This window comes from Mangrovibacterium diazotrophicum, from assembly GCF_003610535.1.
In the GTDB taxonomy this organism is placed as follows: Bacteria; Bacteroidota; Bacteroidia; order Bacteroidales; family Prolixibacteraceae; genus Mangrovibacterium; species Mangrovibacterium diazotrophicum.
In genome coordinates this window covers 1-230,686 of sequence record NZ_RAPN01000003.1, presented here as the reverse complement: position 1 = coordinate 230,686, position 230,686 = coordinate 1, and the positions used below count along the sequence as shown (strand labels likewise).

At 44.1% G+C, this 230,686-nt stretch carries 193 protein-coding genes and 1 tRNA gene (1 of these 194 cut by a window edge); 89 read left to right on the top strand and 105 right to left on the bottom strand.

The window, feature by feature from the left end:
- Positions 1-778 carry the 5' portion of a phosphopyruvate hydratase gene (gene eno / locus BC643_RS19155; RefSeq protein WP_120274891.1) on the bottom strand. 524 nt of this gene lie to the left of the window's left edge, so only the first 778 of its 1,302 coding nucleotides appear in the window; its start codon is at positions 776-778; its stop codon lies beyond the left edge, outside the window.
- Between the two features lie 163 nt (positions 779-941).
- Positions 942-1,307, bottom strand: coding sequence for a DUF190 domain-containing protein (locus tag BC643_RS19150; RefSeq protein ID WP_120274890.1), 366 nt, complete (start codon positions 1,305-1,307; stop codon positions 942-944).
- Between the two features lie 287 nt (positions 1,308-1,594).
- On the opposite strand from BC643_RS19150, the gene BC643_RS19145 reads away from it, so the two are divergent.
- The gene (locus tag BC643_RS19145) at positions 1,595-1,930 is read left to right on the top strand and encodes an Hpt domain-containing protein (protein WP_120274889.1); all 336 of its coding nucleotides are present in this window, start codon (positions 1,595-1,597) and stop codon (positions 1,928-1,930) included.
- 30 nt (positions 1,931-1,960) lie between these two features.
- Here BC643_RS19145 and BC643_RS19140 read toward each other — a convergent pair whose 3' ends face one another.
- Both BC643_RS19140 and BC643_RS19130 read right to left on the bottom strand, forming a co-directional pair.
- Positions 1,961-3,313 (bottom strand): sigma-54-dependent transcriptional regulator, encoded by a 1,353-nt coding sequence (locus tag BC643_RS19140; protein ID WP_120274888.1) that lies wholly within the window; start codon positions 3,311-3,313, stop codon positions 1,961-1,963.
- Between the two features lie 197 nt (positions 3,314-3,510).
- Entirely contained in the window at positions 3,511-3,840 is a 330-nt protein-coding gene (locus tag BC643_RS19130; protein ID WP_147377276.1) for a hypothetical protein, read from the bottom strand.
- A 307-nt stretch (positions 3,841-4,147) separates the two neighbouring features.
- Between BC643_RS19130 and dacB the strand changes: the two genes are divergently transcribed.
- Together dacB and BC643_RS19120 are read left to right on the top strand one after the other, a co-directional pair.
- Positions 4,148-5,605 carry a D-alanyl-D-alanine carboxypeptidase/D-alanyl-D-alanine endopeptidase gene (gene dacB, locus BC643_RS19125; RefSeq protein ID WP_120274885.1) on the top strand — a complete coding sequence of 486 codons (1,458 nt, stop codon included), beginning with the start codon at positions 4,148-4,150 and terminating at the stop codon, positions 5,603-5,605.
- 220 nt (positions 5,606-5,825) lie between these two features.
- Positions 5,826-8,003 (top strand): prolyl oligopeptidase family serine peptidase, encoded by a 2,178-nt coding sequence (locus BC643_RS19120; RefSeq protein WP_120274884.1) that lies wholly within the window; start codon positions 5,826-5,828, stop codon positions 8,001-8,003.
- Between the two features lie 73 nt (positions 8,004-8,076).
- Here BC643_RS19120 and BC643_RS19115 read toward each other — a convergent pair whose 3' ends face one another.
- The 4 genes from BC643_RS19115 to BC643_RS19100 all read right to left on the bottom strand — a co-directional run bounded on the left by BC643_RS19115 (position 8,077) and on the right by BC643_RS19100 (position 10,190).
- A complete protein-coding gene (locus tag BC643_RS19115) occupies positions 8,077-8,367 on the bottom strand; it encodes a hypothetical protein (protein ID WP_147377275.1) in 291 nt (96 codons plus the stop codon).
- Between the two features lie 210 nt (positions 8,368-8,577).
- The gene (locus tag BC643_RS19110) at positions 8,578-9,120 is read right to left on the bottom strand and encodes a hypothetical protein (RefSeq protein ID WP_120274882.1); all 543 of its coding nucleotides are present in this window, start codon (positions 9,118-9,120) and stop codon (positions 8,578-8,580) included.
- A 110-nt stretch (positions 9,121-9,230) separates the two neighbouring features.
- A complete protein-coding gene (locus tag BC643_RS19105) occupies positions 9,231-9,644 on the bottom strand; it encodes a DoxX family protein (protein ID WP_120274881.1) in 414 nt (137 codons plus the stop codon).
- Positions 9,645-9,713: 69 nt separating this feature from the next.
- A complete protein-coding gene (locus tag BC643_RS19100) occupies positions 9,714-10,190 on the bottom strand; it encodes a nucleoside deaminase (protein ID WP_120274880.1) in 477 nt (158 codons plus the stop codon).
- Between the two features lie 584 nt (positions 10,191-10,774).
- Here BC643_RS19100 and ilvD point away from each other — a divergent pair.
- From ilvD to leuB, 12 genes are all read left to right on the top strand, one after another.
- Positions 10,775-12,604 (top strand): dihydroxy-acid dehydratase, encoded by a 1,830-nt coding sequence (ilvD, locus tag BC643_RS19095; protein WP_120274879.1) that lies wholly within the window; start codon positions 10,775-10,777, stop codon positions 12,602-12,604.
- Positions 12,605-12,627: 23 nt separating this feature from the next.
- Complete coding sequence (gene ilvB / locus BC643_RS19090; protein WP_120274878.1) at positions 12,628-14,325, top strand: biosynthetic-type acetolactate synthase large subunit; 1,698 nt, start codon at positions 12,628-12,630, stop codon at positions 14,323-14,325.
- 18 nt (positions 14,326-14,343) lie between these two features.
- Positions 14,344-14,886, top strand: coding sequence for an acetolactate synthase small subunit (gene ilvN, locus BC643_RS19085; RefSeq protein ID WP_120274877.1), 543 nt, complete (start codon positions 14,344-14,346; stop codon positions 14,884-14,886).
- Positions 14,887-14,910: 24 nt separating this feature from the next.
- Entirely contained in the window at positions 14,911-15,849 is a 939-nt protein-coding gene (locus BC643_RS19080) for a helix-turn-helix domain-containing protein (protein ID WP_120274876.1), read from the top strand.
- Between the two features lie 422 nt (positions 15,850-16,271).
- Entirely contained in the window at positions 16,272-17,747 is a 1,476-nt protein-coding gene (gene ilvC, locus BC643_RS19075) for a ketol-acid reductoisomerase (RefSeq protein ID WP_120274875.1), read from the top strand.
- Positions 17,748-17,902: 155 nt separating this feature from the next.
- Complete coding sequence (locus BC643_RS19070) at positions 17,903-18,331, top strand: lipocalin-like domain-containing protein (protein WP_120274874.1); 429 nt, start codon at positions 17,903-17,905, stop codon at positions 18,329-18,331.
- Positions 18,332-18,773: 442 nt separating this feature from the next.
- Entirely contained in the window at positions 18,774-20,273 is a 1,500-nt protein-coding gene (locus BC643_RS19065) for a 2-isopropylmalate synthase (RefSeq protein WP_120274873.1), read from the top strand.
- Positions 20,274-20,354: 81 nt separating this feature from the next.
- Positions 20,355-21,755, top strand: coding sequence for a 3-isopropylmalate dehydratase large subunit (gene leuC, locus BC643_RS19060; RefSeq protein ID WP_120274872.1), 1,401 nt, complete (start codon positions 20,355-20,357; stop codon positions 21,753-21,755).
- 31 nt (positions 21,756-21,786) lie between these two features.
- Positions 21,787-22,158: a four helix bundle protein gene (locus BC643_RS19055; protein WP_120274871.1), complete on the top strand. Its 372-nt coding sequence runs from the start codon at positions 21,787-21,789 to the stop codon at positions 22,156-22,158.
- 30 nt (positions 22,159-22,188) lie between these two features.
- A complete protein-coding gene (gene leuD, locus BC643_RS19050) occupies positions 22,189-22,773 on the top strand; it encodes a 3-isopropylmalate dehydratase small subunit (protein WP_120274870.1) in 585 nt (194 codons plus the stop codon).
- Between the two features lie 153 nt (positions 22,774-22,926).
- The gene (locus BC643_RS19045; RefSeq protein ID WP_211338142.1) at positions 22,927-24,483 is read left to right on the top strand and encodes an alpha-isopropylmalate synthase regulatory domain-containing protein; all 1,557 of its coding nucleotides are present in this window, start codon (positions 22,927-22,929) and stop codon (positions 24,481-24,483) included.
- A gap of 32 nt (positions 24,484-24,515) precedes the next feature.
- Positions 24,516-25,580, top strand: coding sequence for a 3-isopropylmalate dehydrogenase (gene leuB, locus BC643_RS19040; RefSeq protein WP_120274869.1), 1,065 nt, complete (start codon positions 24,516-24,518; stop codon positions 25,578-25,580).
- Positions 25,581-25,650: 70 nt separating this feature from the next.
- Here leuB and BC643_RS19035 read toward each other — a convergent pair whose 3' ends face one another.
- Positions 25,651-26,679, bottom strand: a complete 1,029-nt coding sequence (locus tag BC643_RS19035; RefSeq protein ID WP_120274868.1) for an alpha-L-fucosidase — start codon at positions 26,677-26,679, stop codon at positions 25,651-25,653.
- Between the two features lie 228 nt (positions 26,680-26,907).
- Here BC643_RS19035 and BC643_RS19030 point away from each other — a divergent pair, with 228 nt between their 5' ends.
- Positions 26,908-27,672, top strand: coding sequence for a hypothetical protein (locus BC643_RS19030; protein ID WP_120274867.1), 765 nt, complete (start codon positions 26,908-26,910; stop codon positions 27,670-27,672).
- Positions 27,673-27,807: 135 nt separating this feature from the next.
- Here BC643_RS19030 and BC643_RS19025 read toward each other — a convergent pair whose 3' ends face one another.
- From BC643_RS19025 to BC643_RS19015, 3 genes are all read right to left on the bottom strand, one after another.
- Positions 27,808-28,509: a hypothetical protein gene (locus BC643_RS19025; RefSeq protein ID WP_120274866.1), complete on the bottom strand. Its 702-nt coding sequence runs from the start codon at positions 28,507-28,509 to the stop codon at positions 27,808-27,810.
- A 104-nt stretch (positions 28,510-28,613) separates the two neighbouring features.
- The gene (locus BC643_RS19020; protein WP_120274865.1) at positions 28,614-28,985 is read right to left on the bottom strand and encodes a DUF805 domain-containing protein; all 372 of its coding nucleotides are present in this window, start codon (positions 28,983-28,985) and stop codon (positions 28,614-28,616) included.
- A gap of 473 nt (positions 28,986-29,458) precedes the next feature.
- On the bottom strand, positions 29,459-29,911 hold the full coding sequence (locus tag BC643_RS19015) for a cold-shock protein (RefSeq protein ID WP_120274864.1): 453 nt from the start codon (positions 29,909-29,911) through the stop codon (positions 29,459-29,461).
- Positions 29,912-30,292: 381 nt separating this feature from the next.
- On the opposite strand from BC643_RS19015, the gene ybaK reads away from it, so the two are divergent.
- Together ybaK and nhaA are read left to right on the top strand one after the other, a co-directional pair.
- Positions 30,293-30,772, top strand: coding sequence for a Cys-tRNA(Pro) deacylase (gene ybaK, locus BC643_RS19010; RefSeq protein WP_120274863.1), 480 nt, complete (start codon positions 30,293-30,295; stop codon positions 30,770-30,772).
- Between the two features lie 151 nt (positions 30,773-30,923).
- Complete coding sequence (nhaA, locus tag BC643_RS19005) at positions 30,924-32,222, top strand: Na+/H+ antiporter NhaA (protein ID WP_120274862.1); 1,299 nt, start codon at positions 30,924-30,926, stop codon at positions 32,220-32,222.
- A gap of 39 nt (positions 32,223-32,261) precedes the next feature.
- Here nhaA and BC643_RS19000 read toward each other — a convergent pair whose 3' ends face one another.
- On the bottom strand, positions 32,262-33,176 hold the full coding sequence (locus BC643_RS19000) for a DMT family transporter (RefSeq protein WP_120274861.1): 915 nt from the start codon (positions 33,174-33,176) through the stop codon (positions 32,262-32,264).
- Positions 33,177-33,503: 327 nt separating this feature from the next.
- Between BC643_RS19000 and BC643_RS18995 the strand changes: the two genes are divergently transcribed.
- Together BC643_RS18995 and BC643_RS18990 are read left to right on the top strand one after the other, a co-directional pair.
- Complete coding sequence (locus tag BC643_RS18995; RefSeq protein ID WP_211338141.1) at positions 33,504-35,693, top strand: hypothetical protein; 2,190 nt, start codon at positions 33,504-33,506, stop codon at positions 35,691-35,693.
- A gap of 286 nt (positions 35,694-35,979) precedes the next feature.
- A complete protein-coding gene (locus BC643_RS18990; RefSeq protein WP_120274860.1) occupies positions 35,980-36,459 on the top strand; it encodes a DUF2062 domain-containing protein in 480 nt (159 codons plus the stop codon).
- 127 nt (positions 36,460-36,586) lie between these two features.
- Here the strand turns inward: BC643_RS18990 and asnB are convergent, their stop codons facing one another.
- Complete coding sequence (asnB, locus tag BC643_RS18985; protein ID WP_120274859.1) at positions 36,587-38,260, bottom strand: asparagine synthase B; 1,674 nt, start codon at positions 38,258-38,260, stop codon at positions 36,587-36,589.
- Positions 38,261-38,631: 371 nt separating this feature from the next.
- Positions 38,632-39,732, bottom strand: coding sequence for a redox-regulated ATPase YchF (gene ychF, locus BC643_RS18980; RefSeq protein ID WP_120274858.1), 1,101 nt, complete (start codon positions 39,730-39,732; stop codon positions 38,632-38,634).
- Positions 39,733-39,940: 208 nt separating this feature from the next.
- On the opposite strand from ychF, the gene BC643_RS18975 reads away from it, so the two are divergent.
- The 4 genes from BC643_RS18975 to BC643_RS18960 all read left to right on the top strand — a co-directional run bounded on the left by BC643_RS18975 (position 39,941) and on the right by BC643_RS18960 (position 42,310).
- Positions 39,941-40,690: an NUDIX hydrolase gene (locus tag BC643_RS18975; RefSeq protein WP_120274857.1), complete on the top strand. Its 750-nt coding sequence runs from the start codon at positions 39,941-39,943 to the stop codon at positions 40,688-40,690.
- A 91-nt stretch (positions 40,691-40,781) separates the two neighbouring features.
- Positions 40,782-41,330 (top strand): RNA polymerase sigma factor, encoded by a 549-nt coding sequence (locus tag BC643_RS18970; RefSeq protein WP_120274856.1) that lies wholly within the window; start codon positions 40,782-40,784, stop codon positions 41,328-41,330.
- Positions 41,331-41,385: 55 nt separating this feature from the next.
- Positions 41,386-41,841 (top strand): hypothetical protein, encoded by a 456-nt coding sequence (locus BC643_RS18965; RefSeq protein ID WP_120274855.1) that lies wholly within the window; start codon positions 41,386-41,388, stop codon positions 41,839-41,841.
- A gap of 7 nt (positions 41,842-41,848) precedes the next feature.
- Positions 41,849-42,310, top strand: a complete 462-nt coding sequence (locus tag BC643_RS18960; RefSeq protein ID WP_120274854.1) for a hypothetical protein — start codon at positions 41,849-41,851, stop codon at positions 42,308-42,310.
- Between the two features lie 58 nt (positions 42,311-42,368).
- On the opposite strand, the gene hisS is transcribed toward BC643_RS18960, so the two are convergent.
- The 8 genes from hisS to BC643_RS18915 form a co-directional block, all read right to left on the bottom strand.
- Entirely contained in the window at positions 42,369-43,733 is a 1,365-nt protein-coding gene (gene hisS, locus BC643_RS18955; RefSeq protein ID WP_120275001.1) for a histidine--tRNA ligase, read from the bottom strand.
- Between the two features lie 149 nt (positions 43,734-43,882).
- A complete protein-coding gene (locus BC643_RS18950) occupies positions 43,883-44,242 on the bottom strand; it encodes a DUF4870 domain-containing protein (protein WP_120274853.1) in 360 nt (119 codons plus the stop codon).
- Positions 44,243-44,286: 44 nt separating this feature from the next.
- Complete coding sequence (locus BC643_RS18945) at positions 44,287-45,570, bottom strand: MgtC/SapB family protein (protein ID WP_120274852.1); 1,284 nt, start codon at positions 45,568-45,570, stop codon at positions 44,287-44,289.
- Between the two features lie 589 nt (positions 45,571-46,159).
- Complete coding sequence (locus tag BC643_RS18935) at positions 46,160-46,861, bottom strand: DUF4240 domain-containing protein (protein ID WP_211338140.1); 702 nt, start codon at positions 46,859-46,861, stop codon at positions 46,160-46,162.
- 204 nt (positions 46,862-47,065) lie between these two features.
- Positions 47,066-47,611 carry a hypothetical protein gene (locus tag BC643_RS18930; protein ID WP_120274849.1) on the bottom strand — a complete coding sequence of 182 codons (546 nt, stop codon included), beginning with the start codon at positions 47,609-47,611 and terminating at the stop codon, positions 47,066-47,068.
- Between the two features lie 181 nt (positions 47,612-47,792).
- Positions 47,793-48,719 (bottom strand): hypothetical protein, encoded by a 927-nt coding sequence (locus tag BC643_RS18925; RefSeq protein WP_147377274.1) that lies wholly within the window; start codon positions 48,717-48,719, stop codon positions 47,793-47,795.
- Between the two features lie 189 nt (positions 48,720-48,908).
- Complete coding sequence (locus BC643_RS18920; protein WP_170154623.1) at positions 48,909-49,862, bottom strand: YARHG domain-containing protein; 954 nt, start codon at positions 49,860-49,862, stop codon at positions 48,909-48,911.
- A 160-nt stretch (positions 49,863-50,022) separates the two neighbouring features.
- The gene (locus BC643_RS18915; RefSeq protein ID WP_120274846.1) at positions 50,023-50,718 is read right to left on the bottom strand and encodes a hypothetical protein; all 696 of its coding nucleotides are present in this window, start codon (positions 50,716-50,718) and stop codon (positions 50,023-50,025) included.
- A gap of 469 nt (positions 50,719-51,187) precedes the next feature.
- Between BC643_RS18915 and BC643_RS18910 the strand changes: the two genes are divergently transcribed.
- From BC643_RS18910 to BC643_RS18865, 10 genes are all read left to right on the top strand, one after another.
- Positions 51,188-51,760 carry an RNA polymerase sigma-70 factor gene (locus BC643_RS18910; RefSeq protein WP_170154622.1) on the top strand — a complete coding sequence of 191 codons (573 nt, stop codon included), beginning with the start codon at positions 51,188-51,190 and terminating at the stop codon, positions 51,758-51,760.
- Between the two features lie 73 nt (positions 51,761-51,833).
- The gene (locus BC643_RS18905; RefSeq protein WP_120274844.1) at positions 51,834-52,829 is read left to right on the top strand and encodes a FecR family protein; all 996 of its coding nucleotides are present in this window, start codon (positions 51,834-51,836) and stop codon (positions 52,827-52,829) included.
- A gap of 181 nt (positions 52,830-53,010) precedes the next feature.
- Positions 53,011-56,316, top strand: coding sequence for a TonB-dependent receptor (locus tag BC643_RS18900; RefSeq protein ID WP_120275000.1), 3,306 nt, complete (start codon positions 53,011-53,013; stop codon positions 56,314-56,316).
- Positions 56,317-56,325: 9 nt separating this feature from the next.
- Positions 56,326-57,834, top strand: coding sequence for a RagB/SusD family nutrient uptake outer membrane protein (locus BC643_RS18895; protein ID WP_120274843.1), 1,509 nt, complete (start codon positions 56,326-56,328; stop codon positions 57,832-57,834).
- Positions 57,835-57,920: 86 nt separating this feature from the next.
- Positions 57,921-59,294: a sulfatase family protein gene (locus BC643_RS18890; protein ID WP_120274842.1), complete on the top strand. Its 1,374-nt coding sequence runs from the start codon at positions 57,921-57,923 to the stop codon at positions 59,292-59,294.
- Between the two features lie 54 nt (positions 59,295-59,348).
- Positions 59,349-61,631 carry a GH92 family glycosyl hydrolase gene (locus tag BC643_RS18885; protein WP_120274841.1) on the top strand — a complete coding sequence of 761 codons (2,283 nt, stop codon included), beginning with the start codon at positions 59,349-59,351 and terminating at the stop codon, positions 61,629-61,631.
- A gap of 50 nt (positions 61,632-61,681) precedes the next feature.
- The gene (locus BC643_RS18880; protein ID WP_120274840.1) at positions 61,682-62,602 is read left to right on the top strand and encodes an endonuclease/exonuclease/phosphatase family protein; all 921 of its coding nucleotides are present in this window, start codon (positions 61,682-61,684) and stop codon (positions 62,600-62,602) included.
- A gap of 207 nt (positions 62,603-62,809) precedes the next feature.
- Complete coding sequence (locus BC643_RS18875) at positions 62,810-64,906, top strand: glycoside hydrolase domain-containing protein (RefSeq protein ID WP_120274839.1); 2,097 nt, start codon at positions 62,810-62,812, stop codon at positions 64,904-64,906.
- Positions 64,907-65,035: 129 nt separating this feature from the next.
- The gene (locus BC643_RS18870; protein ID WP_120274838.1) at positions 65,036-65,872 is read left to right on the top strand and encodes a hypothetical protein; all 837 of its coding nucleotides are present in this window, start codon (positions 65,036-65,038) and stop codon (positions 65,870-65,872) included.
- Positions 65,873-65,949: 77 nt separating this feature from the next.
- The gene (locus tag BC643_RS18865) at positions 65,950-68,646 is read left to right on the top strand and encodes an alkaline phosphatase family protein (RefSeq protein WP_120274837.1); all 2,697 of its coding nucleotides are present in this window, start codon (positions 65,950-65,952) and stop codon (positions 68,644-68,646) included.
- 96 nt (positions 68,647-68,742) lie between these two features.
- Here BC643_RS18865 and BC643_RS18860 read toward each other — a convergent pair whose 3' ends face one another.
- Positions 68,743-69,318, bottom strand: coding sequence for a hypothetical protein (locus BC643_RS18860; protein ID WP_120274836.1), 576 nt, complete (start codon positions 69,316-69,318; stop codon positions 68,743-68,745).
- A 316-nt stretch (positions 69,319-69,634) separates the two neighbouring features.
- Positions 69,635-71,320, bottom strand: a complete 1,686-nt coding sequence (ettA, locus tag BC643_RS18855; protein ID WP_120274835.1) for an energy-dependent translational throttle protein EttA — start codon at positions 71,318-71,320, stop codon at positions 69,635-69,637.
- Positions 71,321-71,454: 134 nt separating this feature from the next.
- On the opposite strand from ettA, the gene BC643_RS18850 reads away from it, so the two are divergent.
- Complete coding sequence (locus tag BC643_RS18850; protein ID WP_120274834.1) at positions 71,455-71,817, top strand: response regulator; 363 nt, start codon at positions 71,455-71,457, stop codon at positions 71,815-71,817.
- Between the two features lie 25 nt (positions 71,818-71,842).
- Here BC643_RS18850 and BC643_RS18845 read toward each other — a convergent pair whose 3' ends face one another.
- The gene (locus BC643_RS18845) at positions 71,843-72,583 is read right to left on the bottom strand and encodes a nitroreductase family protein (RefSeq protein ID WP_120274999.1); all 741 of its coding nucleotides are present in this window, start codon (positions 72,581-72,583) and stop codon (positions 71,843-71,845) included.
- Between the two features lie 121 nt (positions 72,584-72,704).
- Positions 72,705-74,951 (bottom strand): Ig-like domain-containing protein, encoded by a 2,247-nt coding sequence (locus BC643_RS18840; protein ID WP_120274833.1) that lies wholly within the window; start codon positions 74,949-74,951, stop codon positions 72,705-72,707.
- Between the two features lie 1,248 nt (positions 74,952-76,199).
- On the opposite strand from BC643_RS18840, the gene gap reads away from it, so the two are divergent.
- The gene (gap, locus tag BC643_RS18835) at positions 76,200-77,207 is read left to right on the top strand and encodes a type I glyceraldehyde-3-phosphate dehydrogenase (protein ID WP_120274832.1); all 1,008 of its coding nucleotides are present in this window, start codon (positions 76,200-76,202) and stop codon (positions 77,205-77,207) included.
- A gap of 59 nt (positions 77,208-77,266) precedes the next feature.
- Here the strand turns inward: gap and BC643_RS18830 are convergent, their stop codons facing one another.
- Positions 77,267-77,947: a hypothetical protein gene (locus BC643_RS18830; protein WP_120274831.1), complete on the bottom strand. Its 681-nt coding sequence runs from the start codon at positions 77,945-77,947 to the stop codon at positions 77,267-77,269.
- A 76-nt stretch (positions 77,948-78,023) separates the two neighbouring features.
- Positions 78,024-79,271, bottom strand: coding sequence for an ABC transporter permease (locus BC643_RS18825; protein ID WP_120274830.1), 1,248 nt, complete (start codon positions 79,269-79,271; stop codon positions 78,024-78,026).
- Positions 79,272-79,642: 371 nt separating this feature from the next.
- Here BC643_RS18825 and BC643_RS18820 point away from each other — a divergent pair, with 371 nt between their 5' ends.
- From BC643_RS18820 to BC643_RS18785, 8 genes are all read left to right on the top strand, one after another.
- A complete protein-coding gene (locus tag BC643_RS18820; RefSeq protein ID WP_120274829.1) occupies positions 79,643-80,167 on the top strand; it encodes an IS1096 element passenger TnpR family protein in 525 nt (174 codons plus the stop codon).
- A 54-nt stretch (positions 80,168-80,221) separates the two neighbouring features.
- Complete coding sequence (gene miaA, locus BC643_RS18815) at positions 80,222-81,133, top strand: tRNA (adenosine(37)-N6)-dimethylallyltransferase MiaA (protein WP_120274828.1); 912 nt, start codon at positions 80,222-80,224, stop codon at positions 81,131-81,133.
- Positions 81,126-81,590, top strand: coding sequence for an NUDIX domain-containing protein (locus tag BC643_RS18810; RefSeq protein WP_120274827.1), 465 nt, complete (start codon positions 81,126-81,128; stop codon positions 81,588-81,590). The genes miaA and BC643_RS18810 overlap by 8 nt, the downstream gene beginning before the upstream one ends.
- Positions 81,587-82,735, top strand: coding sequence for a glycosyltransferase (locus BC643_RS18805; RefSeq protein ID WP_120274826.1), 1,149 nt, complete (start codon positions 81,587-81,589; stop codon positions 82,733-82,735). Before BC643_RS18810 ends, BC643_RS18805 begins: the two co-directional genes overlap by 4 nt.
- Positions 82,736-82,908: 173 nt before the next feature.
- On the top strand, positions 82,909-85,155 hold the full coding sequence (locus tag BC643_RS18800; protein ID WP_120274825.1) for a RelA/SpoT family protein: 2,247 nt from the start codon (positions 82,909-82,911) through the stop codon (positions 85,153-85,155).
- 104 nt (positions 85,156-85,259) lie between these two features.
- Positions 85,260-85,673: a Fur family transcriptional regulator gene (locus BC643_RS18795; RefSeq protein WP_245995024.1), complete on the top strand. Its 414-nt coding sequence runs from the start codon at positions 85,260-85,262 to the stop codon at positions 85,671-85,673.
- Between the two features lie 179 nt (positions 85,674-85,852).
- A complete protein-coding gene (locus BC643_RS18790) occupies positions 85,853-87,130 on the top strand; it encodes an adenylosuccinate synthase (protein WP_120274823.1) in 1,278 nt (425 codons plus the stop codon).
- A gap of 312 nt (positions 87,131-87,442) precedes the next feature.
- Positions 87,443-88,600, top strand: coding sequence for an alanine racemase (locus BC643_RS18785; protein WP_120274822.1), 1,158 nt, complete (start codon positions 87,443-87,445; stop codon positions 88,598-88,600).
- Here BC643_RS18785 and BC643_RS18780 read toward each other — a convergent pair.
- The 5 genes from BC643_RS18780 to BC643_RS18760 form a co-directional block, all read right to left on the bottom strand.
- Positions 88,549-90,306 carry a prenyltransferase/squalene oxidase repeat-containing protein gene (locus BC643_RS18780; protein ID WP_170154621.1) on the bottom strand — a complete coding sequence of 586 codons (1,758 nt, stop codon included), beginning with the start codon at positions 90,304-90,306 and terminating at the stop codon, positions 88,549-88,551. The two genes, BC643_RS18785 and BC643_RS18780, sit on opposite strands and share 52 nt — an antisense overlap.
- Positions 90,307-90,503: 197 nt before the next feature.
- The gene (locus tag BC643_RS18775; protein ID WP_120274820.1) at positions 90,504-91,352 is read right to left on the bottom strand and encodes a hypothetical protein; all 849 of its coding nucleotides are present in this window, start codon (positions 91,350-91,352) and stop codon (positions 90,504-90,506) included.
- 15 nt (positions 91,353-91,367) lie between these two features.
- The gene (locus BC643_RS18770; protein WP_120274819.1) at positions 91,368-92,936 is read right to left on the bottom strand and encodes a polyprenyl synthetase family protein; all 1,569 of its coding nucleotides are present in this window, start codon (positions 92,934-92,936) and stop codon (positions 91,368-91,370) included.
- 5 nt (positions 92,937-92,941) lie between these two features.
- A complete protein-coding gene (locus BC643_RS18765) occupies positions 92,942-94,117 on the bottom strand; it encodes a radical SAM protein (RefSeq protein ID WP_120274818.1) in 1,176 nt (391 codons plus the stop codon).
- Position 94,118: 1 nt separating this feature from the next.
- Positions 94,119-94,889: an ATP-binding protein gene (locus BC643_RS18760; protein ID WP_120274817.1), complete on the bottom strand. Its 771-nt coding sequence runs from the start codon at positions 94,887-94,889 to the stop codon at positions 94,119-94,121.
- 415 nt (positions 94,890-95,304) lie between these two features.
- On the opposite strand from BC643_RS18760, the gene BC643_RS18755 reads away from it, so the two are divergent.
- The 4 genes from BC643_RS18755 (at position 95,305) to BC643_RS18740 (ending at position 102,081) form a co-directional block, all read left to right on the top strand.
- Entirely contained in the window at positions 95,305-97,368 is a 2,064-nt protein-coding gene (locus BC643_RS18755; RefSeq protein ID WP_120274816.1) for a DUF3857 domain-containing protein, read from the top strand.
- 72 nt (positions 97,369-97,440) lie between these two features.
- A complete protein-coding gene (locus tag BC643_RS18750; RefSeq protein ID WP_120274815.1) occupies positions 97,441-99,345 on the top strand; it encodes a DUF3857 domain-containing protein in 1,905 nt (634 codons plus the stop codon).
- Between the two features lie 184 nt (positions 99,346-99,529).
- The gene (locus tag BC643_RS18745; RefSeq protein ID WP_120274814.1) at positions 99,530-100,072 is read left to right on the top strand and encodes an REP-associated tyrosine transposase; all 543 of its coding nucleotides are present in this window, start codon (positions 99,530-99,532) and stop codon (positions 100,070-100,072) included.
- 212 nt (positions 100,073-100,284) lie between these two features.
- On the top strand, positions 100,285-102,081 hold the full coding sequence (locus BC643_RS18740) for a cation:proton antiporter (protein WP_120274813.1): 1,797 nt from the start codon (positions 100,285-100,287) through the stop codon (positions 102,079-102,081).
- 130 nt (positions 102,082-102,211) lie between these two features.
- Here BC643_RS18740 and BC643_RS18735 read toward each other — a convergent pair whose 3' ends face one another.
- Positions 102,212-102,730 (bottom strand): HEAT repeat domain-containing protein, encoded by a 519-nt coding sequence (locus BC643_RS18735; protein WP_120274812.1) that lies wholly within the window; start codon positions 102,728-102,730, stop codon positions 102,212-102,214.
- A 595-nt stretch (positions 102,731-103,325) separates the two neighbouring features.
- Here BC643_RS18735 and BC643_RS18725 point away from each other — a divergent pair.
- From BC643_RS18725 to BC643_RS18680, 9 genes are all read left to right on the top strand, one after another.
- Complete coding sequence (locus tag BC643_RS18725; RefSeq protein WP_120274810.1) at positions 103,326-103,739, top strand: hypothetical protein; 414 nt, start codon at positions 103,326-103,328, stop codon at positions 103,737-103,739.
- Entirely contained in the window at positions 103,732-104,007 is a 276-nt protein-coding gene (locus BC643_RS18720) for a hypothetical protein (RefSeq protein ID WP_120274809.1), read from the top strand. Before BC643_RS18725 ends, BC643_RS18720 begins: the two co-directional genes overlap by 8 nt.
- 164 nt (positions 104,008-104,171) lie before the next feature.
- A complete protein-coding gene (locus tag BC643_RS18715; protein WP_120274808.1) occupies positions 104,172-104,879 on the top strand; it encodes an FRG domain-containing protein in 708 nt (235 codons plus the stop codon).
- A 147-nt stretch (positions 104,880-105,026) separates the two neighbouring features.
- Positions 105,027-105,338: a hypothetical protein gene (locus tag BC643_RS18710; RefSeq protein ID WP_120274807.1), complete on the top strand. Its 312-nt coding sequence runs from the start codon at positions 105,027-105,029 to the stop codon at positions 105,336-105,338.
- A 454-nt stretch (positions 105,339-105,792) separates the two neighbouring features.
- A complete protein-coding gene (locus BC643_RS18700) occupies positions 105,793-106,386 on the top strand; it encodes a dihydrofolate reductase family protein (protein WP_120274805.1) in 594 nt (197 codons plus the stop codon).
- 86 nt (positions 106,387-106,472) lie between these two features.
- Complete coding sequence (locus tag BC643_RS18695) at positions 106,473-106,979, top strand: cupin domain-containing protein (protein ID WP_120274804.1); 507 nt, start codon at positions 106,473-106,475, stop codon at positions 106,977-106,979.
- Positions 106,980-106,988: 9 nt separating this feature from the next.
- Positions 106,989-107,465: a GNAT family N-acetyltransferase gene (locus tag BC643_RS18690; protein WP_120274803.1), complete on the top strand. Its 477-nt coding sequence runs from the start codon at positions 106,989-106,991 to the stop codon at positions 107,463-107,465.
- A 201-nt stretch (positions 107,466-107,666) separates the two neighbouring features.
- Positions 107,667-108,839 carry an MFS transporter gene (locus BC643_RS18685; RefSeq protein WP_120274802.1) on the top strand — a complete coding sequence of 391 codons (1,173 nt, stop codon included), beginning with the start codon at positions 107,667-107,669 and terminating at the stop codon, positions 108,837-108,839.
- 141 nt (positions 108,840-108,980) lie between these two features.
- Positions 108,981-111,008 carry a S9 family peptidase gene (locus BC643_RS18680; protein ID WP_120274801.1) on the top strand — a complete coding sequence of 676 codons (2,028 nt, stop codon included), beginning with the start codon at positions 108,981-108,983 and terminating at the stop codon, positions 111,006-111,008.
- 64 nt (positions 111,009-111,072) lie between these two features.
- Here the strand turns inward: BC643_RS18680 and BC643_RS18675 are convergent, their stop codons facing one another.
- Positions 111,073-113,427 carry a M1 family metallopeptidase gene (locus BC643_RS18675; RefSeq protein ID WP_120274800.1) on the bottom strand — a complete coding sequence of 785 codons (2,355 nt, stop codon included), beginning with the start codon at positions 113,425-113,427 and terminating at the stop codon, positions 111,073-111,075.
- An 80-nt stretch (positions 113,428-113,507) separates the two neighbouring features.
- Complete coding sequence (locus tag BC643_RS18670) at positions 113,508-114,086, bottom strand: HupE/UreJ family protein (protein ID WP_120274799.1); 579 nt, start codon at positions 114,084-114,086, stop codon at positions 113,508-113,510.
- 85 nt (positions 114,087-114,171) lie between these two features.
- Between BC643_RS18670 and BC643_RS18665 the strand changes: the two genes are divergently transcribed.
- Complete coding sequence (locus BC643_RS18665) at positions 114,172-114,687, top strand: DUF6702 family protein (RefSeq protein ID WP_120274798.1); 516 nt, start codon at positions 114,172-114,174, stop codon at positions 114,685-114,687.
- Positions 114,688-114,763: 76 nt separating this feature from the next.
- On the opposite strand, the gene alaS is transcribed toward BC643_RS18665, so the two are convergent.
- Positions 114,764-117,382: an alanine--tRNA ligase gene (gene alaS, locus BC643_RS18660; protein ID WP_120274998.1), complete on the bottom strand. Its 2,619-nt coding sequence runs from the start codon at positions 117,380-117,382 to the stop codon at positions 114,764-114,766.
- A 183-nt stretch (positions 117,383-117,565) separates the two neighbouring features.
- On the opposite strand from alaS, the gene BC643_RS18655 reads away from it, so the two are divergent.
- The 4 genes from BC643_RS18655 to BC643_RS18640 are packed head-to-tail and all read left to right on the top strand — an operon-like array spanning position 117,566 to position 120,840.
- Positions 117,566-118,537, top strand: a complete 972-nt coding sequence (locus BC643_RS18655; RefSeq protein WP_120274797.1) for a M23 family metallopeptidase — start codon at positions 117,566-117,568, stop codon at positions 118,535-118,537.
- Between the two features lie 10 nt (positions 118,538-118,547).
- Positions 118,548-118,889 (top strand): MerR family transcriptional regulator, encoded by a 342-nt coding sequence (locus tag BC643_RS18650; RefSeq protein WP_120274997.1) that lies wholly within the window; start codon positions 118,548-118,550, stop codon positions 118,887-118,889.
- A 52-nt stretch (positions 118,890-118,941) separates the two neighbouring features.
- Positions 118,942-120,039 carry a Nif3-like dinuclear metal center hexameric protein gene (locus BC643_RS18645; RefSeq protein ID WP_120274796.1) on the top strand — a complete coding sequence of 366 codons (1,098 nt, stop codon included), beginning with the start codon at positions 118,942-118,944 and terminating at the stop codon, positions 120,037-120,039.
- 24 nt (positions 120,040-120,063) lie between these two features.
- Positions 120,064-120,840: a zinc ribbon domain-containing protein gene (locus tag BC643_RS18640; RefSeq protein WP_120274795.1), complete on the top strand. Its 777-nt coding sequence runs from the start codon at positions 120,064-120,066 to the stop codon at positions 120,838-120,840.
- A 79-nt stretch (positions 120,841-120,919) separates the two neighbouring features.
- Here the strand turns inward: BC643_RS18640 and BC643_RS18635 are convergent, their stop codons facing one another.
- The gene (locus BC643_RS18635) at positions 120,920-122,536 is read right to left on the bottom strand and encodes a dipeptidase (RefSeq protein ID WP_120274794.1); all 1,617 of its coding nucleotides are present in this window, start codon (positions 122,534-122,536) and stop codon (positions 120,920-120,922) included.
- 298 nt (positions 122,537-122,834) lie between these two features.
- Here BC643_RS18635 and BC643_RS18630 point away from each other — a divergent pair, with 298 nt between their 5' ends.
- The 11 genes from BC643_RS18630 (at position 122,835) to BC643_RS18585 (ending at position 131,990) form a co-directional block, all read left to right on the top strand.
- Positions 122,835-123,458 (top strand): hypothetical protein, encoded by a 624-nt coding sequence (locus BC643_RS18630; protein WP_120274793.1) that lies wholly within the window; start codon positions 122,835-122,837, stop codon positions 123,456-123,458.
- Positions 123,459-123,585: 127 nt separating this feature from the next.
- The gene (locus BC643_RS18625) at positions 123,586-124,086 is read left to right on the top strand and encodes a hypothetical protein (protein ID WP_120274792.1); all 501 of its coding nucleotides are present in this window, start codon (positions 123,586-123,588) and stop codon (positions 124,084-124,086) included.
- Between the two features lie 112 nt (positions 124,087-124,198).
- Positions 124,199-124,330 carry a hypothetical protein gene (locus BC643_RS23685; RefSeq protein WP_262697261.1) on the top strand — a complete coding sequence of 44 codons (132 nt, stop codon included), beginning with the start codon at positions 124,199-124,201 and terminating at the stop codon, positions 124,328-124,330.
- A complete protein-coding gene (locus BC643_RS18620; protein ID WP_120274791.1) occupies positions 124,311-124,949 on the top strand; it encodes a hypothetical protein in 639 nt (212 codons plus the stop codon). Before BC643_RS23685 ends, BC643_RS18620 begins: the two co-directional genes overlap by 20 nt.
- 163 nt (positions 124,950-125,112) lie before the next feature.
- Complete coding sequence (locus tag BC643_RS18615; protein WP_120274790.1) at positions 125,113-125,703, top strand: hypothetical protein; 591 nt, start codon at positions 125,113-125,115, stop codon at positions 125,701-125,703.
- Between the two features lie 73 nt (positions 125,704-125,776).
- Complete coding sequence (locus BC643_RS18610) at positions 125,777-126,415, top strand: hypothetical protein (protein ID WP_120274789.1); 639 nt, start codon at positions 125,777-125,779, stop codon at positions 126,413-126,415.
- Between the two features lie 539 nt (positions 126,416-126,954).
- Positions 126,955-128,601 carry a hypothetical protein gene (locus tag BC643_RS18605; RefSeq protein WP_120274788.1) on the top strand — a complete coding sequence of 549 codons (1,647 nt, stop codon included), beginning with the start codon at positions 126,955-126,957 and terminating at the stop codon, positions 128,599-128,601.
- Between the two features lie 3 nt (positions 128,602-128,604).
- Entirely contained in the window at positions 128,605-129,216 is a 612-nt protein-coding gene (locus BC643_RS18600) for a hypothetical protein (RefSeq protein WP_147377273.1), read from the top strand.
- Between the two features lie 18 nt (positions 129,217-129,234).
- Complete coding sequence (locus BC643_RS18595) at positions 129,235-130,125, top strand: 4Fe-4S dicluster domain-containing protein (protein WP_120274786.1); 891 nt, start codon at positions 129,235-129,237, stop codon at positions 130,123-130,125.
- A 36-nt stretch (positions 130,126-130,161) separates the two neighbouring features.
- A complete protein-coding gene (gene dsrP, locus BC643_RS18590) occupies positions 130,162-131,403 on the top strand; it encodes a sulfate reduction electron transfer complex DsrMKJOP subunit DsrP (protein WP_120274785.1) in 1,242 nt (413 codons plus the stop codon).
- A 161-nt stretch (positions 131,404-131,564) separates the two neighbouring features.
- Positions 131,565-131,990, top strand: a complete 426-nt coding sequence (locus BC643_RS18585; protein WP_120274996.1) for an HIT family protein — start codon at positions 131,565-131,567, stop codon at positions 131,988-131,990.
- Between the two features lie 101 nt (positions 131,991-132,091).
- On the opposite strand, the gene BC643_RS18580 is transcribed toward BC643_RS18585, so the two are convergent.
- The 9 genes from BC643_RS18580 to porU all read right to left on the bottom strand — a co-directional run bounded on the left by BC643_RS18580 (position 132,092) and on the right by porU (position 142,293).
- Positions 132,092-132,883 (bottom strand): TPM domain-containing protein, encoded by a 792-nt coding sequence (locus BC643_RS18580; protein ID WP_120274784.1) that lies wholly within the window; start codon positions 132,881-132,883, stop codon positions 132,092-132,094.
- A gap of 6 nt (positions 132,884-132,889) precedes the next feature.
- Positions 132,890-133,330, bottom strand: coding sequence for a TPM domain-containing protein (locus BC643_RS18575; RefSeq protein ID WP_120274783.1), 441 nt, complete (start codon positions 133,328-133,330; stop codon positions 132,890-132,892).
- A gap of 11 nt (positions 133,331-133,341) precedes the next feature.
- A complete protein-coding gene (locus BC643_RS18570) occupies positions 133,342-133,938 on the bottom strand; it encodes a LemA family protein (RefSeq protein WP_120274782.1) in 597 nt (198 codons plus the stop codon).
- 220 nt (positions 133,939-134,158) lie between these two features.
- Positions 134,159-136,327, bottom strand: coding sequence for an ATP-binding protein (locus tag BC643_RS18565; RefSeq protein ID WP_120274781.1), 2,169 nt, complete (start codon positions 136,325-136,327; stop codon positions 134,159-134,161).
- A gap of 60 nt (positions 136,328-136,387) precedes the next feature.
- The gene (locus tag BC643_RS18560; protein ID WP_120274780.1) at positions 136,388-136,720 is read right to left on the bottom strand and encodes a thioredoxin family protein; all 333 of its coding nucleotides are present in this window, start codon (positions 136,718-136,720) and stop codon (positions 136,388-136,390) included.
- Complete coding sequence (locus BC643_RS18555) at positions 136,720-137,079, bottom strand: CoA-binding protein (RefSeq protein WP_120274779.1); 360 nt, start codon at positions 137,077-137,079, stop codon at positions 136,720-136,722. The genes BC643_RS18560 and BC643_RS18555 overlap by 1 nt, the downstream gene beginning before the upstream one ends.
- Before the next feature lie 6 nt (positions 137,080-137,085).
- Positions 137,086-137,562 (bottom strand): 2-C-methyl-D-erythritol 2,4-cyclodiphosphate synthase, encoded by a 477-nt coding sequence (gene ispF, locus BC643_RS18550; protein WP_120274778.1) that lies wholly within the window; start codon positions 137,560-137,562, stop codon positions 137,086-137,088.
- Positions 137,559-138,743, bottom strand: a complete 1,185-nt coding sequence (porV, locus tag BC643_RS18545; RefSeq protein ID WP_120274777.1) for a type IX secretion system outer membrane channel protein PorV — start codon at positions 138,741-138,743, stop codon at positions 137,559-137,561. Before porV ends, ispF begins: the two co-directional genes overlap by 4 nt.
- Before the next feature lie 94 nt (positions 138,744-138,837).
- Entirely contained in the window at positions 138,838-142,293 is a 3,456-nt protein-coding gene (porU, locus tag BC643_RS18540; RefSeq protein ID WP_120274776.1) for a type IX secretion system sortase PorU, read from the bottom strand.
- 221 nt (positions 142,294-142,514) lie between these two features.
- Between porU and BC643_RS18535 the strand changes: the two genes are divergently transcribed.
- Entirely contained in the window at positions 142,515-143,975 is a 1,461-nt protein-coding gene (locus BC643_RS18535; RefSeq protein WP_245995023.1) for an SUMF1/EgtB/PvdO family nonheme iron enzyme, read from the top strand.
- A gap of 74 nt (positions 143,976-144,049) precedes the next feature.
- A complete protein-coding gene (locus BC643_RS18530; RefSeq protein WP_120274774.1) occupies positions 144,050-145,342 on the top strand; it encodes a UDP-N-acetylmuramoyl-tripeptide--D-alanyl-D-alanine ligase in 1,293 nt (430 codons plus the stop codon).
- A gap of 32 nt (positions 145,343-145,374) precedes the next feature.
- On the opposite strand, the gene trxA is transcribed toward BC643_RS18530, so the two are convergent.
- Positions 145,375-145,740, bottom strand: coding sequence for a thioredoxin (gene trxA / locus BC643_RS18525; protein WP_120274773.1), 366 nt, complete (start codon positions 145,738-145,740; stop codon positions 145,375-145,377).
- A gap of 184 nt (positions 145,741-145,924) precedes the next feature.
- Between trxA and BC643_RS18520 the strand changes: the two genes are divergently transcribed.
- Positions 145,925-147,337 (top strand): CCA tRNA nucleotidyltransferase, encoded by a 1,413-nt coding sequence (locus BC643_RS18520; protein ID WP_120274772.1) that lies wholly within the window; start codon positions 145,925-145,927, stop codon positions 147,335-147,337.
- A gap of 1 nt (position 147,338) precedes the next feature.
- On the opposite strand, the gene BC643_RS18515 is transcribed toward BC643_RS18520, so the two are convergent.
- The 3 genes from BC643_RS18515 to BC643_RS18505 form a co-directional block, all read right to left on the bottom strand.
- On the bottom strand, positions 147,339-148,400 hold the full coding sequence (locus tag BC643_RS18515; RefSeq protein ID WP_147377272.1) for an endonuclease/exonuclease/phosphatase family protein: 1,062 nt from the start codon (positions 148,398-148,400) through the stop codon (positions 147,339-147,341).
- Positions 148,348-149,793, bottom strand: coding sequence for a hypothetical protein (locus tag BC643_RS18510; protein WP_147377271.1), 1,446 nt, complete (start codon positions 149,791-149,793; stop codon positions 148,348-148,350). The genes BC643_RS18515 and BC643_RS18510 overlap by 53 nt, the downstream gene beginning before the upstream one ends.
- A gap of 158 nt (positions 149,794-149,951) precedes the next feature.
- Entirely contained in the window at positions 149,952-151,115 is a 1,164-nt protein-coding gene (locus BC643_RS18505; protein WP_120274769.1) for an exo-beta-N-acetylmuramidase NamZ family protein, read from the bottom strand.
- A 103-nt stretch (positions 151,116-151,218) separates the two neighbouring features.
- Here BC643_RS18505 and BC643_RS18500 point away from each other — a divergent pair, with 103 nt between their 5' ends.
- Both BC643_RS18500 and BC643_RS18495 read left to right on the top strand, forming a co-directional pair.
- Positions 151,219-154,173 carry a glycoside hydrolase family 3 N-terminal domain-containing protein gene (locus BC643_RS18500; protein WP_120274768.1) on the top strand — a complete coding sequence of 985 codons (2,955 nt, stop codon included), beginning with the start codon at positions 151,219-151,221 and terminating at the stop codon, positions 154,171-154,173.
- Between the two features lie 328 nt (positions 154,174-154,501).
- Positions 154,502-154,753: a DNA-binding protein gene (locus BC643_RS18495; protein WP_120274767.1), complete on the top strand. Its 252-nt coding sequence runs from the start codon at positions 154,502-154,504 to the stop codon at positions 154,751-154,753.
- Between the two features lie 134 nt (positions 154,754-154,887).
- Here BC643_RS18495 and BC643_RS18490 read toward each other — a convergent pair whose 3' ends face one another.
- The 7 genes from BC643_RS18490 to BC643_RS18460 all read right to left on the bottom strand — a co-directional run bounded on the left by BC643_RS18490 (position 154,888) and on the right by BC643_RS18460 (position 163,837).
- The gene (locus BC643_RS18490; RefSeq protein WP_120274995.1) at positions 154,888-156,591 is read right to left on the bottom strand and encodes a DEAD/DEAH box helicase; all 1,704 of its coding nucleotides are present in this window, start codon (positions 156,589-156,591) and stop codon (positions 154,888-154,890) included.
- A gap of 205 nt (positions 156,592-156,796) precedes the next feature.
- Positions 156,797-157,372 carry an isochorismatase family protein gene (locus BC643_RS18485; protein WP_120274766.1) on the bottom strand — a complete coding sequence of 192 codons (576 nt, stop codon included), beginning with the start codon at positions 157,370-157,372 and terminating at the stop codon, positions 156,797-156,799.
- 16 nt (positions 157,373-157,388) lie between these two features.
- Positions 157,389-157,589, bottom strand: coding sequence for an exodeoxyribonuclease VII small subunit (gene xseB / locus BC643_RS18480; protein WP_120274765.1), 201 nt, complete (start codon positions 157,587-157,589; stop codon positions 157,389-157,391).
- 5 nt (positions 157,590-157,594) lie between these two features.
- Positions 157,595-159,034, bottom strand: a complete 1,440-nt coding sequence (xseA, locus tag BC643_RS18475; RefSeq protein WP_120274764.1) for an exodeoxyribonuclease VII large subunit — start codon at positions 159,032-159,034, stop codon at positions 157,595-157,597.
- 39 nt (positions 159,035-159,073) lie between these two features.
- Complete coding sequence (locus BC643_RS18470; protein WP_120274763.1) at positions 159,074-160,711, bottom strand: S8 family serine peptidase; 1,638 nt, start codon at positions 160,709-160,711, stop codon at positions 159,074-159,076.
- On the bottom strand, positions 160,711-161,517 hold the full coding sequence (locus tag BC643_RS18465; protein WP_120274762.1) for a toxin-antitoxin system YwqK family antitoxin: 807 nt from the start codon (positions 161,515-161,517) through the stop codon (positions 160,711-160,713). The genes BC643_RS18470 and BC643_RS18465 overlap by 1 nt, the downstream gene beginning before the upstream one ends.
- Before the next feature lie 112 nt (positions 161,518-161,629).
- The gene (locus BC643_RS18460; protein ID WP_120274761.1) at positions 161,630-163,837 is read right to left on the bottom strand and encodes a bifunctional alpha,alpha-trehalose-phosphate synthase (UDP-forming)/trehalose-phosphatase; all 2,208 of its coding nucleotides are present in this window, start codon (positions 163,835-163,837) and stop codon (positions 161,630-161,632) included.
- Between the two features lie 296 nt (positions 163,838-164,133).
- On the opposite strand from BC643_RS18460, the gene BC643_RS18455 reads away from it, so the two are divergent.
- The gene (locus tag BC643_RS18455; protein ID WP_120274760.1) at positions 164,134-165,942 is read left to right on the top strand and encodes a glycoside hydrolase family 15 protein; all 1,809 of its coding nucleotides are present in this window, start codon (positions 164,134-164,136) and stop codon (positions 165,940-165,942) included.
- A gap of 59 nt (positions 165,943-166,001) precedes the next feature.
- Here BC643_RS18455 and BC643_RS18450 read toward each other — a convergent pair whose 3' ends face one another.
- A complete protein-coding gene (locus BC643_RS18450) occupies positions 166,002-166,466 on the bottom strand; it encodes a Dps family protein (RefSeq protein WP_120274759.1) in 465 nt (154 codons plus the stop codon).
- A gap of 103 nt (positions 166,467-166,569) precedes the next feature.
- On the opposite strand from BC643_RS18450, the gene BC643_RS18445 reads away from it, so the two are divergent.
- Positions 166,570-167,517, top strand: coding sequence for a LysR family transcriptional regulator (locus BC643_RS18445; protein WP_120274758.1), 948 nt, complete (start codon positions 166,570-166,572; stop codon positions 167,515-167,517).
- A 130-nt stretch (positions 167,518-167,647) separates the two neighbouring features.
- Here BC643_RS18445 and BC643_RS18440 read toward each other — a convergent pair whose 3' ends face one another.
- The 18 genes from BC643_RS18440 to dnaK form a co-directional block, all read right to left on the bottom strand.
- A complete protein-coding gene (locus BC643_RS18440) occupies positions 167,648-170,035 on the bottom strand; it encodes a GumC family protein (protein WP_120274757.1) in 2,388 nt (795 codons plus the stop codon).
- A 158-nt stretch (positions 170,036-170,193) separates the two neighbouring features.
- A complete protein-coding gene (locus tag BC643_RS18435) occupies positions 170,194-170,991 on the bottom strand; it encodes a polysaccharide biosynthesis/export family protein (RefSeq protein ID WP_120274756.1) in 798 nt (265 codons plus the stop codon).
- Positions 170,992-171,316: 325 nt separating this feature from the next.
- A complete protein-coding gene (locus tag BC643_RS18430; RefSeq protein WP_120274755.1) occupies positions 171,317-172,720 on the bottom strand; it encodes a sugar transferase in 1,404 nt (467 codons plus the stop codon).
- Positions 172,721-172,930: 210 nt separating this feature from the next.
- Entirely contained in the window at positions 172,931-173,758 is an 828-nt protein-coding gene (locus tag BC643_RS18425) for a glycosyltransferase family 2 protein (protein WP_211338139.1), read from the bottom strand.
- 138 nt (positions 173,759-173,896) lie between these two features.
- Positions 173,897-174,796: a glycosyltransferase family 2 protein gene (locus BC643_RS18420; RefSeq protein ID WP_120274754.1), complete on the bottom strand. Its 900-nt coding sequence runs from the start codon at positions 174,794-174,796 to the stop codon at positions 173,897-173,899.
- The gene (locus tag BC643_RS18415; protein WP_120274753.1) at positions 174,793-175,338 is read right to left on the bottom strand and encodes an LbetaH domain-containing protein; all 546 of its coding nucleotides are present in this window, start codon (positions 175,336-175,338) and stop codon (positions 174,793-174,795) included. Before BC643_RS18415 ends, BC643_RS18420 begins: the two co-directional genes overlap by 4 nt.
- An 8-nt stretch (positions 175,339-175,346) precedes the next feature.
- Positions 175,347-176,708, bottom strand: coding sequence for a Coenzyme F420 hydrogenase/dehydrogenase, beta subunit C-terminal domain (locus BC643_RS18410; protein ID WP_120274752.1), 1,362 nt, complete (start codon positions 176,706-176,708; stop codon positions 175,347-175,349).
- A 6-nt stretch (positions 176,709-176,714) separates the two neighbouring features.
- On the bottom strand, positions 176,715-177,833 hold the full coding sequence (locus tag BC643_RS18405; RefSeq protein WP_120274751.1) for a polysaccharide pyruvyl transferase family protein: 1,119 nt from the start codon (positions 177,831-177,833) through the stop codon (positions 176,715-176,717).
- Positions 177,826-179,007, bottom strand: coding sequence for a glycosyltransferase (locus BC643_RS18400; protein WP_120274750.1), 1,182 nt, complete (start codon positions 179,005-179,007; stop codon positions 177,826-177,828). Before BC643_RS18400 ends, BC643_RS18405 begins: the two co-directional genes overlap by 8 nt.
- The gene (locus tag BC643_RS18395) at positions 179,004-180,089 is read right to left on the bottom strand and encodes a glycosyltransferase (RefSeq protein WP_120274749.1); all 1,086 of its coding nucleotides are present in this window, start codon (positions 180,087-180,089) and stop codon (positions 179,004-179,006) included. Before BC643_RS18395 ends, BC643_RS18400 begins: the two co-directional genes overlap by 4 nt.
- Positions 180,086-181,204 (bottom strand): glycosyltransferase family 4 protein, encoded by a 1,119-nt coding sequence (locus BC643_RS18390; protein ID WP_120274748.1) that lies wholly within the window; start codon positions 181,202-181,204, stop codon positions 180,086-180,088. Before BC643_RS18390 ends, BC643_RS18395 begins: the two co-directional genes overlap by 4 nt.
- Before the next feature lie 2 nt (positions 181,205-181,206).
- The gene (locus BC643_RS18385; RefSeq protein WP_120274747.1) at positions 181,207-182,190 is read right to left on the bottom strand and encodes a glycosyltransferase family 4 protein; all 984 of its coding nucleotides are present in this window, start codon (positions 182,188-182,190) and stop codon (positions 181,207-181,209) included.
- Entirely contained in the window at positions 182,187-183,191 is a 1,005-nt protein-coding gene (locus BC643_RS18380; protein WP_147377270.1) for a hypothetical protein, read from the bottom strand. The genes BC643_RS18385 and BC643_RS18380 overlap by 4 nt, the downstream gene beginning before the upstream one ends.
- Before the next feature lie 444 nt (positions 183,192-183,635).
- Positions 183,636-184,784: a glycosyltransferase family 4 protein gene (locus BC643_RS18375; RefSeq protein ID WP_120274745.1), complete on the bottom strand. Its 1,149-nt coding sequence runs from the start codon at positions 184,782-184,784 to the stop codon at positions 183,636-183,638.
- Complete coding sequence (locus BC643_RS18370) at positions 184,781-186,319, bottom strand: lipopolysaccharide biosynthesis protein (RefSeq protein ID WP_120274744.1); 1,539 nt, start codon at positions 186,317-186,319, stop codon at positions 184,781-184,783. The genes BC643_RS18375 and BC643_RS18370 overlap by 4 nt, the downstream gene beginning before the upstream one ends.
- A gap of 314 nt (positions 186,320-186,633) precedes the next feature.
- Positions 186,634-187,275, bottom strand: a complete 642-nt coding sequence (locus tag BC643_RS18360) for a hypothetical protein (protein ID WP_147377269.1) — start codon at positions 187,273-187,275, stop codon at positions 186,634-186,636.
- A gap of 407 nt (positions 187,276-187,682) precedes the next feature.
- Positions 187,683-188,198, bottom strand: coding sequence for a UpxY family transcription antiterminator (locus BC643_RS18355; RefSeq protein WP_120274741.1), 516 nt, complete (start codon positions 188,196-188,198; stop codon positions 187,683-187,685).
- A 316-nt stretch (positions 188,199-188,514) separates the two neighbouring features.
- Complete coding sequence (gene dnaK, locus BC643_RS18350) at positions 188,515-190,437, bottom strand: molecular chaperone DnaK (RefSeq protein WP_120274740.1); 1,923 nt, start codon at positions 190,435-190,437, stop codon at positions 188,515-188,517.
- Positions 190,438-190,800: 363 nt separating this feature from the next.
- Here dnaK and panB point away from each other — a divergent pair, with 363 nt between their 5' ends.
- Both panB and BC643_RS18340 read left to right on the top strand, forming a co-directional pair.
- Positions 190,801-191,616: a 3-methyl-2-oxobutanoate hydroxymethyltransferase gene (gene panB / locus BC643_RS18345; RefSeq protein WP_120274739.1), complete on the top strand. Its 816-nt coding sequence runs from the start codon at positions 190,801-190,803 to the stop codon at positions 191,614-191,616.
- Positions 191,617-191,721: 105 nt separating this feature from the next.
- Positions 191,722-192,408 (top strand): RluA family pseudouridine synthase, encoded by a 687-nt coding sequence (locus BC643_RS18340; RefSeq protein ID WP_120274738.1) that lies wholly within the window; start codon positions 191,722-191,724, stop codon positions 192,406-192,408.
- Between the two features lie 423 nt (positions 192,409-192,831).
- Here the strand turns inward: BC643_RS18340 and BC643_RS18335 are convergent, their stop codons facing one another.
- The 6 genes from BC643_RS18335 to BC643_RS18310 all read right to left on the bottom strand — a co-directional run bounded on the left by BC643_RS18335 (position 192,832) and on the right by BC643_RS18310 (position 197,418).
- On the bottom strand, positions 192,832-193,458 hold the full coding sequence (locus BC643_RS18335) for a hypothetical protein (RefSeq protein WP_120274737.1): 627 nt from the start codon (positions 193,456-193,458) through the stop codon (positions 192,832-192,834).
- Positions 193,459-193,545: 87 nt separating this feature from the next.
- The gene (locus tag BC643_RS18330; protein ID WP_120274736.1) at positions 193,546-194,268 is read right to left on the bottom strand and encodes a head GIN domain-containing protein; all 723 of its coding nucleotides are present in this window, start codon (positions 194,266-194,268) and stop codon (positions 193,546-193,548) included.
- A 241-nt stretch (positions 194,269-194,509) separates the two neighbouring features.
- The gene (locus BC643_RS18325) at positions 194,510-195,610 is read right to left on the bottom strand and encodes a DUF4097 family beta strand repeat-containing protein (RefSeq protein WP_147377268.1); all 1,101 of its coding nucleotides are present in this window, start codon (positions 195,608-195,610) and stop codon (positions 194,510-194,512) included.
- 11 nt (positions 195,611-195,621) lie between these two features.
- The gene (locus BC643_RS18320) at positions 195,622-196,140 is read right to left on the bottom strand and encodes a hypothetical protein (RefSeq protein WP_120274734.1); all 519 of its coding nucleotides are present in this window, start codon (positions 196,138-196,140) and stop codon (positions 195,622-195,624) included.
- A gap of 105 nt (positions 196,141-196,245) precedes the next feature.
- Complete coding sequence (locus tag BC643_RS18315; protein WP_245995029.1) at positions 196,246-196,809, bottom strand: RNA polymerase sigma factor; 564 nt, start codon at positions 196,807-196,809, stop codon at positions 196,246-196,248.
- Positions 196,810-196,926: 117 nt separating this feature from the next.
- Positions 196,927-197,418, bottom strand: coding sequence for a cytidine deaminase (locus BC643_RS18310; RefSeq protein WP_120274732.1), 492 nt, complete (start codon positions 197,416-197,418; stop codon positions 196,927-196,929).
- A 99-nt stretch (positions 197,419-197,517) separates the two neighbouring features.
- On the opposite strand from BC643_RS18310, the gene BC643_RS18305 reads away from it, so the two are divergent.
- Positions 197,518-198,459, top strand: coding sequence for a glucosaminidase domain-containing protein (locus BC643_RS18305; protein WP_120274993.1), 942 nt, complete (start codon positions 197,518-197,520; stop codon positions 198,457-198,459).
- Between the two features lie 101 nt (positions 198,460-198,560).
- Here the strand turns inward: BC643_RS18305 and fmt are convergent, their stop codons facing one another.
- The 7 genes from fmt to BC643_RS18270 form a co-directional block, all read right to left on the bottom strand.
- The gene (fmt, locus tag BC643_RS18300) at positions 198,561-199,523 is read right to left on the bottom strand and encodes a methionyl-tRNA formyltransferase (protein WP_120274992.1); all 963 of its coding nucleotides are present in this window, start codon (positions 199,521-199,523) and stop codon (positions 198,561-198,563) included.
- A 262-nt stretch (positions 199,524-199,785) separates the two neighbouring features.
- A complete protein-coding gene (locus BC643_RS18295; RefSeq protein WP_120274731.1) occupies positions 199,786-200,502 on the bottom strand; it encodes a LytR/AlgR family response regulator transcription factor in 717 nt (238 codons plus the stop codon).
- A gap of 11 nt (positions 200,503-200,513) precedes the next feature.
- Entirely contained in the window at positions 200,514-201,572 is a 1,059-nt protein-coding gene (locus BC643_RS18290; protein WP_120274730.1) for a sensor histidine kinase, read from the bottom strand.
- 283 nt (positions 201,573-201,855) lie between these two features.
- The gene (locus BC643_RS18285) at positions 201,856-203,076 is read right to left on the bottom strand and encodes an ABC transporter permease (protein WP_120274729.1); all 1,221 of its coding nucleotides are present in this window, start codon (positions 203,074-203,076) and stop codon (positions 201,856-201,858) included.
- 11 nt (positions 203,077-203,087) lie between these two features.
- Positions 203,088-203,837, bottom strand: a complete 750-nt coding sequence (locus BC643_RS18280) for an ABC transporter ATP-binding protein (protein WP_120274728.1) — start codon at positions 203,835-203,837, stop codon at positions 203,088-203,090.
- Positions 203,838-203,854: 17 nt separating this feature from the next.
- On the bottom strand, positions 203,855-205,072 hold the full coding sequence (locus tag BC643_RS18275; protein WP_120274727.1) for an efflux RND transporter periplasmic adaptor subunit: 1,218 nt from the start codon (positions 205,070-205,072) through the stop codon (positions 203,855-203,857).
- A gap of 10 nt (positions 205,073-205,082) precedes the next feature.
- Positions 205,083-206,420, bottom strand: a complete 1,338-nt coding sequence (locus tag BC643_RS18270) for a TolC family protein (RefSeq protein ID WP_120274726.1) — start codon at positions 206,418-206,420, stop codon at positions 205,083-205,085.
- Positions 206,421-206,690: 270 nt separating this feature from the next.
- Here BC643_RS18270 and BC643_RS18265 point away from each other — a divergent pair, with 270 nt between their 5' ends.
- Positions 206,691-207,551, top strand: a complete 861-nt coding sequence (locus BC643_RS18265; protein WP_120274725.1) for a helix-turn-helix domain-containing protein — start codon at positions 206,691-206,693, stop codon at positions 207,549-207,551.
- Between the two features lie 59 nt (positions 207,552-207,610).
- Here BC643_RS18265 and BC643_RS18260 read toward each other — a convergent pair whose 3' ends face one another.
- Positions 207,611-208,717 carry a LamG-like jellyroll fold domain-containing protein gene (locus BC643_RS18260; RefSeq protein WP_120274724.1) on the bottom strand — a complete coding sequence of 369 codons (1,107 nt, stop codon included), beginning with the start codon at positions 208,715-208,717 and terminating at the stop codon, positions 207,611-207,613.
- A gap of 331 nt (positions 208,718-209,048) precedes the next feature.
- Between BC643_RS18260 and BC643_RS18255 the strand changes: the two genes are divergently transcribed.
- Positions 209,049-209,561: an NAD(P)H-dependent oxidoreductase gene (locus tag BC643_RS18255; protein WP_120274723.1), complete on the top strand. Its 513-nt coding sequence runs from the start codon at positions 209,049-209,051 to the stop codon at positions 209,559-209,561.
- A 66-nt stretch (positions 209,562-209,627) separates the two neighbouring features.
- Here the strand turns inward: BC643_RS18255 and BC643_RS18250 are convergent, their stop codons facing one another.
- Positions 209,628-210,278: an HAD family hydrolase gene (locus BC643_RS18250; RefSeq protein ID WP_120274722.1), complete on the bottom strand. Its 651-nt coding sequence runs from the start codon at positions 210,276-210,278 to the stop codon at positions 209,628-209,630.
- A 267-nt stretch (positions 210,279-210,545) separates the two neighbouring features.
- Here BC643_RS18250 and BC643_RS23710 point away from each other — a divergent pair, with 267 nt between their 5' ends.
- Together BC643_RS23710 and BC643_RS18240 are read left to right on the top strand one after the other, a co-directional pair.
- On the top strand, positions 210,546-212,846 hold the full coding sequence (locus BC643_RS23710) for an NADP-dependent malic enzyme (RefSeq protein ID WP_120274721.1): 2,301 nt from the start codon (positions 210,546-210,548) through the stop codon (positions 212,844-212,846).
- Positions 212,847-213,059: 213 nt separating this feature from the next.
- The gene (locus tag BC643_RS18240) at positions 213,060-215,702 is read left to right on the top strand and encodes a DUF5916 domain-containing protein (protein WP_120274720.1); all 2,643 of its coding nucleotides are present in this window, start codon (positions 213,060-213,062) and stop codon (positions 215,700-215,702) included.
- Positions 215,703-215,715: 13 nt separating this feature from the next.
- Here BC643_RS18240 and BC643_RS18235 read toward each other — a convergent pair whose 3' ends face one another.
- The 11 genes from BC643_RS18235 to BC643_RS18185 form a co-directional block, all read right to left on the bottom strand.
- Positions 215,716-217,677 carry a tetratricopeptide repeat-containing sensor histidine kinase gene (locus BC643_RS18235; protein WP_120274719.1) on the bottom strand — a complete coding sequence of 654 codons (1,962 nt, stop codon included), beginning with the start codon at positions 217,675-217,677 and terminating at the stop codon, positions 215,716-215,718.
- A 173-nt stretch (positions 217,678-217,850) separates the two neighbouring features.
- Positions 217,851-218,549, bottom strand: coding sequence for an urease accessory protein UreH domain-containing protein (locus BC643_RS18230; RefSeq protein ID WP_120274718.1), 699 nt, complete (start codon positions 218,547-218,549; stop codon positions 217,851-217,853).
- A 1-nt stretch (position 218,550) separates the two neighbouring features.
- On the bottom strand, positions 218,551-219,288 hold the full coding sequence (gene larB / locus BC643_RS18225; RefSeq protein WP_120274717.1) for a nickel pincer cofactor biosynthesis protein LarB: 738 nt from the start codon (positions 219,286-219,288) through the stop codon (positions 218,551-218,553).
- A complete protein-coding gene (larC, locus tag BC643_RS18220; protein WP_120274716.1) occupies positions 219,285-220,460 on the bottom strand; it encodes a nickel pincer cofactor biosynthesis protein LarC in 1,176 nt (391 codons plus the stop codon). The genes larB and larC overlap by 4 nt, the downstream gene beginning before the upstream one ends.
- A 48-nt stretch (positions 220,461-220,508) precedes the next feature.
- Positions 220,509-221,342 carry an ATP-dependent sacrificial sulfur transferase LarE gene (gene larE, locus BC643_RS18215; RefSeq protein WP_120274715.1) on the bottom strand — a complete coding sequence of 278 codons (834 nt, stop codon included), beginning with the start codon at positions 221,340-221,342 and terminating at the stop codon, positions 220,509-220,511.
- Positions 221,343-221,550: 208 nt separating this feature from the next.
- The gene (locus BC643_RS18210; protein ID WP_120274991.1) at positions 221,551-221,766 is read right to left on the bottom strand and encodes a DUF5522 domain-containing protein; all 216 of its coding nucleotides are present in this window, start codon (positions 221,764-221,766) and stop codon (positions 221,551-221,553) included.
- 80 nt (positions 221,767-221,846) lie between these two features.
- Positions 221,847-223,070, bottom strand: coding sequence for a bifunctional 3,4-dihydroxy-2-butanone-4-phosphate synthase/GTP cyclohydrolase II (locus BC643_RS18205; protein WP_120274714.1), 1,224 nt, complete (start codon positions 223,068-223,070; stop codon positions 221,847-221,849).
- A 74-nt stretch (positions 223,071-223,144) separates the two neighbouring features.
- A complete protein-coding gene (locus tag BC643_RS18200) occupies positions 223,145-224,329 on the bottom strand; it encodes a glycosyltransferase family 2 protein (RefSeq protein ID WP_120274713.1) in 1,185 nt (394 codons plus the stop codon).
- The gene (locus BC643_RS18195) at positions 224,322-225,527 is read right to left on the bottom strand and encodes a glycosyltransferase family 4 protein (protein WP_120274712.1); all 1,206 of its coding nucleotides are present in this window, start codon (positions 225,525-225,527) and stop codon (positions 224,322-224,324) included. Before BC643_RS18195 ends, BC643_RS18200 begins: the two co-directional genes overlap by 8 nt.
- Before the next feature lie 6 nt (positions 225,528-225,533).
- Positions 225,534-227,009: an LptF/LptG family permease gene (locus BC643_RS18190; protein WP_120274711.1), complete on the bottom strand. Its 1,476-nt coding sequence runs from the start codon at positions 227,007-227,009 to the stop codon at positions 225,534-225,536.
- Positions 227,010-227,072: 63 nt separating this feature from the next.
- The gene (locus tag BC643_RS18185) at positions 227,073-227,456 is read right to left on the bottom strand and encodes an START-like domain-containing protein (protein ID WP_120274990.1); all 384 of its coding nucleotides are present in this window, start codon (positions 227,454-227,456) and stop codon (positions 227,073-227,075) included.
- A 178-nt stretch (positions 227,457-227,634) separates the two neighbouring features.
- Here BC643_RS18185 and BC643_RS18180 point away from each other — a divergent pair.
- Together BC643_RS18180 and BC643_RS18175 are read left to right on the top strand one after the other, a co-directional pair.
- A tRNA-Met gene (locus tag BC643_RS18180) sits at positions 227,635-227,708 on the top strand.
- Between the two features lie 238 nt (positions 227,709-227,946).
- Entirely contained in the window at positions 227,947-228,417 is a 471-nt protein-coding gene (locus BC643_RS18175; RefSeq protein WP_120274710.1) for a DUF3592 domain-containing protein, read from the top strand.
- 439 nt (positions 228,418-228,856) lie between these two features.
- Here the strand turns inward: BC643_RS18175 and BC643_RS18170 are convergent.
- Positions 228,857-230,686, bottom strand: a 1,830-nt coding sequence (locus tag BC643_RS18170) for a T9SS type A sorting domain-containing protein (protein WP_120274709.1), incomplete at its 5' end; no start/stop codon positions are given.

Below are 230,686 nucleotides of genomic sequence, written 5' to 3'. Positions count from 1 at the left end.
AGTCGTAGATACCATCAGCATAGAATTCAGAAGCAGCACAGTCCAAAGCGATAGAAACATCACCACCGTCTTCTTTGCGACCTGGTTTGTAACCAGCGTTTTTGATTGCTTCGATGATTGAGTTCAAAGCGTCTTCAGTACCGTCCAATGCAGGAGCGAAACCACCTTCGTCACCTACAGCAGTACTTAAACCGCGTTTGTGCAATACTTTTTTCAAGCTGTGGAATACTTCAGCACCCATACGCAGACCTTCACGGAATGATGGAGCGCCGATTGGGCGAATCATGAATTCCTGGAATGCAATAGGAGCATCAGAGTGAGAACCACCGTTAATGATGTTCATCATAGGAACAGGCAAAGTTTTTGCGTTTGCTCCACCGATGTAACGATATAAAGGCAAACCAAGTGCATTAGCAGCAGCTTTAGCAGCAGCCAATGAAACACCTAACATAGCGTTTGCACCCAATTTAGATTTTGTTTTAGTTCCATCCAGAGCCAACAAAGCGGCATCCAAAGCAACTTGGTTAGAGGCGTCCATACCAATGATTTCTTTCGCAATCACTGTGTTTACGTTCTCAACAGCTTTCAAAACACCTTTTCCAAGGTAACGGCCTTTGTCGCCATCACGCAATTCAAGGGCTTCGTTTTCACCTGTTGATGCACCAGATGGTACAGCTGCTAAACCAATAGCGCCGCATTCCAAAGTGATTTCAACTTCTACAGTTGGATTTCCGCGAGAATCAAGGATTTCTCTACCAACAACGTTACTAATTAACATGATTTATGGTTTTGAATTAAACTTAATATATAACCTTATAAGACTGATTAAAGTCAGCTTTTTTAAAAGCCGCAACAAATATAATAAATCCCCTACATTTTCCTTGAGTCGGTCGCTAAGGAATAACTTTAATTTAACCCGAATTCATGAACCAAAATCCACTTTAAAAGTTGGCAAACTCGTTGTACTTTTTGCCCCGTCTATATTCCAATACTTCAAGATGTTGAATTGTCACCAAAGCGCCCTTTTCCGACTTGTCGAGCAGGGTTTTCACTTTAGCGGCGAACGCTTCAATTTTTGATTCCTCATCCACAACTTCAATCGCTACCGGAACCTGGTTCGTTGGGAAGACCATTTTAACGCTGTGAACAGAGTGACTGGCGCCAAACGACAAGATACCGCGGAAGACAGTGGCACCGCCCAATCCAAAATCGCGGGCTTCCCGAACAATTTCTTCGTACAACAAATTTTTGCCGATCATGTCGGAAGCCGAAATGTAAATTTTTAATAAGCTCGTATTACCTTTCATAACGTCCCATTTAAAGTTTGTAAATTAGTTTCTCATTGTTTATCTACTTCATTTTGGAAGTTTAGGTTTTGTATAATCGGAAGAAAACAAGCAGCTAACTAATTATTTAACAAATATTTACACAGCAAAATAATCGTTTTTTAAGCTTATGTGCTTTTTAGCAAAAACCGCGGTTGAACAAGTGTAAGAAACCGCTGCTGAAACCGGGTGAAAAAATAACGAAAGCGACAGTTTTATCCGGAACATTGCCCATGAGACTATCAATTTGACAAAAAGGAAGGAACAATATGCAATATTCAATCGACCAACTGCTTGCTTTTGCAGGACCGGAAAAATCGGATCAAGCCAAGCTTTTGAAAATGTTCGTTGAATCAGCTGAGCAGAACGCCAGTTCATTCAAACAACAGCTCGATGCGAACAATCGAAACGAAGCTTGTGAAATCGCTCACAAAATGCTGACGACCTTCCGACAAATCCAGGCCACAAAAATTACGACACTTCTGGTGCCACTGGAACGTGTAGGCGATCCCGAAATCAGCGATTCCCGATTTTTTGAGTTCGGCAGACTAGCTCATGCCGAAATCAAAACGGTACTCGAGCACATTAAACAACATCACCTGTAGCGATGAGCTTTCGGGAATAGCCAAATCCGATTAGTTGCCGTTCTGTTTTTCCGGTAACTCAATCCGGTACAACTTCAACTTATTATAGAGTGTTTTGCGGTCGATTTTCAATATTCGGGCCGCTTTGCTTTTGTTATAATCCGCCTTTTCCAGTGCTTTCTCAATCAAGGTTATCTCGTTTGTTTCGCTGTACAAGGTGAATTTATCTTCCTTGCCGGAGATCTGATAAAGCTCCTCCGGGATCTCATTCAAGGTAATCTGCTCGCCGGGCACCAGCAGCACAGCCCGTTTGATCACATTTTTCATCTCGCGCAAATTACCGGGCCAGCTATAACGTTCAAAGGCCGCCTCAACGTCAGGCTCAAATCCCGCCACATTACGCGATAAATAAGCATTCGCCTGGTCCAGGAAGAACCGGGCAAACGCCATCACATCTTCTTTGCGCTCATGGAGGGATGGCACATCGATCTGAAATTCATTTAACCGGTGGTACAAATCCTCCCGAAACCGCCCGTCCTGTTGGGCCGATTTCAGATCTTCGTTAGTGGCCGCGATAATTCGCACATCAACGGGTACTTCCTTCGAACTACCAACCGGTTTCACTTTGCGCTCCTGCAGGGCACGGAGCAATTGGATCTGTGTGTTGTACGAGAGATTCCCCACTTCATCCAAAAAGAGCGTCCCGCCGTTTGCCGACTCAAAGTAGCCGGTTTTATCGGTTGCAGCGCCGGTGAACGAACCTTTTACATGACCAAAAAATTCGCTGGCTACCAACTCTTTCGGAATGGCACCACAATCGACAGCAACAAAAGGCTGCTCTGCCCTTTTGCTTTTTTGATGAATAGAGCGGGCAACATATTCTTTACCCGTACCGCTTTCACCCAAAATCAATACCGACATGGGCGTGGGGGCAACCAAATCAATGTGCTTATTCAGACGTTTCGATGGCTTGCTTTTTCCTTCGAAAAAATCAGGCAGAGAGTTATTGTCAGTAGGATTCTTTTTAATTGATGTTTTGCTCAAACCTGAACTCAACGCCTCGCGAATCATATTCATGAGCTCCTGAGGCTGGAAAGGTTTGGGAATATAATTGTAAGCTCCTTGCTTAATGGATTGTATGGCGGTGGTAATATCCGCATAACCGGTCATCATAATGATCTTGGTTTTCATCGACTCTTGCCTGATAATTCGAATAATATCCATACCGCTAAAATCGGGCATACGCAAGTCAGTCAGCACCAAATCGTAAAAATTCTTTCGGATATGCTGTTGTACTTCTCCAGGTGAATGCAGGATTTTCACCTTAAATTGGTTTCGGGTCAAATAGTTCTGCAACATTTGGCCGAAAGCAATATCATCATCAACGATCAAGATTTTATTCATACGCGTTTTATTTCGGCAAAGTATTTCGCATTGGCTTATTGGCATTTAAAAGTTAAACATGGTACGAACCGGCAGAACGCACAGAACCTCTGCCCGCTGAATAGCGTTGCAGAGGTTGTCCTGCTTTCTGAAAACTCACACCCTGAAAAAACGTTTGTCGGTTAAATTCTTCGGTGAGTTTCAAGCGTGGTGAATCATTACTCGACCGTTGGTTTCTCAACTTTAACTAACTCTCCCGCTTCTGTGTAGAAAAGATCATATTTCATATCTCCGCTGCTGATTGCTACTTTGTAAGATCCGTCGTCACCTTTCCAGGCTTTATCAAGGCTGTAACCTGAATATTTCGACGACAGGGCTGTGTTAATAGCCTCCGGTAAGGCCGTTGTTTCAATTTCCTGGTAAGTGACATCCTGTGTCATTACTTCAACTGAAGTGATGGCTTTATCATTTGTTTTCGCACCTGCGAATTGAGGAGCCATTAAACTAAGTGTTACCGCTGCTACTGAAAATAAAATTGTCTTTCTCATGACTTAAAATTTTAATTGTGTTTGAAAATTTGATTGTTTATCGTTCGCTGGTAATCTATTATCGGAAAAACGTGCCAAAAGCGGACACGCAAATCCGAAACCCAACCAAAAACACTTACAAACAATCACTTGAGAACAAACATCAAGTTTGGCACAGCTAAAATATTTTCTCAAAATGATGTAGATTCCACGTTATTGATGTAGAAATTTTCTACGAAAAAGGAACTTTCAGCTTAATTACACCAGCTTCGAAGCGAGGCAGTCTCGTTCATTCCATTATTTTTGAGAATCGAAAAACAAACATACCATGAAACAATACCCCCGATTGGCCCTACTGGCGCTATTGATTTGTCTTTTACCAACATTTGTAACAGCACAGGAAAAAGAAAGCGTTCAACACATTTTCGACGAGTGGAGCAAAACAAGTGTGCTGGATCAAGCCAGCATCGGTTTTTATGCCATCGATGCCAAAACGGGAGAATTACTGGGAGCTTCCACACCGCAACTAAGCATGGCGCCAGCGTCAATACTCAAATTAATAACCACCAGCACTGCATTGGAACTTTTAGGAGCCGATTATCAATTTGAGACCAAACTGGCCTACATCGGTAAACTAAGTGGCGACACACTGAATGGTGATTTAGTGATCGTTGCAGGAGGTGATCCGGCGTTGGGCTCGAAATATTTCAAGGACTACAAACCCTATCAAAACTTCGTTGGGCACTGGGCTGAAGTCATTGAAAAACTGGGCATCAAACACATTACCGGCAACCTGATCATTGATTCCTCGGTGTATGATGACCAAAGTATTCCCGCAACCTGGATCTGGGAAGACATGGGGAACTATTACGGGGCCGGCGTTTTTGGGTTGAGTGCTTACGACAATACCTATGTCATTCATTTCTCGTCGCCAGCGACAGCCGGAGAACAAACCCGAATTGAATACACACTCCCGGTTCTGCCCAACGTGGACTTTGACAACCGGGTACTTTCGTCGGACGAAAACCGGGATCAGGCCTACGTTTTTGGAAGCCCGCTTGATACCAAACGCGTTATTCGCGGCACCATTCCTAAAGACAGGACTGACTTTGCTGTGAAGGCTTCAATTCCGGACCCTCCGCTTTTGGTCGGTACTCAACTGATGCAGGAACTGGCTTTAAAACAAATCGATATGTCGGGCGAAGTTCGTTGCGACATTGTTGAAAAACCGGAAGGCCTCGTTACGGTGTCAACGATCAAGTCGCCTCGACTTTCTCAAATTATCGACGTCACAAATCACGAGAGTGTCAATCTTTTTGCTGAGCATTTTTTGAAACACATGGCCTATGTAACAACGGGACTTGGGACAACCGAAACCGGGATTGATTTGGTCACCGAATTTTGGAAACAAAAAGGCATGGACACCAAAGGTTTGTTTATGGAAGACGGAAGCGGCCTGTCTCGTTTCAACACCATTTCGGCCAAACAGATGGTTTTTATGCTGAACTACATGAAAAACGAAAGTGTCAACAGTGAAGCTTTTTTCAACAGCCTGCCAACTGTCCCCAACGGAACACTTTGGTACTTCAACCAAAACAATTTCCCCAGGCAGGCACTCCGGGCTAAAAGCGGCAGCATGACTCGGGTTCGGTCATTTGCCGGCCAACTAAAAACACAAAGCAAACGAACTGTGCTTTTCGCCATTCTCCTGAATAATTTTTCATGCAGCCAAAGCCAGGCCATTAAAACCATCGAGCAACTACTGGTTGATATCGAGCATCAATAGTGCGGGATTTTCGCCTATTTACTAAATAGTTACATCTGAAATTTTGCGAAAGAAAGTCGGATTTTTCTAAACATATTTTCGCTTTTGACGTTTTCCCTGTATGAAAAAGCTCTGTCTCAAGTTCATACCTTGTGAAAACCTCTGTGCCTGATGCATTAAATCGAACAATGCATTTTGCTTGCCGTCCAACCGGCTCTTTCCGACCTTTTCAAAATTTCTTATGAAACGACGTTTACTTTTCCCTTGTTTGCCCCTGGTTTCTTTAATGTTCTTTCAGATCAGCCAAGCCTTCGGTCAAATTCCTCCTGTTGCTAAAATCGATAATGTTGAAGACGAGTATTGGGGCGTAAAAGTTGAGGACCCCTACCGCTACATGGAAAACCTGGACGCCCCCGAAGTTCAGGCGTGGATAAAAGGACAAGCGGATTATGCCGCGTCTATTTTGGATACCTTGCCAGGCAGAGAACAATTAAGAGAACGCCTGCACGAACTCTATTCCGGCAAACCCTACAGCTCCGGTGGATACCGCATGCTGGAAAACGGGAAACTGTTTTTCCTGAAACGAATATCAGGCGAAAGTCTTTTGAAATTATACCTGAGAGACGGCCAGGGCGAAGACAAACTCTTGGTTGACCCCAGTCTGCTGAGTACCAGCGAAGGCGACCACTATTCTATTGCCGACTACACGCCTTCACCCGACGGAAACTACCTGGTGTACGGACTTGCCAAAAGCGGGTCTGAAGAAACAGTCTACCATATTCTGGATGTGTCAACCGGCAAAGCGCTTCCGGAAACCATCGATCGGATTGAAACTGCTTACAACCGCCCTTTCTGGCTTCCCGACGACAGTGGATTTTTCTACAGTCGACGACAATTACTGGCTGCTGACGCCCCCGAAACAGAAATCTACAAAAAAACAAAAGTCTATTTCCACCAATTAAACACGGACGCCAATAGTGACCAGGTCATAGCCGGATACGAGCTTTCGGATAAAATGGAACTTAGCGATGTGGACTTCCCCAGTATCTACCTGGCTCCGAACTCTGATTATGCCGTTGTTAAAATCAAACACGGCGACTCAAACGAGCTTACGCTATACACCGCGCCAGTTAACACGCTACTAAAGTCGGATATTCCGTGGGCAAAAATTTGCGACGTGGAGGATGAAGTCACAGATTACGCAGTTCACCTGGATGACATTTATCTTCAGTCGGCTCACAAATCGCCTCGCTTCAAAATTATTTCAACCTCGTTGAAGAATCCGGACATTGCAACTGCAGAGGTCATCGTTCCCGAGAGTAAATCGGTAATCAGTACGCTCGCATCCTCGTTCGCCGCTTTGTTCGTCGAGGTGACGGACGCCGGTACAGATAAACTGCTCCAGATAAATTACAGTGCCCCCGATAAAGTTGAGACCATTCAAATTGAAGACAAAGCCCTTAATTTGGTCGGAATCTCCCCTGCAACTAACAAGATACTGGTTCGCACATCTTCGTGGGTTCAGGGACCATCAGTGTTTAGCTATGATCCAACATCAAGAGCCTACGAAAAAACCGACCTGATTCCACCTGGAAAATACGATTCGTCCGATGACTACGTCGCCGAAGAAGTAATGGCGAAAAGCTGGGATGGAACCTTAGTCCCACTCTCTATTTTACACAAGAAGGGAATCAAACTTAACGGTAAAAACCCAACTTTACTTGAGGGCTACGGCTCGTACGGAATGGTTTACAATTCCTTTTACAGCCCGGGAATAATAGCCTGGCTCGAACAGGGCGGTGTTTGGGCATGGGCTCATATTCGCGGTGGTGGCGAATACGGAAAAGACTGGCACATGGCCGGCCGAATGCTCAACAAACCCAACACATGGAAAGACTTTATCGCCTGTGGTGAATACCTGGTAGAACATGGATACACATCAAGCAAAATGCTAGCCGGGCAAGGCGGAAGTGCCGGCGGAATTACAATCGGGCGCTCAATTACGGACCGACCCGATTTGTTTAAAGCGGCAATTATCAATGTTGGCCTTTCCGACGCCATCCGCATGGAAACAACCACCAATGGCATCCCGAACATCCAGGAATTTGGCACCGTTAAGGATGAAGACGGATTCAAAGGCTTGCTGGCCATGAGTGCTTATCATCATGTGAAAGACGGAGTTGAATACCCGGCTGTGCTGATTACCCACGGAATCAACGATCCCAGGGTCACTCCATGGAACTCGGCAAAGATGACAGCCCGCCTGCAAGCAGCAACATCCAGCAATAATCCGATTCTGTTCAGGGTGGATTACAAAGCCGGGCATGGAATCGGCTCAACACTCGACCAGTATATCGACCAATTAGCCGACGAATACTCATTCCTCCTTTGGCAATTTGGCGTAGATCCAACAAAATAGAATCGGGGAAACGACACGATACTGCAAAAAGAGACAGCAGCAAGTTGACTTTGCCGCTGTCTCTTTTTGCATTTTAATTCAATCGGTCATAAGGCAGGGTGAATAAACCTTCTTTATCCTCGGGCGTCACCAGGTACCACTTGCCGGTTTGCGTGTCGTGCTTCATGATAAAATACAAGCCGCTTTTGGTGCAGATCTTAAAATAATTAGCCACTGCTTCTTTGCCGGCCACATCCATTTGGTACCATCGATCCGTAATCTTAATTACAACAAAACGCACCTTGTTCCAAAAGAACCAAACCGGATACTCGCCGGTTTGGTAACCGGAATGACTTTCAACATTTATTGGTATCATCGTCATCATATAGCGCAGTTCGATTGATTGTTTTCCAAAACCAGTCAACTCTATTTACGGTTAACAGGCAAAATAAGGTTCATGTTGTTTGATTTCCGTTTCCGTGGTACCTTTAGAGCGACCTCCGACCAGCAGCAAAGTAATTCCACTGATCAACCATGGAAAATACGAGGAGCAGAAATTTTGGTGATTGGCAAGTAAAAGTCAGTCCTGCGATGCTTAACGAAAGAACTCCTGGAAACATTTCAGAATTCCCTTTTTAGCTGCCAATCGCGCAACCGGCGACAGGCCAACTTGCTGACGCAAGCGATTTACGTCTTCCAGTTGAGGAGCCTCAAACCCCGCCATTTTTAAAAGAAATACTGTTTTCAAAGTAGAACCTTTGTACCGAATATGATGAGCGCCGGTGCGTGCAGGGTGAATATGAATGTAACAAACTGAATCGATTCCTTCCCGAACAATCCATTGCGAATCGTCCGACAAACGAAGCTCCTGATATCCACGATTGCTTCGGAGCCACCCCGTAAATTCGTCCTTTTCAAAGACACAAATCTTTTTCAAGAGCATCTCAATCTCAGCGCAAATATCAGCAGGAGATAACACCCCGGTGTAAACATCCACATAGTTATTACAAACCGGTGCCAGCTGTTGGTCAATCAATTCTTCGGAAGCATCGGCCAAAGCCATCAACTGAAAGTTACGGTGATGCTTAAATGCATTGAAGCGAAACGGTTCTGGAATATGCTTTTCTGTATGATTCATCCCAACAACTTATCATTCAAAAATACCTGTTCTCCCTTCAACAAAAAAGAGATGGCTGTAATCCGCCTCAAGCGAATTCAGCCATCTCTTCGTTAAAACGTATTATTTTCCTAGTTACCGCGAATCAGGTTGCCCAGGGCAAAGCGACCGCTACCAAACACTAAAATAGTGGTGAAAAGCAACAGGTACAGCAGGGCCATTTCCTGCTTGGCAAATCCCTGTCCGCCATGAATCATAAACGCGGCAACGGCCATTGTAATAATAATCGGAATGGTTGCCAATCGGGTTGTGATACCAAGTATAACCAGCACAGAGCAAAAGAACTCGGCAAAAACAACCAGAACAAACGACGGTAATTGCCCGATACCAAACGGATCGGCAAAAGAAGTATCGCCTGAAATCAACTTCATCAGTTTCGGGACCCCGTGTGTGAGCATAAATGCTCCTGAACCGGCCCGTAACAACAACAACCATAAATTTTCGAGAAACTCGTTTGATTTCGAGCCTAACATTTTCTTTCCCATATTTTTCTTTTTTAGCTAATATTTCAAATTGTAAATCCACACCGATATCCAGTGGTGCAAACGCAAAGCCTAATATTTTATTGCTTGACCGTTGTTTCGCCATTTCTCGAAAACAGGAAGTGCCTCGGCTCGCAATAACTGCGAAAAAGGAATCGAACGATCAGTAATTTCAAGCTTCAGTTCCTGGTAAATGAAACTGTCGTCGAAGTCGATCGCCGCCGCATCACGATGATCACAAGCATAGAAAACCCGATCGGGACGTGCCCAATAAATGGCCCCCAAACACATCGGGCAGGGTTCGCACGAGGTGTAAACAGTGCAACCTTTCAATTGAAATGAATTGAGCTTTTGGCAAGCCTCGCGTATTGCAATCACCTCCGCATGAGCCGTTGGATCATTCTTCGAAGTCACCTGATTGAATCCTTCCGCAACAATTTCTCCATCCTTGACAACAACAGCGCCAAAGGGTCCACCGGCATTGCTGTCCATCCCTTTTTCAGCCAGCTCAATGGCTCTGCGCATAAATTTCAGATCCTGTTCTGTCATTTTTCTTCACTTGTTTTCCGTTCAAATATCTTCTTTTTTTTATTCTTCATAATAATCAAATGGTTTTAAAAGCAGAATATTCTTAACCATCTGTCAGTTGTCTTCTGAATAATCAGACAAACAACAAGAATAAAAGGCTCATCCTTAATATTAGTTTATTCGCCAACTGTATGTTTGACTATTGGATCTATAGGAAAATCTGTTTTTTACTTACAATTTAATTTTGCGTTTCCGAATTAATTCATACTTTTGCTTCATTGTAAAAAATAAAGGATGAAATTATCGGCTATCATATCTAACGTTGTTATTCTTCTCGTCGTTGTCATTTCGCAAGCGAAGTGAGGATGTTGCACGTAGGTATATCTGATAGCCATTCTCACTCAAAAGAGAATGGCTTTTTTTATTTTTAATACATTACATATATGAAACATTACTCGACATATTTTCCGGTGGTCCGCCTCCTTGTCATTCTTAGAAAAACCTGAGAGAGAGGCCATCGATTGTTGAGTCAAAATATAAATTGAGCCTTTCTCCAAAACGAGAAGGGCTTTTTTTTAGAACGTAAATTTTAAGCACTGAAAGAAATGCAGAATAAGTTAAGATCAGCTACAACCACCCAGGGTAAACGGATGGCCGGAGCGCGCAGTTTGTGGCGTGCCAACGGGATGAAGGAAGAGCAATTTGGAAAACCCATGATTGCGATCGTAAACTCATTTACACAATTTGTACCGGGACACGTACACCTGCATGACATTGGGCAATACATTAAAGGAGAAATCGAAAAACAAGGTTGCTTTGCCGCCGAGTTCAACACTATTGCTGTTGACGACGGAATCGCGATGGGACACGACGGGATGCTCTATTCCCTGCCCTCTCGCGACGTAATTGCCGACAGCGTTGAATACATGTGTAACGCCCACAAGGTGGATGCGATGGTCTGCATCTCAAACTGCGATAAAATTACACCGGGAATGCTGATGGCCGCCATGCGTCTGAACATCCCAGCCATTTTTGTATCGGGTGGACCGATGGAAGCCGGCGTTGTTGACGGTAAAAAATACGACCTGGTTGATGCCATGGTACTGGCTGCCGATCCAAATGTTGACGAATCACACTTGTCACGCGTTGAGCGCGATGCTTGCCCCACTTGCGGAAGCTGTTCGGGTATGTTCACTGCAAACTCCATGAACTGTTTGGCCGAAGCTTTGGGTGTTGCACTTCCCGGCAACGGAACGGTTCTGGCTACACATGCCAACCGCAAACGCCTGTTCGAAAAAGCGGCTGAGCAAATCGTAAAAATCACCTACGATTATTACCAAAACGGCAACGACAAGGTACTTCCACGAAATATTGCAACAAAAGCTGCGTTCGAAAACGCCATGAAATTGGATATTGCAATGGGAGGATCGACCAATACGGTGCTCCACATTCTGGCTGTAGCACATGAAGCCGGAGTTGATTTTACCATGAAACGAATCAACGAATTATCGAAAATAACCCCCAACCTGTGCAAGGTTGCACCAAACGGTCACTACCACATTCAGGATGTGAACCGTGCCGGCGGAATTCTCGGAATTCTTGCTGAATTGGATCGCGGTGGCCACCTCGATACCTCTGTGACACGTGCCGACGGTTTGACCTTAGCTGAAGCGCTTGCCAAATACGACATTATGAGCCCAACGGCAAAAGAAGAAGATACGCAACGCTACAAATCGGCTCCGGGTGGATTCCGCAACCTGGTTTTGGGATCACAGGAAACTTATTACGAAGAATTTGATAAAGACCGCGCCGGTGGCTGTATCCGCGACATGGAACATGCCTACAACAAAGACGGCGGTTTGGCTGTTCTGTACGGCAACATTGCCGAAGACGGCTGTATCGTGAAAACGGCAGGTGTTGATCCTTCGGTATACCAATTTAAAGGAACAGCCCGCGTATTCGAATCGCAGGAAGATGCCGTAAACGGAATCCTGGGCGATGCTGTACAAGCCGGCAATGTGGTGATCATTCGTTACGAAGGCCCCAAAGGTGGTCCGGGTATGCAGGAAATGCTGTACCCAACATCGTACCTGAAATCCATGAAACTGGACAAGCAGTGTGCGCTGTTAACTGACGGACGTTTCTCGGGTGGTACATCCGGTCTGTCTATCGGCCACGCTTCTCCGGAAGCAGCAGCAGGAGGCGCCATCGCATTGATTAAAGACGGCGACCCGATCGAGATCGACATTCCGGCACGTAAGATCAATGTTTTGATCAGTCCGGAAGAATTGGATCAAAGAAGAAAAGAAGAAGAGGCGAGAGGAAAAGACGCGTTCACTCCTCAAAACCGCCAACGCAATATTAGTAAAGCACTGAAAGCCTATGCCGCCCTGGTATCATCAGCCGACAGAGGTGCAGTTCGCTTAATTGATTAGTAACCAACAAAACACGTATCTATATGGCAACAAAACGAGTTACAGGTTCTCAAGCTGTTATCCTTTCATTACTGGAGGAAGGCGTTGATACCATTTTCGGGTATCCGGGCGGAGCGATTATGCCAATCTACGATGCCCTGTATGATTTCGATAAGCAAATCAAGCACATTCTAACCCGTCACGAACAAGGCGCCGTCCACGCAGCCGAAGGATACGCCAAAGTAACCGGTAAAGCCGGAGTCTGTTTTGCCACTTCAGGCCCTGGAGCCACCAACCTGGTCACCGGAATTGCCGACGCACAAATCGACTCAATTCCGCTGGTTTGTATCACCGGCCAGGTAGCTTCACCTCTTTTGGGAACCGATGCGTTCCAGGAGTCGGATGTAATCGGGATCACTATGCCGGTAACCAAATGGAACTACCAGGTTACTTGTGTTGAAGAACTCCCTGAAGCAATTGCCAAGGCATTTTATATTGCACAGTCGGGCCGTCCGGGGCCGGTAGTGCTCGACATTGCAAAAGATGTACAGTTCCAGGAACTGGATTTCGAATATAAAAAATGTACAAAGATTCGTTCATACATTCCGGAATACGCAGTGGATCCTTTCAAAGTGAAAGAAGCTGCCGAGCTGATCGATGCTGCTAAGAAACCATTGCTGCTTTTCGGACAAGGTGTCATCATCGCCAATGCTGAAGAAGAGCTGAAAGCGTTCATCGAAAAAACAGGTATTCCTGCAGCTTGGACATTGCTCGGCCTTTCGGCACTTCCATCAGACCACCCGTTGAACGTTGGGATGTTGGGTATGCACGGAAACTATGGACCAAACATTAAAACCAACGAAGCCGACCTGATCATCGCTGTTGGTATGCGCTTCGACGACCGGGTAACCGGAAAAGTAAGTTCTTACGCCACCAACGCTAAGATCATACACATGGAAGTTGATCCGGCCGAGATCAACAAAATCGTCAAAGTTGACGTTGGCGTTTTGGGCAGTGCCAAAAGATCGCTTCCGATGTTGACGATGAACGTAAAGGAAAACAAACACGAAGCCTGGTTACAAGAGTTCCGTGACTGCGATAAAATTGAACAGGAAAAAGTCATTCAGAAAGACACATACCCTACCAAAGAAGGTTTGACAATGGGTGAAGCTGTTCGCATGGTTTCTGAAAAAGCAAACCACGATGCGGTTTTGGTGACCGACGTAGGCCAGCAACAAATGATTGCTTCCCGCTACTTCAAGTTCACACAATCGAAAAGTAACGTGACTTCTGGTGGATTGGGAACAATGGGCTACGGTGTACCGGCAGCCATGGGCGCGCAACTGGGTGCAAAAGATCGCACTGTTTGCTGCTTCGTTGGTGATGGTGGTTTCCAGATGACTTTGCAGGAACTGGGAACAATTGCACAAAACAAGCTTCCGGTTAAAATCATTTTACTGAATAACAACTTCCTGGGGATGGTTCGCCAATGGCAACAGCTGTTCTTCGACCGTCGCTACTCATTTACCGAGCTGCAAAACCCGGACTTCATCATGATCACCAACGGTTTTGGAATACCGGCTCACAAAGTGACCAAACGCGAAGAACTGGAAGCAGGAGTTAAAAAAATGATGGAGCACGACGGCCCTTACTTACTGGAGGTTGTTGTTGAAAAAGAAGACAACGTATTCCCAATGGTACCGGCCGGGGCATCGGTATCCGATATCATTCTTGAAGCTTAATCTTAAAAAGAAGACACAATGAAACAAGAATTTATCATCACCGTTTATTCGGAAAACAATATCGGGCTATTGAACCGCCTGACCATCAACTTTACACGTCGTAAAATCAACATCGAAAGCCTGACCGTTTCAGCGTCGGCAATCCAGGGAATTTCAAAATTCACCATCGTGATTAACGAAACGGAAGAGCGCGTGAAGAAAGTGGTTGGTCAACTGGAAAAAATTGTTGACGTACTGAAAGCCTTCTACCACACCAACGACGAAATGGTGTTTCAGGAACTGGCTTTGTACAAAGTTCCAACTGAAGCATTATACGAAAGCGACAAGGTTGAACACATGGTTCGCAACTCGGGTGCACGCATCCTGGAAATCACCAAAGAATTTACGGTGATTGAAAAAACCGGGCATAAAGAAGAAACCAAGCAATTGTTTGACGATCTATCTCAATTCGGCGTTCTTCAATTCATCCGCTCTGGCCGCATCGCGATTACACGCGACCCGATTGAGCGTTTGTCGGAGTTCCTGAAGGAACGCGACGCTTTATTGGAAGCAATGGACTAGTCCAATATTTGATAGAGTGAGGGCATGACTCAAAGTCAAACCCTCACTTTCTTTTTTACAACAACAGCCTTTATGAACTCCATCAACGAACATTTACCGGTTTACAGCCTCGACAATTTCAGCTCCAGCGAGCGGAAAAGTCAGCAGTTTCAGGTTGAAGTGTTTGATGCCAAGCGCCACTTCAGCGTGAAATACCCGCACCGGCACGATTTCTTTGAAGTGCTTTACCTGATGCGCGGTTCAGGCTTTCATGTGATTGATGGAAACCGATACGAGATCAACCCGCCCTGCGTATTTTTCATGTCGCCGGGGCAGGCCCACAAGATTGAATTCTCGCACGATATTGAAGGCTACATTTTCATTTTCACGGCCGATTTCTACCTCGTCAACCGGAGCAATCAAAACAGCCTGATTGAGTTTCCCTTCTTCTATAATCTGAAGCAGGATAACCCTCCGCTCCGACTGGAAAACCAGCTGGACGTTCAGTTTCTCGAAAACCTATTCAAACGAAGTATCAGCGAGCTCAACAGCGACGATCCGGGCAAACTGGATTTGCTCCGATCTATTCTAGACCTCATTCTGATGACTTGTGCGAGCCGTTACCGCTCGAGCGAAAACATGGCCGGAAAAGGCAAAGGCCACATCCTGGTGAAACAGTTTTATCACCTGGTGGAAGAAAACAACCACAAAAACCTTTCGCTTAAAGAATATTCCGAGATGCTGGCTGTAACACCCAATCACCTCACACAAACAGTGAAGAGTCTGACCGGAAAAACATCGAGCCAGATCGTGAAGGCAAAACAAATATTGGAAATCAAGCGGCTGCTGGTTCACACCAACCTGAGTGTGGCCGAAATTGCACACCAGCTCAACTTTGAAGACCAGTCGTATTTCACCAAATTCTTCAAACGCGAAAGCGGATATTCACCACTGCAATACAGATCTCAAGCTGTTTCAAAATAAAATATTCATGATTTCGAAAGAATCTCCAAGAGGGATGAAAGCCGGATCTTGTTCACATGTCAAGTTGTCGTAGTTGTCATCAGTTGTCGGGCTGTCAATTAATTTCTATTCGGGAGTAACGAGTACCTTTGCGACTTAGCGTCTTTGCGTGAATGGATTCTCAAAATAAAAAATTACCAATCAAATAACTTTCAACACAAAGCTTAAACGGCTGAATTTTAAGAAAGACACGACGAATCATTTCAAACCCCGCATGACAATCCATGAAAATTACCAAAAATTCAAGCTTTTTTACTCGCCTTTCTTCTGAATATTCTGTTGCTTTGTATTCGAAAATTAAAAACCCGATTTCCTAACCCGAAACGGGTCACAACGTAAGTTGAGTTTACAGACTTAAATCATATCATTTAAATACACAAAAAATGGCAAACTATTTCAACACGCTCCCATTGCGTTTACAATTGGAACAATTGGGAACTTGCGAATTCATGGATAAGGCTGAATTTGCTGATGGTGTTAAAAAATTGGAAGGTAAAAAAATCGTTATCGTTGGTTGCGGTGCTCAAGGTTTGAACCAAGGTTTGAACATGCGCGACTCTGGCTTGGATATTTCTTACACACTGCGCGAAGCTGCAATTAAAGAGCAACGTCAATCATACAAAAACGCTGCTGAAAACGGATTCAAAGTAGGTACTTACGAAGAAATGATTCCAACTGCTGATTTGGTAATCAACCTGACTCCGGACAAACAACACACCAACGTGATTGGCGCTGTTATGCCATTGATGAAAAAAGGTGCTGCTCTTTCTTACTCTCACGGTTTCAACATCGTTGAAGAAGGCATGCAAATCCGCAAAGACATCACTGTTGTGATGGTTGCTCCAAAATCTCCGGGTTCTGAAGTTCGCGAAGAATACAAACGTGGTTTCGGTGTTCCTACCCTGATCGCTGTTCACCCTGAAAACGATCCGAACGGTGACGGTATGGAAATCGCGAAAGCATACTGTGCAGCAACTGGTGGCGACCGCGCCGGTGTATTGCGTTCATCTTTCGTTGCTGAAGTAAAATCAGACTTGATGGGTGAGCAAACAATCCTTTGTGGTTTATTGCAAACAGGTTCTATCCTTTCTTTCGACAAAATGATCGAAAAAGGAATCGAACCGGGATACGCTTCAAAACTAATCCAATACGGATGGGAAGTGATTACTGAAGCTTTGAAACACGGTGGTATCACTAACATGATGGACCGTTTGTCGAACCCAGCAAAAATTAAAGCTTTCGAATTGTCAGAAGATATGAAACGCATCATGCGTCCGTTGTTCCAAAAACACATGGACGACATTATGAGTGGCGAATTCTCAAGCACAATGATGAAAGACTGGGCAAACGATGATGTTAACCTGTTGACATGGCGTGCTGCGACCGGAGAAACTGCTTTCGAAAAAACTCCTGCCGGCGACGTTGAAATCAGCGAACAAGAATATTTCGACAATGGTGTCTTGATGGTTGCTTTCGTGAAAGCCGGTGTTGAATTGGCTTTCGAAACCATGACTGAAGCTGGCATCAAAGAAGAATCAGCTTACTACGAGTCACTGCACGAAACTCCGCTGATCGCGAACACAATTGCTCGTAAGAAATTATTCGAAATGAACCGTGTGATTTCTGACACTGCAGAGTACGGTTGCTACCTGTTCGATCACGCCTGTAAACCGCTGTTGACTGAGTTCATGAAAACCATCGATACTGATGTGATTGGTGAAACTTACGGCGAAGGTTACGACAATGGCGTTGACAACAAACAATTGATCGCTGTGAACGAAATCATCCGTTTCCACCCTGTTGAACTGATTGGTTACGAATTGCGCGAATCAATGACTGCAATGAAAAAAATCGTTTAATAAAACGATTCATAATATTGGAAAGCCCGTCATTTTTTTGGCGGGCTTTTTTTATACCAAAAGCTCCCGCCTTCGCCGGTGAGCATGCATCCAGAACATGTTGGCAATCTGCTTTAAAAAGGTTAAAATTAAGTAACCTAAAAAACCGATGCGATATGAACAGTTTAATAGTTGGAACATGGAAACTCAAGTCGTTTGAGGTGAAAACAAAAAACGGCGAAGTAATTTATCCTTACGGTGAAGATGCAACCGGGCTTGTAATCTACTCCAATACCGGTTTTTATTCTATCCAGTTTATGCCCAGAATTCAGTGCACGGGCGATCTCAAAGGAATTTCCTATTTTGGAACCTACGAGTACAATCGCGAAAAAGACTACATCATCCATCATGTTGAAGGCTCGCTCTACTCCGGAATCGAAAATGTGGACAAAATCCGCTATTCAAGAATTCGGGGCAAGCACCTCACCCTAACCTGCCCACCGCTGGTTTGGGACGACCATACCGAAACGATCGCAACCATTTATTTTGAAAAACAGGAAGAGATTCCGGAGTTAAGCGTAACACAACCCATGCCCAAATATTAAAAAACATTCAATATCAGACACTAACACTTTCTTCTTACGTATTGACAGCACAATCCCACAGAATGTGTTATAAAAGAGCTTTTCCTCCGAAAACTTTTTTCGAATGTCAATGTTTATTTGGTTTGATTGACAATTTCTCAACTGCTTGTTTTATTGCTCAATAAGCAATTGGAATCTTTTTCTTTAAGATTGTAAAATTAGCGGGGCAAAAATTTTCAGTTTAAAATTAAATTGTGATATTTGCAGGAAATCTTTTGGAGATGACAAAAATTAGCACCATTTCTATTCTCGGTATTCTTCTCGGTATTCTACTCTGGATGCGCGACTGAGAATGGTATGGGTGTAATTAATTATAAGAAATAACATAGAGCCATTCTCAGCTGAGAGTGGCTTTTTTAATGCTAAAAAGAAAGTAACAGATTATAAAACAAATCATTTCATCATGAGCGACAAGTTGTACATTTTTGACACCACATTGAGAGACGGAGAACAGGTTCCGGGGTGTCAGTTAAACACAGTTGAGAAGATTGAAGTGGCCAGAGCTTTGGAGGAATTGGGCGTAGACGTGATCGAAGCCGGTTTCCCTATTTCAAGCCCGGGGGACTTCAATTCAGTAGTCGAAATTTCTAAAGCGGTTACCTGGCCAACAATTTGCGCCCTCACCCGTGCTGTAGAAAAAGACATTGATGTTGCCGCCGAAGCGCTCAAATACGCCAAAAAAGGACGTATCCATACCGGTATTGGAACATCATATTACCACATTCATCACAAGCTCAACTCAAATCCTGATGAAATCATCGAGCGTGCCGTTCGCGCGGTAAAACACGCCAAGAAATATGTAGAAGATGTTGAATTCTATGCTGAAGATGCAGGTCGTACAGAGAACGAATACCTGGCTCGCGTAGTTGAAGCGGTTATCAAAGCTGGTGCGACGGTGGTTAACATTCCGGACACAACCGGTTACACCATGCCTTACGAATTTGGTGAAAAAATCAAATACCTGATCGACAACGTAAAAGGTGTACACAATGCGATCATTTCAACGCACTGTCACAACGACCTGGGTATGGCAACTGCCAACACCATCGCCGGTATTATTAACGGTGCACGTCAGGCCGAGGTAACCATCAACGGTATTGGCGAACGTGCCGGTAACACCAGTTTGGAGGAAGTGGTGATGACCCTGAAGAGCCGTTACGCTGTTTTAGGTATCGACACCAACATCAATACAAAGAATATTTACAAAACCAGCCGTTTGGTTTCGAACCTGATGAACATGCCGGTTCAGCCGAATAAAGCAATTGTTGGTCGTAACGCGTTTGCGCACTCATCCGGTATTCACCAGGACGGCGTGTTGAAAAACCGCGAAAACTACGAAATCATCGATCCAACTGAAGTTGGGATCAACGAATCGTCAATTGTATTGACTGCCCGTAGTGGCCGCGCTGCTTTGAAACACCGTCTGGAAGTGTTGGGCTTCGAATTAACCAAAGAAAAACTGGACGAAGTTTACGAGAAATTCCTGGAATTGGCCGACAAGAAAAAAGACATCCGTGATGACGATGTTGCGATGTTGGTTGACGATACGGAGAAAAAAGAACGTCGCATCAAATTGGACTTCCTGCAAGTTGTAACCGGAAAAACCCTGCAACCAATGGCATCTGTTCGTTTGGACATTGCCGGCGAAAAATTCAACGCTACCGCTTCGGGTAACGGTCCGGTTGATGCTGCTATCAATGCAGTGAAACAGATCGTGAAACGCCACGTAATTCTGGAAGAGTTCCTGATCCAGGCGATCACCCGCGGAAGCGACGATGTTGGTAAAGTGCACATGGAACTTGACTTTGAAGGTGTAAAATATTTCGGTTTTGGTGCCAACACCGATATTATCACCGCTGCAGTTGAAGCCTTCCTGGACGCTGTCAACAAAATGAAAGTATAAGTAGGAAATAACGTCAAATAAAAACTAAATACGCACAACGCTACCTCTCCGAGGATGTAGCCTGGATGAAAAAATAATTTTATGGAAGCTAAAACATTATTTGATAAGATTTGGGATGCCCACGTGGTGAAGCAAGTTGAAGGAGGCCCAAATGTATTGTATATCGACCGTCACTTTATCCACGAGGTGACCAGCCCGGTAGCTTTTTTAGGTTTGAAAACTCGCGGACTGAAAGTTTTCCGTCCGGATCAAACCACTGCTACCCCCGACCACAACGTTCCAACCATCAACCAAAACATGAGTATTGTTGATGAGTTGTCGCGCAACCAGGTTGAGATGTTGAAAAAGAACTGCGAAGCCAACGGCATTACACACTACGGTTTAGGTAGCGACGGTCACGGTGTCGTTCACATCATCGGGCCTGAAATGGGTTTGACCCAGCCGGGTATGACCATCGTTTGCGGTGACAGCCACACTTCTACTCACGGTGCTTTCGGTGCTATCGCATTCGGTATCGGTACGTCAGAAGTTGAAATGGTATTGGCCAGCCAATGTATCATGCAGCCAAAACCAAAGAAAATGCGCATCACTGTTGAAGGTCAGTTGGGTAAAGGCGTAACTGCTAAAGACATCGCACTTTATATCATCTCTAAAATCTCGACCAGTGGGGGTACAGGTCACTTCATAGAGTATGCAGGTTCTGCCATCACCAACCTGACCATGGAAGGTCGTATGACTTTGTGTAACCTGAGTATTGAAAGTGGTGCCCGTGGTGGTATGATCGCTCCGGACGAAACCACCATCAGCTACGTTAAAGGTCGCAAATTCGCTCCTCAAGGTGAAGCCTGGGATAAAGCTGAAGCCTATTGGAAAACATTGAAATCAGATGAAGGTGCAAAATTCGACACTGAATATGTGTTTGATGCAGCTGACATTGAACCAATGATTACTTACGGAACCAATCCGGGAATGGGTCTTGGTGTAAGCCAATCAATTCCAACAGGAAGCGAACTCCAGGGAACTGACAAGACTACTTTCCTGAAATCATTGAAATACATGGATTTCAATCCGGGTGATGCGATGAAAGGTAAAAAAGTTGACTACGTATTCCTGGGAAGCTGCACAAACGGACGTATCGAAGACTTCCGCGCTTTCGCTCAATTTGTGAAAGGTAAGAAGAAAGCCGACGATGTAACTGTTTGGTTAGTACCTGGATCAAAAGCAGTAGAAACACAAATCATCTCAGAAGGTCTGGATAAAATCTTCACCGAAGCAGGCATGGCACTTCGTCAACCGGGATGTTCAGCTTGTTTGGCAATGAACGATGATAAAATTCCGGAAGGCAAATACGCAGTATCTACTTCGAACCGTAACTTCGAAGGTCGTCAGGGACCGGGAGCCCGCACATTGCTGGCCAGCCCGCTTACCGCTGCTGCCGCTGCTGTTACCGGAGTAATAACCGACCCAAGAGAATTTTTGTAATTGCTTATTGATGAATGATTATTGATTACGAATGGACCGACTCGAGCTCAAACAAAGAACGCAGACTTTTGCACACCGATGTGTGAAGCTTGCCAATTCTTTGTCAGAAACAAAACTCGGTCGCCACATACAGGGACAACTAATCAGATGTTCGACATCCGTTGCTGTTAATTACCGCGCGGTGTTATTAGCACATTCTGACGCAGCATTTGCAGCAAAATTATCCATCGTAATAGAAGAAGTTGATGAATGTGATTTTTGGATGGAGTTTGCAGTAGACGAACAACTTGTTTCTCGCGATAAAGCAGAATTGCTCTTGCAAGAAGCAAAAGAACTAACGGCAATATTCATCAGTTCAAGAAAAACAGTTCAACTGAAAACAAGAAGTAGTCATCATCAGTAATAAATAATAACTTATAAATAATCAGTTCAAATGGCTTACGATAAATTTTCAAACATAGTATCTCCGGCTGTTCCACTGCCGATCGAAAATGTGGATACCGACCAGATTATTCCTGCACGCTTCCTGAAAGCAGTAGAGCGAAAAGGATTTGGCGACAACCTGTTCCGCGACTGGCGTTACGATAAAAGCAACCAACCAATCGCTGAGTTTCCGTTGAACGACAGCAAATTCACTGGCAAAATCCTGGTTGGCGCTAAAAACTTTGGTAGCGGATCAAGCCGCGAGCACGCTGCATGGGCCATCTACGATTATGGCTTCCGCGTAGTTGTTTCAAGCTTCTTTGCCGACATCTTCAAAGGAAACGCGCTGAACAACGGATTGCTTCCGGTGGTTGTGAGCCCGGAATTCCTGGAGAAAATCTTCGACGCAATCGAAGCTGATCCAACAGCCGAGTTCGAAGTTGATCTTCCAAGCCAAACCTTCACGATCAAGGCGACAGGCGAATCGGAAGAATTCGACATCAACCCATACAAAAAACACTGCCTGCAAAACGGGCTCGACGATATCGACTATCTCGTCAGCTTACACGACGAGATCGTAGCATTTGAAAAATAATGCCGCAAAAGCAGAGATTCGATCGACTCGTTCGGTCCTCTCTGCTTTTCTTTTACAAAAGGCTGAAGAATCAGTATTACGAGGAGAAGCCGCTGTTTGAACCACAGACGCAAACAGTGGGTTAATTGAAGGCATAAAGAAAAAATAAAACTCATGACGGTAAAATCAGTCGCAATTGCCGAGCGCCAACTTCAGATCATGGACACCACGCTGCGCGATGGTGAACAGACCTCGGGCGTGTCGTTTACCGACACCGAAAAGCTCAGCGTTGCCAAAGTATTGCTGGAAGATGTGAAAGTTGACCGGATTGAAATTGCTTCGGCCCGGGTTTCTGAAGGCGAATTTAAAGCCGCCAAGCGCATCATGGAGTGGGCTGCCGAAAAAGGCCACCTCGGTCGTGTTGAAATACTCGGATTCGTTGATGGTAAAACATCTTTGGACTGGATCAACCGGGCCGGCGGAAAAGTATTAAACTTGTTATGCAAGGGATCGCTGAACCACGTGACCCACCAACTGCGGAAAACTCCGGAGGAACATATTGCCGACATTCAAAAATCGATTGATTACGCAAGCGAACTGGGTATCTCAGTCAATGTTTATTTGGAAGACTGGTCGAACGGTATGCGCAACTCCAGAGATTACGTTCATTTCATGATTTCGCATCTGAAAGAAATGAATGTAAAACGCATCATGCTGCCGGACACACTGGGAATTCTCGACCCGGACGAAACATTCGATTACTGCAAAGAAATGATCAACAGGTACCCGGATGTTCAATTTGATTTTCATGCACACAACGACTACGACCTGGCCATCGCCAACGTCTTCCACGCCTTAAAAGCGGGAGTCGACTGCGTACACACAACCGTAAACGGGCTGGGTGAACGTGCCGGTAATGCGCCACTTTCGAGTGTGATTGCCACGGTGAAAGATCACATGGGCATGAAAACCAAGGTGAACGAAAGTATGTTGAACCGGATTTCGAAAGTTGTTGAAAGCTTCTCCGGCATTCGCATTCCAACCAACAAACCGCTGATCGGCGAGTTTGTGTTCACGCAATGTAGTGGTGTTCACGCCGATGGTGACAACAAAAACAAGTTGTACTTCAACGACTTGTTGCCGGAACGTTTTGGCCGTACCAGAACTTACGCTCTAGGCAAAACCTCCGGTAAAGCCAACATCAAAGCCAACCTGGAAGACCTGGGTATTGAGTTGACAGCTGATGCGCTGAAAAAAGTGACAGACCGGGTAATTGAGCTGGCCGACCACAAGGAAACCGTAACAGCGGAAGACCTTCCATACATTGTTGCCGACGTGCTTCAGGAAAGTGTTGAGCAGCGTATTTCGATTAACAATTATGCACTGACTTATGCGATGGGACTTCGTCCTTCAGCAACGGTCAGCATCAACATAAACGGGAAATCGTACGAAGCTTCCTCGTCAGGAGATGGTTTGTACGATGCTTTCATGAAAGCAGTAAAAAGCATTTACAGCAAGCTGAAAAAGCCATTCCCCACACTGATCGACTACTCGGTAACTATCCCTCCGGGCGGTAAAACCGATGCCTTGGTTGAAACAGTGATTATTTGGGAAATGGACCGCGAGTTCAAAACCCGCGGGCTAGCGCCTGACCAAACGGCTGCGGCGATCAAAGCAACCACCCGCATGCTCAACCTGGTTGAGCACACCATGAGCGAAAAAGTTGAATAGTACATTTAAATATATTTGAAACCAAAATAGAGATGAAGTTAAAATTAGCTGTTCTCCCCGGAGACGGAATTGGCCCTGAGATTGTTGATCAGGCCATGAAATCAGTGAAAGCAATCGCTGAAAAATTCAACCACGAACTGGAATATGAATTTGCCCTGACCGGTGCCACTGCCATCGACCAGGTTGGTGATCCATACCCGGAAACTACCCACGATATTTGTATGAAAGCCGACGCCGTACTTTTCGGTGCCATCGGTGATCCTAAATTCGACAACAACCCGAAAGCACCGGTTCGTCCGGAACAAGGTTTGCTGGCGATGCGCAAAAAATTAGGTTTGTACGCTAACATTCGCCCGGTAGAAACTTTCGAATCCTTGTTGCACAAATCACCGCTTCGTCGCGAGTTGGTTGAAGGTGCCAACTTTGTAGCGATCCGCGAGCTGACCGGTGGTATCTACTTCGGCGACAAAGGCCGTACCGACAATGGTAACACTGCTTACGACCACTGCGTTTACACACGCGCTGAGGTAGAACGTATCCTGAAACTGGCCTACGAATTCGCGGGAAAGCGTAACAAAAAACTGACTGTTGTTGACAAAGCAAACGTTTTGGAAAGCTCTCGCCTGTGGCGTGAAGTGGCTCAGGAAATGGCTCCAAACTACCCGGACATCAAAACCGAGTACATGTTTGTTGACAACGCCGCGATGCAAATCATCCAGTGGCCGAAAAACTTCGACGTGATGGTAACTGAAAACATGTTCGGTGATATCCTGACTGACGAAGCCAGTGTAATTACCGGATCACTAGGCCTGTTGCCTTCTGCATCGATGGGTATCCACACTTCTGTGTTCGAGCCAATTCACGGTTCGTACCCGCAAGCTGCCGGTAAAAACATTGCGAACCCAATTGCAACAATCCTGTCGGCTGCCATGATGTTCGAATATGCATTCGACCTGATGGAAGAAGGTAAACTGATCCGAGAAGCTGTTGATGCTTCAATGGCTGAAGGCGTGGTTACTGTTGATATTGCTGAAGGCAAATCATACAGCACATCTGAAGTTGGTGACTGGATTGCCGACTACATTGCTAAAAAGTAATTGTAAATTACCAGATACAAGAAAGCCGCTCCCAAATGGAAGCGGCTTTTATTTTGGTCTATTATTTCCCTTATTTTAGAAGTTCGCCGACCTGTTTCAAAATCTCAACGCAGGGTTCAGGTATTCTTCCCAAACCATCAGGGCCAACATTCAACAAAAGATTGCCTCCTTTTTCATTAATATCGTGTAATTTGGCAACCACTTCCTCGGCCGATTTCCAGTGGTGATCGCTGACTTTAAAGCCCCAGGAATCATTCATCGTATAACAGGCTTCCCACTTGTAGTTCACTGCTTCTTCCAGATGTTCCTGTTCCGGCGTTCCAAAATCTTTCTTGAAACTTTCACGCTTGGCCACCCGGTTATTGATAATGATTGACGGCTTCAGACTGCGGATATAATTGTACAAATCAGTTCCGACTTCGTTATTCCACCAAGCCTCCCAATCACCGTCAAACCAAAGAATGTCCGTATCGTATTTTTCGATCAACTCGCGAACCTGATTTTTCAGGTAAACAATGTATTCGGCTCGCCAGGTTGAATCCGCGGGAGCTTCTGCCCCTTCAAACAATCCATACAAATGTTTTTGCGTTGGATGATGCCAGTCGATAATGCTGTAATAAGTTCCGAAGCGAAGCCCGTACTTTTTGCAGGCTGCACTCAACTCGGCCAGAATATCCCGCTTAAACGGAGTAGCCGATACATCGAAGTCGGTGTAATCGCTGTTCCACAAACAAAATCCTTCGTGGTGCTTCGAGGTAACAACCAGGTATTTCATCCCTGCCTCCTTCGCCGTTTTTACAATAAAATCCGCATCAAAATCTTTCGGATTAAAAGTCTCCGTCAATTTCGAATACTCATCTGATGGTATCTTCATCATTCCCTGGATCCATTCCGCGTATCCTTCAACGGTATCATTTTTCCACACGCCTCCCAATTCTGAATACAATCCAAAATGAATGAACATGCCGAATTTAGCATCGGTGAACCATTGCATCCGCTTGTTAAATTCCGCATCCGATTCATTCAAATAGTTTTTCATACTCTGAGCCTGTGTCAATCCTGATAGTAATAACAGTCCAATACAAATTAGTTTTTTCATCCCTTCAGTTTTTCATTTTGTCAACGTCACACAATAAAGCAAATTTTCTCGGGGAAACAGAAAATGATCTGTTCGAAAGGTGATCGATTTAACGGTAAATTGCGCTGTTCAGATACTGTGATCTGGTTCAAATAGTCAGAATCCAAAGAAGACAGGGTAAAATTTCACAGGCACAAGGAATCTGAGGTTCATGTTTTTCTAGAATGACATTCCGACTATCTTTACTGCATGAAAAAAGCGACGGCAACAAAACTTTTCTTGGCTTCTTTTACCACCCTGGGCTACTTGTTCCTGTTTATCATCTTCGGCTTGTTTCTCGATAGCCGATTCATGGTCGATGGTTTTCTGCCCAAGCAGGATTTAGCAACCATCGTGATGTTTATTGGTTTTGCGGTTCTGTTTTACAACTCGGGCTCGCGGATCCGCGAGCAAATGATTTATGCCGTCATTATTGGCGTTTTGGGCGAATACTTATTTTCGATTGGTTTGGGCATGTACACCTACCGACTGGGCAACGTGCCTCACTACGTACCACCCGGTCACGCCATTGTTTTAATTGCGACCGTCAATTTTTGTAAGAAATCCATCGTCAAAAAACAGCGTAAAATGCTGGAACGCCTACTGACTATTTTCATCCTCGTCTACGCTACGCTATTCCTGATTTTTGCGAATGATATTTTCGGCTTCCTGATGTCACTGACTGTGATCTACATTTTACGGAATAAGCCGCGCGAACGCCTGTTTTACCTCAGCATGTACCTGGTGGTTGCCTTCCTCGAAATAGTGGGAACCACTTACCAATGCTGGTACTGGCCCGAAACAGCTTGGGGAGTCATTCCATTTTTGAAAAGCGCCAACCCACCCAGCGGAATCAGCCTGTTTTATTTCCTGCTCGACCTGGGCTGCCTGTGGTTTTACAAACAGCGAAACCGCCAGGCATGGGGCAGAATGAAAAGTATTCGGTTTTTAAGAGACGAAAAGGTGCTCGCTTGAGAACTATTTTAATTTGGAATAAAACGGAACTGAATTTCTGATAACGACAACTTGCTGAGAAAGATTGACTATTCCATGTTTTAGGCTTGTCTTTCGAATTACCATTTCAGTTGAAATGGTAAATTATGCACTTGGTTAAAAATCTTTTTGTCTTTCGATCACATCTTCTTGAATCGCTTTTATTAATGCATCTACTTTCCGATGCAAATCCAGAGGCGTGTTCACTTTCCAAAGGGCACACAACTCTTTCAATTTACTATCAAGATCATTTTCAAAGGACAAATCGTAGCAAATGTAGCCGAAGGACTTAAGTTCAGCCGGTCTTAGGTATAATTCAGTATTAGTTTGCATTGCATTCAAACCATACTGCCCCATAACTTCAGACAGCGCGCCGTCGGAAATATCACAGATATAGTCAAAAAGAAGTTTATAAAACGGCGATAATTCGGAATTATTCGTGGTTAATGAATCAAGCAAATCAAATGTTATAGAATCATCGGTCGGATAGATTTCACCATTGTAAAACCGCTTTGCTGAAACAACCAAATTGGGGTTCTCGAGATAAAAGCGGATGGGTTTACCCGCAACGGAGTCAACTTGCAAATCCCTTTTAATTTCCGGCATATCATCCGCATTAATTTTTGGCAAATCAGCTTGGTAAGAACTTTCCTCATTAGTACTTTCAGATTTGTATTTAGTTTCCGCAGAATCGTTTTTGGCAAGATGCTTTTCTGTAACTATTTCGATTTTATCCGTGCCAGAATTCGGCTTGGTATTTACAGCTGGCTGACAAGCTAAAATAACAAAGGAAACTATGGTGTAATAAGATTTCTTCATACTAACGACCAAATTCTTTGATGCTAAACAGCAAGAGTAGTGATAATCTGCTGCTTTTTATAGCTCGTCCACCACTACTCTTACTATCTGGAATAACCAAATTTTTAGGCAATCGCTTCTTTGGGATTTTGTCCGTACTGATTCTCTCCAGCATTACTATCTGTTAGTGTAAGAACGAGAAGCCAAATTGCTCCAACAAGCGGAATTAAAATAATCAAGTACATCCATCCACTTTTACCAACATCGTGCAGTCTTCTTACTGTTACAGCAAGCCCGGGAATAAACATTGCGAGAATATAAACAAAATAAAATACCCCGTATGGAGCCGTTCCCAGAGTTGTCCCCAAAACATTATCCAATATTATTGCTACAATCGCAAAAATAATGTTGAATAACGCAAACATCCAATACTCTTTTCTTCTTGATCTTCCACCGAAGTCGGCATACTGTTTTAGAACCTTTAAATACCAATTCATAAAATTTTACGTATTTTATTTTCCTACTCTTTAGGCTTTTCGGTTTGGCCCCGTTTTTATAGTGGTCACTGGTCTCCACATTCCACTTATATTTATAAAAGAAATAATTATTACAATCCAAACAATAACAACTAATTTCCCGTCCCAAATACCGTTTACTGCACTCGTATATAACGCACGAAATCAATAATTAATTATGGGTCTAAGCTAAAATTCAGTCGAGATATTACTAATCCCAAAATATAGAATAATAATGCTCATTCAGTCCGTCTCCTAAATTACATATTTTCATAATAAATGTATTATTGACCAATAAAAATATCAAAACAAGGATTGAGATGTGGACTAAAAAGGCAGCAGTATGATTATTGGTGGAAGAAAGGAAGAAGTAGTCCAAACTGCCAGGAACAAAAAAAGACAGAGCTAATGCCCTGCCTTGTGTTTTATCGCATAGAACCGATTCGGTAAAAACCCTACCGGTTAACTTTTACATTTACGGCCATCATGCCTTTTGGTCCACGCTCCATTTCATACGAAACCGAGTTCCCTTCAACGATCGGCTCAGTAATGTTATTAATATGGACAAACAGGCTTTCGCCACTCTGTCCATCGCGGATAAAGCCAAATCCTTTCGATTGGTTGAAAAAGGTGACAATCCCTTTCCGAACTGCATCTTCCGGTTCCAGATCTGCGTCCTTCGGAACGCCAATTACAATGTCTTCAACTTTAATTTCCGTTTTCTTATCCGGATCGGGTGGCGTATCGGTAATCATACCATTTTCATCCACGTAGGCAATCATATCGTCCAGGCTATTGGGCTTATCGCCATCTTTACGCGCCAGACGTTTTGCTTCTTTTTCTTTGCGTTTTTTCTCTTTTTTGTTGCGTACTTCTTTTTTTTGAAAGGACTCTTGTGATCTACCCATATATTAATTTATCATTTTTAGCGGGTCTGATCTTTCCGGAAGAGAAGCTGGAACAAGTTCCAAAGGCTGAAAGATCGGTTGTAAGACGAATACACAAATGACTCCTTACCTCCATTTGCCGTTTTACAGAACCCGGTGTTAATATCTAAAATTCAGGACTCAAAAAGAGCGAAGGCACTATCGAAAAAGCGAGAATCAGCACAACAACGAACTCTAATCAAATCAATATGCCTTAAAGATAGCGAAATAAATCTAAAAAGTCTCGCTTATCGTTTTCTCCCCGTCCGCGAACAATCAAAAATCACCTGCAGGAAATATATGAAATTGCGACAAAACGTGGTTTCCCGACGATCATTTTAATAGTTTTGCGCAAAAAAAAATATGAAATCCCCCGCCAAAACAAACGCGTCGCGCCTACTCGACAAACAGAAAATCAGCTATGAGCTAATTGCCTACGAAGTAGATGAGTCGGATTTGAGCGCAACGACTTTAGCTGCCAAGCTTGGCCAAAACATCAAACAAATTTTCAAAACACTGGTACTGCGGGGAACCAATTCCGGGATTTTTGCCTGTGTCATTCCCGGCGACGAAGAAGTTGATCTGAAACTGGCCGCCAAAGTATCGGAAAATAAGAAAGCAGAAATGGTACACATGAAAGAACTGCTCCCGTTAACCGGCTACATTCGGGGCGGCTGCTCCCCCATTGGTATGAAAAAGAATTATCCCGTTTTTATTCACGAGTCGTGTCTGCAATTCGACACAATTTACATCAGTGCCGGAAAACGCGGAACTCAACTTCGACTTTCGCCCGAAGATCTAATCCGTGTGAGCGGCGCCACTATTTGCCATCTGATCTCCTAGCTAAAGGGCGAGAAATTGTTAGCTAATCGTTAAATCGGATAATTCTCCTTTCATGTTAAAACCCAAGGGCGTATTTTGCGTTTTTAAGCTATGAAATACTTTTCATTGGACTTTTGTCCGAATTCAATTCATTAATCAACTTCTGTTCCCTATGTCGCCAGTCAAGTTTATTACCGAACCTTTCGACAGGTTCTTTAAGCAGGAAACATCTTCAAGTATCCTATTACTCGGAGTAACCGTGTTAACCCTGTTGTTTGTCAATATTGGTTTTTACGATCCTTACTACGAGTTGCTACACAAAAAACTCACGTTCGGTCTCGGAAACTTCATGCTGTCCAAATCGCTCATCCTTTGGATTAACGACGGACTCATGGCCGTGTTCTTTTTCGTTATCGGGCTCGAAATCAAGCGGGAAATCCTGGTTGGTGAACTTTCGAGTTTCCGCAAAGCCAGCTTGCCGGTTTTTGCGGCTGTAGGCGGAATGCTATTCCCGGTTGCAATTTTCCTTTTAATCAATGGAAATCCGGAAACACACGATGGCTGGGCTATCCCGATGGCTACCGATATCGCTTTTACACTCGGTATTTTAAAATTATTGGGCAAACGCGTTCCCTATGGGTTGAAAATCTTCTTAACGGCCTTTGCTATTGTTGACGACTTGGGCGCCATCCTGGTTATCGCCATTTTCTACAGTTCAAGTATCGATCTGTCGTTGATTTTCGCGGCATTGGGAATTTTCGCGGCACTGCTTGTCGCCACCCGAATAGGCCTATTTAATAAATACGTCTATTTTCTGGCGGCTGTAATCATCTGGATTTTATTCCTGAAATCAGGTGTTCACGCCACAATCGCCGGCGTATTGGTTGCTTTTGCCATTCCTATCCGCAAGAACATCAAGGTCGTTCATTTCCAGGACAAAATGCAAGGTGCGATCGATTCGTTCAAAGAGCTGAGTGCTCGTCTTCACCCCAAATACATTTTGACGCACGAGCAAATGGAGAATGTCAACCAGATGGAAGAACTGGCTCACGAAATCCAGTCTCCACTACAATATTACGAGCACAAGTTACACGGCTGGGTCGCTTTTGTAATTATGCCGATTTTTGCGTTTGCCAACGCCGGTGTGGTTATCAGCAGCGAAAGCTTTGCCCAGATTGACTTGTCGATTTTCATTGCAGCAGCGCTCGTTTTGGGAAACACCATCGGAATCAGCTTGTTCTCCTACTTAGCCATCAAGTTGAAAATGGCAAATTTACCGGAGAACACAACGTTTAAACAACTGGCCATTACCGGATTGCTGGGAGGGGTTGGTTTTACCATGTCGCTGTTTATCACCAACCTGGCCTTCGATACGCAAACCTTCATCGACGCTTCGAAAATCGGGATTCTGCTTGGATCGATCATTGCTGGAGTCGGCGGTTATCTGCTACTAAAAACAACACTCAAATAAATACAAAGCCGCAAATTTGCGGCTTTTCTTTTTCCCCACTTAAAGGAAGAAAAGCCCGACACCGATCACCGTAATCACCGCACCAATAATCTCTTTCTTATTTACTCTTTCCTTAAAAATGAGAATGGCAGGCGGAATGATTAAGACAGGTACGATGGCCATTATTGTTGCAGCAATCCCTGCTTTGGTATGTTGAATACTCAGCAAAGAAAAGGATACACCTAAAAAAGGACCGAAAACAGATCCCAGCGTAATTCGTTTCATCGCCGACAAGTCCTTTACTGCTGATAAAAGTCTTCGGAAACGTCCCATAAACAAGACCATCAGCCCAAAACCAACGATCCCCGTCAGTACACGAATTTGTGAAGCCGCAAAAGCATCATAATCGCCCATCCCCTTTTTGCTTAGCACCAGCCCGGTCGCCTGTCCCAGAGCACCGCCCAAGGCCAGGAAAATACCACTGATCGGGTAAGCCGAAGTCAGGCGTTTGCGTATTTTTTCTTCTCCCTCTATGGCTTTGTTGTCCCGCTTCAAAATAACCAAACTAATTCCCGTCAGCGTGATCGCCATTCCAATCCAGTTCATCGGCGACAAAACTTCACCCAGTATAAAGTAAGAGATAAACGCCGTAAAAGGCGGAGCCAATGCCATGATCAGCATCGATACGCGGGCACCAATCACCACAAAAGCCTGAAAAAGCAGAAGGTCGCCAATCACAAATCCGATTAAACCCGACAAAGCTAACCAAAGCCAACGTTCAAGCCCGGCATCGAAAGGAAACCACATACCGCGGCTGATTTGCGTGTAAACAGCATAAATACCGAAAGCAATCACCAGGCGAATCAGGTTAACTGATAACGATCCTACCTTTTTGCCGGCCGATTCGAAAGCCATGCTGGTAACAGTCCAGAAAACCGCTGTCAGCAGCGCCGCGATCTCTCCGAAGTAATTCATAGTGTGCAGATAAGTTGGGTAGATTTTATGTTTGAACGACGCACCAAATGTAGCAAGATTTGATCGAATGATAGAGGACTTCACAGATCTGCTGTAAGAATTTTCGACTGACCTCTCGAAGAAAACTTGTGTCGTTTTTACATTAAATTGATCTTTCACGAATTAAGACTTCAAAAACGTCTGTGCCATACAATTATTCCTATTTTAGGGGCACACCAAACCAATGTTGAAGACAAGCTTAACCATTCCCGACATCACGAATGCTCCGGGCATGTGACCAATGCGACCAGTCGAGCCGAATTTGTTTTAACCTATACCAAGTTGACCATGAGATTTCAAAAATTATTTTTTGCCGCTGCGGCAATGGCGAGCCTATGCTCCGCTTGTAAAACATCTCCTCCAAAAGCAGAGGAAAAACCAGCGGAGAAAACCGCTTTTCAAACGGGGGCCTATTGGATACCCGAAATTGATGTTCGCTCCGACATTGCAATCGTTTACGGAGCCAACGACCACGAAGACATGAGTTTTGCCAACCGCGTTGCCTCGTGGCGCGAACGTGGCTACCAGACCCAATTCATGACCGGCATGGCCTGGGGCGACTACAAAGACTTCTACCTGGGTGAATGGGATGGAAAAAACCACAGCGATATTGCACAAGTCGAAAAAGACGGTACCGAGATTATGCACGGAGAAGGCAGCCCGTATGTGGTTCCCGACTCCACATTTATTGCCTATGTGAAATCGGCGATCGTCAAAAAAGTAATTGATGCCGGCATCAGCACGATTTACCTCGAGGAACCGGAATTTTGGGCCAGAGCCGGCTACAGCGAGCACTTCAAAAAAGCCTGGGAGAAATATTACGGATTCCCATGGAGACCGCAGGATGCATCGGTGGAGAACACCTACCTGTCCAATAAACTGAAGTACCACATGTTCTACCAGGCGATCAACGAAGTTTCTACTTATGCCAAAGAATACGGCAAAAGCAAGGGCATGGACGTGAAGGTATTCATTCCGACACACTCGCTGATCAACTACTCGTGCTGGGAGATTGTTAGTCCCGAAGCCAGCCTGGCTTCCCTTCCTGGTATTGACGGCTACATTGCCCAGGTTTGGACAGGTACTTCCCGCACACCAAACTATTTCAACGGGCAAAAAGCAGAACGCGTTTTCGAGAATGCCTTCCTGGAATATGGCTGTATGATTTCGATGACCGAGCCAACCAACCGCAAGGTCTTCCTATTGACCGACCCAATTGAAGACGGCGTACGCGACTGGGCCGACTACAAGCGGAACTACGAAGCTACTTTTACTGCCAAGATAATTTACCCAATGGTAAACAACTACGAGGTGATGCCCTGGCCGGAACGAATTTACACGCGCCCGTACAAGCTAACAAACAGCGATTCGGCCGTTCTTATTCCACGTTTTTATTCAACCCAAATGCAGGTGATGGTAAACGCGTTGAACCAGCTGCCGGTATCGGAGAACAAGGTTGACGGCTCGCACGGCATTGGTGTGCTGATGGCAAATTCGCTGATGTTCCAGAAATTCCCGGTTCATAACGATTACGAAGATCCGCTCTTTTCAAATTTCTTCGGTCAGGTTATGCCTTTGGTTAAAAGAGGCGTACCCGTTCAAATTGTTCACCTGGAAAACCTCGGCTACGAACAAAGCTTGAAGGATATCAAAATTCTGACGCTCAGTTATTCGAATATGAAACCGCTGGACAAGAAGTACCACGAGCAACTGGCTCAATGGGTGAAAGACGGCGGAACATTGGTTTATTGCGGAACAGACAGCGACCCGTACCAAAAAGTGCAGGAATGGTGGAACACCGGCTCCAACCACTATGCAACTCCCTCATTGCACCTCTTTGAACTGCTGGGTATTCAACCAAACGGCAAAACATCCGAGTTCTCTGTTGGCAAAGGCGAAGTAGTTGTGTTGAAAACCGACCCGAAAGAATTTGTTATGGATAAAGGCGGAGACCGGGAATACATTCAGACAATCTCAAAATTGTATGCCGACGCCTACAGCCAGCCCATCAGCTTTAAAAATCATTTCTACCTGCAACGAGGCATGTTCGATATCGTGTCGGTTATGACAGAGAGCACAAACGACCAGGCTTTCACGATCGATGGCCCCGTCATTGACTTGTTCGATCCGGAACTGCCGGTGCTTGACCACAAGTCAGTAGCTCCGGGAAGCCAAGCTTTCCTGGTTAACCTTGAACGAGTAGCGGATAAACAAAAACCGCAGGTTTTGGCCGCAGCCGCCCGTGTAACCGACGAGGAAATCAGCTCGGACAGCTATTCATTTATTGTCAAAAGTCCTTTAAACACAACAAACTCGATGAGGATTCTTTTACCGAAGAAACCGGCAAATGTAAAATTGACAGACGCCAAAGGTGAAGAAATACAATCAGAGGATTTTTCATGGGATTCAACCAGTAAAACCTGCTATCTGAAGTTCGAAAACAATCCGGACGGAATCAAGGTAGATTTGCAATGGTAATTCAGAATCAATCGACTATCCTGACACATCGGCGATAAAAAATAACCGAATTGAGCAAAAAACTACAGTTAATAATTATCTTTACCTCTTTGTTGACTGATAAAAATTTTCCAAAGATATTGCTCAAAAGGCAATACAAAAGCAGTAGAATCAACTTCTTTTGTTACTCATGATCAAAAAGGCAGCCGCACCAGCTGCCTTTTTTTCTTTTCGGTGGATTTATCTATTTTCTCATCGTATTGCAACATTGCCCAATTAAGTTTGAATAGACAAACTGCCAACCAGGATGCTATTCGGGAAACGCTATATCCGGACAACCGCCCAAATGTTTCGTGAATTGAAAGTTCAGTTCATTCAGTCGGCGTCTCCCAAACAAACGGCCCTATCCGTCACAATTGGATTTTACGCCGGCATCTTTCCTGTTTTTGGACTCACAACTGCTCTCTGCGTACTTATGACGATTCTATTCCGGGCAAATCACTTGATCTCTGTAGCCGTGAACTTGCTGGTAGCTCCGCTACAAATGCTGTTGATTGTCCCCTTTGTTAAAGTAGGGCTGGCCATCCTGAACCCGGACACAAAACCTTCTTTTCAAACAGCTGACGACTTGTTCGCACTCCTCGAGCAATCGGAGAGCTGGTACTTTTTGTTCCAGTCTCTCATTGGCGGAGTGATTTGCTGGGCCATATTTTCTTCAGCCACCGCCTTTCCAACCTACCGTCTTCTACGCCGGCGAATAAATGCAAATACCCAAAAACAACACTAGCCTAAATAAAAAGATGCAGGATACGAACACAAAAAAACCAGCATCTTTCGATGCTGGTCTACACTCATTTTTGGCAAAATGACTGACTGGCAAGCAGTCATTATCTTCCTTTGGGTGACCCCAATTCTTATTTTTTATCCAAATCGTGCTCGTGTACACCGCGAACTGAACGTCCTGACGGGTCGGCATTGTTTTGGAACGAAGCATCCCAAGCCAAGGCTTCAGCAGTACTACATGCAATTGATGGTACCGAAGGTACACAAGCAGCAGCCTGATCTGATGGGAAGTGTTCTGTGAAAATTGAACGATACAGATATTCTTCTTTCGAGCGTGGTGTGTTTATCGGGAAACGGAAATGTGCGTTTTTCATCATTTCTTCCGACACTTTGTCTTCAGCAATTTGCTTCAACGTGTCGATCCATCCGTAACCAACGCCATCCGAGAACTGTTCTTTTTGACGCCATGCTACGCTTTCAGGAAGAACCTCTTCGAATGCTTTACGAACAACATATTTTTCCATTTTACCTTTTCCGGCCATTTTATCAGCAGGGTTCAAACGCATAGCCACATCCATGAATTCTTTATCCAGGAATGGTACACGACCTTCAACACCCCAAGCGGCCAACGATTTGTTCGCACGCAAACAGTCGTACAGGTTCAATTTATTGATTTTACGCAAAGTCTCTTTGTGGAATTCTTCTGCGTTAGGAGCCTTATGGAAATAAAGATATCCACCGAAGATTTCGTCGGCACCTTCACCGGTCAACACCATTTTAATACCCATCGATTTGATCACACGAGCCAGCAGGTACATCGGAGTACTTGCACGAATCGTAGTTACATCATATGTTTCGATGTGATAGATTACATCGCGGATGGCATCCAAACCTTCCTGGATGGTATAGTGAATCTCATGGTGAATCGTTCCGATGAAGTCAGCCACCTTGCGGGCTGCAGCCAAGTCGGGCGATCCTTCCAGACCAATTACAAATGAGTGCAATTGTGGCCACCATGCTTCCTGTGTTCCTTCAGATTCAACACGGACTCCTGAAAATTTCTTAGCAAGTGCTGAAGTCACTGACGAATCCAATCCACCTGACAACAACACACCGTAAGGTACGTCTGACATCAACTGACGCTGAACAGCGTCTTCCATTGCCTGGCGCAAATCGTCGATACTGGTCGTATTGTCTTTTACGTTCTCGTAATCCATCCAATCGCGGTTCCACCAACGTTTCATTTCGCCATCCAGGCTATACATATAGTGAGCCGGCGGGAATTCCTGAATTTTTGTACAAACGCCTTCCAGGGCTTTCAACTCAGAAGCTACATAGAAGTTTCCATGAGCATCCCAGCCGATGTACAACGGAATGATACCGATATGGTCACGGCCAACCAAGTAAAGATCTTTTTCAACATCGTACAAAACGAAACCGAAAATTCCGTTCAGGTCATCCAGGAAATCAACTCCTTTTTCCTGGTACAATGCCAAAATTACCTCGCAGTCAGATCCTGTTTGGTACTCGTATTTATCTTTTGTTTTTTCACGAATTTCGCGGTGGTTATAAATTTCACCGTTTACTCCGAGAATTAATTTCTTGTCTTTGCTGTACAACGGCTGACCACCTGATTCCGGGTCAACGATTGACAAACGCTCGTGCGCGATGATTGCTTTATCGCCACAATAGATTCCGGACCAATCCGGTCCGCGGTGTCTGATTTTCTTTGATTGTTCCAGCACCTGGGGTCTCAATTCCTGAGCATCCACTTTAAGGTCAAATACACCTACAATTCCACACATAATGCCAAAAATTAATCGTGTTTTTAAAGTCTTCTAATTTTCAACCGACAAAATTAACCGTTTTGTCCTATAAACAAAACGCCGGCTGACATTTTTCCATCAATACAAATTCATTTCAAACAAATATTCGATTCTGAGCTTATTTTCATTTCAAAATGAAAATCAAAATATGGTTTCTACCCCCTTTGTGTTAGCGGTAACACTCAAAATTGATTTGTTTTTTTTGAATAGCCCCCCTTTTTCAACGGGGTGTCAGTCCGAATAAATGATTTTTTAAAAAAAGGGCCTACAAATTTCATTTAAAACTTTTAAAGACAAAAAAAAAGCAGTTTAAATTTAAACTGCTTTTAAATATCTAAAATTGAAAGTTGCTACACATTGAATCGGAAGTGCATGATATCGCCGTCCTCAACCACGTACTCTTTGCCTTCTACCGCCATTTTACCCGCTTCTTTACATGCTTGCTCTGATCCCAGCGCGATAAAATCTTTGTATTTAATTACCTCTGCGCGGATAAAGCCTTTTTCAAAGTCGCTGTGGATAACACCTGCCGCTTGCGGTGCTTTGAATCCACGGTGGTAGGTCCAAGCGCGAACTTCTTTTACACCTGCTGTGAAGTAGGTTTCCAACTGCAACAATTTGTAAGCAGATTTAATCAATTTGTTTACACCCGATTCTGACAGTCCCAAATCTTCCAGGAACATCTGGCGTTCATCGTAACTTTCCAGCTCTGCAATATCAGCTTCAGTTGCAGCAGCAATTACCAGGAACTCGGCATTTTCGTCCTTCACGGCTTCTTTTACAGCATCCACATAAGCGTTGCCTGTCAATACCGAAGCCTCGTCCACGTTACAAACGTATAGAATTGGTTTATTGGTCAACAACTGCAGGTCTTTTGCCAACTTAATATCCAGTTCGTCAATCTCAACAGTTCTGGCCGACTTACCTTGCACCAACGCTTCTTTATAGGCATACAGAATGTTTACCATGCGTTTGGCATCGCGGTCGTTACCGGTTTTAGCTTGCTTTTCTACTTTCAGCAAACGTGCCTCAACGGTTTCCAAATCTTTCAGCTGAAGTTCGATATCGATGGTCTCTTTATCGCGAACCGGGTTAATGGTGGTGTCAACGTGCGTGATGTTGTCGTTTTCGAAACAACGCAATACGTGAATAATAGCGTCAGTCTCGCGGATGTTGCCAAGGAACTTGTTTCCCAAACCTTCACCTTTACTTGCACCCCGAACCAAACCGGCGATATCAACAATCTCAACAGTTGTCGGAACAATACGCTCCGGCTTTACCAACTCCGAGAGTTTATTCAAGCGTTCATCGGGCACAGTAATCACCCCCACGTTTGGCTCGATTGTACAAAACGGGAAGTTTGCTGATTGCGCTTTGGCGTTCGACAAACAATTAAACAAGGTTGACTTCCCGACGTTCGGAAGTCCAACAATACCACACTTCAATGCCATTATATTAAGTTCTAAAAATTGCGCTGCAAAGTTAATCCTTTTTCCCTATTTTTGACCACTGGTGGAATTACACAAAGTTATGAGTAGAATTTTGTGGATGAATTGCGGATATAACAGGACTTCGAAACCCGATTTTCAAGCTTTACAGAAGAGAAAATCAACTTTTATTACTATCTTAATTATTCATAAAAGCTAAACTCAAAAACTTATGATCTTAAAATCCGTTTCGATTGACTGCGTGATTTTCGGCTTCGACGGAAACTCGCTCAAGGTGTTGTTATCCCAGAACAACCCCGAAGAAACCTTAAAACAGCTAAGCGAACAGGACGACTACGAGGATATCAAGGAGCTGTATATGGAACACCCTTCGCTAACCGACCCCCGATGCTGGAACGTTTTCGGCGCACACATTCCCGTTGACAAAGACATTGACGATTTTGCCCGAGAGCTGTTGTTGATGGCCACCGGGATGAATGATGTTTTCCTGAACCAATACTATTGCTTCGGCAAAGTTAACCGGGTACCCAAAAACAGGGTTCTTACAATTGGCTATTACGCACTGATTAACCCAGCTCACCACCTGATCAAAAAATCAATTGCACTGAACGATTTGAAGTGGTTCAAACTGGATCACCTGCCCAAACTGTCGTTCGACCACGGCGAAATCATCAAAAAAGCGCTCGAACACTTGCGCAACGAAGTTCGCTATAAACCAATCGGCTTCCACTTGTTACCCGATAAGTTTACCCTGACGGAGTTTCAAACGCTGTACGAGACCATTTTGGATAAAAAGATGGACACCCGGAACTTCCGCAAGAAAATTGCCAAGATGGATTTGCTGATCGACACGGAAGAAAAGCAGGAGAATGTTTCGCACCGGGCCGCCAAGCTGTACCGCTTCGACGAGCAAATTTATAACCATTTAAAAGCTGAAGGTCTGAAATTCAGGATCGAATGATTGACAGTGAAGAATGTCGGGGTTAAAAATTCTTAATGCATTAAACTTTATCTCTGAAAACTGGTCTTATCCCCATATCTTCGGAGCGTAGATGATTAACGAGCAGCAGCTGATAAATCAATTAAGAAACGAAGAAACCAAACAGGTTGCTTTTCGGAACGTCGTGACTTTGTACAAAGAGCGCTTGTATTGGCACGTCCGTAAAATAGTGCTCGACCACGAGGATGCTGACGATATTCTGCAAAATACCTTCATCAAGGTATGGCGAAATATCGACTCGTTCCGGGCCGAATCTGGCTTGTACACCTGGCTCTACCGAATTGCAACAAATGAATCGCTGACCTTTTTGAACCAGAAAAAACGAAAATCGTTCCGCGGAACCGATGAAGAAGTGAATGACTACCTGGTTGAAAACATACAAGCCGACCCGTACTTCAACGGTGACGACCTTCAGTTAAAACTGCAGGAGGCCATCGCCAAGTTGCCGGAAAAGCAGCGACTGGTTTTCAACATGCGCTATTATGATGATATAAAATATCAGGACATGGAAAAAATTCTCGATACTTCGGAGGGAGCTCTAAAAGCCTCCTACCACCATGCCGTGAAGAAAATCAGTGAATACCTGAAAAAGCTTCACTAGTTTTTTTTCAGGTACGTATTAAACTTTTAGTCAGATTATCAGTCAATATCTACAGATGAAAAACTTCGACGACATATTAAAAACCGAAAATAACGGACCACAAAAGCCGCCATTTGACGTTCCTCCCGGTTACTTCGAAACCTTCGAAGATCGACTGGAGGCAAAGATTGCTGCCTTGGATGAAAAACCGTCGACCCGGAAAACAATTATTCGGATTTTAAAGCCGGTTGCCGGGCTTGCGGCCAGCTTCCTGCTGATAATGCTGTTGCTGAAATATCCGCTGCAGAAAATCACACAAGATACGAGCTCGCAGGACGAAACCGCTTTGCTGGAAGATTCGGATTCATGGCAGGATGTGCTGATGGGGAACACCGCATTTTTCGACGACAACACGCTTTTGGGCGCTATTACTGCCGAAGAAGGGTCCAACTCAATCCAGTCTGATGAAGTAATCACCATTCTTTCGGCTGAGCTAACTGATTACGAAGTTTATGCCGAATTATATAACTAGAAAGAATATGAAAAATTTAGCAATCGCCCTCCTTTTATGCCTGCTTTCTTTGGGAAGCTTTGCACAACCGCACAAAGATAAGCAAGAAGATTGGGAGCTTTATAAGGCTAAACGTGTCTCGTATATGACCGAGAAGATGCAACTAACTCCGGAGGAAGCTCAAAAGTTCTGGCCGATTTACAACGAATTTGACAAAGCCAGATGGGAATGTCATGAAAAACGCCGGAGCCTGGAGCGCGAGGTAAAAGATAATTACAGCTCCATTTCGGAAGCTGATTCAAAAAAGATGAACGAGGAAATTGTTGGACTTTATTTGAAAGAATCACAGTTAGTAAAAACATACAACGATCAATTTCTGAAAGTTCTCCCGGCGAAGAAAGTAATTCTCGTTGGGCCAACAGAAGATGAATTCCGGTTTAAAATGATCCGGGAGTTTCGACAGAAAAGAGAAGAAGAGGATAAAAAATAAAATAAGAAAGGCTGGAAAATCCAGCCTTTCTTATTTATGTCGAATTTCAATTTAGAATCTATTCTGTCAGGAGCTTTACCAACTCATCCGGGCTCACCATATTCTGGTCGCCCGACCTCATATTTTTCAGGTTTACTTTTCCCTGCGCCATTTCTTCTTCACCCACAACGGCCACCCAGGCAATATTTTTGCGGTCGGCCCAGGTCATTTGCTTTTTCATCTTAGCCGCTTCCGGGAAGATTTCAGCATTCACGCCGTTCTCGCGTAGTTTTCTCAAAATCGGCAAACAGAAGGCTTCTTCTTTTTCGCCAAAGTTGACGAACAACACTTTTGTCGATGCAACAGCTTCTTCGGGGAAAAGCTCCAGCTGGGTCATCACATCGTAAATACGGTCGGCACCGAATGAAACACCCACACCCGAAACGCCTGGCATCCCGAAGATTCCGGTCAGGTCGTCGTAACGGCCACCACCGCAAATACTGCCAATCTGAACATCTTTCGCTTTTACTTCGAAAATAGCACCGGTGTAATAATTCAAGCCACGCGCCAAAGTCAAATCCAGTTCCACTTCAGTGTTCAGCTCAACGGTGTTGATGTAATTGAAGAACGTACGAACTTCTTCAATCCCTTTCTTTCCAACTTCGGTGGCACCAATCACAGTCTCGATGCTGTTCAGTTTTTCATCGGTAGTTCCGCTCAGTTTCAAAATCGGTTGCAATTTATCCACCGCATCCTGCGACACACCTTTTTCCAGCAGCTCCTCGTTTACTTTCTCCAAACCAATTTTATCCAGCTTGTCAATCGCTACAGTAATATCCACGATACGGTCCGCCTCGCCAATGGCTTCGGCAATACCGGCCAAAATTTTCCGATTGTTGATTTTCACCACCGTGTTCACACGCAAACGTGTAAATACATCGCTGATGATTTGCACCAACTCAAACTCGTTCAACAACGAATCGCTGCCAACAATGTCAACATCGCACTGGTAGAATTCGCGGTAACGACCCTTTTGCGGGCGGTCGGCACGCCAAACCGGCTGAATCTGGTAACGTTTAAAAGGGAACGAAATGTCGTTGCGGTACTGCACCACGAAACGTGCAAAGGGCACAGTCAGGTCATAACGCAAACCTTTCTCCGAAATCTGGTTGGTCAACTTAATGCTGTTTCGATCAGCGAGGTCTGCCTCGTTGGCTTTCGCTGCAAAATCACCCGAATTCAAAATTTTGAACAGCAACTTATCGCCTTCTTCCCCGTATTTGCCCATCAAAGTTGACAAGTTTTCCATAGCCGGTGTTTCAATGGGTTGAAATCCGTACAACTGAAAAACCGCTTTAACGGTGTCGAAAATATAGTTCCGGCGAGCCATTTCAACCGGTGAAAAATCTCTGGTTCCTTTCGGGATAGAAGGTTTCTGTGCCATTTGTGTTTTTAATTTACCGACCAACGTTGCGGCCGAATACAACAACCTAAGTTTCTGAGGCTGCAAAAATAAACAAAATTGACTGGTCTTCAAGAGCCGGCAGCTCCGAATGACCAGTCAAACGACTATTTCTTAAAATTTGAAAAAGCTTACTTGATAAACCGATACGAAATCGGGTACCGGTAAAACTCACCCTGGCTGGCTTTAACCGCACCAATAATGGTAAAAATCAAGGAGAACAGAGCGATCAACCCCATTAGTAAAAAGCCAATCAAGATCAAAGCCAGAACCACCGCCACAAGCAGCGCCAGCGTCATGGTAATCTGAAAATTCAGTGCTTCTTTTCCCTGGTCTTCCACAAAATCGTATTCCTGCTTTTTGATGTTGTACACAATCAGCGGACCAATAATATTCATAAACGGAATTGGAATAATGTAACCGGCCAATGCCGACAGGTGACACAACATTCCCCACGTTCGTTCGTCCGGGTTGTCAATAATTCGTTCCATAATTCTAAATTTTTCGGGGTTTATAATTGCTTAACAAGCGTTCGTTACCGATAAATGTAGTAAAAAGCCACGGAAATGATCAAACCGGAAACGACGAGTGCCAGAAATCCGTAGAGCAATGGCTTCCTCGAGGGTTTACTGACCATGCTAAGCGCATAAATCATTTTCATGATGTTGTTGCTGTTCGTGGCATTGATCACGGCCAGGGCAATCATCATCGCCACTAATCCGGAGTTTTGCTGCAACAAATACAACAGGAACGGATCGACATCGAAAATACCAATTACAAAAGCCAGCCCTGCTACCCCGCTGTCGCCGTAATGGTTCATCACAAACTGGGTAATCAACCCGAAACCGACAAACAAAATCCCGAAAATAGTGGCTGTTTTTAACTCCAGCGGGTTTTTCGACTCACTTTCCTTCAAGGCCGCAGTGGTGGTATCATCGACTCCTGACTTTCGCAAAATCAGGCGCGAAGCAACCAAGGCCACCACAAACTGCAGCAGGAACGGCCAAACGAGCATTGCCCCGATGGAAGCATTAAATACGAAAGCCAGCACCAGCACCCGCAAGTACATCATGCCATTGGCCAGCATGATGGCCGACACCGACTGCAGGCCGGTTTGCTCCTGCTTTTCGCGGCGCGCCAGGATGATGGTGGTCGCGGTGCTGCTGTAAATACCGCCCAGCACCCCGGTCAGCAAAATGCCGGAGTCGGGGAAAATGAATTTCTTGATAATATAACTGGCATACGACACACCCGAAACCACCACAATGGCCAACCAGATCTGGTAAGGCGAGACAGGGATAAACCCGGCAATATTGCCGGTAGGCAACAAAGGCAGAATGATCCCGGCAAACGCAATAAACTTAGCCAGCGTGATAAATTCCTCTTCCGATGCTTTTTTCGAGATCGTGCGAAAGGTGCCTTTCATCTCGGTTAAAATCAGCAGGGCCACCACAAACGAGAGGGTGAGCCAAATGGGTTGCGTAAAGACCAGCACCGGCAAACAGTAGGTCAGCAAGGCCAATATTGAACTGGTTAAGCCAAAGTCCTTCTGCATTTTTATTTTCAGAAAATACTGGATGGCCAACAGCAGCCCCAGTACGAAAAAACCAACCAGAAAAGGAACTGCCCCATCCGAATCGAACACATACAACACATAGCCCAGTAGACCGATAAAGGTAAAGGTGCGGTCGGTGCCGAAGAGTTCGTTATCGTCCTGTTTCAGGTGGTGGCGCCGCTGCCCCATCCCGATCAGCAACGAAAAAACCAACACTAAAATGAAGTTGATAATCTCGGGCGGTAGAAATTCCTGGATGTTCATGCACAAAGCTTTTAAACAAAGTTATCATTCCGGTTATACGAAAGCAATTGAAGGGAGGATTTCAAGGCTGAAAATTTGAAAACCAATTCATCCGATGCCCTGTTTTTATTCCTTGTAAAAAAAGACCAACCCGAATGGAAGTTCTGCCACTTCGAGTTTAACCACAATGAGAACGAGTAAATTCCACCAGTAGGCGAGTAACCAATTTTCCCATCCGATTAAAGGTTTAGCCCTTCCGAGTTGAACTCGGACGCCCCAAACCTTTACTCGTTTTACCAAAAACCTTACTCGGACGGCCTCAACTTTTACTCGTTTTACTCCAAACCTTACTCGGATGACCTCAACCTTTACTCAGTTCGCTCCAAACCTTAGTCGGACGAAAAAAATCAGAAGCAGTATCTACCAAAAACAAAAAAGCCAGACCGCAGAGGTCGAGCCTGATATCATATCTCAAATCGGAAAACCCATACTGGTTGTTTCGGCTATCAATCCCGGTTTCCCGTCTGGCCGCCGGACAGGACGTCAACACCGCGTTCAAGCACTGCGCTGCACGCGGCCCGAACGCTTAATTGTTAGCATTAGTTTTTTGTTAGTTCCACATTTTTTCAAATAATCTTGGACATATCTTTTTCATGCTCTCAGGTTTGTCATCTTCCCAAGTAAATTCAATTTGAGGGTAGTTTCCTTCTCGTAATCTAAAGTTGTCGTAATCTATATAATCATACAAATCCTTTCCTGTCTTTTGTTGAAATGCTTCAAGTGCGACATACCAAAAACTTTCAAAATCATAGAACTCTGCTCCATCAACTACTTCGTTTATCAGATAGTCAGGATTTTCCTTTGCTTTGTAATAAGTGTCCCGACCTCTAGAAATTACCCAGTTTCGAAAATATTCAAAAGAGTCGTCAGAACAACCTCCATTCATAATATAACCTGCACACCACATTTCAGAGTTATAAGTCTCATATAACAACTTATCTGTCTGTAAACGAAACCCAATTAGTTCTTTTGGAGTCAGTTTCCCAATCTCTTTAATTAGATATTGCTCCTGTGAATCCTGATTATTTGTCTCCTGAAGGGACTTGTCAATGATTTTCCAGAACAAATCTTCATTTAAAGTCTCGGCTGTTTTTTCTATTTGAAAAATCTGCTGTTGTGATTTTGGTTGTTCAGTCGATTGTGCTTTCTGATTTTTCCCAAAAAGTTTGTCAAACATTCCCATATTTTTATTTTTAGAGTTTGTGCAACTTATTAAAGTAAAGATAATTGTCGTTATAAATATTACTCTCATTCTATGATGCTTTCTAAATTAATGCCAACGTTAATAATATGAGCATGTAGCGGACTTAAATGCGGTTTCGTATCGAATTATAAAGTAGCAAAAGCTTCACAATATTAAATAGTCAAATCGGGAATTTGGCGGGATTGATTAGAACTGCTATCGTTCGCACACCCAAAGAAACCACTATTACTTTTATACTTTGTTGTGCTTTCGTTATTTTATCAAATCATTAATCAGTTTATTAAATTCATACCAGTTTTCATCCGGTTCATATGTTGTCAAGTTTAATCCACTATATCGTGTATGAGCATTAAAATAGTCATTAGAATGTGATGGATACTTGCTAATCAGTCCTCTTTTAAAGAGTTTCTCTAAATATCCAACTATCGCAGATTCATTTTCAAGAGTCAATTGAAACAATGTATCTTTAGCAACTACTGAATTTTCATCAAATCCTTCCGGACAATCCAAATCTATCGAATCTACCTTGTATCTAGCAAAATACTCTCGCTTATAATTACAAAAAATGTCAACTATTTCTTTGTGTCCGCCAAATTCTCCGCATTCAGAAAATTGAGCAATTAATGTCAATGTATCTGATTGATATAGAAACCCTAATGGATTCTTTTCTGTTGCAAATTCTAATATTTCTGGTGAGTATTTCTGAAATTCTTGACTATACAATTGAGTTCTAATCAAGAAAATCAATATGAGGTTAAGGGTAAATCTTAAAAAGATATTATCACTTATGTTTTTCATCAAATCAATCAGTTATAATTTCAACGCAGCGCTCTCATAATTGCACACAGCGGCAAATTGTATGAGTAGTGGCAGATTGCGGCACTTTCCGGTCAAACCGTTACGCAGTTTGAGCGGGCTACAACCTTTAATATTTAACACATCGCCTGCCATTGCTCATGCAAAATGTTGTGCAACGTAATTATTTATACATTAATGTTTTACTTCTCATTCTCACTTCAATCGTATCAGCGACTAAATTCACATAAAACTTTGAACTATCAATCCATGATGTATTTGAATTCCAGTAGTAAATCGAATAATTTTCTAAATTCGGCTTAAACTCTTTTTTAACAGAATCCTTATTAAAAAAGTCTTCAACGTAATCATCTGAGTTTGAAAAAATATCATCTTCAAATTCCATTCTCATTTCAATTTCGTAGATACCATTACTAACTGACAAAGTCTTATAATGGAGTTTCGCATTAACAATCATTCCTGTTTCCGGATTAGGAACTTGAATTGATTCCGATAAAATAGAATCAGTTTTTGGAATTTTCACATTATATAAATCCAAATTATCCGATATTTCTTTAAATAGAACATTTCTTAAATTTTCCTCGATTCCAATAGTTGAATTAAAATATTGTTCTATATATTGATGTTCCTCTGATCTAAACCCTAAACTGTCGGCAATACTCATAATTTTAGTCACAAACTTATTAAGTACCTGTTCCCAATCTACGATTCCATCAATTTCGCCTGTTTTAGTTAGTCTCACCTGATATGGAATTGAAATCTTTGGGAAACTTTGAATAAGTGACATCATTTTATTAACATCATTTTCCATAGAGTCAAGTCCAAATGTGAAATTAAAAGCTGGTTTAGAAATATTCTGCATTTCTACAATATAGAAGCCTTTTGATACATCAACTATGCTAAATTTATACTCGTTTTTAGCTGATAAATTATAAATCGTATCATTGTTTACTCTACTAAAGGATGAAACCTCAGTCTTAATAAATCTATAGTCTCCTTGTTTCCAGTCAGGTAAAATATATCCTTCCTTATCAGTTTGGTTACAACCTAAAATAAAAATCCCTAAAATCGGTATTAGATATTTTTTCATTTCTGAGTTTTTGTTCGTTTCTGAGTCTCGTCGTTCATGTTTGCCTAACGGTTGGCACATGTTGTCGGGGCAGATTTCCCTGTCTGCCACCAGGCAGGGAAGAGTGTTCCTGCCCAAAGGACACGGAACTGCGATGCGAGAATCCGCAGTTGGCGTACCACCGAACCCCGCCCTGCAATATGTACTATGTTACCAACCGTTTTTTTCTATTTGTTTTATTTTGTCAATATTATGCTTTTCAATATTAGTCAGTTCGTTACTAATCTCTTCTGATGATTTATTTGTCGGTTTATACCAATCCTTTGATTCAAAGTACTTTTTTAAGTCGGGAGATTTAAAATCATAACCATTGTAAGCAAAGATTTCATTTCGAATGATTCTCAGTTTTTCTTTATCAAAGTTCTGGAAAAACTCATCTGGTAGTTCAATTAATGAAAGTATCCCAAACTCTCTATCTTTTAACGACTGCTCAAACTTTTCACTAATCATAAAGGTTTGGTTGGTGATATTCTCTTTCACAAGTGTCGCCGAATAAACATCAATAAAGTTCTCAACTTTTGGATAAACAAGATTTTTTTCTTGAGTGAGTTTTTTATCCACTGTAAAATTCTCAGAGAATGAACGGTATTCTGTTGGATAAAAACTGTAGAAATGGTAATAACTATCTTCATTTCCGTATGATTCACTAAATGAATAGTCTCCTACCAAGTAGCGTTTATTATCAATGATTGGAGTTTCCTTAACTTCAAATTCTCTATTAAAACGTTCAATTAATGAGTTGCCAGTCCATTCAAGTATTGTTGTCTTTACCCTGCAACAGCCATACTGGAATCCCGTAAGAATCAAATAATATTTTCCTTTGTCTTCGATAATACCTACTCGGTTATCAATTATCTCATCTGTGAATTTGTTTAATTCTGGATTTTCAACCCATACTTCCTCATTTTCAAAGGAAAGAGTGTCAGTTCCACTTATGACAAGGAAATTTGTAAATTCTGTTTTTTCAAATTCTCCATTAAACTTGTCGTAGAACAATAGTTTTTCAATGCTACCATCATTCCCCAAATCAAACTCGGTTTTGTGTGTCAAGACTTGCGCAAATCCGAATTTTGATGTGAGGAAAACAATAAGTAGTATTTTCAAGTATTTAAGTTTCATCTGAGCTTTTTCAAAATGGTTGGTAACGGTCTCGGCTATGAGTAGTTGCGTGAGTTAGTACTTAACTTTGCAAGTACACACCAAGCTGAAAATCCTCGCGGATTTTCAGAAGTAGGCGGGAACAAGCAATTACTTATAGCCATTGTTAGGCACTTTTAGTTTTTCGTTTTATTAAGGCAGTTACTTTTCCTAATCTCATAGCTATAGAAATAGCTAAAAGTAAAGGTCCTAGAATAAATAATACTCGTTCCGAAGAAGTTCGATTAAAACTTTCCTGATATTTTTGATATTCGGAAGTTTTTTCCATCATCTCATCAAATTCAACAAGTAATTGATTATAAGAAAACCTATTGTCAGTTTCCAACATATATTTTGTGAATTTTTCAGTTCCTAAATAATCTTTTCGGAATTTTTCAATTAAATCAATTGAAGGCTCCTTTAATAATTTCGGATATAGTTCGTCGAAATTCATTTTGACCGTTCTATACCAAACACCAAAATCTATGCAGGCTTGTTTTCTTTCCAAACCAAAGTTTTTTTCCACTCCATCTAAATTTACTAATTCATTATAGTATCGATATTCGTGGTCAACACTTCTTTTTAAGTGATTAAGCGAAATTCTATATGTTGTTTCGGGGTATTGTAATTCTGCATTTACAAGTCTTCTTACTTCTCCAGTACTACCAATGATTCCAAATGCTAATAGTAATAACCAGACATAATCAGTTTTTTCCCATAAATCACTTTTATAGGTAGAAAGAGCTAGAATTTGAAAAATCAAAGCTGATACAATGAATATTGATAATGTTACCCATATATTTCCAAAATCAGTGTAATCCATTTGTTTGTGTTATTGTGCCTAACTAATATGTATCAACACCTGAGGTGTTGTTATTTCGTTTATCTCAAACTCGAAGGTGTTGTTATCCCCCCTAAAACGGAGGTATAACAACACCTTCGCTAATTTGCTTTCCAATTTACAATTTTTCATAATCCATCTTATCACACAGCTACTATTTAGCGCCAATCTAAAAACAGGAGGATTTCCAGTAATTTCAAACTTAAACGCAATTTAACCGTTTTGCAACCCGCCGGAGAGCATTTATGGCTTCTTTTGTTATTCTCAAAACCTCAACTTCAAATCCTTCAAATTACAAGCCGTAGAAGTGAATATGCCCGAAGGCCTTAGTCAAATTTAATTTTAAAACTCAAACGTCAATTGGCTAATAACGGGCATCGAAAATTTGATGTAAAAATTATTTATCTATTTTTGAATGGATCTCTTAACCCTAAATATACGTGCTCATTCAATGGAGATTAGTGACAACGAACTAACCCTGTTGCTCAACAAGGGATCGAAGAATGCTTTTGCGACCTTGTACGAACGGTATGGTCGACGGATCTATCTTTTCGCACTAGGATACCTCAAATCGGACTCCGATGCCGAAGAGCTGGTGCAGGATGTGTTCGTTAAACTTTGGGAACGGCGCACCTCTCTGGATGAGCAAAAAAACCTGAAAGCGTATATTTTCAAAATCGTTGTCAATACTATTTACGACATCATCCGGAAACGAAATGTAGAGCAGGCCTTCCTCGATTTTGCTGCCGGAAAGACAAACAATACCGATGATGTTTGGGACAAGGTTGTTTACAACGACATGCTAACCCACGTAAACAGCCTCGTGGATGCCATGCCGGAACAGCGCCGGAAAATATTCAAAATGAGTAAGGAAACCGGATTGACGAACGACGAAATTGCCATCAAGCTGGGCATTTCCAAGCGGACAGTGGAAAATCAACTTTACCGCGCAACCCTGTTTTTGAAAGATAACCTGGGTTCGAACATGGTTTTAATGTTACTGTACTACTATCTTTTTCATTAAAAACTCAATTATTTTTTCGCCCGAGTGAGTAAGTCACTTACTTGTTCCGTACTAAGGGTAAAATATCGGAACAATGAAAGCGCATCAACAACAGTTAATCGACAAGTATAAATCAGGACAACTTTCCGACAGCGAACATCGGGAGCTGTTAAGCCTGTTTCATTGTGACGATTTAGAGTTTGAACTTAAACAGGAACTTTACGATCAGTTAGCACAACTACCGGATGAAGCGAACCCGGAAATTGTCATTCCTGAATTCGATCGTATCTGGAAGAAAATAAAACAGAAAAAGAAAGCGGAACGAAAAACGAGCGAGCACCGCATCAATTATTGGTATTACGCAGCGGCTGTTTTAATCGTAGGATTGCTCATCGGGAATATCTTTTTACTGTCGCGCAACAAATCTCCCCGCAACGAATTTTACAGTGCAATTGCACCAATTGGGTCTGTTTCGCAGGTCATTTTGCCCGATAGCACCATCGTTTTTCTAAACTCCGGGTCTGCGGTGAAATACACCAGGAACGAGGATCAAAACACGCGCGAAGTTTATCTCTCGGGTGAAGCCTGGTTTAAAGTGAAAAAGTCGAAGCAAGTACCATTCTTCGTTCACACCCCCTTTTACAACGTGCGCGTAACTGGTACCGAATTTAACGTGAAAGCCTACGACGAAGATCGCGATGTCGTCACAACTTTGGAAGAAGGCGAAATCCGGGTTCAATCCTCGGAGGTACTGAAATTGAAGAACGAAATCAAACTTAAACCGGGCGAACAACTGGTTTATAATAAAGACGAAAAATCCATCGTTGTCAGCGACGTGAAGACGCAGATCTATTCGAGCTGGAAAGACAACAAGCTCATTTTCGTAAATGCAACCTTAAAAGAACTGGCCGTTTTACTCGAGCGGAAGTACGGGGTGGAAATTAAAATAGAAGATAAGCAAATAGCCGGGTACCACTATGATGGTACCATCAAAAACGAGACTATCCTGGATGTCCTGAACATCCTTCAAAATACACTTCCAATAACTTATCAAATCAAAGGACAAGAAATTATTATCAGGAAAAAATAAACTGAAACAGCTATGTGAAAACATCAAAAAAAGCCGGAAGTGCTGTCACACAACCGGCTCAAAAATTAATTAACTGGTGCTGTCACACCAATTTTATTAATAACGAATAAACAAATCTATGAAAAAAACTGTGTTATTCCGACCGGGTACGAGTCGGATAAAGCAAAAGCTTTGGTTAAAAATGAAACTTACTTTTCTCTTTTTGCTATTGAGTTTGATGCAATTATCGGCATCGGTTTACTCGCAATCAACCAAGTTGAGTCTTGATTTTCAGGGTACAAAAATCTCTGACATACTCATGGAAATCGAGAATACGACAGATTGCCGTTTCTTTTACCAACGCGAGCAAGTCGACGTTGACCGGATTGTTGATCTGAAAGTTACCGAGGAAAGTGTTGGTGAAATACTCGACAAACTTTTTCAGGAGCAAGGTATTTCGTACAAAATCATGGACGACAACCTGATCCTGCTGACCACGAACAAAGAACAAGCCGGAACACAACAGACAACCGGCAACATTAAAGGTTTGGTAACCGATAAAACCAACCAGCCGCTTCCCGGGGTTACCGTGGTAATTAAAGGCACCAGCAACGGAACACTTACCGATCCAAATGGTGAATACCATCTGAAGAATGTCCCCAGTGATGCAGTACTCGTATTCTCGTTTATCGGGATGAAGACTAGTGAAAAAGAAATAGCCGGTCAGGCTGTTCTCGATGTTACACTGGAAGAAGAAACCGTCGGCATCGAGGAAGTCGTGGCTGTTGGATACGGTGTACAGAAAAAAGTAAACCTCACCGGAGCTGTTGCCTCCCTGAGTGGTGAAGAATTAAAAAGCCGCCCGATCACCCAGGCATCTCAATCGCTGCAAGGTGTATCCGGCTTATACGTCAACCAAGCTGGTGCCCAACCGGGTTTCGACGGAACAACAATCCGCATCCGTGGTATCGGTACCTTAAACAGCAACGATCCGCTTGTTTTGGTCGATGGTGTTGAATATCCGCTTGACGCCCTCAACCCCAGTGATATCGAATCAATCTCGGTGTTGAAAGATGCAGCCTCTGCCTCCATTTATGGAAACCGCGCTGCCAACGGGGTGATTCTGGTGACAACCAAAAAAGGAAAGAGCAACGAAAAAACCTCCATCGAGTACGGCAACTATTTTGGGTTCCAACGAACAATCGGAATGCCCGACCTGATTACCGACCCGGTTGAATTTATGGAACTCAGAAACCAGGCTCAGATTAACGCAGGGAAAACATCGGTTGACTACTCCGACGATCTGATTGAAGAATATAAAGCCGGACGATTAACCGATCCGTATACCTACCCCAACAATAACTGGCTGGACATCATGTTTGATGATGCGCCCATCCAAAATCACGACCTCCGCTTTTCTGGTGGTAGCGAAAAAGCGACCTACTCACTGTCGATGGGCTACCAGGATCAGGACGGTGTACTGATGAGTTCCGGAAGCCACCGTTTCACACTGAACTCGAACATCAGCATACAGGCAAACAACTGGTTAAAAGTAGGAGCGAATGTTACCGGTATCAGACAATACATTCAGGCTCCGACCGCCGGCGTTTACAACGTGATGCAGATGACCTTTAAAGCGCAGGGCTTCCACCCGACTTACCTGGAAGACGGCCGTTACGCCAATACCTTTATCAAAACTCCGGGCCACAACGTTTACCGCCACCCGATTGTCTTAGCCAAAGAGGGACACCGAGATCGCGAACAACAACGGGCACTGGTGAGCATGTTTGCCGAAATCAAACTTCCGGCGAACCTGACCTACTACGCCAAGTTAGGTGTGAACAGCTACAATTATTTCTACTCCGAGTTTGTTCCGGAGATCGAATACTACCAGGTAAAAACACTGGAAGCCTCAACTGTCGATTTCTATACATCGAACCGGAACCGACACTTGACAACGGAGGACGACCGCGAGTTAAACACGACCCTGTTCCACACGCTGACCTGGGACCAAACCTTTAACGACAAACACAAGCTTAAATTACTGGTGGGTAGCAGTTACGAAAAATTCACATCGGGCTACCATATTGCCACCATCGAAGGATTCCTGGGGAACGACCTGACCGAACTGGATGCCGGCTCTACCAACAAAGATGTGAGCGGAGACTCCTCAGCAAACGCATTGGTCGGATTCTTTGGCCGTTTAAACTACGACTTCGACCAGAAGTTCCTGTTTGAAGCGAATTTACGCTACGACGGTTCTTCCCGTTTTGCCGATGGCAACCGCTGGGGTTGGTTCCCATCTTTCTCCACAGGGTACCGGCTTGAACAGGAAAATTTCATGGCCGACCTGCCATGGGTGTCTCTGATGAAAGTGAGAGCTTCGTATGGTAGTCTTGGGAACCAGGAAATCGGTAATTTCAGATATATCAACCTGATTGATACCGGCATTGAATACTCATTTGGTGGATCGACCAACGCAGGTGCTGCCGTTACCGCCTACAACGACCCCAGTATCACCTGGGAAACAACCACGATTTCGAACCTCGGGCTCGACGCCGGTCTGTTCCAAAATAAAGTCAACTTTTCGGTTGAATGGTATAAAAAACGAACAAAAAACATTCTGCGCTCTGTCACCTTGGCCAGCCAGGTGGGCGACTTGACCGGACCGGTTCAAAATATTGGTGCAGTTGACAACACCGGTCTTGAGATCACTGTCGGTCATCGTAACCACATCGGAAAATTCTCATACGAAGTTCAGGGAAGCATCAACTTCAACAAAAACAAGGTTGTTGACCTCAACGATGACGAAATCATCAGTGGCAAATACATCACCAAAGAAGGATATGCCATCGACTCCTACTACATTCTGGAAGCGGATGGAATCTTCCAGTCACAGGACGAAATTGACAACAGCGCTTATCAAAACAGCACTACTAAACCGGGGTATTTGAAGTATGTTGACCAAAACAACGATGGTACTATTGACGACGACGACAGGATCATCGCCGGTGATGCGCAACCGGATTTCACCTACAGTTTCAACATAAACCTGCAATACCGGAACTTTGCACTGACCACCTTTTTCCAGGGAGTACAGGGCATTGACACCTATCCGCAGGGAATCGTTGCAACACCATTCTGGTACGGGACTTCTGTTACCCGCGAGTGGGTCAACAACTCCTGGACTGAAGACCGACCAAACGCCAAGTTACCCATCATGACAACCTACGAATTGTCATCAAGCGATAACTTCCGCAACTCGAATTTCTGGTTGAAAGATGCCTCGTACCTGCGCTTGAAGAATATTCAACTTTCTTATTCCATTCCGAAATCAATTTTATCGCGGGTAAATGCGAAGGATCTCACCATTTTCGTAAATGGACAGAACTTGCTAACCTTCTCTAAAATGAAGGATTTCGACCCGGAAAAACCAATCACTTCAGATCATTACTATTCATACCCATCGGTAAAAACATTCACTGCCGGCTTTAACCTCAAATTTTAATGCAACGTCATGAAAAATAAATATTTATACATATTACCCGTTTTCCTGATGCTTTTCGCATCCTGCAACGATTTGTTGGATATTGACCCGACCTCGCAGTACAGCACCGACACTTTTTGGTCAGGTAGCGACGAGCAGTATGCTGCCGCGTTGGTCGGCGTTTACAACAGTTTGATGAGCAACTACCTCTATTTCAATGGTGAATTGGAACAGGCAACTCCCAACGAAATTTCCTATAACTCGGCCAACGGAACCCGCGAAATTGCTCTGGGTACAGCACTTAGCACCAGCTCCATGTTCTCTTCCTGCTGGGCCAACTCTTACAAGGGTATTGGGCGCGCAAACACCTTTTTGGATTACATTGACGATGCAGATATTACCGACGAGGACACCAAAAACCAGATGAAAGGTGAAGCCTTATTCATCAGGGCTTTACTTTACAGCTACCTGGTTGATTATTTTGGCGATGTGCCATTGATTCTGGAAGCCCCGGCTTCGGAACAGGAAACCTGGCCGCGTACTGCTAAAGACGAAGTTGTTGAACAAATCCTATCCGACCTGGATGATGCAGCGTCATTGCTTCCAACAAGCTACAGTTCTTCCTCCGACATTGGCCGTGCCACGCAGGGTGCCGCCTTAGCTTTGAAAGCGCGTGTTTTGCTGTACAACGAACGTTGGGCCGAAGCCGCCACAGCAGCAAAAACAGTAATCGACCTTGGTGTTTACGACCTGTTTCCCGACTATCGCGGATTCTACCTACCCGATAATGAAAACAACGAAGAAGTAATTTTCGACGTTCAATACCAGTCCCCCGATTTCTTGCATCGTCGCGACTACGAATGCTACAACCTGAACCGTTGGGCCCCGCTGAAAAACCTGGTCGACCTTTACGAAATGACAGACGGTAAATCCATCGACGAGTCGGAGCTGTACGATCCAGAGAATCCCTATGAAAACCGTGACCCTCGTTTACACCAAACAATTGCAATCGTTGGCTATCCGTACAACGGCAAAACAGCAACTTCTTCCCTTCTTTACGAATCCGGCTACGGTTTGAAAAAATTAACCGTATACACCGACGATGAAACACAAACCATCTCGGATAATAATTCGGATCTGAACTACATTGTTCTGCGTTACGGAGAAGTTTTGCTGACCTACGCCGAAGCACTGAACGAATCCCTGTCGGCTCCAAACTCGGAAGTTTATTGGGCAATCAATACAATCAGAGGTCGCGAAACCGTAGAGATGCCGGAACTTGAAGCTGGTTTGACCAAAGAAGAAATGAGAGAAGCAATTCATTTGGAACGACGTATTGAGCTGGTTGGCGAAGGCCAGTTTTATTCTGACTTCAGACGTTGGGGAACTGCTGAAGAATTGAACAACGGCCCCGTTTACAACTATTTGGGCGAAGTCATCGAAACCCGATCATTCAATCCCGATCGCGATTACCTGTTTGCCGTTCCTTCTTCTGAAATAGACGAAAATGAAAACCTGACCCAAAACCCCGGTTGGTAATAATGTTAAAAATAAAAAGGAGACCAGAGTGATCTGGTCTCTTTCTTTGTAACAATAGTATATTTAAGAATCTTAAAACTCCTTCCATGATTTTATTTTATCGGTTGACTCTTTGTCTCGTGATGCTTGCGCCCGGTATTCTTCATGCCGCGCAGAAGTCTAAAAACGCTAAACCCAACGTCATCATCATCTACACTGACGATCAAGGTGCCATCGATTTAAACTGCTTTGGAGCAAAAGATTTAGTGACTCCCAACATGGACAAACTGGTCGGCAGCGGAGTGAAATTCACTCAATTTTACGGGGCTCCGATTTGCTCACCTTCAAGAGCTGGTCTGCTCACCGGAAAAACACCTCAGCGCGCAGGTGTGGGCGGTAACGTTAGCTCGATGAGCGATGAAGCCGGCATGCCAACCGAACAATACACCATTGCAGAAATGTTTAAAGATGCCGGTTATAAAACAGCCCAGATCGGGAAATGGCACCTGGGACAAGGAAAAGACAAGCAGCCCAATGCCCAGGGATTTGATTATTCCTTCGGTCACCTGGTCGGTTGCATCGACAACTATTCACACTTCTTTTACTGGGAAGGCCCAAACCGACACGACCTTTACCGAAACGGCGAAGAAGTCTTTTACCCCGGCGAATATTTCCCGGATCTGATGGTCAAAGAAGCTTCTGCTTTTTTCGAAGAAAACCAATCAGAGCCTTTTTTCATGTATTACGCCATGAACACACCGCACTATCCGTACCAGGGTTATCCGAAATGGCTGGAGTATTACCAGGATAAAGGCGTAGAATATCCACGCGACCTGTATGCAGCCTTCGTTTCAACAATGGATGAGGAAGTTGGGAAACTCATCGCCAAACTCAAAGAACTGGGTTTGCTGGAAAATACCATCATCGTTTTGCAGGCTGACAATGGCTACTCGACCGAGGAACGCGCTCATCATGGCGGCGGTAGTGCCGGCGTTTACCGGGGTTCAAAATTCAGTTTGTTTGAAGGCGGAATCCGCGTACCTGCCGCAATTAGCTGGCCGGGACATTTGAAAGAAGGCGAAGTTCGCGGACAAATAGCCGTGAATGCCGACTGGATGCCGACTTTGGCTGAAATGTGTGGAATCGACCTCGATACCAGTGACCTGGATGGTAAAAGTCTGATGCCAATCATCGACAATTCGAAAGCGGAGTCGAACCACAATGCCTTCTGCTGGAAGTTTGGCAACAGCTGGGCTGCACGAAATGGCGATTGGAAACTGCTGGGCCATCCATTTGTTAATGGCGAAAAGTTTTCGGCCCAAGATTCGCTGTTCCTGGTAAACCTGGTAAACGACCCGGGCGAACAAACCAACCTGGCCAAACAATACCCGGAAAAGGTGAAAGAGCTTGAAGAGCAGTATGCTGTCTGGTTGACAAACAACAGCACCGGGAAAAAAGAAATTACCGACTCCGACGAATAGCAGAAAAACAAGAATCAGAAAACATAAACAAGCAACGAAAAACAGATAACAGAAATGGGAAGAAAAATTGGATTGATGGCTGCAATGTTGGTTTGCAGCCTGGTTTTAAAATTGAATGCACAGACGTTTGATCCGGTCAGTTATGTGAGTACCCTGGTCGGAACAAGTTCAAAATACGCACTTTCAACAGGAAACACCTACCCTGCAACGGCGATGCCCTGGGGAATGAATTTTTGGTCGCCGCAAACCGGTAAAAATGGCGATGGCTGGATGTACAGATATACCGATGACAAAATCAGGGGCTTCAAACAAACCCACCAGCCAAGTCCCTGGATGAACGACTACGGTCAGTTTTCGATTATGCCGATCACCGGCGAACCAATTTTTAACGAGGAAAAGCGAGCCAGCTGGTTTTCGCATAAAGCCGAAGTGGCCAAGCCTTATTATTACAGTGCCTACCTCGCCGATTTCGATATTACAACCGAAATCGCACCGACCGAGCGTGCTGCCATGTTTCGCTTTACCTTCCCCGACAGCAAAAACTCGTACATCGTAACAGATGCTTTCGATCGGGGTTCGGCTATCAAAATCATTCCGGAAGAGAATAAAATCGTAGGCTACACCACCCGTAACAGCGGTGGCGTGCCAGATAATTTCAAAAACTACTTTGTGATTGTCTTCGATAAACCCTTCACTTATTTCGCAACTGTAAACGACAGCATTATTACCGAGGGAACCAAGGTATTTGAAGGCGGCCACGCAGGAGCCATTATCGGTTTTGAAACTTCGAAAGGCGAACAAGTGAATGCGCGCGTAGCTTCTTCATTCATTAGCGAAGAACAAGCGTTGATCAACTTGAAAGAACTGGGAAACGACGACTTCGATACCATCAAGGCCAAAGGAAAAGCCCGCTGGAATGAAGTTCTGGGAAAAATCAAAGTGGATGACGACAACATCGACAACCTTCGCACCTTCTACTCGTGCATGTATCGTTCGGTACTGTTCCCCCGCAATCTTTCCGAGATCGACGCAAAGGGAAATGTTGTTCACTACAGCCCCTACAATGGTAAAGTTCTACCCGGGTACATGTTTACCGATACCGGATTTTGGGATACGTTCCGCAGTCTATTTCCTTTCCTGAACCTGGTGTTCCCTGCTGAAAATGAGAAAATGCAGGAAGGATTGGTCAACGCTTACAAAGAAAGTGGCTTCCTGCCCGAGTGGGCCAGTCCCGGTCATCGCAACATCATGGTGGGTAACAATTCGGCCTCGGTGGTTGCTGATGCTTACCTGAAAGGTTTGCGCGGCTACGACATCGAGACCTTGTGGGAAGCATTGAAACACGATGCCAACAACGTTCATCCAACGGTTGGTGCTTCGGGGCGTACCGGCTATAAGGAATACAACCAATATGGTTACATTCCGAATGATATCGGCATCCGGCAAAACGTAGCCAGAACATTGGAATACGCTTATGACGACTGGACCATCTATCGTTTGGGGAAAGCGTTGAACAAGCCTGAAAGTGAAATCCGCATTTACGCCAAACGTGCGATGAACTATAAAAACCTGTTCAACCCCAAAAATAAACTCATGGCAGGCCGCGCAGCTGATGGATCGTTTGCCGATTCCTTTGAGCCAACCGATTGGAGCCGCGATTTCACCGAAGGAAACAGCTGGCACTATTCCTGGTCGGTCTTTCAAGATCCGCAAGGGCTGATTGACCTGATGGGAGGTGAAAAGGAGTTTGTAACCATGCTCGACTCGGTGTTTATTATCCCTGGTTCGGCTGGCATGAAGAGCCGCGGCATGATTCACGAAATGCGCGAGATGCAGGTTATGGATATGGGACAATACGCTCACGGCAACCAACCGATCCAGCACATGGTTTACCTGTACGATTACGCAGGTACGCCTTGGAAAGCTCAATATTGGGCACGCGAAATCATGGATAAGCTGTATTCGGCGGCCCCCGATGGTTATTGCGGCGACGAGGACAACGGCCAAACATCGGCCTGGTATGTTTTCTCGGCACTGGGTTTTTACCCGGTTTGCCCAGGAAGCAATCAATACATTTTGGGAGCACCGCTGTTTAAATCGGTAAAAATTGAATTGGAAAACGGAAATGAAATCACCATCGATGCACCTAATAACGCGAAGGAGACTCGCTACATCAACCAAATGACCATGAACGGTGAAAAATACTGTAAGAACTACCTGACTCATGAAGATTTGATGAAAGGTGCGCAAATCTCATTCGAGATGAGCTCCACTCCGAACCCAAAGCGAGGAACAAGCAAAAAGGATTTCCCTTACTCCTTTTCAAATGAGAAATAAACAGGAAGACAGAACCACGATATTCTAGAATTTCAACATAAAACAGAGACATGAAACAATTTTGGATTGCACTATTTGTGCTGGTATTTGCCGGATTTAATTCGGCGAATGCAGAAGAGTTAACCGTAGCAACATTCAACGTTCGCTACCACAACGAAGGAGATTCCATTAACGGAAACGGCTGGAAGCAGCGCTGCCCGGTCATTTGTGGCTTAATCCGTTTCAACGATTTCCAAATTTTCGGTGCGCAGGAAGTTCTGCACGACCAATTGCTCGACATGCTTGCCGACCTACCGGAGTACAACTACGTTGGAGTTGGCCGCGACGACGGTAAAACAAAAGGGGAATATGCCCCGATTTTTTATCAAAAGGACAAATTCAAAGTGCTGAAATCAGGCCATTTCTGGTTGTCCGAAATCACAGACAGACCGAACAAAGGCTGGGACGCAGCGCTACCAAGAATCTGTACCTGGGCACGATTCGAAGATCTGAAAACCGGAGCCAAATTTTTCTTCTTCAACTTACACATGGACCATATTGGTATTGAAGCACGAAAAAACAGTGCCAAGCTGGTGTTGAGTAAAATCAAAGAAATGTGCGGTGACGAGCCGGTGATACTGACGGGGGATTTCAACGTCGATCAAAACAGCCCGAACTATGCCATTCTGGAAGGTTCTGACCTATTGAAAGATTCGTATGAGGAAGCTCAAATACGCTATGCACTGAATGGTACTTTCAATCATTTTGAATCCGACCGAAAAACCGAAAGCCGCATTGATCACGTGTTTGTAAGTTCTGCGATTAAGGTGGAGCGCTATGGCGTGCTGACTGATACTTACCGGACGGAAGTGGCCGATGCCAAAGAGGAAAAATCCGGAGACTTCCCGAAAGAAGTGTCTTTGAAAAAATATGTAGCCCGCACGCCGTCGGACCATTTCCCGGTGAAAGTGGTGCTTAGTTTTGACGAATAACCATCAAGTGGAATTCTTCAATTTTACTTGATGTAGTTCCTTTGCTTGAAAAAAGTCCGGGTGATCTTTACGAAAATCACCCGGACAAATTGTAATAGATATTGACGAATCATCCTTTGTCTTTTTTTGATGAAGAGTGGTTCTTTTTTCAGTTCTAATCCAAATTAACGCAGTCGCAAAGAGACTGCAGGAAAACTTAGTAACGCCATGTTCAATTATTTATCGCGATTCCGAGGAAAGAAAATACTCAGCCTTGCTTTGATTGCTAGCCTTGCAACGGCTTGCCAAGAAAGTGGCACAAACCAGTCGAAGTCATCAGGTTTAACGGACCACGTCAATGTATTTCTGGGAACTTCGGGCGACCATGGACAAATGTCCCCTTCGGCCGCTTATCCGTTCAGCATGCTCAGTATTGGGCCAATAACAACGCCGCATATCCATACCGGTTACGAATATTATGCGAAAAAATACGAGGGTTTTGTGCACACGCACCTCGAAGGAGTGGGCTGCACCGGAGCCGGAGGGAATATTCTGATCAAGCCAATTCTAAATGATGACCAACAAACATCTCTGATTCGTAAAAATCAGCAAGCAAACCCCGGTTACTATTCGGTGAATTTTGAAAACGGCATTCAGGCCGAGATGACCGTTGCTCACAATTACGGACAACATCATTATCATTTCCCCGAACTGCAAAACGGATTGTTTGTCGACCTTTCGTTTACGCAGCCCAGACGTTTTGTAGCCGAGGAACATCATCTTACGAAAGACGCGATCAGCGGCTGGATCGACACACAAACAACCTGCAGCGCAGGCGTGTACCGGATTTACGACTACCTGCAGATTCCGGGCGCCGCGGAAATCGATTCGGTTGCAGATCACCAGTTCATTGTAAAAGGCAACGGCACTGAGGAACTGAATGCGCAAATTGGATTTTCGTCGGTAAGTACCGAATATGCCCAGGCGCAGATCACCCAAAAAGATTTTGAAGAAGTAAAGGCTGAAGCACGTGCGGAGTGGGAAAAGCTGCTGGGGCACGTTAAAGTTGATGGCGAAAAAGACCGGGTTGATTTGTTCTACTCACTTTTGTATCGTGCCCTGCAAGCTCCTTACCAAGTATCGGAAGACGACGGTGTTTACCGCGCCATTGACGGCAGTATTCAGCAAAGCCCAACGCCAATTTACAACGGCTGGGCCATTTGGGACAATTACCGCGAACAGCTGCCGATGCTCTCACTGCTTTATCCTGATCATTTTGACGATATTGCCAAGTCGATCGCCAACCTGTATCCGTACGGCAAAAAAAATTGGGCTACCATGCACGAGCCCTCTCCCACTGTTCGTACCGAACACGCCCTGGTTGTTTTGCTCGATGCCTGGAAAAAAGGCTACGACGTCCCACTTGCCGACATTAAAGATTATCTTTTAAAAGAAGCAGAAACACTGGATTACGGCGCGCCGGACAAAGCCTTGGAATCATCGTACGACTGCTGGGCCTTGTCTGAAATTTTAAAAACATTGGGAGACTCTGAGTTGAGCAAAAAATATCTGGACAGAGCACTCGAATACAAAAACTACTGGCTGAAAGACTTTGCCGACCTCAGCAAAAACGACATCGACCGGATGCAGGCTCGCGGCCTTTACCAAGGGACCATTTGGCAGTATCGCTGGTTCGTGCCCTTCGATGTTGCTGGCCTAAAAGAACTGGCCGGAGGTGAGGATGCGTTTATCAGCCAGCTCGATCATTTCTTCAACGAGAACGACTACAACCATGCCAATCAGCCCGACTTGCAGGTTCCCGGCATGTACAATGCGACCAAAGAACCCTGGAAATCTCAGAAATTGTACCGCGAGCTATTGCTCGACACGGTGGTGCAATGCTATTTCAACGACAACAGCAAAGGCGTCGATCCGTACGTTGGACGGATTTATCAGAATCAACCAAGGGCTTACTTGCGAACAATGGATGACGACGCCGGCACCATGTCATCCTGGTTTGTGATGCGCAGCATGGGACTATCACCTGCAAACATCGGCGATCCGGTCTACTATTTGACAGCTCCCGTTTTCAAGGAAATTACCATTGATTTCGGCAATGGCAAAAGCTTCAAAATTAAAGTCAAAAATTATCAGAAAGACAACTATTACATTCAAAAAGCCAGTTTGAACGGAAAGCCGCTCATGAGGAACTGGCTTACGCAAAAAGAATTGAGCACCGGGGGCGAGTTGATTCTGGAAACATCCGATACTCCAAACAAACATTGGGGAACAGAAAACCAGTGGATAAGCCACATTGACCGCTAATTCGGTTAACTTTAGGCGGCATATACTTTAGTTTGATCTAGAATTACCAAAGCTTAATCTATTCTTCATCAAGCTGAACGAAAAACCGGTTTAATTTGAAGAAAGTATTAATCATCAAAATAAATCTTCATGAAAAAAAAAATAAGCTGCTTAGTGGTTTTCCTGGCTTTCGGGATAAGCTTATTTGCTCAAAATAACGAAACTGACTTTTTCGATTCGGAACCGCTGGGAACACCCGAGCCGTTCCTCTATTCAACCTCAGCGTTGACACCTGATGACCTTCCCTGGAGCGTGAATTATTCAGGCAGCTATGGAAACTCGGTGAGTGGTGCTTTTGGTTACGACGGCGTGGGACAGCAACTCGCGGTGAAAGGATACCTGGGCGCAAAATTCACCCTTTACGCCAACGCAGCTTTAGGAATCCCCAGCGACGGAAGCGATGTTAGCAGCTCGCAACAAGTTGAAGTGATTCGCAACTTTATTGGAGGTAGAAGCAGCCAGGGATTGCGTTTTGGCTTGGGACTTGGCGCCAACCGCGACTTTACCGATGTTTATTCGTTGCTGAGCCGCATCACCGGCGCCTTCGACACCAACCGCTGGAAGCTGGGTGGAAACCTCCTTCTCGAGAAATCATTTTCCGGCGACCGCGACAAAGTAGATGTCATTACCAGCATCGGCGTTCACTACCGGTTAACGGGAAATTTCTTTGCCGGCATTGAAGGAATTGGCGAAGATTTGGAAGGACTTTGGGAAGAAGATGAAGCAGAAGGCGGTGCCAAAGTAATGCTTGGCCCCTCGCTCAACCTGGCACCCAACCGCTCGCGCTTTTCATTCTCCATGTCGGGCGGACCGGTCATGTACGTTACCCGCAGTAGCGTAACAAACCCCGCAGCAATTCGCGAGTTACCGTCTGAAAATGGGCTGACTCTGCGCGCCCGTATTATTTATTCCATTTCGGGAACTTAGAAATAAATGTGTGAAAACCTCCTTTCCCGTTTCCTTCAACTAAAAAAATGAATTGATTATTTCTCAAGATATCAACCATGAACAATCGGATTTTTCAATTGAGCATTTTTATTGCTTTGGCATTGAGCGTCGCCTCATGTAAACCATCCGGTCCCAAAACCGATGCGGAAATTGCAGCTCATTATGCTGCCTACGACGACAGCACCCTCAACCGCAGCCAACTACCGGTTATGATGCCTTACAACCGGATCATTGACCCGGCCGGCAAAGTGATTTCGTTTGGAGACCCGGCGCTGGAAAACCACAGTCTGGACCTGCAGCCCATTTCCGGAACCAACCAGTATGCCGTAGAGGATCGCTACGGAATTGCAATTCTCGATGCGGACAAAACCGAAATTATCGCCCGGCTCGCCTATAAAGATGCCGCAGAAACCAACGGCTATATGAGTACCTACTCCGGAATTCAGGTTTTAAAAGACGGATCTACCAACCGTATTTTTTGGAGCGCCGCACACAAAGGTAGCAAACGCTCGAAAGTGTTCGAAGCAAGCTGGGACGGAAAATCGCTACAGATCACAAACAGTTTCGATTTTGAACCCGAGGGCGAATCGCCGCTGGCTTTACCGAACGAGCTGGCACTGAATTCCGAAAACGGGAAGCTCTACCTTTACGTTGTTTTGAACGGCAACAACATGCTCAAAAAGGTAGATGTGAAAAGCGGAAAGACAGTTTGGTCGGCTGACACGGGTGTAGCTCCGTACGGAATCTTTATTTCAAATGGTTCGGCCTACGTGACCAACTGGGGTGGCGAAATGCCTGTTGACACAACCCGCGAAACTGCCGGTGTTCCCTATGGCAAAGCTTACATTGACCCGAAAACCGGAGCTATCGATAACGGCAACCTCAGTGTTTTCAACCTCAGCGACGGTAAATTGGTTAAAAATATTGGTGTTGGCTTGCACCCGAACGACATTACCGGCACTACCGACGGCAAGTATATTTTCGTTTGTAACAGCAACAGCGACAACGTTTCAGTTATTTCAACTGAAACAATGGAAAACATTGAAACAATCCCGGTAAAAATCATCGCGCTGGAGCACCAGCTCATCGGCGACTCACCCAATGCGTTGGCGCTAAGCCCGGACAATTCGCGGCTCTACGTGGCGAATGGGATGGACAACGCTATTGCGGTGATCAAACTGAATCCGGAAACAAAAAGCAGCGCCATCGAAGGCTTTATTCCAACCGAGGCCTATCCCGGCGGGCTGGTCGTTACCGACAAGCAACTGGTGGTAACCAACCTGGAAGGTGAAGGTGCCCGTATTAACAGTCTCGAACTGGACGATCCCGATGATATTACGGAAGCCATAGAGTCCGGTGCTTTCAACTCGCACCACCAAAAAGCAACCATTTCGGTTATTGATTTGCCGGATGCTGATGAATTGAAGGACTACACGCAGAAAGTAAAGGAACTGATGCTCGACTTCCGCATTGAACTGGCCAAACTGGCGCCACGTAAAGATCAACCTGCCCGACCCATGCCCCACCGCATCGGCGAACCGTCCGTATTCAAGCATGTGGTTTACATCATCAAGGAAAACCGCACCTACGACCAGGTTTTGGGTGACATGGAAAAAGGAGACAGCGAAAAGTCACTCTGCATTTTTGGCGACAGTGTTACACCCAACCAACACCAACTGGCCCGCAACTTTGTGCTGCTCGACAATTACCATGCTTCGGGCAAATGCTCTGCCGAAGGACACCAGTGGACTGATGCCGCTATGGTGACTGACTACGTGGAAAAAAACGTGCGCGCCTGGTTCCGTAGCTATCCACATGTGCAGGAAGATGCGCTGGTTTACGATCAGAAAGGTTTTATTTGGAACAATGCCGCCGACCACGGTAAAAGTGTTCGAATTTACGGTGAAGCCAGCATGCCTGAAGTTGATAAAAGCCTTACCTGGACTGACTTCTACACCATGTATCAAAATGGTGAAATACCCAAGTTCCGGAATACCACGACAATTTCGCGCGTGGAACCCATGTTGTCGCAAAACTATCCGGCTTCAGACTACCTGAAAATACCCGACCAGTTTCGGGCCGATGCCTTCATTAAAGAGCTGAAAGAATACGAAAATCTTCCCGGCGACCAGTTTCCGGAACTATCGGTTATGGCGCTCTCTGTTGATCACACCAACGGAACACGGCCCGGAATGCCGACTCCTCGTGCCATGGTCGCCGACAACGATCTAGCGTTGGGTCGCATTATTGAAGCGATTAGTCAAAGTCGTTTCTGGGAGAACACGGTGATTTTTGTTACCGAAGATGATTCGCAGGCAGGTTGGGATCACGTTTCGGCATACCGAACCACAGGCTTTGTAGTAAGCGCTTACAGCCAAAGCGGCAAGGTCGTTTCAACCAATTACAATCAAACCAGCATGGTTCGATCTATCGAACAGATTCTTGGTATTCCGCCAATGAACCTGATGGATGCGACTGCTCTGCCCATGTTTGAGTGCTTCAGTGAGAAACCAAATTTGGAGATGTATGCAGCCCTCCGGAACCGGATACCGTTGAATGAAATGAACGACGACTTGTCTGCTTTGAACGGGAAGGCCCGTCTGTATGCGGAACTGTCGATGCGTCCCGAATTCGATCACATCGACGCTGGAAACGACGATGTTTTGAATCGTATTTTGTGGTTCAGCGCGAAAGGTGAAGCCAGGTACCCCGTAGAATTGGTTGGCCCTGCCGACGACGATGACGACGATTAAATCCGTTTTCAACAACCATAAAACAGGGGAAGCAACTCAATGCTTCCCCTGTTTACTTTATGATTGTACTCAAGATCTGACCGGGACTCTACAAAATCAAGTTCCAATCTTCTTTGAGCTGTTTTTGTTCATCTGTTCAAAGTGCTGTTCAAATTCTTTTTGAATCTTTTCAAACTCTTCTGGATCTCCAAAAAAGTCGAACTGAAACTGATCAGGAACAGTGTCATTTCCGATTTGAACAGAATCGCTTTGGAAAAGCTGCCCGAAATGCCGCATCATTTGCTGGTGTAACTCTTCAAAATCGGGGAACGAACTCTGAAAACCGGGCATATTCATCGTGCTATCACCATACTCCTGACCAAAATGCTGGAAAAACTCTTTGGCAGAACCGGGAAACGGGCTACCGAAGAAACTGTCAGAATCTTCACCAAATGAACCGCTAAACATCTCCTCCATCTGTTTCTGCAGCTGTTCAATATCCTGCGGTGCCATCGTCGAATCCGACGACCAGCTTTTCACATAGGTCGAATCGAAACGAATCAGGTTCCCGTTTTCATCATATTCCCGGGTAACTTTCGACTGCTCGTTGGGTTGTTTTGTACTTTCTTGAGTTTGCGCCTGCACCAAGTCAATGGCCAGCACCAGTATAACGAGAGAAACAAATTTTTTCATAACACCTCGTTTTAATCATCAATGATTTTGGTCTTCTAAAAACACCATCAAATTTAATGGCGACAACTGCAAAATTTTGTCAAAAAAAATTAAACAAACTAACGGACTGTTAATGGCTATCACACAAAACATAAATGATCCCAGCTAATCACTAATTCGGATTTTCCCGACAACTGTTATCGTTATTTTCAAAAGTTATCGCGTTGTCTTCCAACATTTCATCAAAGCAATCTGGTAATTTTGCGACTTTGCGTCTCTGTGTAGCAGAACTTTCAACAAAAAAAAATGGCCACCTCGCGGCAGCCATTCAACTCGTTTATTCTACTAATTTCTTGTATTTTATGCGGTGCGGACCTTCATCGCCCAAACGCTTCTTCTTGTTCTCCTCGTACTCGGAATAGCTTCCTTCGAAGAAGTGCACATGCGACTCTCCCTCGAAAGCCATAATGTGCGTGGCAATGCGGTCGAGGAACCAACGGTCGTGCGAAATAACCACCGCGCAACCCGCAAAATCGAGCAAGCCCTCTTCGAGAGCACGCAGCGTGTTTACGTCGATGTCGTTGGTTGGCTCATCTAGCAGCAGCACGTTGCCCTCCTCTTTCAATGCCATTGCCAAGTGCAAGCGGTTACGTTCACCACCCGACAGAATGCCACATTTCTTTTCCTGATCGGATCCGGTAAAGTTGAAACGCGACACATAAGCGCGGGCGTTCACCTGTCGTCCTCCCAAATTAATCAAATCAGCTCCTCCCGAAATAACCTGGTAAACCGTTTTGTTTGGGTCGATTGCCGCATGCGACTGGTCAACGTAGGCCAGCTTCACGGTTTCTCCAACATCGAAAGTTCCTTTGTCGGCTTGCAATTGCTTCATAATTAATTTGAAGAGCGTGGTTTTACCGGCACCGTTCGGTCCGATCACCCCAACAATACCATTGGGCGGCAGCACGAAATCCAGGTCTTCAAACAAAATGCGATCGCCAAAAGCCTTGGTTACGCCGTGAGCCTCAATCACCCGCTCACCCAAACGAGGTCCGTTCGGAATGAAGATTTCCAGCCTTTCTTCCTTCTGCTTCACATCTTCGTTCATCATCTGGTCGTAGGCATTCATACGCGCTTTGGCTTTCGCGTGACGGGCCTTTGGAGCCATCTTAATCCATTCCAGCTCGCGCTCCAACGTTTTGCGGCGTTTTGACTGCTGTTTTTCTTCCAGCGCCAGTCGCTTCGACTTCTGATCCAACCACGAAGAGTAGTTTCCTTTCCATGGAATACCTTCTCCACGATCCAACTCCAGAATCCAGCCAGCCACATTATCCAGGAAGTAGCGGTCGTGGGTGATACAGATAACAGTTCCTTTGTATTGTTGCAAGTGCAATTCCAACCACTGCACCGACTCGGCATCCAGGTGGTTAGTTGGTTCATCAAGCAACAGGACATCGGGTTCCTTCAGCAACAGGCGGCACAATGCGACCCGGCGTTGCTCACCACCCGAAAGTTCCTTCACCAGCTGATCGCTTGGTGGACAGCGCAAAGCGTCCATCGCACGCTCCAGTTTCGAGTCCAGGTTCCAGGCATCATATTGGTCAATCTTGTCCTGCAATTTGGCCTGTTCATTCATCAGTGCATCCATCTTGTCCGGATCTTCCAACACATCCGGATCCATGAATTTTTCGTTCACCGCTTCATAAGCTTTCAGAACGTCAACCACCTCTTGTACACCTTCTTCAACAATTTCCTTAACTGTTTTAGTAGGATCGAGATGCGGTTCCTGCTCCAGGTATCCAACCGAATATCCCGGAGAAAAAACAACCTCACCCTGGTAAGATTTCTCCAGTCCAGCGATAATCTTCAGGAGCGTTGATTTACCGGATCCGTTCAAACCGATGATCCCGATTTTCGCCCCTAAAAAGAATGATAAAGAGATGTCTTTGATGACCTGTTTCTGCGGTGGGTAAGTTTTACTTACCTTATACATAGAGAAAATAATTTTCTTATCGTCACTCATACTATAATTGATTTATGTTTACCCTACAAATAAGTGTTTCAAGCTATCTAACTACAACTATCGATTAGCAAAATAATGCATTTTTTTGCTGAATATATCTACTTTTAAAATGGTAATCTAAAAACAGGAGCGCTTTGAAAATTTTAGTAGTGGATGATAATCCTATCAACCAAAAGTTTGTTCAGTTATCGCTACGCAACTCCCATGTCATTGAAACAGCTAATGATGGAGAGGAAGCCGTTATGAAGGCTACTTCCAATAATTACGACCTCATCATCATGGACTTGTGGATGCCGATTATGGATGGTGCTGAAGCCACCCTGCGCATCCGCCAACTCGACCGTCAACACAACAGGCAAACCCCGATTCTTGTTTTCACAACCAGTAATATGGAAAACGATCGGAACCGCTGCCTCGAGTACGGTGCAAACGGATACCTGGTGAAGCCCGTGCGAGCTGCAACACTCATGGAAAAGGTTGCTTATTTCTCGCGATAGGAAGAGAGCCAGTCTCTCATCCCTTTTAAATCTCAAACCCTTGCTCTTTGAGAAAGGTCGTCAGCTTCTCTGAAAAATAGATATTATCCGCCTTTTTATACCGCACATCAGTAAATACCTGCGCCAGGTTTTCCTTATTATTCTCGACTACAAATTTGGCTGAACTTTCCAATGCCTCTTTCTCTGCAAAAAGCTTATTAACACGTTCATCTGTATTCGCATTGTACGACTCGTAATGAACGACTGCGTCCAATGGCAAACGGTCTGTCAGCGGCGGATTGTGATCCGGGTATCCAACAGTGATGGCCGTAACCGGAATAACTCCTTTCGGAAGACCCAACGCTTGGCTGATTTCAGGGGCATTGTACAAAGCCGTTCCGAGATAACAAATTCCCAAACCTTCCGACTCGGCCGCCAAGCAGATGTTTTGAGCAAACAATGAAGCGTCAATAAAAGCATTCAAAATCCACAGGAAATTGTCGTAACCGGCGTCGGCATTACGAAGTTCGCACCAACGGTTAAAACGGTTCAAATCAGCACAGATAGTTAGCAGTACCGGAGCCTCTTTAACCATCGGTTGATTGAAATGCAACGGAGCAAGCTTGGACTTATTCGCTTCGTCACGAGTTACGACAACACTGTAAAGTTGCATGTTCCCTGTAGTAGAAGCACGTGTGCCGGCGTCCAGTATTTTGGAAAGTAACTCTTCAGATATAGGAGTTGATTGATATTTTCGAATAGAGCGGTGATCGAAGATAGTTTTCATTTTGCGTATTTTTACCGCAAAATTAAGTTCTTCATTGGAAACTGAAAACAAAATGCAGTCGCTATAAAAAAGAAAAGGAGGGCACCACGTCCCCCCCTTCATTCTCTCTCTTTTAGCATTCCTAGCGCTTAATAATTCTCTGCGTACTTACTATTACATCATCGTCTAACATGAGGGTAATAAAATATATTCCATTGCGCAAGTCTGAAGTTGAAATCGAGTTTGTGGGATTCGTGATTTCTTTAACACGCTGCCCAACAACGTTGGTGATGAAGACGCGGGAGATTTTGTCGTAGTTGGTGATGTAAATCACATCATCAAACGGGTTCGGATAAACAACAAACTCATCGTCTGCCACCTCATCTTCGATACCCAAGGCATAATCGCTCCCGGTTGTGAATGTCCATTCGGTGCTTGTCGTAATTCCGGCAAAAGCATTTCCATTGACATCCTGGATTGCTCCGGCATCAACCAGCACATAATAATTTGTACCTGTTGCCAAGCCTCCACCTAGTTCATTCGCATCGTAAACAATGTTCACTTCGTTATTGCTGAACATGTCCGATGTTAACTCGATTGTTAAAGTAGGAGTTGTCGATCCTTCTTCGTAGATATAAGCATATCCGCCAGTAGAAGATAACTCTACGGCTTCATTAAAAGTCATCACTAAATTCGGGTGGTTATCAGCAATCGTTCCTGTCGGCGAAAGCAACAACACTTCCGGTGCAGTCTTCTCAGAAACGATCGTAAAGTTCCAATTGAACACCTTTAAGATACCTGCAAAAGATTCAGGCGTCAAAGATGTATTCTGAACGAAATCCGGATACACGATAATATAGTATTCTACACCTTCTTCGGTTAAGCCAGTCAGATTGACAGATACCGTATTTCCTGAAATTGAAATCCGGGCATCATCTGCGCTCAGGGTAGCAATCGTCGTATTTTGACTATCGGCCTGGTGTAATTCGAAAACTCCTGTCCCAGCCTGAACACCCTGATTGAATTCCATTTGATAAATCTGATCTAAGGGAACATCTACTGAATTGTCAGGTGGCGTCAGGCTAACTAACAACAAATCCTGATTCGACTCTGTTTCAAACTGCCAATCATCAGAAGATATCGCTGCTGCAGATTCACCAGCCGATGACTGGAATGCTCCTGCATCAACCGACACTTTATAGGCTGTTGATTCAGTCAAACTATTAATATCGATGTAAACTTTGTTACCAACAATTGAAAAATACATGGCATCGGCTACAACATCCAATGTCTGAACCGCGGTGCCGTCAGCCAGATAAAGCGTTACGGTACCAGCACTTCCTAAAACGACTGGGAGATCGAACTGGATCATCAAATCCGAAGTCAAAGACACATTTGAGCCTGTTGGAGAATAAGAGATCACATCCGGAATCTGATCGGCTTCTAGGGTAAACGACCAATCATCTTCTTCGTCAACCCCGGCAAAAAGATTACCGTTCAAATCCTGAATAGCTCCCGGCTCAACAATAACGTAATAATCTTGTCCAACTGTCAGACCAGAAACACCACCAATAATAATGATCGAGTCATCACTGGGATCAGTTGTCAGGGTGCTTGCATCGATTGTTTGCACTAAAATTCCGTTCCAGGTGTAGATCAGCACACTACCTGTGCCGGCTGTAACTGGTTCCGTAAAATCCAATTTCAGTTGGTCATCCGTCAGAATCGTTTCCCCAGTTCCGACATAATAACCGTCCTCCCACAAGCCTGTATCGGCATCAACATCCAAAATAGGTGCGGTAGTATCTTCTGTCAAATAATTATTCTGATCGTAAACTTCGTAAGTTCCATTGTTATTACCGAGAGGACTCTGGTTGGCAACGCCATACTGCATCTTGTCATCCAGTATAATTAAATTGTACTCAGTTTCGCTCTCTAACGAAGCGTTTGGCGTAATAGAAACGACAGTAGAAGTCAGAGACCAACTTACAACGGCTGCGGTAAACGCAACAGAAGTTCCATCGCTCACTTTCACCAAGCTGAAACAATTTTGTGCGTAATCGTCGTCAATCTGGATATTATTGTATTGCGCTTCTGACACGAAAGAATATACAGGTCCATCGAAAGTTATTTGAAATACCTGGTCGGCAACAATTGGCGTTGGAGTCGTAGAATCGCCATTGTCAGGTTCGAATGTAACATCATCTGCTGCCGTGAGAAATTTTACGGTATAGATATCACCAGAAATCGAGCTGCCGAGTGCGACCGCACCAACAGAAAGCCCGGTCGGATCAATTTCCAAAGCTTGAGCCTGAACAGGCACTACCCAAACCAAGGCCATCAGGGCCAAAACTATCTGACGAATAAACCAAGTAAAGTTTCTCTTCATAATATCCAAATTTAATATTACTCGGAATAAGGTAAAATTGAAATAGGTTTTATAAATATGCGCCTCAAATAACTCAAACTGAGACTTGCGCACCACACGTTAAACTCACACAAACCTAAGACATTTCTGTTCAATAAGCAATAGTTTTCAACTATTTTTCGAAGATATCCCACTCAGAAAAACTGGCCAAACTCCGCTAAAACAAAGGACTTTAGCTATTATCTAAATTGAATGTTTTTAAATTTATTTTTATTTCAATAGTTTTTCGGGAATTTAATTTCTATTTCCAAAACTTCGTACATTTTTATCTTCTTTTTCATAATTGATCTGCAATAAACATTGACAAAACTGAGTTTATATACTACAGCGATTCCGGGAATTTAGTAAAAACATACACAGAAACAATATTATCATGCCACGTCAAAACGGCGGTTACAGCCCTGTTTTTCAAGGCATACACTCATACAATAGACAATACTTCAAACAATGATGGAAAATCTTAAAATAAATTCGAAATTCTATTTACTCTTGATGGCAGTTATATTATGCGGCACTATTTCAAGTTGTAAAACGTGTGAATGCCCGGCCTACTCAAAAGCAAAAATTGAGAAAATTAATCCGGATTTTCTCCTAGTCAAAAAATAATCTAATAACATAATTATTTTTTGTGAACATATTATTTTAAGACTGATCAAAAATGCCTTTTGAACTATCAAAAAATGAATTTCACCTATTTTTCAACACTTTTTTGTTTATAAGCTGCACGTAAAAATGCGATTAGCATTGTGAAAAACATGAAAATGGGCTCTTCGCAAACCCTTCTGCTCGCCCAATAAACAGAGTTTACCTGCATGCACCTTTCTAAACTTCGTACTCACCCTGCAGTAAATTCCGGGTAAAGCCATTGATATATTCGAAACCTTCGTTCGGCACCGAAAGTATATTAGCAACAGACGCTATACTATATATAGTGTACCCAAACGACAAGAAACAGCGAAAAGTCTGTCATCCAAACAATAACAATCCGAATCAAAATCTAAATGAAGAATTAAAAGTGTATCTCTTTAAATAACGATCTAATGGTCTTAAAAACCAACATTAACTAAATTTTAAACTGAGTGAGGAAATACCCAAATCGAAATTAAAAAATTTGACCATTCTAATTTTAGTTCGTTATTTTGTGTGGCTTTTAAAAAATGAGCTAATAAATCAAAGATAAATCGTTCATTAATTATTAAACTTTCAACTATGTCAAAAATTAAAATCGGTATTAACGGATTTGGCCGTATCGGACGTTTCGTTTTCCGTCAAGCTATCGCTAAAGGTACTATCCAAGTAGTTGCTATCAACGACTTGATCGATGTTGAATACATGGCTTACATGTTAAAATACGATTCTACTCACGGTATTTTCCAAGGTACTGTTGAAGTAAAAGATGGTAAATTGGTTGTTAACGGTGACGAAATCCGCGTAACTGCTGAAAGAAACCCTGCTGATATCGCTTGGGGTGCTGTTGGTGCCGAATATGTTGTTGAATCTACAGGTTTGTTCCTGGAAAAAGGAAAAGCTCAAGGTCACATCGACGCTGGTGCGAAAAAAGTGATCATGTCAGCTCCTTCAAAAGACGATACTCCAATGTTCGTTATGGGTGTTAACCACACTTCTTATACTAACGACATGAACTTCGTATCAAACGCTTCATGTACTACAAACTGCTTGGCTCCTATCGCTAAAGTATTGAACGACAACTTCGGTATCGTTGAAGGTTTGATGACTACAGTTCACGCGACTACAGCTACACAAAAAACTGTTGACGGTCCTTCAATGAAAGACTGGAGAGGTGGTCGTGGAGCTGGTCAAAACATCATCCCTTCTTCAACTGGTGCTGCTAAAGCTGTAGGTAAAGTTATTCCTGCATTGAACGGTAAATTGACAGGTATGGCTTTCCGTGTTCCTACTCCTGACGTTTCTGTAGTTGACTTGACTGCACGTTTGGAAAAAGGTGCTTCTTACGCAGAGATCTGTGCTGCTATGAAAGCTGCATCTGAAGGTCCTTTGAAAGGTATCCTGGGTTACACTGAAGATCAAGTTGTTTCTAACGACTTCGTTGGTGACACTCGTACTTCAATCTTCGACGCTGGTGCTGGTATCTCATTGTCTCCAAACTTCGTTAAAGTTGTTTCTTGGTATGACAACGAAATGGGTTACTCTGCAAAAGTTTGCGAATTGATCCAATACATGGATTCAGTAAAATAATTCTGAAACCAGAAAAAATATCTAGGGCATCCATTCGGGTGCCCTTTTTATTTTATTCCTTATTGATGCGATTCTTTTTCCATGTAAGCATCGTACAATTGCTTAACCGTCGTGCTTGTTAAAATAACGACTACTGCCAGAAGCCGATCTTTATATTGCGAAAAGTCAAAGTTATTCTTTGGAATATTGAAAATTGAAATAATGCTAGGAGGAAAATCTCCTACTGCATCAACTGCCTCATACAACTGATTGAATCTCCAATCCCCCTCTCCCAACCGTTTCATATAAATTGAGAACAGTCCAATCGACCGTAACTCAACGTGTGCCAAATTAATATCAACCAAAAGCGTATCGTTCCAGCGCAATCCATTGATATAATCATCCAAATAAAAAAAAGCTTCAAATGTTATAGAGTCCAGGGCACCAAGAAAGTCCATTTTGCTATTAAAAGGAATACAATAATCGGTGTATATTTCAACGCTGCTGCCCGCTGAAGTCATCGTGTTTTGCCAGCCCTGAAAAAACTCAGAGTATGCAAGAACAACATCTTGCTCTCCGGTTTTTGCGCACACAAATTCATCAACATAAGCAATCATATCCGCAATTCCCATTAACTGTCCTTCTGAAAAGGTTTTCTGAGCAATGGAATCCGGAGAGATAGGTCTGTTAGAGATTGATTGAGAAAAGGTTACAAACGAAACATTGAGAAATAACATCAGCGCTAGGGTGAGATTCTTCATTCGGGTTTGATTTTTTAGAATAAGATACGTCATTAAAATGCCGGAGTCAAGCCCTTCAGAAAAACGAATAGGATTACTATTCGTATCGCAAACTCTCGATTGGGTCGAGGCGAGATGCTTTTTGAGCCGGATAATAGCCCGAGACGATACCAACACCAAAACAAATCAGCACGCCGCTGAAAATCCAAAACCAGGGAACGATAAAACTGTTGCCAATTAACATCGATACAATGTTTCCGGTTAGTATCCCCAAAATAATTCCCAAAGCTCCCCCAATTTGCCCAATAATAACAGCCTCGAAAAGAAATTGCTGACGAATCAGTCGGGAATTGGCACCAATCGCCTTTCGAACACCAATTTCTCGGGTTCGTTCGGTTACCGACACCAGCATAATATTCATCAGCCCGATAGCCGCACCAAGCAAGGTAATCAATCCAATCACTGTAGCAACAATCGTAATTTTACCAATATTATCCAGCAACATCTGAACCAGGTTGTCACTCTTCTCAATATTGAAATCAGATTCGTCCTGCGGGTTTAACCCTCGAATTATGCGGAACAATCCTTCGCTTTCTCCAATTGCTGTCTCCATCAAACGCGGGTCGTCGCATTTTACCTGCACATTAAAATTCATCTGCGGGCGCGAAAAGTACGAGCGAACATTCGTGTAGGGCAATAAACACATTTCGTCACCGACTCCACCAAATCCACCTCCCTTGGCAGCCAAAGTTCCAACAACCATGTACCGCCCGCCACCGACACGAATCTCCTTCCCCACAGCATCTTCATTTTTATCAAAAAGTCGCCGCACCAAGCCATCGCCAATCAAGGCCACGTTCAATCCCGATTCCAAGTCCTGCTCCGAAATATTACGACCTGTTGCTACCTCAAAACCTGAAGTATAAATATAGTTCTCGTCGATGCCAGTAACAGAAACATTAGGGTTCGATTTCTTTGATCCGTATTTCACGGTAGCTGTGCCTGTCCCGCTGACCGAAATTGATGTCAGCGCCGGAAATTCGAATCGCTCTTTAAATGCTCGTGCCTGGTAATAATCGATGTAACTGTAGTTTTTTGTCCGAATACGACTGTGCCCTACCTGTACCCGCATACCACGGGAGGTAATCGTAAAGGTATTGGCCCCCATAAAGGTAAATTCCTTGGTAATCGAATTTTTAATAGAGTCGATTGCTGTTAAAATTCCAACCAGTGCAGTAATTCCAACGGCGATAATCAACACTGTTAAGATAGTCCTGAGCAGATTTGCTCGAATGGAATTAAGTGCAATTCGAATGTTCTCGTAGAAGAGTGTACTAAAACGCATTTGTTGCTAGACTAAAAGCATTCAAGTTCAAAAATAATCGTGGATAAACAAATAATTGGCGGTTCGTTTTTCGAAAAAAATCGAACCAAATTTGAACCGTTGAAACATCCAGTAGAAAGTCAGCATTTCGACGAAAGACAGGACTAAACCCAAATATATGATAATCAAAATGAGCAAGTTTCGTGAAATTGTTGATATTTTTTTCGCTTCTAACAAGCAAGTTTACAAACTGTTAAACCTACAAGAATATGAGTTAATGTTTTTTAACATTTATTACCTAACCTTTTTCGAAACCCAGCCGTTAAACTCACCTGTGTGCTAAAATGAAAGGAGAACAAGCACAAAACTTTCAAATTAAAACAACTTAAAAGATGGTTTACCAGTTTAAAATTTACTCAACTGAAGTACCAGATTTTACACTTACTGTCGAAACCGACAGCAAGCACACGTTTGCAGACCTTCATATTTGTATTCAAAACGCATGTGGATTTAATCCGGATCAATTGGCTTCGTTTTTCATTGCCGGTCCGAAATGCGGAAGACAAATTGAGATTACTCAACTCGACATGGGGTTCACCGGACAAAACAAATTCACAATGAAGAGAACTCCACTATGGAAACTTCTTGATCACGAAAATCAGAAGCTTTTGTATGTTTTCGATTTTTTCATGGACAGATTATTTTTTATTGAATTAACGCACATTTTTATGGGAAAAAGTCTATCAGAAACTTCAGTTACCTACAAAAACGGTAACGCCCCGTCTCAACTGTTAGAAGAAGAACTATTGGGACAGGAGATCGAAGCGAGAAAAGAAGAAGAATGTCTGGATTACGGAGATCTGGATGATTATACCGAAATTTTTGGTGAAATGGAGGATCTTACAGGAGGGCTTTAAGCCCTCCTTTTTTTTCAAAAAAACCTACCTTTGCGCTCCAACGAAAGATGATAGATGAGTAAAACAGTAATTGTTGTTTTGGGGCCTACCGGTATCGGTAAAAGCGATTTGTCGATTCGAATTGCGCAACACTTCCATACCGAGATCATTTCAGCCGATTCGCGCCAGATTTACAAAGAATTGGCAATTGGCACCGCAGTCCCTCCCGCCGATGATCTGCAAAAAGTAAAACATCACCTGATTCATAACCATTCGATCCACGATTACTATAGTGCTGCCTTGTTCGAAAAAGAAGCGCTTGAAACAATCGACGAGCTGTTTACAACCAAAGATGTTTTGGTGGTCACCGGCGGATCGATGATGTATATCGATGCGCTTTGCAAGGGAATGGATGACATTCCGGATGCCGATCAACAGATCAGGGCGCAATTAATGGAGGAACATCAGGAAAAAGGACTGGAACACATGCGCCTTCGACTCAAACAGCTCGACCCGGTTTATTACGAACAGGTCGATTTGAAGAATCCAAAACGTATTTTGCACGCGCTCGAGGTTTGCCTGACTTCGGGGAAGCCCTACTCTTCCATGCGTAAGGATCAGAAAAAGGAGCGCCCTTTCAACATACTAAAAATAGGCTTGAACCGTGATCGCCAGGAACTCTACGATCGCATCAACAGACGCGTTGACCTGATGATGGAAATGGGTCTGGAAGATGAAGCCAAAAGTGTTTTTGAATTTCACCATCTGAACTCGCTAAATACCGTGGGCTACAAGGAACTGTTTGCTTATTTCGAAGGGCAACAAGACAAGGCAACTGCGGTCGAGCTCATTAAACGAAATTCGCGCCATTATGCCCGCAAACAGCTCACCTGGTTTCGACGCGATCAGGAAATCAACTGGTTTCAACCTGAACAGGAAGAAGAGATTATCCGTTTTATAGACGACAAGCTGACACCCAATGCCTAATAATCAATTGAAACATTTCAACATTCGTGTTTACGGACTTTTCCTGAATGCGGAAAATCACGTTTTGGTTTCGGATGAATACCAACTCGACACCCGCATGACAAAATTCCCGGGCGGTGGTTTGGAATTCGGCGAAGGAACAATTGATTGCCTGCGTCGCGAAATGCGGGAAGAATGTCAGCAGGAAATTATCGACATTCAGCATTTTTACACCACCGACTTTTTTCAGCAGGCACTCTACTTCAATGATCACCAGCTAATAAGCATATATTACACCGCAAAGATTGAAGATCCTCTGAACTTCAAAGTCGGCTACAAACCCTTCGACTTTGAGGCCGACCAAAACGGAAACCAATCATTCCGCTGGGTAGATATCGGCAAAATAAATGCTGACGAATTTACTTTCCCAATTGACAAACATGTTGCAAATTTATTGAGAGAAAAATTTCAAAAATGACCTCTTCTAAAACCATTAAAATTATCGGCCCGGCCTACCCTTACCGCGGCGGACTGGCAAGTTACAACGAACGATTGGCAAAGGAGTTTCTGACTCAAGGGCATCAAGTTGATATCGAAACTTTCACGATACAATACCCCAACCTGCTGTTTCCGGGCAAAACACAATATGTTGACGGACCGGCTCCGGACAACTTAAAGATAAAACGCACAGTTAATTCGGTAAACCCTCTCAATTGGGTAACGGTTGGAAAACGAATTAAAAAAGAAAAACCGGACATTTTAATGATCCGCTACTGGCTGCCGTTTATGGCTCCGGCCTTGGGAACCATCTGTCGGATCGTGCGCTCAAACAAACACACCAAAGTTATTTGCCTGGCGGATAATATTATTCCGCACGAAAAGCGTCCCGGCGACCAACAACTGACAAGCTATTTCATGAACAGCATTGACGGGATGGTTGCCATGTCCCAATCGGTTTTAGACGACATTGACCAATTTCGGACATCGTTGCCCCGCGCACTCTGCCCGCATCCATTGTACGACAACTATGGCCAGAAGACGGACATCCACGAAGCAAAAAGCCTCTTGGGGCTTGAGCGCTCGACCAATTACTTGTTATTCTTCGGCTTTATTCGCGACTACAAAGGACTGGACCTGCTTTTGGAAGCTTTTGCGGATGATCGTCTGAAAGATTTCACTGTGAAACTGATTGTGGCCGGCGAGTTTTACACCAAGCCCGAGCCCTACCTGGAACTCATTAACAAGCTACAGCTGAACGACCGGGTGGTTCTCAAAACCGAGTTCATTCCGGAGAAACATGTAACCCGCTATTTTGGCGCTTGCGACATGGTAGTGCAACCCTACAAAAGTGCAACCCAAAGCGGAGTCACTCAAATCGGGTATCACTTCGAGAAGCCCATGCTGGTTACCAATGTTGGCGGACTTGCCGAGATTATTCCCGACAAAGTAATCGGCTACGTTACCGAGCCCAACAAAGAAAGCATTGCCGATGCCCTTGTCGATTTTTACGCGAACAACCGCAAATCGACCTTCGAAAAAAACATACTGGAAGAGAAAAAGAAATTCTCGTGGGAGAAAATGGTAGAAGCTTTCATGCAAATTGAGAGTGAAATCAAAACTTAGGTCGTTCGCTCTAAATTTTCAAGGCTTCATTTTTGAACAATTCGCACCTCTAAATTCTTTTATTCTTTATTAAAGATTGGTGAATTTTCCCGCCTAAAAACCGCGAACAAAAAGCTTTGTTTGGGCGAATAATATATATTTACCGATTACAATTTATTTTCGTAAGAGCATCTATGGAGGAAGGGATTAGCAAATTACAAACAAAGGCGGATCAGCGTCTCATCGCCGATTATTACGACGACCTGTACCGTTCGTTCGATCAACGCATATCGGACGAGGGAAAGGAACGTATCCGCAAAGCTTTTGAATTTGCCAACAATGCCCACGCTGGCGTAAAGCGGAAATCAGGTGAACCATATATTATTCACCCAATTGCAGTTGCCAAAATTGTTTCGAGTGAAATCGGCTTGGGTGCAACTTCAATCATCGCCGCTATTTTGCACGATGTGGTTGAAGATACAGACTACACGCTGACCGACATGGAAAACCTGTTCGGTAAGAAAGTAGCCGAGATCGTCGACGGCCTAACCAAACTATCGGACGAGTTCACAGCTCAGCACGATTCGAAACAGGCGACAAACTTTCGAAAAATGCTGATGACCCTTTCGAATGATGTGCGTGTGATTTTGATCAAGCTGGCCGACCGACTGCACAACATGCGCACGCTCGAGAGCATGGCTCCGCACAAACAGTTGAAAATTGCTGCCGAAACCCTCTATATTTTTGCACCGCTGGCTCACCGTCTGGGTCTTTATGCCATTAAAACCGAACTGGAAGACCTCAGCCTAAAATACAAGCAGCCGGAAACCTACAACCTGATCAAATTCCGTTTGCACAATCAAAAAGAACGACGAGATTACCTGGTTACCGAGTTCATAAAACCCATCGAGGAAGAACTCGGCAGCGAAGGAATTCAGTTCAATATCTCAGGAAGGTTGAAATCGATTTATTCCATTTGGAATAAGATGCAGACCAAAGGGGTTTCGTTTGACGAGATTTACGACTTGCTGGCCATTCGAATCGTTTTCAAACCGAAAGATAGTGTCTCGGAAAAACGTCAATGTTTCGATATTTTATCGCTAATCACGGATATTTATAAACCCAAACCCGACCGGATTCGCGACTGGATTACCATTCCGAAAGCAAACGGCTACGAGGCCTTGCACGTCACCGTGATGGGCCCGCAAGGAAAATGGGTGGAAGTTCAGATTCGAACGGAACGCATGGACGCCATTGCCGAACGTGGCTTCGCGGCACATTACAAATACAAAGGCGAATTGTCGCCCGAAACTGAACTGGACCGCTGGCTGGAGAAAATCCGGGAAATGCTGCAAAACCCGGAATCGGATGCATTGGAGTTTCTCGACGATTTTAAGATGAATCTCTACTCGCGAGAGATTGTCATCTTCACACCGAAAGGCAAGATGGTCAATTTACCGAAAGGAGCAACGGTGATCGACTTCGCCTACGAAATTCACACCGACCTCGGGAATCATTGCATCGGCGCAAAAATCAACCACAAACTGATGCCGGTTAGCCATGTCCTGGAAAGTGGTGACCAGATTGAAATTCTGACTTCGAAGTCGCAAAAGCCAGATATTGAATGGCTAAAATTCATCACAACGGCGAAAGCAAAAGCGAAAGTAAAGCAGGCCTTTAAGCTCGACAAAAAGAGACACTTCGAGGACGGTCGTGAAATCATTGAGGAAAAACTCAAATCATTTAATATCAAGCCAACTTCCGACACTCTGAAGAAGTTAACCGCTTACTATAACCTCTCCAACAAAGACCAGCTTTACGCGCAGGTCGGAATGGGTTTTATCGATTTTAACGACATCGAAAATATCCTGAAAAGCCGCCGCCAAAACAAGCTGGCCAAGTATTGGAAGCTTTCGTTTGGCAAAAAAGAAGAGGAAGAGGAACTCGACTTTGAGCTTCCCGATAAAATAATAGACAAGAAAAGTACATTCATTCTAAAAGAAGATCCGGAAGAGACCAACTACACACTGGCAAAATGCTGCCAGCCAATTCCTGGCGACAATGTGCTTGGTTACCTCACTTCGAACAACCATGTGGTTATTCACAAGCGAAATTGTCCGGTTGCCAACAAACTGATGTCGCAACAAGGCGATCGGATCATCACCGCCGAATGGACAAAATTCAAAAAACGATCTTACCTCACCCGTATAAAATTGAATGGTTTCGACCGCGTTGGAATCGTTAGCGAAATCACCAATATCATTTCCAAGCTAAATAACATAAACATGCGAACCGTAATGTTCGACACGCATGACGGAATCTTCGAAGGAGACCTGTATTTGTACATCCATAACGTTGATGATCTGAACAATCTGATCTCTCGCCTCATGAAAATCAAAGGCGTAGACAACGTGGAACGAATGGAAAAAGTAGAAGATTAATTTTTATTTAGTCTAAACTATTCTAAAAAAATTCCTATTTTTGGGCATTATTTTTAATTGGTTTTAATATGAATAGCCCCCGGACGAGAGAGACTGTCAAAAACATGTTTACTGAATATCTGGAAAAAAATGGCCACCGGAAGACACCAGAGCGTTTTGCTATTCTAGAGGAAATTTACTCCCGTGAAGGTCATTTCGATATTGAATCCCTGTACATTTCGATGAAAAACAAGAACTACAGGGTTAGTCGGGCTACACTTTATAACACCATCGATCTTTTGCTCGAATGCAAGTTGGTTGTCAAACACCAGTTCGGCAAAAACATCGCCCAATTTGAGAAAGCTTTTGCGACACTTCAACACGATCACCTGATAGATACAGGCACCGGAAAGGTTCACGAATTTTATGATCCTCGTATTCGCGAAATCATCGAAGAAGCTTGTTTGAAACACAATTTCAAACTCTCGCACCACACCCTCTATATCTATGGTGAACAAATCAATAAGCAAGCGGAATAAACTCATTATAAATTAAATCCTCTACTATAGAATAGAGGATTTTTTTATGTCGTTTGCCAAAATAATTTGTACTTTTAGCTGCCAAATATTAACCAAGCTGGCACCGTGGAAATTAGCTGTTTACGTCTTTGGCTATCTTCCGCGGTTTAATATGTCTGGGAATTTGTAAAAATCTGATAATGAAAGTAGATGTCATTTTAGGTCTCCAATGGGGAGACGAAGGAAAGGGAAAAATCGTCGACGTTTTAACCCCAAAATACGATGCGATTTCTCGCTTTCAGGGCGGTCCAAACGCCGGTCATACCTTGGAAATTAACGACCTTAAACACGTTCTTCATACCATTCCTTCCGGAATTTTCCATGAAAATAAAGCCAACATCATTGGGAACGGTGTCGTACTCGACCCAATCGTGTTTAAAAAAGAAATTGAAGGCATCCAAAAATTGGGAATCGACCTTCACAAAAACCTGTACATTTCGAAAAAAGCGCACCTGATTCTTCCAACTCATAAATTGTTGGATGCCGCTTCGGAAGCTGCCAAAGGAGACACCAAAATTGGTTCAACTTTGAAAGGAATCGGGCCGACATACAAAGATAAAATCGGTCGCGACGGTTTGCGCGTTGGCGATTTGGTTGAAAACTTTGAAGAGAAATACGCTAGCCGCGTTGTAGCTCACAAAGAACTGCTGGAAAAATTCTACCAGTTTGATTACGCAGAACTGTTGGCTCAATGGGAAAAAGAATGGATGGAAGGCGTAGAAGTGCTGAAATCGTTCACCCTGATCGACAGCGAACACATGATCAACGATTTGATTACTGACAATAAATCGGTACTGGCTGAAGGCGCACAGGGAACCCTGCTCGACATCGACTTCGGTTCTTATCCTTTCGTAACTTCATCGAACACCATTTGTGCAGGTGCTTGTACCGGTTTAGGTATCGCTCCTCAAACAATTGGCCGCGTATACGGAATTTTCAAAGCGTATTGTACCCGCGTTGGAATGGGACCATTCCCTACTGAGCTTTTCGACGAAACAGGCCAAAAGCTGCGCGACGCCGGAAACGAGTACGGATCGACAACTGGTCGCCCAAGACGTTGTGGCTGGTTAGACCTGGTAGCATTGAAATACTCAATCATGATTAACGGTGTAACCGAATTATTCATGATGAAAGCCGACGTTTTGGATAACTTCGACACCATTAAAGTTTGTACCGGCTACGAAGTTGACGGCGTAGTAACCGACAAGTTCCCCTATGAACTGAATGAAAATGTAAAACCTGTTTACGTGGAACTGGCGGGATGGAAAAGTGACCTGACGAAATTGACACACGAAAACGAATTTCCGGAAGAATTTAACGACTACATCAGCTTCATTGAAGAGGAAACCGGATTACCGATAACCATTGCTTCAGTAGGTCCAAATCGGGCTCAAACAATCATGCTGGAAAAGGAATAATTGTCATTTTTACTATAAATACATCAAAGAGCCCAAATCGGGCTCTTTTTTTTGCTACAAATTGCCACAAAAAATTTGTCTCAGATAGTGATTTAACTAACTTTAAACTCGCTGTTCGAGGAAAAATTGACTTCATGCTTGTGGAAAAGAACGTACGTGCGTTATATGTTCTTTCTTCGCACTAATCTGAATTATATTTATTTGTTCTGAGACCACTTAAAAGAACAAACGGGTATGGCCTTGTGCTGTTCGCGTTTTTCGAAAGAGATAATTAGAATAAGCGTGTAAAACAGATAACTGTTAAAAACTGATATGATGAGTATTGTTCGCCCCACATTGTTACTGGACAAAGAAATTTGCTTGCGGAATATTGCAGCGATGGCAGAAAAAGCGAAGTCAAAAGATTTAATTTTTCGCCCCCATTTTAAGACCCACCAATCGGCTGTCATCGGCGAATGGTTTCGGGAGTTTGGAGTTACAGCCATCACCGTATCCTCCGTTCGCATGGCGCAGTATTTTGCGAAGAATGGATGGGATGATATCACGATTGCTTTTCCGGCGAACATCCTCGAAGTAGACGAGATCAATGCCTTGGCAAAGCAAATCAAGCTGAACTTGCTCATCGAAAACCTGGAGTCGGTGGAGATGCTGACCAAGAAAATCAAAAGTTCGGTTGGGATTTTCATCGAGATTGACACGGGGCACAATCGCACTGGAATCGCTTCAAGTAAATACTTTGGCATCAACACGATGCTGGACGTCATTCGCGCGAACAAAAAATTCTCATTCAAAGGTTTTCTGTCACATACCGGGCACACCTACCTGGCCCAGAGCAAGCACGATATTTACAACCGGCATTTCGATGCTGTGTTGAAAATGAAAGCCTTAAAAAATTATTACAAGCGGGAATTCCCCGATTTGATCTTGTCGTTGGGCGACACACCATCTGCCAGTCTTTGCGAGAACTTTTCAGGTATCGACGAAATCAGACCCGGCAACTTTATCTTCTTCGACCTGATGCAATACCAATTGGGATCTTGCAACTTTGAAGATATCGCACTTCGGTTGGTTTGTCCTGTGATAGGCAAACACGGTAGCCGAAGCGAGGTTGTGATTTACGGTGGTGCCGCTCATATTTCGAAAGATGCGATTATTAATATTGATGGTAAGCGACTTTACGGTCAGGTTGTGATTAACCGCGACGGCGAAAAGATTCTTTTGGATGAGCGCAACTACCTGTACAAACTTAGTCAGGAACACGGCGTAATTCGAACAACAATCCAGGCTTTCAACAACTTTAACGTTGGCGATTTAATTGAAATTATTCCGGCTCACAGTTGTCTAACTGCCAACCTGATGGGCAGCTATCTGACAACCGAAGGTGAACGAATTAAAATGATGAATTGTGATTTCGACGATCAATCATCAAACGGCTCCAGCTCGAGTAATTTATTGACCGCTTCCAGATAGAAAGTCAGGGGATACAATTTTTCAAAATACCACAACGAAGCAAAATAAAGGCCGATAGGCGCGGCCTTCATACCTTCCTTTTCTTTATTGAAAAGCCAAGTAAGCCCATGATCACAAATTTCGCGATGGGAGTGATTTTCGGCTAAAGCTGAAATAGCTAAAGCAGTTTCTTCAATGCTGCCCGAGACGCCCAAAGCGGCGCCCCAGCTTCCGTCTTCATTTTGGTTTTGCTGAAGGAAGGTTTGCCCTTTGCCAACCATCTTCCGGATAATTTCCAGCTCACCTGCCTCGAGCATTTCCAGCGAAATCGTATCCTGCAGATACGTAACAACACGTGCTGTTCCGTAAACCGGGTTCGAATGATCGGACATCTGCTGATTGCCAAACCACAGCGGAATCCAACTTCCATCGTCACGCTGCTTGCTTTCGAGGAAACTAATGGCATCCCGAATCATCCGGCGAATTGCAGTCGACTCGGCAGCAGTAAACCCCCCGGCACAAGCAGACAATGCTGTTGTTAAAGCGAGAACACAATGACCGGTCAAATCGCTGGTACTTTGATCAAATGGCAACTTCCCCCATCCCCGCGAGAACGTGGGAAAACCACCATCGCTATTTTGCAGATCCTTCAGCCACAAGCATCCTTTCATAATCGCTTTCAAAACCTCTGGTTTATCACCCAGCTTCAGAAGCGCCAAAATCACTCCAGGCGTATCATCGCCATCCGGAACCGATCCCGGATAACTGGTCCATCCCCAGCCGCCCGGTCTGCTTCCATTAAACGGATGAATCACCTTGTTCTGGCATTTCAGCAAATGTGAAATCAATTTATCCTTTTGCTCTTCGCCCAATTTAGCATGAAGATTGCTCCGCATCGATTTTACGGCCAATGTCGTTACCCAAGTCGACAAATCCACATCTATTGGCCACCCACCGTCTGCGCGTTGTGTTCGTTTCAGAAAAGCAATCCCCTCATCCACCACCGATAGATTTCGGTAGCCAGCCTCAACCAAACTAAGCGACACAAAAGCTGTCAGTGGAATCGCTTCAAGAAAACCGCCACTTTCAGGCATCATCGCCTGCAAACGTTTCAAGGCCGGTTTTATCGAGAAGTGACGAATTAACCGCCAAAGGAAATTGGAGCGCTTCTTTTTATAAACCACAATTCCGACGGCCACCAAAGCCGGAATGGCATAACTCACCACGCTCAGTTTAAGAAAACGGTAAAAACCGCGAGGAAGTAACGCCAGCTCGAACGGCAATTGCGGAACCGACCGAAAAGCTTCCGGGCCGGGTACGCCACAAAGCCCGCACAAAGTTAAAATGGGTACTGAAAAAGTGTAGTCTTTTTGATAGTGATTTAAAATAAAGCGGGATACTTCATCCGATTCAACATCGATTCCTTTTTTAACCAGCCACCCTCTGACTTTTTTCCGGAGCAAATTAGTCGTTTCATCCGTTGCCGCATATAGATTGACCGCGGCATAAACCAACAAGCTCGTACTCACATTTCCCGGACTATCCACCGTATCTCCAAAACTACCATCGGTATTTACATGCTGTTGAAGCCAATTCAGGCCACGCTGAATTTCGGGTTTGTGCTCGCGAGAGTCATGAAAATGCAAGGCTGCAATGGAAACGGCAACAGCCAGTGCACTGGAAGAAAGTTCCCCTTTCCAATAACCGTCGGGATTCATCTCTTCCATGAGTAACCGATTCAAGCTTGCCGATTTGTACTGAAGTCGTTTTCGATTCATAAACTAGTGAAAAAGTCAACCCTTAAAAGTAAAAGTAAAATGACGAAAGGCAAAAGTGTATTTGGTACTTACGAATGACTATTTACCATTTACAGGTCTCTACTCTTGGACCTCGAATTTGATATTTGGAACTTTAAACTTGGAACTCACGACTCATTACTCAGGTCTCCAACCAACTCAGCCAAACTCCCCAGCGCCAGCAAGCCATAAAAGGTGTATTCCAAATCCGGTTGCGGATCATCATCTCCCGCCACAAAGGCTCCGTTTCGATAATTCTGCTGAATAAACTCCAAACTGTCGGGAGCAATTGCTCGCAGGTCTGTCCCGGATTGAAGCAATGCAAATAACGCAACGCCGGTTGACAAAAGATCAGGCTCGTTCATTCCGCGAAATGCCACAAATGCTCCGTCCTTTTGAAAACTGGATAATAAGTCCGCGCCTAATTTCGAAGTACTCAAGCCCAATGAAGACCGGGCAACCATCAAAGCCGCAATCACGCTCGACGGAACCTGTTTCGGAACCGGGTAAAAGCGCAACATCCAGCGGCCCAAAAATCGCAGCCAGCCCTTTTGTCCGTATGAAGCATCAACGAGCAGCAACGCCAAAAACAGTTGATAAGTAAAATTGGCCGGGAAGTCGCGCATCATTAACTTTTGCGCCAAGTTGTATGCCGATAGTCGCTTACCCAAACACGTTTGCTGCAAAAACAAGAGCGCAAAACGATGAACACCGTTTTTCTGATCTTCCAATTTTTGTTCTTCAAGCCAACTATTCAATGTTGATAACGAATCCTCCGAGTCGAGCGCTTCGGCCAGCCAGCTCCCAAAAACCGAATAATACAAATCGGGCGCTCCTCCCCGATCGGTGTAACCACCGGACGAATGTTGCGACTGACGCACAAAATTAGCAATTTCCGTCTGCTGCGTATCGCCTAGTAAACTCAGTCCCTTCCGGACAGTTTCAATAAATTGCAGGTATAATTTTGGATGAGGCATCAATAGTACGCTGATCTAAAAGATTTTTCCCACTACGCCATAGAGGCTGAGTTTCAACTTCAAATTCTGCAGTTGATCCAATTCGTTGTAGCATTTCTGAACGTACAAATCCCGATAAGCATCGGCATGCAAATCAACCTGCTCCCGTTCAATCAACTCCCGAAGCTGTGTCAGGTTTCCTCTTTGAAAGAGCTTGAGCATCTCCTCGTCCTTACTTTCCTCCAAGCGTTCTTTCAACAAGGCCAACAAAAAAGGAAAATGATGGATGTGTTCCTTCGCCTGTTCCGACCGAAATTCATTCAAATCGTCCCTGATTTGGTAAGCAATTCCAAACCAATCGGCAAAACGACTGAGCGATTCCAAATCTTCTTGCGGCGCACCACCATTAATCGCGCCGAGCAGCAAGGCCACTTTAATCGCCTCGCCAGTCTTTCGGGTAAAAATTTGAAGCACCTCGTCAACTGAAAAACGAAACAGCTCCTCGCTCATGCGCAGATCGTCTCCTTGACCGGCCGACAGGTTCAGGTGCGACTGTGCCACCACCATCAGCGAACGGGCAATTAATTCGGGAGCAACCTGCAATCCAGCCAGAAGCTGGTATCCTTTTCCGATCAGGAAATCGCCGACGTTGATCGCCACCGGAATTCCATGCGTACGATGCAGCGTTTTTTGTTCGTATCGAAAGTCGTCATCGTCTTCAATATCATCGTGAATGAGCGAAGCCTTGTGGAAACACTCAATAATGACTGCCAAAGCTTGCTGCACCTCGTCGCGCGGTTGAGTTTCATAGGAACGGTAAGCCAAAACCGTGATCAAAGGTCGGATACGTTGGCCGCCAACTTCCAGCATCTGCCGGGCAAGCAACTCGGCTTCACTCTGATCCCGAAAATAATTTTTTAAGGTGAAGGTGGTAAAATAGTCTTCCACATGATCTTTCAACAACGACACCGACAACGGCTGTTTATCCGGATGCGGCCGATATTGGTGCATCTCCTCAAACAGCCAGCCATAATCCACGTTGGTATTCTCGCAGCCATCGTACAACAAAGGCAGGCCCATCACCGGAACAGCAGCGCGGGAAACTGGCTCGAACGAACGTTGCAGCACAGGCATACAGCTCACACCGATTACCGCATCAATAGCGCCTTCTTCCACCAGACCAACGGCAACAGTCGTTCCTTCGGCAACCAAGGTCGTGTAGCCCAACGCTTCGGCCTTACCGAGTACCGAGTCAATCTGGCATCCTTTACACCCGGCACAAATCAGTCCCAGCGAATCCATCTCTCCCTGGCAGGATTGCGTATTTTTCAGGCATTGCGGCAACAGCAACAATCGCCGTTCGAAAGGCGTGGCAGCAATCACATCGCGCCACAGTTCGTTTCCGCACAACACCATGGTAAAATCAAGAAATTCATGATCAAGTCCTTGCTGTTCCAATACTTCCATGGCTAAAGCCTCAAGCGCTTCTAATTGCAGCGGAGGTTGCAATTGACGCGAACGCACGAAATCAGCCGCCGCATGACGCAGCTGGTTGCGTAATTTCACATCCTTTGGAACCTTCAATAATCGTTGCGACTTAATCATCAATTTTATCCGTAAGCGCCCAATCCGAAAAAGGCGCGGTTTTTAGCAAAGCGGTACAATTTGTTTTTCTCCGGGATCACTGTTCCCGAACCATGGCTGCAAACACGAGGCATTTGCCGTAAGCGTTCGGCTTCGTTATCCCTTCCCGAGCTGTCGACGGCTCCATATTTTTCAACAAAATCGGCCAGCCATTGCGGATCTTCCATCACAATACAGCCGGAGGTTTTTCGAGTCAGTTCAGCCTTCAAATCCCACAGAAAGGCAGAATCCTTGTAAATAGACTTCAGCGGTTTATCGTCAACATGATCCGCAGCGAACTGAATAACGGGGCAAGGCTCAATGTAGCCCGAAGCGTTGATGTGATGACTCAGCCCGGAAGCGGCAGGACACAAACCGTTGCCATCCCCATCCCAATACGCGTCAATAATCAGCAACTTCGATTTCGTTCTCGCCTCAACCATGTGCCGGCGTAACCGGTCAATTTCGTCCCGGTCCAAACACAGTTCAACCGTTGCATTTTCACCAACCGGCCGGTAAATGTAGTACCACAGGTACAACACACCTTTGTCCACCAGCGACTGCATAAACTCATCCGACAGGGCCATCTCCAGGTTCGACTTACAGACGCTTATTGCCACACCGGTTATCAATCCGGCTTGCGTGGCATTTTCAATGGCTTTCTGCGTACGTTGGAAAACATTATTCCCTCCTCGCCGCACATCAGCCACTTGCTCGTCACCTTCAAAACTGATAAGCGGATTGACATTGCCGCAAGCACGAAGCTTTTCTGCCACTTCAGGCGTGAGTAGTGTTCCGTTTGTAAACAGTTGGAAATAACAATCCGAGTGCTTTTTGAAAATATCGAAAAGCGGCTTATACAGCAAAGGCTCGCCACCCAAAATTCCGAAAAAATATGATCCCTGCGCTTTGGTTTCCGTAATAATCCGGTCGAGCTGCTCGGGCGACATGCGGCTGTTTTTCTTTTTCCCCATGACCCAACAGCCCTGGCAATTGAGGTTACAATCGTCGGTAACCGAAATAAAATGAAAAGCCGGGAAAAACTCGCCTTTCTTCAGGCGCTTTTGAAAACGGCTGAACCCGACTGCTCCCTTGATGCCCATGTTATACACAAACTTATACAGGCAACGACGATCGGTTTTAAAGAGCAACTGTTTCAGCATCCTATTCTTCTTTTTGATTCATTTTCCGAACTTCTTCGAGCGCTTTTTGGCGCTCCTCCTCAGCCAGCTGCATAACACCCTGCCGAAAAATAGACTGTCGCGATTTATTCCGCTCATTCAACATGACAAACAAACTGCTTTGCTTCTCAGCAATGGTTTTATCTTTTTCAAGCGGTTCGGCTCCTGAAAGAACACTATTCTCGGGTAAACGCGGGAAAATAATGGCTTGCGTTGGACAGGTTCGCCCACAGGCCGGACAATTATTCTTGCAGTTGAGCGGATGCACCACTTCCAGGTTTTTCTTATCGAAGCGGTACACACCAAACAAACAGAAGCGCGCACATTGTCCGCAAGAAATACAGCGAGACTGGTCAATTACCGGATACCAGGCGGGAACTTCCAAATCAGTTTTCTCAACCAAATAGTTGCTCTCGCCTTCCGGGATCGAAAAACGGGATTTTAATTCTGAAATGATCGCTTCATTATTAAGTGTCCGGAAGTTCAAAACGTCAAATTCGCCTAAACGGGCACCACCCTGCTGCAACATATTTTTGACAGCGCGCGGGAAACAGGCAATAATAGTTGTCTGCTCGTAACCAGCTGTTAAGTTCCCGAGTTTTGGAGCATCATGAACGGAGAAAGCACACAAATCATGCAACTCGACGACATCTGCCTCAAGCTTCCTGAGCTCCGCGGATAATTCAGCGGCCCTCTGCGGAGCGATCAGTCCGGCGCCACAATTGCAGAAAAGGATCGATTTAGTGTGTTTCATTCGTTAGCTGAGAATTCAAATACTAAATAAATGAAATTCTGCGGGAAACAGAAATGCGGGACTCCCCGAATAAAGCACCGTTAACAAGCATTTACAATTCAGCCTTGTTCCTCTTCAAAGTTCACTCTTGGGTAGAATCGACTGCAAACACCTCAGTAAGTATACCATATATCAGCAATGAAACCATTGTCAAATCCGATGATTCGTAAAAATCAGACACCAACACAGCACAGCTATAAACCTATACAGAAACAGGTTAAAGCTCCATTTTATATATACAAATTATAAATAAGCAAGAGCTGATACATATCTCAAAGAAATATTATAATAAATTAAAAAAATCTACTATTTTACTCCTGTTAAAACTGGAAGAAGAACTGTACACTGCTTTGCGTATAACCAAAACCTCAGATATATGATAAAAAGATCCCTCTTTGTAATTTGCGGGCTATGCTTTTGGGTGTTCCAAAATGAAGCCCGGGCTGACGAAGATGTCAATACAAAATTTGGCAAAATCAGCATGGACGAAATGACAGCAGACGTTTGTCCGATCGACTCGAATGCCTATGCCTATTACATTTTTGATACCGGAAACACCGAATTCAGATATGCCGAGTCGACGATCCGGTCAAACGACAGCTCTTCTTCCCAAAAAGGATTTCAACTTTATTTCCAACGGCATTTCCGTATCAAAATCCTTAAAAAGGAAGGATTCGACTGGGGAGATTTCAGTATTCCACTTTATGTAGATGGCGCCGACGAAGAAAAATTGCTCGGGTTTAAAGCCTTCACTTACACACTGGAAGGTGGGACTATTGAAAAAACAAAACTTGAAAACAAAGATGCGAAAGTTGAAGAAACCAGCGAACATATCAATACGCTGAAATTTGCGATGCCTAACCTGAAAGAAGGCTGTATTATTGAAGTGCAATACCAAATTGTATCCGATTTTCTTTTCAATTTGCAGGAATGGTATTTTCAATCAACAATCCCGGTACTGCACAGCGAATATCGGGTTGACATTCCGGAGTATTTCCATTACAACCAAGCACAAAAAGGATACTTCCCCGTTGATGTAAAAACCGACCGACGCTCGGATAAATTCTCAATTACCTACATTCAACAGGAACAAGGCTCGCAGCAAGGGTACAAATACACGCAGGACTACGATTTCGTTGAATATATTTCAGAGTATTCAGCCAATAATATTCCGGCTTTTCCAAATGAGAAATTTTTGCACTCGCGTGAAAACTACGTCAGCAAAGTTGAGTTTGAATTGGCATACACGAAGTTCCCAAATGCAAACATGCACTACTACACAACGACCTGGGAAGCCACAGACGACAAGCTACAACAAAGCTATAATTTCGGTCGCGAGCTCTCGAAAGAGGGACACTTGAAAGAGGCTGTTGAACAACTGAAAGCAACCGGCTACACCGATATTCCGCTGATGGGCGCTGCATTAAACTACATGCAATCGCAAATGAGCTGGAACGGCAAGCGCTCGATTTACACCACTTCATCGGTTAACAAAGCTTTTAAAGACGGTGAAGGCAATGTTGCCGATATCAACCTCAACCTGGTTATTCTGCTGCGCCAGCTGGGCTTCAAGGCATCGCCGCTTATTCTGAGCACACAGGATCACGGGATTATCCTGTTGGGGCGTCCGTCGCTGACCCGCTTCAATTATGTGATTGCACATGTGCAGACTGCCGATGGCACATTCCTGCTGGATGCGACCGACCCATCTTCTTTCATCAACTTATTGCCCATCCGCTGCCTGAATGACAAGGGACGGATTATTGGCGACGCAGCTGAAAAATGGGTCGAACTGCATAGCCTGCAACCGTACGTTTCGCGCTCGTACGCCGTGATGCAAATTGACAGCAGTATGAATGTAAGCGGAAAAGTAAAAAAGAAACTCGAAGGTTACGCAGCCTACAAGTTTAAAGATGAAGCCCGCAAATCGAGCTCTTTGGATGAGTTCATTAAAAGCATTGAAGAAAAAGATTCGAAGTTGAAAATTTCGGACATGGAAGTTCCCCCAATCGACTCGATGGGACTGAACTTTGCCATTACCTATAAGGTTGATGCCAGCCAAATGATAATGAACGCCGGCGATATGGCCTACCTCAACATCAGTATCGACCCGTTTTACGACGAAAACCCGTTCAAACTGGATAAGCGTGAATTCCCGGTTGAATTCGACTACCCGATGAGCCTGCAACAATCGTTGACGATTACGTTGCCGGAGAATTTCGAGGTGTCTGAAGTTCCGGAAACCATCACCTTCCAGCTGCCCAACTCGGCAGGCACCTTTAGCTACCGATGCCTTTCGATGACAGGTACCCTTCAAATCAGCTCTGCCGTCACCATCCGCAAAGACATGTTCCTGCCGGATGAATATGCAGAATTGAAACAATTCATTCAAGGCGTGATTGAAAAGCAAAACGAGATGATCGTTTTCAAGTCCATTTAGAGATTTTTTTCCCAAACTAGTTTTAGCCGGGATGATCGCCAGTCGGTCATTCCCGGCCAAACAACTATCATTATGAAATACAGCTTATTTTTCATCCTGATCGTCGCTTTCGGTTTTCAACTGGCAGCACAAAATCCATTCAGTGCCGATTTAATTCCCGATTCATTGAAAGAGAATGCGTGGGCAGTCATCCGTCAATCGGAAACAACCTTTAAACGTAGCACACTCAACAAATATTCAATGACCGTGCATAAGGTGATCACCATTCTTAATCCCAAAGGTGAACGCTTTTCCGGCATCTACGTTGGTTACGATCAGGATTCAGAAATAAGCGAACTCAAAGGTTACCTGTACGATGCAAAGGGCACAGCAATTGGCTCCATCCGAAAAAACGACTTTTCCGACGTAGCCGCCACCGGTAGCAGCACGCTGCTAAGCGACGACCGTGCAAAATATTTTGAACCGGCCATTAACAAATACCCGTACACCATCGCATACACTTACACGGTCGACTACAAAAGCATCCTCAAGTTTTCCAACTGGATTCCCTGCGAGGATTTCTATGTTTCGGTGGAAGATGCCAAACTTACGGTGAGTTCGCCCGACGAGTTCGACATTCGCTACAAAAGCCGGAATTACGATTTCCAGTTTGAAGAGCAAAAAGCCGAAGGGACAACGACAATGAGCTGGTCGGCAAAAAGCCTGAAAGCTTCGGTTTACGACTACGGGCGATTGGGCTATTACGAGATCTTCCCCATCGTAATTGTCATGCCCAACCAGTTTAGCTTCGATGGTTTCGAAGGAGATTTCACCAGCTGGGAAACTTATGGCCAATGGGTTTATCAATTACTCTCCGGTCGCGACGAACTCCCGCAAAGCACGATCGCCGAGATCGAGAAACTGACAGCGGGGATAACTGATGAGCACGAAAAAGTAAAGGTCTTGTACAAATACCTGCAGCAGAAAACCCGCTACGTAGCCATCATGTACGGCATTGGAGGATTCCAACCCGCACCTGCCAGCAATGTGGATGAAAAAGGCTACGGCGACTGTAAAGCGTTGAGCAACTACATGCGTAGTCTACTGGAGCATGTCGGTATTCGTGCCTACTACACTGAAATTGGCAACGGGCTGGATCAGAAAATCATCTACCCCGAATTCGCAACGGCAAGCCAAACCAACCATGTCATCCTGTGCGTTCCCTTTGAGCAAGACACGACCTGGCTCGAGTGCACCAGCCAGAATTACCCGGCGGGATACATCGGAACTTCCAACTCGGACCGATATGCCCTGATGATTACCGAAGAAGGTGGAAAACTGGTTAGAACACCGGTTTATCGCACCAACGACAATCGCAGAGAAAGCACTATCAGACTGAACCTTTCGGAAAGCGGCCCTACCGAAGTCAACCTTCAGAGCGACTTTAAAAACGGGCAGTTTGAAGAAATCTTTGGACTTGCGCACCTGTCGCGCGACGATCAAAAGAAGATCCTGCTGCGCCACCTGGATGCCGACGGACTCGAGCTAAGCGACTATTCTGTCTCGGATTTGACTGACACGGTAACCATGGCGCGCCTGAACGTCAATGGCAAAATGAGCGGCGTTTGTTCAAAAGCCGGCACCCGGCTGATGGTAAAACCGAGCTTTCTGTTTTCGAACGATTTCCCCAAAAGCCTGAGCAAAAAACGGACAACCGCTTTGTACGAACCTGTGGGCTATGAATACTGCGACTCACTGGTGATAAACCTGCCCGAATCGTACGAGGTTGAATTTACGCCGGAGGACAAAAGCCTGGAAAACCAGTACGGCGCTTGCAACTATCGCTATCAGAAAAACGAAAAGCAAATGATCATCGAGCGGAAAATCCACATCAACAAAGGCACCTACGAGCCTGATCAATTCATGATGGTGAACCTGTTCCTGGCCTTTTGCGACAAAATGGACCACACCGGATTCGTTCTGAAAAAGAATAATTAGCGGGATTACAAATCCACGAGTTAAAAGGGATCGGATTACAAATCCGATCCAGCAACTGGTTCTATCCATGGATTTGAAAATCTGCTCGTCCGGATTTATAATCCGGACGCTCCTATCCATGGATTTGAAATCCATTTTCACTAACTTGAGAATAAAACACAACTGCGCTTCTCCATCAATCATAATGGGACAAAAGAATAAAATAACTACCGGGAATATTTATTTTTTGACGCTGACTGTGGTTGAGTGGATCGATATATTTACCCGCCCTGTATGCAAGCACCTAGTTATTGATTCGTTGAATTACTGTATTTCAAATAAAGAACTAATAGTTTATGCCTGGTGTCTGATGTCAAATCACCTACACCTGATCGCCGGGACGAAGAATGACGAGCATTTATCAAACATTATCCGCGATTTCAAAAAGTATACGAATAAAGCATTGATAGAGGTCATTCAGCATCCTACAGAGAGCAGGCGCAATTGGATGTTGAATCAATTTTGGTATGCTGGCAAAAACAATAAGAAAATTAAAAACTACAAAGTCTGGCAAGATGGGAGTGATGCCAAAGAAATTCACATGCGTGAATTTTTGGAGCAAAAACTAAACTACATCCACCAAAACCCAGTAAAGGCAGAAATCGTTGCTCGCCCGGAAGATTATTTATACAGCTCAGCCAGAGATTATGCCGGGGAAAAAGGCCTGGTTGAAGTTCAATTTATTTGAACGCCTCCACAAATAGTGGGATTACAAATCTTCGAATTAAAAGGGATCGGATTACAAATCCGCTCCAGCAACTGAATTGACTTACAACTTGATCGAAATCCGATCCTGCATTATCAACCTCCGTATTAACAATCCATTTAATACTTTGCCATCTTTTATTTCCGGAAATTCTTTAAATTGGGGAAGCGCTAATGCCTGTAAACAATTGAACCATGGAAGAATTTCACATTAATATTCTAAATGTCTCTGCTGTCCTATTGTCTGCCTACCTGGGTGGAATTGCCATTCGAAAGATCGGCTATCCCGCTATTCTGGGTGAGTTACTAATCGGTATTCTGCTGGGCCCTGGCTTACTCGGCTGGCTCGAACTGACACCTTCCATTAAGGTACTTTCTGAAATCGGCATCATCCTGCTCATGGTTTACATCGGGATGGAGATTGACTTTCACGACCTTAAAAAAGCCTCGTGGCCCGGACTGCTGGCAGCCATTGGAGGATTTTTCGTTCCCTTCGCTTTAGGCTATTTCACCATTGTGTGGTTTGGCGGAAAACCCATGGCCGGATTATTCGTGGCCATTGCCATTGGGGTGACCTCACTGGCCACCAAGAGCCGAATTTTGATCGATTTGAAACTACTGAACACCCGAATTGCCTACGTCATGATGGCGGGGGCACTCATTTCCGATACGCTGGCATTGGTCATCTTCTCGGGCATTACCAACTTTGCCGAGTCGAGTGCCATCGACATGCAACAACTGCTCCTGATTGGCGCCAAAATCGCGGCCTTTTTCGGTATCACCATTTCAATCGGGGTATTTGTGCTGCCGCGCCTCGGGAAATACATTTCGAAGTCGGGTCTGAAAAACAGTACTGCCTACTTTACCATCATCCTGATTGTTGCCTTCGGTTATTGTGAGCTGGCCGAGCTGGCTGGCATGCACAGCATCCTCGGTGCTTTTATGGCTGGTTTGTTTATCAAGGGAAATCTCTTCCCCAAAAATATTTCCAAGGAACTCAATAAAGCTTTTTACGACGTTTCCATCGGTTTCATGGCACCCATTTTCTTTGTGTCGGCAGGTTTCTTCGTCGATATCAATGTCTTTAAAACCGATTTGGGACTGTTGATCCTGATCACCGCGCTGGCGGTAATTGGTAAAATTATCGGAACGGCCTTGTTCTACCTGCCTTCCCGAAATGGCTGGCGCGAAGGATTGACCATCGGTACAGGCATGAACGGCCGGGGAGCGGTTGAAATCATCATCGCCGAAATTGGCCTGCGCATGGGCATCATCGATAACACCATCTTCTCCATCCTGGTCTTCATGGCCATCTTCACCACGCTCACCGTGCCGGTGTTGCTAAGCTGGACAGCGAACTGGCTGCGCCGCCGAGGCGAATTGGTTTATATGGAAAAACGAAAAGGCACGCTCATTCTGGGTGTGAACCCGCTGAGCCTGTGGCTCGCCAAAAGGTTGATGGGCAGCCAGCAGGTAATGCTGATCGACAACAACCGCGAAATGGTGAAACGGGCGCAATCGCAGGGGCTGAACTGTATTTACGGGAACGCGCTGAACGAGGATAGTTTTGCGGAAACGTCGCCCGAAAACCTCAGCGCCTTCATCGGTCTGACCACCAACAGCCAGGTGAATTTACTGGCCGCTCAGCTGGCACGCGAGGCCTTCCTCATTCCGCAGGTTTATGTGGCTGTTTCGGGAAAAGATTCGAGCGTTGGCAACGGATTGCTGGAGAAATTCAATGCGGCGAGGTTATTCTCGGCAACGGTGCAATTACCGCAATGGTTTACCGCCATCAGTAGCGGCAAGTTTACCGAAAACACGAAAACAATGGGAAAAGATCTTCCTGTTGGCGAATGGCTGAAAGAGCAAAACCTGAATTTCGACACAGCACTCCCGGTGCTGATCCAAAACGGAGATGGCTCTACCCGACTGTTCCGCACCGACGACCAGTTGAAAACCGGCGAAAAAGTGATCCTCATGGAGAAAAGCTAATGCCAAGTCATCCGAAATAAACAACAACCAAATGAAGGTTTATAAAAAGTCAGCTTGAAGAAATTCGAGCTGACAATTGGAAATCAGATTATCTCACAAAGAACCAACAACTAAAACTGCCCTGGCCGTATTAGTTTAAATCCTCGAGCAGATTATGAACCATCACTTTCAGGCTGGCATTTTCACTTAAATCAGTAAGAGCTTTCAATAATTTCTTGGTAGGAAAGTCTTCGGGCAACTCTTTCTGATCCCGCAATTCGGAAAACACGTGATGCGCGCCGTGCAATAACAAAACAGAGCGGTCGTTTTCGCGGATCGCCTTTAACAAAGGTTTAATCGCGTGCTTGCCGGTCCGAATTAATCCGTCGGCAGCCAGCCATTGGATATCTCCCTTTTCATCCTCGAGCGCTGCAATAAATGCCGGTATCGACTTTGGCGCGCCAATCAGCGACATCACTTTCAAGGCTTCCCAGCGGTACAAGTGTTTCGGATGGTCCAGCAGGCTCCCGACCGGTTCCAATACGCGTTCGCCAATTGCTACCAGTTTTTCACGAGCCGTATGGCGTTCGTGTGCGTCTTCGTTCAACAATTGCTCCAACAAGCTTTCCAGCCCGCTGCCGTTTAAGTTCTGTTTAGTGTTTGCGTCCATGTTCTATTCGTTTAAAAATCGTTGCGGCCCCGTTCTATCGCCAGGGCTAAGCGGAAACGATTAAATATTCCATCCCTAACAACAAGTCTGAACTGAAATTGATTAAACGCACCCCTCAAAAGATTTAGTTTAAACCGTTCTAAGCTGAATTCAACAATAAACGATCGCCTCAAAGCAGTCCCCGCTCCCATCCGCATCCTGCGGCATTTGCCGTACGAAATCCGCATCTGACAGCAAAGCAAGTTACATAACAAAGGAACGTTCGCAACTACCCTCCCCATGGCGTGGGACTTGTCCCAAAAGCGCGAACCTGTCTATTCTCCCTGTGGGATAACTCCCAAAGGTCGCCCAACCAATTTTTCTTGCCGTGGGACAACTCCCATAAGCTTCCCGACATGCAAGGGGCCTTGGAACTTTTCTCACAAGCCAATAAAGCCGGTCTTTGGATGAAGTTGAACGCTTGTTGATAATTTCCGAAAGTCAAAGGAAGCTATTATGCTTTTTAATGTTAAATTGAAAGTCGAAGAACCAAACAATAATAGCGGAATATATTTACCTGGTACATATACACAGACGTTACCGCCAAGTTTGAAAGATGAAGCAGCAAAGTCGAAATAAGAAAAAAGTAATTGTTGTTATCAAAGTTATTATCGCCTTGACTTTGATTTCATTTCTAATTCGTGGGCTATTCTTCGAAAAGAAAGTTTCATTTGCAATAGCCCAAGAATCAAATAAATTTATTCCAGACTTGACAGTGAAAATTGACAATGAGATAGTTTTTAATGACACAATTGTCAGAGGGCCTATTCCTTGTTGCTTCACTCAAAAAAGAATCGATTTTGGAATTCACAAAATAATAATCGATTCCAAATCACAGAACCTGAGAAAGGAATTTAAAATCTTTGGATTCAAGAACTCTTATATTTTTATTGCTGTTTGGGAACATGAAAATGGAGAATTGTGGATTGAAAAAGAAGTCTACTATTTTTTAACTCCAATGTATGAATGAGGAAAGCCAGTATAAAATATGTGTGACCAAATCCGAATTTGAGACTTTGATTAAAATAACTGAGTCAAAATCTGACTTTTATAAAAGTGAACAAATCAACGGCACAGAATATATACTGACTTTCGATACAATAGAAAAAGTAGATGAACTTGACGAATTGGTAAAAGAACAATTGGTATTTCAAGGGTTTGACAGAAATTACAATCCCAATTGGTTTGGAACCAACTGTGAAAACTTAATTGACAAATTTTATGAGATTCTAAAATAAAAAACCAGGCGGTAACAAATTGCAAATTACATTGCGGGTGCAGTGGTGTTCGTTGTCTCTGCTCCTTTCTTGACCGTCATGTCCTGTCGGACGCTGACGCTCTTCGAAAACCGCAACGACAACTTGCAAGTGACCGTTAGGCACAAGCATAAAAATGAAAAAATATGGAACCAATTCCAATCAAAGATATTTCTGAATATATTAAGTATGTTAATATTAGGTCTGAATCTGATAAGATAATTGTTCTTTATCGAGGTCAAAGTAATGATGATAGTTTATTACCATCAATTGCGAGAAAAAATCCAGAAATTGATACAACAGAAATGGAATTTGAAATGCTTGACGAATTAAAACGGAGGTCACAGAATATGCAAATTCATTCTTTAAAAGATGATTGGGATTGGCTTGTTTATGCTCAACATTTTGGTATGAAGACCAGATTATTGGACTGGACATCAAATCCCTTAACTGCGTTATGGTTTGCATGTAAAAATGAATATAAAATGAATCAAGATTCTTTTGTCTATATTTTTTCTGCGCGAAAATCATCCCTCTTGGATAGAAAGAAAGATAAAAATCCATTTAAAACAACAACAACAAAAATTCTACGACCTCCACAAAATAATAATCGAATAATTTCTCAATCAGGTTGGTTTACTGCTCATCGATATTCAAAAAAAGATGAAAAGTTTGTTGGTTTAGAAAAAAATTCAAGTTATATGAATCATATTGCCAAAATTATGGTTCCAAGTTCAGCTAAAAGAAAAATATTAAATCAATTAAATAATTTTGGAATTAATCATCAATCTATGTTTCCTGATTTTGAAGGAATATGTAAGCAATTGAATTGGGAGAAATTTGAAAAAAATTAAAAGCCTGTGCCTAACAATGTATATACAAAATAGGCGAAATATTAGTAATTCCAAGGGGTGTAGCCCGCTTCAAAATCGTAACGGTTTGATAAGTTTGAAGCCCGCAATCGCCTACTTTGCATATACTTACCGTTAGGCAACATTTGAATGAAAAAGACAACGACCATATCATGGATTCTTTTGGCGATTGCTTTTGCCTCTCAAAAATCCCCAGCGGGGAGAAAAGAAATATCAGAAATTGCAGATGGAATAAATCATGCAGTGCCGACAAATAGAGAATTAGAGGAATCAATAAAATGGTTGATACAAAACGGAATTATTTCGGAGGCAAATAAAAAATTCTCCCTTTCCGATTATGGAGAAAAGTTGGTTAATAATGCCAATTCCAAGACAAATATAATTTTCGAAATCTGGAAGAATTTGGAAACGGAGATAAACGAAAAATTAAAGGATGAATAAGGTTGTTCAATTGAAATGGAATCTCCTAATAGGATTAGTAATCATCGGAATTAATCTTTGCTGGATTTGGGATAATTTGTATTTGTTATATCAATATCACAATGCAAATATTTTTTTCTTTTTTATGTATCCGGACTGGGCATTGGTTTCTAATTCCGTTTTAGGACTAGTTGGTGCTACAACTGGAATTCTTACAGTTTTTGACAAGTTGACAATAAAAAAGGGGATTTCAGTCTGTGTCTTTTTGATTGCATCTGGAATAGTAATAAAATCGATATCAGTGAATTAAAGAATAAAAAAACGTTGCCTAACAATTTACAAATTGCATTGCGGGTGCAGTGGTGTGCATTGTCTCTGCTCCTTTCGTTATTATTCTCTTCTCCACTTCGCAAGCGTTTGATATCCGTACTTCTAAATCGCGTATCTTTATCTAAATTCATTCAACCCCAAAAGCATGCGAAAAATAACCGTCTTGTCCATGATCTCCATCGATGGTGTGCTGCAGTCGCCGGGATCACCAACAGAAGATCCGGAGGGAGCTTTCGAATTCGGCGGCTGGGTTGCCCCCTACGACGACGAAGTTTACGGGAAAGTAGTTGAGCAGGAGCTGCAGCCGGCCGATTATTTACTGGGCCGCAAAACCTTTAAAATATGGGAAGCATACTGGCCCGCGCACGCTGAATTCTGGCCCAGCATCAACACCGGAACAAAATATGTTCTTTCAAAGACCGTATCACAATCGGACTGGCAAAACACTGTTTTCCTGAACACGGTTGCCGACATTCAGGAGCTTAAAGAAACAACAGGCCCCGACATCCAGGTTTGGGGAAGCAGTGAACTTGTACAGCTATTACTTCAGCACGACTTGGTCGATGAACTCCGGCTCAAGATTCACCCCTTGGTGCTTGGCAAAGGGAAAAAACTGTTTACCGATAGCGCTATTCCGGCCGCATTCGACCTAACCGATAGCCTGGTGACGCCCAAAGGGGTCATCATTGCCAATTACCGGCGAGCCGGAAACGTGCAAACCGGCACGATTGGCGCTTGATTACATTTCGAACAAGACAACCCGATTCGAACTACCCGCTCGGTTGATTTGTTTAATTTTAATCGTATCCAAAAAACAAGACAACAATGGCTACTGTATTCAAATCCAACCAACGGGAGTTTCAGGAACATCCGAACCGCATCGACAACTATCGCCTACTAACCGAAGTTTCGAGAGCCAAGGCAGGTATCAATCCCGAAAACCTGAATTTCGATCTCCGCCAGTTAAACCCTGGCGAATATTCGGCACCCTACCATTTTCATCGGTATGCAGAAGAGCTGTTCATGATCATCTCGGGTTCGGGCACCCTGCGCACACCGAACGGACTGGAGATCGTCAGTGCCGGCGACCTGATGTTTTTTGAAAAAGGCGAAACCGGAGCACACCAACTCTACAATCACACCGAAGAGCCCTGCACCTACCTCGACATCCGGACTTACCTGGGCTTCGACTACGTGGAGTATCCCGACTCGGACAAAATTTTGCTGGCTCCTTCTTTCGATATTTTTGAGAAAGACGCCAAAGTGGGCTACTTCAAAGGCGAAGAAGATATCAAAGGCAGGTGGGAAAAACTGAAGAATAAAGAAGAGTAAATTGAAACCATGAAACTGGAAATTACGGATTGTAAAAAAGAAGATTCATTCGACTTACTGGAATTTATCCGGATAAAAGCAGAATTCGACAGACATATGAGAGGCTTCGAAGGAGAGATCTCGACCACGATACAACGAATAGAAGAAACCCTCTTTTCGGACAGCCCCAATGCTTTTGCAAAATTTGCATTGGCAGATGGCGTTAAAGCTGGTTTCGCGGTCTATTATTTCAGATACTCTTCGTTTAAAGGGCAAACTTCGGTCTGGCTCGAAGATTTACTTGTACTTGAGCAATACCGAGGAAATAAATTAGGGGAAGCCCTGATGGATGAATTGAAGCGGGAAGCCCAGACCAAAAATTGCACACATCTGGCGTGGACAGCCAGCAAACACAACGCTGCAGGCATTCGATTTTATGAGAAGATCGGAGCCCGGCAAGTTGGAACGATGACCAATACCGTCTATTTCAAAATGGATCTTGAATAGCATAAGAGAGCCACATCCGCAGAATACCAGTAAATGATCATCCTTCAAAACAAAAGACAAGCCGCTCTTTTAAATTTGCTTTACATTTAGCACAAACGCGGTGTTGGCAATATCGCCTGCGCCTTTTCCTTTCTACTTTTGCAGGACCTAACAGACGAATCAAGCAGAATTTGTGAAGTTGGTAGAAGTAAAAGAAAAAGCATGAAGAAAAGTCTGTTAACCCTTTCGTTTGGGACATTTGGTTTGGGCATTGCCGAGTTTGTGATGATGGGGATTTTGCCCGCCGTAGCCCACGATTTCCATATCAGCATCCCGCAAGCCGGCCATTTGATTTCGGCCTATGCACTTGGAGTTTGTGTTGGTGCACCACTCACTGTTTTTGTTGCCCGTACCCTTCCACTAAAAAGAATATTGATGGCCCTGGTGGCCATTTACGCCATCGGAAACCTGTTCACCGGTTTAACCCCGAGCTACTGGTCCATCCTGTTGATGCGTTTTGTTTCCGGATTGCCGCATGGTGCTTTCTTCGGTGTCGGCTCCATTGTTGCCGAAAAGTTGGCGGATAAAGGGAAAAGCGCTCGTGCCGTAGCCCTGATGGTTGCCGGGATGACCGTTGCTAACCTGGCCGGGGTACCATTGGGGACCTTCCTGAGTAACCTCTGGTCGTGGCGAATCATTTTTGTCGCCAACGGTATTTGGGGAATTATCAACCTACTGGCGATCATTCGCTGGTTGCCCGAATTGGAGCCAATGCCCAACTGTGGTTTGAAAGGGCAATTTGCCTTCCTGCGAAACCTTTCGCCCTGGCTGCTGATTGGTTCTACGGCCCTGGCAAACGGCGGCATCTTCTGTATGTACAGCTATGTGACGCCACTCATGACCGATATGGCTGGTTTCAGCGCTGCCGACATGAGTTGGATTATGGTGCTCTGCGGACTGGCCATGGTGATTGGTAATATCATTGGCGGCCGCCTTTCCGACAAATACCCCATGCACAATGTGCTCATCGGCGTACAAGCCATAGCTGCTTCATCGTTAATCATGATTTTCTTTTTTGCCAGCTCCGCGGCCATTGCGCTTCCCATGCTGATTGTTTCCTCGGCATCGCTCTTTGGCTTGTCGTCGGCCACCCAGCTTTTATTGCTGCAAAACTCGCGTGGTGGCGAAATGATGGGCGCTGCATTTGTGCAGGTAGCTTTTAACATGGGTAATGCCATTGGAGCTTGGAACGGCGGAGTTGCGATTGACGCCAACAAAAGTGTGAATTATACGGCACTCATCGGTGCTGCGTACCTGATCACGGCCTGCTCGCTGGTTCTGTTCTACCGCCACTGGCAACAACTTCAACTGAAACAATACTCCAACGCAGTCTGAGCGAAGTCATTTCAGAGCGAGAATCAATGTTTCGATTTTTCTGAAAATCGGCCCAACCGTACAACAAAATATAGGTCGGATAGTCCGTAGTGACGCGTATTTTTTATACCTTTTTACTTCCAATACTGATCCGAAAGCCTTATGGCTAAAAAGATTCCACATAAACTAAGTATTCACGGGCACACGCGTGTCGATAATTACTATTGGCTGAACCAGCGGGATAGTGACGCTGTGAAAGCACATCTGGAAGCAGAAAACGAGTACACCCGCAAAATGATGGCCCACACACAGGGGCTGCAAGACAAACTTTTTGCGGAAATCAAGAACCGCAAGAGCCACGACGACCAATCGGTTCCGTACCTCTCGAACGGTTACTATTATTACACTCGCCAACTGGCCGATTACGAATACAAAGTTTATTGCCGTAAAAAGGACTCAGCTAATGCCGTGGAAGAGATCCTGCTAGACGGGAACGAATTGGCGAAAGGACACACTTTCTGGAAGCCGGGAGGCCAGGCGGTCAGTCCCGATAACAGGTTTCTGGCATTTGGTGTTGACACCCTGAGCCGCCGAAACTACACCGTCCATTTTAAAAACCTGGAAACAGGGGACATACTTCCCGAGGAAATACCGATGACTTCGGGGCATCCGGTTTGGGCGAACGACAGCCAGACTGTTTTTTATGTGAAACGCGACGATATTACCCTTCGGAACTGTGCCATTTACCGGCATCGACTGGGAACACCAGTTGAGCAAGACGTGGAAGTTTTTTTCGAGGCTGATGAAACGTTCAGTGTCAACTTTTACAAAACCAAAGCATCCGATTACCTGCTGATCGTTTCGCACAGCACCATGTCGACCGAATTTCAATTTCTGGACGCCGACCATCCGGATGGGAAATTCACCGTGATCCAAAAACGGGAAAGAGGACTGGAATACGATGTCAATTACATCAACGGCTATTTCTACATCCGCACCAATCTGAAGGCGAAGAATTTTCGGATCATGCGCACACCGCTGGAGCAAACCGGCAAGGAATATTGGGAGGAAATAGTACCCGGCAAAAAGGACGTTTTCATTCAATCTTTTGACCTGTTTAAAGATTACCTCGTTTTGGTGGAGCGGCGGGAAGGACTCATTCACATTCGCGTAATCCCCTGGCAGGGAGAGGAATATTACATCGACTTTGACGAGGAGGTTTATTCAGCGGGTTACAGTACGCACCGCGAACACAACACCGATACACTTCGGCTCATCTACACCTCGATGACCACCCCTTACACGACTTATCACTTCAACATGAAAACCCGCGAAAGGGAATTCATCAAACAACAGCAGGTATCCAGCGATTTCGATCCGCATAACTACGAAACGAAACGGGAGTTTGCCACGGCAAAAGACGGCACAAGGATTCCGATAAGCCTGGTCTACCGCAAGGGGCTCGTGAAAGACGGCAACAACCCGACCTTGATTTTGGGCTATGGATCGTACGGCGCTTCCGTTGAACCAACATTCAGCGTAAGTCGCCTGAGTTTGCTCGACCGCGGATTTGTATTTGCCATCGCCCATATTCGCGGGGGACAATTTCATGGCCGGATGTGGTACGAAGAAGGGAAACTACTCAAAAAGAAAAACACCTTCAACGACTTCATTTCCTGCAGCGAACACCTTGTGAAAAACCGGTATACGAATCCGGAAAAGCTGTTTGCCATGGGCGGAAGTGCCGGAGGCTTGCTCATGGGCGTTGTTGCCAACACCCGGCCCGATTTGTACAAGGGAATTATTGCTGCTGTTCCGTTTGTGGATGTGGTTTCGACCATGCTCGACGACTCGATACCGCTAACGACCAGCGAGTTTGACGAATGGGGTGATCCCCGCGACAAACAATATTACGAATACATTCTCTCCTACTCTCCCTACGACCAGGTGAAAGCGCAAAACTACCCGGCAATGCTGGTTACCACTGGCTTTCACGACTCGCAGGTGCAATACTGGGAACCTGTAAAATGGGTCGCTAAACTGCGGGCCATGAAAACCGACAGAAATCCGTTGTTGCTGCAGATTTTCATGGACTCAGGCCATTTCGGTGCTTCAGGACGCTATCAGTATATCCTGGAAATCGTTCAGGAATACGCCTTCATTTTCGACCAACTGGGATTGACTGAATAAACTGAGATACCAACGCAAAAAGAAGAAGGCAGCTCCCTATTTAAGTGAAGCTGCCCTCCTGCTGTTATTCGCCCGCTTTGCGGGCCATATCATCTTTGGGTTGTTTATTATTTTTTGCAGCCTTCTGCATCGGGTTCGGTTCCTTTTTATCCTGGTCTTTTTCCTTGAACAGCTCGAAGCGGGTAGGTTGAATACACGGTGGCCAGTAATTGTTATTCATGTCCACATCAGCAGTTTCCTGATAGGGATCCAGCGTGATTCGGGCCACTTCCTTTTCAAATTCAAAGACTTTCGAAACGGCGCTGTTGTCCATCCGCCAGATCTCTGCCGGAATGCGGATTTCTTGTGAGGAACCATCCGTAAACTCGAATTGCAGAATCAATGGCATCACCAAACCACCAATATTTTTGAAATCCAGCTGATAGAAGTTGTGTCCATTGTTCAGATAGGCCAACTCCTCTTCATTATACCCTTCAAGTCCTTCGTCGTATTTAGCACGGTCTTCAGCAGTCACCGCATACGGATCGTAGGAGTTATAAAAATCTTTGGTTGCCGGATCTAGTTCCACCACGGTATTCGCCCGATTATCTTCATTCCGGATATGCGTCATCGAACGGTGAGACTCACCGTCGCGTTCGCGAGCCAGCGGCTTCTCAACCTCGGGATTTGTTGTACTGGCCTGATACCAGCTCACCTTGTCGATGGCGATGTCAACATTGTCGGTCGTATAAAACCATCCTCGCCAGAACCAATCCAAATCAACCGCCGATGCATCTTCCATCGTGCGGAAAAAGTCTTCAGGCGACGGATGCTTGAACATCCAGCGTTTGGCATATTCTTTAAATGCATAATCGAACAGCTCGCGCCCCATCACGGTTTCACGAAGAATATTCAACGCCACTGTCGGCTTGTGGTAGGCATTCGGGCCGAAGTTCCAAAGCGACTCCGAGTTGGTCATAATTGGCGTCAGGAACTTTTTGTCCATCTTCATATAATCCACGATAGAATAGGGATCGCCACCACGCGAACGTGTTGGGAAATCAACATCCCACTCTTTTTCCGCCAGGTATTCCAGGAACGAGTTCAGGCCTTCGTCCATCCAGGTCCACTGACGTTCGTCCGAGTTAACAATCATCGGGAAAAAGTTGTGCCCAACTTCATGAATAATTACGCTGATCATACCATATTTAGTGCTCTCCGAATAGGTACCATCCTCTTCCGGACGCCCGCGGTTAAAGCAAATCATCGGGTACTCCATGCCAATATTTTTCGTGTGCACCGAAATTGCTACCGGGTAAGGATAGTCAAAAGTATGCTTGGAATAGACGCGTAAAGTGTGCGCCACAGCTTTTGTCGAGTATTGTTCCCACAGTGGATTTCCTTCTTTGGGATAATAGGACATTGCCAAAACCGTGCGGTCGCCAAACTTGACACCCATGGCATCCCAAATAAATTTACGGGAACTCACGAAAGCGAAATCCCGCACATTATCGGCTTTGTACACCCAGGTTTTCGTCTTCGTCGCACGGCTTTTTTCCGCCTTTTCAGCTTCCTCCTGCGTGATAACAATCACCGGTTCGCTGGCCGTTTCAGCTTTCTTCAAGCGGTTCATCTGCTCGCTGGTCAGCACTGCGCTCTTATTTTGCAACACCCCGGTTGCACCAACAACATGGTCGGCAGGCACCGTGATACTAACTTCGAAATCGCCAAATGGCAGGGTAAATTCACCGTCACCCAAAAACTGTTTGTTCTGCCATCCTTCCACCTCGTTGTAAACAGCCATACGGGGATAAAACTGCGCAATGGTGTATAAGTAATTGTCATCCTTCTCGAAATACTCGAAGCCCGAACGACCACCGATTTTGGCCCGTTCATTTACATTGTACCACCATTTAACAGAGAAACTCACCGAACTTCCCGGCTTCAGGGGTGTCGGCAAATCAATACGCATCATGGTTTTGTTGATCACGTATGGCAGACTGGCTCCTTTCGCATCCGTCACTTCCTGGATCTTGAACCCACCGTCGAAGTCCGTTCCGCTGATTCGTTCCAGCGTCCACAGGTCGGTTTTCGAATCCAACCTGGAACTTCTAACCAATGGCGTATTCGAATCCTGCGCCCTGACGTTTTGATCCAATTGAACCCAGAGGTAATCCAAAGGATCCGGCGACTGGTTGTGATAAGTCACTGTTTCGTAACCGTGAATCTGTTGCTTTTCATCGTCAACACTCACCTGGATTTTGTAATCCGCCTTTTGCTGCCAGTACTCGTGCCCCGGAGCCCCCGAAGCGGTGCGGTACACATTGGGCGTCGCAAATTCCTGCTTTAACTGACGAAACTTGTTTTTGTTGGTATTCTCCTGCGCACTCCCGGCCAAACAGAAAGCCAGCAGCGATACCAGAATAGACATTTTTCTCATTGGGGTGTATTTTTTATAGCAAAATGAATTCATTCTCCTCAAACAATAACTACAAAAGACAATTTCAAAACCTAAAATGTTTACAATGACAAATATTGATGTGTCAACAGGATACTCACCGCTATTCCCGCGGCCGCTCCCGAGATAAAGATCTTTAATTTCAAGTGTTCGTATCGGATTACTTTCGTGATTAAGCCGGTAAGCAAAAAATAGACTGACAGAATCAAAAGCTGACCAAATTCAAGCCCAAGGTTAAAAGCGAGCAAAGGCCCCACGATGTTACTCTCCTGCCCCAGCAACTCCTTCAGGTAATTGGAGAAACCCAGCCCGTGAATCAAGCCGAAAAACAAAACCACAACATACAGCAAGTAATATTGACGCCGGTCAATCTGTCGAAGATTGCTCAGGGCTGTCAACAAAATAGTCACCGGAATCAGGAATTCGATTAGTGCCGAAGAGATATTCACAAGCTGCAGTGTTGACAAAGCGAGCGTTACGGAATGTCCAAGCGTGAAAGCCGTGATCAAAATCAGCAAACGTTTCAAATCTGCCCACTGGTAGGCTGCGCACAAAGCCAACACAAATACAATGTGATCGTAGCCGTGCCAGTTGATGATATGCTCGAAGCCAAGCTTTAGATAGAGATGAAAGGTACTCATAAACGCAAGCTATTCTCTCATGATGATTATTACTCCAGTTTATTTTTATTAATTTGTCACACAAATTACAGATTCATTACACAAAATGACAAAATTGAAAGGTTTTATTTTTATTAATTTGTTAGTCGTGGTTTTTAGCCTGCTGCCACGCTCGGTCGAGGCCCATCCTTTTCACGTGAGTATGTGTGAAGTGAGGTATAATGAAGAGGCGAACAGCCTCGAAATTGCCCTCAAAATTTTCATTGACGACCTGGATCTGTATTTCGACAAAGTTGGTATCACCAACCAGTATTTTGGCGAACCGGGAGAATTAGCCACAGCCGACAGCGTGCTCACCGGCTACCTGGATAAAGTATTCTCGATACGGGTTGACGGGAAGGTAGAAGCAAAAAATTACCTCGGGAAAGAAATTGACCAAGGGGCACTATGGGCTTATTTTGAAGTGAAAAATGTGGCTCCTTTCAAAACCTTCGGCTGCTCGAACTCACTTTTTTTTGAACTGTTTGACGATCAGCAAAACATCATTCAATTAACCTACCAGGACGAAACCAAGAGCCTGCTGCTTCAAAAACGAAATCCTTCCGATCAACTCTCATTTTAAAAAACCACTCTCGACGAAAAAATAAAAGGCCGTCGGTACTACCAACGGCCTTCAAATTATATTCTGATTCGATTTCTTAATTCAGGAACGAACAAGCTTTATCGATGGCTGCCTGCAAACCAGCAACATCTTTACCACCTGCCGTTGCGTAGAATGGCTGACCACCACCGCCGCCTTTCATGGCTTTCGCGGCTTCGCGAATAATATTTCCGGCGTGCAATCCTTTCTCAGCAACAACGTTATCCGAGATCATCACCGTCAACAAAGGCTTTCCGTCAACTTCTGCTCCAAGTACGAGGAACAGGTTGTCGATTTCAGCTTTCAACTGGAAAGCCAAATCTTTGATCAGGCCTGCATTATCGATTTCAATTTTGCCGGCAATAATATTGACACCGCGTTCCATCAGCACTTTGCTCTTCAGGTTCGATTTCACAACCTTCAGGCTCTCGCGCTGGAAACCTTCAATTTGCTTCGACAGCTCGCTGTTTTGCTGAATCAAGCCGGATACGCTAGCCAACACATCTTTTGATCCTTTGATGGTCTCACGAATCTGGTTCAACAAATCCAGCTGATCGTTGATATACTTTTCGGCACGGCCTGCAGTAATGGCTTCGATACGACGAATACCTGCAGCAACAGCACTTTCCGAAACGATTTTCAGCATACCGATATTACCCGTCGCTTCCACATGGGTTCCACCACAAAGCTCAACAGACTCGCCGAACTTGATGACACGAACCTGGTCGCCGTACTTTTCACCGAAAAGCATCATCGCGCCCATTTCTTTAGCTTCGTCGATTGGCACTGCTCTTTTCTCGTCGAGCGTCGCGTTCTCGCGAATTTTCTTGTTCACGATTGTTTCAACCTGAGCCAACTCCTCGTCCGTTACTTTTTGGAAGTGCGAGAAGTCGAAACGCAGATGATCGGCATTTACCAACGAACCTTTTTGTTCCACATGGGTGCCCAACACTTCGCGCAGGGCGGCATGCAACAAGTGAGTCGCCGTATGGTTATTGGCAATCTGCTTGCGTCGTTCCACATTCACCACAGCCGTGAAAGCACGTTCCGGATCATTCGGCAATTGCTCGACCAGGTGAACGATCAGGTTATTTTCTTTTTGTGTGTCGAACACCGGAATCTTAACGGCGCCCGCTTCAATATATCCCTGGTCACCAACCTGTCCACCCGACTCACCATAAAATGGCGTTTGGTCGAATACCAGTTGGAAATAGGTCTTTTTCTTTTGAGTCACTTTGCGGTAGCGCGCAATATGCACGGTCGCTTCCAGTTTGTCGTAGCCCAGGAATTGAGTCGATTCAATGCGCATCAGCTCTACCCAGTCGTCAGTTTCCTGCTGAGCAGCGCTACGCGAACGGGTTTTCTGAGCTTCCATTTCTTCATCGAAACCAGCACCATCAACAGTCATCTGGTTTTCGCGGGCGATCAACTCCGTCAAATCCAATGGGAAACCAAAGGTATCGTAAAGTGTGAAAGCATCTTTCCCTTCGATTACCGTTTTATTTTCGGCTTTTGCTTTTTCAATAATATCATCAAGCAATTTGATACCTGTTGACAGGGTACGCAGGAAGCTTTCTTCTTCTTCCTTCACCACTTTTTCAATCAGTACCTGTTGCGCTTTCAATTCGGGGAACGCATCGCCCATGTTATTTTTTAGCACTTCCACCAGTTTAAAGATGAAAGCTTCGCGGAAATTCAGGAAGGTATATCCGTAACGAACCGCACGGCGCAAAATCCGACGGATCACATAACCGGCCTTGTTGTTCGACGGCAACTGACCATCGGCAATCGCAAACGAAATTGCACGCAAGTGGTCGGCAATTACGCGCATAGCGATATCTGACTTGTCGTTTTCGCCATATTTAATACCACACAAAGCTGAAATCTCAGCAATAATGGTTTGAAAAACATCTGTATCGTAGTTTGATTTTTTGCCTTGCAGTACCATGCACAAACGCTCGAAGCCCATACCAGTGTCGACGTGTTTGGCAGGAAGCTCTTCCAGACGACCGTCAGCTTTGCGGTTGAACTGAATGAATACCAGGTTCCAAATCTCGATCACCAATGGGTTGTCTTTGTTCACCAACTCAGCTCCCGAAACTTTTGCACGTTCAGCGTCATCACGCAGGTCAACGTGAATCTCGGAGCAGGGACCGCAAGGGCCGGTATCCCCCATCTCCCAAAAGTTGTCTTTCTTATTACCGTGCAAAACGCGCTCGGCGGGAAGATGTTTCAACCACAGATTCTTGGCTTCTTCATCCAGTTCCAGGTTATCGTCTTTGGCACCTTCAAACACAGTGGCGTACATCCGGTCGGCCGGAATCCCCATTTGTGTGTGCAGAAACTCCCAAGCCCAGTCAATCGCTTCAGTTTTGAAATAGTCACCGAAAGACCAGTTACCCAACATCTCGAACATGGTGTGGTGATAGGTGTCGTGACCTACTTCCTCCAGGTCGTTGTGCTTACCGCTTACGCGCAAACATTTTTGCGTGTCGGCAATGCGCACTGAAGTGGCTGGTTGGTTACCCAAAAAAATGTCTTTAAACTGGTTCATCCCCGCATTGGTAAACATCAAAGTCGGGTCGTTCTTCACGACCATCGGGGCCGAATCAACGATCGTATGTTGCTTAGAAATAAAAAAATCCAGGAAGGCTTTTCTTATCGCTTTGGAATTCATCTCCATCGTTTCTGCTAAGTTATAATATTTGTTAAAAAGCGTTAACTGCAAGGTTATCAAGCCGCTTTCAAGTGGAAAAAGATTACTTTTGCCCACAGTCGAACCAGCTCGATTTAAAAGTCTTGCAAAGTTAGATTATTTACTTAAATTTGTTACACTTGTAAAAAAGAAATTGGTTTTTCTATGGTAAAAGCGAAGTATAAATTCAACCCGGAAACATTAAGTTACGTCAAGGTTGAACACAACTTTAAAGCCAGATTATCACGCCTGCTTATTCTTTTTTCCGTCAGCCTGGTGATGAGCGTCATCATGGTCGCGGTTTTTCTTCAGTTTTATGAAACTCCGAAAACCAAGACGCTGAAACGGGAAAACCAGCGATTGGCCACCCAATATGATTTGATGTTCAAAAACCTGGAAGATGTAGAAAAGGTATTGACCGATCTTCAGGAAAGAGATGATAATTTGTACCGTGTTATCTTTGAAGCCGACCCTATTCCAAACTCAATTCGGAAAGCCGGTTTTGGTGGTATTAATAAATATGCCCAGCTGGAAAGCCTGGATAACTCGGAGCTGGTGATCAAGACAGCACGCAAACTGGATATTGTTTCAAAACAAGCATACGTACAATCCAAGTCGTACGACGAGTTGGTGAAACTGGCGATGAATAAAGAAAAAATGCTTGCCAGCATTCCGGCCGTGATGCCTGTTTCGAATAAAGACCTGAAACGTACCGCTTCTGGTTGGGGTTTCCGCATCGACCCGGTTTATAAAATCCGTCGTTTCCACTATGGTATGGACTTTTCGGCGCCAATCGGAACTGAAGTTTACTCAACCGGCGATGGTGTTATTAAAGAAGTAAAAACCTCGCGCAGTGGTTTTGGTCGCTGGATTGTGGTTGATCATGGTTTTGGCTACGAAACCCTTTATGGTCACTTGAACGAATTCAACGTAAAAGTCGGCGATAAAGTAAAACGCGGCAGTGTAATCGGGTATGTTGGTAATGCCGGAAAATCAACCGGTCCTCACCTTCACTACGAAGTACACAAAAACGGAAAACCGATCAATCCGCAGTTCTACTACTTTAAAGATTTGACCCCGGAAGAATACGACCGCATGATCGCCTTATCGGCCAACACCGGTCAATCAATGGACTAATTCGTTGGCTGTGCCTTACAAAAAGCCACAAATAGAAAAGATTTTTTATTCCATCAGCGAAGTAGCCGACATGTTCAATGTTAACACGTCGCATATTCGCTATTGGGAACGGGAATTTGATGTCCTGAAACCCCATAAAAACAAAAAGGGCAACCGGCTGTTTACCAAGGATGATATTGAGCAACTGAAGCTCATTTATCACTTGGTGAAAGAAAAAGGCTTGACACTGAAAGGCGCCAAGCAGAAGCTGAAAGACAACAAAGATGAAACGGTGGACAACCACGATATGGTTGATCGTTTGCAGACCATTCGCCAGATGCTCGTTGATATTCGAAACGAGCTGGACGATTAAATCTTCGTCAACTGCCCTTTTCCCAAACCGACCGAAAACCAGAATTCGAATTATGAAGATCAGTGAGATCACAAAATACATTGAATCGATTGCTCCGTTAGCCTATCAGGAAAGTTATGATAATGCCGGACTTTTAGTCGGACATCCATCAGACGAGGTTTCGAATGCCCTGATTTGCCTGGATGTGACAGAAGCTGTTGTTGACGAAGCAATTCGAGAAGGTTTTCAACTCATTCTTGCCCACCACCCGATTATTTTTGGCGGACTGAAAAAGCTGAACGGTAAAAATGAAGTGGAGCGTTGCGTAATTAAGGCCATTAAAAATGACATTGCCATTTATGCGGCTCACACCAACCTGGATAGCGTGCATGGCGGTGTCAACAGCAAAATCTGCGAAAAACTCAAACTCATGAACTGCAAAGTTTTGGCGCCTGCTAAAAATCAGCTGAAAAAGCTGGTGACTTTCATCCCGGAGGAACAGGCAGCTCAAGTTCAGCAAGCTGTATTTGAAGCCGGAGCCGGGCATATTGGCAACTACGATTCGTGCGGATACAGCACCAAGGGTGAAGGTAGTTTTCGCGCTGGTGAATCAGCTAATCCTTTCGTCGGTGAAAAAGGACAGCTGCACGTCGAAAAGGAAATCCGTTTCGAAACCATCTTCCCGGCACAACTGCAGGGCAAAGTTTTAGCAGCGCTGCTATCGGCTCACCCTTACGAGGAAGTTGCCTACGATATTTATCCGCTCGACAATACATTTGATACTGTCGGTGCAGGAATGGTTGGGGAACTGGATGAAGAAATTTCGGAAACCGACTTTTTGAAATTTGTGAAGGAGCAATTCCAGTGCAAGGTGGTTCGGCACAGTCAGCTATTGGGTAGAAAAGTGAAGAAAGTAGCAGTTTGCGGCGGTGCCGGCAGCTTTCTGATCCGGCAGGCAATTGGTAGCCAGGCCGACCTTTTTATCACCGGCGACATGAAATACCACCAGTTTTTTGAGGCAGAAGGGAAAATTGTTATCGCCGATATTGGCCACTTTGAAAGTGAACAATACACTAAAGAAGTTTTTTATGAATTACTTACAAAAAAATTCCCTAAATTTGCCGTCCGGTTATCGGCTATCAACACGAACCCGATTAACTACTTGATTTAAAAAGAACAAAACAGCATTCAAAATATGAATACACAGTATCGCGAAGAAGACAAAACCGTGCCAATCAGTGAGAAGCTGAAAGCACTTTTCGAATTACAAACTGTTGCATCGGATATCGACAAAATCAAAACGCTGCGTGGCGAACTTCCTCTTGAGGTTCAGGACCTTGAAGATGATATCACCGGTTTAAAAACCCGTATCAGCAATTTTGACGATGATGTACGCAGCCTGGAAACTTCCATCCAAAACCGGAAAGCTGCCATCAAAGAATCTGAAGCACTGATTGCGAAATATACTGAACAACAAAACAACGTTCGCAACAACCGCGAATACGACTCATTGAGCAAAGAAATCGAATTCCAAAAACTGGAAATCGAACTTTCTGAAAAACGAATTAAAGAATTCACCGCTGAAATGAAAACGAAATCGGAAACGATTGAAAGTTCAAAAGTTCAGCTTTCTGAACGTGAAGAAGACCTCGACCGCAAGAAAAAAGAATTGGACGAGATTACTGCGGAAACAAAAATTGAAGAAGAAAAACTGAAAAGCAAAGGCGAAAAGATTGAGAACATGATTGAAGCCCGTTTGCTGACAGCTTTCAAACGTATCCGTAAAAATGCCCGTAATGGTTTGGCTGTTGTTACCGTACAGCGTGATGCTTGTGGTGGTTGCTTCAACAAAATCCCGCCTCAACGTCAGATGGACATTGCTAACCGCAAGAAAATCATCGTGTGCGAATACTGTGGTCGCATCCTCGTTGACAAGGATATTATGGATGTTGAAGTTGGTGCAGAAGACTAATAAATCAAGATTACAATAACTGCAAAGGCCATCAAGGATTTACCTGATGGCCTTTCTTATTTTATGCTTATTCGCAATCTCAATAACTACGCGGCTCTTTGCTTTCCGCATTTTCATCCCAAACGGCATTTTTCAAGCTCGGCTTGTCTTTCACAGCCCGGTCGTACCATTCCTGCGGATAACCGGCTGTTTGTCCCGAACCTCGTTCATCGTTGATGTAACCATCTATGTATTTCATCACCAGGAACTGTCCTAACTCGCGCCATTCTTTGACAACCTCGTTCCCTGTCGATGCACAGTAATCAGTCAGCGAAGCTATTGCTTTTGCCTGGTCTGTTTTGTACAGACTCAATGCAGCTTGTTCCACCGAATCCTGTTGTGCCAGCGCTTTTTCTTCCAAACGTTTCTGTACCGGTTGTACATCCTGAATCATGTAACTATACTTCAGGTTGATGTAATTTGAAACGAAATTGAACGCCCACCAGGCCGACTCCCACGAGAACTTGCCCTGATCTCCCTTCGCGTATGCATCGGGAATCTGAGAAATTGCCGGATAGAACGGAGTATAGCAATTGGTAAAGGTATCGTCGGGCGAATACCACATCACCCCGCCAATCGCGTCAGGCAACCAGGCGCGACTTTGGCTGATAAATGAGAAGGCTGTATTGACGTTCGAGATCGGGCGTTCCCAGGCACAATCATCACCTTCCACCTGAAAAGTCAACGGACGATCCCGGTTGGGGCTTCCGTACGGGCCAGCCTCCAGGCCTTTGGTCATATCCCAGGGCGTACCTTCGTAATGATCGCGCACCAAAGCCGCTAACTCGGCAACACCTATTTTATAATCCGGCTTGATGAACAGTGGGTAGGGTTCTGCTCCCTGCACACCACGGTTATAATCGGGCGAAAAGTTTTGCGAGGGTGCTGCCCGGCGGAAAATGCTCCAGACACGCGATTCGCAATAGCGCAAAATAGCCGGCGTTGCCGGACAATACACATCGTTAAAACGAAAAGGCTCTCCCGACTTCGGATCGTAGTAGCCCTTTTCTACTGCGAGAGAAATCACATTGTCCGAATACAAACAATTCTCCGGATCATCCAACGGGAACACGCCTATTCGTGAATGGTTGGCATGCGCCGAAATCATTCCATCCGGAACTTTGCGGGCCACCCAAACGGCGCCTTTTTGATCAGCCCCGGCTCCAATCATTTCCAGAATCCAGGCTTCATGCTTATCGGCAATCGAAAACGATTCGCCTTCACTACCATAACCGTACTCTTCAACGAGTGAGGTCATCACCTGGATCGCTTCACGTGCCGAAGCAGCACGGTCGAGTGCCAGTTCCATCAGGTGCCAATATTTCAAAAATACATCGTGATTCCACAATTCCTCGCGTCCGGTAAAGGTAGTTTCGCCGATCGCCACCTGCTTCTCATTCATCTGAAACCCGATTCTTCCGTAGGTGTGCGGCACTTGTTTCACTTTCCCGCTTCCAACATTCAACCACTCCTCATCGGCGTGATCGGCTGCCGGATACTTATGCAGTTGTTGCAACCACTCACCATCATTTAAATACACAATCATGGCCGAACCATCTTTCGACGCTCCGGGGCTAACCAATATATTGGTACAAGCCCACGACGAAAGTTGACCGGCAACAAAAATTGCCAGAAATAGAAAAATTGATTTTAACATTGCTATTTGTTTTCGATGTTCTTACTAATGTCAGCCGAAAGATAACGATATTCGGTATTCCCACATAATTGGAGATTTTCTGCTCTTTAATTCCTAATGGTAATATTCGGTGAAGGGAAAAGCAACCGGATTCAACGAATTATTTGGAATAGGGATAAATTATTTTTCGTTATGGTAAATTTCGGCGAATTATCTAGATTAGAAACCCAATCCGACTGGTTAATAATTAGACCAGTAATAGGGGTATAGATTTACTTGGTACATATACCCATCCGTTGGCGGTATATTTGAAAAACAAATGAGATACACTTTAGTCATATTGATATTATTAATAATCGGACACAGAGCTCTTGCCGACTATGACCCGACTCCATTACCTCAGTTGATTGTGAAATCGGACTTAATTTTAGAAGGGGAAATAGTGAGTCTTGACTCATTGACTTTCACTTTAAAAATCACAGCCTGGATTAAAGGAGACTCTATTTCAAGGGAAATAAAAATCCAAAAATTCGAAGATTGGACTTGTGCTAATAGAATCACAAAATATCAAATTGGACAAAAGGAAATTGTATTTCTTGTGCAAAACAGAAAGACAAACGAATGGATAACAATGGGAGCAGGAAATGAAGGTGAACTTTTAATACAAAATGACTCGATAACTTATCAAGACATATATTGGGATTCGAAAAGTGGTTGCTCACCGCTCGACTATTTGGGACAAAAGATTTGTGGGTGGAGATATTCATTAAAAGAATTTAAAGACGCAGTCTTATTTTATCAGGTTGAATTTCCAGTGTTGAAAAAAGAATTTCAAACAAAACAAAAAGTAACTAATAGATTAGAGAAAAACGAAGCCTACAAGAGAATGATTTACGAGACTCAATCTCTTGATTTTTTGTTGATTCTAACTGATAAACAATGAATAAAAAACTACCGTCAATCGAGTAGACTGCCCCGCCAGTAAGCACTAACAGGGAGAGCCTCTCACACAACGACAACTTGCAAGTGATCTTTAAAGCCATGTTGAAACCCAACAAAACAAGTTAAATATGCCATCAATAGAAATTGTAAGTATAGGAACTGATAAATTAGGATTACCCCAAGCTGATTTTGAGATTGCCATAATTGAGGAGAATCGACTAATTGGCCACCGAGGACTATTTAATGACTTTTTGAAAAACAAGATTGGAGTAATGATACATCTTGGTAATCCTGATTTGAGAAATGAAAAAGAATACGGATTTTTCGCTGGGCAAATAATCAATTGGGACTTTGAGCCAGGCGAAATTGCAATTCCCAATATGGATAATGGAGAAACAGGAACAAACCAACAATTTAGATTTCAATTCAAAACTTATTATCAGATTGAAATCGCTAAGATTATTAATATAGGATTGACTGAATCTCCGTCAAATGATTTGTACTTTATGACAGACTATCAGTTTGGCCCGGAAGAAGGAAAAATTGAAGATTTGAAACTGACAGACTTTTGGACTCGACATGATAACGAAGGATTAGAATGGAATACTTTATATAAATTGAGAAGCTAGAAAGCACGGTATATAATCGAGTAGACTGCCCCGCCAATAAGAACCGACGGGGAGAGCCTTTCCCGCCGAACCACATAAAAGTGACCGTCAGACTGTCTAAAAACCATCTTGTATGAAGGAATTATTTTGGGAGCTGACTTTAAAAAGAATGAAATATGGAAATCTCAACGACTTAATTTTAGTTTTTAGACAGACTGGCGTTGTGGGTAATTTAAATAAAGACAGTGAAATTCAAGAAAATTAGAGGATTAAAAAGAAAGATTGCAAATATTCAGAATTGGATTAATGAATATTTGGAATTAAATATTGAGCAATTGACTGAATACAAATACGAATATGTGAAAGTCTATGTTGACCCTTGGGATAATTTGACAATGATAGACAGTGAAATTCCAGAACCGAAAGGAAAGGCTAAAAAAGAAATTATAAAAGGACTTGAGAAGATTTACGATAGTTGGAGAACTGAACTGGAAAAATTAAACAAACCGTATTATTTGAAAATATGGCTTTACGAACCCAGAATATCTAAATCGCAAGTGGTTTGCGCGATTGAAGAGAAGATTGAGTATTATGAAAATATTTTTGAGAGAGCGGATTTTAAACAAAATAGTTCCTCATTTACGACCCAATTGGGTTCTGATTTCAATTGGCAACCAAGAGTTGACGAAGAGCCATATGAGGAAAGTGAATTGCTTTGGCCATTAGAGCAATACCAAAGAATCGAGGACTGTTACTCAGACAGAAGACTTTTAAGAAAATTGAAAAACGGGAAATATAGAAATCAAGAAATTGTCTATCCAAATGAAAATAATGACACAGCTTATTTCTTACCAAAAGGTAAAATATGGCTTGGACAAAAATAAAAAACGGGCACACACAAGTTGTAAATTGCATTGCGGGTGTTGGTGGTGTTCGTTGCCGCTGCTCCTTTCTTGACCGTCATCCCTACGAGTCGGGACTACGCGCTTCACAATCCGCCCCGACAACTTGCAAGTGATCGTTGATTCGAATAATAAACGTAAATAAATGAGTGACACCTCAATTAGAAAAGGACTGAAAGGCGTTCGTAAAAAGACATTAGTAAAAGAACGTAGGCCTAATGGAAATAAGAAACTTGAAGCTTTATTTAGCATCTTATTCTTTCTTGGACTGATTCTGTTGTATTGGGAGATTTTAATTTACAGACGAACAATCATCGAGATAAAAATTCCTCTTTTGATTTGGTTGACTCCCGGTATTTTATTGACACCGTTGCTTTATGACAAATTCAATAAGATTGACGGCATGAGAGCTCACTGGCTTTTGCATTATGTAGCTCATACGTGTATGACAGGAGCCTTCCTTTTATTCGGATTTATGGCATCAAACTATTATTTTGCGGATAATCAAACCGTAGATAAACGATTTGAGATTGTCAGAAAGGGAAGCTTACCTGGCCCCAAAGGACATCGAAGTAAGCGAGAACCTTATGTTGAAATAGTTTACAAAGGATTTGAAAAACAGTTAGTTTTCAAATATTCTGATACGAAAAAGATTGATGCGGCCCAATATGTGAACCTGACTGTAAAAAAGGGAGTCTGGGGATTTGATATATTGGAAAGATATGATGCAAAATGAAAATCCCACCCGCAGGCGCGCTTTTGTATAGCGTGCCAACAACCCAAGCCTCCTTTAGCGGTTATTTAAGAGAATGAAATACAATCAAACCATATCTAAACAAAGAAAACCTGCAGGCACGTCCAAATCAGAAAAATTGACGATTTCAATTTTAATTGGACTAGTGATTATTTGGGTTCTTTATAGAAAGTTTCTCGAACCAGAAACTATTGGTGGCGACTCCCGATTTTACATTTTCGTCTTTTTAATCCCAACGCTTTTGGGAATTATAATACTTGGATTCATCAGAATCAGGTTTTTAAGAGAGAAATGGAATGAATCAAAAAGCCTTATTGCAAAAATTCCACTAGTTCTATTATATATCGTCCAAGGATTTTTATTTTCTTACTTAAGTATCGGACTGACATCAATGGGCATCTGGGACTATTTAAATCAGAGAAACGCAAGTCAAAGTGTTTCTGAAACGGTCGATTGCCAAATTATTAAAATCAACTCAGGAACATCAAGAACGCCTCCGAATATTAACTTCGAGTTTATGGGAAAAGAAGAAAGAATAAACATCGACGCAGGTGTCTATGGACAATATTTCGAAACAAATCCCAATACAATAGAGTTGCAATTAACCATCAAAAAAGGGATTTGGGATTATTACATTATTGAAAGGTGGAAAATAAAAAACAACCGCTACCCCCCCACTGCCCCACTTTTGTAAAGCGTGCCAACAAACCAAGCCCTTCCATAAGCATATTAAAATATCAGCAGGTTAAAACTCCACCGCTACCGCGCGAATCCTTCCTAGAATCGTGCGGCAGCGAGGGGGCATAACAGCTCCATGAGATAGCCATCATCTCCACTCACCGGGTGACTTTGAGTCACCCGGTGAGTAACAAAAAAAATGCCCAACTAACTGTTAACACATACTTTAAACACACCCGTTTCCATCGCTACCGTGCGAATCCTTCCTGCCGTAGCGAAGAAGTTAAGCGGCTAATGTCGGCCAATCTGTTACAGATGCCGGAGCCATCGTATGTTTATATAGCGGAAGTATCTTTGTTTTATACGACTCCTGCCGGAGTCGCACCGTACCGCAGCCGAAATAGCTACAAACATGAAAATCCGCTGGATTTTATTCGGGCAAAGCCGACCAACACTCCAAGTCTACCCCCAACAAGCATATTGATATATATCAGCACTTTAAATATGACCAAATCTTTTCAGTCTCGTAAAACGAAGCATTAAGAGCTATCGGGAATGAAAAGAACCGAAAAGACAGAATTGGATGCAATTACCAATGAGATCAACGCAATCAAAAACAGGTTGACGCAGATTGAACAGGCATTGCAACTCAAAACAGCAAAAGAAAGGAGTCAATTAAAAGTCGATGAATCCGACGACGATTCTGAATTTGAGTTGAACCTAACCTTTGCCGAAAAAGGAAATGTGGAATCGCGCATCGGAGAGTACGGACTGGCCTGGCTGGGCAACATTGTGTTGCTCTTTGGAATAAGCTTTTTGGTGCAATACCTGAAAGATCCGCTGCTGTCCGCCATTGTCGGATTTGCATCCGTCGGACTAATCTACGCAGCTTCCTACTATAGCCGGAAACCATTTGCGTACCTCTCCAAACTTTTTGGCTACAGTGGCCATCTCCTTCTCTTTTATGTCAGCCTGCAATTGCACTTTTTTACCGAAACGCCTCTAATTAACAGCAAAACTTTGGGAACCGGATTACTGTTAATCGTCGTCTGCATTCAAATCTATTGGTCGATTAGAAAGCAGAAAGCGACCTTGTCGTTTTTGGCCTTGCTGATGTTACTATTTACGGGAATTGTGAACGGGTCGATTGCATTTGCTGCCTTCATCACGATGCTCACATCAGTCATTGCCCTATACATTTACATTCGTTTCGGCAGGCAAAAACTGGTGCTGGCCTTTATGTTTATTATTTACCTGGCCCACACCAACTGGCTACTTAACAACCCGCTCATCGGAAATCCTTTAGAACTGGCGGCTTCACCCGGAATAAGCTACCTCTGCTTCCTAATGAGTGCCATTGCTTTTTCCGCTTTGGCTGTTATCCCGCCCAAAGAAACAGCGTCACGGGAATTGCTGATTGCCTCTGTAGTTTGGAATGGTCTGAACTTCTCCGTCGTCCTGGCCTTTTCAACCTTACTCTATTTCAGGGATTCGTACATCCTTTTGTTTTCGTTCATCGCTGCTTTCTGCCTGGCCTATTCCATCATCCTGCAAAAGCGGACTGAGATCAAGCTTTTCGCATCGATGTACGCCATTTACAGTTTCGTTGCCATGAGCGTCGCTTTCTACGGGCTCTTCCTTCTTCCCAAAGCGTACACCCTTTTATCCATCCAAAGTTTGCTGGTTGTATCAATGGCACTTTGGTTCAGGTCGCGCTTCATTGTGGTTATCAACACGTTTTTGTTTCTATTACTACTCGCACTCTATTTGAGTGACGAACAAAGCTACAACGGGACCAACTTCTCGTTTATGCTCATCGCCTTTTTCAGTGCACGAATCATTAACTGGAAAAAAGACCGGCTGCAATTGAAGACTGAACTGATTCGGAATGTCTATCTGCTCGCAGGCTGGATCATGACCCTCATTTCACTCTTCCATATCGTGCCTGATACATGGATCACCGCATCCTGGATTTTCGCTGCTATTCTATTTTTCGCAACCAGCCTTTTGCTCAAGAATATCAAATACCGATGGCTGGCCATCGCGTCCGTATTGGCCTCCGCCTGCAAGCTGATTTTTGTCGATTTTGCCAATATCGATATCGTTTTCCGCATACTGCTCTTCATGGCGCTGGCGGTTGTCTCCCTCGGTACTTCCATTTTATACACCAAGTTTTACAAGTCGAAAAAAACTGAATCCTAAACTATGAATCGAACCGACAACCATATTCTCAAATGCCGTTGCGGGTCACAACGAAAACGAATGCCAGCCGAGTTGCTTCGATCGGGAATCGTGCTTCTTATTGTCGCGCTGGTGATCACAGCCTGCCATGTAAAGGAGAAGAGGTACAACGAACAAGTTCTCCCAGCGGAAATAATGACTTCTGAACAGGCTGAAGAATTCGCCGTTGAAGCTCCTCCGCTCACCGAAGGTATTTTCCCTTGTTCAGAATGCCACAGCGAGCTGGAACCAAATCCAACCAGGCGGGAACTGGACTGGCACGAAGAAGTGACCTCGATTTTTGATCACGATAAGGAAAATCGCTGGTGCCTGGATTGCCACGATTTGATAAACCGGGACAGTCTAAGACTTGCAAGCGGGAAGCTATTGGGGTTTGATGAATCGTACAAACTCTGTGGCCAGTGCCATGGCGAGAAATTGCGTGACTGGCGGGTTGGCGTTCATGGCAAACGAATCGGCCAATGGAACGGCCAAAAGCATTATTTGCTTTGCGTGCATTGCCATAATCCGCATGCGCCAAAATTTGAACCGATGACTCCGGAACCGCCTCCTCTTCCGCAGAAAATGTCGAACTAAATTGATGAAATCAGAACTATGAAAGAAGATAAATCCAGAAGGTCATTCCTGAAGAACATGGCGCTGGCTGCAGGTTCTGCCATCGCGCTTTCGGGATGCGACATGAAAGCACTTGACCACTTCTTACAGAAAAACTTCCGCACCCTATCCAAAGCTGAAGTGGACGAGATCATTACCAGCCTGCAGCTGGAGTATAAAAATAAATACGGTAAAGATTTCACGGTTTCGGCTAAGCCGGCAACCGACGGAATTCTGTTTGGCTATGCACTCGACCTGTCGCGCTGTATTGGTTGCCGGAAATGTGTTTACGCCTGCGTGGAGGAAAACAACCAGTCGCGCGGTCCGCAAATTCATTGGATACAGGTTCTTCAGATGGAAAAAGAAAAGGGAATTGATTTTGCCGATTCCGACGTTCACTACAATCCGGAAAAAGTTCCGGAAGAAGGTCATTTCTATTTGCCGGTTCAGTGTCAGCAATGCCGAAATCCACAGTGCACCACTGTTTGCCCGGTAAAAGCAACCTGGCAGGAACCCGACGGAATTGTGGTTGTCGATTACAACTGGTGCATTGGCTGTCGCTATTGCATGGCTGCTTGTCCTTACGGCGCAAGGCACTTCAACTGGGCCGAACCCTCGGTTCCCGAGGACGAGATGAATACCAACGTGCATTACCTGGGCAATCGTCCCCGCATGAAAGGGGTCGTCGAGAAATGCACCTTCTGCATCCAGCGGGTTCGTGAAGGCCGGTACCCGGCTTGTGTTGAAGTTTGCCCTGTTGGAGCACGGAAATTCGGGAACCTGCTCGATCCGGAAAGTGAGATCAGGTACATCCTCGAAAATAAACGGGTGCTGGTGCTGAAACAAGAACTAAATACACAACCGAAGTTTTACTATTTCTTTGGAGTATAAAGACCGAACCAATTTAACGAAGCAAAACCGAGATCCATGAAACTGACACAATTTCCACGAAGCATCCTACCAATTCTTTCCCGGGGAAATCGCGGCTATTACGCGTGGCTACTTTTTTTATTGCTGATTATGGTCTGGGGTGCCGGAGGCTATGCCAAACAACTCAATCATGGCCTCGTAACTACCAACATGCGCGATTCGGTTTCATGGGCGTTCTATATCGGCAACTTCACCTTCCTGGTCGGGATTGCTGCTGCGGCCGTGATGCTGGTCATTCCGGCCTACATTTACAATTGGAAGCCAATCAAAGAGATTGTCATATTCGGCGAACTGCTGGCTATTTGTGCCGTTGTGATGAGCATTGGATTTATCGTTGTCGACATTGGCAATCCGCTCCGCTTCTGGCACATGCTCCCGGGAATCGGCACCATGAACTTTCCATCCTCCATGCTATCGTGGGATTTCTTTGTTTTGCTCACCTACCTCTGCATAAACCTGGTGGTGGTCATCCACTTGTTGCACCGAATTTTCATCAAAAAGGATTACAACAAGAAACTCGTTCTGACCTTGGTTTTCGTCAGCATACCGATGGCAGTGGCCATTCATACGGTAACAGCATTCCTTTACAATGCCATTCCCGCCCGACCATTTTGGAACAGCGCGCTGCTTGCACCAAGATTCCTGGCTTCTGCATTCTGTTCCGGACCGGCAATCCTCCTCATCTTATTCCAACTGCTTCGCAAGTTTACCCGTTTCGAGATCAAGGATGAAGCCATTTGGACCATCGCCGAGCTGATGGTCTACGCGATGTTTATCTATCTTTTCTTCTCGGTGGCCGAACTATTCAAAGAGTTTTACAGCGGAACCGAGCATCTTCTTTACTGGCAGTATTTGCTGTTTGGAATTGGCGACAACAAGGAGCTCGTGCCTTACAGCTGGGCTTCCATTATTATGGGCTGCATCGCTTTTGTTCTTTTTCTTGTGCCGAAAACACGAAAGAACTTCACAACACTCAACATTGGTGCTGTTCTGATCTATGCCAGTGTTTACGTAGAAAAAGGAATTGCCCTGATCATCCCCGGGTTCACCCCCGACGTACTCGGGCAAATCTACGTGTATACACCATCGATGATCGAAATCAGAACAGCGGCGCTGATCTTCTCGGTAGGCTTCCTGGTATTCACCTTCCTTGTCAAAATCGCTATCGCCATCATATTCGAGGATTACCGAGTTGAAGAACCAATGCCCGAGCAGCAACAAACACTGGAAAAAGCCTGAAAGCTTATACAGAATGACCATAACTTGAAGAAACAAGACAATAGTTGTAAATGGTCGTCTGGAAGTTGAAATCGGACGAAATTTTAAACAGTTTATCCCCTTCAGCCCCCGGCATTTTGTGCTACCTTGCGCCGAAAATAACCAATCATAAATTTTCGACTATGCCCTCACCAATCTCAGAATGTCTGTACTGTCAGAACAACGAGACTTTACACAATCTAATGATCAAGATCTGCGATCTTGAAGTATCACAGCTGTTCCTGTTTAAAGAACAATCCTACTATGGCCGTTGTAATGTTGTTTACAAGGATCATGGTGTGGAATTTCACGAGCTAAGCGACGAACAACGCGATGCTTTTATGCGCGATGTTGCCCAGGTTGGAAAAGCGATCGCCGGTGCATTCAAACCAACAAAAATCAATTACGGTGCCTATGCCGATACCTTATCGCATTTGCACACGCACATCGTTCCGAAATACAAAGACGGATACGGTTTTGGTGGTGTGTTTGAAATGAACCCGCAAAAGAAAAGTTTGACAGATGCTGAATACGCAGAAGTAATTGCTAAAATCAGAGCTGAATTATAAGCGAACTTTCCCTGCAAAAAAGGAAATACAAACGATAAAGGCTAACTGTTTGCAGTTAGCCTTTATTTATTTTCGTTCGGTCTATTTCTGAATGATCGGCGTTACCAGCTTCCACCGGCACCGCCACCGCCAAAACCGCCGCCGCCGAAGCCACCAAAGCCTCCGCCGCCACCGAAACCACCGCTTCCGCCTGAGAAGTTCCCCCAGCTTCCGCGATGATTACTGCTGCCCATCATGCCGCCCATCAGCAACCAGAATGGCAAGCTACTGCCACCGGTGTAATACCGGCGACGCCCTCGGAAAATTGACGATACGAAAAAGATGATGACAAAAAAGAAAATGATCCCGGCTATGCCGGCACCACCACCACCATCGCTAACCTTTTCGTGATACTCTGCCGCGGTAAATTCCTTCGAAGCCAGTCCCATGATGACTTTTGTACCGGCATACAGGCCACCATAAATATCACCTTGCCTGAAACGCGGAATCATTTCGCCATTCACAATATCGCGATTAGCGGTAGCATCGGGAATTATGCCCTCCAAACCGTAGCCTACGGCCACAAACACTTCTCCACGCGAATCGGCTGTTTTTGGTTTGAACACCACCACCACGCCATTGTCTTTGTCGCCTTGACCAACACCCCATTTTTCACCCAAACGAAAAGCGTAATCCGAAACATCGTATCCATCCAACGAAGGAACCGTTACAATGACAATCTGGGTAGAAGTTTGACGGGCAAAATTTTCAAGCTCTCCCTCCAACTGATTCTCCTCTCCTGTACTCAGCACATTCGCATAGTCATTGACCAAGCGATCCGATTTTTCCGGAATATCCTGAGCGTATGAAGTAAAACCAAAAAAAAGGGCTATTATTAAAAGTAGTTGTTTCATGTTCCTTTATTTTTTCCCGAACGAAATATCATCCGAAAGTTCGTTCACATCATCTTTCTGGTAAGGGAAATGTTCTTTCAGCTGTTTCCCGGCCATTAATATTCCTTCGGACAAGCCATCGGCAAAACGTCCTTTTTTAAAATGCGATAGCATCAAATCCTTCGTTGACTCCCAAAAATTATCGGGAACTTTGGCGTTGATACCGGCATCTCCCAAAATCGCAAACTTGCGATCGGTAACGGCCAGGTAAAACAGAACGCCATTTCGTGCCGCCGTTTTGTGCATTTTAAGTTGCTCGAACCAATGGGCTGCACAATCGAGGACATCCTCCTTACAGCGACCTTCAACATGCACCCGGATCTCGCCCGAGGTTTTCAATTCCGCTGCTTTAATCGCATCTGTGATCTGTTTCTTTTCCTGTTCTGTAAAAAAATCGACTACTGCCATATTCTATACGTTTATTCGTCGAAGTTAACAACCGGTGCTTTTTCAGCACCTTGCTCCGCGGTGAAATAAGCTTTCTTCTCGAAGCCAAACATATTGGCGTAAATATTTTTCGGGAATGAACGGATATAGGTGTTGAATCCCTGAGCCGACTCATTGAATTTCCGACGCTCAACCGTGATCCGGTTCTCTGTTCCTTCCAGTTGCGCCTGTAAATCCAGGAAGTTTTGGTTGGCTTTCAAATCGGGGTAACGCTCAACAACGACCATTAATCGGCTCAATGCTGACGACAAACCATCCTGGGCCTGCTGGAATTGTTGCAACGATTGCGCATCCAGATTATCGGCATTCAAATTCACAGAAGTGGCTTTTGAACGCGCTTCAATCACACCTTCCAAAGTTTCCTGTTCGTGCGTTGCATATCCTTTCACTGTATTTACGAGGTTCGGAATCAAATCGGCGCGACGTTGATAAACGTTCTCAACCTGGGCCCAACTGGCACTAACTTCTTCGTCCTTTTGCACCATCGTGTTGTAGGTGCCCTTAAACGACGAATAAATAAAAATAACAACAACCGCAATGACGGCTAAAATGATCCAAGATTTCTTCATTTGTCTTAATTTTTTTTCAATGACTTACTTTAGAATGATAAAAATTGGGAAAATACGCCTCCCTTCTGTGTTGTTTTCGGGGAATACGGCGTTTTTACCGTTTGATGGTAGTGATCAAAAGGTGAACCAACCGACAAGTTATGACAAAAAAGTCATTTCTTCGGCGAAATACGGAAATTCAGTCCCTCCGGACCTGACGTTTTGAACGGTTCGCAAAATACTAAATGGTATCGCTGTACTTTTTAAGCGTAAATGAGAAGGTCGTTCCCTGGCCTTTTTTCGATTCAACCCGGATTGTTCCTCCATTGGTTTCAACAAACTCCTTACAAAGCAACAAACCAAGTCCGGAGCCTTTTTCGTGATTGGTACCGTAGGTCGATACGTGCGCATTGGGGTTGAAAATTTTCGGCACATCGGCTTCTTCGATTCCAACGCCTGTATCTTTAATCGAAATCAGGATTTTATCGCCCTGCTCCTTCCCGATTATTTGCACCAAACCTCCATTTTCGGTGAATTTGATGGCGTTTGAAATCAGGTTACGGAAGATCAGGTTGACCATGTTATGGTCAGCATAAACCTGCAAATCTCCCTGCAGATCACTTGTTACCCGAATCAGTTTACTCTCGGAAGCCCTGAAATTGAGTTGAATATTATTTTTCACAAGGGCAGGAATGTCCAGTCGTTCGGGCTTGTAACTAACAGCATCCTTCTGACTCTTGGCCCACGACAAAAGGTTGTCGAGCAGGAAATAGGTACTTTCGGCCTCGTCTCGTAATTCGTTGATGATTTGCTGACGCAGCTCGTCGGTAAACATTTCGGGGAAATCAGATAATTGCCCAATCACATCCTTGAAAGCACCAATCGGGTTTCGCAGGTCATGTCCAATGATCGACATGAACTTGTCTTTCGTTTCATTAACCTTCAGAAGCTCTTTATGCTGAAGGCCAATTTTCCGGTTTTTCTCAGTCAAAAGGTCGTTTGCCCTTTTCCGCGATTTTATGTAGCTCAACATGATCAGGAAAACGATAAAGAGCGACATCACACCAACCGAGAGAATCAATGTATTTGACTTTTGCTTCCGAATGCGTAGATCCTTAATCTGGTTATCCTTTTGCAAAAGCTCAATCTCATTCTGCTTTTGCGTCATATCCATTTCCGAACGGGCCTGCGAGAAACTGTTGGTTCGTTCCTGGCTGTAAAGTGTATCGGTAATCAGTGTGTAGTGCTTCAAATTCTCGTAGGCACCTTTATAATCGCCCGACTTGGCCCGAATTTTCGACTCTATCAAATAGGCTTCCTGCTCAAGATCGATGATGCCACAGGTGCTGGCAATTTCCTTACAAACATTGATTTGCCGTAGCGCCTGACCAAGATAATTCAGATTCAGACTAATCTGAGCCAACAACCAATTGGCTGTGGCAATGCCTTCCTGCATTTTAATCTCTTCAAATATCGACAACGCCAAGCCGATATAGTAATTCGACTGCTGGTATTCTTCTTTCCGCAGGTACACCTCCGCCAAACCAATCCAACCGTAGGCTTTGTAATAATCACCCATGTCAATACTGTCGGCAAGTTCAATTACTTCCTGGTAGTAAGGAATAGCTTCATCGTATTCTTCTTTATCCTTATAGATCTCCCCGATATTGTTCATCACAATTGTTTGACCGATGTAGTCTGTCAACTTTTTATCAATCTCGAGTGTCTTCTGGTAAAATTCGAGAGCCCGGTCGTAATCCTTCCAGTAGTGGTAGTTTACGGCAATATTATTCATGATACGCGCTTCGATCTTCGGATCTTTATGATCCTCGTAATAACTCAAAGCATCGAGCAGATAGCGCAAGCCTGTAACACGGTCACCCTTCGTTGTCAGTACCGTTCCAATGTTTAATTTGATAGAAGCAACCCGCTCATCCAATCCAAGATCCTGGGCTTTTAGAAGTGAACGAAGAAACAAATCAAGTGCTTCAGAATAATTCCCCAGGTTCATCTGATAGGACGCCATGGTATTCATCCCAATCACCAACGCTTCCTCATCTCCAATCTTCAATGCAAGATCGATTCCCTTTTGTGAAAAGTCTCGACCTTCCTCAAAATTTCCTGAGAAAATATGCCCGGCTGCCAACCGCAAATAACATTGACACTCTTGCTCCTCGTTTTTGTTCTCCAAAGTAATCGGAAGCGCCAAATTGGCATAATAAATGATTTTTGAGGGATCGACAAAGGCATATTCTTTAGATAGTTCCAGATACAGATTTACCAACTCGCCACCCTTAGCACGGGGTAACAACGCTGAAAGACTATCTATTTTTGCCGTTTGGCTGAAGTTTGTAAGCGCACAAAATGTAAAAACGACAAGGCAAACCAGTTTTTTGAGGTTTCTTTTCAAGCAAGTCTATATTTACGTTGACTTAAAAATAGATTTATTTCCTTGTTTTTCAAATTTGATTCAAGAAAACATCAGTTTATATGGACGGGAAATCTCATTTTTTAATTCATCCAATCCAAAACTTCTGCTCTTCCTCATGAATTCACGCCCCTCGAAATACACAACGATCGTAGGAACAGCAAAAATTCGATACTGACCAGCAATCTCCGGATTACTGTTCATAGGCACATACAGCAGTTTCATCTCCGGAAAACTGCCGCATATCAGTTCAACTATTTTGGGTTTTAATACTTTGCAGACCTGGCACTCATCGGTTGAAAAATACACGATAACGGCTTGCTCACGGGTCAGAAACCCGGCAAAATCGTCCAGTGTACCGATGAAAGTCTCCATTAGTACTGGCCAATACTTAACAATACCAACGTACAGGCTATTTCTGATTGAATACCTGCTTGCTCCAGACGCTCCGCAAACGCATCGTTCTCCGTGCCCGGGTTAAAAATGACCCGCTTCGGCTGAAGCTTCTCCACGTAATCCATATAGCCTGCTTGGTTTTGTGGCCCCACGTAAAGGGTCACGGTATCAATTCCCTGAAAATCGACAGGGTCGGTACTAAAGTCCACATCGGCAACTTTACCTGGCCTTGGCGCCAAAGCCACAACCTCGTGTCCATGTTGGCGAAGTGCTTTAATTGCTTTGTATGAATAGCGTTCCGGCTTTTCGCTGGCGCCTATTACTAATGTCTTTTTCATACCCTGTTATTTTTGAATCAACACCGAGGCGTAAGCAGAAATTCCTTCCTGGCGCCCTTCGAATCCCAACCGTTCTGTGGTTGTTGCTTTTACCGAGACACAATCCTCGTCGATACCCAGCACCTCTGCCATTTTGGCTTCCATCAACGGAATAAAATCCTTCAACTTTGGTTGCTGCGCAGCGATTGTCGCATCAATATTGCCAATTTCGTAGCCCTTTTCGGCAATGAGTTCCTGGCATTTTTTGAGTAAAATCTTACTATCTACATTTTTAAAGTCCGAAGACGTATCCGGGAAATGGTAACCAATATCCCGAAGTTTTGCCGCTCCCAATAGCGCATCACAGATTGCATGAATCAGAACGTCACCATCCGAATGCGCAACTGTTCCTTTGCTGTGCGGAACAAGGATTCCTCCCAGCCACAATGTCTCTCCCTCTGCCAGGCTATGAACATCATAGCCAAGTCCTACGCGTATAATCATCTTCTTTTACTGCTTAACTGGTCGAAATCAAAGGCCAATGAAAAACGCAAGGTGTTTTCCAATGGATGGTTCCGTTGTGTTGGGAATAAATAAGAGAAGTCGAGGGTAAACACGTTCAATTTGAAACCGGCACCAGCCGTGAAATATTTTCGGTTACCCTTATTTTCATTTTCGTGGAAATATCCGGCACGAAGCGCAAATTGCTTTTGATACCAATATTCAACCCCCAACGAAACGGTGATTTCCTGCAATTCTTCTTTGAAACCGCCCGGAGCATCGGAGAATGAACTGATGATACCTCCGATAACTGACTTGTCTTCGCTAAAACCCCCGCCAACAATCACACCGTTTTCATCGGTTAAACTTTCGGTATCCGGAGTCGGCACCAAAAGTTTGTTCAGGTCCAATGCAAAATTCAGCGAGTTATAATCGTCCAGCTCCATTTCGTAGGACGTACCCAAACGCAGGTTTGCCGGAATGAAATCCTTGGTTTCACCATCGGTATAGGAAATTTTGCTACCGATGTTTGAAATATTTACCCCGGCTGAAAACACCGAGTTTTTGCGGTTATGACGCATCTCATCGCGATAGTAAAAAGCGATGTCCGCAGCAAACGAATTACCGGCATGTGATTCAACTCCTCCCACTGGCATCCCTCCGGTCAAATCGGAACGGATGTAACGTAATGCCACAGATCCTGAAAATTTTTCGGATAACAAACGAGAGTAAGCCACATCGAAGGCAAACTCGTTCGGATTTTGTTGTCCCTGCAACTCACCGTATTCGTTTCGGAACGTAATCCCTCCCAACGAAAAATAACGAAGAGAAGCACTTACGACCTGTTGCTCATCGATGCGTTTGAACGCTGACAAATAGGCCAGGTTGATATCGTCAACCAAGTTGCGCAACCAAGGCGAATAAGACAGTGCAACACCAAGGTCGCTTTCGATAAAGGCATATTTTGCGGGGTTCCAGTGTTGCGAGTTCATATCGGGAGAAGTTGCCACACCGGCATCCCCCATCGCTCCTGCCCGAGAGTCGGGCGCTATCGTCAAGAAAGGGACAGCTGTTGAAACAACATTCGCACCAGAAGTGGAACTTTGACCAAACGACTTACCGGAAAACAATAGAAACAACACGGCAAGCGCGGTCAAAAAGAATTGGCTTCTCATTTTTTTCATTTTATATAACGTTGCGCAAAGATAAAATTTTGGATTAATTCCAACTTTCAATATGCAAACGGAATTAATCGATAAAAATTATCGACTTCGCCCCTTATCTTTTCAATAGAATTATTACGCCCGATTTGGTCGCGGTGTTACCATCGGATGCAGAAAGAATAACCCGATACAAATAAGCACCGCTGCGTACCAAAACCTGATGATCGCTCAGTTGCCAAAGAATGGGATCAGTCTCTGTTTCCTCTGATATCAATGTCTCCTTGATCATATCGATCAGGCTTCCTTTCGAATCGAAAACTTCAATCTTAGCATCGAATACTTCGCCGGGGCGGTTATGAATAATTTTGAACCGCGTGTAATCTGTCATCGGGTTAGGATAGCAAATCACATCTTCAATTTTAAATTCCTCGCTGACAACGAAATGTATTTCTATTTCAGTCGAATTATTCATAACATCCCACACCTTAATCGTCAAGGTATGCTCGCCAACAGAAAGTCCGCTCATCGGGTAAACAATGGTTCCGGAAGTATAGCTATCCAAATCGGCCAGGTAATAGTCATTCAGCACAATAACGTCGGAATAATCACCATCGAGCACCGCTGTAATATCATGTCCGATTCCGGTTCCCAAAGTATTTATACCACTTTCGTCGCTTAAATTCAGGTATAAAATTGAGTTCACCCCAACCTGGTCTCCCGACTCAAACGATGGGTTGTTCAGGTACAATTCAACCAAAGGCCCTTCCGTATCAACAATGTCGCTCTCTGAGTTTCCGCCGATCAGAAGTTCATTATTCGCGCCATGTGCGTCAATACTATCGTTGCTGGCATAGTACAATATTTTACCCTCGCCAATTGCGTAGGAAATGTCTTTGGGAACAATAAACGAGAATTCGAACTTGCCGTCAACCACCGATGATACTCCCCGGTAAATCCGGTTGTTCTGTACTTCATACTCAAACGGCGTTTCTCCGCCATTGCCCAGTGTTTCGGTCGAAATTTTCTTATCGTACACAACCGGCACCAGCTCGCCATTAAAATCGCTCATCAAATTACCGTCCGTATCCACGACTTCACCGGTAACCGTTACCTTCGATAGGGCAGCAATCGGATCAACCAAAGCGGCGGGTTCCACTCCGTTGATTGTCGTGGTGACCACATTATATTGCGGGATGGAAAGGCGGAGCGCCGGGTCGCCCAATAGTGTGAAATTTCGTTTATTGACTCCACTCAGAGTTGCATTTTTAGTTCGTTTCATTACGTCGCCCATGCGCAGGTAATCGCCATTTTCGTCGCGCTGGAAAACCTGCTCGTAAAAATTGCTGTTCAGCAAAAAGTTGGGATTTGAATAAACAACGCGGGTCGAACTAAACAGGGCAATTCCTCCGCCATTTTCGTTAAAAAGAATGTGTTCTCCCCCCGACTGTTCATCTCCGTCAAAACGGCTGAACTCACAGGTGGCCGTCACAAAAACCGGCAGCTTATTGTAATTTGTCCACTCATCAATATCACTTACTGTCAAAACCTTCTCCCCAGCCAAAGCAGTCTCGTTCGCATGCCCCGTGTAATTCATAATCAATACCCCGTCCTTCACGCTACTGTTAATTGCATCGGTTACATCGGGATACTGGTCGCCACTTGGGGTTGAAACCTGCTCATAGGCATCAAAATAAATTTTACCAACAGCAACAGCCGGCATGTCGTCGCTGACATTCTCAGCCAACTGGTCGGCCTGAGTCATATGGGTATTCGAGTCTTCGTCGTCGCCAATAAAACAAACCCGATTCCGCCATTCCCCCAGCGCAACCGAACTCACATAATTCATCACTTTATCGACAACCGTTTCGGCTTCATCTGTGGTTTTGGCCGGTATGCGGCCAATACCCAAATCAATTAAACCGTCGTATTCACCTTCATCCGAATCGAGCAAAACAAAGAAATCGTCGGTCACAAAGGATGCTGTTGGCAGCAACGAATTCTCCGATTGGTAAGTCGGAATAAAATTCAGTCCTTCTCCCAAAATATTTTTGTTGTCGTAAGTTCCGTCGCCCAGCAATAGCACATATTTCAGTTTCCCGTTGCCATCATTCGACTTTTCATAGCAATACCGCAGGAAGTTCCGGATGCCGGAAACATCCGGCAAGCCGCATGAGAATTCGTTATAAATCTGTTCCGGCTCGACAACCGCTACATTCAAATTATCCTTTGTTAGATGAAACGAAGCCAATTCATCGGCTGTCGTCGCAAAATCGGGATGGGTGATGATAATCATATCGGGGATCTCCATTTGGTGAAGATCCTGGTTAGCGATGTCGTCGACCTTTTCCGCACTCGGAATTTCACCATTCGGGTAAAAAGCGACGAACTCGCGTATATCATCCGTATGAAGTGTAAATTGCGCCACACTTGAATTCAGGTTGTAAGCTACTGCCAGCGGATTTAAAAAATCTGACACATCCCAAATTTGCAGATTCGTCTGCGCTCCGTTCAGGTTAAACCGGGTGATTTTGCCGGATCCAGCCGACGCCGGCACTCTGAAATTCATCGACGAACCATCCATTGTCAAATAACGATATGCATTCAACTCGATATAATCCAACCATCCCAATGCAGAACTGTTTGAAGCAGAATAGTCGAAACGCAAAACACTTGAAGCTTGCGGACTTGAAATGGACATTCGACTCTGCCCAACGTTTGCATACTGCGTAATCGGATCGCTGGTATCGACAGAGGAAATACTAATCGTCGACCGCAGCACATCATTATAATAGATTGAAAAAGCTGAACTCAGAGAAGACCGTCCCGCTGCTTCCGTGTATATTGAAAAAGCTTGAGTGGTCACCGGGTTGGTTACACTGAACTCGAATTCGCGCGACTGACCCTGCTGGAATTTCTCGCCAAACCAACGCCTTCCCGATTGAATCAAATTTTCCAAATCGTTTTCATACAATTGATAATCCAGGAATGTGCTGGCATCGTCCGTGAAGTCATCGGTCGTCGATTCAATCTCCGACACAACTAGTGGTGTTCCCTGGTCCGAAAGATAAAAATAGGTTACGTCCGAATAGTCATTCCCGGTATGTTTAAACGCATCCACCGAACTGTAATAGGTCCATTCAACTGTTCCCGACGAATAGAAGAACAGGCAATCAGCACTGTTTTTGTCTTTTCCGTACCAAACCGGATTTTGGATCAAATCATCGGCTACCGGATCACTGTTCTGTTTCGAAAGCATATAACCGCCATTGCCATAAAGACAAACTGCCTCAGGATCGGAGAAACCCCAATTCTGCAATTGAGAAAAGGAAATTTTGTAGATACCACGATCTTCCGCCTGAATCTTTACCCAGTTGCCGTTTGCCAAAACAGAAGTAGATGCCCAATCATCAACAGAAGACTTTATTTTATAGTTTGATGCAACAAGATCTTTGAAAGTTGCCTGATTCAGATCATTCTCAGCAGAATTTATTCCTTCAGCCCCAGCCATGTGAAATGTGAAAAGATTCACAATTAAGAACAATAATCCAATCGGCAAGTGCGTTTTTCTCATGCGGCAATTTAACAATTCCTGTCTAATAACGGAGTCGCCCTATTTTTATTTCAGCTGGTTTGCAAAAGGACCGGGGAATGTAATTTTTCTATAAAAATATGCATTCGTACAATAAGAATAAGCACCCCAGCGTTAGACAAAAGTTCTAAAAGCCGTTCAATATCGACTTGAACAATTAATTTATATTTGTCGAGATTATACCAAACTGAAAATTCAGAAAGATGAAATTTAAGGCCATATTACTAGTGGGTTTAGCCGCGCTCTTTGCCAGTTGCAGTATGTTTAAAAAAGACGGAGGTGGATTTAGCAGTAAAAATGCATCGAACTCAACTGGATGGGAATACAATAATCCCGATAACGGAGGTTTTCAGGCTGATGCAGACTATGCACAGTTTGCCGGTCCCGGACTAAAATTTATCCAGGGTGGTACCTTCACAATGGGGCGTGTTGAACAAGACGTGATGTACGACTGGAACAACATCCCACGCCGGGTTACGGTTGCGTCTTTCTATATGGATGAAACTGAAGTTGCGAACATCGACTATCGCGAATACCTGTTCTGGATTCAACGGGTATACCCGGATAGCAAAGAAAAATATATGGAAGCACTTCCCGACACCTTGGTGTGGAGAGAAGAATTGGCTTACAACGAACCCTATTTGGATAACTACCTGCGCCACCCGGCATACAGTAAATACCCGGTTGTGGGTGTGAGCTGGGAACAAGCTTCAGCTTACTGCAAATGGAGAACCGACCGTGTGAACGAACAATTATTGGTTAACCGTGGTGTTTTGGCACACGATGCAAGCCAAGCTGGACAAAACGTTTTCACAACGGAAACCTATTTGGCAGGTATGTACGAAGGAACTCAAGGTGACAAGCCTGTTGAAGATGCCAGTGGAAATGCCCGTAAGATTCGTTGGGAAGACGGTATTCTTTTACCGGACTATCGCCTGCCGACCGAAGCAGAATGGGAATATGCAGCCTATGGTTTAATCGGAAACACTGACGGTGAGTTGTTGACTGAACGTAAATTGTATCCATGGAACGGATCCTATTTGCGTGATGACAGCCGCAGAGATCGTGGCCGCTTGAATGCCAACTTTGTCCGTGGACGTGGTGACATGATGGGTATGGCAGGTGCATTGAACGATAACGCTGATATTACAGCTCCTGTAAACTCATACAACCCGAACGACTTTGGATTGTACTGTATGGCAGGTAACGTAAACGAATGGGTGGCTGATGTATATCGCCCGCTATCTCAGGAAGAAGTGAACGAATTCCAACCTTTCCGCGGTACCGTTTATACAACCTACCGCCGCGATGACAGTGGCAATCTGATGCGTGACGAATTTGGTGAATTGTTGGTTGACACCGTTGCCGACTATCGTAACTTCGAAGATGGTGACTACCAATCACAAATCATTGAAGGACAAGACTGGAACGCTGAAAAAGACAAACTGAATACGGATAATATGTACATCCAATCGGATGGAAACGACGGAAGTTTCACATCATTAATCACCGACGAAATTCGCGTTTACAAAGGTGGTTCATGGAAAGACCGCCCCTACTGGATGGTACCGGGAACACGACGTTACAAAGATCAAAAAGAATCTGCTAACGACCTGGGATTCCGTTGTGCAATGACCCGTGTCGGAAGTCCGGAAGGATTTTAATTCGAAACAAAATTGAAAAAACAGATATAAAACCTCATTTTTGCAATGAGGTTTTATTTTTTTATATCCGCCCTATGAATATTGCAGAACTGTACGAACTCTATCAAAAACATCCAATCGTATCAACCGATAGCCGGATCATTATTGAAGACAGCATTTTCTTTGCCTTGAAGGGAGAAAACTTTGACGGCAACCAGTTTGCTGCCGATTCGCTCCAGAAAGGTGCCGCTTACGCTGTTATCGACAATCCGGAGTTCGCAACTGATCCGAGAATTATTTTAGTAGACGACGTATTACGCTGCCTGCAACAGCTGGCAAACTACCACCGAAAGACGCTCAACACTCCGGTTTTGGCCATCACCGGCTCAAACGGAAAAACGACCAGCAAGGAGTTGATTGCTGCAGTGCTGAAGAATCGCTTCAACATCACCTTCACACAAGGAAACCTGAATAACCACATCGGTGTTCCATTGACTTTGCTGAAAATGACCGAAGAAACGCAGATTGCAGTGATTGAAATGGGCGCCAATCATCCCGGCGAAATTGCAGCTTTGTGCAAAATAGCAGAGCCGAACCTTGGTTTGGTTACCAACATGGGAAAAGCTCACCTGGAAGGTTTTGGTTCGTTTGAGGGCGTGATTAAAACGAAAACCGAGCTTTACGATTTTCTTCGCGAAAACAACGGGAAATGTTTTGTTAATGCCGACAACGAGTTACTGATGAAACAAAGTGCCGGGCTGGAACAACTGACTTACGGTAAAGGAGAAGGCGTTCAACTAAAAGGCGAGCCGGAAGATTCATCGTATCTTTTGACGGTCAAAATACTGTTCCCTAAAGGATGGCTGTACTTTCGCTCGCAACTGGTGGGTTCGTACAATTTTGAGAATATCATGGCTGCGGCTCGCATAGGATTGCACTTCGATATTGATCCGCTGTTGATCCAGAAGGCTGTCGAAAAATACACACCTACAAACAACCGGTCGCAGTACATACAACAAGGTACAAACCGAATTATTCTCGATGCCTACAATGCCAACCCAACAAGCATGCTGGCAGCACTTCAGAACTTCGAGAAAATTAATCACGAGAGTAAAATCGTTATTTTGGGTGATATGCTCGAGTTGGGAGATTACGCTCAGGAAGAGCATCAAAAAATAGCGGACTTTGTTACAGCGCAGGACTACAACGAAATTTTCCTGGTTGGACCTTGCTTTTGCCAGGTTGAGACTGGTACAAAAGCGAAGAAGTTCGAAAAAATCGAACTTCTTGCAAACTACCTATTTCAACAAAAACAAATGAAAAATAACCTGATTTTGATTAAAGGCTCCAGAGGAATCCGAATGGAAAAAATTCTGAATAACTTTTAAAGCAAAACCAGTTCCCCCTAAATTTTTTCTGCTTAGGCAGGTTTTTCGACTTTCAGTACTTCCGAAATAGCTTGTTCAAAAGTAGCTTTTGGAAGAGCTCCCATGGCCATTTGCGGTTGTCCGTCAACCGGAACAAACAGCAATGAAGGGATGCTTTGAATACCGAACATACCTGCCAATTCGCGTTGATCTTCTGTATTGACTTTGTAAATATGCAGGTTTTCACCGTACTCGCTTTGCAACTCCTCCAGAATTGGAGCAACCATTTTACATGGGCCGCACCAGTCTGCGTAAAAGTCGATCAGGCAAGGTTTGTTACCTTCATATTTCCAATCTTTATTGAGTTCAAAGTTGAATACTTTTTCTTTGAATGTTTCCTTAGTCAAATGTTCTAACATAGCTTGTGTGTTTAATGGATACAAATATATAATTTTCTAGATATTTCCATATCAATTACTATACCAATAAATTTAAAACTTTATTTCTGGTCTGAAGCAGCGAAATAATTGTAATTTTGTCACGGTTTTAAACAAAATGGCATATTTATCCTTTAACATCGTTTAAAACGGATAGTAATTTTTCATGAGAGAGCATTTAGAACACCCTATATTTTCAATCATTTCGGAGGAAGCAGACCAATTACAGCAGCCCTGCTTCGTAATCGGCGGATTTGTCAGAGACCTGATTTTGAGACGCAATTCAAAAGATATTGATGTTGTTACCTTGGGTAGCGGCATTGAACTGGCAAAGCGCGTGGCCAAACGTTTAGGCCCTAAAACGCCTGTGAGCGTCTTCAAGAATTTTGGAACGGCCATGATTAAAAGTGCCGACTGGGAAGTTGAATTTGTGGGTGCCCGGAAAGAATCGTACACGCACGATTCGCGCAAACCGATCGTTGAAGACGGCACACTGGAAGACGATCAAAAGCGCCGTGATTTTACGATCAATGCCCTCGCTATCGGGTTGAACAAAGATAATTTCGGCGAGCTGGTTGACCCGTTTAATGGTGTGGCAGATCTCGAAAACAAAATCATTCGCACACCACTCGAACCCGGAATCACCTTTTCGGATGATCCGCTTCGCATGATGCGAGCTATCCGTTTCGCTACGCAGCTGAACTTCAAAATTGAGGAGAACACCCTACAGGCGATTACCGATTTTCGGGAGCGAATTGCTATCATTTCCGGCGAACGGGTAATTGAAGAACTGAATAAGATTATTCTTTCAGACAAGCCTTCCATTGGCTTCAAACTGCTCGATAAAACCGGCTTGCTTCCCTTGATCTTCCCTGAACTCTCGAATATGAAGGGGGTTGAAGAACGATCGGGAATCGCTCATAAAGATAATTTTTACCACACACTGGAAGTGCTCGACCGCATTGTGCCCAATACCAACAATTTGTGGTTGCGCTGGTCTGCCCTGTTGCACGACATTGCCAAACCACGAACCAAACGTTTCGTTCCGGGAATTGGCTGGACCTTCCATGCTCATAACCACGTCGGCGAAAAAATGATTCCAAAGTTGTTCCGTCGTATGAAACTGCCGATGAATGAAAAGATGAAATACATTCAAAAGATGGTTTCATTGCACATGCGTCCGATTGTACTGTCGGAGGAAGAAGTGACCGACTCGGCTGTTCGCCGATTGCTGTTTGAGGCAGGCGACGATATCGACGATTTGATGACGCTTTGCGAAGCGGACATCACTTCGAAAAACGAGGGAAAAGTTAAGCGGTACATGAAAAACTTTCGTCTGGTTCGCGAGAAGCTGAAAGACCTGGAAGAACGCGATCATATTCGTAATTTCCAGCCGCCAGTTTCAGGCGAGGAGATTATGGGAACATTCGGATTGAGTCCCTGCCGCGAAGTTGGACTCATCAAAAATGCGATCAAGGAAGCTATTTTGGAAGGTGAGATCCACAATAACCATGACGAGGCTTATCGATTCATGCTCAAGACCGCTTCTGAAATGGGTTTGACACCTGTTCAATCTTGATTTAATACGACAATTTGATCAACACCGGGAGGTGATCCGAAAATCCTCCCGAATACTGATAACCGCGGTAGGTCCGAAACAGTCGTTTACCACCCCAATGCTCATCGGCTTCGAAGAGAAACGGTAAATCTACGATTCGTGCATCTGCCCCCGAACAATTCAGTCCGGAGGTATTCAAAAGATAATCGGAGACAATCACCTGGTCGAAAATTTGCCAGCTTTGCTGATGTTTCAGTGTCCCCTTCGGTTTCCAGGAAGCTGTAAGATTGACCAATTCACCTTTATTAGATGGATTATCTGATACTACAGTCATCAATCCCTTTCGAATACTCACATCATCCGGCTCGTCATTAAAATCTCCTAAAACAACAATTTTTGCGTCAGTACACTGTTCGAAAACGGCATCAATGTGATTTCGAAGTGTCCGGGCTGCCAGCAAACGGTCGGGTTCAGTTTCTGCCTGCCCGCTATAACGCGACGGCCAGTGATTGACAAAAACAGTCAGAGTATCTTGGCCAACCGCGAAAGTTGCTTCGAGTATTTCCCGCGAACTCAGCGTATCTGAGCTCTCAGTTGCCAAAGGGTGATAAGAATACATTATCGGCGTGACCTTATCCGGACGAAAAAGTATGGCGACATCGATTCCCCGTTCGTCCGGAGAATCTTTGTGAATGATTTTATAGCCGTAATTTTTTAGTGGAGTATGTTCAATCAGACTCTCCAACACGGCCCTGTTTTCAACTTCACACAAACCAATCACAGCCGGTGGATCAAATCCATTCGCAGCCAAAATCACCTTTGAGATTTTGTTTAGCTTGTCCTTTAACCGGAAATAATTCCAATTCCGAAGTCCATCGGCACAAAACTCGTCGTCTTGCTTTTGGGGATCGTCTTCCACATCGAAAAGATTCTCCACATTGTAAAACATGATTGCTAACTCACTGTGGGAAGTCGGTTGCGCATTCATTCTCGCGAAAAAAAAGAACAGCAAAACAAAACCAATAAAAAATCTAGTTCGCTGCTTCTTCAACACGCTCGTAAGCACCAAGGTCAGGACCTTCATCCAAGGTTCGGTTTTGATTCAAAAGATCATACGGGAACAGCCGGCCAATTTCATCCAAACCGGCGTCTTTGGCAGCACTTAGAGTATCCAGTTCGAAGTTCATCTTCACATATGGATCAACAAACTTGGGCTGAGCATTTTTGAGGATATTTCGGTAGTATTTCGGATTCTCAACATTGAAAGTATCTGCCAATTGCAGCAAACAGTTGTCAAACCGGTAATTAAACTCGGGATCGCCCAGGCGCGCCAACTCCAGCTCGTTGCCGGTGATAATATTTCCGGTAACAATACTATTCGCAAAATAAGCTTTCGTCAGATCGCCCGAATAAGTAACACTGTTGCCGTTTGCCTGCTCCACGACCACATGATCCGAAATCATCAACGATGAAGTAGTTCGCGTACGGGAACTGTAGCCGCCCCAATAATTGGCGATCGTGGTGTGATAAAATTCGTATTCGCCGCCAATCAACAAGGCAGTTGCGTAATAACCACAGTTGTAGATGACTGTATTGTAGGCTGCAATCTTCGACTTCAGTGCGAAAATACCGGCGTAAGCGTGATTGTAAATTTTGCAATTCTGAATAGCAACAGAAGCATAGCCTTCATTTTCAATATTTCCAACCTGCAGCCCGATATTTGCATTTTTGATCTCAGCATAGCTCAGCATATTGTCATGACTCCCGGAGTACAAAAAAATACCGTTCCACTGATCAGGCACATCTTCGTATACGTCTTCCAAACGATCAGCCTGGAAGACAACCGGCTCCTCCAGCGTTCCGTTTACAAGTAATTTACCTTTGACGTACAAACCCGTACCCCGATGGAAATAAACCCGTGCTCCAGGATCGACCGTCAGCGTCACGCCCTTTTCAACGCGTGTATTTTCATAAACAACGTAAGGTTTTTCGGCGGTCCACTCCGTTGACTCACTGATTGAACCCGTAACCAGCTCAATATCCTGCCCCCAGGCTACCAAATTCACATACTGCAAGTTGGTGTTGGTAATAAACTCAATCGAGTCTTTCACAATAATGGGTTGATCCTCTCCCAACGGGTCGATCGTCACTTCAACAAAAATGTAAATGCTGTCTTTGGCAGGAACTTCCACATCAAACAGTTCGTCCTGTGGAATACCATTGATGTTCAGCCGAAATTGTGATTCACCGTTACCGGACAACCGAACACTGGAAATCAGCACCGCCTGATCGTAAGGATTGTAAACTTTGAGATGTTGCGTGGTAGAACCTACACTTGTAAAAATGGTATCGAAAACAACCGAGTCGACAGAAAAGCTCAATTTGGCATCCGTAGCGGTCAGATACTTCTCATCTTCGCAGGAAACAAAATACACCAACGATAAGATAACAAGGCATATGTAGGTAACTTTTCTCAAAGAGTTGTTTTAGGTTTAACGAGATTTTCCCTGCCGCTAGTATGCTAAAGTACAAAATGATTTTCACAATTTTTAACATTTTTGTTTAATGGCAAAAATTCCTGAAAATCTGTTCACTTTGACTTAATACTATCAATCCAGCTAAACCATTTCCGACCCTACTCCTCGGTATCCGGATAAAGTAAATATTTCTTTCGCATCGCCTTGTAGGCTGCCAGTTCATCACTCCACGAAGCTTCAATTTGTGACCAATCAGCCCCTTCGCGGATGAGCTTTAAAACCTCATCGGTACCTGCCAGCAAATTAAACCAGCGAGCTGAACTCAGAAAATCCGACTCCTGTTGAAAGCAGTGGTAATATTTTAGAAAATATTCGAGTGTAAATTGATGCGCTGGCCCTTCATCTCTCAAATCTTCGCCGTAACAAACTTTTCCCTCCTGCTTCGGGCTCTTAGCCATTCCGACAATGCTCTCCGGTGTAAACTGAAACTCGCCCATGGTCGGGTCGGGATAACCAATCACCTGGAACGGGAAATAGGTACCGCGGCCAATGCTCATATTGGTTGCCTCGAAAAAACAAAGCGACGGATAAAGCCGGATAGACAAATCGTTTGGCAAATTCGGAGAAGGTTTTATCGGCAATGAATAAGCCATTTGGTGTGTATAGTGTTTTACGGGGATCACGGTCAAATCGCATTGAACACCATTTTCGAGCCACTTCTCGCCGTTGATCATATGTGCAAGCTCGCCAATGGTGCAACCGTGTACCACCGGAATGGGATGCATGCCAACAAACGATTTAAACTCAGGCTTCAAAATTGGCCCGGCAACATAATCGCCATTCGGGTTTGGCCGGTCTAAAACGATCAGGGGAATATTTTGCTCCGCGCAGGCCTCCATCACATAATGCAAGGTACTAATGTAAGTGTAAAAACGAACGCCGACATCCTGAATATCAAAGACAAGCACATCAATTCCCTGCAATTGAGTCGCCGATGGCTTCTTGTTTTTACCATACAACGAAATAATTGGAAGCCCGGTTTTCTTGTCCTTCTGGTCGCCAATCTCTTCACCGGCATCAGCGTCTCCCCGGAAACCATGCTCGGGACAAAAAACCTTCTCAACAGCTACACTTTTACTCAACAAAAAATCGAGCAAGTGTTCGCCGCCAACGGTCGAACTTTGGTTAACAACCAATCCCACATGCTTGCCATCCAGCAAGTTTACATACGCCGCCGGCTGATCGGCGCCACAAGTAATTTCCTGCGCCTCAACCGCAAAAGAGGCAGCCCAAAATAAAACTGTTAATACGAGCAACTTCATCCTAAATCGTTTGTTTTTACGAATGTAATCAATCAGCTTTAATCTATCAGATTTTCAGCTTTCAATTAATCTTTATTAAATTTGACATTGAAAACAGAGAACTATGAAATACCTCAACGTGGCGCTATTTCTAATAGTGACCTTTTGCCTCTCAACCTCAATATCCAAAGCCCAGAAAAAACCTGATTTTTTAGATCATCTGCACGATCCGTGGGTCGACAGCTTGCTCAATCAAATGAGTCTGGATCAAAAAATCGGTCAATTATTCATTGTGCAGGCTTACAGTACCGAAGACAAAAGTCCGGAGTCAGTACTAGCCGACATTCGGAATAACCAGGTGGGCGGGATTATTTTTATGCAGGGCACTGCTCCGCGGCAAGCCGAACTGACAAACCAGTTTCAGGAAGCCAGTAAAATTCCACTTCTGATTGCCATTGACGGTGAATGGGGTCCGGCTTTTCGGCTGAAGGACACTCCCCGCTACCCGGTGCAAATGGCTCTGGGGGCCATCCAGGAGGATAGTTTGATTTATGAGATGGGACGCGAGATCGGCGAGCAATTCCGCCGCTTGGGTGTCCATGTCAATTTTGCGCCCGTAAGCGATGTTAACAACAATCCGGACAACCCGGTGATTAACTACCGAAGCTTTGGCGAAAATCCGGAGAATGTTGCCCGAAAAGCAATGTTATATGCCAACGGAATGCAGGACGTGCACTTACTGGCAGTGGCCAAACATTTCCCGGGACATGGCGATACAAACGTGGATTCTCACTTGGGCTTGCCGGTTATCAAACACAGCCTGACCCGGTTGAATGAGGTTGAAATGTACCCGTTCAAAAAGATGGTTCAGGAAGGAATTGGCGGTGTTATGACGGCTCACATCCAGGTACCTGCTTTGGAACCAAATCCTAAATTGCCGGCATCCTTGTCTCCCGCAATCATTCAGCAGAGATTGATTAATGAATTTGGCTTCGGCGGAATGGTTTTCACCGACGCCATGAATATGCACGGCGTTACAAAACTATACCAGCCGGGCGAGGCTGCCGTTCTGGCGCTGAAAGCTGGTAACGACATGCTGGAAATTGTTCCCGATCTGGATGAAGCTGTCATGGATGTAACCAAAGCAGTTCGCGAAAACGAGATCAGCATGGAAGAAATCGATCTGCATTGCCGGAAAATTCTCGCACTGAAAAAGTGGTTGGGCCTAGACAGCTTGAAAACCGTAGACCTGAGCAACCTGCAGCAAGATCTGAATAAACCGACCTACAAACTGACGCAACGCCTGCTTCACGAAAAATCAATTACCGCTCTGATTAACCGGGATAACCTGATGCCGCTCCAAAGGCTGGATACACTCCGCACGGCCGTGATATCCTTTGGTAGAACCACGGAAACAGCATTCCAGAAAATGGCCTCCCGCTATCAAAGAATTGATGGGTTCAACATCAAAAAGGAGGCAACAAATGCTGAGATCGACGAACTAGTGCGTCAACTAGCCCCCTACAACATGGTGATTATCGGGATTCACAACCTCAATCTATCGCCAACCCGGAACTACGGCACCACACCGGGTATGAGCTATTTGATCAAACAACTGCGCGACAAAACGAAAATCGTTTCTGTTTTTGGCAATGCTTATGCCTTGGATAAAATTGATGGTATCGAAACGGCGAACGGTTTGATTCTGAGCTACCAGGAGAATACTATTACTGAGGAACTGTCTGCTCAGGCAATTTACGGCTCCATCGCCGTAGATGGCAGGCTACCAGTAAATGTCAATGCTTATTTCCGACTAAACGACGGCATCAGCATCCAGAAAGTTGATCGGCTGAAATACACCATCCCCGAAGAAGTAAAAGTATCTTCAAGTTACCTGGAACGGCGAATTGACAGCATCGCCATGCTGGGAATCAATGACAAAGCCTATCCCGGATGCCAGGTTTTGATCGCCATCGACGGTAAAGTTATTCTGAGTAAAAGCTACGGCTACCATACCTACGACAAGCAGGAACCGGTTCTCGAGGACGACTTGTACGACATCGCTTCGGTGACGAAGGTCACAGGAGCGCTGCCGGCACTGATCAGACTATACGACGAACGCAAATTCAAACTCGATATGCCCTTCTCTTTTTACTGGCCGGCCTTCCGCGGAACCGACAAAGAGAAGATGACCTCCCGCCAAATCCTGGCACACCAGGCCCGTCTAAAACCGTGGATTCCTTTTTGGCAAAACGAGCTAAACAAGAACGGCAACCTGAGATCCGCCGTTTTTCGCGAAACACCCGATCAGGAGTTCAACATCCGGGTGAGCTCCCACTTGTACATGGATCACAACAACATCAATCACATGTACGATGAGATCAAAGACTCACAGTTGTTGACACGTACCAAATACACCTATTCCGATCTGGGCTTCATGATCTTTCCGAAAATCATCGAGGAGCTGAGCGGTGAGAATTACGAGCAATATCTGGCTGAAAATTTCTACCAACCGCTGGGAGCAACAACAATCACTTACAACGCCTACAAACACTTTCCGGAGCGACGAATTGTACCGACTGAGCAGGACGACAATTTCCGCCACGAGTTGCTGCGTGGCTACGTCCACGATGAGGGTGCCAGTATGTTAGGGGGAGTTTCGGGAAACGCCGGAATTTTCAGTAGCGCTAACGACCTGGCAAAACTGATGCAAATGTACCTTCAGTTTGGGCATTACGGCGGAGTCACTTACCTGGACTCGACAAGCATGGCGGAATTTACCCGGGTACAATACCCCAGAAACGAAAATCGTCGCGGACTGGCTTTCGACAAACCCTACATCGACAATTACAAAAACACGCTTGAAAACGCCTTCCCTGCAGTAAGTGCCAGTCCCGAAAGTTTTGGGCACACCGGCTTTACCGGCACTTTTGTTTGGATGGATCCGAAATACAATATCCTCTTTATCTTTCTCTCTAACCGCGTTTACCCAACCCGCAATAACAATAAACTGAGCCGCCTCAATATTCGCCCGGCAATGCACCAGACAATTTACGACGCGCTTTTCCGCGGTCTGTGAGTTCCACAGCCCTCTCTCCTTCTCTTCTTTAATCGACTCCTATCTACCTTGTTTTTCACTTTGTTAATGCTTCTGAACAGCGCTCAATATCGTCGTTAAAAGTTGTTAAAATGTTTTCTAACATTTTGCCCTGCCCTCATTAGCATCGCCGTCTCAAAAACCCCATCCATCAAGCATTTCAAGCTTTCAAAAAGGTTACAGTGAATTTTATTTTCTAAATCCTGATTTTTGGTCAACTGCTCGCCCTTTATTTTAAACACATTATTAAATTATTAATTCTAACTTTATAGGAGTTAACATGAATTTCAAACCATAAAATTTTACCGCCATGGAGAGAAAAATCACTTTCAACGAGCTTCGTAAAATCAAAGACAGTTTGCCTGACGGAGCAATTCACCAAATCGCGAGTGAATTTCACATTGAAGTAGAAACCGTCAGGAATTATTTTGGAGGTGCGAACTACGATCGGGGACGATCCGTTGGAATACATGTCGAACCAGGGCCTAATGGAGGAATCGTTTTATTAGACGACACACAGATATTAGAGCGAGCAGAACAACTTCTGCATGAAGTACATTAATTCGAAAATTTCAATTTTTAGTTTTTGTTTGGGGACTGTCCGTAAAATGGCAGTCCTCTTTTTTTTGGCAAAAGAAAAACGGTCATTTCAGGGAGCTACCCAAAAATGACCGTTGATTTATCGTTGCAATCAGACTATCGTTGTCTTTTACGGTTGAAGTTATTGTTGTTACTTCCCGAGAAGTCGCGTTTGCGGCCTCTTGAACGGTCGAAACCAGCCGGGCCTTCACCTGTTACGCGGTCAACTTTTACACTTTGACCGTCCAGCGAAACGCGGCTCATTGCTTTTACCAACTCGCCTTCAAAACGGCTGTCGATTTCGAAGAATGAGAACTTCCGCTGAATGTCAATCTTACCGATTTCAATGTTCTTTTTGCGAAGACTATCATTGATCATTCCCAACAAACGAGAAGCATTCAAATTTTGCTTTTTACCGGCGTTGATGAACATGCGAGAAAACTTAACGCGATCGCCGCTACGTCCCACTCTGGACTCGCGACCGTGCGTTTCCCGTTCTTTGATATTCAAATCCGGCGCATCGCGGTAATATTCCAGGAATCGGTTAAATTCAACCGAGACGAAACGTTTCAGGATTTCGTCGCTGTTCAAACCTTCGAATTTATCTTTAATTGCCTCCAAATACGGATCAATGCGGTTGTCATCAACCTCAACTGCCACCACTTTATCAATCAGGTGCATCAATTGCACTTCGCAGATTTCTTCACCTCCCGGCACCTGTTTACGCTGAAAACGCTTGTTTGAAACGTTTTCGATCTGGCGCATCTTGCCGGTTTCGCGCATGTGCAAAATAGAAACCGAGATACCTTTCTTTCCGGCACGACCGGTACGGCCACTACGGTGAATGTAAACCTCCGGATCATCCGGCAAACTGTAGTTAATTACGTGAGTCAACTCGTTCACATCCAAACCACGGGCAGCAACGTCGGTTGCAACCAACATCTGCAAGTTTTTACTGCGGAAACGAGCCATCACCTGGTCACGCTGAGCCTGCGACAAATCGCCGTGCAGCGCATCCGCATTGTAACCATCAGCCATAAATTTCTCAGCCACCTCGCGGGTTTCCATCCGCGTGCGACAGAACACAATCGCATAACAGTTCGGGTAATTATCTGCAATACGCTTCAGCGTTGCATACTTGTCTTTAGCATGAACCACATAGTAGTGGTGCTCCACATTGTCCGATCCCTGGTTACGGCGGCCAACTGAAAGTTCCTCCGGATTGTGCAGGTATTTACCCGACATTTCGGCGATCTCTGCAGGCATGGTTGCCGAGAACAGAAGTGTTTGCTTAATAGCTGGTGTATTGGCCAAAATCGCATCCATTTCCTCCTTAAAACCCATGGTCAGCATTTCGTCAGCTTCGTCCAAAACCAACCAACGAATAGCACTCACGTCAAGCACGTTACGACGAATCAAATCGTGCACACGTCCCGGAGTACCGACAACAATCTGCCCACCACGACGCAGTTCACGAATTTGTTTACCAATATCGGCACCACCGTAAACCGCGATATTGGTGAAACCTTTCATATACTTTGAAAAGCTTTCCAAATCGCGTGAGATTTGCAAACACAACTCACGAGTTGGGCACAAAACCAAAGCTTGTACAGAACTATTGCTTAGATCAACATTGTGCAACAAAGGCAAGCCAAATGCTGCAGTTTTTCCGGTACCGGTTTGCGCTAAAGCAACCAGGTCGTTGTCGTTTTCTAAGAGGTGAGGAATCGTTTTTTCCTGGATAGGTGTAGGCTGCTGAAAGCCCATTTCTGAAATGGCGCTCAGCAATTCGGGCTTCAAACCCGTTTCTTCAAATGTCATCTTTCTGTTTTTAATAAGTTGAAGTGCGATCCGCACTTTCTCTCCCAACAGCACTGATGACAAAAATTTTACTTCGCAATAGCCCCCTTGCCACCTATGCCTAAAGAATTGAGGGTGCAAAGGTAATCTATTTTTTGTAAAAATAACGTGGTCTTCTTCTGCAACCCGTTTTGAGCCTGAAAATTAGTATTCAGCGGCTTTCTTTTTACAACTCCAAATGCTGAATGACTTCGGCTGTCGTCCCCAACTCTCCAAGCCGCGGAAAAATATAGTTGACAGTGCAATCGTGAGCTTCCAGAATTTTATCGCTCATCGCATCCACCACAAAAGTTTGGTTGTAGCCAAATTCACTCGCTGCCCGAGCCGTCCCTTCAACCCCAATGCTCGTTGAAATTCCGCCTAGCACAATTCCTGTTACACCATGCTTCTGCAACTGTTCGTGCAAATCCGTTTCAAAAAATGCATTCCAGGTGCGTTTGCGAATTTGAATATCGCTCGCCAAAGGTTCGATTTCAGGAACCAAATCAGCGAAATCCTCAGGCAGCGCCATTTCTCCGGTTGGACTGATACTTTTACCGCCTTCGATCCGGCATTTCAAAAATCGTGCGCCCGACGGGTTGACGGTCACCAGCACAACCGGCAAACTGCGCTTCCGAAAAGCATCGATCAGTTTGACCGCATTCCGGATCACATCAGCCACCGGATGAACCGTGTCTTTTGCAATTCCTTTTTGCAGATCAATTAATACCAGCGCCGTTTTCTCATCTATTTTTGTAATCATGACTTTATTTTCTGAACTACTCTTCCATATCTTTCAAAATATTCTCCACCTCGGTTTGCGTGGTGTGCAGCTTTTCCTTGCAAAATTTGATCAGGGTAGAAACGCGTTTCACTTTCTCTGAAAGTTCATCCACGTCGAGCTCCTCATTTTCAATTTTTTCCAAAATCTCGTCAATTTCCTCAACGGCTTCTTTATAACTTAATTTCTTTGGTGCCATAGCTATTATTTTTTTATGATTTTACTTGTTACTGTACCATCGGCCAAACGCGTTTGCAGTTCGTCGCCATCCTTTAAATCTGCCACCGATTTAATAATTTTCCCGTCTTTGTAGGCAAGACTGTACCCGCGTTGCAACACACGAACCGGATCAACCAGACGTTTTTTCACTTCAAAAGCCTCGAGTTTGCTCCGCTGCAAACGAAATCCGTCTGTCATTCGGATCTTGAGAACGTGTTTCGTCTCTGCGAGCTTGTTTTGCTCGGCGCGCATCATTCGCTGGCTCAGATATTCCATCGAACCGATTTTGTGCTTCAGCCCGTTCAACTCGTCTTTCAGCAAGGCTCGCCCGTCAACCGCTAGTTGCTGCGAATATTGTCGAAACTGGTCTTTCTGTTTCCGCAAAAATTGAGGAACGCTGTTCTGCAGTTTCAGCGTGCTTATTTTGAAACGGTGATGCTCCTCTGTAACCAACTGCCGAACGCCCTGCTTGAGTTGCAACACGGCCTGTTCCAGAAAATTCTGTTCTTCTGTCAGTCGTTCCTGTACCAGATCCAGAAACCTGCTTTCCAAATCAAGCAAAAGCTGCTCGAAATTTTCTGCACCGTTAATCAGGAATTCAGCTACCGCAGTTGGTGTTTTCATCTTCGTGTGTGCCACCAAATCGATGACCGTTTCATCCTTGTCGTGCCCAATACCTGTGATGACGGGAATCGGGAACTGCGACACATGGTAAGCCAGTTCGTAGTTATCGAAACTCGCCAAATCGAGCTGCGCACCTCCACCCCGAATAATACAAACCACATCGAAAAAATCTTCGTATTGAAACACTTGCTCCAAGGCATTTATCACGGAGTCGCCAGTCTCCGTTCCCTGCATAACAGCAGGGAAAAGTTTGGTATAAAACCGAATACCCCTGGGGTTGTTTGCCAGCTGATCCATGAAATCCTGCAAACCCGCTGCTGTTGGCGACGAAATCACCGCCACACGTTGCGGAACAATTGGCAATTCCAGCTCGCGGTTCATATCGAAAACACCATCTTCCTTCAACTGCAGAATGATCTCGCGGCGTTTGCGCGCCATATCCCCCATCGTGTAACTTGGGTCAATGTCGCGAATATTCAGGCTCATGCCGTAAACCGGGTGAAACTCAATTTTCGCGCTCACCAAAATCTTAATCCCTTGCGTGAAAGCCTGTCCGGTAGTCGTTTCAAAATAAGGCTTCAACATTCGAAAACTGTACGACCAAATAGTCGCCCGGGCGCGCGCTAGAACCTCTTTGCTCTGCGGATCAATGTCCACCAGCTCAAGGTAACAATGTCCTGTTCTGTTGATTGTGATTTCGCTGATCTCCGCCTTCACCCAAATCAATGAGGGGAAAGCATCATCGAGCGTATCTTTTACCAGCTGGTTCAATTCCAGCAACGAAAGTTGGTTCGTGTTCATTTTCTGAATTCCTTTTCGAGGGTACCTGTGACCGCAGGGTTAACGGATCGCCTTGATTAACTTCAATGTAAGCTCTTCGTTGCCGCAACGAACGCGTGCCAGGTACAAACCACGCGGTAAGTTAGCCAAATTCGGCAGCAATACCGGATTGGAAGCTTCTATTTTTTCGGTGTAAACAACCATTCCGTTCAAATTCACGAGACTCACTTCAATCCAGTCTCCCTCCAGTTCTCCCTTTTTATACAAATAACATTCCGCCTGAAACGGATTCGGAAAAGCCATCCAGTTATCGGCTTCCAAATTTTCCTGTTCTTTCAAATACTGATCGGCAATTTGAAAATCAGGAATGCCGTAACCAAGCAACGAATCCGGTCGCAAATACTGGCTGCCACTCACCTCGATCGCCTTTTTGATCCTGGCTGCCGAAGCTTGCGGGTTGGCCTGCCACAGGCACGCCGCCATTCCCGCTAACACAGGCGATGAAAAAGAGGTACCATTACTCAAGCCAATTTCGCCGTTGTCGCGCACCACAGCGGTTCCCCAGCCCATGGCCACAACGTTGGGTTTAACCAGTGAGCTTGCAGGGTATCCAACGGAGCTGAACGGAGCGTAAACGCCATCACGGTTCACCGCTCCAATGCCTAAAACCAGCTCGCCATCCGCCGGAGCAATAACGTAGCGCCACGAGTTGTTGGCTTCATTTCCATTACTGGCAACGACCAGAATTCCTTTGCGAACAGCCATATTAGCCCCAATGGTTACCGGAGTAACATCGCCAACCATGTCGGCCCATGTGTGATTGGTGCTAGCATCTTCAAAATCGTAATATCCCAGCGATGAATTGATCACATCAACTCCGAGCGAGTCCGCATATTCTGCAGCTGCAATCCAATTGTATTCTTCTATTAAATACTCGGACGACGAGTCTTCGGTTCGAAACAAATAGTAGTTCGCGTCCGGCGCGGTTCCGATAAACTGTCCGGGCAGATCGAGCGCCATCGTCGAAAGCACGCTCATGCCGTGATAATGCTCGCGAAAGACATCATTCCCGGCTGAAACAAAGTCGCGGGTTCCTAAAATTTGGCCCTTGGCAAATAATCCATCAAAAAGCGAGTAGTTGTCCGCATTATAAAATCCTGCATCCAGAACAGCAATCTGCATTCCGCTACCTGTATAATTTTGGTTGTGCAAGAATTGACCATTGAGTTGCGCCACTTGATAAACCGACGTCGAGTAGCTGGCCGTGTCTATTGCATCAGCAAAGATCTCGTCACTCCATTTATTTCGTGCGGCTTTTGTGGTAATTCCCGGTTTTATCAGTTGAATTTCCGTCACAAAATCCAGATCTGCAATTTCAGAAGCAAGCTCTTCGCTCGCTTGTCCGGTACAACCGTTGAGCCATTTCGAAGTATTTCCAATACTGAAACCGAGCGTTTTTAAGCTGTCGATGTATACTTGAGAAACCGGCAAATCGAAATTATCAACAACAATTCCCTGCTTGCTACGCCGAGTCAGGGCACGAGCCGACATAAAATCATCCGGCTGAGCCAGCGAAAAAGCAGAGCCATTTTTATCTTTGAAACCAATCCAGTAATAATTTTGAAGCGCCTGGGCGATGCTGCGTTCGGAAAACAGCAAGCAGATAAATAGAAGTGGTATGCCCGCGAGCCAGCGCATTAGCGGATCCCTTTTTGCATCATGTATTCAGAAGGGTCGCTCATAAATTTCTCGGGATCCAGAATTGCATTCTTATTTATATCCAACTGTTGATAGCGGATTTGCTCGATACTGTCCAATACCGCCGTATTCATCACAATACCTTCATCATAGATCAACGAATACTGGTAATTTCCGTTTTCGTCATAATACTTCCACTCGTCATTACGAACCCCGTGGCGATAAAATGCCTCGGTTTCCATCTCTCCGTTCTGATAAAAAATCTGGCAAAAACCATCGCGCTTATCCCCCTTCATCTGACATTCAAAATAGGGTTTGCCAGATTTAAAATAAGCACGATAGACTCCTTCCTGAAGACCGTTTACATACTTACTTTCAACAAACAATTCACCCGTGGGATAGTAGGTTTTAGCGATTCCGTCCTTCTGCCCGTTTACGTAATTCTCCTCCGCAACCTTTTGCCGCTTTTCAAAATAGACCCAACGCCCAGCCTTTACTCTATCAACATAAAAACCCTTGGCAACTTTATTGCCGAAGTCATCAAACAGCTCCACCGAGGCCGTGTCTGAATTTTCGGGATAGACGATGTGAGCTTTTACAACTCCGTTTTCATGATAGCGTTTCCACTCGCCAACCGGCTGGTCATCTTTAAAATAACCGGAATACAGCAACTTTCCGTTGGCTTGCTTTTTCGACCAATAACCTTGCTTTTTGCCGTTCGCATCGAGCTGATTTGCGGCATCCTGAGCAAAACTTTGGCTGAGCGAAAAGAGGACCACCAAAATAGTAGACACTGCGTTGCGCATGTTCTTGTTTTTAATTTTCAATTAAACGCCAAAATCGGCATTACCGTACCAAAACTAATGAAAAAAGCGGAGTACCAAAGTGCTCCGCTTTTTCGGTTGATCGGGCAAATCCTTATTCAACCAACGCCTTCAACAAAGATCTGACGGATGAAACCGACTCTACTTTATAAGACGCAGCTGTATTTTTCAGGCCCACTTTAACGGTAATCGCTGACTGCGGCAACTCACGGAACATGTACTCATCGGTCCAGTCGTCACCCAAAGCGATGATGCAGTCGACCTTTTTATTATTAAGGAAACGCATCGCGGCTACTCCTTTGTTAATACCGCCAGCCTTGACTTCAATCACTTTGTTACCCTCCATAATTTCGAGGTTGTGATTCGCGATCATGGTATGGAGCTCATCTTTCAACTCATTCGCCCGCATTTCGCCCTGTTCCGGTTCTGCTTTACGGTAATGCCATACCAGCGAATAGTTTTTCTCTTCTATGAAAGTCCCCGGTGTACGATCAACGTAGGATTCCAGAAGTGGTCGAATTAATGGTTTCCAGTTGGCATTCAGGTTGTCAATCATTTCCCAATCTTCGCCGATACGTCTGAGCCAGACACCATGTTCTGTAATCAGGTTGACTTTATGATCGCCCAACCAACGTTCCAACGTATCGCGGTCGCGACCACTGATGATCGTCACCATATTATTTGGATCACTTTCCAGGGAGGTCAAAATTTCGTGCAGCTCTTCATCCGGCTTTGCTGCCTGCGGATCATTTTTAAAGCCGACCAGGGTACCGTCGTAATCCAGGAAGATTGCGCGCTTTTCGGCCCCCTTGAACTGCTTCACCAATGACTTTTTAATATCGTTCGTAATTTTCTTCGCTAAGAAATTGCGCTGGATCGCTTGTACTTTTTTGAGTGCAGCAACGAATTCAGCCGCCCATTTAAACACGTCATACCGGCTGATGCGCTGTTGCAAAATCCGCATGCGCTGACGCTGCTCGTCCAACGGCATCATTAATGCCTGATGAATGGCATCGGCTATTTCCGGTTCATTGTTTGGGTTGATGATGATGGCCTCGCCAAGCTCTTTGGCAACTCCTGCCATTTCACTAATAACCATCACCCCTGTTTGATTGACGCGGGACGCAATGTATTCTTTTGCAACCAAATTCATTCCGTCGCGCACCGGAGTTACCAGTGCCACATCCGATGAACTATACAATTCAATCAGGTTATCGAACGGCAATGAACGGTAAAAATACCAGATTGGCGTGTAGTTAATTAGGCCAAAACGACCATTGATCCTTCCGACCAGTTCGTCAATTTCACTTTTTAGCAGCTTATACTGTTCTACCTCAGCGCGTGAAGGCACCACGAGCATAATCAGCGTCACCTTGTTCCGGTATTCCGGATATTTCTCCAGAAAATATTCGAACGCACGAATTCGGTTTGGAATACCTTTCGTGTAGTCCAGTCGATCGATCGATAAGATCAACTTCCGGTCAGGCGACATCAGAAAATATTTCTCCAGTTCTTTATGCAACTCCGACTTCTCCGGCAACGACTTTCGGAAAACTTCTTCCGCTTTCGATTTAAACTTGTCGTAATCGATTCCCATTGGGAAAGCGTCGCCCAAGATAATCCGATCTTCCATGTGGATTTGGTTAAACGAAACCTCGTAGCCCAACAATCGTCGAACAGAACTGAAGAAGTGTCGCTCGTAATCGTAGGTATGGAAACCAATCAAATCAGCACCGAGCATCCCTGTGATCAACTCCTTACGCCAGGGCAAAATCCGGAACACTTCCAGCGACGGAAACGGAATATGCAGGAAAAAACCAATGGTCACTCCCGGCTTCTTTTCGCGAATCATCTGCGGAACAAGGAGCAACTGGTAGTCGTGCACCCAAATGGTATCTCCTTCATCGGCAACCTCCAAAACCTGATCGGCAAAACGCTGGTTTACTTTTTTGTAAGCCTCCCAATAATCAACGTTATACTCAATATATTGCGCGAAATAGTGGAAAAGTGGCCAAATCACGTTGTTGGAAAATCCTTCGTAATAAAGGTTGATTTCCTCACTAGACAAATGAACGGCTTTACAATTTTCGTCCACCAGTCTCTCATCAATCTCGTTCAGTTGATCTTCACTTAGATCATCAGATGGAATACCAGACCATCCAATCCACTGTCCTCCAAACTCTTTGTAAATCGATCGCATTCCTGTTGCTAATCCACCCACGCTCGGCGTAAACGAAAATCCATCGTCAGCTTGGGCAATACTCAAAGGCAATCGATTTGACACGATATGAATCTTATTCATAATGCTGTATTTTATTTTAATCTTAATTCAATTATTTCGGAAACCACGTTCAGTAGTATCAACATATTCGCTTGCAAAATGTTGGTAAGCTAAACCGACATTTCCCCGATTTCAAGAATTAATAGTTAGTTCGACGGGGAATGCGTAAATTTGAGTGAATCAGATGAAAAGCCTGTAAACAGTGCTCTTCTCGAAAAAACGATAATCCGAATAAGAACCACAAATATAGTCAAATTTAATTAGTTAACAAAATATTGACTATTTAGATTTTATTGACAAACGATTAAAATTAGCCTATGGATACTTTAGATTACGGAATAGTTGGCAATTGCAGAAGTGCCGCTTTAATTTCGAAAGATGGGGCCATTGAATGGCTGTGTTTGCCGCAGTTTAACTCATCTTCGGTTTTTGCGTCAATACTGGATAAAGAGAAGGGAGGAATATTTTCAGTCACTCCGAAGTACCTCGAACGGACAACCCAGCATTACATTCCCCGGACGAATATCCTGGTTACTCGGTTTCATTGCCTGGATGGTGTCTTCGAGGTCCATGATTTTATGCCTCGCTACCGAATTGACAAAAATGATGTGTATTACACGCCACCCGATCTGGTTCGCTATTTCAAACACATTGTGGGCGATCCGGAAATTACACTCCTTTACAAACCAAAATTAGAATACGGTATCCCTGAAACCAAGAATGTGATTGAACATGATTACATCAAAGCTTCGACCGTAAAGGGACCTTACGATTCGCTCTACATGTACTCCAGCATCGACTTAACCGCTTTTGACGGAAGTAAAACTGTTAAATTGATGAATGATGAATTCTGTCTGATCAGTTACAACCAAAAGTTGCTGCACCAGGATGTTCGACGCTCGATGCTGAAGTTGGAGCGAACCAAAGTTTATTGGCTGAATTGGGCTGAACGAACAACATCTTTCAAGGTTTTTCAGGAAGAAATCATCCGCAGTGCACTCACGTTAAAGATGCTGAGCTTCGACAAAAGCGGTGCGATTCTGGCGGCATTGACTACCTCACTACCCGAAACAATTGGCGAAGAACGGAACTGGGATTACCGCTTCTGTTGGATTCGGGATGCTTCGATGGTGGTAAAAATAATGACTTCGTTGGGACATACACGCATGGCCCGCCACTACCTGAATTTCATCATCGACATTCTACCCGAGAAAGATGAGAAGATGCAGATCATGTACGGAATCCGTGGTGAAAAAAAGCTGACCGAACAAACTCTGGGGCACCTTTCCGGTTACGAAAACTCATACCCGGTGCGTATTGGGAACGCCGCCTACAAGCAAAAACAAAACGATATTTACGGCATTTTGCTCGATGTTATTTACCAACACTTTGAGCTCTACACCACCAGTCTGGAGCACAGCGAAGAACTGTGGACAATTGTTAGGAACGTCATCAAAGTTGTTGCCAATAACTGGCAAAAGCCCGATCGTGGCATCTGGGAAATCCGAAGCGAAAACAAACATTTTACTTTCAGCAAAGTTCTTTGCTGGGCTGCAGTCGACCGTGCTGTTAAAATTGCAGGTCTACTGAAGCGGGATATGTATGTCGAAAAATGGTCGAAATTGCGGGATAAAATAGACGAAGACATTCACAAAAACGCCTGGTCGGAAACGAAGCAGGCATTTACGCAGGCCTACGGCTCGGAAGACCTGGATGCCTCTGTTTTGCTGATGGAGTCCTATGGTTTTATTTCAGCCACCGATCAACGTTTTGTCAACACCGTGTTGGCAATCCAAAAAGAACTGGAGCACAACGGCCTGATGTTCCGCTACCGAAACCAAGACGATTTTGGAACACCCAAATCGGCCTTTACGATTTGCTCGTTCTGGCTGATCAACAGCCTATACAAAATCGGAAGAAAGAAAGAAGCTATCCATAAGTTTAAAACACTGATCAGCTATTCCAACCACCTGGGATTATTCAGTGAAGACCTGGATTTTGAGACCAAGCGAATGCTGGGGAATTTCCCACAGGCTTATTCACATCTCGCCCTGATTGAAACAGCAATAACCATCTCCGACAGCGAGATTACCGACGAGGAAGAAATCATGGAATTTATCAACTAGCATAAAAAAAGAAAAGGGATCTGTTTTCAGATCCCTTTTTGCTATTCCTACATTTCCCCTTAAGCCAGGAATGTTTTTAACATCCACAGACGCTTTTCAGTATTGCCAATCAGCTCGCTAAACAGGGCGTTGGTAGCCTCGTCACCGCGATCACCGGCATCAGCCTGAAGTTTATTCATTTGCTCAAGTAGTGATTCCGACTGGGCTACAACATGTTTAACTGCTGTAATTCCATCTGTTACGTTTTTAATTTCTTCCAAAGAAGCAACTGTCAGGTAATCTGAGAACGTGTGTAATGGTTGTCCGCCAACCATCAGGATGCGCTCAGCTACTGCATCGATTACTTCTGCCGTTTCCGTATAATACTCTTCGAATTTTTCATGAAGCACGAAAAACATCGATCCTTTGACATTCCAGTGAAATGCACGCAAATTCTGATAATAAATCTGCATGTCTGCTACAAATTGGTTTAACTCACCTACCAATACCTCGTTTACTGCGTTGTTTTTAACTTGTGTTTTCATTTCTGTTTTGTTTTAATTGTTACTTTCTGATTCTCTGATGCTACAAAGATATTATAACCATTATTTATTATTTTTATAGCACTATAACTTTCAATTATAAATAATGAAATTCAACCAATTAAAGTATTTTATTGAATTGGTTCGATCCAAAAATTTCTCGGAAGCAGCCAGAGTGTTGAAAATCAGTCAACCGGCATTAAGCCTGCAAATGCAAAAGCTGGAAGAGGAGTACGACTTCAAACTGTTTGAGCGGACCAAGAAGCCCATGGCACTGACCCGCGAGGGCGAAATGTTTTACGAAAAAGCGCTGCAGATTGTGCAGCTCGTGGAAGATTTAGACCAGCTGGGACTGGACTTGGAAGAAAAAGTGGAAGGGAAACTGCGTGTAGGAATCATCCCCACGCTTTCGCCCTATCTGGTTCCCCTGTTTATGGATACGATGAAAGAGCAATACCCGCAATTAAAGCTTCACATCGAAGAACTGAAAACCGAAGAAATTATTGATGAATTGGCACACGCCGGCCTGGATCTGGGAATTATATCGACACCCGTCAAAGCGAAGAATACGGGTTTTGTCCCCTTGTTCTACGAGCGTTTCTTTATCTACATCTCGGAAAATCACCCGCTTTACGCCGAAGAAACGCTAAATCTGAACCAACTGAACTTCGACGAACTTTGGTATTTGCATGAAGGCAATTGCTTCCAAAACCAGGTCAATTCGGTATGTCAAATGCAGGATCTGAATAATTCAGAATTGCCCTTTCAATACGTTTCCAATTCAATTGAATCGCTGAAGCGCATCGTAGAAAACCAGGGTGGCATGACTTTTATCCCGGAACTGGCGACCAGCAACATTCCTGCGGAATACGAAAACATGATCAAGGAATTTGCAAACTCGGCTCCCACCCGCCAGATCAGTGCGGTTTATCTAAAAACAACCGGTCTGAAAAAAACGGCCAGCGCCTTTTTAGATGTTCTGCTCAGTAAAATCCCAGGGCGTATGCAGGCCAAACCCCAAACGCAACCAATCGACACAAAAATCAGGCTATAAAAGATCGAATTCAATCAAATTTTCAGGCACAAAAAAAGCCCGGGAAATAACTCCCGGGCCTGTAATATGATTGGGTTTAACAACCTATCTAAAAATTGGAACCAACAATTCCTGGTTCTTTTGAAGGCTGTTACATCTCAGCCTTACTTTTATCGTCAAAATAATTGCCACTTTCCCCGTAGTACGCTTTATGATAGTAACCACCATAGCGGTAGGCGTAATTTCCGTAGCGCTTGGGGTCAACGTCGTTAAGAACAATTCCCGTCTTTTGCATCTTATTTTTGGCCACAATCTGGCTGAGTAATTGAACCATTTTCTTAGGACTACGCTTTTGGCGAACAACAAACAAGTTGCATTGTGTGTGCCGGCTAACCACAGCAGCATCAGTAACCAAAGTCACAGGCGAGTTGTCAATAACAATCACATCAAATTGCTCCCCTAGCTCCTTTAAAAGCGTATCGAATTCATCGGAGCCGAGCAATTCTACCGGGTTGGGTGGAATCAGTCCGGAGGTAATCACACTCAGATTCTTAATCGAAACCGGTTGCACAATTTGCTCCCGAGTATGACGGCCGATGAGATAGGTACTCAAACCAACATCCTTGGTCAAGTCAAAACAGTGATGCAGGGTTGGCTTTCGTAAGTCGGCGTCGATCAATACAACTTTCTGGTTATTCATTGCCAGCATCACCGCAAGGTTGGAAGCAATAAATGATTTCCCCTCACCCGGAATCAGGGAGTGAATACCGATGATTCCGCCATTCCGTCCAAAGCTAAGATAATCCAGACTGGTTCTCAATTCTCGCAAAGATTCCGCCAATACAGAACGCGGATAGTTCACAACAGGAAGATATTCATTGTAAGTATTATGCATAACGTCCGCAATAACCGGCAGTTCAGTCAGTTTCTGAACCTGTTCCCGATCCTGGATTCCATCTTCCAGGAAGTTCCGAACCACAATAAACAGAAACGGTACCGCCAGCCCCAAAAACAACCCGATCATCAGGTTAACCTTTTTCTTCGGCCCGATTTGTTCGGTAGTTGCTCTACGCGCCACATCGAGCACATCGACATCAGGTACATTCGATGCTTTGGTGATCTGCGACTCTGCACGTTTTTGTAACAGGAAATTGTACAACTCGTTATTCAGGTCAACCATCCGCTTAATGTTGATCAGATCCTGCTCTGTCTTTGGATAGGCCTCCAACTGCTTATCAACCTCCTCGATATCTTGTTTTATTGATTTCAGTTCATTTTCAGTGTTAAAAATCAGGTTGTCGAGGTTCTCCACCAAGCTCTTTTTAACGTACTCCAACTCTTTATCGATAACCTGAATGCCGGGGTTTTTCGAGTGAACGCTGTATGACAATGTTTCCTTCTTACTGTTCAACTCACTTAAGCGAACCACCATGCTATTTAAACCAACATCTGTAATTCCGACGACACTGGGGAACACAATATTTTTCATATTGCCGTCCTCACCGATGTATCCTCTCAGGTTCTTATAGTATTCCAGCTGCATCTCGGCCATTGAACGTTTCGTGTCCAAATTAGAGAGCTTTCCGGTTACCAAAGTGGCTTCCTGGCTCAAATCGAAAACCTTGTTGGACGACCGGTACTTGGTAAACTCATTGCTGGTCGACTTCAGCGTATCCACAATATCCTTCAGCTGCTGATTGATAAAATGAATCGTATTGTCCGAGATTTGATTCTTTTGTTGCAGGCCATATTGAATGTAAACCCGCGACAGTTCATTCAGGTAACTAATCTTTTGGTCCGGGTTTTGCCCTGTCAACTGCAAACTAATCACATCTGCATCTTTATTAACCGTCGATACCTGCAACTGCCGCAAGTAACTCAATGTCAACTTTTCCAAGTCATTGAATTCGAAGTAATAATCACCTTCTGTCGGCAGTACCTTCTTTTGAAGCGTAAAACTGAAATAGCGGTTTTCGAATTTCTCGCCAAACACACCGGTACCCTCGAAGTCAACTTCCGTGTTTATCCCCAAGAGGTTGGCTTTTGACTTTACTTCGATCTTAAACTCCCGATCGTTGATCGGACTGATATGAACAGGAACTCCTTTGAGGTTAAAAGCATCGGGCTCAAATTCCACATGGCATGGTTCATTTCCATATAAAATAAAATCACCCAACGGCATGTGGCGGTACCACGAAACATTCCAGCCCAAATTCTCCAGCACCTCGTAGTTTAGGCTGAATGACTTCAAAATCTCGATATGATTCGAGAGTTTCACGTCCGATTTTAAAGGCGAGCTGCTAAAAATATTCTGCAAATCAACCCCCGACGACTCTTTGTCTTTGATGAATAGCAAACTCTTCACACGGTAGGTTGCCGGTGTGTAACGGTTGAACACAAACGCGATTCCCACGCCAACAACAACCGTCAGTACAAACCACTTCCAATGGTAAAGCAGCTTGAAAAGGAAGTCTTTAATATTTTGAGGTTGTTCTTCTTTCTGAAGAAGTAATTTCAACAATTCTTCTTTACGATCCATTTTGATTTCCTGTTTTATCGACCCTCCAATCCTGACAACAAGCGAATAGAACGCTTTTACAGATTGACAAACCGGTCAAATTATCTTGTTATTTGGCCTTCTCTTTTGGTATGCCGAAATCAGAATTGCAGTATTCCGACACAACTAAAATTCATTTCTTAATTATTCAGAAATGACAATACCACAATCATGGTCGATATTGTCGATAACATCAGTGCGTAAAGTGATGCGTTTAGCCGGGTATTTTTGTACCGGTCGGGCCAAACATAAACCACATCTCCGGGGTGCAAATAATAGGCTGATGAACTCAGCAGGGATTTGTCGGTCAAGTCGACTTTGATATTGACAACTCCCTCCGACGTTTCGCGCACAACCAGCGCTCGTTTTAAGCGCGAATAATCGGTCGTGCCACCAGCCTCGCTAATTGCCTCCAGCACGGTGCAGGTATTGTTGTACATAAAAATCAATCCGGGTCTCGCGACTTCGCCCATCACGGTTACTTTAAAACTCATCAGTTTCACCGTCACAGTTACTTCTTTGAAGTATTCCGCCATCACCCCATCGAGATCCGATTTCACTTCTGCAATCGTCTTCCCGACAACAGCAACTTTGCCAACAATAGGTAACTCAATGTTTCCTTTACTGTCTACCTGGTAACCATTCAGGTATTGGCCTGCAACCGAGTTAAAAGCCTGTGCTGTTCCTCCGCTGGTATTCCCGGCCGCAGCCTGGGGATTGAACAAGCCAGTCACTTCCGGGCTCATCGAACTAACATTGATATACAGATTGTCTCCAGACCGTAAAAGGTAACTGTCCGTTGAGAAGCTCGTCGTCTGGATCGACTCTTCTTCCGATAAATTCCGCATGTAAATCAGCTCTTCATTCGATTTACAGCTACTCAAAACCAATAACAGAAGCACACATCGAAGTATGCTTCGCACAAACATTCGGCTCATAAAATTGTCCTGTTAGGAGGTAAGTTTTATGCAAACGAAGAGTTTCGTCAGATATTACTTACGATGATCTCTTTCTTGCGCGAATGTATGAAAAATCGTCAGTTTTGTCTTTTCTATTTATCTGTTTGTCGATAAAAGCAAAATAAATCTTTAGCTTATATCGACAAAACAAGAGAATCCAAGCCGTTGTTAAACCCTAAATCCTATGAAGAGGACTTTAAGCCTCACCATTAGGGGAGGTTTGCCCGCCTGACCGGACGGGCAGGGAGGGGTATATTTCAAATTATTTAATGAGAAAAACGAATTGACCAGACAAGGTTTTCCTCTAGATCCCGTCACCTTTGATCATCACTTTTATCGTTTTCAAAATAATCTTCGCATCCAGTTTCAACGACCAGTTGTCGATATATTGGGTATCCAGTTTTACCCATTCGTCGAAATCGATCGCGTTTCGTCCGCTAACCTGCCAAATACAGGTTAAACCCGGCTTCATACTCAGACGGCGGTTCTGCCAGCGTTCGTACAAACGCACTTCGTCCGGGATTGGTGGACGAGGCCCAACCACTGACATGTCTCCGTTAAGCACATTGAAAAACTGAGGAAACTCATCAATCGAATGCTTCCGCAGGAAACGCCCAACACGCGTGATTCGGGGATCGTATTTCATTTTAAAAACCGGACCACTTTGATCGTTCTGCTGCATCAAGGTACTTTTTAAAGCTTCGGCATCCGTGACCATCGTCCGGAATTTCAGACAGCCAAAACGTCTTCCGCACAAGCCAACCCGCTCCTGCTGGAAAAACACGGGGCCACCATCATTCAGCTTAATCGCAAGCGCAACCACCAATAATAAAGGCGATGCTACAATCAACACAACCAGCGAAAAAAGCACATCAAAAATACGCTTCACTTTCAGCGCCAGGTAGCTATCCGGGATATTCTTATAAATATAAATCGGTGCGTCGTTCAACATTCCAAGCTTGTATCCTTTCGATTTATCGACGAACACCTTTGGACGAAGACGAAAAACCACCCCCAACTCCGAACACAACTCCATCAACGCGTTAATCTCATTGTAGTCCAAATCATTCTTCGAGTAAATCAACTCATCGATCACCGTCTGATTCAGGATGCTGTCAATCGTCGTTTCCTCCGGGATAATACTAAACTGATTACCGTAAGTCTTTTTCAGTTTTTTACTGTTGGTAACAATTCCCGTAATCCGGTATCCCCAGTCCCGCGAGTTAATCAGCGTCTCGATAAAATCCTGCGATTGCCCGTCAGCAATGATCAGCAACTGCCGGGTGTTAAATCCCCGGTTTCTGAAAAACTTCATCATGCGGAAGAACGACGCTTTGAAGGCAAATTGCAGACAGAGGTTAATTGCAGCAAAAACCGTCAACAGCTGCAGGTCAATCCATTTGTTATTGAGGTAATACTTAACCAGCCAAAGGATGATCGTTTCCGCTGCGGTTACCTTCACGTATTTGTAAAAGAGCTCGAGATACGATTCCTCCCGGCTCATCCGGTGCAAAGCACTGTATTCAACCGAGATCCATCCCGTCAGGATGGCCATCAACAGAAAGATGTTGAATTCCTGAGACCGAAGTAATTCCGGGTATTTTTCGTAGTTGTAAATGACGCAAGCCAGGGTAAAGGCCAGCGCCGACAGAGCAGTCTGAATGATCTGATTAACCTTGGAGATCACATGCTCCCGTTCTTTAATCATAGTTTTTGGGAATAAGGGTGGTTGATGTTGGTTAGTGCTTCACCTGTTTCCGACTTATCGCCGTAGGTGAGTCATTCTTGCTGCCTTAGCAGCTATTTGGTCTTTTTTATTCGTTTTAAAATCTTCAAAATCCCTTTTCAGAGATTTTTTCTTCTTTCAACACTATTAAAGCCACATTCTCTTGTTTGCCCGAAAGCAAAACTCAGGTAATTACAGACCGAGCGACTGTCCTTCTGTACTGAGTACTCTTTGTTCCATTGCCAATCCATCGCGCATACGAATCAAACGAGGCCACAGGTATTGCGGAATCTTCCGGCTTACCTTGCAGAACAAGGTGAAATAGCCGTGTAACTCGTGACGTTTAATAATCGTCAGGTCCTCAGTCGATTTTTTCTTCTGTAAGTTTGTTGACGTACTTTTTCCTCCCAGGCGCATTTTCACCACCCAGTGATCCAAAAAGTGTTTCTTGATTTCCGGATTTTTAAACCAGCGCAGGCTAATGTCGTAGTCGCTGGCAATAGCGAAACTATCATCGTACAAACCGTATTGTTCAAACACCTCGCGTTTCACGTAAATAGTGGTGTGCAGCGGAATCCAGCCAAAGTCGATGAAATATTCAGCAAAAGGCTTGGCCTTGTAAACACGCTTCACCTGGCTCACGTCGTTCTTCGGAACATACATACCATTCGCGTACACCAGGTCGGCCTGGCTTTTCTCAAATTCGGCAACAACTTTACTCACCGTCGATGTTTCGTAAAACAAATCGTCCGAATGCAGTATACCGACGATATCACCGGTAGCCATATTAATACCTTTGTTCAGAGCATCATAGATGCCCTTATCCTTCTCTGAAACAAACGCACCCAAAAGCTTCATATAAGGTGCAATGCGATCACAAGTTCCATCCTTTGAACCACCATCCACGACAATATGCTCAATATGAGGATAATCCTGACTCAATACCGACTCAATACAGTCGACAATCGTTGATTTGGCGTTATAAACAACCGTTACAATAGATACTTTTATTGGTTCCATGTAAAAGATTTTGAGGTGTTTTATTTGTTTTATTTTTCTCTTTCTTCTTATAAATTATGAACGAACATTCGGCCGAATTAGTATAAAAATCCCAGGAGAATTGTTCGTTCCCGATCAGCTAGGTGAGTGAATGCCGCCTTAATCCAGCCGATAGTTTTCCCGGATGTATTGGATAATCGCCTCGGTGTCATTCCCAAAGCGACGTCGTAATTCGTAGATCTTGGCATCTACTAAAAAGCGGTACCAAAAGCCCTGCAGTACATGCCACACAAAGCCCGCTTTGCCATCCAGAAAACCCAGTTTGAAAAAGTAACGATAGACAAAGTTTAGCATCGGGCGAATAAACAAAGGGAACGCGTGGTATTTGGCTTTTAGCCAGCGCTTGCGTTCGGCATCCGAACCAAAAAACTTCGCATCAACCGCATGCTCGCTTTGAAATTGTTCCAGTTGCAGGTAATAGTCGGCCGCTTCCCGGCTCGAATAGTTATTGTGTTTCTGGGTCCACCAGCTAAGGTCGTTCAGGTTTTCGTCAACAAAATCCAGTTTTAAATACTCCGCCTGCCCTTCGCTCAACACAATGTGTTCGTCCATCCAGCGGTTTTCACATTCGCCCATTCCCTGGCGAAACACCCGAAGGTTCCATTTCGGATACCAGCCGCCATGAAGCAGCTCCCGGCCCATAAACACAATCTTACGGCTAATGATTAGCCCATTGACGCCCGCAGGCCGTTCGGCCAGGTAGGCTCGTAAATCCAGCCCTTGCTTGTTGTCGATGTATTCATCGGCATCAATGCGGATAATCCAGTCCGACTCAATCGGGCAGTTCTTCAGAGCCCAGTTAAACTGAACCGCCTGGTTTACAAACGGATTTTGGTAAACCTTTGCCCCCAATTGGGCGGCTAATTCCATAGTTTTATCCGTGCTAAACGAATCCACTACAAACACTTCATCAACCAACGCCGATAAAGACTGAATGCAGCGGACAATATGTTTTTCCTCATTATAAGTGAGGATAATCGCAGCTATGCTAGTCTTCATGCTTCTATTTCGCGTTTTTTGATGAATTTGGCGGGGTTGCCCCCCACCACCACCCAAGCTTCCACATCTTTAAATACAGCTGATCGAGCTCCAACAACAGCTCCCTGCCCAACGGTAACCCCCGGGCCTATGAAAGTATCGGCTGCAATCCAGGCTTGGTCGGCTATTGTAATTGGTTGAGAAACGAGAGGAAGGAGTTTTTTTGAAATGTCGTGTGAGGCACTACATAAAAATGCACCTTGAGATATAACAGTGTTAGCGCCAATATCAATGAATGCTTTGTTGTAAATTTCGGTATTCGGTCCAATGCAAGCATATTTCCCAATTCTCAGGTTCCATGGAGCATGTATTTTACATGATGGATAGATCATTACACGGAAAGGCATATCAGCGCCAAATAGCTTTAAAAGTGATGTTCTGAGGAAGAACATTTTTTTTCCAATAAAACATCTGAAAATTGTTCGATTAATAATCAACCAAACAAGTCTTTTAAAATATTTGGGCTTTGGTTCAGTATAGTTATTCAGAGTTAATTTTTCCATTGCTCTCTTTATAATTTCTTGAGTTTATCTACAACCCCTCTCTTGTAATGGTTAAATTTTGTAATTAATCTCAGTTTCCTTAAACTAGGCTTCATCATTGCATCGAATTTTTCAGCATCATGCGTATTAGCCCAAGTTGTTAGGCTATTTAATCTCGTTTGTCTTCTGAGTTTCTGAATAATTTTCACATCGGGAGGTAGTACTTTTGACTTAACTCTTTTGGGAGGTAAATATTTTAGATCAGAAAGTTTTATTCTGTAGCTCAAACAGTCTTGCCGATGAGTGTAACTTCCCTTTTGTGATTTTATAAATTCTTCCTTTTGAATCGGTTCAATGTGCAGTTCGTCGTTTTTCAGTCCATCTTGTAAAATCTGGTCTGCAAGAGATGTTCTGGTTATAATGACGTTGGTACCTTGGCCATCGTTAACAAAAGGTCTAATCCAAGCATCGCCCAATGAGATATCTGCGAGTTCTGCTGAAACATCATCACAAAAGTCGCAAGCATTTGCTTTAAAAAGACCAGTTCCCCACATGTCGCCAACTGTTCTCATTTTAATGTCATGGAGATCGTTGCTGTTTGTAGTTTTAACACCGAAAGAATAATCTCCGGCATGACTAGAGATGTCCTTAATACGATAGTCTATACTTGAAAGCTTATTACTTGAAACCCCTGCTTTCTGAGTAAGATATTCGGTGAAGAACTTGCTTTTTATACCTCCACAAATAATACCGATTGTAAATTTTATCTTGTCTCGTAAATCGGGATTTTTTATTTGAGCTAACCGTATTGCTTTTATAAAGCAAGGTATGCCGACAATCGCTACATCTCCATCTAAACTTGTTATTTTTTCAAATACATTTTCCAGGGTGACTGGGTAATATCTGGTTTTGGCAGATTTAGAAACTTCTTCGATAGAGCCTCCAATTGTATAGCTAAAATGGTGGTTTTGTTCCTTTGATTCAACTACGTTGATTATATATTTAACAATTTTCTTTTCTAATAATATTTTCGATACATAAGTTGCAATACCTCCTGAAGATGATTTCATCCGGTGCTCAATTGAATATCCAGCGTAGGTGTTAAAATAGTTCCCAAGCTTTTTATGGTTTGAGGCTGATACAGTATCTAGAAATAGAGAAGAAATTTCAGTTTCCGTTTTCAATTTTTCTTCCGGAAATGGATTAAATGGACATACCGATATGCAATTGTTGTCTTGACTACAGGTACCAGATTGAACAGGTATAAGGAAACCTTGAGAATTCCAGTCCATTTTGATTACTTTCTCATTGCAGAAAGATGTGCATATGCCACACCCTGTGCATAAGTCTTGATGTACAACGTGTTTTACAACGCTAGGAATTTGTCTCATGTCGAATTAATTAGCGAATAAACTGGTTTTTAGGAAATCGATAGACATCTGTTTTCTGCTCTCCACGATGTTGTTCACATTGTCCCAATCAATAGGGGTCTTTAATAGTGATTGGGGTACAGATTCCAGGTTTTCTACCAGTCTGTTCTCAAGTTGAAACATTTTGAGTAGTGATTCAAAACGTGCCAACCCTCTATCTTTGTTTGCAATTGCAATAAAAGGTTTGTTAAAAATAATTGAGAAAATAGTACCGTGGAATGAATCGGTTATAATATAGTCACTATCGTTGAATGCTTTCAGCCAGGTTTCAATCGTTGGGAAGTGCCTTCTTTTGATTGTTTGTAATTTATGAAGTAGCGACTCTGATTTTAAATCAAACGAATTTTGCTTTAAAATTGAACAGACCTTCTCGATAAATATTCTCTTATCTTCGTTCTCATCTAAGATGTAGGTAAATATTTTTCCGTCAAACGGAGCGATATGTTGATCGTTATATAATTTACGATACTCATCGGCGTTCAAAAGCATAGTTGGATCAACCATGTGAGCTGCGTTCACTCCCAGATATTCCCGGCAGAGTTTGACACCACTGTCCTCTCTGACAGATATAGCATCAAAATTCTTGGCTAATTTTGAGCATTCCTCGGTGGCTGACTCCGGGTATAACCATTCTTCCTTACCAAATGAAGCGGCATAGGCAACTTTCTTTGCGTTCGGATTAGTTACGAAACTGAGGTAATGATTGTATAGGTTTGGGGATGCGTTTATATTCCAGACCTGGTCACTTCCGACCACGTATGCATCAAATGCATGCTTATCTACAATGGAGTTTAGTTTTTTATCCGAGAATATATTGGGAGTTATTTCATTTATATTTTTTCGTTTGAAATGTTCAAAGCTTACAAGAGGAAACACTCTCAAAGACCGACTATACTGCAAGATCTTAAATGATTCCCATTTAGACCAGACAATTGACCTTTTGATGATATTACTTCTGTTTTGTCTTCTACTTATAATGGTTACATGCGTTCCCAGTTTTTCCAATGTGCTTTTAAGCGCATAACCCTGAAGGACGCCTCCGTAGTTGAAGTTGAATGGAAGCGTTAATAAGCCAACTTTAATCATTGATTCCTTTTTTTAGTTCATCGAATAGCTTGTTCCACCTTGAAACAACTTCTCCAACAGAAAATTTTCCAATTGATTGTATTGCATCACATGACATCTCTTTTCGTTTGATTGAATTATCAATAAGATTTTGGATTCGATCTGAAAATTCAACAGCATTGAAGGGAGCAGGCAGAATATACCCGTTTTTATCGTTGTCAATAATATCATATACTGCTGAATACGTTCCTAGCACCAGAGGTATAGTCCCGAAATTCATACCTTCAACAATTACAAGTCCAAACCCTTCATATTCTGACGTTAATAAAAGAAGTGAAGCTCTTTTGTAATAACTCGTCGGGTCTTGAAATCCCTCAAACGACACTCTAGCTATTTTCCGCTCTTCAACTATTTGTTGAAGGTTATTCTTTTCTGGTCCTTCTCCTATGATTTCCAGTTTCCAATCCGGGTTTAGCTTATTAATTTTTTCCCATATTTCAATAATCCGATTTACCCTTTTCTGATTATAATCTATTCGTCCAACATAGATTATTAGGTTCTCTTTCTCGGTAATGGATCTTCCATTGGATGGGATCGTGAGTGGATTTGATATCACTCTTAATTTTTTGGGCGATTTTATTTTCGAAAAGTTCGAGAATACAGTTCGAAAGCTATCGGAAAGCACAACATAGTTGTCGCTGTTCCGATAAACATATCGCATGCTAAGCCGAATAATCGTTTGAATAGCGACAAATTTTGGATAATAAAGAAAGAAGCGTTTTAAAAAGGGAGATTTTTCTTCCTTCATTTTAATTTGGAGATCAGTTATCCGGGCATTACTATCCGGAGCATTGTGATGTACCGAGACCAATTTACAGCCTGTTCCCCTAATTACTGTTTTGCAAAGTAAAGTAACATAGAATGGTAAGCACCATTGATTGATAATGATATCTACCTTTTCTTGACGCACAATTCGACGCAATTTATCCTGATTTGTAAACGATAAAGTTGGATAGGATAGGGTATGGAGCTTTATTGTTGAATTTAGTTCATCTTGCAACTCAGGCATAGCTTGTTCAAAAGATGCAATCGATACATGGTGTCCATTCGTATCGAATTCATTCGCCAATATTGTCGTCACTTTTTCGGTACCACCAAAGTAGGGGTACTTCCCAATTAGAAAGAGAATATTCACCTTTTTTCTATTATATCCCGGTAAACGAGAATTAAACGTTCAGATACTTGTTCTATGCTATATTGTTTACGAATAAGTTGTACCCCGTTCATCCCCATCTGTCTCAGGTCTGTGCTGGATTGATGCATAGCTTCCTTTAGCGTTTTTGTCAAGGAATCTACTGATAAATCAATCCACCATCCACAATGGTGTGTTTCCAGTTCTTTCCAAGGTGTACCGGTGGTGGTAATCACTGGTACGCCTACCGCGAGAGCTTCGGCAATCGCGATCCCGAAATTTTCGCTGTAGGTGGGTAACACAAAGAGGTCGGCACTTTTCAAAAAGTTCCACTTGGCCTCACCATATTGAGGGCCAACGAGCGAAACGCCTGTGATGCTCTCGTGCTTGATCTTGTTTTGCAAAGCCTGCAGGTAGTTCTCATCCCCGTTGCCGGCAATTTCCAAGGTCCATTCAGATTGATTCAATTGCTTCCATACTTCTAATAGAAGCTCGATTCCTTTTTTCGGATGAATCCGGCTCAAAAAAACCAGCTTTTTACTTCCGTAGTTTTCTTTCGGTGAAGGAATGGTTGCCAATTCCATACCATTGGAAATGTTCGTAATAGTATTTTTGAAACCCAGTGCACGGATATTATCCTGTTCCAACTGACAAGTCGCATGCAACACGCTGGCTTTACGGATATCCCGACGCTGATACAAGAACATCGCTAATTGTTTTTTCCAGCGATTGCGATTCATGATCCAGGGCTCCAGCATGCCACGCGGAGTGATCAGGTAGGCAATGCCTGCCCGACGCGCAGCTTTGGCCATCACATGAATGTAAGGATGCCAGATATGTTGTAAGTGGACCAAGTCATAGTCTCCTTTTCGCAGGTTTTTACCAAACGTATGGAGTTCCTTTAAATGAAGGAAACGAACCTGCAATCCTTCTTCCGACTCTAATTCAACAGGGTTAGCACTGGGTGCTGCGATTAGTTCAATTTGTACACCTGCACGCGCCAAATAACGACAGGTTAGCGGGACACTGCGAGAAGGGCCTCCGGCACTTTCATCTAGAGAAGCTATGATGTGGAGAACTTTCATTTGTTGTCTATTTTCCAAGGAGCTTTGGGTAATGTGTTTGAAGTTAAACAGCTAACAAGATATTCCGCGATTGCTTGTCCTCCAATACTCTTTTCGGACCAAGCTTGCCTTTTAGGTCTATTTGAGCGTATTTCTGAAATTTTACCTTCTATATCCTGAAGACTTTTAACAAGGTTCTGAGTATTGTTCGATTTAAATATTAATCCGCGCTCCGAATCAGAAAGTAATGCTTTTGCGCCGCAACGGTCGCTGCATAAAACGTAAAGACCAGCGTGTAGGCCTTCATTTACAACAGCTCCCCACCCGTCATGTACAGAGGGGAGGATAAGGCAATCATGTTCATCCATGATTTTGGGGATTTGATTTATAGGAGAGCTACCTTTAAAGCTTACTTGTTGATCGAGATTATTTGATTTTACGTAAGTTTCCAGCATCTCTCTTTGATCACCATCGCCTACTATTGATAAGTGGAAAAGAGCTTTGTTCTTGCAGGTTTTTAATGCTTGAAGAATTAATTTAACATTTTTTCGCTCCGTTAAATTACCTACAAAAAGCAGTTTTATTAAAGGACTCAATTCTAGCTTGGCTAATGTCCTATTTTCGTCCACACAGTAGGCAAAAGGAATTACTTTCCAATGACTAGACCAACTTTTGTAATAATTCTCGGCGTCTTCTCCAATAGCAAATACATAGTTATAGTGTCTGACATATCTGTAATCCTGGATTAAAAAGCGGATTTTATGCAACATCAACGGTTTTTTATAAGTGAGTGGTCCTTCCGTGATGATTCCTCGTTTGAGGTTCGGAAATGCAAGGCTGCTTTTGAAACAGTCAAAGATCCATTGATTAGCTCTAATTCCAGAGAACAGATGTATACTGTTTGTATTTTGCGTATAGATTTCACGAATTTTGTCCTTGTTCGGTGCTATTATTAGCTCAAAAGTATCCGCATCAAAATTTTTGCTCCATCCTAATTTTTCACGATTGGCAGATAAAAGTTGAGGTACAATAAGTATAACCGATCGAACATTTTTCCCATGATTAAGGTGTTTAATATAGGGGATTTGGTGAGGACTAACCGAATTTTGCCACAAGCATATCGTTATTTTCTCCATTGTTAGTTTGTCTGCTTAATTTCTTGATAAAGTTCGTAATAGGCCTGGGCTGTTTTTTCTGGAGAAAATCGCTTCAGATTTTCTATCCCTTCTTGTATTAATTGTACACGGTATTGCTCCTTTTCTTTTAATTTAAATAGTGCATCTCTGATTTCTTGTACATCGTATGGATTAACTAAGATTGCTGATTTGCCGGCTACTTCCGGCATTGATGCCAGATTAGATGTAACTACTGGGCGCCCGACGGCATTAGCTTCGAGAATTGGAACACCAAAGCCTTCATACTCTGATGCAAAGAAAATAAGGTCACATTTTTTATAACACTCATATACTTCTTGGCGAGAAAGGTTACTATGCCATTCGTAAGGGATATTCAATGATTGAAGTTTGAACTCTATTGCAGCATCAGGGCGGCGAATCAACAACAAACGAAATGGGGTCCCTTTAACTGCTTCAATCAATCGGTTAAGATTCTTTTGTGCACCACTTCCGATTTGGAGAATCGTAGGACTCTCAGCGTTAAATGCTCCTGGCGCATAGTTGAAATCTATTGTCGCAGGATTGTGTATTACTCTAATTTTATCAGCTGCAATACCGCATTCCTGGACTAATTTTGATTTTGTGAATTCTGAGATTGTTGTCACTATGGTTGCACTACGTAGGGGTAAATCTAACCAAAGCAATTTGAAAAGTCTTTTCTTCCATCCTTTCAAGTCTCTCTCCCAACGACCAATATCATGGATTGTCAATATCGTTTTTCCTCGATTTAAAAATAGAGCTATTTGATGGATATCTCCTGTAATATGGTTTACCTCTCCTTGATATTTTCGGGCTTTTAAATAGCTATGAAAGCGTTTCCATTTGTGGGTGCATATGTAGACTTCCTTCTCTATGTCTCGAGGAAACTGATTAAATAAATTGCCAAAAAGCGTCTCGATGCTGTGCACGCCTCTCATTTTTGGCCGGAAGAAGAACGTGACTTTCATTGTTTTGATAATTTTTCTAAGATGATTTCTTCATTTTCCTTGCTTAAAGTAAATAAGCTTGCTCCGAACAATTTTTTTGACAAAAATAAAATAGCTAATATGGTTGAGTATATTAAAGGAGATCTAATTAGACTCGAAGAAATTGAATCTGGAGATGCTTCTATAAACTGGACTAAATTTATTGTACATATTATAGGAAATATTTCAACAAGTAGATTAAAATAGGAAAATGTGTCAAAAATATATCTTAGCAGCAATGATGAGTAGTACCAAAAATAAATAGTGGAAATGTACATTAAAAAACACCAAAAAGCACCGAAAACTGATCCCCATTCCACTCTGCTAAACATCAAAAAAGAGTCAGCAGTATCTGATTCAGTACCCAATTTGGACTCAATAAGTAGTTGAGATCCATTTGGATTTTTGTTTGGGTATATAACTTTAGGAATTCCTACTGAAATAGAAGATTTTGTTAGCTCACCTTTCCCTGGTTCATATTCCGATGTGAAACTTTTTGATAAAGCGGCGAAAACTGCCAAAGATCTACTCGTAATTTGATGGTTTGTATCTTGTCTTTTATCGAAATTGGTTAAACTTTGTTTCACTACCTCGATCGGCGTTAATTTCTTTTGTTGCGCTCCCAGAATTCTAATTGTTGAACGAAAAACTAGTGCGAAATTAAAGACGAAATAAAGAATTAATACTAAGGGCAATCCAACCTTCGTAATGTGTTGCCAGCGGATTTTATCTTTGTAGCAACTATAGGTGAATACTATCAGGATGAAAATATAGCCTACCAATCGAGTTCTGCTTCCAAGCAATGCTAATGTTGTATAGCCTACGAGAGAAAGTATAGCGATTTTATTTACTTTCTTACCTCCCGATACTTGATTTAGGATGATGACACCAGATAGAATTGAGAAAAAACTGGTTAATTGGCTTAGAAAATAATGTAAAACTCCATCTCCGTAACCATTTCTTTGTGAAATGGCCTCACGCATATCGTTGTAACTTAAGAAGGAAACTTCCGCCTTTAGTTGGAGGTTTTTAGAAAAAGAATAGCAATCGATGAAAAAAAATAGAAGACATACCCAGCTTAGGGATTTATGTATTTCTGTTTTTGTAACATAACGTCTAATGAAAGCAGTAGTATTAATTAAATTACTACTAGAGTGTTGAGTTGTTACGTAGTAATTGTAGAATAAAATTAAGTAAGCAAATATATTATAGTATAAAAAAAGTTCAATTGTATCATATTCTGATCGGAATTGACTCTTAAGTATTAGTCCATCTGAAACTATGGGTATAATACAATAATACAACGTCGAAAAAGAAATCAAGATATCAAATAGATTGATATCTTTTCTCTGTAATACCTTTCTTGTGGAGTATATGCAAGGCAAGATTGATATAAGTGCGAGTATCTTAATTAATCCCATATAAGATTATTTGGACGGAAATACGTTATTCCATTTTGTGAAAAAAGATTGCTGTTCTATTTGCAGTTTTTCAATCGACGAATAGGCATTAGCTCCATGTTTTGCTATAAACTCAGGTTTACTAGCATAGTACTCGATTGCTTCATTAAGTCCTTCACATGTTTTTGCAGCACAAATAAAACCATCTTCCAAGTGGTTGATTAATTCGGGCATTCCGCCAGATTTAAAAATGATTGAAGGCGTCCGATTAGCCTTTGCTTCAACAATTACATTGCCGAGAGGTTCTTCTTTTAAAGATGGAGTAACGAGTACATCAGTATTTTTAAAAAAACTCTCAATGTTCTCAATGCTTCCCAAAAAGGTGATTCTGTCACCGTAGCCAGAGTTCTCAACCTTTTCTAATAGCGTTTGTGAGAATTCGTTGGCATAGAGTAAGCTGCCAGCGAGTGTAAAATATACATGATCATACTTTTTACAAATCTCGATAGCAGACTCTACAAAAAGAGCAACTCCTTTGTTTTCAAAAATCTGTCCCAGATAAGAAAATGTAAGCCCTTTTTTCTCAAATGGAATCTCCTTACTTGGGAGTCTAATCGGGGGGAAATTATAAATAATAACGTCCTTCGGTGTTGTAACTCTTCCTGCTTCCCGTACTTTTCCCAAAATGTATTTCGAGATACAAACAAACTTATGTGTTCTTCGAACGATATAATTTCGCCACAAAAAGTTGAACGGTTTCCATGTTAATACTGGTGCATCTCCAATACGGTAAATGATTTTTGTATTAATTAGTAAAAAAGACGGAATCAGGTTTATGTACATGAAGTCGTTTGCAATGTATACGAAATCAGGTTTATATTGTCTGTGTACCTTAAGAAAATCAAGATTGTGTTTTATTACTTTTCTGCCATATTTTAATACTTTCCAAGTAGTAAAAGGTTTACGCATATCAGCCCAATCGGGGTAACAAATTTGTGAATAAGAGATCTGGTTTTTATCAAGAATTTCCTTTGCCTGCGGAGCTATACCTTTTTTGTTGATTAGAATATGAAGGTCTGTTCCTCCCTCTGTCAATGTTTTAAATACTTGTATGTTCGAACGCTCATGCCCGTAAAATACTCTATTCCCGTATAGTGCTAATACTTTTTGTTTCATTTCTTTTTGCCGATTTTGGACTTTAATCGTTCAAATATTTTGATTAAAACTTCTCGTTCCCAGCTTGTTAATCCAGAAATAAGTACCATTGTAGTAAGTGCAAGGGCTGAAATACTACCAGTTACTAAAAATCTCCATGGAAAGTTTGACACGTAAATAGAAACTAAATAGCATGTCGATACACTGGCTATTGTAGGTATACTCAATCGTACTAATACATTTGTAAAGAATAAATTAACTTGTAATCCTGCCTTAGATTTTAAAATAAAAATTCTTGATATCCCAGCAATTATTTCAAGTGATAGAAAACACCAGAAGAATGGATAGAAATCGTAACCCAGGTATAAAATCAAGAAACCTATTGGTAGGGTCAAAAGGCGAACACCTCCGGTCATGATTGAATATTTTTTTAAATCACCTAGTGCCTGGATGGCAGAATCGAGACCAATGGTGAGTTGACTGATTAAGAAATAGCCTAATATGAATAAGCAAAAGGGAATCGTATATTCGGGTACATCGGTAAGCCATAGAGCTAAAATCGTTTTTAGTTCAAACATGAAAGGAATGACTATGATGGCAAGCAGTAAAAATCCAACTTTACAGGCAAGGAGGGAGAGTTTTAGCATTCTGCCTCGGTTTCCTTCTCCTTCGCTCTTCATGATTTGTGGGTTTAACGCTCTTAACATTGCACTTGAAAAAAAATTGAGTTGACCTGATACTTGGTATGAGACTCCGTAGGCTGCATTCGCTTTAGTCCCGTAAAAAAGGTTTAGAATTATCGGAATACCTTGTGTTCTTCCCATGCCGCTTAATACGCCAAGTAAATTCCATCCAGCAAATTTTGTCATACTTGAAATTAGTTCTTTGTTAAAGTACTGCTTTCGAAATAGAAACAGACATTCATGATACTTGCGAGTTGTATATGCCAAATTGAAAAGATAATTGGCTAATGTAATTGCTGCTGTGAATAGTGCATAAAGTATGAGATGGTCAAAACTGGAATTTAGAACCAGGAATGCTGTCAATAGTTTTAGTATAGTCACGAAGATATTAGACAAGGCAACCCAGAGTATATTTTCATGTGCCATTAGCGAGGCATTATAAGGGACTGAGATAATTGTGATGAATACATTAAAGCACATGAAATGATAAATCGTTTTGGCGGCATAAATTCGGGGTTCTGGGATATTAAAAAATCCAGTAAATAAAAACAAGCCTGCCATTTCAAGAATGAGCAAAAGTAATAGCCCCAAGCAAATGTGTATGATCAGGCTATTCGAAAAAGCTGCCTTCTGCTTTTCAATGTCTTTTTTTCCTTGATAAAAAGAAAGAAAACGCTGAGTACTATTTGCCAATGCATTATTTAAAAAGGAAAGCATCAGAACAACCCCTGATACTAAGTTGAAAATTCCAAAATCAATTTCTCCCAAAGCTTTCAATACAATTCGTGTCGTATACAAGGTAATTCCTGCAGTAATGAAAACTCGTAAATAGAGAACTAGAGTGTTAAAAAGTACTTTGTCTGCTGCCCGCATTGGGAATATTAGTGTAAAAGTGAATTACTATTAGATTTAAAAGCTAAAAAAAGGAAAACTAATTGAATTGTAGAGAGCAATACTGTTGCTTTTGGTTGTTGGTATGTTTTCACCGGAGCTTCCACCTTCTTTCAGCGGAGAAAAATGGTCTTCAGCGGAGGAAAAACTGTTTTCAGCGGAGCTTTCAACAACCACCGCGGGTCGTTTGCCGGGCTTCGAAGCAAATGCAGGAAAACTCACAGTTGCCTGCTTGTTCTTCCTGCCCTTGTATATTCTATTCAAGGTTATGAGAATAATCTCATAGCACTTCAATTCTATGGAATTTCAAATGTCACACCGGCATAAACATAACGATACGCGATCTCCGCTCCTAAAAACAAGCTCTTGCTGATTTGATATCGAGCACCGAGGTGAGCATCCGCTTTCAGACTAACCGTCTCCGATTTGCTTTTCACTTTTCCGGCGCCAAAAAATACATCGCCCGAAACGCCCATATAGACATCCAGGTGTTGGCCTCTACGAAAATAGCGGGGACGTATCAAGTGGTAGTCGCCACGAATACCGATTAGCGGGGTACGCTGCTTGTAAAACCGGCTGTTTCCGTAATAAACGGCTGCCTGGCCCCCCAGCGAAAAGCGTCGCGAGAACTGGTAATCAACGGCGCCCCGGAAACCAAGAAAACTAATGTATTGAAACTGTTCGCTTAAGCCAGCGGAAATATAAATCTGTCCGTATTGGTCGGTACTCCACAAGTTGGTGCGTGAACGCCGTTGTGGGATAGATGGTAATCCAGGACTTGCTGCGGCCAGCTCCTCTCCCTGTGTTTCTGCAGCTCTAGCCGCATTAGCCGGTAACATTAAAAGGAGGAACACGGACAGCGTGAAACCACCAATGCCGATTAAAGATCGACGAACTATTTTCGTTTTAGTTAAAGCCATGTTATTCTTCTCTGTCATTAACCCCTCTTTTAACGCACTGTGCTTCCTCGCAATCTCCGTCACTGACTCGCTCGTTTCTCAGAGCAAAAAGCTCATTCCACCACACCTATCTTTCACACTGATCAACAAACGATTAAGCCCACATTCGCATTCCAAAAACTTTCGGCGAAAGAAAAAGCTTCGCCAACTGGGTCACACATTGCAACCCAGCAAAACAAACAAAACTGAACAATGAATTATGAAACTAAATAGTCCTGCTTTGAAAGAACAAATATAAAATTATTGCTAAAACAACCGCACAATCAGATGTAAAAATAATTAGAATTTAACTATCAAATAGCACATACTGGATATCAAATGACCTACTTGAGGTATTTAGACATTCATTTACACCTAATGAATTATGGAAAGTATTCTCCTGAATATTAAGCAACAACAGCTTCAGATTGGGCATAGGGTGCGACTTCATTTTTACCCAATTCGGCTAAAATACTGCATCCAAGTGCTTTGATCCGAACAACGATTTTTCGTTTACCCCGGAGTTGAATGATTTCGCCAACGACCCCGCAAAAAGGCCCTTCGATTACACGAATGAACTTTCCTTTGCGAATTGCTTCGGAGCTGACCTCCAGTTTGAGACTGGTTTCACGGGCGAAAATTTTCAAATCTTCAATTTGGTAGTCCGGAACAATTGCCGGTTGTTTCTCAAAACACACAAAATTGAGCACGCCGGGCAATTGGAGTATGCCATAGTAATTTCGGTAGTCGATACGTACAAACAGGTATCCCCGGATCAGCGGCTCTTCAATGACCTTTTTGCGATCGGTCCATTGACGCACTTCCCGGGTTAAAGGGAGAAAGCATTCTACCTGCCGACTCTTCAGCAAAGCCAATACCTTCTTCTCATATCTTCCTCTTACATAAATCACGTACCAATTCATCGCTGCAAACTCTCCTTTCTAAAATTTCTTTCGAAACTCTTCCTTTCCACGATATAAACAAAGCGTCTTACACAAGCGATCTATGGCTACCAACGGCGATAATTCCAATTTATTCCCTTCGCCGTATTTTTATTTCCAGAATTTTACCACTCAAACAAAGCGTGAAGAAAACAGAAATCTTAGTAAAGCCGATCGAAATTAGACGAAAACGGCAAAATTCACCATCAGGCCCGCAGCAAAACCGACAAACCACTCTTTCGAACACAAAAAAAGGCCCGAGAGATAGCTCTCGGGCCTTCCAAATATCAAGTGATTTTTATTTTACTTCTTCAAAGTCCACATCGGTTACTTCACCGTCTTGTGAAGCTTTCGATCCGCCTTGTGCACCACCGCCCTGAGCACCGGCATCAGGTCCTGCCTGGCCGTTTGGCTGCCCTTGCTGAGCGTTGTACATTTCCTGAGAAGCAGCCTGGAATACCTCGTTCAATTCTGCTGTTGCAGCGTCGATACCGGCGACATCCTGATTTTTATGTGCTTCTTTCAGTTTGTTCAAAGCAGCTTCAATCGGCGCTTTCTTATCTGCCGGAAGTTTGTCGCCAAACTCAGCCAATTGTTTCTCTGTATTGAAGATCATACTGTCAGCCTGGTTCAGTTTATCAACTTTCTCGCGTGCAGCTTTGTCAGCGTCAGCGTTTGCTGCTGCTTCGTCGCGCATGCGTTTGATTTCATCGTCGCTCAAACCGGAAGAAGCTTCGATTCGGATTGACTGAGACTTACCAGTCGCTTTATCTTTTGCACCTACGTGAAGGATACCGTTGGCATCAATATCGAAGGTCACTTCAATTTGAGGAACTCCACGGCGAGCAGCAGGAATACCATCCAGGTGGAAACGGCCAATTGTTTTGTTACCGTTTGCCATTGGGCGCTCACCTTGCAGAACGTGAATCTCTACTGAAGGCTGGTTATCGGCAGCAGTTGTAAATGTTTCCGATTTTTTAGTCGGGATCGTTGTGTTGGCTTCGATCAATTTGGTCATCACGCCACCCATGGTTTCAATACCCAATGAAAGCGGGGTAACATCCAACAACAACACGTCTTTTACTTCACCTGTCAATACACCACCCTGGATTGCGGCACCCACAGCCACAACTTCGTCCGGGTTAACACCTTTTGAAGGCGCTTTTCCGAAAAACTGTTGCACTTTTTCCTGAATTGCAGGAATACGGGTTGAACCACCAACCAGAATTACTTCGTCGATATCAGCTGCTGTCATACCGGCATTTTTCAATGCTTTACGGCAAGGCTCCATTGTTGCGTTGATCAACGTATCAGCCAATTGCTCGAATTTGGCACGGCTCAATGATTTCACCAAGTGTTTTGGAATACCATTCACCGGCATAATATAGGGCAAGTTGATCTCAGTAGAAGTTGAGCTCGACAACTCGATTTTTGCTTTTTCTGCAGCTTCTTTCAAACGTTGCAAAGCCATCGGGTCTTTACGCAGATCCAAACCTTCTTCGTTCAGGAACTCTTGTGCCAACCAGTCAATAATTACCTGGTCAAAGTCGTCACCACCCAAGTGCGTGTCACCGTCGGTTGATTTTACTTCGAACACACCGTCGCCCAATTCCAGGATCGAGATATCGAAAGTACCACCACCTAAGTCGAACACAGCCACTTTCATGTCTTTGTGCATCTTGTCCAAACCGTAAGCCAATGAAGCGGCAGTCGGCTCGTTGATGATACGACGAACTGTCAGACCGGCGATCTCACCAGCTTCTTTTGTTGCCTGACGTTGCGCATCGTTAAAGTAAGCCGGAACGGTAATTACCGCTTCAGTAACTTCCTGACCCAAATAATCTTCAGCAGTTTTCTTCATTTTCTGAAGTACCATTGCCGAGATCTCCTGCGGAGAATATTTGCGATCGTCGATCTGTACACGAGGTGTATTGTTGTCACCTTGTACTACTGTATAAGGTACGCGTGAAACTTCTTTGTTTACATTTGAAAAACCTTCACCCATAAAACGTTTAATAGAATAAATCGTTTTGTGAGGGTTTGTGATTGCCTGACGTTTTGCAGGATCACCAATTTTACGTTCTCCGCCGTCTACAAAAGCTACAATTGACGGAGTAGTGCGTTTTCCTTCGCTATTCGGGATTACAACCGGCTCGTTACCTTCCATTACGGCAACGCAAGAGTTGGTTGTACCTAAGTCGATTCCAATAATTTTTCCCATCTTATCTATAGTTTTAAATATTATTCAATTCTAAATTTTTGAACTCGGACTGATTTATTCAATCACTATGCCAAGAAAAAATCGTCCGACTTTGGTGAAAAATTGGCACAATCGGAAGTTTTTTGAATTTCATGCTGACAGTATTGGTGACAAAACGACATAATATCCCGTAGCTGGTTGCTGGTTACTGGTTACTGGTTACTGGTTACTGGTTGCTGGTCGCAGGTCGCAGGTCGGAACTTGAAACTTGAAACTTGTCTTTTGACTTTTGACTTTTACCTTCCCTCTTTTGACTTCCCCCCTCCTCCGTACATTCAATAAAAGTTGCTTACTTTGCATTTTGAAACAAAGTATTTATATAAGATGTCAGTACATAAAGAAGTAAAGCGGGTCACAACTCATGTTTTATCGGCGATGAAACTGAGAGGTGAAAAAATTTCCATGTTAACCAGCTACGATTACAGTATGGCAAAACTGGTTGATCAGGCTGGATGCGATGTCATTCTGGTAGGCGACTCTGCCTCGAATGTCATGGCTGGAAATGAAACAACCCTTCCAATGACGCTGGACCAGATGATTTACCACGGAAGCTCGGTGCGCAAAGCCGTAAACCGTGCCTTGGTCGTGGTTGACCTTCCGTTTGGTACCTACCAGGGAAACAGTAAAGAAGCGTTACACTCGGCCATTCGCATCATGAAAGAAACAGCTGCCGATGCTGTAAAACTGGAAGGTGGAAAAGAAATCATCGAATCTGTTGATCGTATTTTGACAGCCGGTATTCCGGTCATGGGACACCTGGGGTTGATGCCGCAATCGATTAACCGTTACGGAACTTACTCGGTTAGAGCGAAAGAAGAAGAAGAAGCCAACAAACTGATTGAAGACGCCAAACTGCTGGAAGAAGCCGGTTGTTTTGCCGTTGTGCTGGAAAAAATCCCGGCAGAACTTGGTAAAAAAGTAGCTGAAATGTTGACCATCCCGGTTATTGGTATTGGTGCCGGTAACGGTGTCGATGGACAAGTGTTGGTAATTCACGATATGTTGGGTATTACCCAGGAATTCTCACCACGCTTCCTGCGTCGCTACCTCAACCTGGCAGAGGAAATTAAAGGAGCGGTGGCTCAATATGTGGACGATGTCAAATCAAAAGACTTCCCCAACGACCGGGAACAATATTGAAAAGTTCCAAGTTGCGAGTTTCGGGTTCCAAGTTGACCAACTCGAAACTTAAAACACAAAACGAAACTTGGAATTTGGATTTTTAATCTTGGAATTTTTACATCAATGCAAGTAATATACGAAGATAACCACCTGATAGCTGTCAATAAGGCTTGCGGTGAAATTGTACAGGGTGACAAAACCGGCGACGAACCCCTGATTGATAAGGTGAAAGCCTACATCAAAAAGAAGTATGACAAACCCGGTGATGTTTACCTGGGATCGCCACACCGCCTCGACCGCCCAACCAGCGGGATTGTGCTTTTTGCACGAACCAGCAAAGCGTTGACTCGTTTGAACGAAATGTTCCAGGATAAAACGGCCATCAAAAAAACCTACTGGGCCGTTGTTGATGTGCTGCCCGAAGAAATGGAAGGCACACTGGAACACTACCTGTGGAAAGACGAGGTGAAGAATAAAAGTTTTGCATCAGTTAAAAAGAAAAAAGGTGCCAAACTTTGTTCGCTCAGCTACGTGCACAAAGCAAGCTTGAATCGTTTTCACTTGCTCGAAGTTAATTTGGAAACTGGTCGTCATCACCAGATCCGGGCGCAATTGCTGACCATTGGCTGTCACATTAAAGGTGACCTGAAATATGGCGCAGAACGAAGTAACCCCGACGGTGGTATTCACCTGCATGCCCGAAAACTGGAGTTCATGCACCCGGTAAAAAAAGAAATGCTCACCATCGTGGCCAAGCCACCAAAGGGTGACCCGATTTGGGATGAGCTGATCCAGATCAAAGATTTGTAATTCAAGGACAATTTGAAATAAAAAAGATGGTTCCCGGTGAAAATCGGGAACCATCTTTTTTTGAAAGCCTACCGACTGAATTCTCTCCCAAAGACCGAAGCGCTAGAATAAAATCTTTACAGCCCTACCGGGCGGGTTTTCATCTTTGGCTTGATCCAAAGACGAAACAGAAAAATCAAGGCTGATTTTTGTCTTCAGCTTTCATCTCCCGAAAACTAAGTTCAGCCGGATGATCTCCTCCCTGCGTCGGAGCTTCCCGGTTTCACTAAGCTTTCGATTCGATTTTCAGCTTTGACAAAAATAGCCCAATCCCGTCACTCAAGCCTGAGGTCTGAATTCCAACGATCCATATCCGGACAATCCCATTAATGCTTATCGTCCGACCAGATCATATTTACTCGACAGGCAATTCTTCCGAACTCGTCAAAACTTTCCAAATTTGAAGACCAGCCCAACATTCATTCCCTTCATCAAATCCGGATCTGTCAGATCCATGTCAACATCAGAAGTCAGGCGATAGCTGGCAGTTGCTGCCAGTCGGAAAAATCGGGTCATGTTAAACTCCAGCTCCACCGCGGGCTCAATAACCCAAAACACATCGTGCAAGCCTTCGCGCTCCCAACTGTAATCCCAATGGTCGTATTCGTGAATGTACGACACTGCGCCAAATCCAAGCAGAATCGGGAACGACACATGCACCGGGCTCATTGGGGCAATAATGGGTTCGACAAAGAGGCCACCATATCCGCCGGCAAGGTTGTAATCAAAACTGTCATAAAACGGATCGTTATAATGGACATCATTAATAAAACCATATCCTGCCAGTCCCAGCGAAAAGGAGTGATTGATGATCCAGCCTCCGCGAGCTCCCACAACAAAAGCATCTTTGTTGTCAATTTCGGTGTAGGCAATTGACAGCGCCCCGTACCCGCCGTTCGACATTTTATCATTCGCGAATACCGTCCCAAACTCGTCATTCGATCTGTTGTTCTGAGCAAAAGCTCCCTGCGCAAGCAACGCCAGCATCAGAATTAGTAATTGTTTTTTCATGGCAAATTGTTTAACTGATTATTTGAAAGATTCTTTGAAGACTAAAAGATAGAAGTAGCAATTTCTCATAAGCAATTTCCGAAACCGTTAGTTCTCGTTAATCACTTGTCCGCTACCCGAAGTACTGGAAGTTACATAGGGGAAATTGATGTAATGCACATTCCCGCTGCCCGAAATCCGCACATCCAGATTGTCTTCAACATTCACCCAAGCACTACCCGACCCGGAGACCACCACTTTACAGTCACCTGCTGCCAAATCGTAGGCGTCAATAATACCCGAACCACTGATTCCCATCTCCGCTTCGCCACAAGCCCCTTCGAGAAAAATCTTTCCGGAACCTGAGATAACAGCATCCAACTCATCGGCATTAACCGAAGTGACGATCTCCCCGGAACCCGAAACCACAACTGAAAACTGATCAGCAGCGAAACTCTCCGTTTCAATTCTGCCGGAACCACTTAGCACCAACTCTTCAAGATCCGGCGTAACCAAATAAATATTGATCGGGTAGGTTTCGTGCAAAGTGTGCATGCCAAGCGTTCTAATCCGCAAACGATCGCCATCAAAATCAGTTTCGATGTAGGGCAACAGGTTCGATTCTGCCGTGATCTCAATCGATCGTTCCTCCCCTTGCGAGACATACACATTAAAAGATCCGGAAGAGCTCAGCTCGTTAAAATACCGGGCACTGCGGGTTTCTGTTTCCGGCCTGCCATTGCCTACAATTCCAAAATCATCGTCACAAGCGACCAAGCCAACCAAAAGAACCGCGAAGAACATTCCTAGTTTAATTTTCATTGTTTTCATACTTTTCAATTTAGATTTAGTGCACACGAAGTGCTTTTATTCTGTTTTCTGTTTTTACTGACAAGCTTTTTTTGAAAGGGTTGCTTTGCGAACGAAGAAAATCGGCGAACGATGCTAAAACACAGTTGAACAAATGATTACCGGCGACAAAATCTTTTCAAAAAGGCACATAGAATTCCCGTAACAGCAATTCCGACACCTGCCATCTTTGCTATTTCCGATAATCTTTCGGCTTTAACTTCTAGTAAGTTCTCAGCCGGATACTTCCGCCGTTCGTGGTTAATTTGAGCTTATCTCCTCCCTCCGATTTCTTAGAGAAGAATCCGTGCATCAGCACCGTCTGTTCCTTTTCATCCGTCTCTGTTTTTTCAGATACGTTGAAGATTGGATCCAGACTCACATCGGATTTCGTTTGCTTGATCTCGAAATTGAAATTCGATTGTGGTGTGAAATACAGGTTGACATCGGTTGACCGGCAATCGATATAGATGTCATTGAAATTGGCTTCAATCTTTTCCATTTCCACGTCACCGTAGTTCAGTCGCAGGTTCGCCCGTTCCCGCAGATTTGAGATCCGAAAATCAGAAAAGTCTGCCTGCAGATCAATTCGCTGGAGCTCCCTGATCCGGAATTTATCCCGCCGGGAATCGCCAAACAGATTCTGGCTTTCAATCAGCTCAATCTCCGACGATTTGCTCGACAGATTCAATTTCCCGGACTGTTTGATATAGACATCGCTGTAATTCGAGTTGATGTTTCCATCGGGCAGGCTGTTGATGGTTGCCCCTCCAAAATTCAGCGTAATTGTGGCTTTCTTCAACAGGTCGTGTGCTTTCAGCTTGCCGTTGCTCAGGTCTATATTGAGTGGGCCATTATAATCACTCAAATAAATGTCGCCGAATTTATTCTCAAGCTTCAGCGAATTGGTAGCGGGCAGCCAAACCTTGTAATTGATCTCCACACTCCCATCGTTTTGCAGCAAGGTCTCTTTAAAACGCTTCAACTCACTTTCGAGTTGCGATTTATTTTTATCAGTAATTGTTCGGGCAACCAGGTAGTGGGTGGTGTTTGTAAAGTCGAAGTCGATGTTATCCAACGACTTTTCAAGCTTAGCCATCTTCTTTTCTTCGACATACATTTTTATCTCAATCGCAACCGAATCCTTTTGCCAGGTTGCCACTTCTATTGTTCCGTATTTATTCGAGATTTCAATATTTGTTTCCGACGTCACTTTAAAAGCCTTTCGCAATTTTCGTGTTTCGGTATATTGAGCCGTTGCCGCGTAAATACCGGCTAAACTCAACATCAAAATCAGAAATACCCTACGACCTGTATTTTTCATAGTACCTAATTTTAGCAGTTCACTTGTTCCAACACATCATTGACCAGCTTCAACCGAAAACGATTATTTTCGATCATTGCCTCGATCACCGCTTTATTGGAAACATTTTCCGCCAGATCTTCTTTTAAAACATCATACATCTGCTCCAATTCCGTCAAATCGTCCTCAACCTCAACCTGCAACTCCGGATTTAACGCATAGCACTTTCTTATTTCTTCCAACTTACCGTTAACCTGTTGGGCATAGTAAGCTTCCGCTTCCAGCAATTCTTTCACTTCAGGATCTGCCTCTTCCTGGGCAACCACGGTTCCCCCACCATCAGATCGCAAAGATCGAATCAAAACAGTAGAGCCTAAAATAACAACCGCAAAAATGGCAGCCACACTGGCCCATCGAACAAACACGCTGCGTTTACTAACCGTCACCGGAAGTTTACGGTTTATTTCAGCCCACATTTCCGGCGACGGATCGTGTAGGTCAAACTCATCCCTGTGCGTTCTCACAAAATCCTCTAACCGATCATTTTTCATCCCAATTTGCTTTAAAAGAACTCAAACTTTCCATGTCAAAAGAATCAACAACACCACAAATACCACTGACACCTCCCATCCTGTAGATGACAGTGCTACAACCATTTATTTGTCTGCAAACGCCAGCCATAATTCGTTGTTTTGTTGTTCTTTCAATAGTTCGTACACCCTGCGCTTTGCCCGCATATACTGCGATTTCGAGGTTGACTCGGTGATGCCCAAAATCTGGGCAATTTCACCGTGGTCATATCCTTCGAGCAGGTACAAAGAGAATACAATTCGCCCACCTTCGGGTAAATTTTCCATGGCTTTGAGGATTTGTTCCGTCTTTAACTCGGGGGCAATCTCATCATCATCGGTGGAGCCTAAATCGTTTATCTGTTCAAAATACGTCAACTCAACTTTGCGTTTCTTCAGTGCATTGATACAGGTTCGGATCGCAATGGTTTTCACCCAGGTTCCAAAACCTGACTCGTACCGAAAACTTTCGAGCCGCGTAAAGACCAACAGAAAAACTTCCTGCAACATGTCTTCGGCATCCTCACGATTATTCATCATGCGATAGCAAACGTTGAACATAGCTTTTGAATACAATTGATACAGCTGAAAACGGGCTTTGTTGTTGCCCCGCTTGCTGTCCTCAATCAGCTCGTGATGTATGGATGCCACTTTTCCCAAATTGTTCTGTTTTCAATATTACTGACAAGAAAAAAACGGGAGGGTTGCAAATCAGGCAAAAAAAATCGCACAAGCCGGAAAGATTTTCCCTGACGAATGTCAATGCTGTTATTCCACGCTATTCAAGGCATTGCCATTAAAGCTCAACGGCAATAAACTTTCCACGCTATTCAGAATTTCAATTTTATCGCGACTATCAAGGATCACCCGAATCGGAAGCTGAAACCGGTGCTGACTTTCGAGCAAAGCCTGCCGGCAGATCCCGCAAGGGCTTAATCGTGCTGCCCGGTTGCCTGATTGATCGATTGCCGAGATCGCGATGGACTCGACCGCAAAATCCGGATAGTTTGCATTGGCCCAAAACAAAGCAGATCTTTCGGCGCAGGTACCCACCGGAGTCGCAGCATTTTCCTGGTTGCTGCCGGTAACGACCGTTCCGTCGGTCAACCGGAGGGCTGCTCCGACTTTAAATTTCGAATATGGAGCATACGCGCTTTCCGCAATCCGTCGGGCCGCCAGAACTAATTCACGATCGGTTGTTATTAACTCTTCCTCATTTTTATATTCGGATACCAATATTTTGATTTCTTTTGTTTGCATATTCTGGAAGCCTTTTTTTCAAAAATACATCTTTAAATTGTATTTGTGCGCGAACGGATAGGAATGGCTGGCATTTAATCTATGTTGAAAACGAAAACTATGATCAGAAAAATTGGTTTGCTCTGTTTGTTATGCTCTCTCGTGTTTGTCGGGTTCTCGCAACGCGTGTATACCCGGGAAGAATACATCCAAAAATACAGAACCTTGGCAGTGCACGAAATGCAACGCTGCGGCATACCTGCCAGTATTAAACTGGCCCAGGCCTGTTTGGAATCGAGCAACGGAAACAGCGAACTGAGTCGGAAATCAAACAACCATTTCGGCATAAAATGTAAAAGTAACTGGACCGGGAAACGTGTTTACCACGATGACGACATGCGGAATGAATGTTTCCGTCATTACAACTCAGTGGAAGAATCGTTCGTCGATCACAGTAATTTCCTGATGGCCAACCCGCGATACAGTGATTTGTTTCAGCTGGACATTACCGATTATAAAGGCTGGGCTCGCGGCTTGAAAAAAGCAGGTTACGCGACCGCTCCGCACTACGCCGAATCGTTGATTAAAATCATCGAAGACAACAAGTTGTATGTTTACGACCATGTGGTAAACGACCAACAAATCAACATGATTACGTCGAATGGTAAAACACAGCAATCGACCAAAAACCTGATCAATCCTTACCCTGAGCGGAAAGTAGTTTTCAGAAACGGACTGAAGTCGATTGTCGTAAAGGCCGGAGATACGCCACAAAGTATTGTTGACGAGTTTAACATGAAACTTTGGGAACTCTATAAATACAACGACCTGCCCGATGATCACCGCTTGCAGGTTAACGAGATCCTCTATATTGTACCAAAGAGAAACAAAGCACTCAGAAGTGCGAAAACACACATCTTCCAGGCGGACGAAACCATGCATTACGTTTCGCAGAAGTACGGAATTCGCCTGAAAAAATTATATCGCCTCAACCGCATGCGCTATGGCGAACGCCCGGTTGCAGGCACGAAGATTTATCTGCGCGATAAAGCACCGAATTAAAGTTTTTTCTTGATGCATAACTTTTAGAATTTTAAAACAAAAAATGCTGATCTCCCGGAATGAGATGATCAGCATTTTTTTTATATCGTTAGCGCCGTTCGTTATTGTACCTGTAGTTGGCCGGGATCATGAATACCTCGCAGGAAGTCATCGACCGCCATGCGCTTTTTACCCGATAATTGCAGGTCTGAAATCGTCAACCAACCATCGGCGGCAGCAATCTTGAAATTGGTTTTACCATCGGTTTCTACCATACCCGGCGTCAAGCCTTCGGCTGGCTCAATCTCGGCCCGGAATATTTTCAGGCTCAAAACTTTTCCTTTTCCGTCAACCAATTCAGTCCAGGCAGCGGGGTACGGTGACAAACCGCGAATAAGGTTTCGTACTTCAACGGCTGGTTTATTCCAGTCAATTTTGCAATCCTCTTTAAAAATCTTCGGTGCAGGCCGCAGGCTCTCCACCTGGATGTCGTCCTGTGCCACGGCAGTGTAGTTTCCTTCCGCCAGGGCATCAACGGTTTTCACCACCAGCCCGGCGCCAATCTCCATCAGCCGATCGTGAATGTCACCAACCGTGTCATCTTCGCCAATGGTAATTTTCTCGTGGAAAAGGATTGCTCCTGTATCAATTTCGTGCGATAGCAGGAAAGTGGTCACCCCGGTTTCTTTATCGCCATTCATTACAGCCCAGTTCAACGGAGCAGCTCCGCGGTATTGCGGCAACAACGAACCATGCAGGTTGAAGGTGCCCAACCGAGGCATGCTCCAAACCACTTCGGGCAACATGCGGAAAGCCACAATCACCTGTAAATCGGCTTTCAGTGCTTCCAACTCAGCTAAAAATTCCGGGTTTTTCAGTTTCTCGGGTTGCATCACATGTAATCCTTGCTCAACGGCATATTGCTTTACAGCCGATTGCTGCAACTGACGCCCGCGTCCGGCAGGTTTATCGGGTACGGTTATCACACCAACAATATTGTAACCGCCTTCAACCAAGGCTTTCAAACTGGCAACTGCAAAATCGGGCGTTCCCATAAATACAATCCGCAGATCTTTTCCGGTCATAATGTCTTTTGAATGATTTGCTGCAAAGATAAGGAACAGACCAGATTTACCATTGACGGAATGACTATTTACCAACCAATACTGGAAAAACGGGAGAAATACTAGCTGGAAATAAATTCCAAAATTGAAATCCCATGCTCCAAAATCCAAATTCCAAAAAAGTTTGTCTGGAGCCATTGAAAGCTGGCATCTTCTTTTGGGGATTTGAAGTTTCTCAGTTTGGAACTTGGAATTTGGAACTTGAAACTTAAAACTTGAAACTTTACAGGAAATTTTGATTCAGGAACTCCTGAAATTTGTCTTTGTACTGGTCGCTGACCGGAATGTAGGTTTTGCCGAAGACAATCCGGCTGCGCTCGATCACTTCAATTTTATCGAGGTTGACGATGAATGAGCGGTGTACGCGCATAAAATGATCGGTTGGCAATTTCTCTTCCACCGCCTTTACCGAACTAATGGAAAGCACGGGTTTTTCCTCGTGTGCCAGGAAAACTTTCACGTAATCCTTCATTCCCTCAATGTAGAGAATATCGTTGAAGTTAATCCGGCGGATTTTATACTCCGATTTCAGAAAGAGAAACTGGTTATTCGCCTCCACACTGGTTGCAGCTCCCTGCTCGAGCTCGATTTGTTTTTTGGCCTTGTTCACGGCCGTCAGAAACTCTTGGTAGCTGTAGGGTTTCAGCAAATAATCAATGGCATTCAGTTTGAAGCCCTCCAAAGCATACTTTTCGTAAGCGGTCGTAAAAATCAGTTTGGCTTTACTATCCTGCACTCGCGCAAATTCAATACCGGTAAGGTCAGGCATCTGGATATCCAAAACAATGAGATCAACCTCATTACCTGACAAATAATCCATCGCATCCAACGGGTTATCAAACGAACCGGTCAATTCTAAAAAAGGAGTCTTCTCCACGTAGCCCGATAGTAGTTGCAAAGCCAGTGGTTCGTCGTCGATGGTAATTGTGCGGATTTTCATCTTTTCGCGTATTAGAGGTTAATTTCGAGCTTCACCATGAATGCCTCGTTTGTTCTGCTAATTCTCAGATCGTGCTTGTCCGGGTACAACAAATTCAGTCGTTTCTTTACATTCTCGAGACCAATCCCGGAATGCTTCGCTTCCCCTTCCTGACTACTTTGTTTTCCGATGCTGTTCCGGGTTTGAAATCGAATTTTTTCTTTATCCACATTCATATTGATTTCAATAAACGAATGCTCGCGGTAACTGACACCATGCTTAAATGCATTTTCGATGAACGCGACAAAAAGCAGCGGTGCAACACTGATATCAGGAACCGAATCGGGCATGGAGACTTTCAGGTCTACCTTTGAACTGATCCGTAGCTTCATCAAATCAATGTAGTTATTCATGAAACTAATCTCGTCTCCCAGCCGCGAATTGCCGTCTTCAGAATCATACAGCAAGTAGCGCATCAGCTTCGACAGCTTCAGCACAGCAGCCTGAGCCTCATCGGTATCAATGCCAATCAGGGTATAAATATTATTCAGGGTATTGAAAAAGAAGTGCGGACTCACCTGGCTTTTCAGGAATGCCAACTCGGAGTTCAGTTTTTCCTTCTCCAGTTCCTTTTGCTTCTTTTCGTTCTGTTTCAATTTATCCAAAACCCCCAGCCCCATAGCAAAACCGGAAAGAAGAACTGAAGACACGATATGATTAAAAATGCCGAACGCTTTTCTCGGAATATGATTGTCTTTATCCAGCTCTTCTGCAGCCCTTTTCATATCATCCAGAAAATAGTGCTCAACGAACGATGAAATGTAGTAAGTTCCGATAATAATGGCGACAAGAACGATAAAATAGGTAAGCTGCCGTTCCTTCAGAAAATAGGTAGGCACCAGCCACAAATAGCCCAGGTAAAAGATTAACGCAGCCGTCAGCGTGTGCAAGTAAAAACCATACACACGGTGCAAATTGCCACTACCAAAAGCATTGTCGATATACAAAGGAATGATGGTCACGATCATCCATGCAATGGAATGAAGAAACCATTTGATCCATTTATCGTGTATTGAAATTGATTTAAACATCGGGTTGATTTTAATCAAAGATAACCATTTACCAAGAAATGAAAGACCGGAGAATCTACATCAGTAAATACACCAGCCTTCCATTATATTATTAATTTCAGGGATGGGCAAAAGTTACGGCATTACGGGTATGCGATTTCGAAAGCCGGCTTTTGACAAAGCTTGTTCGAACAACAAATCCCAATGCCAGAACAATCAGATACGGCAAGCATGTGCCAATTTTTAAAAGAACGAGATATATTCTAGCTGATCAGTGCTGCTCTTTTTAGCTAGGTCATATGTGTTATTCGTAACGCAGGGCATCAATTGGATTCAGACTCGCTGCTTTGCGGGCAGGGTACCAGCCAAAGAACACACCAATAATCGTACAAACAATGAAGGAGAATATGACGGAGCTTGGCATTACTACTGTTGGCCAACTCATTAACATCGACACTCCCGTTGATGTACCCAATCCCAACAGGATTCCCAGTATACCACCGCTCACACTGAGCAATATTGATTCAATCAGAAACTGCATCAAAATATCGTTGCCACGACCACCAACCGACAAGCGGAGGCCAATTTCGCGGGTACGCTCGGTCACCGACACATACATGATATTCATGATCCCGATTCCACCAACCAACAACGAAATTCCGGCGATAGCACCAAGTAGTATGGTCATCATATCACTAACTGACGAGAACATTTGCACCATCTCGGCTTGCGACCTTACGTTAAAGTCGTCATCAGCATCTGCCTTCAGTTTGTGGGTGCGTCTCAAAGTTTCGGTAATTTGCTCAATAGCCTGATCGTTGACATCTTCAGATGCTGCCGATGCGAAAATACTTTGAATGTATGTGATGGCTAACATCCGTTTTTGTACCGTTGTATAAGGCGCGATAATCAGGTCGTCCTGATCCTGCCCCATTCCGTTCTCCCCTTTTTCGGCCAAAACACCGATAATTTTTAGAGGGATTGTTCCAACACGAATCGACTGACCGATTGGGTTTCCTCCATCGGGGAAGAGGTTTTCAATAATCGTTTGACCAACCAAACACACTTTTGCATAGGTTTTTACTTCGCGATCGGTGAAATTTCGGCCAGTTTCGAGCTCGTATTTCCGAATTCCCAGGTATTCATTATTCACCCCGTAAACTGTTGTCGGCCAGTTATTGTTACCCACAACAGCCTGGCTTGATGAACTTACTTGGGGAGATACCGCTTCCACATCCGGACAACTACTTAGAATCGCATCCACATCCGAAAGTTTCAGGGTTTGCATATCGCTGGCACTCTGTCTCACACCACCACGCATGTCGGCACCAGGCATAATGAAGATCATGTTTGTCCCCATCGAGGACATCTCATCCTGGATACTTTTCTTGGATCCTTGCCCAATGGCAAGCATCGCGATAACGGATGCCACCCCGATAATAATCCCCAACATGGTCAGGAATGCGCGAAACTTATTCCGGCGAAGGGCGTTAACGGCTATTTTTATGGTATTCGTGTAATTCATTTTCTTTTCGTTTAAATGACATCCTGGTCAACCGGTAACTCTGCCAGCATTTGTCTGGCGTTGAAGCGGTCTTTAACCATTTCTTCCTTCACAATACGCCCGTCTTTAAAAACCACATTCCGTTTCATAAATCGGGCAATATCACTCTCGTGCGTTACAAAAATGATGGTCTTTCCTTCGTCGTTCAACTTTTGAAAAAGAGCCATAATCTCGTATGAAGTTCTGGTATCCAGGTTACCGGTAGCTTCATCGGCCAAAATCACGCGGGGATCGTTAACCAGCGAGCGCGCAATGGCTACACGTTGCTGCTGCCCACCCGACATTTGGTTGGGCATGTGGTGCATCCTGTCCGCCAGACCAACAGCGTCCAGAGCTGCCATTGCTCTTTCGCGACGTTCCTTGGCTTTTACCTGGCCATTGTAATACAGCGGCAGTTCCACATTTTCCAAAGCAGTTGTTCGCGGAAGCAAATTGTACGACTGGAAAACGAAACCGAGCTTCTGATTGCGCAAACCGGCCAGTTCGTTCTTGTTCATTTCTCCCATGCTGATCCCGTCGAGGCTGTAAATACCCGAGCTAGGTTTGTCCAGACAACCCAGAATATTCAGCATGGTTGACTTTCCGGAGCCGCTGGTTCCCATGATGGCCACAAACTCGCCCTCTTCAATCTCCAGGTTAATTCCCTTCAGAGCGTGAACGGTGATTTCGCCAACATGGAAATCCTTTTTCAGGTCGTTTACTTGTATAATTTTATTTCCCATCACAGATTCCTTCCTGTTTACTTTTTGTTTTTGTTTCCTCCCGGAGGAGTTGGCATGAACGGGCTTCTGGCTTCGCTGCTCTCAGCATCACTACTGCCACTGCTTACCGTAGCCATGGAAACGATCAAGTCTGATCCTTCTTTCGGGCCCGACAACATTTCATAGTTGATTTCGTCAGTCTCACCAACAGTTACTTCCTGAGGATAAATCTTATTCCCATCTTTCACCCAAACCATTGTTTTAGAGCTCATGTCGCCGCCCGGCGCAGGCATTTCCACAGTTACTTCAGGGTGCTCTTCCTGGTATTTAGCCATTAGCTCAGCATTGGGTTGAAACTCAACGGCCAGGTTAGGCACCGACAAAACATTCACTTTTTCGGTTACATAAAAGTTGGCGTTGGCTGTCATTCCCGGCATCAATGTTTTATCAGGGTTTGGAGCGTTAATTACGACAGTGTAAGTCACGACCGATTCGTCATCCGTTGGATTCAAGTGAATTTCCTTCACCGAACCTTCGAAAATTTTATCAGGGAAAGCGTCTACCGTAAATTCAACCCGTTGATCCAATTTCACCTGGCCTATGTCAGCTTCATCCACATCAGCCTCAATCTCCATTTGAGTCAGGTCGTTGGCAATGGTAAACAGTGTTGGTGTTGAATAGCTTGCTGCTACAGTTTCACCTTCCTCCACATCGCGCTCCAACACGATTCCGTCGATTGGCGAGTAGATATAAGCGTAGTCCAGATTGGTTTTTGCTGTTTTATACTGCGCTTCTGCTGAGCTCACCGACGCTTTTGCAGATTCATAGTTATAAACCACTTCATCAAAATCGGACTGAGCAATCAATTTCTTATCAATCAACTTTTGATAACGTTCGTAAGTCGATTTTTGATAGTTGTACTCTGCTTTTGCTTTGTTGTAGGAAGCGACTGCTGAGTGTAATGACGAAGCCAGCGATTGGGTGTCGAGCACAGCAATCAACTGTCCCTCTTTTACGATTGAGTTATAATCGACGTAAATTTTATCAATACGACCTGAAACCTGGGTACCAACCTCAACGGTCTGTGTTGCCTCGATAGTACCAGTTGCCGTTACCGTATTGCTTATGGTTGAGCGGCCTACCTTTTCCGTTTTAATCGTAATCGGCTGTTCGCTGGTTCCGAACATTTTAAAGGCGAGCAACCCGATGGCGACTACGACTACAGCGATAATTGTGTATATCAACTTTTTTTTCATGACTGAATTTTTATTTGGTCAAACTAATTGGAATTCCTTTGTAGAAGTCTAAAATCTTAGAGCTAAATACCATGTTGTATTTTGCTTGAGTGAAATCACTTTCAGAGGTTATCATCGTCGTTTTCACGGTCAGAAAGTCTACTGAATTCAGCAATCCTTCCTGGTATTTTTCGGCGGCAACATCGTACGATTCTTTGGCCGACTCGTACTGCATTTCGCTCGCTTCGTACTGGGTTTGTGCGGTTACCACATCCAGACAAGCCTGTTCAATATTTTTGCGCAACTCGTTTTGGGTATCAACTTGGGTAAGCTCAGCTTGGCTGGTTGCAATCTTCGCCTGTTTTACACTGATTTTCCCTTGTTTATTTTGAAAAATCGGGATCGAAAGACTCAGACCAACCGTTGGTGTAAACTGATTTTTCAACTGTTCGCCGTAAGTGAAACCCGAAACATTGTCGGACCAACCGGTTGACAAGCCGGATGATAATGACAGGGTTGGCATCAAACTGGCTTTTGCAATTTTTTCGCTCAGCTTTTGGCTTTCCACATCAGCTTCCGCTTGTTTAATTTGTGGTTTAATCCCCAGCGCTTCCAGGTACACATCTCCGGATACCGGTGTTTCCTGAGTAGCAAGAAGGTTCGTAAAATCGGGCGTTTCAACTTCGAAATCAGTGGTCACCGGCAATTCCATCAACTGCATCAAAGTCAGTTTATTCATCGAAAGCGTACTTTTTGCGCTCGCTTCGGTCAACTTTTCCGATGCCAGTTCCGACTTAATTTGCAGATAATCTGAGCGGGAGATCACACCAACATCCATGCGTTCCTGCGCCAATGCCAGCGATTCCTCTGTAGCAGCAATTTGTTCCTGCGCGTTATCCAAAGCTTCCTGTGCATATAAAATTTCGAGGTATGCGTTCAGAACACTCAGCTCCAGCGCTTCCTGGATCGTTTCCGAACTGTACTGGTTACTTTCCAGGTTCAGCTGAGACTGTTTAATCTGGTTTTTCAGCTTTAAACCATTAAATATAGTCATCCCGGCGTTCACCGAGAAGCTGGTTGTGTTGTTGCGGCTACGGTCACCAAAATTGTTCGATTCGGTGTAAACCTCTTTATCCCAGCTGAAGTTCGTGCTTGCAGAACCAGTAAACGAAGGAAGCACATTCGCTTTGCTTTGCTCCAAATCCAGTTCCGAGTTTTGGGTTGTCAACTGCGACTGCAACACATTTACGTTTTGGCTCATGGCGTAATTCACGCAGTCCTCCAAAGTCCACTGCTTATCCTGCGCCTGCACCCCGATTAGGGAACCGAACCACAAGATGCCTGCTATTAAAAGTTTTCTTCGATTCATTTTTCAGTACATTGATGATTTGCCAACAAATGTACCGGGCGCACTATTCTTTATGAAAAGCGATCGAAGTTTGGGCTGATTTCACCGACGGATTGCCCGATTTTAAGTAGACGAATAAGCAATTTTCAGCGATAATTTTGAATTTCAAGACCGAAATGAAGGTGATTTAGCCCTGTATTCGCGCTAATTTTAGCAGGGAATTTGACTGAAAAATTCAATCTTTGCAGAAGCAAATCATCAATTGCGTCGAAGAGTTTTTAGAGGAAGAATATGCAAATCATCAATTTCGACAAGACAAGAAGAAGCACCGAATTATTGGTCGATAGCAGACGAATAAAAGAAATTGATCGTCGCTCTCCTTCCCTTCGGGAACCTCACACAACTACTTTTTACGAGCTGTTCTTTTTCACCCAGGTAAACGGCGCTTTAACTGCAGACGGGAATAAACTGGAACTAAACGGACCAACTGCTGTGCTATTTCCCCCGCTCGTCAATCGTCAATGGGACATTACTTATGATCCGGAATCCTTTCTTGTTTTCTTCGAGAGCGAGTTTATCGAAACTTTTCTCAACGACAATGCCTTTTTGCACCGATTGCATTTCTTTAGCTGCAGCTTGCGCGTGCCGGTTTTACCGATGAGCGAGGAACAGAAAAAACAGATTCTACCCGGAATCCTGGCTTTGCGCGAGGAATTGGAGAACTCCAAAGTCGATAGTATCTACTTATTGCGTTCGTACCTTTACCAACTTTTGCTTCAGTTTAACCGGTTTTATAATGACTACCACCAACTGGATGCGAACCTTTACCGAAACTCGGAAATCATCCAGTTTAAAAACCTTCTGAAGAAGCATATTCACAACAAGCAAACGGTACAAGCCTACGCCGAAATGATGAAAATGCCACGTAACCGCATGAACGAACTTTCGGTGAAAGTGTTTGGCAAACAAGCGCACCAGCTAATTCGCGAGGAACTGATACAGGCTATTAAAACAGACCTACTGAACACCAATTTATCGGTTGCTGAAATAAGCTATAAATACGAGTTTTCCGCTCCGTCAAATTTCACACGCTACTTCAAATCTCATGAAGGCATGACTCCTGCCGCCTACCGTGAAAAATACGGAGTTTGATAAGCAGATTAAGTTTTATACTTTAAACCAATTTCGCTGAAATATTATTTGACAGCTCACTATTCTTTATACAACGTCTTGATCTCATCTTCGGTTAAACCGCGGTTATATACTCTTAATTCGTCCAGTATACCATTAAAATGATTATTAGAGCCAGCTCCTCCTGAAATGATATTACCTATATACACGGGTTCCGTTTCATCACTAAAATAATTACTATATTCCCGTTGTTTTTTTGTACACAATACGCCGTCGAGCCAGCACTCTATCGAGGTTTCGGTTACATTTATCAGGCAGTGAGTCCATTGTTGTAGTTCGATACGAAGGGGATTTACCAAATCGTATGTAGCCGGATTCAATTCATTCTGAATATCTGCCTGTTCCATATATGATTTCAATTTGTCATGATAGGCATATGTATAACCATATTTATAAAATGTAATCGAAATATTATTGTCAGTTCTAGTCTCATCTGTATTTCCAAATGAATTCAGCATAAAACATCGACTCCCTCCATTTGACATATTGTATTTGGCTACAATTGTGCCATTATTTTCAATGCCATCAGATCCCCTACTATACATCCAAAATGAAAAACTCAATCCATTAATTGAATTCAATGTATTCTCAAGCTCAATATAATCCGTACTCCCGTTAAAGTTCAAAGCCTCAGATCGCATTCCCTGAACGTAATTCCCGTCAGTGAAGTCTATTCCATTATTCTGGCTATCGCTATAATCCATAACGTCCCCATCGAAAGGGTAATAGAGAATCATGCCATTAGTCGGGATATCAATATTATTAAGGTTGACAGTAACATTTGTTTGAGTTGATTTGTCCGCTGAATTTCTTACTTCAACGATCAAGTTGAAGACAGGATTCGTTTCAAAATCAATTGCATCTTCATTTTGAATTGTCAATAATCCATCATCTTCAGAAATGGAAAATGCATCATTTTCATTACCGCTAACCAAACTATATGTTAATGGTTTACTATCCTCCTCGTCAAAGGCTAAAACCTGACCCACAAGGGTACCTGTTTCGCTATTTTCATCAATAAAAAACACTTGATCCATTGTCTTAGGCGCCGCTGGACAATTCACCTTTTTACATGAATGCCCAACAATAGCAAAAAGGGCTGCAAACCAGATTAAACTTTTCTTCATACCTCGGTAGTCAATAATTAGTTTTTTATATTAAACAAATATAAAACTCCAAATCAGAAAAACAAAACATAAAATATACACTATTGACCTTTTTACTTCACGGAATAAAGGAGATAGTTTCTTGGCTACATTGCTCTAATAACGAATACACCCGTTCAGCATCTAAATAGAACATCACAAGGAAGAGCTATCCAATATTTTGAAACCGGTAAGAAAATACTCTATCATCTAATGTAAAAATTACTGGTCTGATAAGCATCCGTGCAAATTGATAAGGATAAAAACATCCCCAACTCTAACTTCGCAGTAGAAAATCTAAATTTTTATTGATATGTCAAAGTTAGTTGTTGTAACACATCCTAACATCAACCAATCACTAGTCAACCGTTTGTGGGTAGAGGAATTGTCAAGCCTCGGAGAAGATGTAAAAGTACACTCGCTGTACGAAAAATACCCTGATTTGAAATTCGACGTTGAAGCCGAACAAGCTTTGTTGTCGAAATACGACGAAATTATTTTCCAATTCCCGATTCACTGGTTCAATGTTCCTTTCGCGCTGAAAAAATACATAGACGAAGTTTTGGCTTATGGCTGGGCTTTCGGTCCGGGCGGCGACAATATGAAAGGAAAGAAAATTCGCATGGCTGCTTCGACCGGCGGAAACAAAGAAGCTTACGAAGGCGGCGTATCCTTGGACGACCTACTCCAACCAATGGCTATTAGCTTCAAATTCTGCGGATGCGACGTATTGCCAACACACCGTATTTATGGCGCAAGCCATGGTCTTGCTGAAGAAACCATCAAAACCAACGCAAAAGAATATAGCAGCGCTATTTTAGCCTGATTCCATTGCTGAACAATTTCATATTTACGAGAATCCTTTGTACCGGAGTGGTGCAAAGGATTTTTTTTATTGGAAAAGAGCAATCATTTCCATCGGTTCATCCACCAGCTTCTTCGCTCCCGACTTAATCAAGTCATCCCGATCGCGAAATCCCCAGGTGACGCCCAGCGCGTACATCCCGGCATTGTTCGCCGTTTTCATATCGGTATCACTATCGCCCACGTAAAGACATTCTTCCGGTTTCATCCCCATTGTTTTGGCAATCTCCAACGCAATGGTCGGATTCGGTTTCTTTAATTCTTCGGTAGTCATTCCTCTCACCGCGGCAAAATTATAGTGAAGTTTATCTTCAACCAATCCTTTGGTCAACGCGTCAGCTTTATTCGAAAAAACAGCCATCGGCAGATTTTGGTCGGACATCCAGTTCAACAGTTCCAATATTCCATCGTAAGGCACCGTTTTGTCTTTGTAATTTTCCCGGTAAACAACCATCATCTCCGCAAAACACCGATCAATCATTTCTTCGGTGCGCTCATTCTCCGGAAGCGACCGCTGCATCAACGAACGAAGTCCGGATCCGACAAACGAACGAACCGCCGCTCGATCGTGTTTTGGAAAACCATATTTCGCCATCACCACATTTACCGCATCTGCCAAATCGTCCAAGGTATCCAGCAGTGTACCGTCCAGATCAAAAATTACAGCTTTAAACTTCATCAATTCCAAATTTATTAGACTTCATCCAGTCAGAAATTAGTCCGGTAAAAGTAGTACAAATCAACCGCGCATCCCAATTATTTCGGCCTTCAACGAAAACCCACCACAGCCAAAATTAGCCCTACATTAAGCTTTCTTAAACTCCCCTTAAAGCACCGAACTCAACAATCTCATTTTCCACCGATTAACTAAACAACCCATTTGATTTCAAATATCAATTACAGAGAATAAGCTAACTTTACATGATTAAACAATTCACATAGAACTATGCCAGATCAACTAAAGAAAGATGCTTTGCTCTACCACACGCAAGGCAGACCGGGAAAGATTGAAGTTGTACCCACCAAACCATACAGTACACAAAGAGACCTTTCACTAGCATACAGCCCGGGAGTAGCCGCTCCCTGTTTAGAGATTGAAAAGAATCCGGAAGATGCCTACAATTACACCGCCAAGGGAAACCTCGTTGGCGTAATTTCGAACGGAACAGCCGTGCTCGGATTGGGCAACATCGGTGCCCTGGCCGGAAAACCCGTAATGGAAGGAAAAGGCCTTCTGTTTAAAACGTTTGCCGACATCGACGTTTTCGACGTTGAGCTCGATACCGAGGACGTTGAAAAATTCATTCAAACCGTTAAGATCATCGCGCCAACTTTCGGCGGTATCAACCTCGAAGACATTAAAGCGCCGGAGTGTTTCGAAATTGAAGAGCGCCTGAAAGCAGAGCTGGATATTCCGGTAATGCACGACGACCAGCATGGAACAGCCATCATTTCTTCGGCTGCATTTTTAAATGCGCTGGAAATAACCGGTAAAAAGATTGACGAAGTAAAAGTCGTAGTGAACGGTGCCGGTGCATCGGCCATGGCCTGTTCCAGACTCTACTTTTCGTTGGGAGTGAAACGTGAAAACCTGGTGATGTGCGACTCGAAAGGTGCAATCCATGAATCGCGCACCGATTTGAACAAGATGAAGCGCGAATTTGCTACCAGCCGCGATGTTCATACTTTGGCAGAAGCCATGTGTGGTGCCGATATGTTCCTTGGTTTGTCTGTCGCCGACTCTGTAACTGCAGAGATGGTACAATCCATGAATGAAACGCCCATTGTATTCGCACTGGCAAACCCAAATCCGGAAATAGCCTATGACATAGCGATGGCTTCGCGTCCCGACATTATTTTCGGTACCGGCAGGAGTGATTATCCCAACCAGGTGAACAACGTTTTGGGATTCCCTTACATTTTCCGCGGCGCTTTGGATGTTCGTGCCAAAGCCATCAACGAAGAAATGAAGATTGCCGCTGTAAAAGCACTGGCATCGTTGGCTAAAGAGCCCGTTCCCGAAATCGTTTCAACAGCCTACAACCAAAATACGATTAGTTTCGGCCGCGAATACCTGATCCCAAAACCACTCGATCCACGTTTGATTTCGACCATCTCGGCAGCCGTTGCCAAAGCAGCCGTTGACTCGGGCGTTGCCCGCAAAACGATGGTCGACTGGGATGCTTATCGTGACGAATTGGATCGCCGACTCGGACACGACAACTCACTGATCCGCACCATCCGCGACCGGATCAAAAACTCCGGGAAACGCCTGGTTCTGGCTGAAGGTACCCGATTGAACGTATTGCAAGCTGCACAATCAATACTGCAGGAAGGGATTGCTACTCCTATTTTATTGGGTAACCGCTCTCGAATCCTGCAAATAGCCGCCGAAAACAAAATTGAAATTGAAGGCGCTACAATTCTCGAATTCTACAGTGAAGAAGGAACTGCTTTGCGCGAAAAATATGCACAAGCATTGTTCGAGAAACGCCAGCGTAAAGGGGTAACACTGCCGGAAGCGCGTCGCATGATGCACGCCAACGAGTACTTCGGTATTATGATGGTGGAAATGGGCGACGCCGATGCGTTTGTTTCCGGCTACGCGACCAAGTATTCAGATACCGTACGCCCGATTAAACAGATTATTGGAACTAACAACCCCGGCAAGCACATTGCCGGCATGTACATGGTGATGACCAAACGCGGGCCTATTTTCCTCGCTGATACAACCATCATTAACCCGAATCCGGACGCCGAGGCATTGAAAGCAATTACCTTGTTGATCAACCGCACCGTGCGCCGTTTCAACATTGAACCGGTGATAGCCCTGTTGTCGCACTCCAACTTTGGATCGGTGCCCAAAGGAGATCCTGCTGTTCCGCGCAAAGCGGTGGAAATGTTGCACGAGGAAAATCCGGAGATCATTGTCGACGGAGAAATTCAGGCCAATTTTGCACTGAATAAAAAGCTACGGACTGAGAAGTTCCCGTTTGCCAAATGGGGCGAGAAGAATGTCAACACTTTGATCTTCCCTAGCCACGAAACGGCCAACATTACCCACAAGTTGTTGCACGAACTTTCTGGCTACGAAATTATTGGGCCAATCCTGCTGGGAATTGACAAACCAGTGCACGTATTGCCGATGGAAAGCTCGGTTCGCGAGATTGTAAACATGGCAACCATTGCGGTACTCGATGCTATTTTTACGAACGAATCCGAAGAAACGAAACTCGTCCACGTCTAAGTTCGAATAAAAAATTTTCAGAAAAAAGCCTGAATATGCCAATGTGTATTCAGGCTTTTTTGTGACTTGAAAACCATAAACGACCAGAATAATTCAGATTCATTTTACTGCTATCCAACACTTTCCTCTAAATAATTCACGATTGGTGTAACAATAGTTTTCGCTGATAGTCTTTCCTATTAAAGCCATCTACCGAAAACAAAAACACCTTTCATGAAAAAAATCACGCTGAGCATCATACTGGCGAGCTTGCTGTTTATACAATTGCAAGCTTTTTCGCAGGACGAGCCCATTGCGAAAAAAACCTACCAAACAGCCTTCACGTTGTCACCACCAACGATCGACGGATTTATGAACGACTCATGTTGGAATAACGTAGACTGGGGAAATGATTTTATTCAAACCCAACCTTACGAAAACAAACCGCCAAGCCAAAAAACAGCATTCAAAATCCTTTACGACGACAACAATCTCTATGTCTTCATTCGCGCTTACGACACCGAAGCGGATCAAATAAGCCGACGTATTTCGAGACGAGACAACTTCGACGGCGACATGGTCGAAATCAACATTGACAGCTATTACGACCAGCAAACAGCTTTCTCGTTTACCGCGATGGCTTCAGGAGCAAAAGGCGACGAAGCAGTTAGCAAGGACGGCAATAACTGGGACAGTAGCTGGAACCCGATTTGGTTTCTGAAGACCTCCATCGACGACAAAGGATGGTGTGCCGAGATGCGCATTCCATTCAGTCAGCTTCGATTCGGAAAAAAAGACGAGCACATTTGGGGAATCCAGGTGATGCGCCATATTTTCCGTCTGGAGGAACGCTCGACCTGGCAATTTATCCCCAAAGGTTCGCCAGGCATGGTGCACCTTTTTGGCGAGCTTCATGGCATTAAAAACATCAAACCCAAAAAGCAACTCGAACTGCTCCCCTACACACTGGCCAAAGTGGAGCGTTTTGAGAAAGACGGTGACAATCCGTTCCTCGATGGGAAGAAAAGCAGCTTTTCTGCCGGGTTGGATGGGAAGGCTGCCATCACCAACGACTTGACCCTTGATTTCTCAATCAATCCGGATTTTGGGCAGGTAGAAGCCGACCCCTCGGAAGTGAATCTATCAGCCTTTGAATCGTACTTTTCTGAGCGACGTCCCTTTTTTATTGAAGGGAAAGACATTTTTCAGTTTCAACCATCCAACACCATCGTCATAAACAACATGGGGGCCGACAACCTCTTCTACTCGCGTCGTATTGGACGCTTTCCGCATTATTATCCAGATCTGGATGACAATGAATACGCCGATTTACCGGAAGCAACGACCATCCTGGGTGCAATGAAACTCTCAGGGAAAACCAAAAAGGGACTTTCGATCGGAATTATGGAAAGCCTGACTGCGAACGAAAAAGCCACCATCGACAACAATGGTGAGCGACGTAAAGAATCGGTAGAACCACTCACCAACTACTTTGTAGGTCGGGTTTTGCAGGATTTCAAAAAAGGAGAAACAACCCTCGGAGGTATCGTTACGGCTGTCAACCGCGACATCGACAACCCCGCACTTAATTTTCTGCCAACGTCAGCTTACACCGGCGGAATTGATTTTAGCCACAGTTGGAAAGAACGAACCTGGTATCTGAAAGGAAACCTCGAATTCAGCCATATAGCAGGCGACGAAGAAGCAATTCTCGAACTTCAGCAATCGTCAGCCCGATATTACCAGCGGCCGGATGCAACACACGTTTCGGTCGATTCAACCCGAACCTCACTCTCCGGTTACGGCGGGACGCTCCGGTTTGGCCGATCAAGCCAAAAGCGCATTCAGTTCGAAACCAGCTTCACCCTTCGCTCGCCAGGACTGGAATTCAATGATATTGGTTACATGCGTCACTCCGATGTCATTCACCACGGAAGCTGGCTGGCCTATTATTTACGCGAGCCGTTCTCCATCTTTCGGAACTTCTACCTGAATACCAATTATTGGATGTATTGGGACTTTTCGGGGAAACGGCTATCGACTTTTGCCAACACCAATTTCAACTCGCAATTCAAAAATAAGTGGCGGCTGAATGGCAATTTCACCTGGATTAGCGAAAACACGTCAACCAATATGCTGCGCGGCGGACCTTCATTTATTGTTCCCGGTTCCAAAGAAATGAGCCTGAACATCTCGACCGACCAATCGAAAAAACTGGCATTTTACATGGGGAGCTACCACGGAATAGGCGACGTAAACTCTTATCACTACCAGGAATATTGGGGCGGAATGGAAGCCCGTCCGTTGAATGCACTTTCGATTTCCCTTGAACCGGCTTTCAGCATAAACGACAACAAACTGCAGTACGTCGATAACTGCGAGGTCAACGATGATCAACGCTACCTGTTTGCCACACTCAAACAGAAAACTGCAGTTTTCATTTTTCGCTTAAACTATACGTTCAGCCCCGAACTTTCCCTGGAATATTACGGGCAACCTTTTATCTCGGCAGGAAAATACTCGGACTACAAATGCATAACCGAACCGCATGCTGACCATTTTGCCGACCGTTTCCGACTATTCGGGGAAAACGAGGTCAGCTATGATACAAACGACAATACCTACACGTTTAGCGAAGATGGGATCGGGAGTTACACCATCGACAACCCGGACTTCAACTTTCGGCAATTTCGCTCCAATTTGGTTATTCGATGGGAATACAAACCGGGATCAACACTTTTTCTGGTTTGGTCGCAGGGACGAACAGGTTCTGTTCCGGACGGGTCGTTTGATTATGGTCGTGATTTCGGAGAATTATTTGACGTGAAACCTCACAACGTTTTCTTAGTGAAATTCTCGTACTGGTTCTCGTTGTAAAAGCCCGTTGTGACTATACAGCTGGCACAGTGAAGATAAAAGTAGATCCTTCACCTTCCATACTGTCCGCATAAATTTCGCCACCGTGCATTTCAACAAATTCCTTGCAAAGAAGCAGCCCCAAACCGGTACCTTGCTCGTTACCCGTCCCCGGCGTGCTCTCCACTGAGCGATGATCGAAGAGATGTGCTAATCGATCGGGCGGCATCCCCGTTCCATTGTCGCGAACAGAAACTTTCACTTTCCCTTTCTCCTCGGCCACCGACAAATTGATTTTGCCACCTCTGTGTGTAAATTTCAGCGCATTATTCACCAGGTTTACCAAAACGATCTGGACCAGGTTCTTGTCGGCGGTAACCAAAACGCCTCCCGGCGCGCTCAGTTGTATTTCAATTTCTTTTAGTTCCGAATGATTTTCGAACATTGACACAACGTCCAGCGCCAAGTTGGTCATATCAAATTTCTCTTTAACCAGGTTGATTGTTCTTCGCTGTGACCGAGCCCAGGTGAGCAAATTCGAAATCAACCGGTAGGCCTCCTCCGAGGTGCTGTGTATCAAACGCCCATTATTTTTTGCGTTTTCCAGATCTCCCTCATCCAAATCCTCCATCAACAACTCGCTGGTTCCGATCAGCACGTTAAATGGGCTGACCAAATCGTGCGAAACAATGGAGAAAATTTTGTCCTTTGCCTGGTTAGAATGGGCAAGCTCAGTGCTCAGACGAGCAATAATACGATTTCTCAACATGAGGATAAACGAGAAGATGATCAGTAAAATGATGATCAGAACTGCATAAATCTGAACCTTCCTCTTTGATTTCAAATCCTGTGTAACCGTGTTCAATTCTTCCTTAATATGAAAGCGATCTTTCATTTCGGAAAGGGTTTGAAATTGTAATGCCAAGAAAAGTGAGTCATACGCTTGAATGTAGCTTTGGTAATTTTCTGCCGCTTTTTTATAATCTTCCGACTGGTGATAATATTCTCCCCGGGCTTTGTAAACTTTCAAAATATCGGGCGCAATGTTCGATCTTTGCGCGTTGATAAAAGCATCGTCCAGTAAATGCTCTCCTTCCTCTAGTTTACCTTTCGCCGCCATCACTTTCGCCAATCCCAGCTGGCTGTCTATTTCGCCGGAGAAGTTACGCCGATCGCGTGTTAGCTTCATCGCCTCTTCAAAATAGACCATTGCTGAATCCAGTTCGTTCTTCTGCAGGTAAACATCACCGATCCCCTGCATCGAATAGGCCATGTAATTTTTATTGTCAATTTGCGTATGCTTCTGCAACGATTGCTGAAAATACTGCATCGCCTCGTCCGTTTTCCCCATCAAATACAAGGTTCTGGCAACTTCCAGATTCGCGGAAGCAATCCCGACTGAATCATCAAAAGTCTCACGCAGTGAAATCGCTTTCCGGAAATAGTCCAATGCTGCATTGTATTTTCCATCAATGCGATTTAGCGCTCCGAGGTTGATGTAACTGTATGCAATGCCGCGCGCATTGCCAAGCCGCTCGAAAATCGACATTGACTTTTCAGCATATTCGAAAGCCAAGGGAACATTTCCGATGGTATAAAATGCATCACCAAGATTATTGTAGACGTAGGCGATTTCAACCGAATCCTTTTCTGCTAAACAAATCGGCAGGCCGAGATCGTAATAGGACATGGCTGTCCGTACGTCGTATTTGTAATGCTGATAAATTACTCCCAAGTAATTGTAAAGCGTTCCAAGTTCCTTCTGAAATCCTTCTGCTTTTGCAATTCCAATTGCCTGTAGCCCGTATTCAATTGCTTTTTCTGTTTGGCTTTCCCGGTTTTGCCAACATTGGTCGGAAAGTTTCTGAACCAGCTGAAGCCTGGACAACTGATCCGAAGGTGTCGATTCTTCGGAATCGGACTGTTGTCCATAAAGCGGAGAAAAGAACACAGAAAACAGCAAACATGTTAGCGCGCAAACAATAGTCCTGCCCATATTAAATCGGATTTTTTTAAAGATAAAAAATACAATTAGATAAGTAAATCAAATAGATGCTGTTTCTTGGCATTCGTTCGTTTGGGTGAAAAGCTCCCCTGATAGTCCAGAAAAAAGAAAGTCCGGTTTCTGTGTGAAACCGAACTCCCATTATTTCTATTTATTTTGTTTTGCTACCAGCCCAGGAAGACCATCCCGGCACCACTGATCAGGATGACCACACCGGCCAACAAATGCACATAACGCTCCTGGTGTTTGAAGTTGACGAAAGAAAAACCTTTGTGTCCCAAATAGACGACAGTCATCATCGTTGTAATTGTACCAATAGAGAAAATGGAAGCCACGGCTGCCATTCCAGCTACACTATGCGTGTATGCCGGAACCATCAACAATGGAATCAGTACTTCGCAGGGGCCAAACACAAAAATCAAAAAGATGATCCAAGGCGTGATATTTACTTTTTCAGCTTCCTCTTCCGTCACCGGTAAATGATGATGTTCACGCACTTTCTTCGGCATCAGAAAAGTTGGCAGATGGGCATGATGCGAACTCCGGATATATTTATAAATACCATAAAGTGTGTACCCTACGCCGAAGGCAAACAAAAGCCAGGCAACCAGCTCGCCGCGAAAAGCTTCAATACCATTCAGCTTACTTAGGGAAGTTCCCAACGCAATACCAATAGCACCAATCAGAACGGAGCTCCCAACGTGTCCGATCCCTGAGAAAAATGTTATCCACATGGTTCTGCGGGTCGACCAATTACGCGCCTTGCTAATCGCTATAAAAGGCAAATAGTGGTCGGGGCCCAACAAGGTATGAATAAAACCCAGCGACAACGCCGTAAACATGAGAACCTGAATATCGTTCATCTTACAATTTATTAATCAATGAGGCCTGACAAGCAGCGCCGAATCCGTTATTGATATTGACCACACTCACACCGCTGGCACAGCTGGTCAGCATCCCCAGCAAGGCCGACACGCCTTCGAAATTTGCCCCGTAACCAACACTGGTTGGTACTGCTAAAACCGGCTTATCAACCAATCCGCCAATTACGCTTGACAAAGCACCTTCCATGCCTGCCACCACGATAATCACCCGGGCGTTGCGAATTAGCTCCAGTTTGTGAAATAACCGGTGAATACCTGCCACACCAACATCGTAGACCGACTCAACCCGATTCCCCAGGAAACGAGCTGTTTCCACCGCCTCTTCAGCCACAGGCATGTCAGACGTTCCGGCAGCCACAACGGCAATGTAGCCTTTATCGTTTTCGTATTTACTTTCCCTGTAGATGATTGTCTTCGCTAGTGGATTATACACTGCTCCAGGTATTAACTTTTGTACTTCTTCGTACATTTCCGGTGTAGCCCGCGTAGCCAAAACATCAATTCCTTTCTGGTGCATCCGCTCGGCAATTTGAGCAACCTGTTCCGCTGTTTTTCCGGAGGCATAAATCACCTCGGGCAGACCTGTTCGCTTCTCGCGATCGGTATCGATCGTCGCAAAGCCCATCTCCTCAATGCCGTGCGAGGGCAAATTCTCCAGAGCCTGCGTTAAGGTAATCTCACCGTTTTTATATTGTTCTAAAATCTCACGAGGGCTCATGCTTCCAACTGGTTATAGACCATTTTTTCAATTTCACGAATGCTCAAACCGTGTTCACTCGCTAATTTCTTGCAGTCATCAGCTTCTGCTTTCGATTTTAACAGCCGTCCGTTGTAATAACTTTGCTTTACCCGAACCGTTCCATGGCTAATTTTAACCTCGATTTCCTGACGAGCCAGCATATGTTTTTGCACGCGGTATTCGCGAATCCCCAAAGAGGTACTGTGCGTGAAAACAATAGTCTTCATTTTCGCAACCAACTCGGGTGAAGAAAGAACAGACAAAGTCACTGCCGGGCGCGATTTTTTCATGATGATCGGCGTCAACCAGGCATCGCTCGCTCCTGCATCAAAGAGTTCGTTTAAAATGAAGTCATAATGTTCGGGGTTCATATCGTCGATGTTGCTTTCGAGCACGACCGCCTCAACGGTTTCTACATCCGATGAAGATTGCTCGCCTTCTAACAGGTACACTCGAAGAACATTCGCCACTTCAGCATCTCGATTCCCGATTCCGTAGGCCGTTTTTACAATGGGCAGTTCAACGTTTGGTGTGAATTGATCAACCATTGCCGCCAATATGGCCGCTCCGGTTGGTGTAGTTGCCTCGTGGTTTACCAAGCCCGTTTTCACAGGCAAGCCTTCAACTATCAGGGCTGTTGCCGGCGCAGGAACAGGCATGATGCCGTGCGCGCATTTTACTGTTCCGCCCCCCAACTGAATCGGCGACGAGATAACTTTGTCCACTTTCAGGTAATCGAGGCAAATGGCTGCCCCTACAATATCTGCTATCGAATCCAAAGCTCCCACCTCGTGGAAATGTACTCGTTGGATGTCGATGTTGTGCACTTTCGCTTCCGCTTCCGCAATCAAACGGAAGATCTTCAAGGCGTTTGTTTTCACCGTATCAGAGAGTGTGCTGTTATTGACAATCTCTTCCACATGCCGCAAATGGCGATGCTTCTCGTTGTCCGGATTTTCGATGATCACATCGGCTTTGGTTCCGTTGATTCCGCGCCGCTGATCTTTTTTGATTTCCAGGTGAAACCCTTCAATATTGAGTTTCTCCAGTTCCTGTTTCAGGTAATCTGCATCAACCCCAAGGTCAATCAGCGCCCCGAGGTTCATATCTCCGCTGATGCCGGCAAAGCAGTCGTAGTATAATATTTTCATTTTTCAGTATTGAGAATTGAGAATTAAGTCGTGAGTTTTTTTTTTGTCTCAGGACTCACGTCTAACGTCTTCTTTTCTATTTAGCACCCGGTTTAATTTTCCCGACACCAAACCCTCCCGATCGATTTTAACTTCATCGAAGCCAAAGGATTTTATTCTATCAACGACTTGATGTTCCATCGCAAAAAGTCGTTCAATTTCCGACTGTTGAACTTCAACCTGCCCGTATTCTCCATAATGACGAACTCGAACATCCGCAAAACCCAACTCGTTCAGGAAATCTTCAGCCGCTTCAACTTGCTTCAGCTTTTCGCGGGTAATCTGATGATTATACGGAATACGGGAACTCAGACACGGGCTCGCCGGTTTATCCCAGTTCGGTAGGCCGAAACTTCGGGCAATCTCGCGAATTTCTTCTTTCGTCAGCTTACACTGCGCCATTGGAGCCAACACTTTGTACTGAGCCGCTGCCTGCAAGCCCGGTCGGTAGTCACCCAAATCATCAACATTGGTTCCACTTAGCACATCAAAATCCGGATATTTATCCTTGATCTGCTGCAAATCGTGAAACAAGTGTTCCTTGCAAAAAAAACAACGGTTTTCAGGATTTTGATTGTAGCGCTCATCTACCAATTCTTCGGTTTTGATGACTTCCAGTTTAATATCGAAATCGCGGCAAAAGCGTTGTGCCAGTTCAAAATCCTTCGCTTTCAAGCTCTCTGAATTTGAGATGACGCCAATCGCGTTTTCTTTTCCCTGAAACTTGCGCGCCAGGAAAAGCACCAAAGTTGAATCGATTCCGCCGGAAAAAGCAACAATAGAGCCTTTTCGCTGTCGAAACCATTCTTCCAATTCGTGTAATTTATCTTGTATGTTACTCATGATCGACACAAAACGTAACACCTTTATTTCTTTTAGTGTTACTCATTAAGCAAGTTTACGCATTATTTCGCAATAACAGGGAAACAGCATTTTCTAAATAAGGAGGAAACGGGAAAATTGTTTGACGTGCGACAGACTTATTTCACTCACCCGGCACTTATACTCCGCGAACGGGCATAAAAAAAGCTGTCTGGACGACAGCTAATTCTTACAAGTTATATTTTTTAGCCACATCGGGCCTTAATTTTCGATTTCCTTTTTGTGCTTTTGGGTCGTAAGGACAATGACGACAACCATTGGAACAACAGTAACCGCGCTTTACCAAATAGCTTTCCGTCATTACGCGATAACCTTCCTTGGTCAAATAATAGTCAACACCTTCTACTGATTCGTCGTAGCTATCGCTGAAAAGATGATCGAACATTCCCATTTTTCAAGTAAAAAGTTAAAAGGCAAAAGTTTGAAAGCGTTAGGTTTCATCTTTCTATTTGCCGCGTTCAAGAATCAATCGTATTTAAATTTTTGCAGGTAATGTCCCATCCGATCACGTTTGGTTTTCAGATAGCGCTGATTGAATTCATTCGGTTCAATCTCAATATTGACGATCTTGGTAACCTTCAGCCCGTAACCTTCAATACCAACACGTTTTACCGGGTTGTTAGTCATCAGCTTCATTTTCTTCACACCAACGCTTTGCAAAATCTGGGCACCAACTCCGTAGTCGCGTTCATCAGCCTGAAAACCGAGATGCAAATTCGCTTCCACGGTATCCATTCCTTCGTCCTGCAACTTGTAGGCAGCAATCTTATTCATCAAACCGATTCCGCGTCCTTCCTGCATCATGTATACAATCACACCTTTGCCTTCTTTTTCAATCATCTGCATGGCCTTATGCAATTGTTCTCCACATTCGCAGCGGAACGAACCAAAAATATCGCCTGTCATACAAGACGAGTGCATGCGCACCAAAATCTCTTCGTCCTCTTCCCAGGTTCCTTTTACCAAAGCAACATGCTCCATTCCGTTTGATTTCTGGCGGAAAGGAATGATATTGAAGTCGCCGTATTTAGTCGGCATTGCTACTTCTTCACCACGAACGATCAAGCTTTCTGAATCCTGCAGGTAAGCAATCAGGTCTTTGATGGTAATAATTTTCAGGTCGAAACGCTCCGCAACCTGCATCAATTCGGGCAGGCGAGCCATCGTACCGTCTTCGTTCATGATTTCAATTAAAACACCAGCGGGCTGCAAACCGGCTAATCGAGCTAAGTCAACAGCAGCTTCTGTGTGCCCTGCACGACGAAGCACGCCACGATTTTTTGCTTTCAAAGGAAAGATGTGCCCCGGACGGCCCAGTTCTTCCGCCTTTGTATCCGGATTTACCAGTGCGCGAATCGTTTTTGAACGATCACTGGCTGAAATTCCCGTGGTACACCCGTAGCCAATTAAATCAACCGACACCGTGAAAGGCGTCTCATGCGAGGAAGTATTTCTCCCGACCATCAGATCGAGCTCCAGTTCTTCACAACGGCTTTCGGTTAACGGCACGCAGATCAACCCGCGACCATGCGTGGCCATAAAATTTACCTTTTCAGGAGTCATCAATTCGGCGGCTGCAATAAAGTCACCTTCATTCTCGCGATCTTCGTCGTCGACAACAATCACCAAATCACCATTTTTAATGGCTGCGATCGCTTCAGGAATCGTATTTAATTTGAACTCGGTCATTATAATCTGTTGGTTTTCAAAATGCCGCTGCAAAACTAAGCAATTTTATCGATTTACAAATGACTTTTGACCGCTCAGGCGCGCTCTGCCTTCTCCCAGGTTACCGGCTGTGTCCCTTTCAAAAACCTAAAAAGCCCTCTGATTGCAGCATAATTGATTGCAGTAAAGTAGTACGGTATATAAAATAACTTGTTGCCTGTACCATCGCCTTCGCGCTTAAAGCCCACAAAAGCAAACAAATACCACAAACATTGAAGAACCAGAATCGAGATGTAAATTAATTCTAAAGAATTTTCAGGTTTTACAAGTACGAGATAGATATTGCTCAGAAAAGCCAGCAAAATCGCCCATGGCGCCAATGTCCAGCGTAAAATTTTGTGTGAAAAATACTGCCAGCTGAGCCATCCAAACCGAAACGGATTGAGTAAAAACGGCATTCGAACCATCGCCTGCAGTCCGCCGGCAGCAATCCGGCTCTTTCTCTTCAGCTCTTCCCGAACATTCATCGATCCTTTTTCCAAAGCCACAGCATCCGGTTCGTAGACACAGCGAAAACCCTCCGCTACCATTTGCATGGATATTTGAAAATCATCCAACAGGCAGTCTTCATCAACCGGTCTGAAGAGTTCGCGGCGAATCGCAAACAATTCCCCTGCTGCTCCAACAACCGAGCTCAACTCCGATTCCATTCTTTTCATTCGGGATTCCAACTTCCAGTACAAACTCTCTCCGGCAGCAGCCACATTAATTTCATCGGCTTTCACCACTCGCTTTTCGCCGGCGACACAAGCGACATTTCCATTCCTGAAATGCCGAACCAGATGTAAGAGTGAATCCGGGCCCAGCAAAGTGTTGCTATCCGTAAAGACAACAATGGGCGCTGTTACATATTGCATTCCCCGGTTCATCGCATGCACTTTTCCCAGTCGCTCGGGTAAATGCTGCACCTGTACATCGGGATATTGCTTCAATAATTCGGGTGTTTTATCAGTTGAACCATCGGTTACCCAAAGCAGCTGAAGTTTTTCCTGCGGATAGTTCAACTGAAATGAATTTTCAACTTTGGCGGCAACAAAAGCAGCTTCATTATAGGCCGTCACAAACAGGCAAATCTTCGGCAAGTTGCCGGCAGCACTCTGATTCTGATTTACGGAAGAGAAAAGTCTCCTTATACCAACAACGATAGCCAAAAGCAATCCATAACCGCCAAAAGTGTATCCGACGATGATTACTGCGATCCAGAAGAGCGCCTCAGCCATTCAGTTGTTTCTTGTAAAAATCGACAAGGGAAGACACAATCGCGAGGTTGTCAAACTTTTCGCGAATGAATTCGACAGCGTTCTTACAAAGCTTCTTGTAAAGAGCTTTATTCTCTATTAACTCACTAACTGCATGAACAAACTCATGAGGTTCGTTTGCAATCAGAATATGTTCGTGGTCTTCTGCAGCAATACCTTCAACACCAATCGTCGTCGAAACAATGGCTTTACCCAAAGCAAGTCCTTCGACAATCTTGATTCGCATACCCGAGCCCGAGCGAAGTGGTACGATCATGACCGCTTTTGAGTTCATGAACTGGTAAGCATCTTCGATTTCACCAAGGAAAACAACATTCGCTAATTTGAGCTTCTGCGCCAACCACCCGGGTGCATTCCGGCCAGCTATATAAAATTTTAGTTCCGGGTATTTTCGGTAAATCAACGGCCAGACATTGTTGATAAACCACAGCAAACCTTCCTGATTTGGACCCCATTCCAGAGACCCGATATGAAAGAGTGATGGAAATTCCAGGTCTTTCGCGGTAGGAACAAGTGTCGAAAAATCAATCCCTGTTTGCGAGGTAATCCGTGGTTTTCGATTTCCGAGTTTGTCCAGCATTTCACCATCCCTTTCGGTTATCGACACCAAAACATCCCATTCATTGATGTAGCTCATCCCGAATTTTTTGATCCGACGCGTCAAGATGGAGAGATAAATTCGTCGGAAACCACCGGACAATTTACTGGAACGTTCCCAGATTTCATATTCGATGTTGTGTGCACGGTAAGCGATTAACGCCTTGCTATACTGCTTGATCAAAGGAATATAAGGACACAAATACAGGCCTTCCAACTGGATGACATCAAACTCCTTTTCCTTTAATAATTTGATTAACGCTCGACTGTAATCTTCACTAATAAATCGAGCGGCAATATACGGTAGGTCGGAGAAGAGAAAATTAACCAAACCTCCCCAGAAAGTTATTCTCGCCGGTACATCAACCAAATTGAAATCGATCTGTGCAGCTAAATGCTCCGGTATTTCATCCAGGCGCGTATTATGCTTTTCGGTACGCATGGCCAAAATACTGACCTGGTGTCCCAAGATGAAAAACCCTTTCGACAACGTCAGCGTTGCAATTGCCCCACCATCAGTTGGTGGCCAGGGAACCTTGTTCGTTAGCTGTAGAATTCGCATGTACTGTTAATCGGCTTTATTTTTCCTTCTGAGAACGTAATTTACAAAATTTTTGATTTTGTATTGATATGTTTCCACATTCATTAATCCCGAATCGGTTGCTGCTTTATAGGTTAGGAAGAAACCAAGCGGGAAGAAAATTGCCGTTGCCAGCCACATACCTTCGGCCATCGTCCACACGTCCTCTCGCGACGCCTTTTCACCCGAAATAGAAACCATGTAATACAGAATGAACATCAAAATGGAAACCACAGTTGGCATACCCAATCCACCCTTTCGAATGATCGCCCCCAAAGGTGCCCCAATAAAGAAGAAAATCAAACAAGCAACCGACCAGGTAAACTTGCGATGCTTTTCCATTGTGTACTTGTTCAGGTTTTTCTTGATGTTATACAATTCGAAGATATTCTGATCGATGGTCTGTTTGTTCATTCGTGCCTGGCTCAATGCAGTGCTGTAGATTTCGTCCCGTTCCATCGGGTCCAATGCCGACATAATGGAATCGTAATCCAATTGCCGATTTTCCAACATCGGATGATAAACGCGCAACGAATCTTCCGTATTCGTCAAATCCACCACCGAGCGATTCAACTTCTGGTTATACCGCATATTAATCGCAAAACGGCGAACCCGGTAGTTATAATCCGTGTAAAGCGAATCTTCCACATGCTCCAGCTGTTGAAGCGTCAACATCCGGTACATATTCCGAAGATTATCCTCATCAGTTCTTTTAAAGTCGAATCCTTTCAACGGGACAGTCACAACCTGTTCGTGAAAATGGGTCCTGCGGAAAGTGTATCGTTGCGTTCTTCGGTTTTCACGGGGATTCTCGTCCACGGCATTTTCCCCGTCAAACAAGGTCATGATCATGAATTTCTTGTCCTCTGAGATTTTCATAAAACCCGAATCGGCAACCGTAACGGACACATTCCCCTGGTTGTCGCGATGATCATATATCAGGATTTTATACAGCATGTTGGTCTTCTTGCTTTTTCGGTCGACCTTGATGCTATAGCCATCAATATCATTGGTAAAGATCCCCTCGGTGATTACCATCTCCGGCTTCTGCTTCTTGATACTGGCCATTAAAGCACCAAACTTGAGGTTACTTTGCGGCAGGATATTATTCGAGAAGTAAAATGCAAACAAAGCCAAACCGATCGCGACAAACATGAGCGGTTTCATGATGCGGAACAACGAGATTCCGGAAGCCTTCATCGCAACCAGCTCGTAATTCTCGCCCAAACTCCCAAAAGTCATAATGGATGCCAGCAAGGTAGCGAGCGGAAAAGCCATGGGGATCAACCCCATGGAAGCGTAAAGCAAGAGCTCGGCAACAATGCCCCACTCCAGTCCCTTCCCAACCATGTCGTCAATGTATTTCCATAAAAACTGCATGAGCAGGATGAAAACACAGATAAAAAAGGTCATGAAAAAAGGGCCTAAAAAGCTCTTCAGCACATATTGGTGTAATCGTTTCATTTTATTCCTTTGGGAAACGATACAAAACTATACTATTTTGGAGAAAATTAAAGTTAAATCGGGTTAACAACCAAGCACTCTTTTCAAATCAGAAATCTGGGTATTCCAAAGTTCTGTTGTTTCTTCTTCATCACCATCGTCTGCAAAATCGGTAATCAGCAGGGTCACATCCCCGGTCAGCTCATCTTTTGTAATCAGAAATTCGAAGTAGGTATCTTCGTCCTCATCATCGTCCCACTTGAAGCGGACAACCCGACTATCGCGGTTTTGCACCATTTCTGCAACTTGTTCCGAGCCATCCCAAATGAATGTGTAGCGTTTTCCTTTCACATTTACATCGTCGGCAAACCATTCGGTAAGACCTGAAGCGGTACTCAACCGATTATACAAAACACTGGGGGAACATTTTATCGGGAATTCTAATTGGATTTTGGTTTTCGCAGTCATGGTTGTTCTTGTTTGTCGCAATATAGTTATAATCGGGTAATTAACCAATGCCATTAAAAATCGGAAAAAATTTTTGAAAAAAATTCTTGCAAATGGTAAATATTTAATGCTATATTTGCACCGCAATTTTGGAACAGCGCACAACACGCGCAGCCTCCAAAAACGTTCAAAAAATGATGGCGAGGTAGCTCAGCTGGTTAGAGCGCATGATTCATAATCATGAGGTCGGCGGATCATGCCCGCCTCTCGCTACTGAAATAAAGAGGTTACAACGATCAAAAGTTGTAACCTCTTTTTATTTGCATGCAATTTGTGAAAATTCCCCAAGCATTTGCGTCTCAACTCCTCAACCTGTCCGCACGACTACTTCACTCGGGGAAAGACACTTAAAATGATCAGACTTGTCCTAAAGACAGGTCGAAAAATGTGCAGGAAGGAGATTATTTATATTCTTTTTTGCTCTATCTTGAAAGAAATAAACTAAAACCAGATGACAGCAATTCAGCAATTTCAACTCTCGGGGCTCATCCTTGTATTAGTAACAATCCCCATAATTGCCTACACTGCCAAATTACTCCTACTGGCAAAACAATCAGCCAAATGGCCCAGTACCAGAGGCGTAATCGTAACAGGTTTTGACTTGGAAGTCTCCGGTCGATTAAACTTTTTGTATGAATACACAGTCGACGGAACTAGACACCAAGGCGGGAAACCGTTTATCGCAACCTCATTTAAACGAATTGAACGAGAAAAAATAGCACAACTTACCATTTCTTATCCCATAGGAAGACAAGTCGAGGTTTATTACAAACCCGAAAAACCGAAGATATCAACACTTGAGCCGGGGCGAAGTGAAGGCCTCAAATCCGGAATATTCCTGGTAACTATCTTCTTCATAATTGGTTTATTTGCTGCATTAAACCCCGAGTTGGCCCTGCAATTTGTATCTAATCTGTTTTAAATATCACCTCAAATTTTGTCCGTTGCTGGCTAAATTATTCCATTTGTATTTCGTGAATAAAGTTAGAAGATTGCTGCCGCCATCGGATTTAAGCAAAACAAAAGACTCTCCTATTTGTGGCAAATTGGCCCTGATTAAAATATGGGTTAGGTGAGAATTATGAAAAGACAAAGCTAACACGAATTACAAAAAACGCCGCTCTGAGAAACGAGTTAGAACAACCTTCGATCTTCGAAAAGAGTCTACACAGACATATTCAGACGCAACTAAGAGAGAGCCAATATAACTTGACTCTCCCTTTTTTTTGAGTTTTTGTCGAACTCGGAAGAAACCGGACACTCTTGCCCGGCTTCTTCATTGATTCCAGAAATACTACTCTCTACCTCGTATTTAAAAAGTAGTCTTGGTCAGAAATGAATCTGTTCTGTTTTTATTTAAATCATTTCTGTTCCTGATAGATTAATTCTCCGTTCAGAACGGTGTCTCCCAAGATAAACCGATAGATATAAGTTCCTGAGACAATTCCTTCCGGAGCATAGGTCACTTTCACAAACTCACCTTCAGTTACCAGCTGCTTCAGAACAGTTGCAACTTTCTGACCGAACATATTGAACATTTCAATCGTTGCTTTTCCATCCTGATTAGCTGTAAACTCAAACGTGATATTATCTGAGAACGGGTTCGGATATGCCGTAATCGTCGTTGCAGATTTCAAACTCAAAGTCGTAAATGTTTGTGATGCATCGAGCGTTGAAGCCTGAGCTAAACTACAGTTTCCTGGCAATGGTGTATTGTCCGTACAGTTAGGTACAGCATCAATCATACCCGTACTTCCAACCTCATAGTATTCTGGGTTAGAACCATCATCAATGTAGGTTTTAAACCAGTATGAGCTTGTTGGAGCAGGAGAAGTATAAGAAGCTCCAATAATCGACTTCACATCATACTTGACACCAAGAACATATTTAACACCGGCTGTTGCTCCGCTAACTGACATATGAGCCACACTATTGTCGGTTCCATCTACCGAAACTTCAACAGTACTCAGTTTATCGCAATCCTCATCGAACAACTTAATGTCTAACTGAGCAACACTAAACAGCTTATCAAGAGCACCATCATTTCCTTGGTCCACTCTGATATCAAATGAACTCGATGGAGCGACAACATAAGTGTAATAGAAGAATACACCAGGTACGGCATTACCTACTGTGCCACCTTTCTTCTTGCTTGGCGTGTAACAAACATTATACAACTGAGTCGCTGACTCTGTGCGATAGTGACAACAAGTGGTCTGCGTTGGGAAGATGTGGTCGCATGGAAGATTCGGAATCGTCACCTCACAACTTGTAGGACAGTTTTTAGAATCCCAAACCTCGACCTCATGCAGACCTGGTGTCAATGCAGTAGCTACCGCTGTGGTCTCTCCGTTATCCCATAAGTACGTATAGCCAGGTGTACCTCCGCTCGGTGTAACCTCAGCACTTCCATTTGGCCCCTCACACTCTGCCGAAGCTAAAACCTTCGTAGAACAGCTAATTGGAGGGTTTACAATCACATCCACATCATCCGTAGCACTACAGGCCACTCCGGCTGTCGGACTGAAGCCGGTATCCGTAACTGTTACACTGTAATTCGTGTCACTGGTCGGACTGACGGTGATCGACGCGGTCGTTGCTCCGGTGGACCACAGGTAACTGTAGCTACCCGAACCGCCGCTTGGTGTAGCCGTAAGCGTTACCTCGTTGTCTTCATAACAGACGTAAACATCTGTTCCGGCATCAACACTGATGGCCGGGTTGACAATCACATCCACATCATCCGTAGCACTACAGGCCACTCCGTTTGTCGGACTGAAGCCGGTATCCGTAACTGTTACACTGTAATTCGTGTCGCTGGTCGGGCTGACGGTGATCGATGCGGTCGTTGCTCCGGTGGACCACAGGTAACTGTAGCTACCCGAACCGCCGCTTGGTGTAGCCGTAAGCGTTACCTCGTTGTCTTCATAACAGACGTAAACATCTGTTCCGGCATCAACACTGATGGCCGGGTTGACAATCACATCCACATCATCCGTAGCACTACAGGCCACTCCGTTTGTCGGACTGAAGCCGGTATCCGTAACTGTTACACTGTAATTCGTGTCGCTGGTCGGGCTGACGGAGATCGACGCAGTCGTTGCTCCGGTGGACCACAGGTAACTGTAGCTACCCGAACCGCCGCTTGGTGTAGCCGTAAGCGTTACCTCGTTGTCTTCATAACAGACGTA

What these genes read in the sequence shown, in the direction of transcription:
- BC643_RS18910 (WP_170154622.1), top strand. Translation starts at nt 51,188, where the DNA reads ATGGAGATTAGTGACAACGAACTAACCCTGTTGCTCAACAAGGGATCG.
- BC643_RS18335 (WP_120274737.1), bottom strand. Translation starts at nt 193,458, where the DNA reads ATGAAAAAACAATTACTAATTCTGATGCTGGCGTTGCTTGCGCAGGGA.
- BC643_RS18875 (WP_120274839.1), top strand. Translation starts at nt 62,810, where the DNA reads ATGTTCAATTATTTATCGCGATTCCGAGGAAAGAAAATACTCAGCCTT.
- BC643_RS18885 (WP_120274841.1), top strand. Translation starts at nt 59,349, where the DNA reads ATGGGAAGAAAAATTGGATTGATGGCTGCAATGTTGGTTTGCAGCCTG.
- BC643_RS18355 (WP_120274741.1), bottom strand. Translation starts at nt 188,198, where the DNA reads ATGAATTGGTACGTGATTTATGTAAGAGGAAGATATGAGAAGAAGGTA.
- BC643_RS19030 (WP_120274867.1), top strand. Translation starts at nt 26,908, where the DNA reads ATGAAAAAAGCGACGGCAACAAAACTTTTCTTGGCTTCTTTTACCACC.
- BC643_RS18395 (WP_120274749.1), bottom strand. Translation starts at nt 180,089, where the DNA reads ATGAAAGTTCTCCACATCATAGCTTCTCTAGATGAAAGTGCCGGAGGC.
- BC643_RS18465 (WP_120274762.1), bottom strand. Translation starts at nt 161,517, where the DNA reads ATGCGCAACGCAGTGTCTACTATTTTGGTGGTCCTCTTTTCGCTCAGC.
- BC643_RS18690 (WP_120274803.1), top strand. Translation starts at nt 106,989, where the DNA reads ATGAAACTGGAAATTACGGATTGTAAAAAAGAAGATTCATTCGACTTA.
- BC643_RS19130 (WP_147377276.1), bottom strand. Translation starts at nt 3,840, where the DNA reads ATGAGAAAGACAATTTTATTTTCAGTAGCAGCGGTAACACTTAGTTTA.
- larE (WP_120274715.1), bottom strand. Translation starts at nt 221,342, where the DNA reads ATGAGTAACATACAAGATAAATTACACGAATTGGAAGAATGGTTTCGA.
- BC643_RS18260 (WP_120274724.1), bottom strand. Translation starts at nt 208,717, where the DNA reads ATGAAGAAAAGTTTAATCTGGTTTGCAGCCCTTTTTGCTATTGTTGGG.
- BC643_RS18515 (WP_147377272.1), bottom strand. Translation starts at nt 148,400, where the DNA reads ATGAAGGTCCTGACCTTGGTGCTTACGAGCGTGTTGAAGAAGCAGCGA.
- BC643_RS18255 (WP_120274723.1), top strand. Translation starts at nt 209,049, where the DNA reads ATGTCAAAGTTAGTTGTTGTAACACATCCTAACATCAACCAATCACTA.
- BC643_RS18380 (WP_147377270.1), bottom strand. Translation starts at nt 183,191, where the DNA reads ATGCGTGAGGCCATTTCACAAAGAAATGGTTACGGAGATGGAGTTTTA.
- BC643_RS18970 (WP_120274856.1), top strand. Translation starts at nt 40,782, where the DNA reads ATGATTAACGAGCAGCAGCTGATAAATCAATTAAGAAACGAAGAAACC.
- BC643_RS18390 (WP_120274748.1), bottom strand. Translation starts at nt 181,204, where the DNA reads ATGGAGAAAATAACGATATGCTTGTGGCAAAATTCGGTTAGTCCTCAC.
- BC643_RS18960 (WP_120274854.1), top strand. Translation starts at nt 41,849, where the DNA reads ATGAAAAATTTAGCAATCGCCCTCCTTTTATGCCTGCTTTCTTTGGGA.
- BC643_RS18195 (WP_120274712.1), bottom strand. Translation starts at nt 225,527, where the DNA reads ATGCGAATTCTACAGCTAACGAACAAGGTTCCCTGGCCACCAACTGAT.
- alaS (WP_120274998.1), bottom strand. Translation starts at nt 117,382, where the DNA reads ATGAATTCCAAAGCGATAAGAAAAGCCTTCCTGGATTTTTTTATTTCT.
- BC643_RS18430 (WP_120274755.1), bottom strand. Translation starts at nt 172,720, where the DNA reads ATGATTAAAGAACGGGAGCATGTGATCTCCAAGGTTAATCAGATCATT.
- BC643_RS19100 (WP_120274880.1), bottom strand. Translation starts at nt 10,190, where the DNA reads ATGACAGAACAGGATCTGAAATTTATGCGCAGAGCCATTGAGCTGGCT.
- larB (WP_120274717.1), bottom strand. Translation starts at nt 219,288, where the DNA reads ATGAGCCCTCGTGAGATTTTAGAACAATATAAAAACGGTGAGATTACC.
- BC643_RS18240 (WP_120274720.1), top strand. Translation starts at nt 213,060, where the DNA reads ATGAAAAAAATCACGCTGAGCATCATACTGGCGAGCTTGCTGTTTATA.
- BC643_RS18320 (WP_120274734.1), bottom strand. Translation starts at nt 196,140, where the DNA reads ATGAAAAATGATCGGTTAGAGGATTTTGTGAGAACGCACAGGGATGAG.
- BC643_RS18445 (WP_120274758.1), top strand. Translation starts at nt 166,570, where the DNA reads ATGAAATTCAACCAATTAAAGTATTTTATTGAATTGGTTCGATCCAAA.
- gap (WP_120274832.1), top strand. Translation starts at nt 76,200, where the DNA reads ATGTCAAAAATTAAAATCGGTATTAACGGATTTGGCCGTATCGGACGT.
- BC643_RS18965 (WP_120274855.1), top strand. Translation starts at nt 41,386, where the DNA reads ATGAAAAACTTCGACGACATATTAAAAACCGAAAATAACGGACCACAA.
- BC643_RS18935 (WP_211338140.1), bottom strand. Translation starts at nt 46,861, where the DNA reads ATGAGAGTAATATTTATAACGACAATTATCTTTACTTTAATAAGTTGC.
- ilvN (WP_120274877.1), top strand. Translation starts at nt 14,344, where the DNA reads ATGAAACAAGAATTTATCATCACCGTTTATTCGGAAAACAATATCGGG.
- ilvB (WP_120274878.1), top strand. Translation starts at nt 12,628, where the DNA reads ATGGCAACAAAACGAGTTACAGGTTCTCAAGCTGTTATCCTTTCATTA.
- BC643_RS18325 (WP_147377268.1), bottom strand. Translation starts at nt 195,610, where the DNA reads ATGAAAAATACAGGTCGTAGGGTATTTCTGATTTTGATGTTGAGTTTA.
- BC643_RS18995 (WP_211338141.1), top strand. Translation starts at nt 33,504, where the DNA reads ATGAGATTTCAAAAATTATTTTTTGCCGCTGCGGCAATGGCGAGCCTA.
- BC643_RS18595 (WP_120274786.1), top strand. Translation starts at nt 129,235, where the DNA reads ATGAAAGAAGATAAATCCAGAAGGTCATTCCTGAAGAACATGGCGCTG.
- BC643_RS18495 (WP_120274767.1), top strand. Translation starts at nt 154,502, where the DNA reads ATGGAGAGAAAAATCACTTTCAACGAGCTTCGTAAAATCAAAGACAGT.
- BC643_RS18700 (WP_120274805.1), top strand. Translation starts at nt 105,793, where the DNA reads ATGCGAAAAATAACCGTCTTGTCCATGATCTCCATCGATGGTGTGCTG.
- BC643_RS18945 (WP_120274852.1), bottom strand. Translation starts at nt 45,570, where the DNA reads ATGAACATCCAGGAATTTCTACCGCCCGAGATTATCAACTTCATTTTA.
- BC643_RS18710 (WP_120274807.1), top strand. Translation starts at nt 105,027, where the DNA reads ATGAAAAAGACAACGACCATATCATGGATTCTTTTGGCGATTGCTTTT.
- BC643_RS18305 (WP_120274993.1), top strand. Translation starts at nt 197,518, where the DNA reads ATGATCAGAAAAATTGGTTTGCTCTGTTTGTTATGCTCTCTCGTGTTT.
- BC643_RS18200 (WP_120274713.1), bottom strand. Translation starts at nt 224,329, where the DNA reads ATGGCTGAGGCGCTCTTCTGGATCGCAGTAATCATCGTCGGATACACT.
- porU (WP_120274776.1), bottom strand. Translation starts at nt 142,293, where the DNA reads ATGAGAAAAACGCACTTGCCGATTGGATTATTGTTCTTAATTGTGAAT.
- BC643_RS18275 (WP_120274727.1), bottom strand. Translation starts at nt 205,072, where the DNA reads ATGAAAAAAAAGTTGATATACACAATTATCGCTGTAGTCGTAGTCGCC.
- BC643_RS18520 (WP_120274772.1), top strand. Translation starts at nt 145,925, where the DNA reads ATGAGAGAGCATTTAGAACACCCTATATTTTCAATCATTTCGGAGGAA.
- BC643_RS18205 (WP_120274714.1), bottom strand. Translation starts at nt 223,070, where the DNA reads ATGACCGAGTTCAAATTAAATACGATTCCTGAAGCGATCGCAGCCATT.
- BC643_RS18450 (WP_120274759.1), bottom strand. Translation starts at nt 166,466, where the DNA reads ATGAAAACACAAGTTAAAAACAACGCAGTAAACGAGGTATTGGTAGGT.
- BC643_RS19080 (WP_120274876.1), top strand. Translation starts at nt 14,911, where the DNA reads ATGACTCAAAGTCAAACCCTCACTTTCTTTTTTACAACAACAGCCTTT.
- BC643_RS18925 (WP_147377274.1), bottom strand. Translation starts at nt 48,719, where the DNA reads ATGAAAAAATATCTAATACCGATTTTAGGGATTTTTATTTTAGGTTGT.
- BC643_RS18900 (WP_120275000.1), top strand. Translation starts at nt 53,011, where the DNA reads ATGAAACTTACTTTTCTCTTTTTGCTATTGAGTTTGATGCAATTATCG.
- ettA (WP_120274835.1), bottom strand. Translation starts at nt 71,320, where the DNA reads ATGAGTGACGATAAGAAAATTATTTTCTCTATGTATAAGGTAAGTAAA.
- BC643_RS18765 (WP_120274818.1), bottom strand. Translation starts at nt 94,117, where the DNA reads ATGCTGAAACAGTTGCTCTTTAAAACCGATCGTCGTTGCCTGTATAAG.
- BC643_RS18360 (WP_147377269.1), bottom strand. Translation starts at nt 187,275, where the DNA reads ATGACAGAGAAGAATAACATGGCTTTAACTAAAACGAAAATAGTTCGT.
- BC643_RS18555 (WP_120274779.1), bottom strand. Translation starts at nt 137,079, where the DNA reads ATGAAAAAGACATTAGTAATAGGCGCCAGCGAAAAGCCGGAACGCTAT.
- BC643_RS18585 (WP_120274996.1), top strand. Translation starts at nt 131,565, where the DNA reads ATGCCCTCACCAATCTCAGAATGTCTGTACTGTCAGAACAACGAGACT.
- BC643_RS18890 (WP_120274842.1), top strand. Translation starts at nt 57,921, where the DNA reads ATGATTTTATTTTATCGGTTGACTCTTTGTCTCGTGATGCTTGCGCCC.
- BC643_RS19035 (WP_120274868.1), bottom strand. Translation starts at nt 26,679, where the DNA reads ATGAAAAAACTAATTTGTATTGGACTGTTATTACTATCAGGATTGACA.
- BC643_RS18270 (WP_120274726.1), bottom strand. Translation starts at nt 206,420, where the DNA reads ATGAATCGAAGAAAACTTTTAATAGCAGGCATCTTGTGGTTCGGTTCC.
- BC643_RS19105 (WP_120274881.1), bottom strand. Translation starts at nt 9,644, where the DNA reads ATGGGAAAGAAAATGTTAGGCTCGAAATCAAACGAGTTTCTCGAAAAT.
- BC643_RS18190 (WP_120274711.1), bottom strand. Translation starts at nt 227,009, where the DNA reads ATGAAACGATTACACCAATATGTGCTGAAGAGCTTTTTAGGCCCTTTT.
- BC643_RS18625 (WP_120274792.1), top strand. Translation starts at nt 123,586, where the DNA reads ATGCCATCAATAGAAATTGTAAGTATAGGAACTGATAAATTAGGATTA.
- BC643_RS18535 (WP_245995023.1), top strand. Translation starts at nt 142,515, where the DNA reads ATGAAATTTAAGGCCATATTACTAGTGGGTTTAGCCGCGCTCTTTGCC.
- BC643_RS18505 (WP_120274769.1), bottom strand. Translation starts at nt 151,115, where the DNA reads ATGAAGTTGCTCGTATTAACAGTTTTATTTTGGGCTGCCTCTTTTGCG.
- BC643_RS23685 (WP_262697261.1), top strand. Translation starts at nt 124,199, where the DNA reads ATGAAGGAATTATTTTGGGAGCTGACTTTAAAAAGAATGAAATATGGA.
- porV (WP_120274777.1), bottom strand. Translation starts at nt 138,743, where the DNA reads ATGAAAAAAATGAGAAGCCAATTCTTTTTGACCGCGCTTGCCGTGTTG.
- BC643_RS18420 (WP_120274754.1), bottom strand. Translation starts at nt 174,796, where the DNA reads ATGAAGACTAGCATAGCTGCGATTATCCTCACTTATAATGAGGAAAAA.
- BC643_RS18680 (WP_120274801.1), top strand. Translation starts at nt 108,981, where the DNA reads ATGGCTAAAAAGATTCCACATAAACTAAGTATTCACGGGCACACGCGT.
- BC643_RS18385 (WP_120274747.1), bottom strand. Translation starts at nt 182,190, where the DNA reads ATGAAAGTCACGTTCTTCTTCCGGCCAAAAATGAGAGGCGTGCACAGC.
- BC643_RS18455 (WP_120274760.1), top strand. Translation starts at nt 164,134, where the DNA reads ATGGATACTTTAGATTACGGAATAGTTGGCAATTGCAGAAGTGCCGCT.
- BC643_RS18665 (WP_120274798.1), top strand. Translation starts at nt 114,172, where the DNA reads ATGACAAAATTGAAAGGTTTTATTTTTATTAATTTGTTAGTCGTGGTT.
- BC643_RS18645 (WP_120274796.1), top strand. Translation starts at nt 118,942, where the DNA reads ATGAAGATCAGTGAGATCACAAAATACATTGAATCGATTGCTCCGTTA.
- BC643_RS18490 (WP_120274995.1), bottom strand. Translation starts at nt 156,591, where the DNA reads ATGACATTTGAAGAAACGGGTTTGAAGCCCGAATTGCTGAGCGCCATT.
- BC643_RS18600 (WP_147377273.1), top strand. Translation starts at nt 128,605, where the DNA reads ATGAATCGAACCGACAACCATATTCTCAAATGCCGTTGCGGGTCACAA.
- BC643_RS18500 (WP_120274768.1), top strand. Translation starts at nt 151,219, where the DNA reads ATGAAATACCTCAACGTGGCGCTATTTCTAATAGTGACCTTTTGCCTC.
- BC643_RS18485 (WP_120274766.1), bottom strand. Translation starts at nt 157,372, where the DNA reads ATGATTACAAAAATAGATGAGAAAACGGCGCTGGTATTAATTGATCTG.
- BC643_RS23710 (WP_120274721.1), top strand. Translation starts at nt 210,546, where the DNA reads ATGCCAGATCAACTAAAGAAAGATGCTTTGCTCTACCACACGCAAGGC.
- BC643_RS18560 (WP_120274780.1), bottom strand. Translation starts at nt 136,720, where the DNA reads ATGGAGACTTTCATCGGTACACTGGACGATTTTGCCGGGTTTCTGACC.
- dnaK (WP_120274740.1), bottom strand. Translation starts at nt 190,437, where the DNA reads ATGGGAAAAATTATTGGAATCGACTTAGGTACAACCAACTCTTGCGTT.
- BC643_RS18285 (WP_120274729.1), bottom strand. Translation starts at nt 203,076, where the DNA reads ATGAATTACACGAATACCATAAAAATAGCCGTTAACGCCCTTCGCCGG.
- ilvD (WP_120274879.1), top strand. Translation starts at nt 10,775, where the DNA reads ATGCAGAATAAGTTAAGATCAGCTACAACCACCCAGGGTAAACGGATG.
- leuD (WP_120274870.1), top strand. Translation starts at nt 22,189, where the DNA reads ATGGCTTACGATAAATTTTCAAACATAGTATCTCCGGCTGTTCCACTG.
- leuC (WP_120274872.1), top strand. Translation starts at nt 20,355, where the DNA reads ATGGAAGCTAAAACATTATTTGATAAGATTTGGGATGCCCACGTGGTG.
- ilvC (WP_120274875.1), top strand. Translation starts at nt 16,272, where the DNA reads ATGGCAAACTATTTCAACACGCTCCCATTGCGTTTACAATTGGAACAA.
- BC643_RS19000 (WP_120274861.1), bottom strand. Translation starts at nt 33,176, where the DNA reads ATGAATTACTTCGGAGAGATCGCGGCGCTGCTGACAGCGGTTTTCTGG.
- BC643_RS19015 (WP_120274864.1), bottom strand. Translation starts at nt 29,911, where the DNA reads ATGGGTAGATCACAAGAGTCCTTTCAAAAAAAAGAAGTACGCAACAAA.
- dsrP (WP_120274785.1), top strand. Translation starts at nt 130,162, where the DNA reads ATGAAACTGACACAATTTCCACGAAGCATCCTACCAATTCTTTCCCGG.
- BC643_RS18745 (WP_120274814.1), top strand. Translation starts at nt 99,530, where the DNA reads ATGGGACAAAAGAATAAAATAACTACCGGGAATATTTATTTTTTGACG.
- xseA (WP_120274764.1), bottom strand. Translation starts at nt 159,034, where the DNA reads ATGAACACGAACCAACTTTCGTTGCTGGAATTGAACCAGCTGGTAAAA.
- BC643_RS18715 (WP_120274808.1), top strand. Translation starts at nt 104,172, where the DNA reads ATGGAACCAATTCCAATCAAAGATATTTCTGAATATATTAAGTATGTT.
- BC643_RS18735 (WP_120274812.1), bottom strand. Translation starts at nt 102,730, where the DNA reads ATGGACGCAAACACTAAACAGAACTTAAACGGCAGCGGGCTGGAAAGC.
- BC643_RS18435 (WP_120274756.1), bottom strand. Translation starts at nt 170,991, where the DNA reads ATGAGCCGAATGTTTGTGCGAAGCATACTTCGATGTGTGCTTCTGTTA.
- BC643_RS18425 (WP_211338139.1), bottom strand. Translation starts at nt 173,758, where the DNA reads ATGGAACCAATAAAAGTATCTATTGTAACGGTTGTTTATAACGCCAAA.
- BC643_RS18780 (WP_170154621.1), bottom strand. Translation starts at nt 90,306, where the DNA reads ATGGAAGAGATGAATCCCGACGGTTATTGGAAAGGGGAACTTTCTTCC.
- fmt (WP_120274992.1), bottom strand. Translation starts at nt 199,523, where the DNA reads ATGACCGGAAAAGATCTGCGGATTGTATTTATGGGAACGCCCGATTTT.
- leuB (WP_120274869.1), top strand. Translation starts at nt 24,516, where the DNA reads ATGAAGTTAAAATTAGCTGTTCTCCCCGGAGACGGAATTGGCCCTGAG.
- BC643_RS18295 (WP_120274731.1), bottom strand. Translation starts at nt 200,502, where the DNA reads ATGAAAATCCGCACAATTACCATCGACGACGAACCACTGGCTTTGCAA.
- BC643_RS18675 (WP_120274800.1), bottom strand. Translation starts at nt 113,427, where the DNA reads ATGAGAAAAATGTCTATTCTGGTATCGCTGCTGGCTTTCTGTTTGGCC.
- BC643_RS18630 (WP_120274793.1), top strand. Translation starts at nt 122,835, where the DNA reads ATGAGATACACTTTAGTCATATTGATATTATTAATAATCGGACACAGA.
- BC643_RS18370 (WP_120274744.1), bottom strand. Translation starts at nt 186,319, where the DNA reads ATGCGGGCAGCAGACAAAGTACTTTTTAACACTCTAGTTCTCTATTTA.
- BC643_RS18405 (WP_120274751.1), bottom strand. Translation starts at nt 177,833, where the DNA reads ATGATTAAAGTTGGCTTATTAACGCTTCCATTCAACTTCAACTACGGA.
- BC643_RS19110 (WP_120274882.1), bottom strand. Translation starts at nt 9,120, where the DNA reads ATGAATCATACAGAAAAGCATATTCCAGAACCGTTTCGCTTCAATGCA.
- BC643_RS18695 (WP_120274804.1), top strand. Translation starts at nt 106,473, where the DNA reads ATGGCTACTGTATTCAAATCCAACCAACGGGAGTTTCAGGAACATCCG.
- trxA (WP_120274773.1), bottom strand. Translation starts at nt 145,740, where the DNA reads ATGTTAGAACATTTGACTAAGGAAACATTCAAAGAAAAAGTATTCAAC.
- miaA (WP_120274828.1), top strand. Translation starts at nt 80,222, where the DNA reads ATGAGTAAAACAGTAATTGTTGTTTTGGGGCCTACCGGTATCGGTAAA.
- BC643_RS18570 (WP_120274782.1), bottom strand. Translation starts at nt 133,938, where the DNA reads ATGAAGAAATCTTGGATCATTTTAGCCGTCATTGCGGTTGTTGTTATT.
- panB (WP_120274739.1), top strand. Translation starts at nt 190,801, where the DNA reads ATGTCAGTACATAAAGAAGTAAAGCGGGTCACAACTCATGTTTTATCG.
- BC643_RS18950 (WP_120274853.1), bottom strand. Translation starts at nt 44,242, where the DNA reads ATGGAACGAATTATTGACAACCCGGACGAACGAACGTGGGGAATGTTG.
- BC643_RS18655 (WP_120274797.1), top strand. Translation starts at nt 117,566, where the DNA reads ATGGTAAAAGCGAAGTATAAATTCAACCCGGAAACATTAAGTTACGTC.
- BC643_RS19140 (WP_120274888.1), bottom strand. Translation starts at nt 3,313, where the DNA reads ATGAATAAAATCTTGATCGTTGATGATGATATTGCTTTCGGCCAAATG.
- BC643_RS18740 (WP_120274813.1), top strand. Translation starts at nt 100,285, where the DNA reads ATGGAAGAATTTCACATTAATATTCTAAATGTCTCTGCTGTCCTATTG.
- BC643_RS19020 (WP_120274865.1), bottom strand. Translation starts at nt 28,985, where the DNA reads ATGAATTGGTATTTAAAGGTTCTAAAACAGTATGCCGACTTCGGTGGA.
- ybaK (WP_120274863.1), top strand. Translation starts at nt 30,293, where the DNA reads ATGAAATCCCCCGCCAAAACAAACGCGTCGCGCCTACTCGACAAACAG.
- BC643_RS18755 (WP_120274816.1), top strand. Translation starts at nt 95,305, where the DNA reads ATGATAAAAAGATCCCTCTTTGTAATTTGCGGGCTATGCTTTTGGGTG.
- BC643_RS18830 (WP_120274831.1), bottom strand. Translation starts at nt 77,947, where the DNA reads ATGAAGAATCTCACCCTAGCGCTGATGTTATTTCTCAATGTTTCGTTT.
- BC643_RS18725 (WP_120274810.1), top strand. Translation starts at nt 103,326, where the DNA reads ATGAAGCAGCAAAGTCGAAATAAGAAAAAAGTAATTGTTGTTATCAAA.
- BC643_RS18930 (WP_120274849.1), bottom strand. Translation starts at nt 47,611, where the DNA reads ATGAAAAACATAAGTGATAATATCTTTTTAAGATTTACCCTTAACCTC.
- ychF (WP_120274858.1), bottom strand. Translation starts at nt 39,732, where the DNA reads ATGGCATTGAAGTGTGGTATTGTTGGACTTCCGAACGTCGGGAAGTCA.
- BC643_RS18460 (WP_120274761.1), bottom strand. Translation starts at nt 163,837, where the DNA reads ATGAATAAGATTCATATCGTGTCAAATCGATTGCCTTTGAGTATTGCC.
- BC643_RS18720 (WP_120274809.1), top strand. Translation starts at nt 103,732, where the DNA reads ATGAATGAGGAAAGCCAGTATAAAATATGTGTGACCAAATCCGAATTT.
- BC643_RS18575 (WP_120274783.1), bottom strand. Translation starts at nt 133,330, where the DNA reads ATGGCAGTAGTCGATTTTTTTACAGAACAGGAAAAGAAACAGATCACA.
- BC643_RS19045 (WP_211338142.1), top strand. Translation starts at nt 22,927, where the DNA reads ATGACGGTAAAATCAGTCGCAATTGCCGAGCGCCAACTTCAGATCATG.
- BC643_RS18790 (WP_120274823.1), top strand. Translation starts at nt 85,853, where the DNA reads ATGAAAGTAGATGTCATTTTAGGTCTCCAATGGGGAGACGAAGGAAAG.
- BC643_RS19070 (WP_120274874.1), top strand. Translation starts at nt 17,903, where the DNA reads ATGAACAGTTTAATAGTTGGAACATGGAAACTCAAGTCGTTTGAGGTG.
- BC643_RS18845 (WP_120274999.1), bottom strand. Translation starts at nt 72,583, where the DNA reads ATGAAAACTATCTTCGATCACCGCTCTATTCGAAAATATCAATCAACT.
- BC643_RS18250 (WP_120274722.1), bottom strand. Translation starts at nt 210,278, where the DNA reads ATGAAGTTTAAAGCTGTAATTTTTGATCTGGACGGTACACTGCTGGAT.
- BC643_RS19025 (WP_120274866.1), bottom strand. Translation starts at nt 28,509, where the DNA reads ATGAAGAAATCTTATTACACCATAGTTTCCTTTGTTATTTTAGCTTGT.
- BC643_RS18580 (WP_120274784.1), bottom strand. Translation starts at nt 132,883, where the DNA reads ATGAAACAACTACTTTTAATAATAGCCCTTTTTTTTGGTTTTACTTCA.
- ispF (WP_120274778.1), bottom strand. Translation starts at nt 137,562, where the DNA reads ATGATTATACGCGTAGGACTTGGCTATGATGTTCATAGCCTGGCAGAG.
- larC (WP_120274716.1), bottom strand. Translation starts at nt 220,460, where the DNA reads ATGAAAATATTATACTACGACTGCTTTGCCGGCATCAGCGGAGATATG.
- BC643_RS18605 (WP_120274788.1), top strand. Translation starts at nt 126,955, where the DNA reads ATGAAAAGAACCGAAAAGACAGAATTGGATGCAATTACCAATGAGATC.
- asnB (WP_120274859.1), bottom strand. Translation starts at nt 38,260, where the DNA reads ATGTGTGGAATTGTAGGTGTATTTGACCTTAAAGTGGATGCTCAGGAA.
- BC643_RS18805 (WP_120274826.1), top strand. Translation starts at nt 81,587, where the DNA reads ATGACCTCTTCTAAAACCATTAAAATTATCGGCCCGGCCTACCCTTAC.
- BC643_RS18610 (WP_120274789.1), top strand. Translation starts at nt 125,777, where the DNA reads ATGAAATACAATCAAACCATATCTAAACAAAGAAAACCTGCAGGCACG.
- BC643_RS18800 (WP_120274825.1), top strand. Translation starts at nt 82,909, where the DNA reads ATGGAGGAAGGGATTAGCAAATTACAAACAAAGGCGGATCAGCGTCTC.
- BC643_RS18290 (WP_120274730.1), bottom strand. Translation starts at nt 201,572, where the DNA reads ATGTTTAAATCAATTTCAATACACGATAAATGGATCAAATGGTTTCTT.
- BC643_RS19065 (WP_120274873.1), top strand. Translation starts at nt 18,774, where the DNA reads ATGAGCGACAAGTTGTACATTTTTGACACCACATTGAGAGACGGAGAA.
- BC643_RS18785 (WP_120274822.1), top strand. Translation starts at nt 87,443, where the DNA reads ATGATGAGTATTGTTCGCCCCACATTGTTACTGGACAAAGAAATTTGC.
- BC643_RS18750 (WP_120274815.1), top strand. Translation starts at nt 97,441, where the DNA reads ATGAAATACAGCTTATTTTTCATCCTGATCGTCGCTTTCGGTTTTCAA.
- BC643_RS18530 (WP_120274774.1), top strand. Translation starts at nt 144,050, where the DNA reads ATGAATATTGCAGAACTGTACGAACTCTATCAAAAACATCCAATCGTA.
- BC643_RS18470 (WP_120274763.1), bottom strand. Translation starts at nt 160,711, where the DNA reads ATGCGCTGGCTCGCGGGCATACCACTTCTATTTATCTGCTTGCTGTTT.
- BC643_RS18990 (WP_120274860.1), top strand. Translation starts at nt 35,980, where the DNA reads ATGCTATTCGGGAAACGCTATATCCGGACAACCGCCCAAATGTTTCGT.
- BC643_RS18410 (WP_120274752.1), bottom strand. Translation starts at nt 176,708, where the DNA reads ATGAGACAAATTCCTAGCGTTGTAAAACACGTTGTACATCAAGACTTA.
- BC643_RS18770 (WP_120274819.1), bottom strand. Translation starts at nt 92,936, where the DNA reads ATGATTAAGTCGCAACGATTATTGAAGGTTCCAAAGGATGTGAAATTA.
- BC643_RS18175 (WP_120274710.1), top strand. Translation starts at nt 227,947, where the DNA reads ATGACAGCAATTCAGCAATTTCAACTCTCGGGGCTCATCCTTGTATTA.
- BC643_RS18235 (WP_120274719.1), bottom strand. Translation starts at nt 217,677, where the DNA reads ATGGGCAGGACTATTGTTTGCGCGCTAACATGTTTGCTGTTTTCTGTG.
- BC643_RS18760 (WP_120274817.1), bottom strand. Translation starts at nt 94,889, where the DNA reads ATGAAACACACTAAATCGATCCTTTTCTGCAATTGTGGCGCCGGACTG.
- BC643_RS18905 (WP_120274844.1), top strand. Translation starts at nt 51,834, where the DNA reads ATGAAAGCGCATCAACAACAGTTAATCGACAAGTATAAATCAGGACAA.
- BC643_RS18915 (WP_120274846.1), bottom strand. Translation starts at nt 50,718, where the DNA reads ATGGATTACACTGATTTTGGAAATATATGGGTAACATTATCAATATTC.
- BC643_RS18230 (WP_120274718.1), bottom strand. Translation starts at nt 218,549, where the DNA reads ATGAACGATATTCAGGTTCTCATGTTTACGGCGTTGTCGCTGGGTTTT.
- BC643_RS18795 (WP_245995024.1), top strand. Translation starts at nt 85,260, where the DNA reads ATGTTTACTGAATATCTGGAAAAAAATGGCCACCGGAAGACACCAGAG.
- BC643_RS19150 (WP_120274890.1), bottom strand. Translation starts at nt 1,307, where the DNA reads ATGAAAGGTAATACGAGCTTATTAAAAATTTACATTTCGGCTTCCGAC.
- BC643_RS18415 (WP_120274753.1), bottom strand. Translation starts at nt 175,338, where the DNA reads ATGGAAAAATTAACTCTGAATAACTATACTGAACCAAAGCCCAAATAT.
- BC643_RS18775 (WP_120274820.1), bottom strand. Translation starts at nt 91,352, where the DNA reads ATGCCTCATCCAAAATTATACCTGCAATTTATTGAAACTGTCCGGAAG.
- dacB (WP_120274885.1), top strand. Translation starts at nt 4,148, where the DNA reads ATGAAACAATACCCCCGATTGGCCCTACTGGCGCTATTGATTTGTCTT.
- BC643_RS18870 (WP_120274838.1), top strand. Translation starts at nt 65,036, where the DNA reads ATGAAAAAAAAAATAAGCTGCTTAGTGGTTTTCCTGGCTTTCGGGATA.
- BC643_RS18310 (WP_120274732.1), bottom strand. Translation starts at nt 197,418, where the DNA reads ATGCAAACAAAAGAAATCAAAATATTGGTATCCGAATATAAAAATGAG.
- BC643_RS18670 (WP_120274799.1), bottom strand. Translation starts at nt 114,086, where the DNA reads ATGAGTACCTTTCATCTCTATCTAAAGCTTGGCTTCGAGCATATCATC.
- BC643_RS18640 (WP_120274795.1), top strand. Translation starts at nt 120,064, where the DNA reads ATGAATACACAGTATCGCGAAGAAGACAAAACCGTGCCAATCAGTGAG.
- BC643_RS18280 (WP_120274728.1), bottom strand. Translation starts at nt 203,837, where the DNA reads ATGGGAAATAAAATTATACAAGTAAACGACCTGAAAAAGGATTTCCAT.
- BC643_RS18265 (WP_120274725.1), top strand. Translation starts at nt 206,691, where the DNA reads ATGCAAATCATCAATTTCGACAAGACAAGAAGAAGCACCGAATTATTG.
- BC643_RS18185 (WP_120274990.1), bottom strand. Translation starts at nt 227,456, where the DNA reads ATGACTGCGAAAACCAAAATCCAATTAGAATTCCCGATAAAATGTTCC.
- BC643_RS19055 (WP_120274871.1), top strand. Translation starts at nt 21,787, where the DNA reads ATGGACCGACTCGAGCTCAAACAAAGAACGCAGACTTTTGCACACCGA.
- BC643_RS19115 (WP_147377275.1), bottom strand. Translation starts at nt 8,367, where the DNA reads ATGATGACGATGATACCAATAAATGTTGAAAGTCATTCCGGTTACCAA.
- BC643_RS18895 (WP_120274843.1), top strand. Translation starts at nt 56,326, where the DNA reads ATGAAAAATAAATATTTATACATATTACCCGTTTTCCTGATGCTTTTC.
- hisS (WP_120275001.1), bottom strand. Translation starts at nt 43,733, where the DNA reads ATGGCACAGAAACCTTCTATCCCGAAAGGAACCAGAGATTTTTCACCG.
- BC643_RS18865 (WP_120274837.1), top strand. Translation starts at nt 65,950, where the DNA reads ATGAACAATCGGATTTTTCAATTGAGCATTTTTATTGCTTTGGCATTG.
- BC643_RS18375 (WP_120274745.1), bottom strand. Translation starts at nt 184,784, where the DNA reads ATGAAACAAAAAGTATTAGCACTATACGGGAATAGAGTATTTTACGGG.
- BC643_RS18860 (WP_120274836.1), bottom strand. Translation starts at nt 69,318, where the DNA reads ATGAAAAAATTTGTTTCTCTCGTTATACTGGTGCTGGCCATTGACTTG.
- BC643_RS18880 (WP_120274840.1), top strand. Translation starts at nt 61,682, where the DNA reads ATGAAACAATTTTGGATTGCACTATTTGTGCTGGTATTTGCCGGATTT.
- BC643_RS18840 (WP_120274833.1), bottom strand. Translation starts at nt 74,951, where the DNA reads ATGAAGAGAAACTTTACTTGGTTTATTCGTCAGATAGTTTTGGCCCTG.
- BC643_RS18440 (WP_120274757.1), bottom strand. Translation starts at nt 170,035, where the DNA reads ATGGATCGTAAAGAAGAATTGTTGAAATTACTTCTTCAGAAAGAAGAA.
- nhaA (WP_120274862.1), top strand. Translation starts at nt 30,924, where the DNA reads ATGTCGCCAGTCAAGTTTATTACCGAACCTTTCGACAGGTTCTTTAAG.
- xseB (WP_120274765.1), bottom strand. Translation starts at nt 157,589, where the DNA reads ATGGCACCAAAGAAATTAAGTTATAAAGAAGCCGTTGAGGAAATTGAC.
- BC643_RS18210 (WP_120274991.1), bottom strand. Translation starts at nt 221,766, where the DNA reads ATGTTCGATCATCTTTTCAGCGATAGCTACGACGAATCAGTAGAAGGT.
- BC643_RS18635 (WP_120274794.1), bottom strand. Translation starts at nt 122,536, where the DNA reads ATGTTAAAATCAATTTTTCTATTTCTGGCAATTTTTGTTGCCGGTCAA.
- BC643_RS18340 (WP_120274738.1), top strand. Translation starts at nt 191,722, where the DNA reads ATGCAAGTAATATACGAAGATAACCACCTGATAGCTGTCAATAAGGCT.
- BC643_RS19120 (WP_120274884.1), top strand. Translation starts at nt 5,826, where the DNA reads ATGAAACGACGTTTACTTTTCCCTTGTTTGCCCCTGGTTTCTTTAATG.
- BC643_RS18330 (WP_120274736.1), bottom strand. Translation starts at nt 194,268, where the DNA reads ATGAAAACAATGAAAATTAAACTAGGAATGTTCTTCGCGGTTCTTTTG.
- BC643_RS18685 (WP_120274802.1), top strand. Translation starts at nt 107,667, where the DNA reads ATGAAGAAAAGTCTGTTAACCCTTTCGTTTGGGACATTTGGTTTGGGC.
- BC643_RS18975 (WP_120274857.1), top strand. Translation starts at nt 39,941, where the DNA reads ATGATCTTAAAATCCGTTTCGATTGACTGCGTGATTTTCGGCTTCGAC.
- BC643_RS18825 (WP_120274830.1), bottom strand. Translation starts at nt 79,271, where the DNA reads ATGCGTTTTAGTACACTCTTCTACGAGAACATTCGAATTGCACTTAAT.
- BC643_RS19145 (WP_120274889.1), top strand. Translation starts at nt 1,595, where the DNA reads ATGCAATATTCAATCGACCAACTGCTTGCTTTTGCAGGACCGGAAAAA.
- BC643_RS18820 (WP_120274829.1), top strand. Translation starts at nt 79,643, where the DNA reads ATGGTTTACCAGTTTAAAATTTACTCAACTGAAGTACCAGATTTTACA.
- BC643_RS18810 (WP_120274827.1), top strand. Translation starts at nt 81,126, where the DNA reads ATGCCTAATAATCAATTGAAACATTTCAACATTCGTGTTTACGGACTT.
- BC643_RS18615 (WP_120274790.1), top strand. Translation starts at nt 125,113, where the DNA reads ATGAGTGACACCTCAATTAGAAAAGGACTGAAAGGCGTTCGTAAAAAG.